This is a genomic window from Citrobacter sp. C13 (assembly GCF_014596815.2).
Lineage (GTDB): Bacteria > Pseudomonadota > Gammaproteobacteria > Enterobacterales > Enterobacteriaceae > Citrobacter > Citrobacter portucalensis.
Genome location: NZ_CP115024.1, coordinates 1,377,496 through 1,608,181 on the forward strand (window position 1 = coordinate 1,377,496; position 230,686 = coordinate 1,608,181).

Annotated in this window: 213 protein-coding genes, 7 tRNA genes and 5 pseudogenes (2 of these 225 running past the window's edge); 140 read left to right on the plus strand and 85 right to left on the minus strand. The window is 52.8% G+C overall.

The window, feature by feature from the left end:
• The 3 genes from upp to IB222_RS06450 all read left to right on the plus strand — a co-directional run.
• Positions 1-154, plus strand: partial view of a uracil phosphoribosyltransferase gene (upp, locus tag IB222_RS06440; protein WP_003835110.1) — the 3' end only. Its footprint begins 473 nt before the window's first position; the window shows 154 of its 627 coding nt (coding positions 474-627); its start codon lies beyond the left edge, outside the window; its stop codon occupies positions 152-154.
• Between the two features lie 96 nt (positions 155-250).
• Positions 251-1,540, plus strand: coding sequence for a uracil permease (gene uraA, locus IB222_RS06445; protein WP_003835107.1), 1,290 nt, complete (start codon positions 251-253; stop codon positions 1,538-1,540).
• A gap of 95 nt (positions 1,541-1,635) precedes the next feature.
• A complete protein-coding gene (locus IB222_RS06450) occupies positions 1,636-2,337 on the plus strand; it encodes a DnaA inactivator Hda (RefSeq protein ID WP_211924219.1) in 702 nt (233 codons plus the stop codon).
• 35 nt (positions 2,338-2,372) lie between these two features.
• Here the strand turns inward: IB222_RS06450 and arsC are convergent, their stop codons facing one another.
• Positions 2,373-2,732 carry an arsenate reductase (glutaredoxin) gene (gene arsC, locus IB222_RS06455; RefSeq protein ID WP_126317574.1) on the minus strand — a complete coding sequence of 120 codons (360 nt, stop codon included), beginning with the start codon at positions 2,730-2,732 and terminating at the stop codon, positions 2,373-2,375.
• A 123-nt stretch (positions 2,733-2,855) separates the two neighbouring features.
• Complete coding sequence (gene bepA, locus IB222_RS06460; RefSeq protein WP_149281447.1) at positions 2,856-4,319, minus strand: beta-barrel assembly-enhancing protease; 1,464 nt, start codon at positions 4,317-4,319, stop codon at positions 2,856-2,858.
• Between the two features lie 226 nt (positions 4,320-4,545).
• On the opposite strand from bepA, the gene IB222_RS06465 reads away from it, so the two are divergent.
• The 4 genes from IB222_RS06465 (at position 4,546) to iadA (ending at position 8,074) form a co-directional block, all read left to right on the plus strand.
• Positions 4,546-5,610, plus strand: coding sequence for an AI-2E family transporter (locus IB222_RS06465; RefSeq protein WP_003037941.1), 1,065 nt, complete (start codon positions 4,546-4,548; stop codon positions 5,608-5,610).
• 166 nt (positions 5,611-5,776) lie between these two features.
• The gene (locus IB222_RS06470) at positions 5,777-6,436 is read left to right on the plus strand and encodes a nucleoside recognition domain-containing protein (RefSeq protein ID WP_126317576.1); all 660 of its coding nucleotides are present in this window, start codon (positions 5,777-5,779) and stop codon (positions 6,434-6,436) included.
• Between the two features lies 1 nt (position 6,437).
• Positions 6,438-6,899: a YjiG family protein gene (locus IB222_RS06475; protein WP_003835099.1), complete on the plus strand. Its 462-nt coding sequence runs from the start codon at positions 6,438-6,440 to the stop codon at positions 6,897-6,899.
• An 11-nt stretch (positions 6,900-6,910) separates the two neighbouring features.
• A complete protein-coding gene (gene iadA / locus IB222_RS06480; protein ID WP_149384784.1) occupies positions 6,911-8,074 on the plus strand; it encodes a beta-aspartyl-peptidase in 1,164 nt (387 codons plus the stop codon).
• 105 nt (positions 8,075-8,179) lie between these two features.
• On the opposite strand, the gene bcp is transcribed toward iadA, so the two are convergent.
• Together bcp and IB222_RS06490 are read right to left on the minus strand one after the other, a co-directional pair.
• On the minus strand, positions 8,180-8,650 hold the full coding sequence (gene bcp, locus IB222_RS06485) for a thioredoxin-dependent thiol peroxidase (RefSeq protein ID WP_003835095.1): 471 nt from the start codon (positions 8,648-8,650) through the stop codon (positions 8,180-8,182).
• On the minus strand, positions 8,650-9,222 hold the full coding sequence (locus tag IB222_RS06490; protein WP_216350684.1) for a glycine cleavage system transcriptional repressor: 573 nt from the start codon (positions 9,220-9,222) through the stop codon (positions 8,650-8,652). Before IB222_RS06490 ends, bcp begins: the two co-directional genes overlap by 1 nt.
• Before the next feature lie 145 nt (positions 9,223-9,367).
• Between IB222_RS06490 and dapA the strand changes: the two genes are divergently transcribed.
• The 6 genes from dapA to ypfH all read left to right on the plus strand — a co-directional run bounded on the left by dapA (position 9,368) and on the right by ypfH (position 15,920).
• Entirely contained in the window at positions 9,368-10,246 is an 879-nt protein-coding gene (dapA, locus tag IB222_RS06495) for a 4-hydroxy-tetrahydrodipicolinate synthase (RefSeq protein WP_003037957.1), read from the plus strand.
• 16 nt (positions 10,247-10,262) lie between these two features.
• Entirely contained in the window at positions 10,263-11,297 is a 1,035-nt protein-coding gene (gene bamC, locus IB222_RS06500; RefSeq protein WP_003835088.1) for an outer membrane protein assembly factor BamC, read from the plus strand.
• A 111-nt stretch (positions 11,298-11,408) separates the two neighbouring features.
• Positions 11,409-12,122 (plus strand): phosphoribosylaminoimidazolesuccinocarboxamide synthase, encoded by a 714-nt coding sequence (gene purC, locus IB222_RS06505; protein WP_003835086.1) that lies wholly within the window; start codon positions 11,409-11,411, stop codon positions 12,120-12,122.
• 128 nt (positions 12,123-12,250) lie between these two features.
• Positions 12,251-13,117, plus strand: a complete 867-nt coding sequence (locus tag IB222_RS06510; protein WP_149384783.1) for a neutral zinc metallopeptidase — start codon at positions 12,251-12,253, stop codon at positions 13,115-13,117.
• Between the two features lie 15 nt (positions 13,118-13,132).
• Positions 13,133-15,148, plus strand: a complete 2,016-nt coding sequence (locus IB222_RS06515) for a tRNA(Met) cytidine acetyltransferase TmcA (RefSeq protein ID WP_149384782.1) — start codon at positions 13,133-13,135, stop codon at positions 15,146-15,148.
• A gap of 73 nt (positions 15,149-15,221) precedes the next feature.
• Complete coding sequence (gene ypfH / locus IB222_RS06520) at positions 15,222-15,920, plus strand: esterase (protein ID WP_003835082.1); 699 nt, start codon at positions 15,222-15,224, stop codon at positions 15,918-15,920.
• 103 nt (positions 15,921-16,023) lie between these two features.
• On the opposite strand, the gene IB222_RS06525 is transcribed toward ypfH, so the two are convergent.
• Genes IB222_RS06525 through IB222_RS06535 form a run of 3 tightly spaced genes read right to left on the minus strand, consistent with a single transcriptional unit; the run spans position 16,024 to position 17,739 of the window.
• Positions 16,024-16,224 (minus strand): YpfN family protein, encoded by a 201-nt coding sequence (locus IB222_RS06525; protein ID WP_003835080.1) that lies wholly within the window; start codon positions 16,222-16,224, stop codon positions 16,024-16,026.
• A 27-nt stretch (positions 16,225-16,251) separates the two neighbouring features.
• Entirely contained in the window at positions 16,252-17,379 is a 1,128-nt protein-coding gene (gene dapE / locus IB222_RS06530) for a succinyl-diaminopimelate desuccinylase (protein WP_003037976.1), read from the minus strand.
• A gap of 3 nt (positions 17,380-17,382) precedes the next feature.
• Positions 17,383-17,739, minus strand: coding sequence for an ArsC family reductase (locus IB222_RS06535; protein ID WP_003835078.1), 357 nt, complete (start codon positions 17,737-17,739; stop codon positions 17,383-17,385).
• 389 nt (positions 17,740-18,128) lie between these two features.
• Between IB222_RS06535 and ypfM the strand changes: the two genes are divergently transcribed.
• Positions 18,129-18,188 (plus strand): protein YpfM, encoded by a 60-nt coding sequence (ypfM, locus tag IB222_RS06540; RefSeq protein ID WP_001386977.1) that lies wholly within the window; start codon positions 18,129-18,131, stop codon positions 18,186-18,188.
• Positions 18,189-18,263: 75 nt separating this feature from the next.
• On the opposite strand, the gene acrD is transcribed toward ypfM, so the two are convergent.
• Entirely contained in the window at positions 18,264-21,377 is a 3,114-nt protein-coding gene (gene acrD / locus IB222_RS06545) for a multidrug efflux RND transporter permease AcrD (protein ID WP_149384781.1), read from the minus strand.
• A 184-nt stretch (positions 21,378-21,561) separates the two neighbouring features.
• Complete coding sequence (narQ, locus tag IB222_RS06550; protein WP_125112678.1) at positions 21,562-23,259, minus strand: nitrate/nitrite two-component system sensor histidine kinase NarQ; 1,698 nt, start codon at positions 23,257-23,259, stop codon at positions 21,562-21,564.
• A 260-nt stretch (positions 23,260-23,519) separates the two neighbouring features.
• Here narQ and aegA point away from each other — a divergent pair, with 260 nt between their 5' ends.
• From aegA to IB222_RS06565, 3 genes are all read left to right on the plus strand, one after another.
• Positions 23,520-25,499: a formate-dependent uric acid utilization protein AegA gene (aegA, locus tag IB222_RS06555; protein WP_149281441.1), complete on the plus strand. Its 1,980-nt coding sequence runs from the start codon at positions 23,520-23,522 to the stop codon at positions 25,497-25,499.
• A 156-nt stretch (positions 25,500-25,655) separates the two neighbouring features.
• Entirely contained in the window at positions 25,656-26,231 is a 576-nt protein-coding gene (gene nudK / locus IB222_RS06560) for a GDP-mannose pyrophosphatase NudK (protein ID WP_003835070.1), read from the plus strand.
• A gap of 123 nt (positions 26,232-26,354) precedes the next feature.
• Entirely contained in the window at positions 26,355-27,398 is a 1,044-nt protein-coding gene (locus IB222_RS06565) for a DUF1176 domain-containing protein (protein ID WP_149384780.1), read from the plus strand.
• On the opposite strand, the gene tkt is transcribed toward IB222_RS06565, so the two are convergent.
• Complete coding sequence (gene tkt / locus IB222_RS06570; protein ID WP_149281439.1) at positions 27,388-29,382, minus strand: transketolase; 1,995 nt, start codon at positions 29,380-29,382, stop codon at positions 27,388-27,390. The two genes, IB222_RS06565 and tkt, sit on opposite strands and share 11 nt — an antisense overlap.
• Positions 29,383-29,662: 280 nt before the next feature.
• Between tkt and maeB the strand changes: the two genes are divergently transcribed.
• Complete coding sequence (gene maeB, locus IB222_RS06575) at positions 29,663-31,942, plus strand: NADP-dependent oxaloacetate-decarboxylating malate dehydrogenase (protein WP_003835063.1); 2,280 nt, start codon at positions 29,663-29,665, stop codon at positions 31,940-31,942.
• Positions 31,943-32,528: 586 nt separating this feature from the next.
• Here the strand turns inward: maeB and IB222_RS06580 are convergent.
• The 11 genes and pseudogenes from IB222_RS06580 to IB222_RS06630 form a co-directional block, all read right to left on the minus strand.
• Positions 32,529-32,942 (minus strand): hypothetical protein, encoded by a 414-nt coding sequence (locus IB222_RS06580; RefSeq protein ID WP_187392918.1) that lies wholly within the window; start codon positions 32,940-32,942, stop codon positions 32,529-32,531.
• Positions 32,905-33,429: a hypothetical protein gene (locus IB222_RS06585; protein WP_148361667.1), complete on the minus strand. Its 525-nt coding sequence runs from the start codon at positions 33,427-33,429 to the stop codon at positions 32,905-32,907. The genes IB222_RS06580 and IB222_RS06585 overlap by 38 nt, the downstream gene beginning before the upstream one ends.
• Positions 33,430-33,519: 90 nt before the next feature.
• Positions 33,520-33,810, minus strand: coding sequence for a hypothetical protein (locus tag IB222_RS06590; RefSeq protein ID WP_223240829.1), 291 nt, complete (start codon positions 33,808-33,810; stop codon positions 33,520-33,522).
• A 39-nt stretch (positions 33,811-33,849) separates the two neighbouring features.
• Positions 33,850-34,243: pseudogene (locus IB222_RS06595) on the minus strand (RHS repeat-associated core domain-containing protein); the annotation flags it as partial.
• 76 nt (positions 34,244-34,319) lie between these two features.
• On the minus strand, positions 34,320-34,928 hold the full coding sequence (locus tag IB222_RS06600) for a hypothetical protein (protein WP_148361668.1): 609 nt from the start codon (positions 34,926-34,928) through the stop codon (positions 34,320-34,322).
• 10 nt (positions 34,929-34,938) lie between these two features.
• Positions 34,939-35,856, minus strand: a pseudogene (locus IB222_RS06605) (RHS repeat-associated core domain-containing protein); the annotation flags it as partial.
• A gap of 488 nt (positions 35,857-36,344) precedes the next feature.
• Positions 36,345-36,578, minus strand: a complete 234-nt coding sequence (locus tag IB222_RS06610) for a hypothetical protein (RefSeq protein WP_223240825.1) — start codon at positions 36,576-36,578, stop codon at positions 36,345-36,347.
• An 11-nt stretch (positions 36,579-36,589) separates the two neighbouring features.
• Positions 36,590-37,174 (minus strand): RHS repeat-associated core domain-containing protein, encoded by a 585-nt coding sequence (locus IB222_RS06615; RefSeq protein WP_148361670.1) that lies wholly within the window; start codon positions 37,172-37,174, stop codon positions 36,590-36,592.
• 176 nt (positions 37,175-37,350) lie between these two features.
• Entirely contained in the window at positions 37,351-37,944 is a 594-nt protein-coding gene (locus IB222_RS06620; RefSeq protein ID WP_149384779.1) for an RHS repeat protein, read from the minus strand.
• A 24-nt stretch (positions 37,945-37,968) separates the two neighbouring features.
• Positions 37,969-38,454 (minus strand): hypothetical protein, encoded by a 486-nt coding sequence (locus IB222_RS06625; protein ID WP_149384778.1) that lies wholly within the window; start codon positions 38,452-38,454, stop codon positions 37,969-37,971.
• Positions 38,451-42,545 carry an RHS repeat-associated core domain-containing protein gene (locus IB222_RS06630; protein WP_348925776.1) on the minus strand — a complete coding sequence of 1,365 codons (4,095 nt, stop codon included), beginning with the start codon at positions 42,543-42,545 and terminating at the stop codon, positions 38,451-38,453. The genes IB222_RS06625 and IB222_RS06630 overlap by 4 nt, the downstream gene beginning before the upstream one ends.
• A gap of 312 nt (positions 42,546-42,857) precedes the next feature.
• Here IB222_RS06630 and eutS point away from each other — a divergent pair, with 312 nt between their 5' ends.
• The 17 genes from eutS (at position 42,858) to eutR (ending at position 57,732) form a co-directional block, all read left to right on the plus strand.
• Complete coding sequence (gene eutS, locus IB222_RS06635) at positions 42,858-43,193, plus strand: ethanolamine utilization microcompartment protein EutS (protein ID WP_003037995.1); 336 nt, start codon at positions 42,858-42,860, stop codon at positions 43,191-43,193.
• A gap of 12 nt (positions 43,194-43,205) precedes the next feature.
• The gene (eutP, locus tag IB222_RS06640; protein ID WP_003037998.1) at positions 43,206-43,685 is read left to right on the plus strand and encodes an ethanolamine utilization acetate kinase EutP; all 480 of its coding nucleotides are present in this window, start codon (positions 43,206-43,208) and stop codon (positions 43,683-43,685) included.
• Positions 43,663-44,376, plus strand: a complete 714-nt coding sequence (eutQ, locus tag IB222_RS06645; RefSeq protein ID WP_148361671.1) for an ethanolamine utilization acetate kinase EutQ — start codon at positions 43,663-43,665, stop codon at positions 44,374-44,376. Before eutP ends, eutQ begins: the two co-directional genes overlap by 23 nt.
• Positions 44,377-44,385: 9 nt before the next feature.
• Positions 44,386-45,189, plus strand: coding sequence for an ethanolamine utilization cob(I)yrinic acid a,c-diamide adenosyltransferase EutT (gene eutT, locus IB222_RS06650; RefSeq protein ID WP_148361672.1), 804 nt, complete (start codon positions 44,386-44,388; stop codon positions 45,187-45,189).
• Positions 45,186-46,202: a phosphate acetyltransferase gene (pta, locus tag IB222_RS06655; protein WP_126317590.1), complete on the plus strand. Its 1,017-nt coding sequence runs from the start codon at positions 45,186-45,188 to the stop codon at positions 46,200-46,202. Before eutT ends, pta (IB222_RS06655) begins: the two co-directional genes overlap by 4 nt.
• A gap of 36 nt (positions 46,203-46,238) precedes the next feature.
• Positions 46,239-46,532 (plus strand): ethanolamine utilization microcompartment protein EutM, encoded by a 294-nt coding sequence (gene eutM / locus IB222_RS06660; RefSeq protein ID WP_003835054.1) that lies wholly within the window; start codon positions 46,239-46,241, stop codon positions 46,530-46,532.
• Positions 46,533-46,646: 114 nt separating this feature from the next.
• Positions 46,647-46,934, plus strand: coding sequence for an ethanolamine utilization microcompartment protein EutN (gene eutN / locus IB222_RS06665; RefSeq protein WP_003038011.1), 288 nt, complete (start codon positions 46,647-46,649; stop codon positions 46,932-46,934).
• An 11-nt stretch (positions 46,935-46,945) separates the two neighbouring features.
• Positions 46,946-48,349: an aldehyde dehydrogenase family protein gene (locus IB222_RS06670; protein ID WP_149385196.1), complete on the plus strand. Its 1,404-nt coding sequence runs from the start codon at positions 46,946-46,948 to the stop codon at positions 48,347-48,349.
• 12 nt (positions 48,350-48,361) lie between these two features.
• Positions 48,362-49,201 carry an ethanolamine utilization protein EutJ gene (gene eutJ / locus IB222_RS06675; RefSeq protein ID WP_063941690.1) on the plus strand — a complete coding sequence of 280 codons (840 nt, stop codon included), beginning with the start codon at positions 48,362-48,364 and terminating at the stop codon, positions 49,199-49,201.
• Positions 49,191-50,378 carry an ethanolamine utilization ethanol dehydrogenase EutG gene (gene eutG, locus IB222_RS06680; protein ID WP_148361673.1) on the plus strand — a complete coding sequence of 396 codons (1,188 nt, stop codon included), beginning with the start codon at positions 49,191-49,193 and terminating at the stop codon, positions 50,376-50,378. The genes eutJ and eutG overlap by 11 nt, the downstream gene beginning before the upstream one ends.
• Before the next feature lie 119 nt (positions 50,379-50,497).
• A complete protein-coding gene (gene eutH, locus IB222_RS06685; protein WP_003835043.1) occupies positions 50,498-51,730 on the plus strand; it encodes an ethanolamine utilization protein EutH in 1,233 nt (410 codons plus the stop codon).
• Positions 51,727-53,130 (plus strand): ethanolamine ammonia-lyase reactivating factor EutA, encoded by a 1,404-nt coding sequence (gene eutA, locus IB222_RS06690; protein ID WP_003835041.1) that lies wholly within the window; start codon positions 51,727-51,729, stop codon positions 53,128-53,130. Before eutH ends, eutA begins: the two co-directional genes overlap by 4 nt.
• Positions 53,131-53,141: 11 nt before the next feature.
• The gene (gene eutB, locus IB222_RS06695) at positions 53,142-54,503 is read left to right on the plus strand and encodes an ethanolamine ammonia-lyase subunit alpha (protein ID WP_003038029.1); all 1,362 of its coding nucleotides are present in this window, start codon (positions 53,142-53,144) and stop codon (positions 54,501-54,503) included.
• A 20-nt stretch (positions 54,504-54,523) separates the two neighbouring features.
• Positions 54,524-55,420 (plus strand): ethanolamine ammonia-lyase subunit EutC, encoded by an 897-nt coding sequence (gene eutC, locus IB222_RS06700; protein ID WP_149281436.1) that lies wholly within the window; start codon positions 54,524-54,526, stop codon positions 55,418-55,420.
• A 9-nt stretch (positions 55,421-55,429) separates the two neighbouring features.
• Entirely contained in the window at positions 55,430-56,089 is a 660-nt protein-coding gene (gene eutL / locus IB222_RS06705; RefSeq protein WP_003838537.1) for an ethanolamine utilization microcompartment protein EutL, read from the plus strand.
• An 11-nt stretch (positions 56,090-56,100) separates the two neighbouring features.
• Positions 56,101-56,631, plus strand: coding sequence for an ethanolamine utilization microcompartment protein EutK (eutK, locus tag IB222_RS06710; RefSeq protein ID WP_123267688.1), 531 nt, complete (start codon positions 56,101-56,103; stop codon positions 56,629-56,631).
• Positions 56,632-56,679: 48 nt separating this feature from the next.
• Entirely contained in the window at positions 56,680-57,732 is a 1,053-nt protein-coding gene (gene eutR, locus IB222_RS06715) for an HTH-type transcriptional regulator EutR (protein WP_149385197.1), read from the plus strand.
• Positions 57,733-57,827: 95 nt separating this feature from the next.
• Here the strand turns inward: eutR and hemF are convergent, their stop codons facing one another.
• On the minus strand, positions 57,828-58,727 hold the full coding sequence (gene hemF / locus IB222_RS06720; protein ID WP_149385198.1) for an oxygen-dependent coproporphyrinogen oxidase: 900 nt from the start codon (positions 58,725-58,727) through the stop codon (positions 57,828-57,830).
• A 2-nt stretch (positions 58,728-58,729) separates the two neighbouring features.
• Entirely contained in the window at positions 58,730-59,599 is an 870-nt protein-coding gene (gene amiA, locus IB222_RS06725) for an N-acetylmuramoyl-L-alanine amidase AmiA (RefSeq protein ID WP_003038046.1), read from the minus strand.
• Between the two features lie 212 nt (positions 59,600-59,811).
• Between amiA and IB222_RS06730 the strand changes: the two genes are divergently transcribed.
• The 10 genes from IB222_RS06730 to cysM all read left to right on the plus strand — a co-directional run bounded on the left by IB222_RS06730 (position 59,812) and on the right by cysM (position 68,265).
• The gene (locus tag IB222_RS06730) at positions 59,812-60,237 is read left to right on the plus strand and encodes a GNAT family acetyltransferase (protein WP_003038048.1); all 426 of its coding nucleotides are present in this window, start codon (positions 59,812-59,814) and stop codon (positions 60,235-60,237) included.
• Positions 60,224-60,673 (plus strand): DUF2919 domain-containing protein, encoded by a 450-nt coding sequence (locus IB222_RS06735; protein ID WP_003835027.1) that lies wholly within the window; start codon positions 60,224-60,226, stop codon positions 60,671-60,673. Before IB222_RS06730 ends, IB222_RS06735 begins: the two co-directional genes overlap by 14 nt.
• 59 nt (positions 60,674-60,732) lie before the next feature.
• Positions 60,733-61,308 (plus strand): RpoE-regulated lipoprotein, encoded by a 576-nt coding sequence (locus IB222_RS06740; RefSeq protein WP_003835025.1) that lies wholly within the window; start codon positions 60,733-60,735, stop codon positions 61,306-61,308.
• Between the two features lie 93 nt (positions 61,309-61,401).
• Entirely contained in the window at positions 61,402-62,301 is a 900-nt protein-coding gene (gene yfeX / locus IB222_RS06745; RefSeq protein WP_003835022.1) for a porphyrinogen peroxidase, read from the plus strand.
• 172 nt (positions 62,302-62,473) lie between these two features.
• Positions 62,474-63,265, plus strand: coding sequence for an SDR family oxidoreductase UcpA (gene ucpA / locus IB222_RS06750; RefSeq protein ID WP_003835020.1), 792 nt, complete (start codon positions 62,474-62,476; stop codon positions 63,263-63,265).
• Positions 63,266-63,422: 157 nt separating this feature from the next.
• Positions 63,423-64,439 (plus strand): sulfate ABC transporter substrate-binding protein, encoded by a 1,017-nt coding sequence (locus IB222_RS06755; RefSeq protein ID WP_149385199.1) that lies wholly within the window; start codon positions 63,423-63,425, stop codon positions 64,437-64,439.
• A complete protein-coding gene (gene cysT, locus IB222_RS06760) occupies positions 64,440-65,273 on the plus strand; it encodes a sulfate/thiosulfate ABC transporter permease CysT (protein WP_003038061.1) in 834 nt (277 codons plus the stop codon).
• Positions 65,273-66,148, plus strand: coding sequence for a sulfate/thiosulfate ABC transporter permease CysW (cysW, locus tag IB222_RS06765; RefSeq protein ID WP_003038064.1), 876 nt, complete (start codon positions 65,273-65,275; stop codon positions 66,146-66,148). The genes cysT and cysW overlap by 1 nt, the downstream gene beginning before the upstream one ends.
• Entirely contained in the window at positions 66,138-67,235 is a 1,098-nt protein-coding gene (cysA, locus tag IB222_RS06770) for a sulfate/thiosulfate ABC transporter ATP-binding protein CysA (protein WP_126317596.1), read from the plus strand. Before cysW ends, cysA begins: the two co-directional genes overlap by 11 nt.
• A gap of 118 nt (positions 67,236-67,353) precedes the next feature.
• Positions 67,354-68,265 carry a cysteine synthase CysM gene (gene cysM / locus IB222_RS06775; protein ID WP_149385200.1) on the plus strand — a complete coding sequence of 304 codons (912 nt, stop codon included), beginning with the start codon at positions 67,354-67,356 and terminating at the stop codon, positions 68,263-68,265.
• A 91-nt stretch (positions 68,266-68,356) separates the two neighbouring features.
• Here cysM and IB222_RS06780 read toward each other — a convergent pair whose 3' ends face one another.
• Entirely contained in the window at positions 68,357-69,073 is a 717-nt protein-coding gene (locus tag IB222_RS06780; RefSeq protein WP_149385201.1) for a type 1 glutamine amidotransferase, read from the minus strand.
• Between the two features lie 13 nt (positions 69,074-69,086).
• The gene (ptsJ, locus tag IB222_RS06785; protein WP_149385202.1) at positions 69,087-70,379 is read right to left on the minus strand and encodes a transcriptional regulator PtsJ; all 1,293 of its coding nucleotides are present in this window, start codon (positions 70,377-70,379) and stop codon (positions 69,087-69,089) included.
• Positions 70,380-70,461: 82 nt separating this feature from the next.
• Between ptsJ and pdxK the strand changes: the two genes are divergently transcribed.
• Positions 70,462-71,328 (plus strand): pyridoxine/pyridoxal/pyridoxamine kinase, encoded by an 867-nt coding sequence (gene pdxK / locus IB222_RS06790; RefSeq protein ID WP_057066918.1) that lies wholly within the window; start codon positions 70,462-70,464, stop codon positions 71,326-71,328.
• A complete protein-coding gene (locus IB222_RS06795) occupies positions 71,325-71,564 on the plus strand; it encodes a hypothetical protein (protein WP_003835004.1) in 240 nt (79 codons plus the stop codon). Before pdxK ends, IB222_RS06795 begins: the two co-directional genes overlap by 4 nt.
• A 148-nt stretch (positions 71,565-71,712) precedes the next feature.
• Here IB222_RS06795 and crr read toward each other — a convergent pair whose 3' ends face one another.
• The 5 genes from crr to cysZ all read right to left on the minus strand — a co-directional run bounded on the left by crr (position 71,713) and on the right by cysZ (position 76,573).
• Positions 71,713-72,222, minus strand: a complete 510-nt coding sequence (crr, locus tag IB222_RS06800) for a PTS glucose transporter subunit IIA (RefSeq protein WP_000522253.1) — start codon at positions 72,220-72,222, stop codon at positions 71,713-71,715.
• 40 nt (positions 72,223-72,262) lie between these two features.
• Positions 72,263-73,990, minus strand: coding sequence for a phosphoenolpyruvate-protein phosphotransferase PtsI (ptsI, locus tag IB222_RS06805; RefSeq protein ID WP_008785405.1), 1,728 nt, complete (start codon positions 73,988-73,990; stop codon positions 72,263-72,265).
• Between the two features lie 45 nt (positions 73,991-74,035).
• Positions 74,036-74,293 (minus strand): phosphocarrier protein Hpr, encoded by a 258-nt coding sequence (ptsH, locus tag IB222_RS06810; protein ID WP_002913505.1) that lies wholly within the window; start codon positions 74,291-74,293, stop codon positions 74,036-74,038.
• 383 nt (positions 74,294-74,676) lie between these two features.
• Positions 74,677-75,648: a cysteine synthase A gene (gene cysK, locus IB222_RS06815; protein WP_003038091.1), complete on the minus strand. Its 972-nt coding sequence runs from the start codon at positions 75,646-75,648 to the stop codon at positions 74,677-74,679.
• Between the two features lie 163 nt (positions 75,649-75,811).
• Complete coding sequence (gene cysZ / locus IB222_RS06820) at positions 75,812-76,573, minus strand: sulfate transporter CysZ (RefSeq protein ID WP_003834927.1); 762 nt, start codon at positions 76,571-76,573, stop codon at positions 75,812-75,814.
• Between the two features lie 230 nt (positions 76,574-76,803).
• Between cysZ and zipA the strand changes: the two genes are divergently transcribed.
• From zipA to IB222_RS06835, 3 genes are all read left to right on the plus strand, one after another.
• Positions 76,804-77,817, plus strand: a complete 1,014-nt coding sequence (gene zipA, locus IB222_RS06825; protein WP_003834924.1) for a cell division protein ZipA — start codon at positions 76,804-76,806, stop codon at positions 77,815-77,817.
• A gap of 71 nt (positions 77,818-77,888) precedes the next feature.
• Positions 77,889-79,904: an NAD-dependent DNA ligase LigA gene (gene ligA, locus IB222_RS06830; protein ID WP_060683464.1), complete on the plus strand. Its 2,016-nt coding sequence runs from the start codon at positions 77,889-77,891 to the stop codon at positions 79,902-79,904.
• A 1-nt stretch (position 79,905) separates the two neighbouring features.
• Entirely contained in the window at positions 79,906-80,124 is a 219-nt protein-coding gene (locus IB222_RS06835) for a DUF3820 family protein (protein WP_003038102.1), read from the plus strand.
• Here the strand turns inward: IB222_RS06835 and IB222_RS06840 are convergent.
• Positions 80,121-81,119 carry a bile acid:sodium symporter family protein gene (locus tag IB222_RS06840; RefSeq protein WP_149385203.1) on the minus strand — a complete coding sequence of 333 codons (999 nt, stop codon included), beginning with the start codon at positions 81,117-81,119 and terminating at the stop codon, positions 80,121-80,123. The two genes, IB222_RS06835 and IB222_RS06840, sit on opposite strands and share 4 nt — an antisense overlap.
• A gap of 89 nt (positions 81,120-81,208) precedes the next feature.
• Here IB222_RS06840 and IB222_RS06845 point away from each other — a divergent pair, with 89 nt between their 5' ends.
• From IB222_RS06845 to IB222_RS06875, 7 genes are all read left to right on the plus strand, one after another.
• The gene (locus IB222_RS06845) at positions 81,209-82,135 is read left to right on the plus strand and encodes a LysR family transcriptional regulator (RefSeq protein ID WP_003834913.1); all 927 of its coding nucleotides are present in this window, start codon (positions 81,209-81,211) and stop codon (positions 82,133-82,135) included.
• A gap of 428 nt (positions 82,136-82,563) precedes the next feature.
• Positions 82,564-83,655, plus strand: coding sequence for a beta-propeller fold lactonase family protein (locus IB222_RS06850; RefSeq protein ID WP_149385204.1), 1,092 nt, complete (start codon positions 82,564-82,566; stop codon positions 83,653-83,655).
• A gap of 77 nt (positions 83,656-83,732) precedes the next feature.
• Complete coding sequence (locus tag IB222_RS06855) at positions 83,733-84,128, plus strand: DUF302 domain-containing protein (protein WP_003834908.1); 396 nt, start codon at positions 83,733-83,735, stop codon at positions 84,126-84,128.
• A 230-nt stretch (positions 84,129-84,358) separates the two neighbouring features.
• Entirely contained in the window at positions 84,359-84,628 is a 270-nt protein-coding gene (locus IB222_RS06860) for a YdgH/BhsA/McbA-like domain containing protein (protein ID WP_008785396.1), read from the plus strand.
• Positions 84,629-84,953: 325 nt separating this feature from the next.
• The gene (gene xapA / locus IB222_RS06865; protein WP_003834904.1) at positions 84,954-85,787 is read left to right on the plus strand and encodes a xanthosine phosphorylase; all 834 of its coding nucleotides are present in this window, start codon (positions 84,954-84,956) and stop codon (positions 85,785-85,787) included.
• Between the two features lie 56 nt (positions 85,788-85,843).
• Positions 85,844-87,100, plus strand: coding sequence for a nucleoside permease (locus IB222_RS06870; RefSeq protein WP_003834901.1), 1,257 nt, complete (start codon positions 85,844-85,846; stop codon positions 87,098-87,100).
• A gap of 98 nt (positions 87,101-87,198) precedes the next feature.
• Complete coding sequence (locus IB222_RS06875) at positions 87,199-88,083, plus strand: LysR family transcriptional regulator (RefSeq protein WP_126317606.1); 885 nt, start codon at positions 87,199-87,201, stop codon at positions 88,081-88,083.
• 127 nt (positions 88,084-88,210) lie between these two features.
• Here the strand turns inward: IB222_RS06875 and IB222_RS06880 are convergent.
• The 4 genes from IB222_RS06880 to IB222_RS06895 form a co-directional block, all read right to left on the minus strand.
• Positions 88,211-88,286: transfer RNA gene (locus IB222_RS06880), tRNA-Lys, on the minus strand.
• 4 nt (positions 88,287-88,290) lie between these two features.
• Positions 88,291-88,366: transfer RNA gene (locus IB222_RS06885), tRNA-Val, on the minus strand.
• Between the two features lie 46 nt (positions 88,367-88,412).
• A tRNA-Val gene (locus IB222_RS06890) sits at positions 88,413-88,488 on the minus strand.
• Positions 88,489-88,534: 46 nt separating this feature from the next.
• Positions 88,535-88,610 (minus strand) — tRNA-Val (locus IB222_RS06895).
• Positions 88,611-88,868: 258 nt separating this feature from the next.
• Between IB222_RS06895 and gltX the strand changes: the two genes are divergently transcribed.
• Positions 88,869-90,284 (plus strand): glutamate--tRNA ligase, encoded by a 1,416-nt coding sequence (gltX, locus tag IB222_RS06900; protein WP_003834898.1) that lies wholly within the window; start codon positions 88,869-88,871, stop codon positions 90,282-90,284.
• A 55-nt stretch (positions 90,285-90,339) separates the two neighbouring features.
• Here gltX and IB222_RS06905 read toward each other — a convergent pair whose 3' ends face one another.
• On the minus strand, positions 90,340-90,732 hold the full coding sequence (locus IB222_RS06905) for a YfeC-like transcriptional regulator (RefSeq protein WP_149385254.1): 393 nt from the start codon (positions 90,730-90,732) through the stop codon (positions 90,340-90,342).
• Position 90,733: 1 nt separating this feature from the next.
• The gene (locus IB222_RS06910) at positions 90,734-91,096 is read right to left on the minus strand and encodes a YfeC-like transcriptional regulator (protein ID WP_003028277.1); all 363 of its coding nucleotides are present in this window, start codon (positions 91,094-91,096) and stop codon (positions 90,734-90,736) included.
• Between the two features lie 221 nt (positions 91,097-91,317).
• Here IB222_RS06910 and IB222_RS06915 point away from each other — a divergent pair.
• Positions 91,318-91,393: transfer RNA gene (locus tag IB222_RS06915), tRNA-Ala, on the plus strand.
• 42 nt (positions 91,394-91,435) lie between these two features.
• Positions 91,436-91,511, plus strand: a tRNA-Ala gene (locus tag IB222_RS06920).
• A gap of 148 nt (positions 91,512-91,659) precedes the next feature.
• Here the strand turns inward: IB222_RS06920 and IB222_RS06925 are convergent.
• A protein-coding gene (locus IB222_RS06925) for an IS3 family transposase (RefSeq protein ID WP_149385264.1) occupies positions 91,660-93,017 on the minus strand; the annotation gives its coding sequence in 2 pieces (ribosomal slippage) (positions 91,660-92,555 and positions 92,555-93,017; 1,359 coding nt in all).
• 90 nt (positions 93,018-93,107) lie between these two features.
• Positions 93,108-94,310: a nucleoside permease NupC gene (nupC, locus tag IB222_RS06930; protein WP_003834893.1), complete on the minus strand. Its 1,203-nt coding sequence runs from the start codon at positions 94,308-94,310 to the stop codon at positions 93,108-93,110.
• 344 nt (positions 94,311-94,654) lie between these two features.
• Between nupC and IB222_RS06935 the strand changes: the two genes are divergently transcribed.
• Positions 94,655-95,893 carry an Nramp family divalent metal transporter gene (locus IB222_RS06935; protein WP_126317608.1) on the plus strand — a complete coding sequence of 413 codons (1,239 nt, stop codon included), beginning with the start codon at positions 94,655-94,657 and terminating at the stop codon, positions 95,891-95,893.
• A 32-nt stretch (positions 95,894-95,925) separates the two neighbouring features.
• Here IB222_RS06935 and ypeC read toward each other — a convergent pair whose 3' ends face one another.
• Complete coding sequence (gene ypeC / locus IB222_RS06940; protein ID WP_003834889.1) at positions 95,926-96,252, minus strand: DUF2502 domain-containing protein YpeC; 327 nt, start codon at positions 96,250-96,252, stop codon at positions 95,926-95,928.
• 137 nt (positions 96,253-96,389) lie between these two features.
• Positions 96,390-97,379 carry an L-glyceraldehyde 3-phosphate reductase gene (mgrA, locus tag IB222_RS06945; RefSeq protein WP_126317609.1) on the minus strand — a complete coding sequence of 330 codons (990 nt, stop codon included), beginning with the start codon at positions 97,377-97,379 and terminating at the stop codon, positions 96,390-96,392.
• 182 nt (positions 97,380-97,561) lie between these two features.
• Here mgrA and IB222_RS06950 point away from each other — a divergent pair, with 182 nt between their 5' ends.
• On the plus strand, positions 97,562-99,214 hold the full coding sequence (locus IB222_RS06950) for a thiamine pyrophosphate-binding protein (protein ID WP_149385255.1): 1,653 nt from the start codon (positions 97,562-97,564) through the stop codon (positions 99,212-99,214).
• Here the strand turns inward: IB222_RS06950 and IB222_RS06955 are convergent, their stop codons facing one another.
• Positions 99,215-100,450 (minus strand): ion channel protein, encoded by a 1,236-nt coding sequence (locus IB222_RS06955; protein WP_149385256.1) that lies wholly within the window; start codon positions 100,448-100,450, stop codon positions 99,215-99,217.
• A 204-nt stretch (positions 100,451-100,654) separates the two neighbouring features.
• Here IB222_RS06955 and glk point away from each other — a divergent pair, with 204 nt between their 5' ends.
• The 6 genes from glk (at position 100,655) to ptsP (ending at position 108,068) form a co-directional block, all read left to right on the plus strand.
• Positions 100,655-101,620, plus strand: coding sequence for a glucokinase (gene glk, locus IB222_RS06960; protein WP_003028256.1), 966 nt, complete (start codon positions 100,655-100,657; stop codon positions 101,618-101,620).
• Between the two features lie 191 nt (positions 101,621-101,811).
• Complete coding sequence (locus IB222_RS06965; protein WP_003028254.1) at positions 101,812-102,138, plus strand: fructose PTS transporter subunit IIB; 327 nt, start codon at positions 101,812-101,814, stop codon at positions 102,136-102,138.
• 20 nt (positions 102,139-102,158) lie between these two features.
• Positions 102,159-103,406: a PTS fructose transporter subunit IIC gene (locus IB222_RS06970; protein ID WP_079939122.1), complete on the plus strand. Its 1,248-nt coding sequence runs from the start codon at positions 102,159-102,161 to the stop codon at positions 103,404-103,406.
• 17 nt (positions 103,407-103,423) lie between these two features.
• Entirely contained in the window at positions 103,424-104,509 is a 1,086-nt protein-coding gene (gene ypdF, locus IB222_RS06975) for an aminopeptidase (protein ID WP_149385257.1), read from the plus strand.
• Positions 104,509-105,549 (plus strand): aminopeptidase, encoded by a 1,041-nt coding sequence (gene ypdE / locus IB222_RS06980; RefSeq protein ID WP_149385258.1) that lies wholly within the window; start codon positions 104,509-104,511, stop codon positions 105,547-105,549. The genes ypdF and ypdE overlap by 1 nt, the downstream gene beginning before the upstream one ends.
• A gap of 23 nt (positions 105,550-105,572) precedes the next feature.
• The gene (gene ptsP / locus IB222_RS06985) at positions 105,573-108,068 is read left to right on the plus strand and encodes a phosphoenolpyruvate--protein phosphotransferase (RefSeq protein WP_149385259.1); all 2,496 of its coding nucleotides are present in this window, start codon (positions 105,573-105,575) and stop codon (positions 108,066-108,068) included.
• A gap of 77 nt (positions 108,069-108,145) precedes the next feature.
• Here ptsP and IB222_RS06990 read toward each other — a convergent pair whose 3' ends face one another.
• The 4 genes from IB222_RS06990 to IB222_RS07005 all read right to left on the minus strand — a co-directional run bounded on the left by IB222_RS06990 (position 108,146) and on the right by IB222_RS07005 (position 111,761).
• Complete coding sequence (locus IB222_RS06990; RefSeq protein WP_148361687.1) at positions 108,146-108,334, minus strand: hypothetical protein; 189 nt, start codon at positions 108,332-108,334, stop codon at positions 108,146-108,148.
• 101 nt (positions 108,335-108,435) lie between these two features.
• Positions 108,436-109,299, minus strand: coding sequence for an AraC family transcriptional regulator (locus IB222_RS06995; RefSeq protein WP_149385260.1), 864 nt, complete (start codon positions 109,297-109,299; stop codon positions 108,436-108,438).
• Positions 109,300-109,314: 15 nt separating this feature from the next.
• Positions 109,315-110,049 carry a LytTR family DNA-binding domain-containing protein gene (locus IB222_RS07000; RefSeq protein WP_003834866.1) on the minus strand — a complete coding sequence of 245 codons (735 nt, stop codon included), beginning with the start codon at positions 110,047-110,049 and terminating at the stop codon, positions 109,315-109,317.
• 14 nt (positions 110,050-110,063) lie between these two features.
• Entirely contained in the window at positions 110,064-111,761 is a 1,698-nt protein-coding gene (locus IB222_RS07005; RefSeq protein ID WP_126317618.1) for a sensor histidine kinase, read from the minus strand.
• 387 nt (positions 111,762-112,148) lie between these two features.
• Here IB222_RS07005 and alaC point away from each other — a divergent pair, with 387 nt between their 5' ends.
• A complete protein-coding gene (gene alaC, locus IB222_RS07010; RefSeq protein ID WP_149385261.1) occupies positions 112,149-113,387 on the plus strand; it encodes an alanine transaminase in 1,239 nt (412 codons plus the stop codon).
• Between the two features lie 64 nt (positions 113,388-113,451).
• Here the strand turns inward: alaC and ypdK are convergent, their stop codons facing one another.
• Positions 113,452-113,523: a membrane protein YpdK gene (gene ypdK / locus IB222_RS07015; RefSeq protein WP_010723117.1), complete on the minus strand. Its 72-nt coding sequence runs from the start codon at positions 113,521-113,523 to the stop codon at positions 113,452-113,454.
• A gap of 343 nt (positions 113,524-113,866) precedes the next feature.
• On the opposite strand from ypdK, the gene IB222_RS07020 reads away from it, so the two are divergent.
• Positions 113,867-114,481 (plus strand): lysozyme inhibitor LprI family protein, encoded by a 615-nt coding sequence (locus IB222_RS07020; protein WP_063942030.1) that lies wholly within the window; start codon positions 113,867-113,869, stop codon positions 114,479-114,481.
• A 41-nt stretch (positions 114,482-114,522) separates the two neighbouring features.
• Here the strand turns inward: IB222_RS07020 and lpxP are convergent, their stop codons facing one another.
• On the minus strand, positions 114,523-115,443 hold the full coding sequence (lpxP, locus tag IB222_RS07025; protein ID WP_149385262.1) for a kdo(2)-lipid IV(A) palmitoleoyltransferase: 921 nt from the start codon (positions 115,441-115,443) through the stop codon (positions 114,523-114,525).
• A gap of 440 nt (positions 115,444-115,883) precedes the next feature.
• Here lpxP and IB222_RS07030 point away from each other — a divergent pair, with 440 nt between their 5' ends.
• Positions 115,884-116,126 carry a DUF2545 family protein gene (locus tag IB222_RS07030; protein WP_003834857.1) on the plus strand — a complete coding sequence of 81 codons (243 nt, stop codon included), beginning with the start codon at positions 115,884-115,886 and terminating at the stop codon, positions 116,124-116,126.
• 109 nt (positions 116,127-116,235) lie between these two features.
• On the opposite strand, the gene pgtP is transcribed toward IB222_RS07030, so the two are convergent.
• Positions 116,236-117,627, minus strand: coding sequence for a phosphoglycerate transporter PgtP (pgtP, locus tag IB222_RS07035; protein WP_149385263.1), 1,392 nt, complete (start codon positions 117,625-117,627; stop codon positions 116,236-116,238).
• A 415-nt stretch (positions 117,628-118,042) separates the two neighbouring features.
• Between pgtP and pgtC (IB222_RS07040) the strand changes: the two are divergent.
• Positions 118,043-118,849, plus strand: a pseudogene (gene pgtC / locus IB222_RS07040) (phosphoglycerate transport regulator PgtC); the annotation flags it as partial.
• Between the two features lie 258 nt (positions 118,850-119,107).
• Here pgtC (IB222_RS07040) and IB222_RS07045 read toward each other — a convergent pair.
• Complete coding sequence (locus IB222_RS07045; protein WP_000427623.1) at positions 119,108-120,112, minus strand: IS110-like element IS4321 family transposase; 1,005 nt, start codon at positions 120,110-120,112, stop codon at positions 119,108-119,110.
• A 66-nt stretch (positions 120,113-120,178) separates the two neighbouring features.
• Here IB222_RS07045 and pgtC (IB222_RS07050) point away from each other — a divergent pair.
• From pgtC (IB222_RS07050) to pgtA, 3 genes and pseudogenes are all read left to right on the plus strand, one after another.
• Positions 120,179-120,568, plus strand: a pseudogene (gene pgtC, locus IB222_RS07050) (phosphoglycerate transport regulator PgtC); the annotation flags it as partial.
• A gap of 11 nt (positions 120,569-120,579) precedes the next feature.
• Positions 120,580-122,574 carry a two-component system sensor histidine kinase PgtB gene (gene pgtB, locus IB222_RS07055; protein WP_188055378.1) on the plus strand — a complete coding sequence of 665 codons (1,995 nt, stop codon included), beginning with the start codon at positions 120,580-120,582 and terminating at the stop codon, positions 122,572-122,574.
• Positions 122,564-123,811 carry a two-component system response regulator PgtA gene (gene pgtA / locus IB222_RS07060; RefSeq protein ID WP_149384749.1) on the plus strand — a complete coding sequence of 416 codons (1,248 nt, stop codon included), beginning with the start codon at positions 122,564-122,566 and terminating at the stop codon, positions 123,809-123,811. Before pgtB ends, pgtA begins: the two co-directional genes overlap by 11 nt.
• A gap of 105 nt (positions 123,812-123,916) precedes the next feature.
• Here the strand turns inward: pgtA and IB222_RS07065 are convergent, their stop codons facing one another.
• Positions 123,917-124,456: a DUF2058 domain-containing protein gene (locus IB222_RS07065; RefSeq protein ID WP_020996692.1), complete on the minus strand. Its 540-nt coding sequence runs from the start codon at positions 124,454-124,456 to the stop codon at positions 123,917-123,919.
• A gap of 372 nt (positions 124,457-124,828) precedes the next feature.
• On the opposite strand from IB222_RS07065, the gene IB222_RS07070 reads away from it, so the two are divergent.
• Both IB222_RS07070 and IB222_RS07075 read left to right on the plus strand, forming a co-directional pair.
• On the plus strand, positions 124,829-126,727 hold the full coding sequence (locus IB222_RS07070) for a methyl-accepting chemotaxis protein (RefSeq protein WP_149384750.1): 1,899 nt from the start codon (positions 124,829-124,831) through the stop codon (positions 126,725-126,727).
• A 186-nt stretch (positions 126,728-126,913) separates the two neighbouring features.
• A complete protein-coding gene (locus IB222_RS07075; protein ID WP_149384751.1) occupies positions 126,914-127,546 on the plus strand; it encodes a DNA-binding protein in 633 nt (210 codons plus the stop codon).
• Between the two features lie 46 nt (positions 127,547-127,592).
• Here the strand turns inward: IB222_RS07075 and IB222_RS07080 are convergent.
• Both IB222_RS07080 and IB222_RS07085 read right to left on the minus strand, forming a co-directional pair.
• A tRNA-Arg gene (locus IB222_RS07080) sits at positions 127,593-127,667 on the minus strand.
• Between the two features lie 75 nt (positions 127,668-127,742).
• Complete coding sequence (locus tag IB222_RS07085; protein ID WP_149384752.1) at positions 127,743-128,684, minus strand: formate/nitrite transporter family protein; 942 nt, start codon at positions 128,682-128,684, stop codon at positions 127,743-127,745.
• Positions 128,685-128,972: 288 nt separating this feature from the next.
• Between IB222_RS07085 and mlaA the strand changes: the two genes are divergently transcribed.
• Positions 128,973-129,728, plus strand: a complete 756-nt coding sequence (gene mlaA, locus IB222_RS07090) for a phospholipid-binding lipoprotein MlaA (RefSeq protein ID WP_003028190.1) — start codon at positions 128,973-128,975, stop codon at positions 129,726-129,728.
• Positions 129,729-129,787: 59 nt separating this feature from the next.
• On the opposite strand, the gene fadL is transcribed toward mlaA, so the two are convergent.
• Positions 129,788-131,068, minus strand: a complete 1,281-nt coding sequence (gene fadL, locus IB222_RS07095) for a long-chain fatty acid transporter FadL (RefSeq protein ID WP_003028188.1) — start codon at positions 131,066-131,068, stop codon at positions 129,788-129,790.
• A 371-nt stretch (positions 131,069-131,439) separates the two neighbouring features.
• Between fadL and IB222_RS07100 the strand changes: the two genes are divergently transcribed.
• The 4 genes from IB222_RS07100 to sixA all read left to right on the plus strand — a co-directional run bounded on the left by IB222_RS07100 (position 131,440) and on the right by sixA (position 136,053).
• Entirely contained in the window at positions 131,440-131,724 is a 285-nt protein-coding gene (locus IB222_RS07100) for a YfcZ/YiiS family protein (protein ID WP_148361695.1), read from the plus strand.
• A 177-nt stretch (positions 131,725-131,901) separates the two neighbouring features.
• Positions 131,902-133,212, plus strand: a complete 1,311-nt coding sequence (fadI, locus tag IB222_RS07105; RefSeq protein ID WP_063940574.1) for an acetyl-CoA C-acyltransferase FadI — start codon at positions 131,902-131,904, stop codon at positions 133,210-133,212.
• Entirely contained in the window at positions 133,212-135,359 is a 2,148-nt protein-coding gene (fadJ, locus tag IB222_RS07110; RefSeq protein ID WP_149384753.1) for a fatty acid oxidation complex subunit alpha FadJ, read from the plus strand. The genes fadI and fadJ overlap by 1 nt, the downstream gene beginning before the upstream one ends.
• Before the next feature lie 208 nt (positions 135,360-135,567).
• A complete protein-coding gene (sixA, locus tag IB222_RS07115) occupies positions 135,568-136,053 on the plus strand; it encodes a phosphohistidine phosphatase SixA (RefSeq protein WP_149384754.1) in 486 nt (161 codons plus the stop codon).
• A gap of 74 nt (positions 136,054-136,127) precedes the next feature.
• On the opposite strand, the gene smrB is transcribed toward sixA, so the two are convergent.
• Entirely contained in the window at positions 136,128-136,679 is a 552-nt protein-coding gene (smrB, locus tag IB222_RS07120; RefSeq protein WP_003839296.1) for an endonuclease SmrB, read from the minus strand.
• A 166-nt stretch (positions 136,680-136,845) separates the two neighbouring features.
• Between smrB and prmB the strand changes: the two genes are divergently transcribed.
• From prmB to IB222_RS07150, 6 genes are read left to right on the plus strand one after another with little or no spacing between them, the layout of a single operon-like run.
• Positions 136,846-137,778, plus strand: a complete 933-nt coding sequence (prmB, locus tag IB222_RS07125) for a 50S ribosomal protein L3 N(5)-glutamine methyltransferase (RefSeq protein ID WP_003028173.1) — start codon at positions 136,846-136,848, stop codon at positions 137,776-137,778.
• 39 nt (positions 137,779-137,817) lie between these two features.
• A complete protein-coding gene (gene aroC, locus IB222_RS07130; protein ID WP_003834825.1) occupies positions 137,818-138,903 on the plus strand; it encodes a chorismate synthase in 1,086 nt (361 codons plus the stop codon).
• Positions 138,904-138,906: 3 nt separating this feature from the next.
• A complete protein-coding gene (mepA, locus tag IB222_RS07135) occupies positions 138,907-139,731 on the plus strand; it encodes a penicillin-insensitive murein endopeptidase (protein WP_063940571.1) in 825 nt (274 codons plus the stop codon).
• Complete coding sequence (locus IB222_RS07140) at positions 139,731-140,540, plus strand: sulfite exporter TauE/SafE family protein (RefSeq protein WP_003834821.1); 810 nt, start codon at positions 139,731-139,733, stop codon at positions 140,538-140,540. Before mepA ends, IB222_RS07140 begins: the two co-directional genes overlap by 1 nt.
• Complete coding sequence (locus IB222_RS07145; RefSeq protein ID WP_003834819.1) at positions 140,540-141,088, plus strand: elongation factor P hydroxylase; 549 nt, start codon at positions 140,540-140,542, stop codon at positions 141,086-141,088. The genes IB222_RS07140 and IB222_RS07145 overlap by 1 nt, the downstream gene beginning before the upstream one ends.
• A 32-nt stretch (positions 141,089-141,120) precedes the next feature.
• On the plus strand, positions 141,121-141,396 hold the full coding sequence (locus tag IB222_RS07150; RefSeq protein ID WP_003028163.1) for a YfcL family protein: 276 nt from the start codon (positions 141,121-141,123) through the stop codon (positions 141,394-141,396).
• A gap of 114 nt (positions 141,397-141,510) precedes the next feature.
• On the opposite strand, the gene mnmC is transcribed toward IB222_RS07150, so the two are convergent.
• Positions 141,511-143,511, minus strand: coding sequence for a bifunctional tRNA (5-methylaminomethyl-2-thiouridine)(34)-methyltransferase MnmD/FAD-dependent 5-carboxymethylaminomethyl-2-thiouridine(34) oxidoreductase MnmC (gene mnmC, locus IB222_RS07155; RefSeq protein WP_188055375.1), 2,001 nt, complete (start codon positions 143,509-143,511; stop codon positions 141,511-141,513).
• Positions 143,512-143,670: 159 nt separating this feature from the next.
• On the opposite strand from mnmC, the gene fabB reads away from it, so the two are divergent.
• Together fabB and IB222_RS07165 are read left to right on the plus strand one after the other, a co-directional pair.
• Positions 143,671-144,885 (plus strand): beta-ketoacyl-ACP synthase I, encoded by a 1,215-nt coding sequence (gene fabB, locus IB222_RS07160; protein ID WP_003834815.1) that lies wholly within the window; start codon positions 143,671-143,673, stop codon positions 144,883-144,885.
• Positions 144,886-145,099: 214 nt separating this feature from the next.
• On the plus strand, positions 145,100-146,278 hold the full coding sequence (locus tag IB222_RS07165) for an MFS transporter (RefSeq protein ID WP_003834805.1): 1,179 nt from the start codon (positions 145,100-145,102) through the stop codon (positions 146,276-146,278).
• On the opposite strand, the gene flk is transcribed toward IB222_RS07165, so the two are convergent.
• Positions 146,275-147,276 (minus strand): flagella biosynthesis regulator Flk, encoded by a 1,002-nt coding sequence (gene flk, locus IB222_RS07170; protein ID WP_063940593.1) that lies wholly within the window; start codon positions 147,274-147,276, stop codon positions 146,275-146,277. The two genes, IB222_RS07165 and flk, sit on opposite strands and share 4 nt — an antisense overlap.
• A gap of 108 nt (positions 147,277-147,384) precedes the next feature.
• Here flk and pdxB point away from each other — a divergent pair, with 108 nt between their 5' ends.
• The 15 genes from pdxB (at position 147,385) to hisP (ending at position 161,665) form a co-directional block, all read left to right on the plus strand.
• Positions 147,385-148,521: a 4-phosphoerythronate dehydrogenase PdxB gene (pdxB, locus tag IB222_RS07175; RefSeq protein ID WP_079939919.1), complete on the plus strand. Its 1,137-nt coding sequence runs from the start codon at positions 147,385-147,387 to the stop codon at positions 148,519-148,521.
• 68 nt (positions 148,522-148,589) lie between these two features.
• Positions 148,590-149,603: an aspartate-semialdehyde dehydrogenase gene (locus tag IB222_RS07180; RefSeq protein WP_003834801.1), complete on the plus strand. Its 1,014-nt coding sequence runs from the start codon at positions 148,590-148,592 to the stop codon at positions 149,601-149,603.
• Entirely contained in the window at positions 149,603-150,415 is an 813-nt protein-coding gene (truA, locus tag IB222_RS07185) for a tRNA pseudouridine(38-40) synthase TruA (RefSeq protein ID WP_003028142.1), read from the plus strand. The genes IB222_RS07180 and truA overlap by 1 nt, the downstream gene beginning before the upstream one ends.
• Before the next feature lie 24 nt (positions 150,416-150,439).
• The gene (locus tag IB222_RS07190) at positions 150,440-151,099 is read left to right on the plus strand and encodes a DedA family protein (protein WP_003028140.1); all 660 of its coding nucleotides are present in this window, start codon (positions 150,440-150,442) and stop codon (positions 151,097-151,099) included.
• 149 nt (positions 151,100-151,248) lie between these two features.
• Entirely contained in the window at positions 151,249-152,163 is a 915-nt protein-coding gene (gene accD, locus IB222_RS07195; protein ID WP_003834797.1) for an acetyl-CoA carboxylase, carboxyltransferase subunit beta, read from the plus strand.
• 192 nt (positions 152,164-152,355) lie between these two features.
• Positions 152,356-153,624 carry a bifunctional tetrahydrofolate synthase/dihydrofolate synthase gene (gene folC / locus IB222_RS07200; protein WP_149384756.1) on the plus strand — a complete coding sequence of 423 codons (1,269 nt, stop codon included), beginning with the start codon at positions 152,356-152,358 and terminating at the stop codon, positions 153,622-153,624.
• Positions 153,614-154,282 carry a cell division protein DedD gene (dedD, locus tag IB222_RS07205; protein WP_003834793.1) on the plus strand — a complete coding sequence of 223 codons (669 nt, stop codon included), beginning with the start codon at positions 153,614-153,616 and terminating at the stop codon, positions 154,280-154,282. The genes folC and dedD overlap by 11 nt, the downstream gene beginning before the upstream one ends.
• Before the next feature lie 213 nt (positions 154,283-154,495).
• Positions 154,496-154,984 (plus strand): colicin V production protein, encoded by a 489-nt coding sequence (gene cvpA / locus IB222_RS07210; protein WP_003028129.1) that lies wholly within the window; start codon positions 154,496-154,498, stop codon positions 154,982-154,984.
• Positions 154,985-155,017: 33 nt separating this feature from the next.
• Positions 155,018-156,535, plus strand: a complete 1,518-nt coding sequence (purF, locus tag IB222_RS07215; RefSeq protein WP_149384757.1) for an amidophosphoribosyltransferase — start codon at positions 155,018-155,020, stop codon at positions 156,533-156,535.
• A gap of 96 nt (positions 156,536-156,631) precedes the next feature.
• The gene (locus IB222_RS07220; RefSeq protein ID WP_003028125.1) at positions 156,632-157,201 is read left to right on the plus strand and encodes a UbiX family flavin prenyltransferase; all 570 of its coding nucleotides are present in this window, start codon (positions 156,632-156,634) and stop codon (positions 157,199-157,201) included.
• 287 nt (positions 157,202-157,488) lie between these two features.
• On the plus strand, positions 157,489-158,271 hold the full coding sequence (gene argT / locus IB222_RS07225; RefSeq protein ID WP_149384758.1) for a lysine/arginine/ornithine ABC transporter substrate-binding protein ArgT: 783 nt from the start codon (positions 157,489-157,491) through the stop codon (positions 158,269-158,271).
• Between the two features lie 247 nt (positions 158,272-158,518).
• Positions 158,519-159,301 (plus strand): histidine ABC transporter substrate-binding protein HisJ, encoded by a 783-nt coding sequence (hisJ, locus tag IB222_RS07230; RefSeq protein WP_003028120.1) that lies wholly within the window; start codon positions 158,519-158,521, stop codon positions 159,299-159,301.
• 186 nt (positions 159,302-159,487) lie between these two features.
• Positions 159,488-160,174, plus strand: a complete 687-nt coding sequence (locus IB222_RS07235; protein ID WP_003028118.1) for a histidine ABC transporter permease HisQ — start codon at positions 159,488-159,490, stop codon at positions 160,172-160,174.
• Positions 160,171-160,878, plus strand: coding sequence for a histidine ABC transporter permease HisM (gene hisM, locus IB222_RS07240; protein WP_003028116.1), 708 nt, complete (start codon positions 160,171-160,173; stop codon positions 160,876-160,878). The genes IB222_RS07235 and hisM overlap by 4 nt, the downstream gene beginning before the upstream one ends.
• Positions 160,879-160,891: 13 nt before the next feature.
• Positions 160,892-161,665, plus strand: a complete 774-nt coding sequence (gene hisP / locus IB222_RS07245) for a histidine ABC transporter ATP-binding protein HisP (RefSeq protein WP_003028114.1) — start codon at positions 160,892-160,894, stop codon at positions 161,663-161,665.
• Positions 161,666-161,698: 33 nt separating this feature from the next.
• On the opposite strand, the gene IB222_RS07250 is transcribed toward hisP, so the two are convergent.
• The 4 genes from IB222_RS07250 to yfcG form a co-directional block, all read right to left on the minus strand.
• On the minus strand, positions 161,699-162,214 hold the full coding sequence (locus IB222_RS07250; protein WP_149384759.1) for a GNAT family N-acetyltransferase: 516 nt from the start codon (positions 162,212-162,214) through the stop codon (positions 161,699-161,701).
• A gap of 71 nt (positions 162,215-162,285) precedes the next feature.
• Entirely contained in the window at positions 162,286-163,179 is an 894-nt protein-coding gene (locus IB222_RS07255) for a TIGR01777 family oxidoreductase (RefSeq protein WP_149384760.1), read from the minus strand.
• Between the two features lie 20 nt (positions 163,180-163,199).
• Positions 163,200-163,562 (minus strand): dihydroneopterin triphosphate 2'-epimerase, encoded by a 363-nt coding sequence (gene folX, locus IB222_RS07260; protein WP_003028107.1) that lies wholly within the window; start codon positions 163,560-163,562, stop codon positions 163,200-163,202.
• A 54-nt stretch (positions 163,563-163,616) separates the two neighbouring features.
• Positions 163,617-164,252, minus strand: a complete 636-nt coding sequence (gene yfcG / locus IB222_RS07265; RefSeq protein WP_149384777.1) for a GSH-dependent disulfide bond oxidoreductase — start codon at positions 164,250-164,252, stop codon at positions 163,617-163,619.
• A gap of 134 nt (positions 164,253-164,386) precedes the next feature.
• On the opposite strand from yfcG, the gene yfcF reads away from it, so the two are divergent.
• From yfcF to yfcD, 3 genes are read left to right on the plus strand one after another with little or no spacing between them, the layout of a single operon-like run.
• Positions 164,387-165,031: a glutathione transferase gene (gene yfcF / locus IB222_RS07270; RefSeq protein ID WP_063940563.1), complete on the plus strand. Its 645-nt coding sequence runs from the start codon at positions 164,387-164,389 to the stop codon at positions 165,029-165,031.
• A 55-nt stretch (positions 165,032-165,086) separates the two neighbouring features.
• The gene (gene yfcE / locus IB222_RS07275; RefSeq protein ID WP_003834777.1) at positions 165,087-165,638 is read left to right on the plus strand and encodes a phosphodiesterase; all 552 of its coding nucleotides are present in this window, start codon (positions 165,087-165,089) and stop codon (positions 165,636-165,638) included.
• Between the two features lie 56 nt (positions 165,639-165,694).
• On the plus strand, positions 165,695-166,249 hold the full coding sequence (yfcD, locus tag IB222_RS07280; protein WP_003834775.1) for an NUDIX hydrolase YfcD: 555 nt from the start codon (positions 165,695-165,697) through the stop codon (positions 166,247-166,249).
• 54 nt (positions 166,250-166,303) lie between these two features.
• Here the strand turns inward: yfcD and yfcC are convergent, their stop codons facing one another.
• The 3 genes from yfcC to ackA all read right to left on the minus strand — a co-directional run bounded on the left by yfcC (position 166,304) and on the right by ackA (position 171,446).
• Positions 166,304-167,824: a putative basic amino acid antiporter YfcC gene (gene yfcC / locus IB222_RS07285; protein ID WP_003834773.1), complete on the minus strand. Its 1,521-nt coding sequence runs from the start codon at positions 167,822-167,824 to the stop codon at positions 166,304-166,306.
• A gap of 199 nt (positions 167,825-168,023) precedes the next feature.
• The gene (gene pta / locus IB222_RS07290) at positions 168,024-170,168 is read right to left on the minus strand and encodes a phosphate acetyltransferase (RefSeq protein WP_008785351.1); all 2,145 of its coding nucleotides are present in this window, start codon (positions 170,166-170,168) and stop codon (positions 168,024-168,026) included.
• 75 nt (positions 170,169-170,243) lie between these two features.
• The gene (gene ackA / locus IB222_RS07295) at positions 170,244-171,446 is read right to left on the minus strand and encodes an acetate kinase (protein WP_003834770.1); all 1,203 of its coding nucleotides are present in this window, start codon (positions 171,444-171,446) and stop codon (positions 170,244-170,246) included.
• A gap of 339 nt (positions 171,447-171,785) precedes the next feature.
• Here ackA and yfbV point away from each other — a divergent pair, with 339 nt between their 5' ends.
• From yfbV to IB222_RS07315, 4 genes are all read left to right on the plus strand, one after another.
• Positions 171,786-172,241 carry a terminus macrodomain insulation protein YfbV gene (gene yfbV / locus IB222_RS07300; RefSeq protein WP_003028087.1) on the plus strand — a complete coding sequence of 152 codons (456 nt, stop codon included), beginning with the start codon at positions 171,786-171,788 and terminating at the stop codon, positions 172,239-172,241.
• Positions 172,242-172,324: 83 nt separating this feature from the next.
• Entirely contained in the window at positions 172,325-172,819 is a 495-nt protein-coding gene (locus IB222_RS07305) for a YfbU family protein (protein ID WP_003028086.1), read from the plus strand.
• Positions 172,812-173,489 (plus strand): sugar phosphatase, encoded by a 678-nt coding sequence (locus IB222_RS07310; RefSeq protein WP_008785348.1) that lies wholly within the window; start codon positions 172,812-172,814, stop codon positions 173,487-173,489. The genes IB222_RS07305 and IB222_RS07310 overlap by 8 nt, the downstream gene beginning before the upstream one ends.
• Positions 173,490-173,566: 77 nt before the next feature.
• Positions 173,567-175,399, plus strand: a complete 1,833-nt coding sequence (locus IB222_RS07315; RefSeq protein WP_126317642.1) for an SLC13 family permease — start codon at positions 173,567-173,569, stop codon at positions 175,397-175,399.
• Positions 175,400-175,462: 63 nt separating this feature from the next.
• Here IB222_RS07315 and yfbR read toward each other — a convergent pair whose 3' ends face one another.
• On the minus strand, positions 175,463-176,062 hold the full coding sequence (gene yfbR / locus IB222_RS07320; protein WP_003028083.1) for a 5'-deoxynucleotidase: 600 nt from the start codon (positions 176,060-176,062) through the stop codon (positions 175,463-175,465).
• Between the two features lie 83 nt (positions 176,063-176,145).
• Positions 176,146-177,363 carry an alanine transaminase AlaA gene (gene alaA, locus IB222_RS07325; RefSeq protein ID WP_003028082.1) on the minus strand — a complete coding sequence of 406 codons (1,218 nt, stop codon included), beginning with the start codon at positions 177,361-177,363 and terminating at the stop codon, positions 176,146-176,148.
• 927 nt (positions 177,364-178,290) lie between these two features.
• Here alaA and lrhA point away from each other — a divergent pair.
• The 14 genes from lrhA to nuoN all read left to right on the plus strand — a co-directional run bounded on the left by lrhA (position 178,291) and on the right by nuoN (position 194,923).
• Positions 178,291-179,229: a transcriptional regulator LrhA gene (gene lrhA, locus IB222_RS07330; protein WP_003834760.1), complete on the plus strand. Its 939-nt coding sequence runs from the start codon at positions 178,291-178,293 to the stop codon at positions 179,227-179,229.
• Positions 179,230-179,856: 627 nt separating this feature from the next.
• On the plus strand, positions 179,857-180,300 hold the full coding sequence (gene nuoA, locus IB222_RS07335) for an NADH-quinone oxidoreductase subunit NuoA (protein ID WP_003028077.1): 444 nt from the start codon (positions 179,857-179,859) through the stop codon (positions 180,298-180,300).
• Between the two features lie 15 nt (positions 180,301-180,315).
• The gene (nuoB, locus tag IB222_RS07340; protein WP_003028075.1) at positions 180,316-180,978 is read left to right on the plus strand and encodes an NADH-quinone oxidoreductase subunit NuoB; all 663 of its coding nucleotides are present in this window, start codon (positions 180,316-180,318) and stop codon (positions 180,976-180,978) included.
• An 85-nt stretch (positions 180,979-181,063) separates the two neighbouring features.
• Positions 181,064-182,866, plus strand: a complete 1,803-nt coding sequence (gene nuoC, locus IB222_RS07345) for an NADH-quinone oxidoreductase subunit C/D (RefSeq protein ID WP_003834757.1) — start codon at positions 181,064-181,066, stop codon at positions 182,864-182,866.
• A 2-nt stretch (positions 182,867-182,868) separates the two neighbouring features.
• The gene (gene nuoE / locus IB222_RS07350; RefSeq protein ID WP_003028069.1) at positions 182,869-183,369 is read left to right on the plus strand and encodes an NADH-quinone oxidoreductase subunit NuoE; all 501 of its coding nucleotides are present in this window, start codon (positions 182,869-182,871) and stop codon (positions 183,367-183,369) included.
• Complete coding sequence (gene nuoF, locus IB222_RS07355; RefSeq protein ID WP_003839356.1) at positions 183,366-184,703, plus strand: NADH-quinone oxidoreductase subunit NuoF; 1,338 nt, start codon at positions 183,366-183,368, stop codon at positions 184,701-184,703. Before nuoE ends, nuoF begins: the two co-directional genes overlap by 4 nt.
• A gap of 81 nt (positions 184,704-184,784) precedes the next feature.
• A complete protein-coding gene (gene nuoG, locus IB222_RS07360; RefSeq protein WP_148361704.1) occupies positions 184,785-187,511 on the plus strand; it encodes an NADH-quinone oxidoreductase subunit NuoG in 2,727 nt (908 codons plus the stop codon).
• Positions 187,508-188,485 carry an NADH-quinone oxidoreductase subunit NuoH gene (gene nuoH / locus IB222_RS07365; RefSeq protein ID WP_003028063.1) on the plus strand — a complete coding sequence of 326 codons (978 nt, stop codon included), beginning with the start codon at positions 187,508-187,510 and terminating at the stop codon, positions 188,483-188,485. The genes nuoG and nuoH overlap by 4 nt, the downstream gene beginning before the upstream one ends.
• A 14-nt stretch (positions 188,486-188,499) precedes the next feature.
• Positions 188,500-189,042: an NADH-quinone oxidoreductase subunit NuoI gene (nuoI, locus tag IB222_RS07370; protein ID WP_003028062.1), complete on the plus strand. Its 543-nt coding sequence runs from the start codon at positions 188,500-188,502 to the stop codon at positions 189,040-189,042.
• Positions 189,043-189,053: 11 nt separating this feature from the next.
• On the plus strand, positions 189,054-189,608 hold the full coding sequence (nuoJ, locus tag IB222_RS07375; protein WP_003028059.1) for an NADH-quinone oxidoreductase subunit J: 555 nt from the start codon (positions 189,054-189,056) through the stop codon (positions 189,606-189,608).
• A complete protein-coding gene (gene nuoK / locus IB222_RS07380; RefSeq protein ID WP_000612644.1) occupies positions 189,605-189,907 on the plus strand; it encodes an NADH-quinone oxidoreductase subunit NuoK in 303 nt (100 codons plus the stop codon). Before nuoJ ends, nuoK begins: the two co-directional genes overlap by 4 nt.
• Positions 189,904-191,745 (plus strand): NADH-quinone oxidoreductase subunit L, encoded by a 1,842-nt coding sequence (nuoL, locus tag IB222_RS07385; protein WP_003834744.1) that lies wholly within the window; start codon positions 189,904-189,906, stop codon positions 191,743-191,745. Before nuoK ends, nuoL begins: the two co-directional genes overlap by 4 nt.
• Before the next feature lie 184 nt (positions 191,746-191,929).
• The gene (gene nuoM / locus IB222_RS07390) at positions 191,930-193,459 is read left to right on the plus strand and encodes an NADH-quinone oxidoreductase subunit M (protein WP_003027692.1); all 1,530 of its coding nucleotides are present in this window, start codon (positions 191,930-191,932) and stop codon (positions 193,457-193,459) included.
• A gap of 6 nt (positions 193,460-193,465) precedes the next feature.
• Positions 193,466-194,923 carry an NADH-quinone oxidoreductase subunit NuoN gene (gene nuoN, locus IB222_RS07395; protein ID WP_003027689.1) on the plus strand — a complete coding sequence of 486 codons (1,458 nt, stop codon included), beginning with the start codon at positions 193,466-193,468 and terminating at the stop codon, positions 194,921-194,923.
• A gap of 58 nt (positions 194,924-194,981) precedes the next feature.
• On the opposite strand, the gene IB222_RS07400 is transcribed toward nuoN, so the two are convergent.
• Positions 194,982-195,986, minus strand: coding sequence for a chemotaxis protein (locus IB222_RS07400; protein ID WP_003834740.1), 1,005 nt, complete (start codon positions 195,984-195,986; stop codon positions 194,982-194,984).
• A 64-nt stretch (positions 195,987-196,050) separates the two neighbouring features.
• The gene (rbn, locus tag IB222_RS07405) at positions 196,051-196,968 is read right to left on the minus strand and encodes a ribonuclease BN (RefSeq protein ID WP_148361705.1); all 918 of its coding nucleotides are present in this window, start codon (positions 196,966-196,968) and stop codon (positions 196,051-196,053) included.
• A 67-nt stretch (positions 196,969-197,035) separates the two neighbouring features.
• On the opposite strand from rbn, the gene IB222_RS07410 reads away from it, so the two are divergent.
• The 9 genes from IB222_RS07410 to pmrD all read left to right on the plus strand — a co-directional run bounded on the left by IB222_RS07410 (position 197,036) and on the right by pmrD (position 205,396).
• Positions 197,036-197,497 (plus strand): GNAT family N-acetyltransferase, encoded by a 462-nt coding sequence (locus IB222_RS07410; RefSeq protein ID WP_003834735.1) that lies wholly within the window; start codon positions 197,036-197,038, stop codon positions 197,495-197,497.
• A 63-nt stretch (positions 197,498-197,560) separates the two neighbouring features.
• Entirely contained in the window at positions 197,561-197,866 is a 306-nt protein-coding gene (elaB, locus tag IB222_RS07415; protein ID WP_003027683.1) for a stress response protein ElaB, read from the plus strand.
• A gap of 104 nt (positions 197,867-197,970) precedes the next feature.
• Complete coding sequence (gene menF / locus IB222_RS07420; RefSeq protein ID WP_057066387.1) at positions 197,971-199,269, plus strand: isochorismate synthase MenF; 1,299 nt, start codon at positions 197,971-197,973, stop codon at positions 199,267-199,269.
• Between the two features lie 87 nt (positions 199,270-199,356).
• Positions 199,357-201,027, plus strand: a complete 1,671-nt coding sequence (menD, locus tag IB222_RS07425; RefSeq protein WP_003834726.1) for a 2-succinyl-5-enolpyruvyl-6-hydroxy-3-cyclohexene-1-carboxylic-acid synthase — start codon at positions 199,357-199,359, stop codon at positions 201,025-201,027.
• Positions 201,024-201,782 carry a 2-succinyl-6-hydroxy-2,4-cyclohexadiene-1-carboxylate synthase gene (menH, locus tag IB222_RS07430; protein WP_148361707.1) on the plus strand — a complete coding sequence of 253 codons (759 nt, stop codon included), beginning with the start codon at positions 201,024-201,026 and terminating at the stop codon, positions 201,780-201,782. Before menD ends, menH begins: the two co-directional genes overlap by 4 nt.
• A gap of 14 nt (positions 201,783-201,796) precedes the next feature.
• Positions 201,797-202,654, plus strand: a complete 858-nt coding sequence (menB, locus tag IB222_RS07435; protein WP_003027671.1) for a 1,4-dihydroxy-2-naphthoyl-CoA synthase — start codon at positions 201,797-201,799, stop codon at positions 202,652-202,654.
• Positions 202,654-203,616 (plus strand): o-succinylbenzoate synthase, encoded by a 963-nt coding sequence (menC, locus tag IB222_RS07440; RefSeq protein ID WP_125112629.1) that lies wholly within the window; start codon positions 202,654-202,656, stop codon positions 203,614-203,616. Before menB ends, menC begins: the two co-directional genes overlap by 1 nt.
• Positions 203,613-205,037: an o-succinylbenzoate--CoA ligase gene (menE, locus tag IB222_RS07445; RefSeq protein ID WP_149384761.1), complete on the plus strand. Its 1,425-nt coding sequence runs from the start codon at positions 203,613-203,615 to the stop codon at positions 205,035-205,037. The genes menC and menE overlap by 4 nt, the downstream gene beginning before the upstream one ends.
• A gap of 95 nt (positions 205,038-205,132) precedes the next feature.
• Positions 205,133-205,396, plus strand: a complete 264-nt coding sequence (gene pmrD / locus IB222_RS07450; protein ID WP_003834715.1) for a signal transduction protein PmrD — start codon at positions 205,133-205,135, stop codon at positions 205,394-205,396.
• A gap of 2 nt (positions 205,397-205,398) precedes the next feature.
• Here the strand turns inward: pmrD and arnF are convergent, their stop codons facing one another.
• The 8 genes from arnF to nudI all read right to left on the minus strand — a co-directional run bounded on the left by arnF (position 205,399) and on the right by nudI (position 213,495).
• Positions 205,399-205,785, minus strand: coding sequence for a 4-amino-4-deoxy-L-arabinose-phosphoundecaprenol flippase subunit ArnF (arnF, locus tag IB222_RS07455; protein ID WP_003834713.1), 387 nt, complete (start codon positions 205,783-205,785; stop codon positions 205,399-205,401).
• Complete coding sequence (arnE, locus tag IB222_RS07460; RefSeq protein ID WP_003834709.1) at positions 205,785-206,120, minus strand: 4-amino-4-deoxy-L-arabinose-phosphoundecaprenol flippase subunit ArnE; 336 nt, start codon at positions 206,118-206,120, stop codon at positions 205,785-205,787. Before arnE ends, arnF begins: the two co-directional genes overlap by 1 nt.
• The gene (gene arnT, locus IB222_RS07465) at positions 206,117-207,775 is read right to left on the minus strand and encodes a lipid IV(A) 4-amino-4-deoxy-L-arabinosyltransferase (protein WP_149384762.1); all 1,659 of its coding nucleotides are present in this window, start codon (positions 207,773-207,775) and stop codon (positions 206,117-206,119) included. The genes arnE and arnT overlap by 4 nt, the downstream gene beginning before the upstream one ends.
• Entirely contained in the window at positions 207,772-208,674 is a 903-nt protein-coding gene (arnD, locus tag IB222_RS07470) for a 4-deoxy-4-formamido-L-arabinose-phosphoundecaprenol deformylase (RefSeq protein ID WP_149384763.1), read from the minus strand. Before arnD ends, arnT begins: the two co-directional genes overlap by 4 nt.
• Positions 208,671-210,653 (minus strand): bifunctional UDP-4-amino-4-deoxy-L-arabinose formyltransferase/UDP-glucuronic acid oxidase ArnA, encoded by a 1,983-nt coding sequence (arnA, locus tag IB222_RS07475; protein ID WP_149384764.1) that lies wholly within the window; start codon positions 210,651-210,653, stop codon positions 208,671-208,673. The genes arnD and arnA overlap by 4 nt, the downstream gene beginning before the upstream one ends.
• Positions 210,650-211,633: an undecaprenyl-phosphate 4-deoxy-4-formamido-L-arabinose transferase gene (gene arnC / locus IB222_RS07480; RefSeq protein WP_149384765.1), complete on the minus strand. Its 984-nt coding sequence runs from the start codon at positions 211,631-211,633 to the stop codon at positions 210,650-210,652. The genes arnA and arnC overlap by 4 nt, the downstream gene beginning before the upstream one ends.
• Positions 211,634-211,635: 2 nt before the next feature.
• Positions 211,636-212,775 (minus strand): UDP-4-amino-4-deoxy-L-arabinose aminotransferase, encoded by a 1,140-nt coding sequence (arnB, locus tag IB222_RS07485; RefSeq protein WP_149384766.1) that lies wholly within the window; start codon positions 212,773-212,775, stop codon positions 211,636-211,638.
• A gap of 294 nt (positions 212,776-213,069) precedes the next feature.
• Positions 213,070-213,495 (minus strand): nucleoside triphosphatase NudI, encoded by a 426-nt coding sequence (gene nudI, locus IB222_RS07490; protein WP_048215870.1) that lies wholly within the window; start codon positions 213,493-213,495, stop codon positions 213,070-213,072.
• A 317-nt stretch (positions 213,496-213,812) separates the two neighbouring features.
• Between nudI and IB222_RS07495 the strand changes: the two genes are divergently transcribed.
• Positions 213,813-214,355: a YfaZ family protein gene (locus tag IB222_RS07495; RefSeq protein WP_071445251.1), complete on the plus strand. Its 543-nt coding sequence runs from the start codon at positions 213,813-213,815 to the stop codon at positions 214,353-214,355.
• A 79-nt stretch (positions 214,356-214,434) separates the two neighbouring features.
• Positions 214,435-215,631 carry a nicotinamide mononucleotide deamidase-related protein YfaY gene (locus tag IB222_RS07500; protein WP_060683509.1) on the plus strand — a complete coding sequence of 399 codons (1,197 nt, stop codon included), beginning with the start codon at positions 214,435-214,437 and terminating at the stop codon, positions 215,629-215,631.
• Between the two features lie 38 nt (positions 215,632-215,669).
• Here IB222_RS07500 and IB222_RS07505 read toward each other — a convergent pair whose 3' ends face one another.
• The 4 genes from IB222_RS07505 to glpA form a co-directional block, all read right to left on the minus strand.
• A complete protein-coding gene (locus IB222_RS07505) occupies positions 215,670-216,599 on the minus strand; it encodes an Rpn family recombination-promoting nuclease/putative transposase (protein ID WP_149384767.1) in 930 nt (309 codons plus the stop codon).
• A gap of 183 nt (positions 216,600-216,782) precedes the next feature.
• Positions 216,783-217,973: an anaerobic glycerol-3-phosphate dehydrogenase subunit GlpC gene (gene glpC, locus IB222_RS07510; RefSeq protein WP_003834686.1), complete on the minus strand. Its 1,191-nt coding sequence runs from the start codon at positions 217,971-217,973 to the stop codon at positions 216,783-216,785.
• The gene (gene glpB / locus IB222_RS07515; protein WP_149384768.1) at positions 217,970-219,229 is read right to left on the minus strand and encodes a glycerol-3-phosphate dehydrogenase subunit GlpB; all 1,260 of its coding nucleotides are present in this window, start codon (positions 219,227-219,229) and stop codon (positions 217,970-217,972) included. Before glpB ends, glpC begins: the two co-directional genes overlap by 4 nt.
• The gene (gene glpA, locus IB222_RS07520) at positions 219,219-220,847 is read right to left on the minus strand and encodes an anaerobic glycerol-3-phosphate dehydrogenase subunit A (protein WP_125112623.1); all 1,629 of its coding nucleotides are present in this window, start codon (positions 220,845-220,847) and stop codon (positions 219,219-219,221) included. Before glpA ends, glpB begins: the two co-directional genes overlap by 11 nt.
• 270 nt (positions 220,848-221,117) lie before the next feature.
• Between glpA and glpT the strand changes: the two genes are divergently transcribed.
• Both glpT and glpQ read left to right on the plus strand, forming a co-directional pair.
• Positions 221,118-222,476: a glycerol-3-phosphate transporter gene (glpT, locus tag IB222_RS07525; RefSeq protein WP_003834677.1), complete on the plus strand. Its 1,359-nt coding sequence runs from the start codon at positions 221,118-221,120 to the stop codon at positions 222,474-222,476.
• A gap of 3 nt (positions 222,477-222,479) precedes the next feature.
• Positions 222,480-223,547, plus strand: a complete 1,068-nt coding sequence (gene glpQ, locus IB222_RS07530) for a glycerophosphodiester phosphodiesterase (protein WP_003834675.1) — start codon at positions 222,480-222,482, stop codon at positions 223,545-223,547.
• A 60-nt stretch (positions 223,548-223,607) separates the two neighbouring features.
• Here glpQ and IB222_RS07535 read toward each other — a convergent pair.
• Positions 223,608-224,491, minus strand: a pseudogene (locus IB222_RS07535) (LysR family transcriptional regulator).
• A 160-nt stretch (positions 224,492-224,651) separates the two neighbouring features.
• On the opposite strand from IB222_RS07535, the gene IB222_RS07540 reads away from it, so the two are divergent.
• Positions 224,652-225,842: an MFS transporter gene (locus IB222_RS07540; protein WP_003834672.1), complete on the plus strand. Its 1,191-nt coding sequence runs from the start codon at positions 224,652-224,654 to the stop codon at positions 225,840-225,842.
• A gap of 3 nt (positions 225,843-225,845) precedes the next feature.
• Here IB222_RS07540 and yfaE read toward each other — a convergent pair whose 3' ends face one another.
• From yfaE to ubiG, 4 genes are all read right to left on the minus strand, one after another.
• Positions 225,846-226,100: a ferredoxin-like diferric-tyrosyl radical cofactor maintenance protein YfaE gene (yfaE, locus tag IB222_RS07545; RefSeq protein ID WP_003027609.1), complete on the minus strand. Its 255-nt coding sequence runs from the start codon at positions 226,098-226,100 to the stop codon at positions 225,846-225,848.
• Positions 226,100-227,230, minus strand: coding sequence for a class Ia ribonucleoside-diphosphate reductase subunit beta (gene nrdB / locus IB222_RS07550; protein ID WP_003834668.1), 1,131 nt, complete (start codon positions 227,228-227,230; stop codon positions 226,100-226,102). The genes yfaE and nrdB overlap by 1 nt, the downstream gene beginning before the upstream one ends.
• A 110-nt stretch (positions 227,231-227,340) precedes the next feature.
• A complete protein-coding gene (nrdA, locus tag IB222_RS07555; RefSeq protein WP_003834667.1) occupies positions 227,341-229,626 on the minus strand; it encodes a class 1a ribonucleoside-diphosphate reductase subunit alpha in 2,286 nt (761 codons plus the stop codon).
• A gap of 419 nt (positions 229,627-230,045) precedes the next feature.
• A protein-coding gene (gene ubiG, locus IB222_RS07560) for a bifunctional 2-polyprenyl-6-hydroxyphenol methylase/3-demethylubiquinol 3-O-methyltransferase UbiG (protein ID WP_008785314.1) crosses the window boundary here: on the minus strand, positions 230,046-230,686 show its 3' portion. The gene runs 88 nt beyond the window's last position; the window shows 641 of its 729 coding nt (coding positions 89-729); its start codon lies off the right edge, out of view; it ends in the stop codon at positions 230,046-230,048.

Genomic DNA, 230,686 nt, shown 5'->3' on the forward strand with positions numbered 1-230,686 from the left:
CCTGGTTGCGGCACCGGAAGGTATCGCGGCACTGGAAAAAGCGCACCCGGATGTGGAGCTGTACACCGCTTCCATCGATCAGGGACTGAACGAGCACGGATACATTATTCCGGGGCTCGGCGATGCCGGCGATAAGATTTTTGGTACTAAGTAAACGAATAAGTGAAAAGAAGCCGACTTTAAGAGTCGGCTTTTTTTTGAATAAAACAACCCAATGGCTAATAACAAACAACACTCAGAGGAAAACACTATGACGCGCCGTGCTATCGGGGTGAGTGAAAGACCGCCGCTTTTACAGACAATCCCGCTTAGTTTGCAGCACCTGTTCGCCATGTTTGGCGCAACGGTGCTGGTGCCAGTCCTGTTCCACATCAACCCAGCTACCGTTCTGCTGTTTAACGGCATTGGTACGTTGCTGTATCTCTTTATTTGTAAGGGTAAAATTCCCGCATATCTGGGTTCCAGCTTTGCCTTTATTTCCCCGGTACTGCTGCTGCTGCCGTTAGGGTATGAAGTGGCGCTGGGCGGTTTCATTATGTGTGGCGTCCTGTTCTGCCTGGTTTCTTTCATTGTTAAGAAGGCAGGAACCGGCTGGCTGGATGTCATGTTCCCGCCTGCGGCGATGGGCGCAATCGTTGCCGTCATCGGTCTGGAGCTGGCTGGCGTTGCTGCGGGTATGGCGGGGTTACTGCCTGCTGAGGGGCAATTACCGGATTCAAAAACCATCATCATTTCTATGGTAACGCTGGCGGTAACGGTCTTTGGTTCCGTATTGTTCCGCGGTTTTATGGCGATTATCCCGATTCTGATCGGGGTGCTGGCCGGTTATGCGCTCTCCTTCGTGATGGGCGTTGTGGACACTACGCCGATTGCGCAGGCCCACTGGTTCGCGCTGCCGACGTTCTACACGCCGCGTTTTGAATGGGTTGCCATTCTGACCATCCTGCCAGCAGCGCTGGTGGTCATCGCTGAACACGTCGGGCACCTGGTGGTAACGGCGAATATCGTGAAAAAAGATTTGATTCGCGATCCTGGCCTGCATCGTTCTATGTTTGCTAACGGTCTGTCTACGGTAATCTCTGGTTTCTTCGGCTCTACGCCGAACACCACGTACGGCGAAAACATCGGCGTAATGGCGATCACCCGCGTTTACAGTACCTGGGTTATCGGCGGTGCGGCAATTTTCGCCATTCTGCTCTCCTGCGTGGGTAAACTGGCTGCAGCGATCCAAATCATTCCACTGCCGGTTATGGGCGGCGTATCGCTGCTACTGTACGGTGTGATTGGTGCTTCTGGTATTCGCGTACTGATCGAGTCGAAGGTTGACTATAACAAGGCGCAGAACCTGATCCTGACTTCGGTTATTTTGATCATCGGCGTAAGTGGCGCGAAAGTTCACATCGGTGCCGCAGAGCTGAAAGGCATGGCGCTGGCGACCATCGTTGGTGTCTGTCTGAGCCTGATTTTCAAAGTTATCAGCCTGCTGCGTCCGGAAGAAGTCGTGCTTGACGCGAAAGATGCAGACAGTCCGCAACAGTAAATCTCTGACCGGGCGGCAGCGCTGCCCGGTTCTATCGCGACGTATTTCTGTGTTAAACTCAACGCGATTTTATGAAATCCTGGGTTGAGGTATCTCTGAACACACCGGCACAGCTCTCTTTGCCACTTTATCTTCCTGACGACGAAACTTTCGCAAGTTTCTGGCCGGGGGATAACTCCTCTTTACTGGCTGCACTGCAAAACGTGCTGCGTCAGGAACATAGCGGGTATATTTATCTCTGGTCGCGTGAAGGCGCTGGCCGTAGTCATTTGCTGCATGCAGCCTGTGCGGAACTCTCCGCGCGCGGCGATGCGGTAGGCTACGTGCCGCTCGACAAACGCACCTGGTTCGTCCCCGAGGTGCTCGACGGAATGGAGCATTTATCGCTGGTTTGCATTGATAACATCGAATGTGTGGCCGGTGATTCGCTGTGGGAAATGGCGATCTTTGATCTCTACAACCGTATCCTGGAATCGGGGAAAACGCGCCTGCTGATCACCGGCGATCGCCCGCCAAGACAGCTGAATCTGGGGTTGCCGGATCTCGCCTCGCGCCTGGACTGGGGACAAATCTACAAGCTGCAGCCGCTTTCCGATGAAGATAAGCTGCAGGCGTTGCAATTACGCGCCAGACTTCGTGGATTTGAACTGCCGGAAGATGTGGGACGTTTTCTGCTAAAGCGTCTGGATCGAGAAATGCGTACGCTGTTTATGACGCTGGATCAGCTTGATCATGCTTCGATCACCGCCCAACGTAAGCTGACCATTCCGTTCGTAAAAGAAATTCTGAAGCTGTAAGCGCCGCAGCCGGGAAGACTGCGGCAGGTTGCAGGTTAACCGACGATTTCCAGTACCTGCTCAGGCGGGCGTCCAATTCGAGCCTGACCTTTGGCAACCACAATCGGGCGCTCCATCAGTTTCGGGTTTTCCACCATTGCCTGAATCAGCGTGTCTTCACTCAGATTTTTGTCCGCCAGGTTAAGTGATTTATAAAGATCCTCTTTCTGGCGCATCAGTTCACGCGCGCTGGACATACCGAGCATTTGCAGCAGTTCACGCAGGGTTGCTGCATCAGCCGGCGTTTCCAGATACAACACCACTTCCGGGTCTACGCCGTTGGACTTCAGTAATTCCAGCGTTTCACGGCTCTTGGAACAGCGTGGGTTATGGTAGATTTTAATCGCGTCTGACATGACTTCTCCTTGCATAACAATACTGCCGGATGGCGGCCAAAAGACCCTATCCGGCCTACATATCGCGTCTGACGTAGGCCGGATAAGACGCTACAGCGTCGCCATCCGGCAAAGGTTCGATAATTACATCTTCGTGTACGGTTTAAAGCGTTCTTGCAGCTGGCGTAGCTGGTCAATACGGGCATCGTATCTGGCCTGCTGCTGGCTACCCAGTTTCACCTGAGAACTTGCGCTGCTGAGCATCGAAATAGCCTGATCCAGACGTCCCGCGAGGGCATACCCCTCCGCGCGCGCCGCCAGCTCCTGATCGCGGTTGCTCAGGTTGGCTTCCGTTTGCGCTAACAGATCCCAGCCGTTAGGGTCATCTTTATGGTTAAACGTATAGCGATTCAGGATGGTCGCCGCCTCTTTGGCTTGTCCACCCTGTAAATAGGCATTCGCCAGGTTGAGCTGCAGAACCGGGTTAGTGCGCAGGTCGCGGGCGTTTTTCAGGCGGTTAATGGCATCACTGGTTTTCTTCTGGCCGAGATCGATATCCGTTGCCAGGTCGAGATACCAGGCATTGTTAGGATCTGCCGCCAGCAGCGGTTGCAGCGCTTTACGCGCCTCGTCATATTTACTGGCTTCCATCGCCTGCAATGCCCGGCCATACTGCGCCGCACGTTGCTCACGTACGTTGCCTTTCGACCAGTTACTCAGCAGGTCATCGGTTAACTGGTTACGACCAGAGTTGTACATGCCCAAGGTTCGTGCCTTAGCCAGATAAAAATCTTCTGACGACTGGACGACCACCGGGCGCATCTGGTTGGCGCGGTTACGGGCATCAGACAGACGGCTTTCCGGCAGGGGGTGAGTCAGCAAAATTTCCGGCGGACGCGAAGAGTAACGAGCCTGGTCGAGTAGTTTTTCCAGGAACGTTGGCATGGCCTGGGGATCGAATCCCGAGCGTTGCAGTACCTGAATACCGATGCGGTCTGCTTCCTGTTCGTTTTGCTGCGTAAAGCTGATCATTCCCTGACGTGTACCCGCCAGCGTACCGGTCAGCGCCGCCATACCCGCCTGCGGGCTGGCCATTGCTAATAAAATTGAACCTAACGCACCAACCCACGTTAGTGGCGCGCTGCGTTTCTGATCTTCCATGGCACGCGCCAGGTGACGCTGCGTAACGTGGGAAATTTCGTGCGCCATAACCGATGCCAGCTGGCTTTCGTTGTCGGAATAGCGAAATAGTGCAGAGTGCAGGACAACGTTGCCGCCAAAGAAAGCAAAGGCGTTGATTTCATCGTTGTTAATCAAAAAGAAGGTGAAGGGCGTTTTTACCGAGTCGGCGTGCGAGACCAGACGCATCCCCAGCGCATTAATGTATTGGGTGAGCAATGGATCGTTAATTAATGGCGCACTGCCGCGCAGTTGGCGTACGTAATAATCGCCCATCTGCATTTCCTGTCCTATGGAAAGCGTACTGCCTGCCGACGTTCCCATATCAGGCAGGGTGTCCGCAGTATCAGCAAATGCGGGCGCAACCTGACCGATAGTCAGTGCGGCAATGAGGGTAGCAACCAGGTTTTTTTTCAACTGCCTGAACATAACCTCTGTCCTGTATTCTTTTTTGAGATAGCCATTTGACCGATGCTGTGAAGTATCGTTCACACTCCGCAAGCTTACGGAGTGTAACTGCGAAACCTGACGATGAACACCCAGGAAAAATGTCTTTTCACTTTGCGTAATCAGCCATAAAAAGCGAAGTCTTTTTTGTGACATTTCGATACAATTCGGGATCGCAATCCCGCTATTGGGTTCATGGAAGGGTTTTATGCTCGAAATGTTGATGCAATGGTATCGTCGCCGCTTTAGCGACCCCGAAGCCATCGCCCTGCTGATTATTCTTGTTGCCGGTTTTGGCATCCTGTTTTTCTTTAGCGGCCTTTTGGCGCCGCTGCTGGTCGCCATTGTGCTGGCGTACCTGCTTGAATGGCCGACAGTGCGGCTGGAACATATTGGTTGTTCCCGGCGTTGGGCGACATCGATTGTGCTGGTGGTGTTTGTCGGTATTTTACTGCTGATGGCCTTTGTGGTGATGCCCGTTGCGTGGCAGCAGGGAATTTACCTGATCCGCGACATGCCCGGCATGCTCAATAAATTGTCTGATTTTGCCGCCACCTTGCCACGACGTTACCCGGCGCTGATGGATGCAGGCATCATTGATGCGATGGCGGAAAATATGCGCTCGCGAATGCTCACCATGGGCGATTCGGTGGTGAAATATTCGTTAGCCTCACTGGTTGGATTGCTGACCCTGGCGGTCTATCTTGTTCTTGTCCCATTGATGGTGTTCTTCCTGATCAAAGATAAAGGACAGATGCTGAACGCCGTGCGCCGGGTGCTGCCGCGTAACCGCGGGCTGGCTGGGCAGGTATGGAAAGAGATGAATCAGCAAATCACCAACTATATCCGCGGAAAGGTGCTGGAAATGGTGGTGGTCGGCGTAGCGACCTGGCTCGGCTTCCTGCTGTTTGGTCTCAACTATTCGCTGCTGCTGGCGGTGCTGGTCGGGTTCTCTGTGCTGATCCCGTATATCGGCGCTTTTGTGGTGACGATTCCGGTGGTTGGCGTGGCGCTGTTCCAGTTTGGCCTTGGCACTGAGTTCTGGAGCTGTTTTGCCGTGTACCTGATAATCCAGGCGCTGGACGGCAATTTGCTGGTTCCCGTGCTGTTCTCCGAGGCGGTCAATCTGCATCCACTGGTCATTATTCTCTCCGTGGTGATTTTCGGCGGTTTGTGGGGATTCTGGGGCGTATTCTTTGCGATTCCTCTGGCGACGTTAATCAAAGCGGTAATGCATGCCTGGCCGGATGGTCAGGTCGTTGACGAACCCTAATCTGCAAGATCCGGCGATATCATGTCGCCGGATCTGAACTTGTCTGACCTCTATCCACTCTTTCTGAATAATCTCCTCTGGTGTCGTTTTTCTCCGCGTTTGTCTTTAACTTGACCATCGTGATGTCTTTTAGTCACACAAGGATTAAGGCCAACAGGAGAACAAAATGGGTCACAGCACACACACGCAGCAAAAGGTGGGATGGGGCGGTTATCTCGCTTTTTTTATTACGATTATTCTTTTTTCCGGCATGTTTGCGAAAAGTACCGAATGGTGGCGGGTCTTTGACTTCACCGTCCTCAACGGTGCGTTTGGGCAGATTAATGCTGCGGGCGGCACGGCGGTCTCTTTTCGTGGCTCTGGAGGGATGGGGGCCAAAGACGGTTTCTTATTCGCGCTTGAGCTGGCACCTTCCGTCATTCTTTCGCTTGGGATTATTTCTGTCACCGAAGGGTTGGGTGGGTTGCGCGCGGCACAGCAGCTGATGACGCCGGTCCTGCGTCCGTTACTGGGCATTCCGGGTATTTGTTCGCTGGCGTTGATTGCGAATTTGCAAAATACCGATGCCGCGGCCGGGATGACCAAAGAAATGGCGGAAGAGGGCATTATCACAGAGCAGGAACGCGCTATTTTTGCCTGCTGGCAAACCAGCGGCAGCGCGTGCATTACCAACTATTTTTCTTCTGGCGCAGCGCTGTTTACGATGGTGACCGTTCCGGTGATTACGCCGCTGGCGGTGATCCTTGTCTTCAAATTTGTGGGCGCGAACCTGTTGCGTGTATGGATCGCGCAGCTGGAAAATCGCCGTATGCAGCAGGAGGCGTGAGATGACAACACAGGTACGTAAAAACGTCATGGATATGTTTATCGATGGCGCACGGCGCGGGTTTACCATTGCAACAACCAGTCTGTTGCCTAACGTGGTGATGGCGTTTGTGATTATTCAGGCGCTGAAGGTGACAGGGCTGCTCGAGGTTGTCGGGCGGGTATGCGAGCCGGTAATGGCGCTGTGGGGGCTGCCGGGGGAATCTGCCACTGTGCTGCTGGCAGCGGTGATGAGTATGGGAGGCGGCGTCGGCGTGTGCGCCAGCCTGGTTGTCGCCGGTACGCTTTCGGGACATGATGCCACGGTGTTGTTACCGGCTATCTACCTGATGGGAAATCCGGTGCAAAATGTGGGCCGTTGTCTGGGGACCGCGGGGGTTCATCCTCGTTATTACCCGCTAATTATTGCGGTATGCGTCATTAATGCGCTGCTCTCTATTTGGGTTATGCAGGTTATTGCCTGACAAGGAAGGTTATGAACTGTTCAATTCTTGATTTGACGTTGTTCCAGCAGGGACACGTGTATGCGCCGGAAGATTTAGGGCGACAGGATATACTGGTCTCCGGCAGCAAAATTGTTGCCATCGCCCCGTCAATTTCTCCTGAAGACTTTCCCGGTTGCGAGTGTATCAATCTTGACGGCGCGATTGTATGCCCAGGATTTATCGATCAACACGTCCATCTTATTGGCGGCGGTGGGGAGGCGGGGCCGCATACCCGCACCCCGGAAGTGCGCTTGTCACGGCTGGTTGAAGCTGGCGTCACGTCGGTGGTGGGTTTGCTGGGTACCGATGGCATTACCCGTCACCCGGAATCGCTGCTGGCAAAAACCCGCGCGCTGGAGTTTGAAGGCATCAGCGCATGGATGCTGACCGGGGCGTATTCTCTGCCTTCCCCGACGATCACCGGCAGTATCGATCGCGATGTGGCGCTGATTGATAAAGTTATTGGTGTGAAATGTGCGGTTTCGGACCATCGTTCTTCAGCCCCGGATACTTCGGCGCTGGCAAATATGGCGGCGCAGTCGCGCGTCGGCGGATTGTTAGGGCGCAAACCGGGGATCAGCGTTTTCCATATGGGCGACAGCCCGCGCATGCTGGAACCGTTGTACCAGATCCTTGAATGTTGCGATGTGCCGATTACTAAACTGTTGCCGACACACGTTAACCGTGCGGAACCGTTGTTCCAGGCTGCGCTGGAGTATGCCCGTAAAGGCGGTTATATCGACATTACCAGCAGCATTGATGAGCCCGTCGACCCGGCCACGGCTATCGCCACGGCGCTACGCCAGAACGTGCCGCTGTTGCGCATTACCCTTAGCTCGGATGGCAACGGCAGCCAGCCGGAATTTGATGAGCTTGGCAATCTCACCGGCATCGGTGTCGCGGGGTTTGAATCACTGGCCGAGACGGTGCGCCAGTTGGTGAAGATTCATGCCATACCGCTGGAACAGGCGCTGTGTCCGCTGACGCGTACGGTCGCAGAATTTTTGGCACTGGAGCATAAAGGGCGTCTGGCGGTGGGATGCGATGCGGACATTCTGGTGCTCAACGACGCGCTGGAAGTTCATCACCTGTGGGCGAAGGGAAAAGCCGTGGTGAAAGAGCAGAAATCGTGCGTGAAAGGGACGTTTGAGTAACCGGGCGGTCATCTGCCGGATGGCGACGCTAACGTCTTATCCGGCATACGTGCGTGCATTTGTAGGCCGGATAAGGCGTTCACACCGCCATCCGGCATTTCACGGTCAGGCGTTCTCTTTCAGCCAGTTCATTACCACGTCGTGGTGGTTGCTGGTTTTGAAGTCATCAAACACATGCTCAATTTTCCCTTCGGCATCAATCAGGAAGCTGATGCGGTGGATGCCATCGTAGGTTTTGCCCATAAATGACTTCTCACCCCAGACGCCGAACTGCTCGCAAACCTGATGATCTTCATCGGACAGGAGCGTGAAATTCAGGACTTCTTTCTCCGCGAATCGGGAAAGCTTCTCTGGTTTGTCGGTGCTGATCCCCAGCACTTCAACACCCGCTTTTTTTAACTCATCCATGTTATCGCGCAGGCCGCAGGCCTGTACGGTACAGCCGGGTGTCATGGCTTTCGGGTAAAAATAAACCAGAACACGCTGTCCCTGGAAGTCGGTTAAATTTACTTGTTCTCCGTCTTGATCCGGCAAGCTAAATTTCGGTGCGATATCACCGGCTTTCAGTGGGTTCATTACTTAACTCCATCCTGTTCATCATGCTGTGAGTAATTGACGACGTTAATACTGCCTTGCGCATTGAGTTCTGTACAGAGTGCTTTAAACGCATCTTCAATATTTGCCGAATCATGTGACGCAGGACTATGTGCGGTAATTTGAATAAACAACTGTGCCGTCTTTCCATTCTCAGCCGGTTGCGTGCGTGAAACCAGTTCCGCAATATTCATTTGGTGGCTGTCAAACAGAGCGGTGAAGCGTTCAATCAAGTGGGGAGAATCAGGGACATCGACCTGCACCCATACCGTAGCAGGCATCGCCGGACGGGGGCGCGCGGTCGTGCGCTTCATCACAATGAGTAAATCCAGCTCTGCGCCTTTTAATGGCAGGGTTGATTCAATCAGGGTGATGGCATTCCAGGTGCCCGACAGCAACATGATAAACGTGAACTCATCACCCAGCATGGCCAGTCGGCTGTCTTCGATATTACAGCCGCAACTGCTGACATGACGCGTGATGGTGTTCACAATTCCTGGGCGATCGGCACCCAGCGCAGTAATGACCAGATAGTGTTGCGATGACGATGTCAAACCTGTTCTTCCTTTGAGCGGTGAGGTAATCATAAGGAAAGCATAAAAAAAACATGCATACAACAATCAGAACGGCTCTGGTCGCTTGCTTTTATTGTCGTACCAAACGTACCATTGAGACACTTGTTTGCACAGAGGATGGCCCATGTTCACGGGAAGTATTGTCGCGCTTGTTACGCCGATGGATGAGAAAGGTAAAGTCTGCCGGTCGAGCCTGAAAAAACTGATTGATTATCATGTCGCCAGCGGCACCTCGGCGATCGTTTCTGTTGGCACCACCGGTGAGTCCGCCACCCTGAGTCATGATGAACATGGCGATGTGGTGATGATGACGCTGGAACTGGCTGACGGGCGTATTCCGGTTATTGCCGGAACCGGCGCCAATGCGACCGCGGAAGCCATTAGTCTGACGCAGCGTTTCAACGACAGCGGTGTTGTTGGCTGCCTGACGGTGACGCCTTACTACAACCGCCCAACCCAGGAAGGTTTGTTCCAGCATTTCAAAGCCATCGCTGAACATACTGACCTGCCGCAAATTCTGTATAATGTGCCGTCCCGTACTGGCTGCGATATGCTGCCGGAAACCGTTGGTCGTCTGGCGAAAGTTAAAAATATTATCGCTATTAAAGAGGCCACGGGGAACTTAAGTCGCGTTCACCAGATCAAAGAGCTGGTTTCGGACGACTTTATTCTGCTCAGCGGTGATGACGCGACCGGACTGGATTTTATGCAGCTCGGTGGTCATGGCGTGATTTCCGTAACGTCTAACGTTGCGGCACGTGATATGGCTGAAATGTGCAAACTGGCGGCAGCCGGGCAATTTGCCGAGGCGCGGGTGATTAACCAGCGTCTGATGCCGTTACACAACAAACTATTTGTCGAACCCAATCCTATTCCCGTGAAATGGGCGTGTAAGGAGTTGGGACTTGTGGCGACCGATACGCTACGTCTGCCGATGACGCCAATCACGGACAATGCTCGTGAAATCGTCAAAGCGGCGCTTAAGCATGCCGGTTTGCTGTAAAGTTTAGGGAGATTTGATGGCTTACTCAGTACAAAAGTCGCGCCTGGCCAAGGTTGCGGGTGTTTCGCTTGTTATGTTGCTCGCGGCCTGTAGCTCTGACTCGCGCTATAAGCGCCAGGTGAGCGGTGATGAATCCTATCTGGAGGCCGCACCGCTTGCTGAGCTTCATGCTCCAGCTGGGATGATTCTGCCGGTTATGTCGGGCGACTATAATATCCCGGTAACCAACGGCAGTGGTGCCGTGGGTAAAGCGCTGGATATTCGTCCACCGGCTCAGCCGTTAGCATTAGTCACCGGTGCTCGCACACAGATCGCGGGTGATACGTCGACATTACTGGTGGAAAACGGTCGTGGCAACACACTGTGGCCGCAGGTCGTTAGCGTCATTCAGTCTAAAAACTACACGATCACCAAACGTGATGATGCCAGCCAGACATTGACCACCGACTGGGTTGACTGGAACCGTCTGGATGAAGACGAGCAGTACCGTGGACGTTATCAAATCTCGGTTAAACCGCAGGGCTATCAGCAAGCGGTAACGGTGAAACTGGTTAACCTCGAGCAGGCGGGTAAACCCGTAGCCGATGCGGCATCAATGCAGCGCTACAGCGCTGAGATGATGAACGTTATCTCTGCTGGTCTGGATAAGAACGCCACCGACGCCGCGAATGCCGCGCAGAACCGCTCTGCAGCCACCATGGATGTTCAGAGCGCCGCCGATGACACCGGTTTACCAATGCTGGTGGTACGCGGGCCGTTCAACGTGGTGTGGCAGCGTCTGCCGGCAGCGCTTGAGAAAGTGGGGATGAAGGTAACCGACAGCACCCGTTCTCAGGGCAGCATCGCGGTGACCTACAAACCACTGTCCGATAGCAACTGGCAGGAGTTGGGTGCAAGCGACCCGGGTCTGGTATCCGGCGACTATAAACTGCAGGTCGGTGATTTAGACAACCGCAGTAGCTTGCAGTTTATCGATCCGAAGGGGCATACCCTGACGCAAAGCCAGAACGACGCGCTGGTCGCCGTCTTCCAGGCAGCGTTCAGTAAGTAAAAATAAAGGGCTGGATAACTCCAGCCCTTTTTTTCTGATATGATACGCAAACGTGTGCGTCGGCAGAAAAACGCAATATTTATCGTTAATTCACACCCAGGAGTAATAAAGATGCAAAAGCAAGCTGAGTTGTATCGTGGTAAAGCGAAGACCGTATACAGCACGGAAAACCCGGACCTGTTGGTGCTCGAATTCCGCAATGATACGTCAGCAGGGGATGGCGCGCGCATTGAACAGTTTGACCGTAAAGGCATGGTGAACAACAAATTCAACCATTTCATTATGACTAAACTGCAAGAAGCGGGTATTCCTACCCAGATGGAGCGACTGCTTTCTGATACCGAATGTCTGGTGAAAAAACTGGAGATGGTACCGGTTGAATGTGTGGTACGTAACCGCGCGGCAGGCTCTCTGGTTAAGCGTTTAGGCGTTGAGGAAGGTATTGAACTGAATCCGCCGCTGTTTGATCTGTTCCTGAAAAACGATGCTATGCACGATCCAATGATTAACGATTCCTATTGCGAAACTTTTGGTTGGGTGAGCAAAGAGAATCTGGCACGTATGAAAGAGCTGACCTACAAAGCTAACGACGTGCTGAAAAAGATGTTTGATGATGCTGGTCTGATTCTGGTCGACTTCAAACTTGAGTTTGGTTTGTATAAAGGTGAAGTGGTCCTGGGTGATGAATTCTCACCGGACGGTAGCCGCCTGTGGGACAAAGAAACGCTGGATAAAATGGACAAAGATCGCTTCCGCCAGAGTCTGGGCGGCCTGATCGAAGCCTATGAAGCCGTCGCGCATCGCCTGGGTGTGAAGTTAGACTAATCATCCCCTGAGCCGGCGATCGCTCTCCGGCTCATTAACCCCACCTGATTTGATTACTATTTCTTATGGTAATCCTGTTCCGAACCGCCTACGATCATCATCATAATGAATAAAAAGTTGAGGTGATTATGCGCTGGCAAGGGCGTCGTGAAAGTGACAACGTGGAAGACAGACGAAACAGCTCTGGCGGCGGCCCCTCTATGGGTGGGCCCGGTTTTCGTCTGCCCAGTGGTAAAGGCGGCATCATTCTGCTGATTGTGGTGCTGGTGGCGGGTTATTATGGCGTGGATCTCACCGGGCTAATGACTGGCCAGCCGGTCTCCCAACAGCAATCATCACGCTCCATCAGCCCAAACGATGATGAAGCGGCAAAATTTACCTCGGTGATTCTGGCTACCACAGAAGATACCTGGGGACAGCAGTTTGAAAAAATGGGCCGCACCTACCAACAGCCGAAGCTGGTGATGTACCGGAGCGCGACGCGTACCGGCTGCGGCGCGGGTCAGTCCGTGATGGGGCCATTTTATTGCCCGGCAGATGGTACGGTTTACATCGACCTTTCATTCTATGACGACATGAAAAACAAGCTGGGCGCTGATGGTGATTTTGCTCAGGGCTATGTTATCGCCCATGAAGTGGGTCACCACGTGCAGAAACTGCTGGGTATTGAACCTAAAGTTCGTCAGATGCAGCAGAATGCCTCACAGGCAGAAGTGAACCGTCTTTCAGTTCGGATGGAACTGCAGGCAGACTGCTTTGCCGGTGTCTGGGGCCACAGCATGCAGCAGCAGGGCGTACTGGAGTCTGGTGACCTGGAAGAGGCACTGAACGCCGCACAGGCCATTGGCGACGATCGTCTGCAACAGCAGGGACAAGGACGCGTCGTACCGGACAGCTTTACTCATGGAACCTCTGAACAGCGTTTTACCTGGTTCAAACGCGGTTTTGATAGCGGCGATCCGGGACAATGTAATACTTTTGGTAAAGGTATTTAAGATACAGAGGCAGGGATGTCCGATAATACGGCGCTGAGCGCGTTAACCGAACAAATGACCCGCGAAGGGATCCGTCGTCTGCTGATTATCAGCGGCGAGGAGAACTGGTGTCAGGAACAGGCATTAGCGCTACGCAGCACGTTACCCGGTGACTGGCTGTGGGTAGGGGAGCAAGCCCCTATCGAGCCGCGCTGTACGCCGCAGGCGCTACAAACATTATTAGGGCGCGAGTTTCGTCATGCGGTTTTTGACGCCAGGCAAGGTTTTGACGCTGCGGCGTTTGCCGCCTTAAGCGGCACACTGCTTGCCGGCAGTTGGCTGGTTTTGCTGACCCCAGCCTGGCATTCCTGGCACACGCATCCGGACGCGGATTCACTACGCTGGAGCGATTGCGCTGAACCTATCCCTACACCGCACTTTATTGAACACGTCAAACGGGTGATTTCCCGCGATAGACAGGCTCTGCACTGGCAACAGCATCAGCCGGTTTCCTGTCCGCACTTTCCTGCTCGCGCAGCCTGGCACGCGGCAACCGGCGAACCCCAGCCAGAACAGGCGATGATATTAAATCATTTTCTGGCTATGCCTCCCGGTGTGGTTGCGGTGACGGCCGCACGGGGTCGGGGTAAATCCGCTCTGGCAGGGCAACTCATAGCGCGGATTAACGGCACTGCGATTGTGACAGCGCCTGCCAAAGCGGCAACCGATGTGCTGGCGCAATTTGCCGGGGAGCGTTACCGTTTTATGGCCCCGGATGCGCTGTTAAGCAGTTCTGCAATCGCAGACTGGCTAATTGTGGATGAAGCCGCCGCGATCCCCGCGCCGCTGTTGCATCAACTGGTGGCGCGTTTTCCTCGTACGCTGTTAACCACTACAGTACAAGGCTACGAGGGAACGGGGAGAGGCTTCTTGCTGAAATTCTGTGCCCGCTTCCCCAATCTTCAACGCTATGAATTGCAGCAACCGGTACGCTGGGCGCAGGGATGTCCGCTGGAGCAAATCGTCAGCGATGCGCTGGTGTTTGATGATAAAACGTTCACGCATGCCCCATTGGGGGAGCTTCACTTCTCGGCATTTGAGCAACAGTCCTGGCATGCTAATCCGGCGCTGCCGTTAGCGGTATACCAACTGCTTTCTGGAGCGCATTATCGCACCTCGCCATTGGACCTGCGGCGGATGATGGACGCGCCTGGTCAGCATTTTCTTCAGGCATCAACCGCTGACTCAGTGGCGGGGGCTGTCTGGTTGGTCGATGAAGGGGGACTATCCGCGGAATTAAGCCAGGCCGTCTGGGCCGGATATCGTCGACCGAGAGGGAATCTGGTTGCGCAGTCGCTGGCGGCGCACGGTGGTGACCCGTTGGCGGCGACGCTCGTCGGGAGACGGGTCAGTCGAATTGCGGTTCATCCTGCGCGCCAAAGAGAAGGTATTGGGCAACAGCTGATTATGCTGGCCTACCGCTATTCCACATCGTGTGACTATCTGTCGGTCAGTTTTGGGTATACGGCTGAACTATGGCGTTTCTGGCAGCGCTGCGGTTTTGTGCTGGTGCGAATGGGAAATCATCGGGAAGCCAGCAGCGGCTGTTATACCGCCATGGCGTTACTTCCCATTAGCGAAGCGGGGAAACGCCTTGCTGAGCGGGAGCACCAGCATTTGCGTCGTGATGCGGAAATCCTTGCGCGATGGAACGGTGAGAACATTCCGCTAGTCCCTCTGAAAGAGGCTACGCTTAATGAGGATGACTGGGCTGAGCTGGCCGGGTTTGCCTTCGCGCATCGGCCATTATTGACGTCGCTAGGCTGTCTGAGTCGTCTGCTTGAGCACAGTGAGTTACCTCTTCCTGCTTTGCGCGGACGCATCCAGGCTAAACGTAGCGACGCCGAATTGTGCCAACAGCTCAAGATTTCTGGTCGTAAAGCGTTGCTGGTCATTCAGCGCGCCGAAGCGGCGCAGGCATTAAATCAGCTGGATGCAGAGCGTGAACAGCGGCTACATAATCGCATTATGCAATGGCAATTTTTTCACTAACTTCTTCAATTTCCTGGCATGGTCATTGCGGTTAAGCGGCGTAGAATGATTCTCATCAGCTAAGGAGAACGCCATGAAACATGACCATTTTGTTGTTCAAAGTCCCGATAAACCCGCTCAACAGCTACTGCTGCTGTTTCATGGCGTCGGCGATAATCCGGTTGCCATGGGTGAAATTGGCACCTGGTTTGCGCCGCTGTTTCCGGATGCGCTAATCGTTAGCATTGGCGGGGCAGAGCCTTACGGGACGACGTCCGGACGTCAGTGGTTTTCGGTGCAGGGCGTAACAGAAGAGAGTCGTCAGGCACGCGTTGACGCCATAATGCCGGTGTTTATCGAAACCGTGCGTTACTGGCAGAAGCACAGCGGCGTTTCGCCGCAGGCAACCGCGCTGATTGGCTTTTCTCAGGGGGCGATTATGTCACTTGAGAGCATCAAAGCTGAGCCGGGGCTGGCATCGCGGGTCATCGCCTTCAATGGCCGCTATGCCACCTTGCCAGAGGCTGCAACCACCGCGACGACGGTGCATTTGATTCACGGTGGTGAAGACCGGGTAATTGAGTTATCTCATGCCGTTGCCGCGCAGGAAGCGTTAATGCGCGCTGGTGGAGACGTGACGCTGGATATCGTCGAAAATCTGGGGCACGCCATTGATGAACGCAGCATGCAGTTTGCGCTCGATCATCTGCGTTTTACCGTACCGAAGCACTACTTTGATGAAGCGCTGAGCGGCGGTAAGCCTCACGATGATGATGTGATTGCCATGATCTGATTGATCACCGTAGGCCGGATAAAACGCGAAGCGTTGCCATCCGGCACGTAATGCCCGGTGGCGCTAACGCTTACCGGGCCTACGGGACTTATCTGCCTATTAATTATTTCTTCGGTTGGTCCTTATTCGGCCAATCGTCGTCGTCATCCCATTTATCGTTAAAGTCACGATGCGGGGGAAGCTCCGGCTTGTTGGCAAGAAATTTCTTGTGATCGACGCGCTTGAGATCTTTAATCACGTTCAGCAGCACGCCTACCAGAAACACCAACACCAGAATCCACCAATATTTTGCCAGCCAGTCCATGCTCATTTCCTCTTACAGGAACACTCATCAGGCGACGAGTTGCTCCATGATACGTTGATACATACGGGCAAGCAGCTGCAGGTCGGCGGCATTAACACATTCATTAATTTTATGAATAGTGGCGTTGACCGGCCCAAGTTCTACTACCTGCGCCCCCATGCGGGCAATAAAACGCCCGTCGGACGTCCCGCCTGTAGTCAGTAACTGCGGTTTAATCTCATTATAGTGCTCAATGGCGTTCACCACTGCATCCACCAGTTTACCGCGTTCGGTCAGGAACGGCTGACCGGAAAGCCACCAGTCGACGGTATAACGCAGCTGATGTTTCTCCAGCAGCGCGTGAACCCGTGCTTTAATCATCTCATCGGTCAGCTCAGTGCTGAAACGGAAGTTGAACTGGATAAACAGTTCTCCAGGGATAACGTTGTTGCTGCCGGTTCCAGCCTGGATATTGGCAATCTGCATGCTGGTCGCCGGGAAGAATTCGTTACCCTGATCCCACTCGATCGCCACCAGTTCGTTGAGCATGGGGGCCGCGCGGTGTACCGGGTTATCGGCCAGATGCGGATAGGCTACGTGGCCCTGCACGCCGTGAATGGTCAGGTTGCAGGTCAGTGAACCACGACGTCCATTTTTCACCACGTCGCCAACGATTTCCGTGCTGGATGGCTCACCCACCAGGCAATAATCCAGTCGTTCATTACGCGCCATCAGCGCTTCAACCACCTTCACGGTGCCGTTTTTGGCGCTGGCTTCTTCGTCAGACGTTATCAAAAAGGCCAGACGACCCTGATGATTTGGATGCTGGGCGACAAAACGTTCTGCGGCCACGACCATCGCCGCCAGTGAACCCTTCATATCGGCAGCGCCACGCCCGAACAACATGCCATCGCGAATGGTCGGTTCGAACGGTGGATTGATCCAGCGATCGACATCGCCGGCAGGCACTACGTCGGTGTGACCGGCAAATGCCAGGGTCTCACCTTTACCGCGCCATGCCCAAAAATTCTGTGTGTCACCAAAGTCCATTCGCTCAACGGTAAAACCTACCGCGCGCAGGCGTTCAATCATTAACGCCTGGCACCCGGCATCATCCGGGCTCAGGGAAGGACGGCGAATAAGCTGCTGTGTCAGCTCAATGACCGGGCACGACATAGACTACACCTCATTAAAAAACAGAGTATAACTGGATTCACTGAAACCAAGCAGCATAGGCTTACCCGGCGCGCAGAGCAATGGGCGTTTGATAATTGCTGGCATTTCAATCATCAACGCGGCGGCGGAAGCCGCATCGGTGATTTGACTGCGCGTGGATTCATCGAGTTTACGCCAGGTGGTTCCACGCGTATTGAGCAGCGCCTCCCAACCTAATTCGCTGATAAAGGACTGTAATAGCGTGTTGTCCAGACCGTCGACGCGATAATCATGAAATCGGTAGTCAATACCTTGAGCCTCCAACCAGCGTCTGGCTTTTTTAATCGTGTCGCAATTCTTAATGCCGTAGAGGGTGATCATTTGAATCCTTATTGACGTAATTTGAATATTTATTCTTTTATTCTGTGGCAATGAATAATACATATTGTCATTCAATCGTTATAGAAAAATATAACATTGTTGAACAACAGTGAATAATGATTCCTGAAAGCTCCAAAAAATACCGTATAACTAAAAATCAGAATCTGCCTGTTTGCATCAGCCTGTTTTTCCATCAGAATTGCAAAAGTAGTAGATGATGTATGAATATTTCAAAATATTGCAGTAAGTCACATAAAATTTATGGGTATAGCGCATAGTGATCACATAAACCCCAAACACTGGAGGAATCAATCGCAACCATCGGTTAAATTGCCTTCTTTTAATGATGATGATTTCGTAGAATGCCCATAATAATAAGAGAGGTTGTTATGATTGAACGTGAACTGGGGAACTGGAAAGACTTTATCGAAGTGATGCTTCGTAAATAATTTTCTGGAAGAAATTCATATCCTGTAAAGGATAAAAAAAGGCGACTCAACGTAAGTCGCCTTTTTTGTGCCCGATTATTCTGGGCGTGGCTTCAATGGGAAGCGTCTGCGCACCAGCACAAAGAACAGGGGAACGAAGTAAATCGCCAGAATTGTGGCTGAAATCATCCCGCCCATTACGCCAGTCCCCACCGCATGTTGACCGCCAGAACCAGCGCCACTGCTGATGGTCATCGGCAGCACCCCGAAGATAAACGCCAGTGAGGTCATCAGGATTGGGCGTAAACGTTGGCGACAAGCATGGAGCGTGGCGTCGAGCAGATCGTGTCCTTTCTCGTTCATCTCATTGGCGAATTCAACAATCAATATTGCGTTCTTCGCCGATAGCCCGATAACGGTAAGTAACCCGACCTGGAAATACACATCGTTTTCCAGGCCGCGCATCCAGGTCGCCAGTAGCGCGCCAATAACCCCCAACGGCACGACCAGCATGACGGAGAAGGGTACCGACCAGCTTTCATACAGGGCCGCCAGACACAGGAATACCACCAGCAGAGAAATGGCGTACAGGGCGGGGGCCTGAGAACCCGACAGCCGTTCCTGATAGGACATCGCCGTCCATTCGAGGCCGAACCCGGTCGGCAACTGGCGCACCAACGATTCCATTATGTCCATTGCCGTACCGGTACTGACGCCCGGCGCGGCTTCGCCGACAATCTCGACCGCGGAGTAGCCGTTATAGCGCTCCAGACGTGGTGAACCGGTTTCCCAGCGTGAAGTCGCAAAGGCCGAGAAAGGCACCATGCCACCGTTGTTATTGCGTACGTACCACAGGTTGATGTCGTCCGGGAGCATGCGATATTTTGCTGCCGCCTGCACGTAAACCTTCTTCACACGGCCCCGGTCCATAAAGTCATTGACGTAGCTGGAACCCCAGGCCGTTTGCAATGTGTCGTTGATGTCGTCGATGGAAACGCCCAGCGCCTGGGCTTTGCGCTGATCGATATCAATTTGCAACTGCGGGCTGTCGTCCAGACCGTTATGACGAACGCGGGTCAGGGAGGTGTCTTTCCCGGCCAATTCAATGAGTTTGTCGCGCGCAGCCATTAACGCATCATGGCCCGCACCGGCGTGATCCTGCAGCTCCATATCGAAACCGGCAGAGCTTCCGAGGCCGCTGATAGCCGGAGGGCTGCTGGCGAAGACGCGGGCTTCTTTAATCTTATTAAAGGCTTTGGTCGCACGTTCGATGATGGCGAAAGAGGTTCCGGTAGTGGTGTCGCGCTCACCCCAGTCTTTTAAGCGGACAAACATACGCGCCACGTTTTGACCGTTCCCGCCAGGGCCAGAACCGACCGTGGAAAAGACTGACATAATGTTGTCTTTCTCATGGGTGAAGTAATACTTCTCCACTTCCTCAACCACTTTCAATGTTTGCTGCTGCGTGGAGCCGCTGGGCAACTGTACCGAGGTGGTAAACATGCCGCGGTCTTCCAGCGGCAGGAAGGAGGTTGGCAGGCGCAGGAACAGGAAAACCATCCCGCCGAGCAGCAGGCCGTAGATCAGTATCCAGCGCAGACTGCGGTGCAGAATTCTGGCAACGCCTTTTTCGTAGCGCTCGGCGTTGCGATTAAACATTCGGTTAAACCAGCCGAAGAAACCGGTTTGCCCGTGATGCTCGCCCTTATGCAGCGGTTTGAGCAGGGTGGCGCACAGGGCAGGGGTGAGGATCATCGCCACCAGAACAGACAGCACCATTGCGGAGACGATAGTAATCGAGAACTGGCGGTAAATAGCCCCGGTAGTGCCGCCGAAGAAGGCCATCGGGATAAACACCGCTGACAGCACCATGGCGATACCGACCAGCGCACCCTGGATTTGCCCCATCGATTTCCGTGTCGCTTCCCGCGGAGAGAGTCCTTCCTCACTCATAATACGCTCGACGTTTTCCACTACCACAATGGCGTCATCGACCAGCAGGCCGATCGCCAGCACCATCGCAAACATCGTCAAGGTATTAACGCTATAGCCAAAGGCGTAAAGCACGGAGAAGGTACCCATCAGGACGACGGGAACGGCGATGGTGGGAATCAGCGTGGCGCGGAAGTTTTGCAGGAACAGGTACATCACGAGGAATACCAGCGCGATCGCTTCCAGCAGGGTTTTTACCACGTCGATGATTGAGGCTTTGACAAAGGAGGTGGTTTCATATGCCACCTTATATTCCAGCCCGTGTGGAAAATATTGCGACAGCTCGTTCAGACGGTTGATAACCAGCTCCGCCGTCGCCATTTCATTGGCGCCGGAGGCCAGCTTCACGCCCAGGCCGGAGGCAGGATTTCCATTAAAGCGGCTGAGGTAATCATACTTTTCAGCACCCATTTCGACCGTCGCCACATCGCCCAGTTTAACTTCTGAGCCATCCTGGTTGACGCGTAGCGTAATGGCGCGGAATTCATCCGGAGTCTGTAGTAGCGACTGGGCGTTGATCGTCGCGTTCAGCGCCTGCTTGTCCACCGAAGGCGTGCCGCCGAGTTGTCCGACGGCAATCTGCGCATTCTGTGACTCGATAGCGTCGGTCACATCTTTAGCAGTCATCTGGAAACTGTTCAGTTTGGCCGGGTCAAGCCAGATCCGCATGGAGTACTGTGAGCCGTAAGCGTCAATATCTCCCACGCCGTTAATACGGCTAAGCGGATCCTGAATGTTACTGGCGACATAGTCGGCGATGTCCTGCTTATCCATTGAGCCATCGGTGGAGACAAAGGCGATAGTCAGAATATTGGTGTCCCCGGTCTTACGCACCGTGACCCCCTGATCCTGTACCGCCTGCGGCAGTTTACGCATTGCCGATTGCAGCTGGTTTTGCACCTGCTGGACGGCCTCGTCAGGATCGGTTCCGGCAACGAAGCTCAACGTAACCGTCGCCTGACCTGTCCCGCTGCTCTGCGATGACATGTACATCAGGTTATCGAGACCGGTCATGTTCTGCTCGATAACCTGGGTGACGGTGTTTTCCAGAGTCTGAGCCGAAGCGCCGGGATAGTTGGCGGTGACCCGCACGTTTGGCGGTGCCAGATCGGGATATTGCTCAACGGGCAGTGAAAAAATAGCCAGGGCTCCTGTCAGGCACAACAGGATAGCTAACACCCAGGCAAAAATGGGGCGATCGATGAAAAAATTCGCCATTAAAAGAGGACCTCGTGTTTCTGCGTATCGTTATGGGTATGGCTTGCTTCACTTTAGCGGCAAGGTACGGGTCAAACGTGGAGAAAAAAAGAAGATAATGTAAATTATCATGCCCGTTTACAGCATACCTTTCGTGCCAACGCCGTCAGGCCTGGATCCAGACTCGACGGCGCTTTGCGGTTCTTTACGTTAGCTCACTGTCTGATTCAGCCGAACGGAAACTGATGCTCACCAACGTTCCCCCTCCGGAAGGTTGAGAGAAGGTCAACGTGCCGCTCAGTCTTTCCGCCCGTTCACGCATAATATTTAGTCCATAGTGCCCTGTAGGCTCATGCGGCTCGCCAATGCCGATGCCGTTATCGCGGATATAAACCGTGTGGTTGCCGTCCGGAGCCGTTACGCAGCTGACGGCAATTTCGCTCGCACTCGCATGTTTAATGGCGTTCAGCACCGCTTCACGAATGATCTGCAACAGATGCACCTGCATTTGAGCATCCAACGCTAGCGTGGGTAACCGACAGTCGAGTGTGAGTTTAGCTGAGGTTTGATTTTGCAGCGTTTCCAACATTTCATGCAGGGCGGAGGGTAAGTCTGCCTGCTGTAAGGTCAGACGGAAGGTGGTGAGCAGTTCTCGTAGCTGACGGTAGGCATCGTTCAGCGCCTGGGAGAAATCCGCCATAATGCTTTGCGCCGGGGCGTTATCTTTCGGAATTGAACGCTTCAGCAGCGTGAGCTGAATACGTAAATAAGAGAGCACCTGCGCCAGTGAGTCGTGCAGTTCGCGTGCAATCGTCGCTCGCTCCTCCATTAACAACAGCTGCTGAAAATGTTTTTGTGCCTGGTTGAAGTACAACCCACGTCCCAGCATCGAGGAGACGCTGTTGAGCAGCGGAGTAGAAGCACTGACGTTTGGACTTTGCCAGTGCAGTTCGCCGTAGACGGTTTCCTGCATGGTGACAGGCAGGATCTGCATCGGCAGCTCGGGGCTTTTAGTCCCTTCGCTAATCCGCCAGTTATCACCGACGGTGAGTTCAAGGAAATACGCGGCGTCATGTTCGCGGACGATCTGTAAAATATGGCGGAAGCAGTGCACGTCAATCTGGCTGGTATTTAACGCCTGGGAGCACTGATACAACACCTCCAGACGGCGATTGGCTTCGTGGAGATCGTGAGTTTTCTCGGCCACAGACGCTTCCAGCGAACGATACAGCTTGTGTAATTCACTCGACATCTGGCTAAACGTTTTGCCCAGCAATCCCAGTTCATTGGGCAAACCGGTATCCAGCGGTGGGATATCAAACTGACCGTGTTCAATTTGCTGACTGGCCATCACCAGTTTATTCAGCGGACGCACCACCTGCTGGCGAATGCGCCGCAGGGTAAAGAAGACGAGGGTGAATATGCCTATCCCGCCCGCCAGCGAGATGCCAAATACCAGCATCACTTTGCGTTCGGCATAATGCTGCAACGCCAGCACGAAGAGATCGATCTGATCGACGTAGTTGTTGATGTTGGCCTGGTACCATTTCAAATCGCCGTCGACCAGGCGGGCGTTCATTTCCAGCCAGTTAGCATGCAGACGTCCATAGCGGCTTTTTACCGCTTGTGGCACATACCACGCGTTCAGATTCTGTAGTGCTGGCGAGTTTAGCGCCTGCTGGAAAAGCTGGCGGTGGGCGTTAAGCTGCGGGCTCTGGCTTTGTAGATCGTAACCCAGACGGTAGCTTTGCATGCGCAACGAGCCAGCAACGTTGATGGCTTCGGCATCTCGCAAGCTGCTGGTCAGCGTGAGCAGCGCAATACCCGTTGAGAGAATTGACAGCAGCACTATGTAGAAAAAAGCTTTAGCCAGACTGGCCGAGACCGGACGCTTTACCGTCACTTGTGCATCCTCACACAATACACGTCGCGCCTGAAAACAGCGTGAACGATGCGGTGTATTTGATAAATGTTAATAAAACGCCATGAAACTGGATGGTAACTGAAACACAATTTCATATGCGATGAAATAAATTGATCTGCCACAGGTTCTGGATAAATAGTTGTGCTTCCTGGGCAAATGAACATTGCCGCTTCCTTCCGTGTCGGTTAATAACACTCTTATAAAGAATAAGGTTTTTGCAACCAAAAAAGAAGGAAGCCATGAATCGTTTTATTATGGTCAATAGCCAGCAGTGCCTGGGATGCCATGCCTGTGAGGTCGCCTGCGTCATGGCTCACAATGGCGAACAGCATGTCCTGGACCAACGGCATTTTCAGCCCCGAATTACCGTCATTAAGCATCAGCAGCAGCGCAGCGCGGTGACCTGTCACCACTGCGAAGATGCACCCTGCGCCAGAAGTTGCCCAAACGGGGCAATTAGCCATGATAACGACAGCGTTCAGGTGAACCCGCAAAAGTGCATTGGCTGTAAATCGTGCGTCGTTGCCTGTCCTTTCGGCACGATGCAGATCGTACTCACTCCCGTCGCCAAAGGGAAGGTGAAAGCTACCGCGCACAAATGCGATCTGTGCCAGGGGCGTGAACAGGGACCCGCCTGCGTAGAGAACTGTCCGGCGCAGGCGTTACAGCTGGTGACGGAAAATTCGCTTACCGGTCTGTCAAAAGCGCGCAGGCTACGTGCCGCAAGTCTGGAAAGCCAGCCATGGCATGCCAGCACTACCGATTTTGTTCCACATGTCATCACTAAACGTGAGCAAATGCAGGCGACGCCTGCGCGTGGGGAGCCGGATAAACTGGCGATTGAAGCCCGGAAAACCAGCTTTGAAGAGATCTATCTGCCGTTTCGTACGGCACAGGCGGAGCGCGAAGCCTCTCGCTGCCTGAAATGCGGCGACCACAGTATCTGCGAATGGACCTGTCCACTGCATAACCACATTCCGCAGTGGATTGAACTGGTCAAAGCCGGGAATATCGACGCGGCGGTTGAGCTTTCTCACCAGACCAACTGCCTGCCGGAGGTGACCGGACGCGTTTGCCCGCAGGATCGACTCTGCGAAGGGGCATGCACGGTGCGTAGCGAGCATGGCGCAGTCACCATCGGTAATATTGAGCGTTACATCTCCGATCGGGCGCTGAGTAAAGGATGGCGACCGGACTTAAGCCATGTGCAGAAAGTGGACAAGCGTGTTGCCATCATCGGTGCGGGTCCGGCGGGTCTGGCCTGTGCGGATGTGCTGGCGCGCAGCGGCGTCAGCGCCACCGTTTACGATCGCCATCCTGAAATTGGCGGTTTGCTGACGTTCGGTATTCCGGCCTTCAAGCTGGACAAATCGCTGCTGGCGCGTCGCCGTGAAATCTTCAGCGCCATGGGCATTCATTTTGAACTTAACTGTGAAGTGGGTAAGGATGTCGCGCTTGAAAAGCTGCTGGAGGATTACGATGCCGTGTTCGTGGGCGTAGGAACCTATCGTTCCATGAAGGCTGACCTGCCAAATGAAGATGCGCCTGGCGTGTATGATGCGCTGCCGTTCCTGATTGCCAACACCAAGCAGGTGATGGGGCTGGAGGAACTGCCTGAAGAACCGTTTATCGATACCGCCGGACTAAACGTGGTTGTGCTGGGCGGAGGCGATACGGCAATGGACTGTGTGCGAACCGCCCTGCGTCATGGCGCAAGCCAGGTGACCTGCGCCTATCGTCGTGATGAAGCCAACATGCCCGGCTCGAAAAAAGAGGTGAAGAACGCCCGGGAAGAGGGGGCAAATTTCGAGTTTAACGTTCAGCCGGTTGAGCTGGTGTTGCATGCCGATGGGCGAGTCAGCGGTGTGCGTTTCTTACGTACTCAACTTGGCGAACCTGATGCGCAGGGCCGTCGCCGCCCGGTTCCCATTGCCGGGAGTGAGTTTGTGATGCCCGCAGATGCGGTGATTATGGCGTTTGGTTTTCACCCACACGGCATGCCGTGGCTGGAGTCGCATGGCGTTAAGGTCGATAACTGGGGGCGCATTGCCGCCGATGTTGAAAGTGCATACCGTTATCAAACCAGTAACCCGAAAATCTTTGCCGGTGGTGACGCGGTACGCGGTGCAGACCTGGTGGTGACGGCTATGGCGGAAGGGCGGCATGCCGCCCAGGGGATCGTCGACTGGCTGGGCGTAAAATCAGTCAAATCTCATTAATCGGCGAGTAGGCCGGATAAAACGCGTTAGCGTTGCCATCCGGCAATGTGCCGCATGAATGCCTGATGGAGCTTTGCTTATCAGGCCTACATTGTTCCAAGACAAACCCGGTTTCACGGCGTAGTATTATTTCTCACTTCTTGCTGTGGAGCCGGTATGTCGCAAAAAATTACCCTCATCAAAGATAAAGTCCTTTCCGATAACTACTTCGTCCTGCGCAATATCACTTATGACCTGACCCGTAAGAATGGAGAGGTGATCCGTCACAAACGTGAGGTTTACGATCGTGGCAACGGCGCCACAATCCTGCTGTATAACCCGGAGAAGAAAACGGTGGTGCTCATCCGCCAGTTTCGCGTTGCGACATGGGTCAACGGTAACGAAGACGGTCAACTGATTGAAACCTGCGCCGGGCTGCTGGATAACGACGAACCGGAAGCATGTATTCGAAAAGAGGCGATTGAAGAGACCGGCTTTGAAGTGGGTGAAGTACGTAAACTGTTTGAGCTATACATGTCGCCGGGCGGTGTGACGGAAATAATCCACTTCTTCATCGCACAATACAGTGACAGCCAGCGTGCAAACGCGGGTGGCGGCGTGGAAGATGAAGATATTGAAGTTCTGGAACTGCCGTTCACACAGGCGCTGGAAATGATCAAAACAGGTGAGATCCGTGACGGTAAAACGGTGCTATTACTGAACTATTTGCAGTCATCGCATCTCATGGACTGATGCGCGGGATTTATATTTCTTTACAAAATTACGGCCAATCCGACGATTCTTATTGAGCCACATCAGTCGCGCAAGGAAGATACCGCTTAGGCTGTGTGTTTTGACTTCGGGGTTGTACCGTCCATGCGCTATCGCGTTATTCTCCTTTTCCTGCTCGGGTTGCTACCCGCCCGTTTGCTGTGGGCTGCGCCCGCGCAACAGGCGTTTTCTGACTGGCAGGTGACGTGTAATAACCAAAATTTTTGCGTGGCGCGCAATACCGGGGAGCACCACGGCCTGGTCATGACCTTGAGCCGCAGCGCCGGGGCACATACCGATGCCGTGTTGCGTATTGAGCTGGGCGGGCTGGAATCGTCCAGCGTCAAAGAGAGCGATATTGCGCCGCGTCTGCTGTTGGATGGTGCGCCACTCTCGCTGAGCGGCGAGCACTGGCGCATAACTCCCTGGCAGCTGACGACCGATGATCCCACCACCATCAGCACATTTTTACAAACCGTACAGGACGCGAAGGTGATTAGCCTGCAAAAAGGTGCGCAAAACCTTTCGCTGGTCGGGCTAAAAGCCGCGTTGTTGTTTATCGACGCCCAGCAAAAACGGGTGGGGAGCGAAACCGCATGGATTGAAAAAGGTGACGAGCCTCCGCTCAGTGTACCTCCGGCCCCCGCGCTGAAAGGTGTAGCGGTCATTAATCCAACGCCAACGCCTCTCACACAGCAGGAGCGCAGTGAACTGCTGGACTATGGTAACTGGCGAATCAACGGTATTCGCTGCTCTATCGATCCGCTGCGTCGCGAGATGCGCGTCACGGCCCTAACGGATGATAAAGCGCTGCTTATGATTAGTTGTGAGGCCGGGGCGTATAACACTATCGATCTGGCGTGGGTGGTTTCACGTACTACTCCGTTGACTTCACGCGCGGTACGTTTAAGCCTGCCTTTTAAAACGGAGGCGGAAAGTCGCGATATGGAGCTGACCAACGCGACGTTTGACGAGAAGTCGCGGGAGCTGGTTACCCTCGCTAAAGGACGAGGGTTGGCAGATTGCGGTATCCAGACCCGCTGGCGCTACGACGGGCAACGTTTTCGCCTGGTGCGTTACGCCCAGGAGCCAAGTTGTGATAACTGGCATGGGCCAGATGCCTGGCCCACGCTGTGGATCACGCGTTAAGCACCTTGTGCGCTTTGTCGACGATGTTATCCACCGTAAAGCCAAAGAACGGGAACAGCTTGTCCGCCGGAGCCGACTCTCCATAACCCGTCATCCCAACAATTGCCCCTTTCAGCCCGACATATTTGTACCAGTAGTCAGCAATCCCTGCTTCTACCGCCACGCGCGCGCTGACGTTTGCCGGCAGGACCGATTCCCGGTACGCCTCATCTTGGGCGTCGAAGATATCGGTTGAGGGCAGAGACACCACCCGCACGTTACGACCTTCGCCGGTCAGTTTTTCCGCCGCCAGCAGCGTAATTTCCATTTCTGAACCGGTAGCTATCAAGATCACATCCGGCTTACCGCCGCCGTCCTTCAGTACATAGCCGCCGCGGGCAATTTGCTGCACCTGCTCAGGCGTGCGCTCAACCTGCGCCAGATTCTGCCGCGAGAGGATCAGCGCCGTTGGCCCGTCATGGCGTTCGACTGCCAGCTTCCAGCCTACCGCCGCCTCAACCTGATCGCATGGTCGCCAGGTGCTGAAATTAGGCGTCAGACGCAGGCTGGCGAGCTGTTCAACGGCCTGGTGCGTAGGACCATCTTCCCCCAGACCAATCGAGTCGTGGGTATAAACCATGATTTGTCGGGCTTTCATCAGCGCCGCCATGCGCGCGGCATTACGGGCATATTCGACAAACATCAGGAACGTTGCGGTGTACGGTACGAAGCCCCCGTGATGGGCGATACCGTTGGCAATGGCGGTCATGCCAAATTCCCGCACGCCGTAGTGGATGTAGTTTCCTGCATGATCCTCTTTAAGAGAGGAGGAGCCTTTCCAGATGGTCAGGTTGCTGGGTGCCAGATCCGCCGATCCGCCAAGCAGCTCAGGCAGTATAGGCCCGTAAGCGTTAAGGGTATTTTGCGAGGCCTTACGGGTGGCGATTTTGGCCGGATTGGCCTGCAGCTCGGTAATATATTTCTGGGTTGTTGCCTCCCACTCTTTCGGCAGCCCACCGCTCATCCGGCGAGAAAACTCTGCCGCCAGTTCCGGGTAGGCTTGTTGGTAAGCTGCGAATTTCTCCTTCCAGCCCTGTTGCGCTTTTTCGCCTTTCTCGCGTGCATCCCACGCCCGATAAATCTCTTTGGGGATTTCAAAAGCAGGATGATGCCACCCCAGTTTCTGCCGGGTCAGCGCCACCTCTTCTTCGCCCAGCGCAGCGCCGTGCGCTTCCTCTTTTCCGGCTTTATTTGGTGAGCCAAAACCAATCACCGTGCGGCAGATAATCAGCGACGGTTTATCGGTAACAGCCTGCGCTTCCTGAATGGCTTTTTTCACCGCCTCAGGGTCATGACCGTCAATCTCGTGCACCACATGCCAGTGATAAGCCTCAAAGCGTTTTGCAGTATCGTCGGTAAACCAGCCGTCGGTTTCGCCATCAATCGAGATGCCGTTGTGATCGTAGAAGCCGATGAGTTTGCCAAGCCCCAACGTGCCCGCCAGCGAACAAGCCTCGTGTGAAATACCCTCCATCAGACAGCCGTCGCCCATAAAGACCCAGGTAAAGTGGTCAACAATCTCATGGTCTGGCTGGTTAAACTGCGCTGCCAGCGTTCGCTCGGCAATGGCCATGCCGACGGCGTTGGCTAACCCCTGGCCCAGCGGTCCGGTGGTGGTTTCCACGCCCGGTGTGTAGCCAATTTCCGGGTGACCTGGCGTTTTCGAATGGAGCTGACGGAAGTTCTTTAATTCTTCGATCGGCAGGTCGTAACCGGAAAGATGCAACAGGCTGTAAAGCAGCATTGAGGCGTGGCCGTTGGACAGAATAAACCGGTCACGATCGTACCAGGTGGGATCGGCCGGGTTATGGCGTAGAAAATCGTTCCACAGCACTTCGGCGATATCGGCCATCCCCATTGGTGCTCCAGGGTGGCCGGAGTTTGCTTTTTGGACGGCATCCATACTTAGCGCACGAATGGCATTGGCAAGCTCTTTACGGGTCATAGGAAATACTCCTTGAAAAGTAAAGTGTTAGATGCGTGTTGTGATTCACACTTTTGGGAAAATTGCGGGCGTTGTCAGCAAAAAGCATAGCAGACAAGCATGGTATTGCTGGATTAAGCAGGTAACATGGCTGTTATAAATTGATAACAAATTCTTTCTTTGAATGGTGAGAGTTTGGGGACCTTCAAAGTTTGTGCCGTTGACTGAGGTGATAATGTGCGGCTCAGTAGAATGGTTACCCGCGCCACTTTTTTGATAGATACGTGAAAGGAACAACAAGATGGATGACCAGTTAAAACAAAGCGCCCTCGATTTCCACGAATTTCCGGTACCCGGTAAAATCCAGGTTTCTCCAACCAAGCCTCTGGCAACGCAGCGCGACCTGGCGCTGGCCTATTCGCCGGGCGTGGCTGCACCGTGTCTTGAAATTGAAAAGGACCCGCTGGCAGCCTACAAATACACCGCGCGCGGCAACCTGGTTGCGGTTATTTCCAACGGTACAGCGGTGCTGGGTCTCGGCAACATTGGCGCGTTGGCCGGCAAACCGGTGATGGAAGGTAAAGGCGTTCTGTTTAAGAAATTCGCCGGGATCGACGTGTTCGACATTGAAGTCGATGAACTCGATCCGGATAAATTTATCAATGTGGTTGCGGCCCTGGAACCCACGTTTGGCGGTATCAACCTCGAAGATATCAAAGCGCCGGAGTGCTTCTACATTGAGCAAAAACTGCGCGAACGCATGAATATTCCGGTCTTCCACGATGACCAGCACGGTACGGCAATCATCAGTACTGCCGCAATTCTGAACGGTCTGCGGGTGGTTGAGAAAAATATCTCTGACGTGCGCATGGTGGTGTCTGGTGCAGGTGCGGCGGCGATTGCCTGTATGAACCTGCTGGTAGCGCTGGGTATGCAGAAACACAATATTGTGGTCTGTGACTCCAAAGGCGTGATTTACAAAGACCGCGAACCGAACATGGCGGAAACCAAAGCGGCTTACGCGGTGGTGGATGATGGTAAGCGCACGCTGGATGATGTTATTGACGGCGCAGATATTTTCCTCGGCTGCTCGGGCCCTAAAGTGCTGACGCAGGAAATGGTTAAGAAGATGGCGCGTGCGCCAATGATTCTGGCACTCGCCAACCCGGAACCGGAAATCCTGCCGCCGCTGGCAAAAGAGGTGCGTTCCGACGCCATCATCTGTACCGGTCGTTCAGACTACCCGAACCAGGTTAACAACGTCCTGTGCTTCCCGTTCATCTTCCGCGGTGCGCTGGATGTCGGTGCCACGGCCATCAACGAAGAGATGAAACTGGCGGCGGTGCACGCCATTGCTGAGCTGGCGCATGCCGAGCAGAGTGAAGTGGTGGCCTCTGCTTATGGCGATCAGGACCTGAGCTTCGGCCCGGAATACATCATTCCGAAACCGTTCGACCCGCGTCTGATCGTCAAAATCGCCCCTGCTGTAGCGAAAGCGGCGATGGACTCCGGCGTGGCAACGCGTCCGATTGCCGACTTTGACGCTTACATCGATAAGCTGACCGAGTTCGTCTACAAAACCAACCTGTTCATGAAGCCGATTTTCTCCCTGGCACGCAAAGCGCCAAAGCGCGTGGTGCTGACCGAAGGGGAAGAAGCGCGCGTACTGCACGCTACCCAGGAGCTGATCACGTTAGGGCTGGCAAAACCGATCCTGATCGGGCGTCCGAGCGTTATTGAAATGCGTATCCAGAAGCTGGGTCTGCAGATCAAAGCGGGTGTCGATTTTGAAATCGTCAACAATGAGTCCGATCCGCGCTTTAAAGAGTACTGGAGCGAGTACTACCAGATTATGAAGCGTCGTGGGATTACCCAGGAGCAGGCGCAGCGTGCGGTGATTGCCAACACCACGGTGATCGGCGCAATCATGGTACAGCGCGGCGAAGCGGATGCGATGATCTGCGGTACGATTGGCGACTACCATGAGCACTTCAGTGTGGTAAAAGAGGTGTTTGGTCATCGCGACGGCGTGCATACTGCCGGAGCGATGAACGCCTTGCTGCTGCCAAGCGGTAACACCTTTATCGCCGATACTTACGTCAACGACGATCCTACGCCTGAGCAACTGGCGGAAATCGCCGTGATGGCGGCAGAGACCGTGCGCCGCTTTGGTATTGAACCGAAGGTGGCGTTGTTGTCGCACTCCAACTTTGGTTCCTCTAACTGCCCGTCGGCCAGCAAAATGCGCGACGCGCTGGAGCTGATTAAGGCGCGTGCGCCAGAGTTGATGATTGACGGCGAAATGCACGGCGATGCCGCGCTGGTGGAAAGCATCCGTAATGACCGCATGCCGGACAGTCCATTGAAAGGCTCAGCGAATATTCTGGTGATGCCAAATATGGAAGCGGCCCGTATTAGTTACAACTTACTACGCGTTTCCAGTTCTGAAGGCGTAACGGTTGGCCCGGTGCTGATGGGGGTTGCGAAACCTGTTCACGTATTAACGCCGATCGCCTCTGTTCGTCGTATCGTTAATATGGTGGCGCTGGCGGTTGTAGAAGCCCAAACGCAGCCGCTGTAACTATTATGTTATTTTGCCCTTATCTTGGCTTTGTCGGGATAAGGGCTTTTTCCGTAGCAAGATATTCCATTTTCTAACTTTCTTATCTCAATCATGCTTCTTCTAAAATAATATAATTGGTGTCAGAACTATCTTTTGTTGCTGCAAGGAAACCTTTGGAACTGTTTTAAATAATTAGAATCATACCGATATGGTATGCCTCCTGGCACCAGCGGCAGGCCCCGGTGGTCGCAGTGGTACAGGCGGATTGTTCTCTGCGGCGTGTATTCTGGTTCCATCAGGTTTTGTATCTGCTCCGGCGTCAGCCCGCACTGTGCCAGCCATACCCGGTTAGCTTCGCTGAGTTCTCCGCGCTGTAGTTCCGCTTCCAGACTATCCACCAGCGCCACCAGTTCCGGCGGGAAGGTTACGTTCGCTTCCTGTTGAAATTTCTCCGCCAGCGTGCGGCCTACTGCTTTTGCCAGTTCTGCGGTTTGGGTTTCGATTCTGACCAGCGGTGTGAAGCTGCCCGGTGTGTAAATCGTCTGTACGCGCTGTGTGTCTGTTTCAGTGGTGGTCAGCCTGTCGCCGTACCAGACACATTCCGTTATCTCTGGCCGGGTTTTGCTGCCGTCCTCATACCGGCGGCTTTTCCTGACCCAGCGGCCCAGCGGGTCATACAGGTAGCGGCGTTCCAGAAGTGCAGCACCCTGTTGCCCGCAGCGGTAGTGCGCCAGACGGTGCTGGTTATCGTAGTGATAATGGTGGCTGTGGCTACCGCCGTCACGGTCGCCGTCAGCCAGCCCCGTTCGTTGTACTGCCAGCGTTCGGCCTCTTCATCATGCACGGTACGGTGCGTCAGGCGGTCGGCTTCATCGTAATGCCAGAGCGTGACCTGGCTTTGATGTCGCCCACTGTGATCTGGTACGCTATAACCTCCGTCAGGGCGCGAACCACACCCACGATTTCTGCTTGGTTCGGTTTTACTGTGATTTACATTTATTTTTAGAGTTCCGTACATTTTTAATAAGCAATGATTCATTCAGATACTGCCCCCAATATATATTTAATGCCTTTTCAGTATTTTGATCATTATATTTGTTACATAAATATTGAAGTGTAAAAGAAATAGCTGCCTTTTTATTACAACTAAAGCAATCAAGATTTTTTACTATCCAAGTAGTGCTGGGGATACCATTCCTAACAGGAGGGGTGAGCATATTTAAAATAGTATCCACTAAAGCATCAGCTTCGTAATAACTTTCAATAAAAAGTTTTAAATAGGCTGCAATATAATATGAGAATGCTGGTTTAGTGAGACACATGACAGCCTCTTCAGAATGGTAAAGATCACTGGCTATTAATTCAATCCAACTCTTTCCAGAAAAAAGATTTATAGCGTCATGGCAATATGCAATGTTGTCTTCATCAACGACCCCATTTTTCAAATAATCTGGATATTCAGAAAACGTTTTCTGAATATAATCTATGATCTCGTCTTTTCCCATTTATAAACATCCTTTTATTACAGCCAATGTAGTACATGACATCGTAGTGCCCCTGACCGTTTCTCTTTCAAGCTGATGCCGTAAATCACCTCAATTAAAACATTGATTCATAATATTATTCCTTGCTGATACACAAGCAAGACCATACACACCTTTCTGAAGTATAGTTTCACAACTATCGGTTGGGTAACACTTTCTTTTTTGGTTGCAAATAGCTTCTTTTTGATTTTTCAGATGCCCATAATAATCATTAGAACAATTACCTGGAGGTGGCGGATTATTAATGGCATCTCCAAAGTTTTTCCACCATTTTGTCAATGTTTTTGCTGCATTTGCATTTGCATTTGCATCTGCTTCCTGCTGTACAGTACTTTTTGGCAATGGAATTGGGAAGGGGAACGGACCAGGAAGAACTGCTGTTAACCCCAGAGGGTCAGTATTTGTGACAGGATTCAGCGGGTACGTGTATAGATTCCATCCCCCCTCCAGCCCTATCGGATCCTGGGTGATATACCGTCCCAGCCCCGGATTGTAGCAGCGGTGGCGGTTGTAATACAGTTCTGATTCATCATCATACTGCTGGCCCGGCAGGCGAATGTTGTGCGGGTTATTCTCACTGAGCTGATTACTCCACTCATTGTACTCCGCCTGCCAGGCGATATTCCCGTCGCTGTCCAGCAGTGCCAGCGGCAGGCCCCAGTAGTCGCAGTGATACAGGTATTTTTCTCTCAGGCGTATATTCCGGCTCCAGTTATACCGCCATTCAGTCCACCGTCAGGCCGCAGCCTGCCAGCCATTGATGGCTCTCCGTGTTGCCTTCCTGTTACAGTGTTTACGTCGGCATCTTTTTGTCCCACTGTATCCTTCAGCCCTACATCCGATTCACCTTTCTAACGCATGGGTATGGGGAGTCGACGAGTTAACGGACGCAATTTTTCTCTGTCATTCCATAAACCGGGGAAGACTTCGAATTTCAGATCGTCGCGATCGATGCCCGTATCAAAGTAACGTCTCAGCCTGTCGCCTAAATCCTTATCTCCCCACATATTAGTTAACTCGTACTTTTCAATAATCGCTTTATCTTCAACGACCGAGAGATCGTGTTTGATGACCTCTGCGTGTGTAGGTGCTTCTTGCACATTTCTGGTACGAATTAATTTGCCGCCTAAAAAAGGAAAACTGTCTGTGTCCCCTTTGTAATGACCATAGTCAAGCCTGTTATAAAACCTTATCCAGTACATACTCAATGGCTTTTGGCTTGCAACAACGGAGGAGGCCTTAATTCTGCCGACTCCCAGCACCCGGTTAACATCCCCAACGACAAAAACACGGAACAACTCTTTTATTTCATTCAGATCAATATTTTCCCATACGCCATCATGATTATAGATGTCAAAAAAACGCATTATGGAATGCTCTTCCATCTGGCCAATGCTATACAAATCATCACGTAATTTCAGATTAACCAGTTTGCCCGGCTTCCATACTATTCGTGCCATGTATTAATCCTTAACAAACAGTGCCATAACACTGCGCATCCGCAGCATCTGGACTGATGTCAATTTCATTAACGAGCGCACAGGCACACTGTGTCACGCTGCCATATTTGCAGGAATTTAATGAATTCATATGTAGTGCGGTACCTAGGAAACTTAAAATACCCATTCCTTTGACTACGCCATTCGGTACCTTAAGGTACTTATCAGCAGCATTAAGATAAGACCGGCGATTGGGATTATTAACTCCCACGGGATTTTGTTTGTTCGCCGTGCCTGTTAGCCCACCATTCTGTTCAAAAAAACGTTGCTCTAGGCCACGGCTGATGGATTTAGCATCACTTCCGTACCCTTCATATTGTATGTCAGGAGGTATACCATTAAAGCGACTAAAATCGCCACCATAACGATATTTAAGAACGTCTGGACCATTCTGCGCCCCATGCATACTGGCATAGCCAACATATGGCTTACCGGTACAAACATCCAGACCTTGATAAGTGATATGTGTTGCCGTCGCCGGATTACCGGCAAGACCAAGCGGGTCGGCAAAACTTATCGGATCGAGAGGGTATATGTACGCATTCCACCCTCCGTTCAATCCAATCAGGTCCTGGGTGATATACCGTCCCTGTCCCGGATTGTAGTAGCGGTGGCGGTTGTAATACAATTCCGATTCATCATCATACTGCTGTCCCGGCAGGCGTATCAGCTGTTGCAGATTGTGTGGATTATCTTCCCGCAGCACGTTGCCCCATTCGTCATACTCCGCACGCCAGCTGATGGCGCCGTCCAGGCTTATCAGCGCCAGCGGCAGGCCCCGGTGGTCGCACTGGTACAGGTGGATATTACGCTGCGGAGTGTACTCCGACTCCAGCTGATTTTTCATCTGCTCCGGCGTCAGCCCGCACTGCGCCAGCCACTGCAGACTCCCGGTACTGCTGCCGCTGCGCTACGTCTCCCGGTATACTTGGTCTCGGATGAAGTCGAGTACCGGGGGTAGGGGATCGACAAGTTTCATTTCCATAGGATTTTAAACTTACTACAACTAACGTAACGGTATTGGGAGACGCCGGGTTAATGGGCGAAGAGCCTCTCTATCATTCCATAATCCCGGGAAAACTTCGAATTTTAGATCATCGCGGTCAATACCTGTATCAAAGTATCGCCGCAATCTATCACCTAAATCGTTATGTCCCCACATATTAGTTATTTCATATTTTTCAATTATTTCTTTATCATTAACTGGTGATAGATCATGTTGTAACGTTTCTATTTCTTCAGTTGAGTGCATTTTTACATCTACACGAACTAATCGACCTCCTAAAAAAGGAAAGGTTAGTTCATTACCTGGATAATGAATATCAAGCCTTGTATATGGTTTTATCCAATAAAGTTCTAATGATTGATTACTAGGGATTACAGTGGTTCCGTTATTCTACAAACCGCTAGTTTTTGATTTACTACTCTTCCAACATAGACTCGGAAAAGTTGACGTATATTATTAAGGTCTAGATCATGCCACGCTCCATTGTCATTAAAAATATTGAAGCATCGCATAATTGAACCATCTTCCATCTGTGCGATAGTATATAAATCATCTCGTAATTTAAGGGTGACTAAATTTTTAGCTTTCCATACAATGCGAGCCATAACCTATCCTCTTAGTAAACTTCGCCATAACATTGTTTATCTGCTGCTTCGGAACTTATTGTCGTTTCGTTAACCAAGGCACAAAAGCATTGAGTAACACTACCATATTTACATGAGTTGAGTGAGTTCATGTGTAAAGCTGTTAATGCGAAATTTAATCCACTAAAACCTTTAGCGATTCCGCTGTTTACTCCGAAATACTGATCCGCTTTGCTTAGATAAGAGGTACGGTTTGGGTTATTAATGCCCACTGGGTTTTGTTTATTTGCTGTGCCACTAAGACCACCGTTTGACTCAAACTGACGTTGTTCAATTCCTCTTGCTGTGTGTTTAGCATCCATTCCGTAACCTGAATAACTAATTTCTGGTTGGATCCCTCCAAAACGTTCGTAGTTACCTCCATAGCGATAAGCCAGTACATCCATAGCTGCTTGGTTTCCTTGCATACTTGCATATCCAGAATATGGTTTCCCGGTACAAATATCCATTCCTTGGTAAGCGATGTGTGTTGCAGTTGCTGGATTACCAGCTAAACCCAATGGGTCTATGTAACTAACCGGATCTAACGGATAAATGTATTGATTCCATCCCCCCATCAGCCCTATCGGGTCTTAGGAGCGATTCCGGTGCCATCGTACTTTTTAACACGCTACCGCCCGCGTCGTCTCTGGCTTCACGACCATCACCCTTCACATATTTTACACCACATTAACATGACTGTCCCGACAGGCGGTTTGGCGCCCCGTTATCATACCATCCACACCCGATCCGGTCAGTATTCCGCCGCCGGCGTGTACTCCGGCTCAAGCTGATTTTTCATCTGCTCCGGTGTCAGCCCGCACTGCGCCAGCCACTGCAGGTTCCCGGCGCTGATGTCACCGCGCCGCAGCTCCTGCTCCAGTCCGTCCAGCAACGCCACCAGTTCCGGCACGAAGGTCATGCCCGCATTCTGCTGAAGCTTTTCCACCAGCGAGCGGTGTGCGGATTTTGCCAGCTCCGTCAGTTCGGTTTCCACCCTGACCAGCGGCGTGAAGCTGCCGGGTTCGTAAATCCTCTGGACGCGGTTCTGCGCCGTTTGCGTGGTGGTCAGCCGGTCACCGTCCCAGCCGTACCACGTCATTTCCGGGGGGGGATTCAGCCGGAGATATTCCCGGCCGTTGAGAGATTCGCACCGGCTTCGCCACACCCGTTTGCCGGCCCGGCGCCCCAGCGGGTCATGCAGATGCCAACTTTCCAACATTGAATGCCAGTCGGTAATGCGCCAGTTGGTGCTGCTTTTCGTAATGCCAGTGGAGATGGTGGCTGAAATCTGTGAACCAGACGCGTTTGTTATAACTTCTCGAAATGGAGATGCTACTCTTGACATTTGATATATGACAGGAAGCTTGATTTATAAAAAATCATTCCAAAAGGCTATACAGGCTTTACTTGCATAAGAAAAACCAAGAATTTCTGATTCGTAGGACATAAATTGAGCAATAATAGATAGTTGATCATCAGAAAAACCAATAACAAAATTTAAAAAATCATCATGATCACGATATTCTGGACATAAGAACTGCTGAATAAAATCAGACTCAAAAACCCAAAAATCAATTCTATTAAATAAAGAAGCATAAATATAAAGAGGAGTGTAATAGTGAATAGCTCTTTCAGGTAGAAATAGGATGCCTAATTCTAAAGCATATGAGTCACTCTTCAAATTCAACTCCTTAGCTATTTTAATCCATTGTTTATTTTGAAAAAAAACATAGACCAGATCTGCATCACCTAATCCTGTAATTTCTTCTGAAAGATAAGGGAAAGGCTGTGTTGGAAAATTTTCTATAAGTACATCACACACATCCATTTCATTAAAAAAGTTTATCTTTTTCATTTTATTAATCCACTACAATCAGCTGCCGTTTTGTATGCTTTGTTTTCCTCTTCCATGTGGATTCTATCTCCACCGCTAAAGCATTGATTATTGATTTGTTTCCTGACCGAAGCGCACGCGAGGTTTACTTCATACCGTCTCAGTATCTCATCTCTTGGCATTTGAGGAGCACAGGCCCTAGATTGGTTACATAATTTATTCTTTTCATTTTGCAAATCATTAAGATCTTGTGGAGTACAATTACCTCCTGGATTTAAACCTGACTTATGCTCATCTGTCAATTTATCTGCTTCTGGATTAACTTTACGGCCATATTGATCTCTACGTGATTGTCCACTTTGAATAATTCCGCCTGACGAAAACAAACCACAACTCATTAGGGCTGCAGCACCTAAAATTATCGGATTTAATCCTTTTGGGTCTATCTCTGTGAGCGGATCCAACGGATACTGGTACGGGTTCCACCCCCCCTCCACCCCTATCGGGTCCTGGGTGATATACCGTCCCTGTCCCGGATTGTAGTAGCGGTGGCGGTTGTAGTGCAGTCCGGGTTCGTCGTCATACTGCTGGCCCGGCAGGCGTATCAGCTGTTGCAGATTGTACGGATTATCTTCCCGCAGCACGTTGCCCCATTCGTCATACTCCGCACGCCAGCTGATGGCGCCATCCTGGCTTATCAGCGCCAGCGGCAGGCCCCGGTGGTCGCAGTGGTACAGATGAAGCGTCCTTTCCGGGACCGGCAGCGGCTCCATCTGCGCCGCCATCTGTTCCGGCGTCAGGCCGCACCCGGCCAGCCACTGCCGGTTCTCATCGCTGATAACCCCGGCGCGCAGCTCACCTTCCAGGCGGTCCAGCATCTGTACCAGCGCCGGCGGGAACACCACGCCAGCGCCATCCTCGCTGCCTTCCTGCCGGAGTTTCTCCGCCAGCGTCCGGTGACGGCGCAGGGTATCCAGCTCCTCCGTGGCGGTCGCCACCCGGATGAGCGGCGTGAAGCTGCCGGGTTCGTAAATCGTCTGGACACGGTGTTGCGCCGTCTGCGTGGTGGTCAGCCGGTCGCCGTCCCAGCCGTACCAGGTGGTGTACGGCCTGTGCGACAGCGCCATCTGGTCATGGTCCGGATGTTCACGCTCCCGTTTCCACACCTGCTTTCCGATACGCCTGCCCAGCGGGTCGTGGAGATACCCTCCTTCCGCCTGCTTTTTGCCGTACTGTGTGCGGAGGTAGTGCACCAGCCGGTGCTGGTTGTCGTAGCTGTAGCGGTGTGTGCGTTCATCGTACATGCGGATGGCCCCGTCCGGGATACGGTCCGTCTTCTCCGTCAGCCTGCCGTAACGGTCATAGCGGTACAGGTACTGTGCATCCTGCACGATACGGTTATCCGGCCATACTGTGAGGAGGCTGTCCGGGTACAGTTCCGGGTCCGGCAGACGGTTGCCCGCCGGGTCGGTGGCGTAAGGGAGGCGGATATCCAGGCCGTCCGCAGTCATGCGCACGCCGGTGAGCCTGCCGGTCTGGCTGTAGTCGTATTCCCGGGTCTGGCGCGGGGTGCTGATGCGGGTCAGATGCCCGGCCCCGTCATACCCGTAGTCGCGGTTCAGAAGCGGACTGTTCAGGTGCCGGCTCAGCAGCTGTCCGGCCGCGCTGTAGCCGGTGGTGAGCGTGTATTCGCCGAAAAGGCGTTGTGTCTCCCGGTGCAGGCGGTCGCGGGTGAAGTCGATGAGTGGGGTGCTGCCGAGTTTCATTCCAGCCAGATAACCGGAGCCGTAAGTCAGCCACTCCACGGCAGGCAGTTTGTCTGATGTCATGCGGTGCGCCAGGCCAGCGTCGCTGTAGTCGTGCCGGGTCTCATGCTGCCAGAGCGGTTCGTCCGTTTCCGGGTGATGCACCACCTGTTGTTCGTGGATGAGACGGCCTTTCTCATCGTAGCCGTAGTGCACGGCGACCCGGTGGCCTTCACTGAGGTGGCTGATTTCCGCCAGCCAGCCGCGTTCGTTGTACTGCCACTGTTCCGCCGGTTCGCCGTTCACCGTGCGGTGCGTCAGGCGGTCAGCGTCATCGTAATACCACACCGTGACGAGGTCTTCGTCCTTACTGCACACCCTTTTCCCTGTCAGGTCATAGTCATACTGCTGCGTTCTCCCGTCAAAGCCGGTCTGCTGCGTCAGCCTGTCCAGTGCATCGTAAGTGAATTCAGTGTGGCTGCCGTTCTCATTGGTCAGCTGCGTCACCCGTCCGGCGGCATCGTACTGCATCCGGCGGGTCAGGCCGCCTGCGGTGATACTGACCGGTCTGCCGCCCGCATCGTACTGCGTTTCAGTGCGGTTGCCGTCCGGGGTAATCACTGCCGTCAGGTCGCCGGCCTCACTGTATTCATAGCGGGTCTCGCGGCCTGCCGCATCTCTCTGGCTGACAGGCCGGCCCCGGGTATCGTAAGCGCGATACTGGCTGAGACCTTCTTCCTGATGAACGGCTGTGACCTGCCCGAAACGGTCATAGTCATAGCGGGTTTCATACCCCGAACAGTCGGTGAAGCTCAGCAGTTGCCCGTGGCGGCTCCACACCATCTGCTTTTTGCTGCCGGTGGCGTCTTCGCTGGTGCAGGGGTATTCACTGTGCGGGTCATCATACACATAGCGGGTGATGCTCCCCTGACGGGAAGTCTGCGCAGTCAGGCGGCCATATTCATCGTATTCGTGCTTCTCCCGTAAACCGTCCGGGTGGGTGATACCGGTCAGCTGACGCCCGTCATTGTAATAAAACGCCGTCTTCCGGCCGTCAGGGGAGATAATTTCGGTGATGTTACCGGAAGCGATACTGTACCGGTATTCGGTTTTCCGGCCTGCCGCATCCGTCTGCGCGGTGAGCCAGCCCGGGGGGCTGTATTCACTGCGGGTCACGCTGCCGTCGGCGTATTCCTTTTTCACCACCCGCTTCAGGCCACCTTCGCCTTCGGTGTGCAGCACTTCCCGGCGGTGCAGGCTGTCGGTAATGGTGACGGCGTTTTTCCCGTATTCATAGCGGTAGCTCAAGCCTGCCGGATTATGCTGCTCCACCACACGGCCCGCTGCATCGTGGCGGTAGGTGGTCTGCGGGCGTCCGGCGTACTGGTGTGCCACCATCCTGCCCGGGGTATCCGCGGCATAGTCAAAGCGGCGAACCTGCACCCCGCCCCGGTCATACACCGCTGCCAGCTCCCCGCGCGGGGAATAGTCATAGCGCGCCAGCGGGGATGCCGGCAGGTTGTCCGGGTATTCCGGGTCGTGCGTCAGCCAGACGGCACCGAGGCGGACCCCGTCATCCTGGCCGTAGCGGGTGGCGGGCAGTGTGTTCATCTGCTTCAGCACCAGCCGGAAACGGCGGCCTGCGCCATCGGTCACCCCGGTGATATGGCCGCTGAACGGCCCGGCGGCATCACGGTGATATGAGAGTCTGCGCCCGAAACTGTCCACCAGCCCGGTCAGCACCCGGTACGGCGGCAGCGGGGCAGGAAGTACCTCATCCGGCTCCGGTACCCGTTCAGGCCACCCCAGTATCCACCATGGTCCCTGTGGGCTGTTTGCCGCCAGGTACTGATGCGGGCTCAGGCGGGTGTCTTCCGGCAGCGCCTGCCAGAGACGGTGCAGGGGATGACTCTCGTGCCGCTTCGCCACGCCGCCACGGGCGAGCCAGAAGCGTTCGCTGCGGCTGAAGGCCACTTCCCCCGGGAGCAGGTGTTCAAAGTGAATACTGCGCCCGCCGTTATCATTGAGGATAAGTTCCTCATCACGTATCTGTAAGCGAATATCGAATGGTGCTTTCCAGCCGGGGCCGAAGATGCCGGCCGGTGCCGGGGTACGGGTCCGGTAACTGCTGTAGGCGCGGGTGAGGACAAAGGGCAGCGGGCCGGGCAGGGTGAAATCGGTCTCACCGGGCAGGACCTTGGCGCCGAGCAGCGGGTTAACCGGGGAGCCGTAGGTGACACCGCCGGGACACACCGAGCAGGCGACGCCGGTGGGGGCGCCAATCATCACGCCCATGGAGCCCTGGGCTATCGGCCCGCCGAACTTCGTCATGTCGCCCATCCGGGCTGCCGGTTTACCGCCGCTCATCGCCAAATCCTTTTATTCTATCCATTGGTTTAAGCGGTAAAAGATAAATGTGTTGAAGGTATAAAATAAAGTCACCAAAGCTTCGGAATATAAAAATGAGAATATATTTAGATAAGAGAAATCAATGGGATGTGTTTATTCATTTAAGGGGCCATTAGAGATACAAGCCGAAAGTTAGCTGAGAGTACTCTCCTTACTTATTTCCCTTTCTTAGTGATCTACTTCACCTTTTAAACCTGGTTGCCGAATTTTGTTATTTACTCTGACAAAAAATTGCCACGATAAGGGCAGTTTTAGCGGAGGCGGTGAGCAATGGAAAAAGAACGCATTATTCAGGAATTTGTGCCGGGGAAACAGGTCACGCTGGCGCATCTCATTGCGCACCCCGGCGAGGAATTAGCGAAAAAGATCGGCGTTCCCGAAGCGGGCGCTATCGGCATCATGACGCTGACGCCAGGCGAAACCGCGATGATTGCCGGTGACTTAGCCATGAAGGCGGCGGATGTACATATCGGTTTTCTCGATAGATTCAGCGGCGCACTGGTGATCTACGGTTCGGTAGGCGCAGTAGAAGAAGCGTTATTACAGACGGTAAGCGGTCTGGGTCGATTATTAAATTTCACTTTGTGCAACCTGACAAAAAGTTAATCAGAGGCGGCGATGAAACGTATTGCATTTGTCGGTACGGTGGGGGCGGGGAAAACCACGCTCTTTAATGCGCTACAGGGGAATTATTCCCTCGCCAGAAAAACACAGGCCGTGGAGTTTAATGAAAATGGCGATATCGATACGCCAGGGGAATATTTTAGCCATCCGCGCTGGTATCACGCCTTAATTACTACGCTGCAGGATGTCGATACGTTGATTTATATACACGCGGCAAATGATAAAGAAAGTCGCTTACCTGCCGGGCTGTTGGATATCGGCGCCAGTAAACGACAAATCGCCGTTATCAGCAAAACGGACATGCCGGATGCCGACGTCGCCGCAACGCGACAACTACTTCGCGGGATGGGGTTTCAGGAGCCGATTTTTGAGCTCAATAGCCATGACCCGCGCAGCGTGCAGCACCTGGTGGATTATCTGACTGAGCTCAGCCAAAAGGAGGAAAGGGCAGGTGAAAAAACTCATCACAGCTAACGATATTCGTGCGGCCCACGCACGCGGTGAACAGGACGTATCGGTTGTTCTGCGCGCCAGCATCATCACCCCGGAGGCGCGCGAAGTTGCGGCGCTGCTGGGCGTCACTATCACGGAATGCGATGAATCCGCACCGGCAGCCGTATCAACGTCTACGGCAGCACCTGCGGCGGCGGATGACGGCAAAACGGAAAGCCAGCGCATTCGCGAAACCATCATTGCGCAGTTACCGGAAGGGCAGTTTACCGAAAGCCTGGTCGCCCAACTGATGGACAAAGTTATGAAGGAGAAGCAGTCGCTGGAACAGGGCGGAATGCAGCCGAGCTTTAACTCGGTAACCGGCAAAGGCGGCGTCAAAGTCATCGACGGCAGCAGCGTGAAGTTTGGTCGTTTTGACGGCGCGCAGCCGCACTGCGTGGGCTTAACCGATCTGGTGACCGACCAGGACGGTAGCAGTATGGCCGCCGGGTTTATGCAGTGGGATAACGCCTTTTTCCCATGGACGCTGAACTACGACGAAATCGACATGATTCTGGAAGGCGAGCTGCACGTTCGCCACGAAGGCGAAACCATGATTGCAAAAGCCGGGGACGTAATGTTTATCCCGAAAGGTTCCAGCATCGAATTTGGTACGCCATCGACGGTGAAGTTTCTGTATGTGGCCTGGCCTGCGAACTGGCAGTCCTGCTAAGGCGGATGTATGAAGGATTTCATTACCGAAGCATGGCTCAGAGCGAATCATACGCTCAGCGAAGGGGCTGAAATTCATCTCCCCGCTGACGCTCGCCTGACGCCGTCTGCCCGGGAATTACTGGAAAGCCGACATCTGCGTATTAAGTTTATCGACGAGCAGGGCAGCCTGTTTATTGATGACGAAGAACAGCAGCCGCAGCCGGTGCATGGATTAACCAGCAGTGATACGCATCCACAGGCCAGCTGCGAACTGTGCCATCAACCGGTGGCGAAGAAACCGGACACCCTGACGCATCTGACGGCGGACAAGATGGTCGCCAAAAGTGACCCTCGGCTGGGATTTCGCGCCGCGCTGGACAGCACCATCGCCCTGGCCGTGTGGTTGCAGATTGAGATGGCAGAACAGTGGCAGCCGTGGCTGGCGGATATCCGCTCGCGCCTGGGCAATATTATGCGCGCTGACGCCATGGATGAGCCGCTGGCAGCACAAGCTGTCGTGGGGTTAAGTGACGAAGATTTACACCGTCTTTCGCATCAACCGCTGCGCTATCTGGATCACGACCATCTGGTGCCTGAAGCCAGCCACGGACGCGATTGCGCGCTACTTAATCTGTTGCGTACCAAAGTTCGTGAAACGGAGACGGTGGCGGCCCAGGTGTTCATCACTCGCAGTTTTGAAGTTATGCGACCGGACATCATGCAGGCGCTCAACCGCCTTTCCAGTACGGTCTACGTGATGATGATTCTGAGCGTTGCGAAGCATCCGCTGACGGTTAACCAAATTCAACAGCGACTGGGGGAGAAGCAATGATCATTGAACGTGCTCGTCAACTCGCCCAACGCTCACCGGCACGGGTGGTGTTCCCGGATGCGCTGGATGTCCGGGTGCTGAAGGCGGCGAATTACCTGCATCAGCACGGTCTGGCACATCCCATTCTCGTCGCCAGTCCGTTTGCGCTGCGCCAGTTTGCCCTCAGCCACCGGGTGGCAATGGATGGCATTCAGGTTATCGATCCGCAAAGCAACCTGCCAATGCGCGAAGAATTTGCGCTGCGCTGGCTGGCCCGTGCGGGAGATAAAACGCCTGCAGATGCGCTGGAAAAACTCAACGATCCGCTGATGTTTGCCGCCGCAATGGTCAGCGCGGGCAAAGCAGACGTCTGTATTGCGGGCAATCTCTCATCAACAGCGAACGTGCTGCGTGCCGGATTACGCATTATCGGGCTACAGCCTGGCTGTAAAACGCTGTCGTCAATTTTCCTGATGCTGCCGCAGTACCTTGGGCCGTCATTAGGGTTTGCCGATTGCAGCGTCGTGCCGCAGCCCACCGCCGCACAGTTGGCGGATATTGCGATTGCCAGCGCACAGACATGGCAGGCCATTACCGGTGAAGAGCCGCGCGTGGCCATGCTGTCGTTTTCAAGTAATGGCAGTGCTCGTCATCCTAACGTTGCTAACGTGCAGCAGGCGACCGAGATCGTTCGTGAGCGTGCCCCGCAGCTTACCGTGGACGGAGAACTGCAATTTGATGCCGCCTTTGTTCCGGATGTCGCTGCGCAAAAAGCGCCCGCCAGCCCGTTAAAGGGCAATGCCAATGTGATGGTCTTCCCATCGCTGGAGGCAGGCAATATTGGCTACAAAATCGCTCAGCGTCTGGGAGGGTATCGCGCAGTAGGTCCGTTGATTCAGGGGCTTGCCGCACCGCTTCATGATCTCTCTCGTGGCTGTAGCGTACAGGAAATTATCGAACTGGCGTTGGTGGCAGCAGTGCCGCGCCAGACTGACATGAGTCGTGAAAACGCCTCGCACACACTGGTTGTTTAGGTCCCGTTCTGGACCCCTTAATGAGAGGAAAACACAATGGAAGCATTAGGAATGATTGAAACCCGGGGCCTGGTTGCACTGATTGAGGCTTCTGACGCAATGGTTAAAGCGGCACGCGTGAAACTGGTTGGCGTGAAGCAGATCGGTGGCGGTCTGGTCACTGCCATGGTCCGTGGCGACGTAGCGGCATGTAAAGCCGCAACGGACGCAGGTGCTGCGGCTGCACAGCGTATTGGCGAGCTGGTTTCAGTACACGTGATCCCACGTCCGCACGGCGATCTGGAAGAAGTGTTCCCGATCAGCTTTAAAGGCGACAGCAACGACATGTAAGTCGTCCATGTGACGCCACAGACTTCATTGCTGGCGTCACCCTCTCTCCTTTTCACATTACCTTCTGCGGAGGGTAGGGGGAGGTTTTACCTGAAATATGCCACGGAGGCGCGTATGAAACTGGCAATCGTTACAGGACAAATTGTTTGTACCGTACGCCATCAGGGGCTCGCGCACGACAAGTTGCTGATGGTGGAAATGATTGACGCCCAGGGAAATCCCGACGGGCAATGTGCTGTTGCTATCGACAGCATCGGGGCGGGAACCGGAGAGTGGGTGCTGCTGGTCAGCGGAAGCTCCGCCCGTCAGGCGCACCGGAATGAATCATCGCCTGTCGATCTGTGCGTGATTGGCATTGTCGATGAAGTGGTGGCAGGTGGTCAGGTGATCTTCCATAAATAAGGCAGAAAATCATGAATCAACAGGATATTGAACAGGTCGTGAAAGCGGTACTGCTGAAAATGAAAGACAGCAGCCAACCCGTCAGTGCCGTTCAAGAAATGGGCGTTTTTGCCTCCCTGGATGACGCAGTGGCGGCAGCAAAACTAGCCCAGCAGGGGCTGAAAAGCGTCGCCATGCGCCAACTGGCTATCACGGCTCTACGTGAGGCGGGCGAAAAGCACGCCAGAGAATTAGCGGAACTTGCCGTCACTGAAACCGGCATGGGACGTGTCGAAGATAAATTTGCCAAAAACGTGGCGCAGGCGCGCGGCACGCCGGGTGTGGAATGCCTGTCTCCACAGGTTCTGACCGGCGATAACGGTATGACGCTGATTGAAAACGCGCCGTGGGGCGTGGTGGCCTCGGTAACCCCATCCACCAACCCGGCCGCGACCGTCATTAACAACGCCATCAGCCTGATTGCCGCTGGTAACAGCGTGGTTTTCGCACCGCATCCGGCGGCGAAAAAAGTCTCTCAGCGCGCTATCACTCTGCTTAACCAGGCGGTGGTTGCCGCAGGCGGTCCGGCAAACCTGTTGGTGACGGTTGCCAACCCGGATATCGAGACTGCCCAGCGTCTGTTCAAGTACCCAGGTATCGGCCTGCTGGTGGTGACCGGTGGTGAAGCCGTAGTGGACGCCGCGCGTAAGCACACCAACAAACGTCTGATTGCCGCTGGTGCGGGTAATCCGCCAGTGGTGGTTGATGAAACGGCTGACCTGGCACGCGCGGCGCAGTCGATAGTCAAAGGTGCATCGTTTGACAACAACATCATCTGCGCCGACGAAAAAGTGCTGATCGTGGTCGATAGCGTCGCTGATGAACTGATGCGTCTGATGGAAAGCCAGCATGCGGTGAAACTGACCGCGGCTCAGGCCGAACAGCTGCAGCCGGTGCTGCTGAAAAATATCGATGAGCGCGGTAAAGGCACGGTCAGTCGTGACTGGGTCGGGCGCGATGCCGGAAAAATCGCTGCGGCGATTGGTCTGAACGTACCGGAGCAAACCCGTCTGTTATTCGTCGAAACCTCAGCGACGCATCCGTTTGCCGTTACCGAACTGATGATGCCGGTGCTGCCGGTCGTACGGGTTGCCAACGTCGATGAAGCCATTGAACTGGCGGTCAAGCTGGAAGGCGGCTGCCACCATACGGCGGCGATGCACTCGCGCAATATCGAAAATATGAACCGTATGGCAAACGCCATTGATACCAGCATCTTCGTTAAGAACGGACCGTGCATTGCCGGTCTTGGACTGGGCGGTGAAGGCTGGACCACGATGACCATTACCACACCAACCGGGGAAGGGGTGACCAGTGCGCGTACGTTTGTGCGTCTGCGTCGCTGTGTGTTGGTAGACGCCTTCAGAATTGTATAAGGAGTAAATGAGATGGCGCACGACGAACAACGTTGGTTGACACCCAGACTGCTAAAAGCGGCAACGCTATGTAACCAGACGCCCGCAAAGAGCGATTCACCGCTGTGGTTGGGCATTGATTTGGGAACGTGTGATGTGGTGTCGATGGTTGTGGACAGTGACGGACAACCGGTCGCGGTTTGCCTGGACTGGGCCGATGTCGTGCGCGATGGCATCGTCTGGGATTTCTTTGGTGCGGTGACCATCGTTCGTCGCCATCTCGATACGCTCGAACAACAGCTGGGTTGCCGTTTTACCCATGCTGCAACCTCGTTTCCACCGGGAACTGACCCACGCATCTCTATTAACGTGCTGGAGTCTGCCGGGCTTGAAGTGAGCCATGTCCTCGACGAACCAACCGCGGTGGCGGATCTGTTGCAGCTTGATAACGCCGGCGTGGTGGATATTGGTGGTGGCACTACCGGGATTGCAATTGTTAAACAGGGAAAAGTGACTTACTCCGCTGATGAAGCGACCGGCGGGCACCATATCTCTCTGACGCTGGCCGGGAACCGTCGTATCCAGTTGGAGGAAGCCGAGCAGTACAAGCGCAGCAATGGCAAAGAAATCTGGCCGGTGGTGAAGCCTGTCTACGAAAAGATGGCGGAAATCGTGGCGCACCATATTGCCGGACAGAGTGTCGCTGATTTGTGGCTGGCGGGTGGCTCCTGTATGCAGCCAGGCGTTGATGAACTGTTCCGTAAGCGTTTCCCGGAGCTGCAGGTGCATTTACCCCAGCACAGCCTGTTTATGACTCCGCTGGCGATTGCAAACAGCGGAAAAGAAAAAGCGGAAGGAATCTATGCAAGCTGAATTGCAGACCGCGCTCTTTCAGGCATTCGATACCCTGAATCTGCAACGCGTAAAAACGTTTAGCGTTCCCCCGGTTACGTTATGTGGACTGGGAGCGCTCAGTACCTGCGGACAGGAAGCACAAACGCGCGGACTGACGCATATGTTCGTCATGGTTGACAGCTTTCTGCATCAGGCGGGGATGACCGCCGCACTGGAACGCAGCCTGGCGATGAAAGGTGTGGCAATGACGCTGTGGCCATGCCCGGTAGGCGAACCGTGCATTACGGACGTCTGCGCGGCAGTCGCGCAGCTGCGTGAATCAAAGTGCGATGGCGTCGTGGCTTTTGGCGGCGGCTCCGTACTGGATGCCGCCAAGGCAGTGGCGTTGCTGGTGACCAATCCCACCCAGACGCTGGCTGACATGGACGAGCGCAGCGTGTTACGCCCGCGTCTGCCGCTGATTGCCGTACCGACTACCGCCGGAACGGGCTCAGAAACCACGAACGTCACGGTGATTATTGACGCCGCGACCGGACTCAAAAAAGTGCTGGCCCACGCAACCCTGATGCCGGATGTGGCGATCCTTGACGCCGCATTGACGGAAGGCGTGCCTGCGCACGTAACGGCGATGACCGGGATTGATGCACTGACGCACGCCGTTGAAGCGTATAGCGCACTGAACGCGACGCCGTTTACCGACAGCCTGGCGATTGGTGCGATAGCGATGATCGGTAAATCGCTGCCGAAGGCCGTCGGCTACGGTCAGGATCTGGCGGCGCGCGAAAGCATGCTGCTGGCTTCCTGTATGGCCGGGATGGCGTTTTCCAGCGCTGGGCTTGGCCTGTGCCATGCGATGGCGCACCAGCCGGGGGCGACGTTGCACATTCCACACGGACAGGCTAACGCCATGCTGCTTCCTACGGTAATGGGGTTCAACCGCATGGTGTGTCGTGAGCGCTTCAGCCATATCGGACGCGCGTTAACCAACAAGAAATCGGACGATCGTGATGCTATCAACGCGGTCAGCGAGTTGATTAGCGAAGTGGGCCAGACCAAACGACTCTCTGACGTTGGGGCAAAGCCCGAGCAGTACAGCGCATGGGCTCACGCCGCGCTGGAGGATATTTGTATTCGCAGTAACCCACGCACCGCCACGCAGACACAGATCATCGACCTGTACGCGGCTGCCGGGTAATGCCTGTAGGCCGGATAAGGTGCTCGCACCGCCATCCGGCAATAACACGGCGTTAATGCCGGAGGCGACGTAAACGTCTTATCCGGCCTACAAATCACAAATGACAGGGAGTAGGGGCTATGGGAATTAACGAAATCATCATGTACATCATGATGTTCTTTATGCTGATTGCCGCCGTGGACAGGATCCTGTCGCAGTTCGGCGGTTCGGCACGCTTCCTCGGTAAATTCGGTAAGAGTATTGAGGGATCGGGCGGCCAGTTTGAAGAAGGTTTTATGGCGATGGGCGCACTGGGTCTGGCGATGGTTGGTATGACCGCGCTGGCGCCGGTTCTGGCGCATGTGCTCGGGCCGGTGATTATTCCGCTGTATGAAATGTTGGGCGCGAACCCGTCGATGTTTGCCGGAACGCTGCTGGCGTGCGATATGGGCGGCTTCTTCCTGGCGAAAGAACTGGCGGGCGGCGACGTTGCGGCGTGGCTGTACTCTGGCCTGATCCTCGGGGCGATGATGGGGCCGACGCTGGTCTTCTCCATTCCGGTTGCGTTGGGGATTATTGAACCGTCTGACCGTCGTTATCTGGCGCTGGGCGTGCTGGCGGGTATTGTCACCATTCCGATTGGTTGTATTGCGGGCGGTTTGATTGCGATGTACTCCGGTGTCGAAATCAACGGGCAGCCGGTGGAGTTCACCTTCGCGCTGATCCTGATGAATATGATCCCGGTGTTGATCGTGGCTGTGCTGGTGGCGCTGGGACTGAAATTCATCCCGGAAAAAATGATCAACGGCTTCCAGATCTTCGCGAAATTCCTGGTGGCGCTGATCACCATCGGCCTGGCAGCAGCGGTGGTTAAATTCCTGCTCGGCTGGGAGCTGATCCCAGGTCTTGATCCTATCTTCATGGCTCCGGGCGACAAGCCGGGTGAAGTGATGCGCGCCATCGAAGTTATCGGTTCTATTTCCTGCGTACTGCTCGGTGCGTATCCAATGGTACTGCTGCTGACTCGCTGGTTTGAAAAACCGCTGATGAGTGTCGGTAACCTGTTAAAAATCAATAATATTGCGGCTGCCGGCATGGTCGCGACGCTGGCGAACAACATCCCAATGTTCGGCATGATGAAGAATATGGATACCCGCGGCAAAGTGATCAACTGCGCCTTTGCGGTCTCCGCGGCCTTTGCATTGGGTGACCACTTAGGCTTCGCCGCTGCCAACATGAACGCGATGATCTTCCCGATGATTGTCGGCAAGTTGATTGGCGGCGTGACGGCGATTGGTGTGGCTATGCTGTTAGTGCCGAAAGATGAAGATGTGCCAGCAGAAGTAGAAACCAACCCGGAGGCGCAATCGTGAATACTCGCCAGCTACTGAGCGTCGGTATCGATATCGGCACCACCACCACTCAGGTCATTTTCTCGCGCCTTGAGCTGGTCAACCGTGCGGCAGTGTCGCAGGTGCCGCGCTACGAATTCATCAAACGCGAAATTAGCTGGCAAAGCCCGGTGTTCTTTACCCCCGTTGATAAGCAGGGCGGGTTAAAAGAGGCCGAACTTAAGGCGCTAATCCTCGCCCAGTATCAGGCGGCGGGTATTGCGCCTGAGACTGTCGATTCCGGCGCGATCATCATCACCGGAGAAAGTGCCAAAACCCGCAATGCGCGACCGGCGGTGATGGCGCTCTCTCAGTCGCTGGGGGATTTTGTGGTGGCCAGCGCCGGTCCGCATCTGGAATCGGTGATTGCCGGTCACGGTGCGGGGGCACAAACCCTGTCCGAGCAGAAGTTGTGCCGCGTACTGAATATCGACATCGGTGGCGGTACGTCGAACTACGTTCTGTTCGATGCCGGAAAGGTCAGCGGTTCGGCTTGCCTCAACGTCGGCGGACGATTGCTGGAAACGGACGGCCAGGGGCGCGTTGTGCATGCGCATCAGCCGGGGCAGATGATTGTTGATGACGTATTTGGTCCGGGCACTGATGCCCGAACTCTCAATGCGGCGCAGCTTGTTCAGGTAGCCCGACGGATGGCGGCGCTGATTGTGGAGGTGATCGACGGCACGTTATCACCGCTGGCACAGGCGCTGATGCAAACCGGCCTGTTACCGGCGGGCATGAAACCGGAAGTGATTACGTTGTCCGGCGGGGTGGGCGAGTGCTACCGCAACCAACCCGCCGACCCGTTCTGTTTTTCCGACATTGGCCCGCTGTTAGCGACGGCTCTGCATGAACATCCGCGCCTGCGTGAGATGAACGTGCAGTTCCCGGCGCAAACCGTGCGCGCCACGGTGATTGGCGCTGGTGCACATACGCTGTCGCTTTCGGGCAGCACTATCTGGCTGGAAGGTGTGGCGCTTCCGCTGCGCAATCTGCCGGTGGCGATTCCGGTTGATGAGGCTGATTTGGTGGCCGCCTGGCAACAGGCGCTAATGCAGCTCGATCTTGACCCGCAAACAGACGCCTACGTGCTGGCGCTGCCCGGTTCACTGCCGGTGCGCTACGCCGCGCTGTTAACGGTGATTGATGCGCTGCTGGCCTTCGTCGCGCGCTATCCGAATCCGCATCCCCTGCTGGTGGTAGCCGAGCAGGATTTTGGTAAGGCCCTGGGCATGCTGTTACGCCCACAGTTACAGCAACACCCGCTGGCAGTCATCGATGAGGTGGTTGTCCGGGCGGGGGACTATATCGACATTGGTACGCCTCTTTTTGGCGGATCGGTTGTGCCGGTGACGGTGAAATCACTCGCATTTCCTTCCTGAGGGAACGACTTATGAAACTAAAGACCACATTGTTCGGCAATGTTTATCAGTTTAAGGATGTTAAAGAGGTGCTGGCAAAAGCCAACGAACTGCGTTCGGGGGATGTGCTGGCAGGAGTGGCTGCAACCAGTTCGCAGGAGCGCGTGGCGGCCAAGCAGGTACTGTCGGAAATGACGGTGGCGGATATCCGCAATAACCCGGTGATTTCCTATGAAGAGGACTGTGTAACGCGTCTGATTCAGGATGACGTCAACGAAACGGCATATAACCGTATCAAAAACTGGAGTATCAGCGAGCTGCGCGAGTACGTGCTGAGCGATGAAACCTCCGTTGATGACATTGCGTTTACGCGCAAAGGGTTAACGTCGGAAGTGGTCGCTGCGGTAGCAAAAATCTGCTCTAACGCGGACCTGATCTACGGCGGTAAGAAAATGCCGGTGATCAAAAAGGCCAATACCACCATCGGTCTGCCGGGCACCTTCAGCTGCCGTTTACAGCCGAACGACACCCGTGATGACGTGCAGAGTATTGCGGCACAAATCTACGAAGGGCTGTCCTTCGGGGCGGGCGATGCGGTGATTGGTGTTAACCCGGTAACGGATGACGTGGAAAACTTAAGCCGCGTACTGGATACCGTGTACGGCGTTATCGACAAATTCAACATCCCGACCCAGGGCTGCGTACTGGCACACGTGACTACCCAGATCGAAGCGATTCGTCGCGGTGCGCCGGGCGGGCTGATTTTCCAGAGTATCTGCGGTAGCGAAAAAGGCTTAAAAGAGTTTGGCGTTGAGCTGGCCATGCTGGATGAAGCTCGTGCAGTGGGCGCTGAGTTCAACCGTATCGCCGGGGAAAACTGCCTGTACTTCGAAACCGGGCAAGGGTCTGCGCTTTCCGCGGGCGCGAACTTCGGCGCCGATCAGGTGACGATGGAAGCACGTAACTACGGGCTGGCGCGCCACTACGATCCGTTCCTGGTGAACACCGTGGTGGGCTTTATCGGGCCGGAGTATCTCTACAACGACCGTCAGATTATTCGTGCCGGTCTGGAAGATCACTTCATGGGCAAGCTGAGCGGCATCTCAATGGGCTGCGACTGCTGCTACACCAACCATGCTGATGCTGACCAGAACCTTAACGAAAACCTGATGATTCTGCTCGCCACCGCTGGCTGCAATTACATCATGGGCATGCCGCTCGGTGACGACATCATGCTCAACTATCAGACTACCGCCTTCCACGACACCGCGACCGTGCGTCAGCTGCTGAACCTGCGTCCGTCGCCGGAGTTTGAACGCTGGCTGGAAACCATGGGCATTATGGCAAACGGTCGCCTGACCAAACGGGCGGGCGATCCGTCACTGTTCTTCTGATGACGCGGGGATGACACACGATGGATCAAAAACAGATTGAAGAAATTGTACGCAGCGTAATGGCGTCAATGGGTGAGTCTCAACCGCAGGCTCAAGAATCGTCAGCACCAGCAAAATGCAGCACCACGCAGTGCGCCGCGCCGACCGGTGAAAGCTGTGCGATGGACTTAGGCTCAGCCGAAGCCAAAGCATGGATTGGCGTTGAGAATCCGCACCGCGCAGAGGTATTGACCGAACTGCGCCGTAGCACCGCTGCGCGTGTATGTACCGGTCGTGCCGGTCCTCGTCCGCGTACCCAGGCGCTGCTGCGTTTCCTGGCTGACCACTCACGTTCGAAAGATACGGTATTGAAAGAAGTGCCGGAAGAGTGGGTAAAAGCCCAGGGGCTGCTGGAAGTGCGCTCGGAAATCAGCGACAAAAACCTGTATCTGACGCGTCCGGACATGGGGCGTCGTCTGAGTGCGGAAGCCATTGAAGCACTGAAATCACAGTGTGTAATGAATCCGGATGTGCAGGTGATTATTTCTGATGGCCTGTCTACCGACGCGATTACCGCCAACTACGAAGAGATCCTGCCGCCGCTGTTGTCGGGCTTAAAACAGGCTGGATTGAAAGTCGGGACGCCGTTCTTTGTTCGCTATGGGCGCGTGAAAATCGAAGATCAGATCGGCGAACTGCTGGGTGCAAAAGCGGTAATCCTGCTGGTTGGTGAACGTCCGGGCCTCGGTCAGTCGGAAAGTCTTTCTTGCTACGCCGTCTATTCGCCGCGTGTGGCAACCACCGTTGAGGCTGACCGTACCTGTATCTCGAACATTCACCAGGGCGGTACGCCACCGGTTGAAGCGGCGGCGGTGATTGTGGATTTGGCCAAGCGCATGCTGGAGCAAAAAGCATCCGGCATCAATATGACCCGTTAAGGAGGCATCATGCCAGCATTAGATTTAATTAGACCTTCAGTCACCGCGATGCGTGTGATTGCCTCGGTAAATGACGGTTTTGCCCGCGAACTTAAATTACCGCCACATATACGTAGCCTCGGACTCATCACAGCAGACTCTGATGACGTGGCGTATATTGCCGCAGACGAAGCGACAAAACAGGCAATGGTCGAAGTGGTTTATGGCCGCTCGCTGTATGCCGGTGCGGCGCACAGTCCCTCTCCAACCTCGGGTGAAGTGCTGATTATGCTCGGTGGACCAAACCCAGCCGAAGTTCGCGCAGGTCTGGACGCGATGGTGGCCAATATTGAAAGCGGGGCGGCATTCCAGTGGGCGAATGACGCAGAAGATACCGCCTTCCTGGCGCATGTGGTTTCGCGCACCGGTTCGTATCTTTCCGCGACCGCAGGATGCCGACTGGGCGATCCGATGGCGTATCTGGTGGCACCGCCGCTGGAAGCGACATTTGGTATTGATGCCGCGCTGAAATCTGCCGATGTACAACTGGTGACCTATGTACCACCGCCGTCAGAAACCAACTATTCAGCCGCGTTTTTGACCGGTAGCCAGGCCGCTTGTAAAGCCGCATGTAACGCCTTTGCCGATGCCGTTCTGGATATTGCCCGCAATCCAATCCAGCGCGCGTAAGAGAGGTAGTGATGATCAATGCACTGGGATTACTGGAAGTGGATGGCATGGTGGCTGCCGTGGACGCGGCGGATGCCATGCTGAAAGCCGCGAACGTGCGTCTGCTTAGCCACGAAGTGCTCGATCCTGGTCGGCTGACGCTGGTGGTGGAAGGCGATCTGGCGGCATGCCGCGCAGCGCTGGATGCTGGCAGTGCAGCCGCAGCGCGTACGGGCCGTGTTATCAGCCGTAAGGAAATAGGCCGGCCGGACGATGACACCCAGTGGCTGATCGGCGGTTTTAAACGCCAGCCGAAGAAACCTGAACAGAAGCCAGAAGCGAAAACAGAAGTGAAACCAGAGAAGACGCAAGACGCCCCAGTGACGTCTGAATCCTCTGCCCAACTTTTGACGCTGTTAGCATCGGTCCGTCAAGGAATGACGGCAGGGGAAGTGGCCGCCCACTTTGGCTGGTCACTTGATGAAGCCAGAAAAGCGCTGGAACAGCTCTTTTCTGACGGAGCGTTGCGTAAACGCAGTAGTCGCTATCGCTTAAAAAATTAACCTGTCGGAGGGCCGGGGGCTTCGTTGAAGCTTCCGGCTTAAAAGATCATGAAAAAGAAACGTACTGCAAACTTGCACCATCTTTATCATGAAGCATTACCCGAAGACGTTAAACTGACGCCGAAAGTGGAAGTGGACAACGTTCACCAACGGCGAACAACGGATGTGTATGAGCACGCGCTGACGATTACCGCCTGGCAGCAGATCTACGACCAGTTGCATCCGGGGAAATTTCATGGCGAGTTCACGGAAATCCTGCTCGACGATATTCAGGTGTTCCGTGAATACACCGGACTGGCGCTGCGTCAGTCGTGCCTTGTCTGGCCAAACTCATTTTGGTTTGGCATTCCGGCCACGCGCGGCGAGCAGGGATTTATTGGTACCCAGTGTTTGGGGAGCGCTGAAATTGCCACCCGCCCAGGCGGGACGGAGTTTGAACTGAGTACACCGGATGACTACACCATTTTGGGTGTTGTCATTTCGGAAGAGGCCATTGCTCGTCAGGCCAATTTCCTGCATAACCCGGAAAGGGTGTTGCATATGCTGCGCAATCAGTCGGCGCTGGAAGTTAAAGAACAACACAAAGCCGCGCTATGGGGCTTTGTGCAGCAGGCGCTGGCGACGTTTAGTGAAAACCCGGAAAACCTCCATCAACCTGCGGTACGTAAGGTCTTGAGCGATAACCTGCTGCTGGCGATGGGCACTATGCTGGAAGAAGCGCAGCCGATTATGACTGCGGAGAGCATCAGCCATCAGAGTTATCGTCGCTTGCTGTCGCGTGCGCGCGAATATGTGCTGGAAAATATGTCAGAGCCGCTGACCGTGCTCGACTTATGCAATCAGTTGCACGTTAGCCGCCGGACGTTGCAAAACGCCTTTCACGCGATCCTCGGTATTGGCCCGAATGCCTGGTTGAAACGTATTCGCCTGAACGCTGTGCGCCGTGAGTTGATAAGTCCATGGTCGCAGAGTACGACGGTGAAAGACGCCGCCATGCAGTGGGGGTTCTGGCATTTAGGGCAATTTGCCACCGACTACCAGCAGCTGTTTGCGGAGAAACCATCGTTGACGCTGCATCAGCGTATGCGCCAGTGGGCATGATGAGACTATTGTGCCGGATGCGACGCTAACGCGTCTTATCCGGCCTACGGGTTTGCCGTTGTTGTAGGCCTGATAAGCGTAGCGCCATCAGGCAATTACACCCAGTCGCGGACCTGAATAAACTCGCTAAGGGCAGCTTCCGGGCTGTTTGCTTCCGGCTGCCAGTCATACTCCCAGCGTACCAGCGGCGGCATCGACATCAGAATCGATTCCGTGCGTCCGCCGGTTTGCAAACCGAACAACGTGCCGCGATCCCACACCAGATTAAATTCCACATAGCGCCCACGACGATAAAGCTGGAAATTACGCTCGCGCTCGCCCCAGCTCATCATTTTGCGGCGTTCGACGATGGGCAGATACGCCTCGGTGTAACCTTGACCTACTGCCTGCATAAAAGCGAAGCAGTGGTCGAAATCAGGGGTATTCAAATCATCGAAAAACAGCCCGCCAATGCCGCGCTGCTCGTTGCGGTGCTTGAGGAAGAAGTAGTCATCGCACCACTTTTTGTAACGTGGATAAACGTCATCGCCAAACGGCTGGCACAGATCCCGCGCCGTGCGATGCCAGTGAACCGCATCCTCATCAAAGCCGTAGTAGGGCGTTAAGTCAAAGCCGCCGCCAAACCACCACACGGGATCGGCCCCCGGTTTTTCCGCGATAAAAAACCGTACGTTGGCATGGCTGGTTGGAATGTAGGGATTCTGCGGGTGCACCACCAGCGAGACGCCCATCGCTTCAAAGCTGCGCCCGGCAAGCTCCGGGCGATGCGCGGTAGCCGAGGCTGGCATTGCATCGCCGTGGACGTGAGAGAAGTTGACACCTGCTTGCTCGAAAATACCGCCGTTACGCAACACCCGACTGCGCCCGCCGCCGCCCGCTTCGCGCTGCCAGTTATCTTCAACAAACTCGCTGCCGTCTACGGCGGATAACTGCTGGCAAATTTCATCCTGCAGGCTGAGCAGGAACTGTTTTACGCGCTGTGCATCGGGCTTCATGGTTAACGTTTCTTCGAGTGGGCTTTCTGGTTATCAAACCAGTGGAAATAGCTGATGATGCCATTGGCAATCGCGGTGGCGATTTTCTGACGAAACGCTGCCGTACCCAGTAATCGTTCTTCTTCCGGGTTGGTGATGAACGAGGTTTCGACCAGTACTGAAGGAATTGATGGTGATTTTAGCACCACGAAGGCGGCCTGCTCCGTGCTGCGACTGTGCAGACGGTGTACCGGCTTGATCTTCTTAAGAATATGCGAGCCTAACGTCAGGCTGTTTTTTATGGTGTCAGTTTGCACCAGATCGAACAGCACCTGCTGCAACAAATGATCTTTGTCAGTGGCCTTTTTTCCGGCGACTTCATCGGCCCGGTTTTCACGATCGGATAGATATTTCGCCATGGCGCTACTGGCGCCGCGATTGGATAAGGCAAAGACCGAAGCACCCGCAGCGCTCGGATTGGTAAAACCGTCGGCGTGTATCGACATGAACAGATCGGCACCATGTTTGTGGGCGATCTCGACGCGATCGTAGAGCGGAATAAACGTATCGCCGGAGCGGGTCAGGCGTGCATCAATCCCTTGGTTGCGTAGGATCGAGCGCACGTTTTTGGCAATAGCTAACACAACGTGCTTTTCTTTCGAGCCGTTGCGACCAATTGCGCCGGTATCAATCCCTCCGTGCCCCGGATCAAGGACAACAACGCGCTTAGCACCGGATTTTTTCGCTTTCGGTTTGCTGTGTCCATTACTGGTCTTTAGCGCTTCTTCTTTAGCGATGGCTTGCGACATGCCTGACAGCGTCAGGGCGGCCAGCCCGGCTTTCAGCACCTGGCGGCGCGATGTGAGTGTTTTTAGTGGTTTAAAAGTGCTCATACGGCCTGAGTTGTAAAAAAAAGGTTCTAAACGTTATATCGTATCGCGTAGTCCGTTGCGACGGATCGAGATAAGAATTGTTTTACTTTTCATTTCAATACGTGACAATTCCGTATTATGCCATTTTTTCCGCCGCTTCGCGTCAGATATTGGCTAAATCAGCCGTTCGCGCCATAATCGCTTTTTAACGTCCTGAAAAGGTACCCAATACCATGGAAATACGCGTTTTTCGCCAGGAAGATTTCGAAGAGGTGATTACCCTCTGGGAGCGTTGTGATTTGCTGCGTCCATGGAACGACCCCGAAATGGACATCGAACGTAAAGTCAATCATGACGTCAGCTTGTTCCTCGTTGCTGAAGTGAACGGCGAGGTGGTCGGCACGGTGATGGGCGGATACGACGGGCATCGCGGTTCCGCCTATTACCTGGGCGTGCATCCTGAGTTTCGCGGACGCGGTATTGCCAATGCGCTGCTCAACCGGCTGGAGAAAAAGCTCATTGCCCGCGGTTGTCCGAAGATTCAAATCATGGTGCGTGACGATAACGACGTCGTACAGGGCATGTATGAACGTCTGGGCTATGAACATGCGGATGTACTCAATCTGGGCAAGCGTTTGATCGAAGATGAAGAGTACTGAGTTTCATCCGGCCGACTATGATGGTCATGGGCGTCTGCGCCTGCCTTTTCTCTTCTGGTGCGTACTGCTGTTGCAGGCACGCACCTGGGTTTTGTTTGTGATTGCCGGTTCTTCCCGTGAGCAGGGCAACACCTTGCTGAATCTGTTTTATCCCGATCATGACGCATTCTGGCTGGGGTTGCTTCCCGGCGTTCCCGCCGTGTTGGCGTTTTTACTCAGCGGGCGACGCTTTGCGTTTCCGGTGATCTGGCGCTGGCTGCGTGGATTATTGATTCTCGCTCAACTAGTGCTGCTGTGCTGGCAGCCGGTGATGTGGCTGGCAGGCGATCCGCTCAATGGCGTCGGGCTGGCGCTGCTGGTGGCGGATATTGTCGCGCTGATCTGGCTGTTAACCAATCAACGTCTGCGCGCCTGTTTTTCCCTTGAGAAAGAATAACGGCACTTTTTGGGGAAACCGGACTCCAAGCAACGTTGATAAATAAGGAAGGAAGTGAAATGAAATCACTGCGTTTGACTTTATGCGCGATGCCGCTGCTACTGGCCGGGTGTTCAACGTTGTCCTCGGTGAACTGGTCTGCCGCCAATCCGTGGAACTGGTTTGGTTCTTCAACGCAGGTCACAGAGCAGGGCGTCGGAGCGTTAACGGGCGCTACGCCGCTGGATGAAAAAGCCATTGCTGATGCGCTGGACGGTGATTACCGCCTGCGTAGCGGAATGAAGACCGATAACGGTAATGTGGTGCGCTTCTATGAAGCGATGAAAGACGACAAGCTGGCGATAGTCATCAACGGCAGCCAGGGAACCATCAGTCGTATTGATATATTAGATCACGATATTTCGTCAGCCGCGGGTGTCGAAATCGGTACACCGTTTAGCGACCTTTACACTAAAGCTTTCGGTAATTGCCAAAAAGCAACCGGCGATGACAGCGCGGGCGTTGAGTGTAAAGCTGAGGGAAGTCAACATATTAGCTATATTTTTTCCGGTGAATGGAGCGGGCCTGAGGATATAATGCCGTCTGACGACACGCTGAAAGCGTGGAAAGTAAGCAAAATTATCTGGCGGCGTTAATTTGCGTCTGAACAAATCGGCTTGTTAAAAAAACAGGTAGAATAGCGCCCATCAATGCCACGATGTCGTGGCATCTTTTTTTCAGGAGGAACAATGTCTCAGGTTCAGAGTGGCATTTTGCCAGAACATTGCCGTGCGGCGATTTGGATTGAAGCCAATGTTAAAGGCGACGTTGATGCCCTGCGTGCGGCCAGCAAAACCTTCGCCGATAAGCTGGCGACCTTTGAAGCTAAGTTCCCGGATGCGCATCTGGGCGCGGTTGTCGCTTTTGGCAACAACACCTGGCGTGCATTGAGCGGCGGCGTCGGTGCTGAAGAGTTAAAAGACTTTATCCCTTACGGTAAAGGTCTGGCACCAGCAACCCAATATGACGTGTTGATCCATATTCTCTCTTTGCGTCATGACGTGAATTTCTCCGTTGCGCAGGCGGCAATGGAAGCATTTGGCGACTGTATTGAAGTCAAAGAAGAAATCCACGGTTTCCGTTGGGTCGAAGAGCGCGATCTCAGCGGCTTTGTTGACGGTACGGAAAATCCGGCAGGCGAAGAAACGCGCCGTGAAGTTGCCGTTATCAAAGATGGCGTGGATGCCGGTGGCAGCTATGTATTTGTACAGCGTTGGGAACATAACCTGAAGCAGCTTAATCGCATGAGCATCCATGACCAGGAAATGATGATTGGTCGCACCAAGGAAGCCAACGAAGAGATCGACGGTGATGACCGTCCGGTCACCTCTCACCTGAGCCGTGTTGACCTCAAAGAAGACGGTAAAGGGCTGAAAATTGTGCGCCAGAGCCTGCCATACGGTACTGCCAGCGGCACGCATGGTCTCTATTTCTGCGCCTACTGCGCTCGTCTGCACAACATTGAACAACAATTGCTGAGCATGTTTGGTGACACTGACGGTAAGCGTGATGCGATGCTGCGCTTCACCAAACCGGTAACCGGCGGCTATTACTTTGCACCGTCGCTGGACCGTTTAATGGCGCTGTAATGGTGAGCTGATCCTGTTATCGGCCACGAAATAGACATCCCCGCATCGTCGGGGATTTTTTTTACCTGAGATTAACCTGATTTAGTGAGCTATTCCTCAGCACTAATTTGTTATTGCTGTATCTTCTGCGTGAATGAAGCGAAGGCTTCATATTCAAAAGGAGAATATTGAAATGGGAAAACTCACGGGCAAAACAGCATTGATTACGGGCGCATCTCAGGGTATTGGCGAGGGTATCGCCAGAACGTTTGCCCGCCATGGTGCGAACTTAATCCTGCTGGATATCTCCGATGAGATTGAAAAACTGGCGGATGAGTTGGCTGGGCGTGGGCACCGTTGCACAGCCGTTCACGCTGACGTCAGAGATTTTGCGTCGGTCAAGGAAGCGGTGACGCGCGCGAAGCAGATTGAAGGCAAAATCGATATTCTGGTGAACAATGCCGGCGTATGCCGCCTCGGCAACTTCCTTGATATGAGCGATGAAGATCGCGATTTTCACATTGATATCAACATTAAAGGCGTCTGGAACGTGACGAAAGCCGTTCTGCCGGAGATGATTGCGCGCAAAGATGGGCGCATCGTGATGATGTCATCGGTGACCGGCGATATGGTTGCTGACCCGGGCGAAACGGCCTACGCGCTGTCGAAAGCCGCGATCATCGGTTTGACCAAATCCCTGGCGGTAGAATATGCGCAGTCCGGCATTCGCGTGAATGCCATTTGCCCTGGCTACGTTCGTACGCCGATGGCGGAAAGCATTGCGCGTCAGTCTAACCCGGAAGATCCTGAATCCGTTTTAGTCGAAATGGCGAAAGCGATCCCAATGCGTCGTCTGGCCTGCCCGCTTGAGGTCGGCGAACTGGCGGCGTTCCTGGCATCGGATGAGTCCAGTTATTTAACTGGCACGCAAAACGTGATTGATGGCGGCAGCACTTTGCCTGAAAGCGTAAGCGTCGGCGTCTGATTGATGCCGGTCTCCTCCCCATGTGCTGGGGAGGAGGTACCCCTTATTCTCTTTTCAACTTTCAAATCATCAAACGGTATATAAAACCGTTACTCCTTTAGCACTGGTTATAAATATGATGACCATAAGAAAGTCATTTAATTTATAAGGGTGCGCAATGGCCGTTAACTTACTGAAAAAAAGAACACTGACGCTGGCAGCCATGCTGTTGCTGGTGGGGCAGGCGCAGGCAACGGAACTGCTGAACAGTTCATACGATGTTTCCCGCGAGCTGTTTGCCGCCCTTAATCCGCCGTTTGAACAGCAATGGACGAAGGATAACGGCGGCGACAAACTGACGATTAAACAATCTCATGCCGGGTCATCAAAACAGGCGTTGGCGATTTTGCAGGGGCTGAAAGCTGACGTCGTGACCTATAACCAGGTGACCGACGTGCAGATCCTGCATGACAAAGGCAAGTTGATCCCTGCCGACTGGCAAAGCCGCCTGCCGAATAACAGTTCGCCATTCTATTCCACCATGGCGTTTTTGGTGCGTAAGGGCAACCCGAAGAATATCCACGAATGGAACGATCTGGTTCGCCCGGACGTGAAGCTGATTTTCCCGAACCCGAAAACCTCCGGTAACGCACGCTATACCTATCTGGCAGCGTGGGGCGCGGCAGATAAAGCGGACGGTGGGGATAAAGCTAAAACCGAACAGTTCATGACCCAGTTTCTGAAAAACGTGGAAGTATTTGATACCGGCGGTCGTGGTGCAACTACCACCTTCGTGGAGCGCGGTCTGGGCGACGTACTGATTACCTTTGAATCGGAAGTGAACAATATCCGTAAACAGTATGAAGACCAGGGCTTCGAAGTGGTGGTGCCGAAGGTCAACATTCTGGCGGAGTTCCCGGTGGCCTGGGTAGATAAAAATGTGCAGGCCAACGGTACTGAAAAAGCGGCGAAAGCCTACCTGAACTGGCTGTACAGCCCGCAGGCGCAAACCATCATTACCGATTTCTACTACCGCGTGAATAACCCACAGGTAATGGACAAGCTGAAAGATAAATTCCCGCAGACCGAATTGTTCCGTGTGGAAGATAAGTTTGGCTCGTGGCCTGAAGTGATGAAAACACACTTTGTCAGCGGCGGTGAGCTGGACAAACTGCTGGCGGCGGGGCGTAAGTAAATGTTTGCTGTTTCTTCCCGACGCGTGCTGCCCGGCTTCACTTTGAGCCTGGGCACCAGCTTACTGTTTGTCTGCCTGATATTGCTGCTGCCGCTGAGCGCGCTGGTGATGCAACTGGCGCAAATGAGCTGGGCGCAATACTGGGATGTGATTACCAATCCGCAGGTGGTGGCGGCTTATAAAGTGACGCTGCTGTCGGCGTTTGTGGCGTCGATTTTTAACGGCGTGTTCGGTTTGCTGATGGCGTGGATATTAACCCGCTATCGCTTTCCGGGCCGTACGCTGTTGGATGCGCTGATGGACCTGCCGTTTGCACTGCCTACGGCGGTGGCAGGTCTGACGCTGGCGTCACTGTTTTCGGTTAATGGCTTCTACGGCGAGTGGCTGGCGAAGCTGGATATCAAGGTGACCTACACCTGGCTCGGTATCGCGGTAGCGATGGCCTTTACCAGCATTCCGTTTGTGGTGCGTACTGTGCAACCAGTACTGGAAGAGTTAGGCCCGGAATATGAAGAAGCAGCTGAAACACTCGGTGCTACGCGCTGGCAAAGTTTCCGTAAAGTAGTGCTGCCGGAGCTGTCTCCCGCGCTGGTGGCTGGCGTTGCGCTGTCGTTTACCCGCAGCCTCGGTGAGTTTGGCGCGGTTATTTTTATCGCCGGAAACATCGCATGGAAGACGGAAGTGACCTCGCTGATGATTTTTGTTCGCTTGCAGGAGTTTGACTACCCGGCCGCCAGCGCGATTGCTTCTGTGATCCTCGGGGCTTCGTTGTTGCTGCTGTTTTCAATTAACACTCTGCAAAGTCGCTTTGGTCGACGTGTGGTAGGTCACTGATGGCAGACATTACCCAATTGAAACGCTATGGCGCACCCCGCATCAACTGGGGGAAATGGTTCCTGATCGGCACGGGCATGCTGGTCTCCGCGTTTATTTTGCTGGTGCCGATGATTTACATCTTCGTGCAGGCGTTCAGCAAGGGATTAATGCCGGTATTACAGAATCTGGCGGACCCGGACATGCTGCATGCCATCTGGCTGACGGTGCTGATTGCGCTGATTGCGGTGCCGGTGAACCTGGTGTTTGGCGTGTTGCTGGCCTGGCTGGTGACCCGTTTTAACTTCCCTGGACGCCAACTATTGCTGACGTTGCTGGATATTCCATTTGCTGTCTCGCCGGTGGTTGCCGGCCTGGTCTATCTGCTGTTTTACGGCTCTAACGGCCCGCTTGGCGGATGGCTGGATGAGCATAACCTGCAAATTATGTTTGCCTGGCCGGGGATGGTGCTGGTGACAGTGTTCGTGACCTGTCCGTTTGTGGTGCGTGAGCTGGTGCCGGTGATGTTAAGCCAGGGTAGCAATGAAGATGAAGCGGCTGTGCTGCTTGGCGCGTCCGGCTGGCAGATGTTCCGCCGCGTGACGCTGCCGAATATCCGTTGGGCATTGCTGTACGGTGTGGTGTTGACCAACGCCCGTGCGATTGGTGAGTTTGGCGCGGTGTCAGTGGTTTCCGGCTCGATTCGCGGCGAAACCTTATCGCTGCCGCTACAGATTGAATTACTGGAGCAGGACTACAACACGGTCGGCTCCTTTACCGCCGCGGCGCTATTAACGCTGATGGCGATTATTACCCTGTTTTTGAAGAGCATGTTGCAATGGCGTCTGGAGAACCAGGAAAAACGCGCGCAGCAGGAGGAAAATCATGAGCATTGAGATTGCCAATATTAAGAAGTCTTTTGGTCGCACCCAGGTGCTGAACGATATCTCGCTGGATATTCCTTCAGGTCAGATGGTCGCGCTGCTGGGGCCGTCTGGCTCGGGCAAAACCACGCTACTGCGCATTATTGCCGGGCTGGAGCATCAGTCCAGCGGGCATATCCGTTTTCACGGCACCGACGTCAGCCGATTGCACGCCCGCGACCGTAAGGTGGGGTTCGTATTCCAGCACTATGCGCTGTTTCGTCATATGACCGTTTTCGACAATATCGCGTTTGGTCTGACGGTCCTGCCACGGCGTGAGCGCCCGAATGCGGCGGCCATTAAAGCAAAAGTCACCAAACTGCTGGAAATGGTTCAACTGGCTCATCTGGCGGACCGTTTCCCGGCACAGCTCTCCGGCGGGCAAAAACAGCGCGTGGCGTTGGCGCGTGCGCTGGCGGTAGAGCCGCAGATCCTGCTGCTCGACGAGCCGTTTGGCGCGCTTGATGCGCAGGTGCGTAAAGAGCTGCGTCGCTGGCTGCGCCAGCTGCATGAAGAGCTGAAGTTTACCAGCGTGTTTGTGACCCACGACCAGGAAGAAGCGACGGAAGTCGCAGACCGCGTGGTGGTGATGAGTCAGGGTCATATCGAGCAGGCTGATGCGCCGGATCAGGTCTGGCGCGAACCGGCTACCCGTTTTGTTCTGGAATTTATGGGTGAGGTTAACCGCTTGCAGGGAACGATTCGCGGTGGGCAATTCCACGTGGGCGCACACCGCTGGCCGCTGGGTTATACGCCTGGTTATCAGGGACCGGTGGATCTGTTCCTGCGTCCGTGGGAAGTGGACGTGAGCCGTCGTACCAGCCTGGATTCGCCGTTGCCGGTACAGGTGCTGGAAGCCAGCCCGAAAGGACACTACACCCAATTAGTTGTGCAACCGTTGGGGTGGTATAACGAACCGCTGACGGTCATCATGCAGGGCGATGATACCCCGAACCGCGGCGAACGGCTGTTTGTCGGGCTGCAAAATGCGCGCCTGTATAACGGAGACCAGCGGATTGAAACGCGTGAAGAGGAACTTGCCCTGGCGCAAAGTGCCTGATAGGTTAATTCGTATAGTTATCATCCGGTGGCGCTGTTCTTATCGGGCTTATCAGGTGCAGCATGACCTGTAGGCCGGGTAAGCGCAGCGCCACCCGGCATTTTATTGAGCTGAAAACGTGAACACATTAGAACAAACAATTGGCAATACGCCTCTGGTGAAATTACAACGTCTGGCGCCAGATAACGGCAGTGAAATTTGGGTCAAGCTGGAAGGCAATAATCCCGCAGGTTCGGTGAAAGACCGCGCCGCGTTGTCGATGATCGTCGAAGCGGAAAAGCGCGGAGAAATTAAGCCAGGCGACGTGCTGATTGAGGCTACCAGCGGTAATACCGGAATCGCGCTGGCAATGATCGCCGCGCTGAAGGGCTACCGTATGAAGCTGCTGATGCCAGACAACATGAGTCAGGAGCGCCGTGCGGCGATGCGCGCCTATGGTGCCGAGCTGATTCTGGTCACCAAAGAGCAGGGGATGGAAGGCGCGCGCGATTTAGCCCTTGAAATGGCGCAGCGTGGAGAAGGCAAGCTGCTGGATCAGTTTAATAATCCGGATAACCCGTACGCGCATTACACCACCACCGGACCGGAAATCTGGCAGCAGACGTCAGGTCGTATTACCCACTTTGTCTCCAGTATGGGAACGACGGGCACCATTACCGGTGTGTCGCGTTTTCTGCGTGAGCAAGAAAAAGCGGTCACTATCGTTGGCCTGCAGCCGGAAGAGGGCAGTAGTATTCCGGGAATTCGCCGCTGGCCTGCGGAATATATGCCGGGCATTTTTAACGCCTCGCTGGTGGATGAGGTGCTGGATATTCACCAGAACGATGCAGAAAACACCATGCGTGAACTGGCCGTGCGCGAAGGGATTTTCTGTGGTGTCAGTTCTGGCGGCGCGGTAGCGGGGGCGTTACGCGTGGCGCGTGCGACTCCGGGGTCAGTGGTCGTGGCGATCATCTGCGATCGCGGCGATCGCTACCTTTCAACCGGCGTGTTTGGCGAAGAGCACTTTAACCAGGGTTTAGGGATTTAGTTTTCAGGCCTGATAAGCATAGCGCCATCAGGCAAATGTGCGGCACGAGCGCCGGATGACGACGTAAAGCGTCTTATCCGGCCTGTCATGATCAATCGTTACGTTTTTCTACAAGCTTATCAAGGAATTGCCACAGCTTCTCATTCATCTGCTGATAATCCCATGCTCGCATCTCTTCAACAGAACGGATGAAGCGTTTGCCTTTAGCTTCCGCCAGTTCTTGTTCGGAGTGTTGAATAAGCCCTTCAATAGCATCTGCCGTAAACTCCATATGGCACTGAAAACCATAAACAAAATTACCGTATTGCACGATTTGTCGTGGGCAGCCCTCGCTAGCAGCAAGAATGGTCGCCTGGTCGGTTAATCCTGGCATGTCGTTGTGCCAGTGACCGACGGTAAGCGGTGAACCGAAATGGCTGAACAGCGGGTGCTGTTGACCGGCTTCGGTCAGAACGATAGGGTAGTGACCAATCTCTTTTTCTGGACTCTGGCACACCTTCGCACCCAGCGCTTCGCCGATTAACTGTGAACCCAGGCAGATCCCCACCACAATTTTACGTGCTGTAATCGCCTGGTTGATCAGATGCTGCTCGGCCTGAGAATCAAAGTACGGGCACTCTGCCAGCGTGGTTCGTGGTGACTGCGGACCGCCAAACACCACCAACATATCGAAATCATCGGCGTTCGCAGGGACCGCTTCTCCGGCATAAACGCGCGACCAGGTGATGGTATAGCCGCGTGATTCGGCCCACGGCAGATACGCGCCAGCAGATTCGAAAGACGCATGAATAACGAAATGAACTCGCACTTTTTCTCTCCTGTTAGCGTTTTAGCGCCTGATGAATATCAGCCGCCAGCTTATCAATGTCGCTGTCAGTTAAGGTTGACAGCGTAATACGCAGGCCGTGGGCAGGCGTATTGACGCCAAACACTTCGCCTTCCCGCACCAGCCAGCCGGACTTCGCCAGCGCAAAAGCGATTACCTGGCTGTTATTTTCCAGCGGTAGCCACATATTCAGACCGTCACCAACGGGTAACTCAATGCCATGTCGCCGCAGTGCTGCCGCCAACGTTTGCTGCTGGGCGGCGTAAAACTGCTGAGTTTGCGCCAGTGTGTGTTGATAAGTCTCGTCACTCAGGCAGGCGCAGGCCAAATCCTGCAGCAGATGGCTGACCCACTGACTGCCGGAGTTGAGCCGTAAACGTAGCTTCCCTGAAGTGAGCGGATCGCTGGCCACAATGGCCAGGCGTAAATCCGGACCTAACGTTTTGGACATCGAACGGACAATCGCCCAGTGCGTGGTTTCCTTCGCAATCACCGGATACCAGTGGCAAGCAGATAGCAGCGCAAAGTGGTCGTCGACGATCACCAGCGTCTGCGGATAGCGGGCCAGGATTTCCTGCAATTGCGCCGCGCGGGATGCGTTCAGGCTACATCCTGTGGGGTTATGCGCGCGCGGTGTCAGAATCACCGCCCGCGCACCTTTCTGTAGCGCGAGTTCCAGTTGGTCCGGCAGCATACCTTCGTGGTCAACATTGGCCGGACTGGCGGAGAAACCAGCATAACGCAGCATGTTGATGCTGCTCAAAAAGCATGGATCTTCTACGACAACGCTATCACCAGCCAGTAAATGGGCGCACAGTAGCCGTTCGATAGCATCAATGGCGCCGCTGGTGATATCAATTTCCCCTTTGCCGGGCATTGCATTTTGCATCCATTGTGATGCCCACGCCTTAAGTCCAGGTGATACAGCGGCATCGCCATACAACCGCGGACTCTTATTTATCTTTGCGAAATAACTACTCAGGTCAGGAAGACGCGAGGGCGCTGGGTTACCGCCGGAAAGATCGATAAGCGGGGTATTCGGATTACCACCTTCCAACGCAACGGGGGCAGTAATCCCCTTAATCACCGTGCCGTTGCGTCCCAGGCTCTGCGCCAACCCGGAGGTGACCAGGCGTTTGTAAGCCGCCGCGACAGTATTGCGGTTCACGTTTAATTCCGTTGCCAGTTCCCGCACTGGCGGCAACGTTTCGCCTGCTGCCAGCGTGCCTGTAGTGACATGTTGACGGATACTGTCAAAAATTTCGTTAGCGGTTTTTCCGTCGATCATTATTGACCTATGACAAAATGAATTTTAGCATATGACGATAATAGTGAGGCGTAGGCCCGCTGTCCAGAGAGAGGAGAAATTTATGGAGCAGGAGAGTGATATCCAGTCAGTGCTCTTTGACGACACGAATCGGGCGTTACAGACCGATATCGTCGCCGTCCAGTCACAGGTGGTGTATGGCAGCGTAGGCAACAGCATCGCCGTCCCGGCCATTAAAGCGCAGGGGTTACGCGTGACGGCAGTACCCACGGTGCTGTTCAGTAATACCCCGCATTATGAAACCTTTTACGGCGGCGTTATTCCGTCCGACTGGTTTAGCGGCTATCTCCGTGCCTTAAGCGAGCGTGATGCCTTGCGCGAGCTAAAGGCGGTGACTACTGGATACATGGGCAGCGCGGAGCAAATCGCCTTGCTGGCACAGTGGCTGGAAACCGTTCGGGCCACGCATCCGGACCTGTGCATTTTGGTCGACCCTGTGATTGGCGATACGGATAGCGGCATGTATGTGAAAGCCGAAATCCCGGAAGCTTATCGTCAGCACCTGCTGCCGCTGGCGCAGGGGCTGACGCCGAACGTGTTCGAGCTGCAAATGCTGAGCGGAAAGCCGTGTCGTACGCTTGATGAAGCCATTACGGCGGCACAATCACTGCTCACTGACACCCTGAAATGGGTGGTAATTACCAGCGCACCGGGGGATACCGAAGAGATTATTAACGTTGCGGTGGTGACGGCTGAAACGGTTGAGGTGTTAGCCCATCCGCGAGTGAAAACGGATCTGAAGGGGACTGGCGATCTGTTTTGTGCAGAGCTGGTGAGCGGCCTTGTACTGGGGAAAGCGCTGACGACCGCGACTCACGACGCCGCGCAGCGGGTGCTGGACGTGATGACGTGGACGCATCTGTGCGGTTGTGATGAATTAATTCTGCCACCGGCAGGGGAGGCGCGATGAAGAGTTACCGGCTGGTAGTTCGCCAGAATGGGCGTATGGTTGGACATTTTGACACCAACGGGGCAGCAGCGCTGGAAGATATCTGCGTAGCGCGATCCATGTTTGGTATTGCGGGTGGCTACGACTGTGAATTGTTAGTGGCAGACTCGGAGCGACGGATGCTGGAAAGCGGGCCGGAAGGGATGAAAATCCTGATGCGCGAGGCGTGTTATCGACCGGTCACCTCACAGATTTAATGCCGGATGGCGGCGAGAACGTCTTATCCGGCCTACGTTACGGAGTTTGTTGTAGGCCGGATAAGCGTAGCGCCATCCGGCAGGGTTTTGATAACCATCAGATAAAAAAAATGGCGCCTGCTGGCGCCATCTTTCTCTGCAAAAAGAATTACTTCTTGATGCGGATAACCGGAGTCTCACCCACTGTCACGCTACCGGACAGTTTGATCAGCTCTTTGATTTCGTCCATGTTGGAGATAACAACCGGAGTCAGGGTAGACTTGGCTTTTTCTTCCAGCAGCGGCAGATCGAATTCAATAACCGGGTCGCCCACTTTCACGCGCTGACCTTCTTCAGCGATGCGTTTGAAGCCTTCGCCTTTCAGTTCAACGGTATCAATACCGAAGTGAACAAACAGCTCAATGCCGCTGTCGGATTCGATAGAGAAAGCGTGGTTGGTTTCAAAGATTTTGCCGATGGTGCCATCAACAGGGGCAACCATTTTGTTACCGGTTGGTTTGATAGCAATGCCATCACCAACGATTTTCTCAGCAAAAACTACATCCGGCACGTCTTCGATGTTGACGATCTCGCCAGAGAGCGGAGCAACGATCTCAATAGTTCCGGTGTCTTTCTTATCATCAGAAACCAGAGATTTCAGTTTATCGAACAAACCCATGATCTTCTCCTAAGCAGTAAATTGGGCCGCATCTCGTGGATTAGCAGATTGTTTTTTCTTCAATGAACTTGTTAACCAGCGTCATTAACTCGTCCGTTGTCGGTTGAGCAAGAGCCTGCTCTGCTAACACCTTCGCATCTTCGAAGTTCGTGTTACGGATAATCTTCTTAATGCGCGGGATAGAAATGGCGCTCATAGAGAATTCGTCCAGACCCATCCCCAGCAACAGAAGTGTAGCACGTTCGTCGCCTGCAAGCTCACCACACATGCCAGTCCATTTGCCTTCAGCATGAGAAGCATCAATAACTTGCTTGATCAGCGTCAGCACAGATGGCGACATCGGTTGGTAAAGGTGTGAAATCATATCATTACCACGGTCAACTGCCAGGGTGTACTGCGTTAAATCATTGGTGCCGATACTAAAGAAATCAACTTCTTTGGCTAAATGACGCGCAATTGTTGCCGCAGCTGGTGTTTCCACCATCACGCCAATCTCAATGCTCTCGTCAAATGCTTTACCTTCGTCGCGCAGTTCCTGTTTGTAGATTTCGATCTCTTTGCGCAGTGCACGCACTTCTTCAACAGAGATGATCATTGGGAACATGATACGCAGTTTGCCGAAAGCAGAGGCGCGCAGGATAGCGCGAACCTGGTCACGCAGGATCTCTTTACGATCCATGGCGATACGCACGGCACGCCAGCCCAGGAACGGGTTCTCTTCTTTCGGGAAGTTCATGTACGGCAGTTCTTTATCGCCGCCGATGTCCATGGTACGGACGATGACCGCCTGAGAGCCACAGGCTTCAGCAACGGCTTTATACGCAGCAAACTGTTCTTCTTCAGTTGGCAGCGATTCACGGTCCATGAACAGGAATTCGGTGCGGTACAGACCCACACCTTCAGCGCCGTTACGCTCAGCGCCTTCAACGTCACGAACGGTACCGATGTTGGCGCAAACTTCAACCTGATGTCCGTCCAGCGTGATAGCCGGCAGATCTTTCAGCTTAGCGAGTTCCGCTTTCTCGGTAGCAACCTGCTCCTGAACGGCACGCAGTTGCTCAATAACGTCGTTGGTCGGATTGACGTAAACCTGGTTGTTTACGGCATCCAGAATCAGATAGTCGTCGTTTTTCACCTGAGAGGTGACGCTACCCGTACCTACGATGGCAGGCAGTTCCAGAGAACGCGCCATGATAGAGGTATGGGAAGTACGTCCGCCCGCGTCAGTGATGAAACCCAGCACCTTGTTCAGGTTCAGCTGTGCGGTTTCTGACGGGGTCAGGTCTGCGGCAACCAGGATAACTTCGTCCTGGATAGCGCTTAGGTCAATAATTGCCAGACCCAGAATGTTACGCAGCAGGCGTTTACCGATGTCACGTACGTCAGCCGCACGTTCTTTCAGGTATTCATCATCCAGCTCTTCCAGGGCTGTGGCCTGACCTTCGATAACTTCATGCGCAGCTGCATCAGCCGTCATGTGCTTATCTTTAATCAGGGCTATGATTTCCTGCTCCAGCTCCTCATCTTCGAGCAGCATGATATGCCCTTCAAAGATGGCTTCTTTTTCTTCACCGAACGTTTCACCAGCTTTGGTTTTGATCGCTTCCAGTTGCGCAGATGCCTTGGCACGACCGCTCAGAAAACGTTCAACTTCCTGATCAACCTTGTCGGCAGAAATTTTTTTCCGGTCAATGACGATCTCGTCTTCTTTCAGCAGCAATGCTTTACCGAAAGCGATACCCGGGGATGCTAAAATGCCTGAAATCATAACCCTACCTTACTTGTGACTGATATTTAAAAGAACTCGTTGAACTTACTCGAGTTCAGCCATCAGTTTAACCAGATGCTCAACTGCTTTCTGCTCGTCCTCACCTTCTGCGGACAGGGTGACAACGGTACCCTGAGTCAGGCCCAGAGTCTGCAGTTTAAACAGGCTTTTGGCGCTAGCGCTTTTGCCGTTGGAAGTCACAGTAATTTCAGAAGTAAAGCCTTTTGCTTCTTTAACAAACTGAGCAGCAGGGCGAGTATGCAGACCGTTCGGAGCGGTAATGGTAACTTCTTGCTGGAACATTATATTTCCCCAACTTATAGGTTTAGTGTTGTGGAACTAAAGTCTAGCCTGGCGGCTCAACTTTAGCCTGTATTGTTAGCATCGGCGTAAACTGGACGCGACACAAAAGGAGTTCGGTGCAATCCGTTGCTGGCAACTTCTTGCCGCTGACGTTTCGTTCGTCATTAAACATTATGCCGCGAAAGGAAGAGTTGAACCAAATCATAAAATCGATTCAGCTAGCGCTTTTCCTGTAACGATTAATTTCGCGCATCAAAATAATTAGTTTGGTTAAATACCAGTTCCGGCGGGTTGAATCAATGCCAGGCGAGTTGAAACTTTGAAGCAGGCCACAAAAAAGCACCCAAAAGGGTGCTTTTTTACGCGTTTTTAACATGCTGGCACTACTGTTGCAGTTCTTTCTCTGTAAAGAGATCGGCAAACAGTGCTGTGCTCAGATAACGCTCACCCGATGACGGTAGAATAACCACTATATTCTTATTGGTAAAGGTTTCATCTTCCTGGAGCTTAAGCGCGGCAGCAACCGCAGCACCGGAAGAGATCCCAGCCAGAATACCTTCTTCTTCCATCAGACGACGCGCAGTAGAAATAGCTTCATCATTAGTGATGGCAACGACTTTATCGATAAGCTTCAGATCAAGGTTACCCGGAATGAAGCCAGCGCCGATGCCCTGAATTTTATGCGGGCCTGGTTTGAGTTCTTCACCTGCCAGCGCCTGGGCGATAACCGGGGAGTCGGTAGGTTCAACCGCGACGGTGATCAGATCGGTTTTGCCTTTAGTGCCTTTAATGTAACGGGTCACACCAGTCAACGTACCGCCGGTACCGACGCCGGAAATAAAGACATCAACCTGGCCATCGGTATCTTCCCAGATTTCCGGGCCGGTGGTTTTTTCGTGGATTTCCGGGTTTGCCGGGTTGCTGAACTGCTGCAGCAGCAGGAATTTTTCCGGATCGCTGGCCACAATTTCTTCCGCTTTCTGAATCGCGCCCTTCATACCTTTTGCGCCTTCGGTCAGCACCAGGTTCGCGCCCAGCGCTTTTAAGAGCTTGCGGCGCTCAATGCTCATGGTTTCAGGCATGGTCAGAGTCAGTTTGTAGCCGCGAGCTGCGGCAACGTAGGCCAGCGCAATCCCTGTGTTGCCGCTGGTTGGTTCGACCAGCTCTACACCCGGTTTCAGTACACCACGTTTTTCGGCATCCCAAATCATGTTGGCACCGATACGGCATTTGACGCTAAAGCTTGGGTTGCGTGATTCCACCTTCGCCAGAATGCGTCCGTTACCGATACGGTTCAGTCGAACCAGCGGCGTATGACCGATAGTCAGCGAGTTGTCTTCAAAAATCTTACTCATGGCCTGTCCTTAACTGTATGAAATTGGGATACCGCTTCAGCATACCTGTTGAGAAAGTATGGGGAAGTAAGGAATTCGTATATCTATATGCCACCAGGAAATAATGCGTTGCAGTATGGAATAAGAGCGGGCATAAGCCAGCCCGCTTTTACACATTTTTGCATTACTTCCATAACGCGTGCTTAGCACGATAGCAGTCTACCCACATCGCCGTGGCACCACAAACCGCGACCGGCATGATGAACAGATTGAGCACCGGAATCATGGTGAACAGGCTGGTCAATGCGCCAAATTGCATATTGGTGACCTTGCGTGTGCGCAGCGCGACGCGCATCTCCTTAAAAGGCACCTTATGGTTATCAAACGGATAATCGCAGTACTGAATGGCCAGCATCCACGCGCTGAACAGGAACCACAGCACCGGGGCGACAGTCTGCCCAATACCCGGAATGAAATAGAGGATCAGCAACACGACGGCGCGCGGGAGATACCACGCCAGCTTTTGCCATTCACGTTTCATAATACGGGGAACATCTTTCATGATGCCGAGAACGCCGGTGTCAGGCGGTGTTGCGCCCGTTAAGCGTGCTTCCAGCTGTTCTGCCAGCAGACCGTTAAACGGCGCGGCAATCCAGTTGGCTATGGTGGAAAACAGGTAGCCGAACACCAGTAGTACGGAGATAGTGACAATCGGCCACAGCAAGTAGCTGAGCCACTGAAGCCAGTCAGGGACGTGACTCATCAGCGCGGGGATCCAGCTATCGAGTTGTGTGAATAGCCACCAGAATGCGCCGCCCATCAGCAGGATATTCACCAGCAAAGGCAGGATGACAAAGCGACGAATGCCCGGTAGGGTGATGAGCTTCCATCCCTGTGAAAAGTAATAAAGGCCGCTGCGAGGTACGACTGCAGATGATGAAACCATGGTCAGGACATACTCCTTGTTATATAAGCTCTGGTAAACTTTGCGTATCTTACCGGGTTGTTGAGCGTTAAGCTGTTCAGAAATGTTCGAAAAAACAGCAAAAAGCACAATTTTGTTCATCTTTATGCCGTGAAAGCCAAGAGTGCACTTGCACTTGGCGTAATCGACAAATACTCTTAGTGAGTAAATGTTTGCCGTGGTGGCAAGGTGTTAGAACAACAGAGAATATAATGATGCAGGATTTGCGTCTGATATTAATCATTGTTGGCGCGATCGCCATAATCGCTTTACTGGTACATGGTTTTTGGACTAGCCGTAAAGAGCGGTCTTCTATATTCCGCGATCGCCCACTGAAACGCATGAAGTCTAAACGTGAAGACGAGGATTCGTTCGACGACAACGTCGAGGAAGACGAAGGCGTGGGCGAAGTTCGCGTTCATCGTGTGAATCATGCTCCCGGTAACGCGCAGGAACATGGTGTTCCTCCTCAGTCGCCGCAACACCAGTACCAGCCGCCTTATGCGTCTGCTCAGCCGCGTCAACCCGCGCCGCAGCCTGCACAAGCGCCGGTACCGCCGCCGCATGCTCAGCAGCAGCCGCAGCCTGTACAACCGCAGCAGCCGGTGCAGCATCAGCCTGTTCAGCAACAACCTGCGCAGCAGCCGATGCAGCATCAGCCCGTTGCTCCGCAGGTTCAGCAGCCCGTGCAGCAAGCACCGCAACCTGCGCCGCAGGCTTTCCAGCCCGCAGAGCCTGCCGTTGAACATCAACCTCAGCCTGAGCCGGTAGTTGAAGAAGCGCCTGTTGCTGAAAAACCGCAGCGTAAAGAAGCGGTCATTATTATGAACGTTGCGGCGCATCACGGTAGTGAGCTCAACGGTGAAGTGCTGCTCAACAGCATTCAGCAAGCCGGTTTTAAATTTGGCGATATGAATATTTTCCATCGTCATTTGAGCCCGGATGGCAGCGGTCCTTCGCTGTTCAGCCTTGCCAATATGGTTAACCCAGGAACGTTTGACCCCGAAATGACGGGTGATTTCAGCACCCCTGGCGTGACTATTTTTATGCAGGTTCCGTCCTACGGTGACGAGCTGCAAAACTTTAAGCTGATGCTGCAGTCCGCACAGCACATTGCCGATGAAGTGGGTGGTGTGGTGCTCGACGATCAACGTCGCATGATGACGCCGCAGAAACTGCGCGAGTATCAGGACCGCATCCGCGAAGTTAAAGAATCTCACGCCTGATTTTCCTCTGGCGTGACATATCCTTGCTAAACCCCCGCCTGTCGGGGGTTTTTTATCATTGATGGTGCGATATGGAATCAATCGAACAACAATTGACAGAACTGCGAACCACGCTTCGCCATCATGAGTATCTCTACCATGTGATGGATGCGCCGGAAATTCCCGATGCGGAATACGATCGCCTGATGCGTGAACTGCGCGAGCTGGAAGCGCAGCATCCGGAACTTATCACCCCCGACTCGCCAACACAACGTGTTGGCGCCGCTCCGTTAGCAGCGTTCAGCCAGATTCGCCATGAAGTGCCAATGCTGTCGCTGGATAACGTGTTTGATGAAGAGAGTTTTCTCGCCTTCAACAAGCGCGTGCAGGACAGACTAAAGAGTACGGATAAACTAACCTGGTGCTGCGAACTGAAGCTGGACGGGCTGGCGGTCAGTATCCTGTATGAAAACGGTGTGCTGGTCAGCGCCGCAACGCGTGGTGATGGTACTACGGGTGAGGATATTACCTCGAACGTGCGCACCATTCGTGCGATCCCGTTAAAACTGCGAGGCGATAACATTCCGACGCGTCTGGAAGTGCGCGGTGAAGTGTTCCTGCCGCAGGCCGGATTTGAAAAAATTAACGAAGAGGCCCGCCGCACTGGCAACAAAGTGTTTGCTAACCCGCGTAACGCAGCGGCCGGGTCATTGCGCCAGCTCGATCCGCGTATCACAGCGAAGCGACCGCTTACTTTCTTCTGCTATGGCGTTGGTGTGCTGGAAGGTGGTGTGCTGCCTGATACCCACCTGGGCCGTCTGCTGCAATTTAAAGAGTGGGGATTGCCGGTGAGCGACAGAGTTACGCTTTGCGACTCTCCGGAGGAAGTACTTGCTTACTATCACAAGGTTGAAGAAGACCGACCGACGCTGGGATTCGATATCGACGGTGTGGTGATCAAAGTCAACTCTATGGTGTTGCAGGAACAACTGGGTTTTGTTGCCCGCGCGCCGCGCTGGGCTGTGGCCTTTAAGTTCCCGGCGCAAGAGCAGATGACCTTCGTACGTGATGTTGAGTTTCAGGTTGGACGCACCGGGGCGATTACGCCTGTCGCCCGCCTTGAGCCAGTTCAGGTTGCCGGGGTGTTGGTCAGTAACGCCACCTTGCACAATGCGGATGAAATTGAGCGTCTTGGTTTGCGTATTGGCGATAAAGTCGTCATTCGCCGTGCGGGCGATGTCATCCCGCAGGTAGTAAACGTCGTGCTTTCCGAGCGCCCGGACGATACGCGTGAAATTGAGTTTCCCACCCACTGTCCGGTATGCAACTCTGACGTTGAGCGTGTGGAAGGCGAAGCGGTCACACGCTGTACCGGTGGTTTAATCTGCGGAGCGCAGCGTAAGGAATCGCTGAAACACTTCGTTTCCCGCCGTGCGCTGGACGTTGACGGCATGGGCGACAAAATTATCGATCAATTGGTCGAGAAGGAGTATGTCCACACGCCTGCGGATCTCTTCACACTGACCGCAGGTAAGCTGACTGGTCTTGATCGTATGGGGCCGAAATCGGCACAAAACGTGGTGAATGCGCTGGAAAAAGCAAAAGAAACGACGTTTGCCCGTTTCCTCTACGCGCTGGGTATTCGCGAAGTCGGCGAAGCTACGGCGGCTGGTCTGGCGGCGCATTTTGGCACCCTTGAGGCGCTGGAAGCGGCCTCTATTGAAGAGCTGCAAAAAGTGCCGGATGTCGGCATTGTGGTAGCGACCCACGTGTTTAATTTCTTTGCTGAAGAGAGTAACCGCGAGGTGATCGTCCAACTGCTGGCGCAGGGGATTCACTGGCCAGCACCGGTGGTCATCAACGCTGAAGAAATCGACAGCCCCTTCGCGGGTAAAACGGTAGTGCTGACCGGGAGCCTGAGCCTGATGTCACGCGATGACGCCAAAGCGCGACTGACCGAGTTGGGTGCAAAAGTGGCCGGCAGCGTATCGAAGAAAACCGACCTGGTGATTGCCGGTGAAGCGGCGGGTTCGAAGCTGGCGAAAGCGCAGGAGCTGGGTATTGCCGTGATCGATGAAGCTGAAATGATCCGCTTACTGGGTGCCTGAAATGGAAAAAGAGCAGCTGGTTGAAATCGCCAATACCGTGATGCCCTTTGGCAAATATAAAGGGCGTCGGCTGATTGATGTACCGGAAGAGTATCTGCTGTGGTTTGCCCGTAAAGATGAATTCCCGCCGGGCAAGCTCGGCGAGCTGATGCAAATCACGCTGCTGATTAAAACTGAAGGGCTGACGCAACTGGTGCAGCCCCTGAAACGCCCGCTCTAAGCCTTTGCGGCGTGGCTTTTCTGCTGCGCCTGCAATGCGTCCGTTTGTTGCTTGTAGCGACGTGCCAGCACGGCACACACCATCAGCTGAATTTGATGGAAGATCATCAACGGCAGCACCATCATTCCTATCACTGACGTCGGGAACAGAATATTTGCCATTGGGATCCCATTTGCCAGGCTCTTTTTTGATCCGCAAAAGACAATGGTGATCTCATCGGCTTTGTTGAAGCCGCATTTCCGCGCAACAAAGACGTTGATGCCAATCACGATTGCCAGCAATACGATGCTGACCACCACGATAAACAGCAGCGAGCCAATCCCCACTTTGTGCCAGATCCCGTTAACCACGGCTTCACTGAAGGCGGAGTACACCACCAGCAAGATGGAGGATTGGTCCGTTTTGGCGATCCATTTTTTATGTCGGGATACCCAATTACCAATCCACGGACGTGAAAGATGTCCCAGTACGAACGGCAGCAGCAGTTGCAGCATGATTTTCCCCACCTGCTCCAGACTGCCTTCTGCGCCGTGCATATTCATTACCAGGCCAACCAGCAACGGCGAGAGAAAAATACCCAGCAGGCTGGAGGCCGAAGCGGAACACACGGCAGCGGCAACGTTACCCCCCGCCAGCGACGTAAAAGCGATTGCCGACTGCACCGTGGCCGGCAAAATACACAGGTACAGGAAACCGGTGTACAGCATCGGGTCAACATTAACCGGCGCCCACCAGGCGAACAGAACACCCAGTACCGGGAAAACAACAAACGTGCTGCACATCACCCATAGATGCAAACGCCAGTGACTACCGCCAGCAATAATGGCTTCACGCGAAAGCTTCGCCCCGTGCATAAAAAACAACAGGGCAATGGCAGCGGTGGTTAAGCCTTCAAAGAAAGGCACAAAGCCACCCTTGGCCGGGAAAAAGGACGCCAGTAATACGACCGTAATCAACGTTATCGTGAACGGATCAAGGATACGAAAAAGTTTCATAAAAGCTCCTGAAATTCGGTAGGAACATTTTGCGTTTTTCTGTTTGAGAAATAAAATTGATTTATTGCATCCATATATGAATCGAATAAATGAATTACTCTCTGCGTCAGCTGCGTATCTTTGTTACCGTCGCTCAGGCCAAAAGTTTTAGCCGGGCGGGGGATATCATTGGCTTAAGCCAGTCGGCGGTCAGCCACAGTGTTAAAGAGCTGGAAGGGCAGACGGGTGTGCGGTTGTTAGATAGAACAACGCGGGAAGTGGTGCTGACGGAAGCAGGGCACCAGTTGGCGGCTCGGCTGGAACGTATTCTGGATGAACTGCACAGCACGCTGCGTGAAGCAGGCCAGGTGGGAACGCAGTTAACCGGAACGGTGCGCGTTGCCGCCAGCCAGACAATATCTGCTCACCTTATTCCACAGTGTATTGCCCAGAGTAATCAGCTTTATCCAGCAATCGATTTTGTGCTGCACGATCGTCCGCAACAGTGGGTGCTGGAGAGTATTCGTCAGGGCGAGGTGGATTTTGGCATTGTGATAGATCCAGGTGCTGTGACCGATCTACAGTGTGAAGCGGTGTTATCCGAACCGTTCCTGCTGTTGTGTCGAGAGGATCATCCGCTAGCCCAACGCGAATGGGTAAATTGGCAGGATTTATATCATGAGCGCTTGGTATTACAGGATTACGCTTCCGGCAGTCGACCGTTGATCGATGCGGCGCTAGCCCACTTTTCCATTGAGGCCAATATTGTTCAGGAGATTGGTCACCCGGCCACACTGTTCCCGATGGTTGAGGCGGGGATTGGTATCAGCGTGCTGCCCGCGCTGGCGCTCCCTTTACCGCAGGGCAGCCATTTGCAGGTTAAACGCCTGACGCCGGTTGTGGAACGACAATTGATGCTGGCACGACGTAAAAATCGTTCTTTATCGACTGCGGCCCAGGCGCTGTGGGACGTGGTGCGGATGCAGGCCAGTGAATTAACCGCCGGTCGGGCACGGGATCCTTTGTACCAGCTTTAACGATATGGCTGGTGTTTGTCATGTTGTTAGGTTTGGCTTTCAGTATCGATGAACTGATCGTTAACTTTGATATTTTACCCGGCACCGGACTACCTCTTTATATTTATAAATTCTCCTGCGATATTCTTAGACAATTGCTCAGCTTGCGGATTTTTAAGGCTATTTTAAATTATTACTTTTTTTTCTTGACCTTCCACTTGCTGGAAGGTTGATACTCTTTATACGCAAGTACGGATAGCAGTATCTAATACAATGATGTATAGCGATTGATTAATGAAATGACTAAGCAATTCATACAGTAGCTCGTTATAGGTAGAATTAACACGATCCCGATGGAGTAATATTAGTGATATGTTAAATAATCCTACAATAGCTGGTTGCTGAAACTAATCCGGTAAATATATTTAACTAATGGGGTATTGGCGGCGATGATAAGCAAAAATAAAATTTTAATTGCAATGCAAATTAGTATGCTGGCATGGTCTGGTTATACGTTTGCAGCAGACAGAGTGTATGTAGCAAATGAAGGTGCAGATTCAGTTAATGTACTTGATGCTGCGTCTTTAAAGACTGTAGATAAAGTACATGTTGGTAAAATGCCGCATAACGTTCAGGTGTCACCAGACAATAAAACAGTTTGGGTAACCAACCTTGGTGCTAACGGGACACATTCATCAGGCTCTGAACATATGGATATGAGTAAAGATGCTCATTCTGAGAAAATGGACATGGGCAAAGATTCTCATGCTGGCAAAAAGGAACATGGAGAAGTTTGGGTTATTAATGTCGAAAATGATACGGTTATTGCAAAACTTCCGGTTGGCGCACACCCTGCGCATGTTGTTGTCACCCCTGATGGGAAAATGGCGTATATCTCAAATAGTGCAGATAACACCATCAGCGTGATTGATGCAGAACATTTGAAAAATTTAACGACAATTAATGTAGGTAAATTCCCTCATGGCCTCAGAGTGAGTCCTGACGGTAAAGAAGTTTATATCGCGAATATGAAAGGGGGCTCGGTATCCGTTGTTGATACAGCCAGTAATAAAGAAGTCGCGCAGATCCCATTAGGTAAAATGCCAGCCCAGGTAGGTTTCTCACCGGACGGAAAACTGGTGTTTGTTTCCCTGTCTGGTGAAGATGCTGTAGCGGTGATTGATACAGCAACGCGTAAAGTTGTGAAGAAAATTAATGTCGGTACCGTACCAATCCAGCTGTTTGGCACTCCGGATGGTAAAAGCATGCTGGTAACCAATCAGGGCTCGAAGAGCAAGCCGGGTAACACAATAAACATGATTGATATCGCAAGCCTTGCGGTAGCGAAAACCATCACCACTGGCGATGGGGCCCATGGCGTGGTCGTCGATAAAAATGGCAAATATGCTTACGTAACTAACTCATTTGCAAACTCTGTCTCGATGATTGACATTAATGAGCGTAAGGTAGTGAACACGCTTCCGGTAGACAACAACCCAAATGGTATCAGCTGGGGCTCTGTCGAAGTGACGCCTAAATAACTGTGCTAGCATTTATCAATACCCGTCATTCGCTGGCGGGTATTTTCATGAATATTCTATAAATAAAGGAACGACAGATGAGAAAGCCGGAGCGGACAAAAACGCTGCCTAGTAAGTTCAATTTTGATGATACTGTAAACAGACTCGTCAGCGTATTGAATGCTAAAAATATTCGTATTTTTGTGCAGGTTGATCAACAGCAAGCGGCAACGGATGTAGGTCTTGCTCTGCGACCGACGATGTTATTTCTGTTTGGTAACCCAAAGGGTGGTACTCCTGCCATGCAAGCAAATCCTCATGCGGCAATAGAGTTACCCCTACGGGTGGTTATTTGGCAGGATGACAATGGTGATACCCATATAGATTATCAGGATGCAAGTACTGTTCTGGAGTTTGATTATGGTGTTGCACATAATATTGTTGCTCCAGTTAGCATTCTGGCAACTCTTCTTAACGAAGTGGCCGGTAATTAATTGCAAATAACACTAAATGCCTCGCGGATATTTAGTGTTATTTTTCTGCGTTTATTATGATGGTATTTAACCCGCTATAATAAACCTATTGAACAATACATATGATGTTCATTACTCTTCAATGTTTGTCGATTCGTCTATTTTATAAATTGAAGGGTTTTTGTTTGCAATATTATGTGAAAAGTATATCTTGACGCTCAAATATTAATATGTAAATTATGAGGATAGTTATGAAAAAGACATTAGTCACATCATTGGCCGCTTCTTTGTGTTTTCTCAGTCTGTCTGCCTTTGCTGCTACAGAAATCTCGCAACAAGAAGCCAATAGTTTAAAGCATGTCAAGTCAATCACCGTAACGGAAAATACGGTGAATCAATGTATGCACAAAATTTCGAAAATGGCAGATAAAGAAGGTGCTGATTTCTTTGTCATTAAGAACTTCTCTTCTATAGGCAATGGTTCTCAGGCTGTAGTGACCAGCGAACTCTATAAAAAGTAAACAGCAGTTTCCCCCGTTTTGATTATTGATTAGCGAAAGTGCGTTGTTATACCTGCTTTCGCTTATTAATAATCAACAAATGTTTGTCAGTCATTCTCAGGGCGGGCTTTGTCAGCCCACTCGTCTGACGAATTCCGGATATGTTGGTACTCCTTGCCATTTCTGGCAGAAAAAAAATGTGAGTTCAGGCTGATTTAGCACATGCCATCTATACCGATTTACTATCGGTAATCGGGATAAACGGTATTGGTAATCGATTGCGTAGTCTCGCTATAACAATGCGGTACGCTACGTTATTTCGATTACTCAGTATTAAGGACATCTCATGAGCCACTCTCTTTTCTCGCAAAATCCCTGGTATAGCGCTGATATCATTCGTGGTTACAAACCGGATTTTACGCCGCGCGTAGCCTTTATCCTCGGCTCCGGCCTGGGGGCGCTGGCGGATCAAATTGAGGATGCGGTTGCCATCTCTTACGAGAAACTACCAGGGTTCCCGGTGAGTACCGTACACGGTCATGCTGGTGAACTGGTATTGGGAAATCTGGCGGGAATTCCGGTGGCCTGTATGAAAGGACGTGGACATTTCTATGAAGGTCGCGGTATGACGGTGATGACGGATGCCATTCGTACGCTGAAGCTGCTGGGATGTGAGCTGCTGTTTTGCACCAATGCCGCAGGCTCTTTGCGTCCCGAAGTCGGACCGGGTAGCCTCGTGGCGCTTAGCGATCACATCAATACGATGCCGGGTACGCCGATGGTAGGGCCAAACGATGAGCGTTTTGGTGAGCGATTCTTTTCATTGGCGAATGCCTATGATGCTGACTACCGTGCGGTCCTGCAAACTGTTGCCGCTGAGGAAGGATTCTCGCTGAGTGAAGGGGTTTTTGTCTCTTATCCGGGGCCGAACTTTGAAACCGCGGCAGAAATCCGCATGATGCAAATTATCGGTGGCGACGTGGTGGGGATGTCGGTGGTGCCTGAAGTTATCTCTGCGCGCCACTGCGGTTTGAAAGTGGTTGCGGTGGCGGCCATCACCAACCTGGCGGAAGGTCTGGGTGATGTTAAATTATCTCACGCGCAGACGCTGGCTGCGGCGGAACTCTCCCGGCAGAATTTCATCAATTTGATCTGCGGATTCTTGCGCAAACTGGCCTGAATAACTAAAAAATGACCCCGCTTGCGGGGTCTTACTTTATGGCAAGGAACGGAAAAATGGGTATCGCATCTCGCTTAAAGCTCATGTCGTTTTTGCAATATTTCATCTGGGGAAGCTGGTTGGTAACCCTGGGTTCCTACATGATTAATACCCTGGATTTTACCGGTGCGAACGTCGGTATGATTTACAGTTCGAAAGGGCTGGCGGCGATTATCATGCCGGGCATTATGGGCATCATTGCCGATAAATGGCTACGCGCCGAGCGCGCCTATATGCTTTGTCATCTTGTATGTGCGGGCGTGTTGCTATATGCCACAACCGTTACCGATCCGCAGACCATGTTTTGGGTGATGCTGGTTAACGCAATGGCGTATATGCCGACGATTGCGTTATCGAATAGCGTCTCATACTCGTGTCTGGCACAATCGGGTCAGGATCCGGTCACCGCGTTCCCGCCAATTCGTGTGTTTGGCACCATAGGGTTTATTGTGGCGATGTGGACAGTCAGTTTGATGGGACTGGAACTGAGCAGCGCGCAGTTGTATATCGCTTCAGGGGCATCGTTGCTGCTGGCTCTCTATGCGCTTACGTTGCCGAAAATCCCGGTTGCTGAGAAGAAAGCAAACACCACGCTTGCCAGCAAGCTCGGTCTGGACGCCTTTGTCCTATTTAAAAAACCGCAGATGGCAATCTTCTTTTTGTTTGCGATGATGCTGGGGGCGGTGTTGCAAATCACCAACGTCTTTGGCAATCCGTTCCTGCATGATTTTGCCCGTAACCCGGAATTTGCCGACAGCTTTGTGGTGAAGTATCCCTCCATATTGCTTTCCGTTTCACAGATGGCGGAGGTGGGCTTTATTCTCACTATTCCGTACTTCCTTAAACGCTTTGGCATTAAAACGGTGATGCTGATGAGCATGCTGGCATGGACGCTGCGCTTTGGCTTCTTTGCCTTTGGCGATCCGTCGCCGTTTGGTTTTGTGCTGCTGCTGATGTCGATGATCGTCTACGGCTGTGCGTTTGATTTCTTCAATATCTCGGGATCGGTATTTGTCGAGCAGGAGGTTAGCTCTAACATTCGCGCCAGCGCGCAGGGGCTGTTTATGACGATGGTAAACGGCGTTGGCGCGTGGGTGGGATCAATCCTGAGTGGTATGGCGGTAGACTATTTTTCTGTCGATGGCGTCAAGGATTGGCAAACTATCTGGCTGGTGTTTGCCGCGTATGCGCTGGCTCTGGCGGTTATCTTTGCATTGTTCTTTAAGTACAAGCATGAGCCTGAACGACTGGCACAGAAATCACCGGCACATTAACACTCCATTGGCGGCGGGTTCTGATACCCGCCGTTTCATTTTCTGCGAGGCAATGTGGTAACTTTGCGCATTATCCTTATTTCAGGAGCGCATTATTCATGGAACGCACGCACCGCATCGATCTGAAGTTACTGCGTTATTTTCTTGCTGTTGCAGAAGAACTGCATTTTGGACGTGCTGCTGCTCGCCTGAATATGTCGCAACCGCCGCTCAGTACCCATATTAAAGAGCTGGAGCAACAGCTCGGCACTTTGCTATTTATCCGTCATTCCCGCAGCGTGGCGTTAACTCACGCGGGAAAGATATTGATGGAAGAGTCGCGCCGACTGTTATCCAGTGCCAATCAGGCGCTGGCGAGAGTGGAGCAAATTGGTCGTGGTGAGGCAGGGCGAATTGAGCTTGGCGTTATCGGTACAGCGATGTGGGGAAAAATGCGTCCGGTGATGCGGCGTTTTATGAAGGATAATCCCAATGTTGAGGTGCTGTTTCGCGAGAACATGCCCGCGATGCAGATGACGATGCTGGAACGGCGTGAACTGGATGCGGGAATTTGGCGGATGGCTACGGAGCTTTCTCCCGGTTTTACCAGTTTGCGTTTGCATGAGTCCTCTTTTCTGGTTGCCATGCCGGAAGAACATCCTCTTACTGCCTGTGAGTCCATACCGCTGGAGGCGTTGAGAAATGAATATTTTGTCACAATGCCTTCCATTCATACTGACTGGGCATTTTTGCAGCGAGTTTGCCTGAGTGCTGGATTTTCCCCGATGATTATTCGTGAGGTGAGGGAGCCGCAAACGGTGCTGGCGATGATCAGCATGGGGATTGGTATTACGTTAATTGCTGACAGCTATGCGCAGATGAATTGGCCTGGCGTGGTATTTCGACCGTTAGAGGAACGTATTCCGGCGGATTTGTATATTGTGTATGACCAACAGCAGGCGACACCCGCGCTGGGGAAACTGGTAGCGGCATTGACGATGTGATGTCTGTGCCGGCCTACGTGTGCGGTATTGTCTGTAGGCCTGATAAGCGTAGCGCATCAGGCGATGCAGGTTCGAATCTTATAAATCGCAGATAGCAAAAAGGCGCCTTTAGGGCGCCTTTTTACATTGGTGGGTCGTGCAGGATTCGAACCTGCGACCAATTGATTAAAAGTCAACTGCTCTACCAACTGAGCTAACGACCCGAAGTGGTGGGTGATGACGGGATCGAACCGCCGACCCCCTCCTTGTAAGGGAGGTGCTCTCCCAGCTGAGCTAATCACCCACTTCGGTACTTCAATTTTTTGTAAGAAATCCAGCTGGCGAGAAAGTGGTGGGTGATGACGGGATCGAACCGCCGACCCCCTCCTTGTAAGGGAGGTGCTCTCCCAGCTGAGCTAATCACCCACTTCTCAATTTCTTACTCTACACGGCGGAGACTACATAAAGTAGTTGGTGGGTGATGACGGGTTCGAACCGCCGACCCCCTCCTTGTAAGGGAGGTGCTCTCCCAGCTGAGCTAATCACCCCCGCTGTGTGGAGTCGCATTATAGGGAGAGTTGAAAATGAGTCAACGCATTTTCTAAAGAATTTGTTCGTTCGTCGTAAATTTAAACAAAACGATCGCAAATCAATCCATGCAGCATGATTTGTATACGAAAATGGCAAAGCGTGATGTTCCAACCTGAACAACATTGAGGAATCAGACCACAGTGATAGAATACGAGCCTGATAATCTTCCCAGGATTTGCCGGTTGTCGGCATCTTTATAAACGTAAGGCCATTTCATGAAAATCAAAACTCGCTTCGCGCCAAGCCCGACAGGTTACCTGCACGTCGGTGGTGCGCGTACTGCTCTATATTCCTGGCTTTTTGCACGTAACCATGACGGTGAGTTTGTGCTGCGTATTGAAGACACCGATCTCGAACGCTCCACTCCGGAAGCTATTGAAGCCATTATGGATGGCATGAATTGGCTGAATCTGGAATGGGATGAAGGTCCGTACTTCCAGACCAAACGTTTTGATCGCTACAACGCCGTGATTGATGAGATGCTGGAAGCCGGTACCGCGTATAAATGCTATTGCTCCAAAGAGCGTCTGGACGCACTGCGCGAAGAGCAGATGGCAAACGGTGAGAAGCCACGTTACGACGGTCGCTGCCGCCACGGCCATGAGCATCATGCTGCTGATGAACCATGCGTGGTGCGTTTTGCCAACCCGCAGGATGGATCCGTTATTTTTGACGACCAGATCCGTGGGCCGATCGAATTCAGCAACCAGGAGCTGGACGATCTGATCATCCGCCGTACTGACGGTTCCCCGACCTACAACTTCTGTGTTGTTGTCGACGACTGGGATATGGAAATCACTCACGTTATTCGTGGTGAAGACCATATCAACAACACTCCGCGTCAGATCAACATCCTGAAAGCGCTGAATGCGCCGGTGCCGGTTTATGCACACGTGTCGATGATCAACGGCGACGACGGTAAAAAACTCTCTAAACGTCACGGTGCGGTCAGCGTTATGCAGTATCGCGACGACGGTTACCTGCCGGAAGCGCTGCTGAACTATCTGGTGCGTCTGGGCTGGTCCAGCGGCGATCAGGAAATCTTCACCCGTGAAGAGATGATCAAACTGTTCTCCCTTAGTGCGGTGAGCAAGTCTGCCAGTGCGTTCAACACCGAAAAACTGCAGTGGCTGAACCATCACTACATTAATTCGCTGGCACCGGAATATGTGGCAACGCATCTGCAATGGCACATTGAGCAGGAAAATATCGATACTCGCGTCGGCCCACAGCTGTCTGAGCTGGTTAAACTGCTGGGTGAGCGCTGCAAAACGCTGAAAGAGATGGCGCAGAGCTGCCGTTACTTCTACGAAGATTTTGCTGAGTTCGACGCGGACGCCGCGAAGAAACACCTGCGTCCGGTAGCACGTCAGCCGCTGGAAGTGGTTCGCGATAAACTGGCTGCTATCAGCGAGTGGACGGCAGAAAACGTGCACCACGCGATTCAGGCGACCGCTGACGAGCTGGAAGTGGGTATGGGTAAAGTTGGGATGCCGCTGCGCGTAGCCGTAACCGGCGCGGGCCAGTCTCCGGCGTTAGACGTCACGGTGCATGCGATTGGTAAATCCCGCAGCATTGAGCGTATTAATAAAGCGCTGGCGTTTATTGCTGAGCGTGAAAGCCAGCAGTAAGACCGGTTAAGCGGTGAAACAACGGCAGGAGCGCATCCTGCCGTTTTTTTGCCTGTTATTCAGACTCATCAATACCCAGACGGGTCAGGAAAGTGCGAATACCTTCGCGAGAAATATACATTGCCAGCTTTTCTTGTTCCGTTGGCGACATGTTGTCCAGTGCGCTAATTATCTGGCGACAGGCGTGGCTACGCACCACGTGGTTGTATTCTGCCAGCGGTTCCTCAGCCTGATAAATTTCAGGGACTTTGCGAAAAGCCGGAATATTGAGCAGAAACGTACGGACGCTGGAGTCGATATGGATCAGCCTTGCACGACCCCCTTTAACGCCGGGAAACTTTTCGGTGGTCCAGTTTTGTTCTCTGATCCAACGATTGACGGTTTGTTTGGCAACCCCGAGACATTCCGCCAGTTCTTCGGTCGTCATTTTGCTGCGTAATTTTTTCATATTATTTGTTGTCGCGGATCCCTAAGCGTTGTAACAAACCCGTAATGCCTTCACGCAGGATCAGTGACGTAAACATTTTTTGTTCTGACGGAGTCATCTCTTTGGCGAGCCTAATCAGTAGAGCTTCGATAGAGGTATCGCCGGATAACGATAAATTATCTGATAAACCTTCGGCTGAACGCTCAGCACTGCGAATGTATTCACGAACTTGTTCGGTGACGTGAACCAGACGCGCTTTACCGCCCTGTACGCCTGGTTTTGGTGATGTAGCCCAACCCTCCTTGCGCACCCATTTATTGATGGTCTGTCGGCTGTATCCGGTCAGATTAGCAAGTTCTTCTGGCGTCATCCGTTCCTTGAACATAACGATTCCCTGAATAGTCGTGGGGTTAATTAGTGGCTCATTTTATAGCACCATTTTAGTAGAAACCGTGACGCGTTTAACTACTGAATGCGAGTTGTTACGCAATGTTCTTCATTTGACTGCTTTTTCAGCGATTGAATTCTATGAGTTAATTTTGCCGTTGACACACGCGAAGGGAATTCATATGATGCCGCCCGTCAACTCGACAAGCTTTACGTAATGGGGCTATAGCTCAGCTGGGAGAGCGCTTGCATGGCATGCAAGAGGTCAGCGGTTCGATCCCGCTTAGCTCCACCAAATTTAATCCCAATAAATTTGGTACGTACGTAATAGCATCGTGGGGCTATAGCTCAGCTGGGAGAGCGCTTGCATGGCATGCAAGAGGTCAGCGGTTCGATCCCGCTTAGCTCCACCAAAATTTAAACCCTCGCTGAAAAGCGGGGGTTTTTTGTTTCTGTTTCCTACCTGTTCTTATCCTGTATCTCTTCGGTTTGCTGAATAGCAGGCATAAAAAAACCGGGGAGAAGAAATCGAACTGACCCCATAATGTTGGACAGTTTATTTTAAGCGGTTATCTGGGCCTGGGTTCGGTACTCTACCGGACTCAGGCCTTTCAGTTTCTGTTTTATTCTTTCATGGTTGTAATAGTGGATGTAGTCATCGATAGCCATGCGCAACTCGCTGATATTCTTGTGTTCCGTGAGGTAAAAACACTCAGATTTCAGTGTGCCGAAGAAGCTCTCCATCACTGCATTGTCATGACAGTTTCCCTTTCTTGACATGCTCTGTTTCAGACCCGCCTCCTTTAGCCGGTTCTGATAATGTGCCATCTGATATTGCCAGCCCTGATCTGAGTGGAGCAGCGGGTATTCGTTTTTGCCCAGTACAGATATAGCCTTCGACAGCATGTTATCCACCATCGACAGAAGAGGACGGGACTCCATCTGATACGCTACTATTTCTCCGTTATACAGATCCAGAACCGGGGACAGATACAGCTTTTCTCCGCTTATTTTAAATTCCGTGACATCTGTTACCCACTTCTGGTTGGGTTTATCCACACTGAACTGCCGGTTCAGTACATTACCCGCAACTTTCCCATGCCGGCCTTTGTAAGAGTTATATTTCTTCCTTCTGATACAACAGGTTAAATCTAACACCTTCATTAACCTCTGAACCGTTTTATGGTTCAGTAAGCTTCCTTCCCGGCGGCCAGCCAGCGTGATTCGCCTGTATCCATACCGTCCTTTATGTTTATGGAACAGCGTTAAAATATGCTGCTTATCATCGGCATATTTGTCTGGTTTTTTACCGTTGGCCAGTTGCCAGTAGAACGTGCTTCTTGCCAGCCCTGCAGCTTTTAACAAGCGTGCAAGAGGGAACTTCAGCCTTAACTCATTCACGACCTGCGCTTTATCCCACGTCCTGACGTACTTCTTTCCCTGAGTAAGGCCTGCAGCTTTTTTAGATATGCCACTTCAGCACGCAGTTGTTCAAGTTCCTCACGTTCATCCGGAGCAAGAGGGGTCTGCAAAGGAGGGACGGGGTGATTCTCAGGGCGTTCTGGCATCGTTTTTTTCCTGCGTCGACTGTCTGTAAGGGCTTCTAATCCCCCTTCATCATACAGTCGTTCCCACTGACTAACAGTGGAAAAGGCAGGGATAGTGAATTTTGCACAGACTTCGCGAACAGACAGCTGGTGTTCACGCATATGCAGGATAACGGACTCTTTAAAAGCAGGAGAATAGGTGAAATGCCGGGTTGTAAGCCCGGCTTCGCCATGGAGCTTCCAGGCAACAGACCATTTACGAACGGCACTGTGATCGATACCAAAACGTTTTGCAGTCGCCTCCTGTCCTTCCAGCCCGGAAAGGTAGTGCTGCACAACCTCAAGCTTGAAGCTGAGAGAATACTTGCTCATAAAAAACTGCACCTTACTTCGTTGGGTGTCCAACTTTTTGGGTGCAGTTCAGAATCTCCCCGGTCTTATCAATACGACGTTGTCTTACGCTTACAGCACCAGTGCGGCGATAGATGCAGACAGTACGCTCACCAGCGTAGAGCCGTACACCAGCTTCAGACCGAAGCGGGAAACCACGTTACCTTGCTCTTCGTTCAGACCTTTAATCGCACCGGCGATAATACCGATGGAAGAGAAGTTAGCGAAGGAGACCAGGAACACGGACAGGATACCTTCTGCACGCGGAGAGAGCGTGGCGGCAATTTTCTGCAGATCCATCATCGCAACGAATTCGTTGGAAACCAGTTTGGTTGCCATGATACTGCCCACCTGCAGCGCTTCGCTGGACGGCACACCCATTACCCATGCAACAGGGTAGAAGATGTAGCCCAGGATGCCCTGGAAGGAGATGCTGTAGCCAAACCAGCCGGTCACGGTGGCGAACAGGGCGTTCAGGGCCGCGATCAGCGCGATGAAGCCAATCAGCATAGCTGCAACGATAATTGCCACTTTGAAACCTGCCAGGATGTATTCACCCAGCATTTCGAAGAAGCTCTGGCCTTCGTGCAGGTTAGACATCTGGATGTTTTCTTCGCTGGCATCAACGGTGTACGGGTTGATCAGCGACAGCACGATAAAGGTGCTGAACATATTCAGAACCAGCGCCGCAACCACGTACTTCGGCTCCAGCATGGTCATGTACGCGCCGACGATAGACATGGAAACGGTCGACATCGCCGTTGCAGCCATGGTGTACATACGGTTGCGAGACATTTTGCCGAGAATATCTTTATAGGCGATAAAGTTCTCGGACTGACCCAGGATCAGGGAGCTGACGGCGTTGAAGGATTCCAGCTTGCCCATACCGTTCACTTTGGATAACAGGAAACCAATCGCGCGGATGATAACCGGCAGAACGCGGATATGCTGCAAAATACCGATAAGAGCGGAAATGAAGACGATTGGGCACAGCACTTTCAGGAAGAAAAATGCCAGGCCTTTGTCGTTCATGCTGCCGAAGACAAAGTTTGTCCCTTCATTAGCGAATCCGAGGAGTTTTTCAAACATCTCGGAGAAGCCTCTCACGAAGCCCAGACCGACATCAGAGTTCAGGAAGAACCATGCCAGTAACACTTCAATAACAAGCAATTGAATAACATAACGAATGCGGATTTTTTTACGGTCACTGCTTACCAGCAGTGCGAGTACCGCAACCACGGCAAGGGCCAGGACGAAATGAAGAACGCGGTCCATATTTGCTCCAAATATGAGGCAGGTTTAGTTTTCGTGCACATTCTATGTAACAACCATAAAGAAAACGAGATCAAACACACACTATAATAAGGACCTGTGACGAGATTCAAAATTAGTGATCGGTGATACACTTCTGTTATGTTTAGTATGGAAGTGAAAAGTTATGTCATTGTGCTAATCTCATAACAATAATTAAACATCTCACCGGTATTTCCAGAATCCTTATCGATCCATAGACAAACGCTATCAGAGAAATCAACTTCACCCATTAAAATGAATTTGATAATCATTCTCAATAGGCGTAGCTTGAAACATAGCAAAGGCTATGTTTCTGAGGCACTAAAATGACTAACGATCGCGTTGAGAGTAGCAGTGGACGGGCAGCGCGCAAGTTGAAGCTCGCATTAATGGGACCTGCGTTCATCGCGGCGATCGGCTACATCGATCCGGGCAACTTCGCCACCAACATCCAGGCAGGGGCCAGCTTTGGCTATAAACTGTTGTGGGTGGTGGTCTGGGCAAATCTGATGGCGATGCTGATTCAGGTGCTGTCGGCAAAGCTGGGTATTGCCACGGGTAAAAACCTGGCGGAGCAAATTCGCGATCACTATCCTCGTCCGGTGGTGTGGTTCTACTGGGTGCAGGCCGAAATTATCGCCATGGCGACAGACCTTGCTGAATTCATTGGTGCCGCGATTGGTTTCAAATTGATCCTCGGCGTGTCGTTATTGCAGGGGGCCGTGCTCACCGGTATCGCGACTTTTTTGATTCTGATGTTACAGCGCCGTGGGCAAAAACCGCTGGAAAAAGTGATTGGCGGCTTGCTGCTGTTTGTGGCTGCGGCTTACATTGTGGAACTGATCTTTTCCCAGCCGAACTTCGCGCAACTTAGCAAGGGAATGGTTATCCCGAGCCTGCCTAATTCCGAAGCGGTGTTCCTGGCGGCTGGCGTGCTCGGCGCGACTATCATGCCACACGTCATTTATCTGCACTCTTCCTTAACTCAGCATCTGCACGGCGGAACACGTCAACAGCGCTATGCGGCCACGAAATGGGATGTGGCAATCGCCATGACGATTGCTGGATTTGTCAATCTGGCGATGATGGCGACGGCTGCCGCTGCATTTCACTTTAGCGGGCATACCGGTATTGCCGATCTCGATCAAGCATATCTGACACTTGAACCGCTGTTGAGTCACGCTGCGGCGACGGTATTCGGTTTAAGCCTGGTGGCTGCGGGACTTTCTTCTACCGTGGTCGGTACGTTGGCCGGGCAGGTGGTGATGCAAGGGTTTATCCGCTTTCACATTCCGCTATGGGTACGCCGTACCGTCACCATGATGCCATCATTTATTGTGATTTTGATGGGACTGGATCCGACGCGTATTCTGGTGATGAGCCAGGTGTTGCTCAGTTTTGGTATTGCACTGGCGCTGGTGCCGCTGTTGATCTTCACCAGCAACAGTGAGCTGATGGGCGATTTGGTGAATACCCGATGGGTGAAACAGGTAGGCTGGGTGATTGTTGTGCTGGTGGTGGCGCTCAATATCTGGCTGTTGGTAGGAACCGCACTCGGTTTGTAAAAACAAAAGGGCCTGTTGGCCCTTTTGTTACATTAATGATGATGTTTGTGGCCACGCCCGCGACCGCGATGGTCGTCACGATCGTTCCAGCCTTCACGATAACCGCGCTCATAAGCTTTGCGTTTGTCCCAGCCACGATGGTAGCCGTTGTCATGACGCCACCAGCGATTTTTTCGCCACTCATAGTTATGGTGCCAGTAATCCCGGTCGCGCCAGCGGCCGCCATCCCAGTAGTTACCGTAGTTATCGCGATCGCCAATTTGTAATTTTATTGATGGCAGCAGGGTGATTTCGCCAGCGTTCGCGGCCAGCGGTGTAAAAGCCAATAAGACTGCCGCCAGAATCAGTGACCTGAACATGTTTTCTCTCCTTCACGATCGAGCCGTAGCCGGCCTGTTAACGTAATATTACGGGGCAGTAAAGCCCCGTTTCATCGCCTTAACTCTTAAATCGCAAGTGAGAGCACTTTTTGTTAATAAATGTGTCTTTATTTCAATCAACTCAGGATAGCATCAATCTCCGCGCTCTCTTCAGACGTAAAGTGACGGTTTGCTAGCATGCCGACAGCGTCTTCAATCTGCGCCGTTTTACTCGCGCCAATCAGCACTGACGTGACTTTGTCATCCCGTAACACCCATGCCAGCGCCATCTGGGAAAGCTTTTGCCCGCGTCGTTCTGCCAGCACATTCAGCGCCCGCACTTTTTCCAGTTTTTGTGGAGTGATCTGGTCCGGATTCAGAAAGCGACTGGTGCTTGCCGCACGAGAATCCGCAGGAATGCCGTTCAGATAGCGGTCGGTTAACTGTCCGCCAGCCAGCGGTGAGAAGGCGATACTGCCGACACCTTTTTCCTGTAATAGCGACAGCAAGCCACCTTCGACCCAACGTTCAAACATGGAATATTTGGGCTGGTGAATAAGGCATGGCGTGCCTAAATCGTCGAGTATTTCAATCGCCTGCCTGGCAAGATCCGCGGGATAGTTAGACAGTCCGACGTACAGCGCTTTGCCCTGACGGACGATGTGATCCAGCGCGCGCATGGTTTCTTTGAGCGGCGTTTCAGGGTCGGGGCGATGGTGGTAGAAGATATCGACATACTCCAGCCCCAGACGCTTCAGGCTTTGATCGAGACTGGCAATCAGATATTTGCGTGAACCCCAGTCACCGTAGGGACCTTCCCACATGGTGTAGCCCGCTTTAGTGGAGATAATAAGCTCATCTCGCCACGGTAAAAAATCTTCCTGCAGGATCCGACCAAAATTCCGTTCTGCCGAACCTGGCGGTGGACCATAGTTATTTGCCAGATCAAAATGGTTAATCCCCAGATCGAATGCGCGCTGTAACAATGCGCGACTGTTCTCGACCTGCGTGGTATCGCCAAAATTGTGCCACAAACCCAGTGAGACAATCGGGAGCTTAAGGCCGCTTTGACCGCAGCGGCGGTACTCCATTGTCTGATAACGATTTTCATCTGCGTGATAAACCATGTCACCCCCCTTCCACAATGCGTGTGTCTTCCAGTGTATACGGTTACACCGCCGATTCTTCAATGAATTTTAACCACCAAAACTGTAAATCCTGCTTTCCACCCCTTCACAGCGACTTTCCTGGACAGTCATCACAGTTCTTCGATACTCAACATGAGGTTACCGTCAGAAGGATAGCTGTCATGCAAACCCCGTATTCCGTTGCTGATTATCTGCTGGACAGGCTGGCAGGCTGTGGCGTCGGCCATCTCTTTGGTGTGCCGGGCGATTATAATTTGCAGTTTCTTGACCACGTGATTGAACATCCCAACGTATGTTGGGTCGGGTGTGCGAATGAATTGAATGCGGCTTATGCGGCAGATGGCTATGCCCGGGTATCCGGGGTAGGGGCGCTGCTCACCACGTATGGTGTGGGGGAGTTAAGCGCGATTAACGGTATCGCGGGAAGCTATGCGGAATATGTTCCTGTTTTACATATTGTTGGCGCACCCTGTCACGGCGCTCAGCGTCGCGGGGAGTTGATGCATCACACCCTTGGCGACGGTGACTTTCAGCATTTTTATCGCATGCAGCAGGCAGTAACGACGGCCAGCGCGATACTGGATGAACAAAATGCCTGCTATGAAATTGACCGTGTGTTGCGAATGATGCTCAGCGAGCACAGGCCGGGCTATCTGATGCTGCCTGCTGATGTGGCTAAACAGCCTGCTACGCCACCGAATGATATTATGATTGTTCCTCTGAGCGAGCCGGAAAGTAGCGTGGCGGAAGCATTTCGCTTCCATGCCCGCGAGCGACTGCTGGATAGCCCGCGCGTAGCGCTGCTGGCGGATTTTCTCGCGCTGCGCTTTGGTCTGCAGCCGGTCTTGCAGCGCTGGATGGCGGAAACGCCGATGGCCCATGCTACGTTATTGATGGGCAAAGGACTGTTCGATGAGCGTCATCCGGCGTTTGTTGGCACATACAGCGCTGGAGCCAGCAGCGATTATGTACGTCAGGCGATAGAAGATGCCGATACGATAATGTGTGTCGGCACACAATTTGTCGACACCCTGACAGCTGGGTTTACACAACAGCTACCGCAGGATCGCACCATTGACGTTCAGCCCCATGCGTCACGAATTGGATCCCACTGGTTTAACATCCCGATGGAGCAGGCGGTCACCACATTACGTGAGCTGTGCCTGGAAATGTCGTTTTCTCTGCCGCCAGAACGTCCGCCAACTAGGCGTGTTCAGGTTGAAAAGGGCCCACTGACGCAGGAAAACTTCTGGCACACGGTGCAGCAGTTTCTGAAGCCTGATGACATTATCCTCGTCGATCAGGGAACCGCCGCCTTTGGCGCGGCTGCGCTCTCATTACCTTGCGGGGCGGAAGTGCTGGTTCAACCGTTGTGGGGATCTATCGGCTACGCGCTCCCGGCGGCATTCGGTGCGCAAACGGCCTGTCCGGACCGTCGGGTGATCCTGATTATTGGTGATGGCGCGGCGCAGCTCACCATTCAGGAGCTGGGCTCCATGCTCAGAGACGGACAATCGCCGGTTATTTTACTCCTCAACAATGACGGTTATACCGTTGAGCGGGCCATACACGGGGCAAATCAGCGCTATAACGACATTGCCGCCTGGAGCTGGACGTTGATGCCGCAGGCGTTTAGTCGTGAATGTCAGGCCGAATGCTGGCGGGTGAAGCAGGCGGTACAGCTGGAAGAAGTGCTGGCCCGGCTGTCCCAACCGCAACGACTGTCGTTAATTGAGGTGGTGCTACCGAAAGCCGATCTTCCTGAATTATTGCGCACGGTGACCCGTGCGCTGGAATCTCGCAACGGCGGATAGCTATTTATCGGGGTGCTCAGCGACCATCATCGGTTTACCCGCCAGCAGCAGCCAGGCGGGCAGCATGACGATGCACAGCAGCGGCAGCAGGGTGGAATCTGGCACCACCACTGCTGCCATAAACAGGCTCAGCCAGGCGTCGCGGGTGACGACCAGCACCAGCCCGAGAATAGAGCAAGAAACCGTGATGGCAGCCGGCACCGCTTCAACATGGGCGTGCAGCATCAGGCCAAGCGCGACGCCAACGAATACTGCCGGGAAGATTCGTCCGCCGCGAAATCCACTCGCCGCTGCAACCACTAATGCCGCCAGCTTAATGACGGCGAGCATGAAATAATCTGATGTCCCCAGCGTTTGGCTAAACGCCATTTGCTGCATTTCATCCAGTCCCTTGAACAAGGTAAGCGGCCCACCAATAACGCCCAAAATGCCGAGTATGAAACCGCCAACTCCAAGGATCAGGACCGGGTGTTTTAGTCGATGCATTAAATGGTGCAAACGCGGCAGGCACCAGACGGCTACCATCCCGGCGGCAATGGCGATGGCGGCAACAACCGCGCCGCTGAGAATATCGACCAGGTGCATTTGCGTATAGTGCGCGATGGGCAGTGAAAAATGGGGGTGAAAAAACAGGCTGGTGGTTAGCGAACCCGCGGCGGCGGCCATTAACGGCGCAAACAGGCGATCCCACAAGGGCACATCGTTTGAGCTATTCAGCGTTTGCGAAAATATCAGCGCGGCGGCAACGGGAGTGCCAAATAGTGCGCCGATGGTGCCGGCAGAGGCGAGAATGGTCCAGTCCAGTTTCGCAATGCGGGGAAACATGCGGCTACCCAGTGCCACTGCCAGAGCGATATTGACGGTCATGATGGGGTGTTCCGGACCCAGACTGACGCCACCCGCGAGGCCAAGGATTAGCGCTGCCAGCAGGCCCGGTATTGCTGACGTTGGCACCGGCATACCAATTAATGGTTCACAGGCCGGATCCGGGCCTGCGTGGCCATGACTGTAGCGGATAACTAACCCGACCATGATCCCCGTGAGCGTCAGCATACCGATAATCCAGACCGGAGAGTCCTGGGCTATACCGATGCTAACAGGCAGACGTTCCCACAAAAACTGCTGTAAAACGGAAGCCACTTTCATCACAACGATCAACACCAGGCTGGACGCTATGCCAATGATTAGCGCTGGAGTTGATAGCAAGAGCATCGTTCTGGCTCGCGGATGGAGCATTTTCTATTCCTTAAAACAGAGTCATAGACATAGTTTGCACAGCCTGCGCAACCGCATCGCTGCAAATGGTGCTGAAACGATAAAGTAATTGTGTGATCTGGATCGATTTTCTATGGGCATCAGCCTTCAGGCCGTTGTTGTTATGCCCCCATGAATTTACAGTGTGGCAAAGATTTATTCTGACTTTAGCGGAGCAGTGGAAGAATGACAAAATATGCTTTAGTAGGGGATGTTGGCGGCACCAACGCGCGTCTTGCTCTGTGCGATATTGCCAGCGGCGAGATTTCGCAGGCAAAAACCTATTCCGGGTTGGATTATCCAAGTCTGGAGGCGGTGGTGCGCGTGTACCTGGATGAGCATAGCGTTAGCGTTGAAGATGGCTGCATTGCCATTGCCTGTCCGATAACCGGCGACTGGGTGGCAATGACCAACCATACCTGGGCGTTCTCTATTGCTGAGATGAAAAAAAACCTGGGCTTCAGCCATCTGGAAATCATCAATGATTTCACCGCTGTGTCGATGGCGATCCCGATGCTGAAAAAAGAGCATTTAATCCAGTTTGGCGGTGCGGAACCCGTTGAAGGCAAACCGATTGCTGTCTATGGCGCAGGAACCGGGCTTGGCGTGGCGCATCTGGTGCACGTGGATAAACGCTGGGTAAGTCTCCCTGGTGAAGGTGGCCATGTGGATTTTGCGCCTAACAGCGAGGAAGAGGGAATTATCCTTGAGGTTCTGCGCGCGGAAATAGGTCATGTTTCCGCTGAGCGCGTGCTGTCTGGTCCGGGGCTGGTGAATCTGTATCGCGCCATCGTCAAATCTGACGGACGCCTGCCGGAAAATCTGCAGCCGAAGGACATCACCGCACGGGCGCTGGAAGATTCCTGCATCGACTGTCGTCGTGCGCTGTCGCTGTTCTGCGTCATCATGGGACGTTTTGGTGGCGACCTGGCGTTAACGCTGGGCACGTTTGGTGGCGTGTACATCGCCGGGGGTATCGTGCCGCGCTTCCTCGACTTTTTTAAAGCGTCGGGCTTCCGTGGTGGTTTTGAAGATAAAGGCCGTTTTAAAGCCTATGTGCAGGATATTCCGGTGTATCTGATCGTGCACGATAATCCTGGACTACTTGGCGCTGGTGCGCATTTACGTCAGACGTTAGGCCATATTCTTTAATTCATCAATCAGAAACCTGCAAAACCGCGTAAATTACGCGGTTTTTTTATGCCTACCGCCTACCTTTCCGACCTTCGTCACATTTCCGAATGACGGGATTAATTGTCCAGTAAAAGCATTATTTGTCTGATAACGGTTGTTACTTTCCTCGGACCATAATTTCACTCGTTAACTATTACGAGGAAATGATTATGAGCAAAAAACTGATTGCCGTCTGCGCGTGTCCAATGGGCCTGGCCCATACCTTTATGGCGGCTCAGGCGCTGGAAGAAGCGGCGGTTGAAGCGGGTTATGAAGTGAAAATTGAAACTCAGGGCGCGGACGGAATTCAAAATCGTCTGACGGCGCAGGATATCGCTGAGGCGACGTTAATCATCCACTCTGTTGCTGTTACTCCAGAAGATAACGAGCGTTTTGAGTCGCGTGACGTCTATGAAATTACGTTACAGGACGCGATAAAAAATGCGGCCGGCATCATTAAAGAGATCGAAGAGATGGTTGCCGCTGAACAACAATAATCATCGACAGGGAATTACGTATGGCCATTAAAAAACGCAGTGCAACCGTTGTGCCTGGCGCATCTGGTGCGGCAGCGGCAATAAAAAATCCACCGGCCTCCCGCAATAGCTTCTGGGGCGAACTTCCGCAACATGTGATGTCGGGTATTTCACGCATGGTGCCGACGTTAATTATGGGCGGGGTCATTCTCGCCTTCTCGCAACTGATCGCCTATAGCTGGCTCGATATTCCTGCTGACACAGGCATCATGGATGCGCTGAACAGCGGAAAATTTACTGGTTTTAATCTCTCATTGCTGAAGTTTGCCTGGCTGTCGCAATCTTTTGGCGGCGTGCTGTTTGGCTTTGCTATCCCGATGTTTGCCGCGTTTGTCGCTAACTCTATCGGCGGCAAGTTGGCATTTCCGGCGGGGTTCATCGGCGGGCTAATGTCTACTCAGCCCACGCAGATGCTGAATTTTGACCCCGCGACGCTGCAATGGGCAACCAGTGCTCCCGTACCGTCAACCTTTATTGGCGCGCTGATTATCTCGATTGTCGCCGGGTATCTGGTGAAGTGGATGAACCAAAAAATCCAGCTGCCTGATTTCCTGCTGGCGTTCAAAACCACTTTTTTACTGCCCATTCTTTCCGCGATATTCGTCATGCTGGCGATGTACTACGTGATCACACCGTTTGGCGGCTGGATCAACGGCGGGATCCGTACTCTGCTGACGGCGGCTGGCGAGAAAGGCACGCTGATGTATGCGATGGGTATTTCCGCGGCAACGGCGATTGACCTTGGTGGCCCAATAAATAAAGCAGCAGGTTTTGTCGCCTTCAGCTTTACCACCGATCATGTTCTACCGGTAACCGCGCGTTCTATTGCGATTGTCATTCCTCCGATTGGTCTTGGGCTGGCCACGCTTATTGATCGTCGCTTAACCGGCAAACGTCTGTTCAGCGCACAGCTCTACCCGCAGGGAAAAACGGCGATGTTCCTCGCGTTTATGGGCATCAGTGAAGGGGCGATCCCATTTGCGCTGGAAAGTCCCATCACGGCAATTCCTTCCTACATGGTTGGTGCCATTGTTGGATCGACGGCTGCCGTCTGGTTGGGGGCGGTGCAGTGGTTCCCGGAATCGGCTATCTGGGCGTGGCCGCTGGTAACTAACCTCGGCGTCTATATGGCGGGGATCCTGTTAGGCGCGGTGATTACGGCGCTGATGGTGGTGTTCCTGCGCAACATGATGTATCGCAAAGGCAAATTGCTGATTGAAAGTCTCTGATTAAAAGGATTGTGACCATGAGCTTACTTGCCTCGCTGCGCGACTGGTTAACAGCGCAACATCTTGATGCGATGCTGCTGTCATCGCGGCAGAACAAACAGCCACATATGGGGATCTCCAGCAGTTCAGGGTTTGTGTTTATCAGCCACGAAAGTGCGCACATCCTGGTCGATGCCCGTTACTACACCGATGTCGCCACGTGTACTCAGGGCTATCAGATCCATCTACTCGATGGAACACAGACGCTGTATTCGCAGGTTAATCACATCATTGCGAACGAAAAGCTGCAGACGGTGGGATTCGAAGGTGAGCAGGTAAGCTGGGAAACGGCAAACGCGTGGTCGGGCAAACTGTGCGCCCGATTAGTGAGCGCCGTGCCGGACGTACTCCGGCAGGTGAAAACGGCGCAGGAGATAGCTTGCATCCGCGAAGCCTGCCGGATCGCCGACCTTAGTGCTGAACATATACGCCGCTTTATTCAACCTGGTCTCAGTGAGCGCGAAATTGCCGCTGAACTGGAGTGGTTTATGCGCACGCTCGGCGCAGATAAAGCCTCTTTTGACACCATTGTCGCCAGCGGCTGGCGCGGTGCTCTGCCACACGGCAAAGCCAGCGATAAACGTGTTGAGGCGGGTGAGTTCATTACGCTGGATTTTGGCGCACAGTATCAGGGCTATTGTTCGGATATGACGCGAACCTTTCGCATCCCCGACGCCAACCTGCCAGCGGAAGAAAGCGCGCTGTTTGCCGTGTATCAGATTGTCCTGGCGGCGCAGCGTGCCGCGGTGGCGGCAATTCGACCAGGCGCGCGTTGCAATGAGGTGGATGCCGCAGCCAGGCGGGTTATTACGCAGGCGGGCTATGGCGACGCGTTTGGCCACAATACCGGACACGCTATTGGCATTGAGGTGCATGAAAACCCACGTTTTTCCCCTAATGACACAACGACTCTGGCGGCTGGCATGCTACTCACCGTTGAGCCGGGTATTTATCTGCCGGGGCAGGGAGGAGTACGTATTGAGGATGTGGTGCTGGTTACGCCAGATGGCGGAGAGGTGCTCTACACCATGGCGAAAACATTGTTACACACGGGAGAGGCGTAATGGACTTATCGCTACTGAAAGCGCTGAGCGAGGCGGATGCGATCGCTTCTTCAGAACAAGAAGTGCGTCAGATCCTGCTTGAAGAGGCGGATCGTTTGCATAAAGAGGTGCGCTTTGATGGCCTGGGGTCGGTGCTGATCCGTCTGAATGAATCAACCGGTCCGAAGGTGATGATCTGCGCGCATATGGATGAAGTGGGATTTATTGTACGTAGCATTTCCAGCGAAGGAGCTATCGATGTATTGCCGGTGGGAAATGTGCGTATGGCGGCCAGACAATTGCAGCCGGTGCGGATTACCACCCGTGAAGAGAGCAAAATTCCCGGTCTGCTTGATGGAGAGCGCAGCGGTAATGAGGTCAGTGCCCTGCGGGTAGACATTGGCGCGCGATCTTACGACGAGGTACTTCAGGCCGGTATACGCCCTGGCGATCGCGTCACCTTTGATACAACTTTTCAGGTTTTGCCGCATCAGCAAGTTATGGGCAAAGCCTTTGATGACCGACTTGGATGTTATTTGCTGGTGGCGCTACTGCGCGAATGGCATGACTCAACTCCCCCTTGTGAGGTCTGGCTGGTGGCCAGTTCCAGTGAAGAAGTAGGACTGCGCGGAGGACAAACAGCAGCACGTGCAGTCGCACCGGATGTGGCAATCGTGCTGGATACCGCCTGTTGGGCCAAAAACTTTGATTATGGTGCGGCCAACCATCGGCAGACTGGTAAAGGCCCAATGCTGGTGTTAAGCGATAAATCGCTGATTGCACCACCAAAGCTGACGGCGTGGGTTGAAAGCGTGGCCGCCGATGTGGGGATTTCCTTGCAGCTCGACATGTTCAGTAACGGCGGCACCGACGGTGGAGCTGTGCACGTAAGCGGCACGGGGATCCCAACGTTTGTCATGGGGCCCGCCACACGGCATGGGCACTGCGCGGCATCGATTGCAGACTGTCGTGACATCATTCAGACCCAGCAGTTGTTGTCGGCTCTTATTTCACATCTTACGTGCGAAACCGTGGCTCATCTGACGGATTTCAGGTGCTGATTTCGCGCTAATCAGGAGTTGTTATGCTAACGATTCAATTTCTTTGCCCGTTACCCAATGGTCTGCATGCACGTCCGGCGTGGGAGCTGAAAGAGCAGTGCAGCCAGTGGCAAAGTGAGGTGATATTTATTAACCATCGCCAGAATGCGAGGGCGGATGCGAAAAGCTCGTTGGCGCTGATTGGCACCGGGACGCTGTTTAACGACAGCTGTAGCTTAACCATCACCGGTCACGATGAAGAACAGGCTCGGCGAGTGCTGGAGGAGTATCTCCAGCACCGGTTTATTGACAGCGATAGCGTTCAACCGACTCCGGAGGAACTGGCGGCGCATCCGTTGCCGCGTTCGCTGATTCGCCTCAATCCAGACCTTCTTTATGGCACCATGCTGGCAGGGGGCGTGGGGGCAGGTACGCTCACGCTTTGGCAGAGCGATAATCTGGAAAGCTATCGCGCCATTGCAGCGAGTGCGGAAGACAACACCCGGCTGGAACACAGTCTGGCGACGCTTGCCGAACAGCTCAATCAACAGCTGCGCGAGCGTGACGGCGAGAGTAAAACCATCCTCAGCGCGCATCTGTCTCTGATTCAGGACGACGAGTTTGCCGGGAATATTCGCCGCTTAATGCTGGAGCAGCATCTGGGGCTAGGGGCCGCAATCGTCGCCAATATGGAACAGGTGTGCGATAAGCTGTCGGCCTCCGGTAGCGATTATCTGCGCGAGCGTGTCAGCGACATCCGTGATATCAGCGAACAGCTGCTGCACATCACCTGGCCTGAAAGACGTCCGCGCAATGCGCTGGTGCTGAATAAGCCGACGATTCTGGTCGCTGAGGATTTGACGCCCAGCCAGTTTTTAAGCCTCGATTTGCAGCATCTGTCTGGCATGATCCTGGAGAAAACAGGGCGTACCTCGCATACCCTGATTCTCGCTCGCGCATCCGCTATTCCGGTGCTTAGCGGCTTGCCGCTGGAGGCTATTAGCCGCTATGCAGGGCAGCCTGCGGTACTGGATGCCCGTTGTGGAGTACTGGCCATCAATCCGGACGATGCGGTTCGCGGCTATTACGCGATTGCGCAGAAGCTGGCCGATGAATGCCAGCGGCGGCAGGCGCTTGATGCCGCCCAGCCCGCGTTGACCAAAGATAATCAGCGTATTGATGTTGCGGCGAATATCGGCACCGCGCTCGAAGCGCCGGGTGCATTTGCCAATGGTGCGGAAGGGATTGGGCTGTTTCGTACTGAAATGCTGTTTATGGACCGCGACAGTGCTCCTGACGAGCAGGAACAGTTTGAAGCCTACCAGCAGGTTTTATTGGCCGCAGGCGACAAGCCGGTTATCTTTCGCACCATGGATATCGGTGGTGATAAGAATATCCGCTATCTCAATATTCCGCAGGAAGATAATCCGTTTCTCGGCTACCGTGCGGTGCGTATTTATCCGGAGTTTGCCGGACTGTTTCGTACCCAACTGCGTGCCATCCTACGCGCGGCGACCTTCGGTAACGCACAGCTGATGATCCCGATGGTGCACAGCCTTGACCAGATTTTGTGGGTAAAAAGCGAACTGCAAAAAGCGCTGGTGGCGCTGAAAGCAGACGGTTTACGTCATGCCCCGACAATCTCATTGGGGATTATGGTTGAAGTCCCTTCGGTGTGTTACATCATCGACCATTTCTGCGATGAGGTGGATTTCTTCAGTATTGGTTCAAATGACATGACCCAGTACTTGTACGCCGTCGATCGCAATAATCCACGCGTTTCGCCGCTGTACAACCCGATTACGCCGTCGTTCCTGCGTATGTTGCAGCAGATTGTTCACGTGGCGCACGAACGTGGTAAATGGGTGGGTATTTGCGGAGAACTGGGCGGCGAAGGACGCTATTTACCGTTGCTGCTGGGTTTAGGACTCGATGAGCTGAGTATGAGCAGTCCACGCATTCCGGCGGTAAAAAGTCAGCTTCGTCAACTGAACAGCCAGGCATGCCGCGAACTCGCTATGCAGGCCTGCGAGTGCCGTAGCGCTCAGGAGATTGAAGATCTGCTGAATCAGTTTGCACCGCAAAAAGATGTGCGTCCGCTGCTGGCGCTGGAGAATATCTTTGTTGGTGAATCTCTGAGCAACAAAGAGCAGGTGATCCAGTTTCTGTGCGGCAATCTTGGGGTAAACGGACGCACTGAACATCCGTTTGAGCTGGAAGAGGATGTCTGGCAGCGCGAAGAGATAGTTACCACCGCCGTCGGTTTTGGGGTGGCAATCCCTCACACGAAATCCCAGTGGATCCGCCATTCCAGTATCAGCATTGCCCGGCTTGCTCAGCCCGTTGACTGGCAGTCTGAGATGGGCGAGGTGGAACTGGTGATCATGCTGACGCTGGGTGCCGATGAAGGCATTAACCACGTGAAGGTCTTCTCGCAGCTGGCGCGTAAGCTGGTGAACAAGCAGTTCCGCCAGTCGTTGTTTGCCGCTGAAGATGCCGAGAGCATTCTGGCGCTGCTGGAGGCGGAACTGACATTTTAAGCTTCACTGAAAGAACGCTATCCAGCCTGTGGCGTTGTGGTTGCAGGCTGGGTAAACGCTACCGGAAAGTGAAATCATCAATGCGGCGTGTTGTGCCCCGGCAGTTTCCCGGCTCTTAACAGTTTCATCTCTTGCTTGCAGAGCAGAACCACCGCCTGACGACCTTTAACTCGGCGGGAGGTGAGGGCTCTTTTCACGGTCTGACGATCCGCACCTGATTCCAGCATTTGAAAACACATCACGGAGAGTGCACGTCTGTTTTTCATCGCATATTCACTTTATCGAGTAAGCCAGTAGGATTTGGCTAAAGGCCGCTATTTTACAACGAGGCAAACGGATATGACTAACAGCGTTGGTGTTGTCTCATTTAACGCGCCGACTGAAAGCGTGCGCCGTACTCTCCGGGCGTCAGGCCAAACTGACGTCGGAACAGGCGGCAGAAATAATCACTGTCCTGATATCCACACCGTTGTGCGACTTCGCTAATCGACAGATGGTATTTCTGTAAGATGATGCGTGCCTTCGCCATTCTGACCCACCGCAGATACTCGACGAACCCCATGGTACCGTGCTGGGCAAACACTTTTGACAGGTGATTGGGGGTGATATTAAAAAAAAGCGCCACGCTTTCCCGGGTCAGCGGTTGAGCATAGTTATCCTGTACCCAATTACACATACTGTGATAGAGAAATTCAGCGCGCGGACGCTCTGCGTCAGGGCGGGTATTGACCACACTACGACACAGATGCAGCAGGCTAAGCACCAGCGGCTGAATAATATCCTGGGCCTGAGGAGAGCGGCTTAAATGGGTTAATGCAGTGAGCATCGCCTCGCCTTCGCCACGTTGCGGATGCGGTAGCTCAATACGGCGAACTGGACGTAACAGCGATGCGGTTCGGTTATCGTAAAAAGAGAGTCCCAGCCATGCCGGGGAAAACACCAGGCTTAGTAGCATCACGGGTTTATCGCTGCCGGGCAGATTCGCCGCTTTCGCCGGGATAAACAGCATGTCGCCTTCCGCCAGACTATGCTGCTGTTTTTCCAGCCGGTTGCTGTATTCCCCACGTAGCACGATATCGAGGCGCGGGAGGTCAATACATAAACTACCGGTCGGTAGAGTGGTTCGCTGGGTTGCGAACCACACGCGCCCCAGGCGCTGCGGGTTTAACACCAGGCCGCTGAACAGATCGGCGAAAAACTGTTGGTCTGCGGGTAGGCCTGGCTCTTTCATCGTTCTTTCTCTGCGCTATAAATGCATTAACTGTCTGAACTCTTTCACTTTACTCCGACTAACCGGGATTTCAAATTCCAGATCCTTTAAACGCAGAATATAAGTGTTGTTAAACCAGGGCTCGATCTCGCGGATTTTATTCAGATTTACGCAGAACGAGCGGTGGCAGCGGAAGAAATGCGAAGCCGGTAGTTTGCTGCAAAATTCGCTGATGTTCATCGGCATGACGTATGATTCTCGTCGCGTATAGACGAACGTCATCTTTTCATGCGCTTCAGCGTAGTAGATGTCGTTGATTGGGGTCACGATGATCCGCTCATCTTTGATCAGGTTGATCGTATCGTTTTCGCGGGCTACCGGACTTACAGGGGACGTTCCCGTTTGCTGTTGCTGCCAGGCGGCTTCCAGCTTTTGCAGCATGCTGACAATGCGTGATTCCTGGTACGGCTTCAGAATGTAGTCAAAAGCTTCCAGTTCGAAGGCTTCGACGGCGTGCTCTTTCCACGCGGTAATAAACACAATAAAAGGTTTATGCGCGAACTGGCTGATATTTTGTGCCAGCAATACGCCGTCCAGCGAGGGAATATTGATATCCAGAAAAATGGCGTCAACGCGGTTGTGCTGGAGGTATTTCAGCACGTCCAGACCATCGTCAAACGTGCCGACAATCTCCATCTGGCTATGCTCTTTTATCAGCCAGCTCAGTTCCTGTTGGGCCAGGAATTCATCTTCAACAATGATGACTTTCACGACTTCACTCCTGGTTAAAGCAATAATGTGGCCGGTGCGGCAGCGGGCGAGTGCTGATTAGGCACATAAAAGGCAATCTCAGTGCCTGGCTCCAGACGGCGGATATGTAATCCCTCACCGTAGAGCAGCTTAACGCGATGGTGCACATTCAACAGACCAATTTTATTACCCGGCATTTCATTGGATTCGACCCGTTCAATCACTTTTGGATCGATACCATGACCCGTATCCCGTACGGCAATCCGTACCCGGTTACCGCACTCCGCAACGCTGATAGTGACCACGCCTTTTCCTTTGCAGGGCTGGATCCCATGGACGATAGCGTTCTCTACCAACGGCTGAATCAACAAGCTGGGGATAAAACAGCTTACTTCTTCGTCGATATCATAAATAACGGTCAGCTTGTCGCCAAAGCGGGCCTGTTCGATGGTGATGTAATCCTTGATTTGATACAGCTCTTTCTTGATGTCGATCTGCTCATCGTCTTTTAATTCAATATTATAGCGAAGATAGCGCGACAAATTAAAAATGAGCTGACGTGCGGTGTCCGGGTTAAGCCGCACCGACGATGAAATCGCGTTCAGAGCGTTAAACAGAAAATGGGGATTTATTTTGCTTTGCAGCGCGCGTAGCTCTGCCTTATTTGCCATTTCTCGTAGTTGCTCTGCGCGGGAGACTTCAAGCTGAGTGGAGATGATCTGCGACAGACCGATCGCCATTTCCTGTAACGAGGAGGTTATCTGATGGGCGTGGCAATAGTAGATCTTCAGCGTGCCGGTCACGACGCCTTTCTCCCAAAGCGGGATCACCAGCATGGAGTGAATTTCCGGGGTGCGATGCGCTTCATCATTGTTTTTTATGATAATTTTACCGTGATTTATGGCTTCCTGCGTGGTGGGGCTGACGAAGTCATCGTTATCGCGGTAGTTGATCTCTCCAACGCCAACATAGGCCAGAACGTGCTGAGTATTGGTGATGGCAACCGCGTCAGCGTGGATATCGTGGCGAATAATTTCGCACACCTGACGTAACGACTCGCTGTTGACCTGACGAAAGAGCGGTAGCGTTTTGTTGGCGATATCCAGCGCCAGCTTGGCCTGTTTTGCAGCGCTGGCTTCTTTCTCACCTTCAACGCTTTGTACCAGCATCACGATAAAGCCAATACAGACGCTGCCGAGGATCATCGGGATACCGATTTTTGAGACAATATCCAGCCCCAGGTCGGTGGTGGGCGCCCAGGCGACAACGAGGATCATGGTCAGTGATTCGCACAGCATTCCGCCTAAAATACCCGCGCGCCAGTGCTGCGCTTTGGGGATCTTACGGTTGATCCACCCGGCAATGCAGCCAGCCAGAATGCTGGTAATAAAGCAGGGCAGGGCAGTTACGCCGCCAATATCGATCAGGTAACGGTGGGTGCCTGCGATCAGCCCCGTAATAATGCCAACCCATGGACCGAACAGGATCCCTCCTGACATGACCGCGATAATACGCACATTGACCAGAGAACCTTCTACCGGTACGCCTGACCAGGTACTGAACAGGGCAAACATGGAGAAAATCGCGGTAACGGCGAGCAGCTCTTTTGGGGAGTGGGCTGACTTGTGCAACAGTTCGCGAAACAGGCGGATACGAATCAGGAAAAACAGACAGAACAGCATCAGTGCTGCCCGGTCAAATACCGCCAGCAGCATATTGAATATTTCGTGCACGGGTGACTCTTGCGCAAGGGTTAAACCACTATGATAGGTAACCTGAGGCAGGATGACCAGCACCCCCGCAGTTCAGAGCTAATGGGGAAAAACCATAATATTAAAAGGGGATTGTTGCATGATTGTTGTATTTACAATACCTGTCCTGTGAGTGCTGCGTTCAAGGTAATGTATTTAACAACAAAATGTTAAATGATGGTAATTTTAAGCGAGTTGTGAAAATGAATATTTCCTCATTTTACTCAGCTGTTCCTCTTTTTCGTCAGGAAAAAATATTTTTTTTTGCCTATCGACAGAAGGAAATTATTCAGGCTATTTTCTAAACGTGCCACCATCGTGGCAGCGTCGCTCGGACGGTCCGGGCGCTAACGTTAATCTGAGGATATTATGGCTGACTCCCGCCCTGAACGTCGCTTTACGCGTATTGATCGCCTTCCCCCGTACGTTTTTAACATCACCGCTGAACTGAAGATGGCTGCGCGTCGGCGCGGCGAAGATATTATCGATTTCAGTATGGGGAACCCGGATGGGGCCACGCCTCCTCACATTGTTGAAAAACTGTGTACCGTGGCGCAGCGCCCGGATACTCACGGTTATTCCACCTCACGCGGCATTCCGCGTTTGCGTCGGGCGATTTCCAGCTGGTACCAGGAACGCTATGATGTTGAGATCGATCCTGAATCCGAAGCCATTGTGACCATCGGTTCCAAAGAGGGACTTGCGCACCTGATGCTGGCTACGCTCGATCACGGTGATACGGTCCTCGTGCCCAACCCAAGTTATCCCATCCATATCTATGGCGCGGTGATTGCCGGCGCGCAGGTGCGTTCAGTGCCGCTGGTTGAGGGTGTCGACTTCTTTAATGAGCTGGAACGCGCAATACGCGAAAGTTACCCGAAGCCGAAGATGATGATCTTAGGTTTCCCATCCAACCCGACCGCGCAGTGCGTCGAGCTGGAATTCTTTGAGAAAGTGGTGGCCCTGGCTAAACGCTATGACGTGCTGGTGGTTCACGACCTGGCCTACGCTGATATTGTTTATGACGGCTGGAAGGCACCATCGATTATGCAGGTACCCGGCGCTCGCGACGTCGCTGTTGAATTTTTCACCCTGTCGAAAAGCTACAACATGGCGGGATGGCGTATCGGGTTTATGGTGGGCAACAAAACGCTGGTGAACGCGCTGGCGCGAATCAAGAGCTATCACGATTACGGGACCTTTACGCCACTGCAGGTTGCGGCAATTGCCGCGCTGGAAGGCGATCAGCAATGTGTGCGGGATATCGCTGAGCAATATAAACGTCGTCGTGATGTGCTGGTCAAAGGACTGCATGAAGCAGGCTGGATGGTCGAGATGCCAAAGGCCTCAATGTACGTTTGGGCGAAAATTCCAGAGCAATACGCCGGGATGGGGTCACTTGAGTTTGCCAAGAAGCTGCTGAACGAAGCGAAGGTATGCGTTTCGCCAGGGATTGGGTTTGGTGATTATGGTGATACGCATGTGCGATTTGCGTTGATTGAAAACCGTGACCGTACCCGCCAGGCTATTCGCGGCATCAAGGCGATGTTTCGCGCAGATGGCCTGTTACCGACCAGTGCAAAATCGACTTCTGAAAGTACCGACTGACGAATATTCCCCCAAAATGCAAACAGGAGCCTGATGGCTCCTGTTTTTTGCTGCGTCTTTTAATTTAGATCATCAGGGCGAAAGTACCGGCCCAAACGATGACCATAAAAGAAATGCCCATAAAGAAATATTTCACTTTTCATCTCTCCGCGTACCTGGGGTACGTCTAAATGAACATATGCTTACCTGACAGAGAGCTGATGCACACGCGAACGAAAGGGAGAATACCCCTCATTTGCTTGGCTGCATCACCTCAGAATTCTGAGCTTTAATGCTCCAGACGGCGCTAATGTACGCCTAAAAATGAGACGAGACAAGAGGCATTTTTCTATTTGATTTTAATAACTTACAACTGTCGTGATTCGGCGACAGTTTAATTTCTGCCGGTAATAAATTGCTATTGAGCGACGTAATGTTTACTCGGAGAATTCTTATATCGCCATTATGTTAATGCGGTTAATTTTTCGCGGAATGAGATAATGAAAAGGTTAAAAATGACCAGATTAATGATGTTAGCACTCGTTTTTACGCCATTGACGTCGATGGCGGCCTCACCGTTGGCGTTTAATTTCAGCTGTGCAAGTATTGGTGGGGTGAATAGTGATGGTAAAGGCAATGTTTGGATTGATGGCTCGAAGGCGACGGTGAAGGCCTTCAATGAAAATTACTGGGAGGCTAAAAGCGGGAACAATACGGTTTCTATTTCTCGTAAAGATGACGGAAATCCGGACGTTTCCTGGAGTGGGCCGAATCGAAAGCACGGGGTATGCCTGCCTGAAGATAATATTGACTTTTCTGGGGCCAAAAAATCGACCAGCACGGGACCCTCTTTTTCATGCGCTGCGGTTGCAAAAGGCAGTATCGAAGAGATTATCTGCCAGAGTCCTTCGCTCTCAGAAATGGATTTAGCGTTAAACGGAGCCTACAAGCAGGCGCTGGTTAAATCGAGCAATAACCCGACGCTGAAAGCAGAACAACGCGGCTGGGTGAAAGGGCGTAACGAGTGTTGGAAGGAACAGGATAAATCAGCCTGCATCGCCCGCAACTACAGCGAGCGAATGGCTGAACTGCACAGCAAATGGGGCGTTAAGTAATTCAGCCGCAGAAAAAAAGAAAGGCCTTACGGCCTTTCTTTTTAGATATACAACGAAGCTTCACCCATCGGGCGAGTTTTAAAGCGGCGGTGGATCCAGAGATACTGCTCGGGTGCACGCATGATCTCTTTTTCGATAATTTTGTTCATATACGCCGCAGCCTGGCTTTCATCTGCCGGGTAACCTTCCATTTCCGGGGTGATGAACAGGCGGTAACCGGTGTTATCTGCTTTTCTCACCATGGTTACGGTCAGCATTGCTGCGCCCGATAATCGTGACAGTACGTAGGTACCGTTGGTGGTCGCCACGTCTTTGACTGCGAAGAAGGGGGCGAATGAACTCCCTTTACGACCATAGTCCTGATCGGGGGCAAACCATACGGCCTCGCCTTTTTTCAGGGCACCGACAATACCACGCAGATTATTTCTGCCGATCATCGCCTTGTTGGAGCGCATACGACCGCGGGTTTGGATCCACTCCATCAACTTATTGTTGTGCGGGCGATAGGTTGCCATCATCGGCTGACAAAGTCCCATTACGCGTCCACCCAACTCGAGCGACATAAAGTGTACACCTACAACCATCACGCCACGATTTTGCATCTGAGCGCGCTTCAGGTTGTCCAGTCCTTCTACGTCAAACCATTTACGCACCCGACGGTCCGGCCAGAACCAGGCCATACCTGTTTCAAGCAGCCCCATGCCGAGCGAACGGAAATTCTCATCGACCAGTTTGTCTCTTTCTTCCTGCGACAGATTTGGGAAACAGAGTTCGAGATTTTTACGTGCAATAGATTCACGGCGTTTTAAAAATGGACGAGCCAGCGTTCCTGTACGGGTACCAAGAAAACACAATACGGGATAGGGAAGCTGTACCAGTAACCAGAGCACACCAACACCAAACCATGTGAGCCAGTAGCGCGGATGCAAAAACGCGCGTGAAAATTTACTTTGGGGGAACATAAGCACCTGTTGTTGATACGAAATAGATGTATCGCGAAGATTCTTTGCCTGTCGCTTTACACTCTGCACTGATCGTTAGGCCGCCATGAACGACATTGGTTCCTGTAAAGAGTGTAAAACTGAGTCAGGACAAAACCACGAGGGGGCATGAATGATCGGACGCACAATGTACACCCGAAAATTAATGTCAGCCAGAAATAATTACTCAAGATTCGTAAATGTTTTTAGGGCGATTAAGGGCAAAATTTCGCCTATATATAATTCGTTGTTTTTATGATGCTTAAATAAACGACGGAGAAACAGTGTAATAGTAAGCGGTCGAATGATTTTTGTGAATAAAATGTTGCTCAAATTGCATGCAGATAGGAATTGTCTTAGAATATAAAGTTAAGGGAGTGTAAGGACTTACGTTAAGTTTACGGCAGACAGGAGGTATCGCTATGCTCTATTTCTGGATCTTTCTCATACTGAGCATTCTGTGCGTCAGTTGCTATATCTGGCAGGTTATAGGCGCTGCGGCGTCAATTAGCGCTTTTCTCGGCATGGCCATCCTTACGGCATTAATTTACGTTTTTACTATGCGGCTGACCAATGGTGACGAAATGGTAACTGGATTATTCCTGTTTCTTGCCCCGGCATGTGGTTTGATCATTCGCTTTATGGTCGCAGACGGTAAGCAATAATTTGGAATGTTACGTTTAGCAATAAATTATCACCTTAAGTTATTTATTATTTGTCTGAGTTTATTGAAGTGCCAGCATCGCTGGCACTTTTTTGTGAGACCGAAATGAATTACCGGGCATCCGCCAACTGGAGTGATGCTTCTTCTTGTTGAGCATTTTTTCGCTGTTGTTCAAGTTCCAGCGCACCGCGATGAGAGAGGTAGCAGAACAGGATGCAGCAAACAATACCCCCCATCAGCAGATAGAAGCCGCCGTGCCACCCCATTTTGTCGACCATTACGCCAAACAGACTGGTGCCCAGCGATGCGCCAAAAATGTAACTCATAAATCCGCGCAGTCCTACTGCAGAACCTACTGCGAAGCTGGGGACGATTTCCATCGTCTGAACAGAAGCGAGGAACTGTGGAACATAGATCAGGCAACCCACAATGGCGGCAAAAATAGTGACCATCAGCAGGGATTCACTTTTCCAGTAGCCGATCAAACAGACGAAAATCAGCGCCATACAAATCATGGCCAGCGGCATGCGACGGCCTTTAAACAGTTTATCGGTAAGCCAGCCCGCCAGTAATGTGGAAGGGATTGCCGCCCATTCAAAAAACAGAAAAGCGATGCTCATTTGCTCTTTCGAGAAATGTTTTTCGGTTAACAGATAAATAGGCAACCAACTAATCATGCCAAAACGCACCATATGGACGAAGACATCTACCAGTGAAACATACCAGGCATTCTTATTACGCAGCACATAGGTGCAGAAAATCTGGAAGGCACTCATATTTTCTGGTGCCTGGACAGCGTGTCGGGAATTTAATACTACTTTTTCTTCCGGCATCATTTGTTCCAGAGCCGGTAAGCCTTCCTGGCGCGGTGAACCTTTCCCCAGCATCAGCACAATAAAAGCAAACAGTACGGCAACACCGGCCGGGACAATATAGCTGGCGCTTTGCCAGTGCTCGCTCCCTAAAATGGCAAAGGCGGCACCAACAATCGGAGCGACAATACCACCGCCAACGTTGTGAGAAATATTCCAGAATGCGCCGACGCGTCCACGTTCTTTACGCGGAAACCAGTTGGCAATGGTAATAAATGAAGGACCAACGCCCATTCCCTGGAACAAGCCATTGAAAACGACCAGAGCGGCAAAAATCCAGAATCCGGTACTGAATCCTAAACCGACGTTTACGATGGCGCACAGAACCAGGCCGCATGCCATAAAGACCTTAGGGCTGGCCTTGTCTGCCAGACTACTCATAATGCCTTTACTGATCCCATAGGCAATAAGCATACAACTGCTGAGTAGACCAATTTGCGTGGCACTGAGATCCAGATGTTCTTTCAGGTACGGTGTTGAGAGCGTGAAGTTATTGCGCACAATATAGTATGCGAGATAGCCAAGAAATACACTGAGTAATGCCTGAATGCGGTATCGGCCATAAGTTTCCTGGACTTTCTCCGCCGGGACTTTATTTGCCGCTGGCCCTGCCTTAAATATGGATAACATATCATCACCTAAATTTATATTGATGTGAATATCAGGATTTTTCGCAGTGAAGAGTGAAATAGACGGCAGAGAAACTCAAGTTGATGAAATGAGTCACTATTGACACAATTTGTGGATTGCATGGCTGATTTTGACTCTTTTTAAATAATGGATTTTCAATTCTATTCTTTTACGGATGCTTTCATCATCGGCGTGTGCGGATATTAACAAATCCAGACTGCGTTTTCGGGTATTCTTCACCGATGTCGTCACTTTCCGTTTGGTTATTCTACGAATAACCTTATTCTTCCCCTAGTCGGTGATAAACGGGTAAGTTTTGTCTCAATATTATTTTTTGCACATGTTGGTATTTATGAACAGGATCACAAACAGACTTTTGGGCCGGGGGCGTTGTTGGGCGATCTCGCTCTGTTTTATGTCATTGTCGGTGAGTTGCCTGGCGCAGGGTAAAGAGCTGGTAATGGCGACAACCTTTTCACCGGGGGCAACGGCCTGGATTATTCAGCGTTGGCAGACTGAACCGGGGTCGGTGATGATTCGCACGTTAAACCGGACCAGCAGTTCGTTGGAGCAACTGCTGGATACCGCGAATGCGGAAAATGTTGATCTGATTTTGACCTCATCCCCTATGCTGTTGCAGCATCTGCAGGAACATCAGAAGTTGGCGCCCTTCGACAATGCGTTGCCGGAAAGCCAGCGGCTGGTGCCAGACTCTATCCGTTCGACCTCCGTGGCAGTGGCGATATCTGGTTTTGGTCTGTTGATTAATCGTTCTGCGCTGGCGGCACGACATCTGTCGCCTCCTGCCGACTGGGGGGACTTAACGCTGCCCAAATATCAGAACGCGCTGTTGATGAGTAGCCCATCGCGTTCGGATACCAACCATCTGATGGTTGAGTCATTGCTACAGCAAAAAGGGTGGGAAGCGGGGTGGGCGACGCTGCTGGCGAGTGCTGGAAATCTGGTAACGATTTCATCACGCAGTTTTGGCGTAGCCGACAAAATTAAGAGTGGCCTGGGCGTGGCGGGGCCGGTCATTGATAACTATGCCAACCTGTTGCTTAACGATCCTCACCTGGCTTTTACCTATTTTCCACGCTCGGCGGTATCGCCAACCTATGTGGCTGTTCTCAAGAACAGCCAGCACCCCAATGAAGCGCGTCGTTTTATCCGCTATTTGTTAAGCCCGGAGGGACAGCGGATCCTTGCTGATGCGAATACGGAATCTATGGTCACTCCCGTTTTTGCAACACCGATTTTGACGACAAGTTGGCTTGCTTGAATCTATCCGGCGTCTGAATGGGATTTTATTCCCGCGCCTTGATGAGTTCCGCGCCTGATGAACCTCCAGAAAATATACGGCTTCAATGAGCCTTTCCGTTTTACAGGTTCCTCAACAGGCCGGTGGGCCGTTAGTATCATCAATATCAGTATTCGCAAAACCAGATCAGTAATTCTTTAAACCGGTGTATTTCTGCCGTTATGCTACATAAGTTTGCTGTCGTGCCGTTAGGGCCCAGGCTATTCTGGCCAGCTTGTTTGCCAGAGCACAAGTGACGACAAAGTTGCTTTTCCGGCACAGTAAATCCCTGACCCAATCGGCCAATTTGCCAGACTGGTGTTCCAGTTTTTGTATGAATACCCTGGCACATTGAACCAACAAAGTTCGGATCTTTTTATTACCTCGCTTACTAATTCCCAGCAATGTCGTCCTACCTCCCGTGCTGTACTGCCGAGGTACAAGCCCTGTTGCCGCCGCAAAGTCACGGCTGCTGGCGTACTGCTTCCCGTCGCCAATCTCAGTTGAAATAGTACTCGCTGTCAGTGTTCCGACGCAGGGAATGCTCAGCAAGCGCTGTCCAACCTCATCTTCGTCCAACTTTCGTTTCAACTGGGATTCCAAATCTTTAATCTGCTCAACAAGATAGTGATAATGCTGTTGTAATTTCAGCAATAACTGGCTGAGGTAAAGAGGCAAACTATTATCCTCAAGAATGGTACTCAGTCGGCTAATAACGGCAGCTCCTCGGGGAACGCTAATGCCAAATTCCAGCAGAAAAGCATGCATTTGATTGGTTGTTTTTACCTTATCCTGAACCAGGGATTCACGGACACGATGCAGAGCCCGCATTGCCTGCTGAGATTCCGTTCTGGGCTGCACAAAACGCATAGACGGACGCGATGCAGCTTCACAAATAGCTTCGGCGTCGACAAAGTCGTTTTTATTGCTTTTAACGAACGGGCGGACAAATTGTGGTGATATCAGCTTTGGGGAATGCCCCAACTCTTCCAACTTGCGTGCCATAAAGTGAGAACCGCCACAGGCTTCCATTGCGATGGTTGTAGCGGGGCATGTCGCCAAAAATTCGATCAACTTTGGCCGGGTAAATTTTTTACGGTAAACAGCCTTCCCGCGACGATCCTGGCAATGAATATGGAAAGAGTTTTTACCCAGATCGATACCAATGAGCGCAATGTTTTCCATGATAGTTCTCCGAATGAAAGCCTGTCCTCAGCATAGTACCGGGAAGGAGGGAGTGACCATCTCATTAAATATCCGGTAACGCAGCTCGCATCTGATAATCCCCGCGCTGCTCAGCAGGCTATTTTAATGAACCAGCCTCCGCTTAATTATCGACTGATCCTTAAGCGGCAACAGTTAGTGCAGCGGATGTTTGATACCGCCATCAGTTTTCGTCTTGCGCAACTGAAGGATGCATGGCGGGCGCTATACAGTGCGGAAGCGCGCCTGAAGCGCCCGCTACCCGAAATCAGAGCCTTACTGACCAGCGTTCCGATAGATGCCAAAAGTAGTGAAGATGAAGCCTGGCTTGCGCAGTTTGATAATAAAAGCGTTGCCGAACAGCAGATGATGGAGTGGCAGCTCTGGTTTCTTAAAAATCAGCGTCAGGCGATATCAAAACTGGAAGAATTAAAATGAAAGGTGGATCGATACTGCAACGCCTTCGCCAACTCAGCATCAGCAGCAGCCTGCGGGGAGCCTTTCTAACGGGCGCATTACTGACGTTGAGCGTCAGCTGCGTCAGTTTGTACTCCTGGCATGAGCAGAGCTCGCAGATACGCTATTCGCTTGATGATTACTTCCCGCGCGTGCATTCCGCTTTCTTGATTGAAGGAAATCTTAACCTGGTTGTGGACCAGCTAAATGAATTCCTGCTGGCTCCCAATACGACGGTAAGACTGCAACTGCGCAATCAGATAATCTCGCATCTGGATAAAATCGAAGTGCTGAGCAGGGGGTTGCAATCAGCAGAGCAGCAGCAACTGGCGGTGATTTTGCAGGACAGCCGGGCGCTGATGGCGGAACTGGACCGGGTGCTCTACAACATGTTCCTTGTACGCGAAAAAGTGAGCGAACTTTCCGCGCGCATTGATTGGCTACATGATGATTTTACTACTGAGCTGAATTCACTGGTGCAGGATTTTACCTGGCAGCAGGGGACGTTGCTGGATCAAATCGAGGCCAAAAATGGTGATGCGGCGCTGTATCTCAAACGTGCCCGAGAGGTGCAAAACGAGCAGCAGCAGGTCTACACCCTGGCAAGAATTGAAAACCAGATCGTTGATGATTTACGCGACAGGCTCAATGAACTGAAATCGGGTAGCGACGATGGCATGCTGGTGGAGAATCACATCCGCTACCTGGAAAATCTGAAGAAAACGGCGGATGAAAATATTCGTACCCTCGATGACTGGCCCAGCACTATCACACTGCGACAAACTATCGATGAGCTGCTGGAAATCGGGATGATGAAAAATAAAATGCCCGATACGATGCGCGATTATGTCGCAGCGCAAAAAGCGCTGGTTGATGCCAGCCATGCCAGAGAGGCCACGCTTGGGCGCTTTCGAACACTGCTGGAAGCGCAACTGGGGAGTAGCCATCAGCAAATGCAGACGTTTAACCAGCGGCTGGAACAAATTGTTCGCGTCAGCGGTGGGCTTATCCTGCTGGCGACGTTGCTGGCGCTACTTCTCGCCTGGGGGCTTAACCACTACTTCATTCGCTCGCGTCTGGTGAAGCGTTTTACTGCGCTCAACCAGGCCGTGGTGCAAATTGGTCTTGGCAGAACGGATGCCTCTATCCCGGTGTATGGACGCGATGAACTGGGGCGTATCGCAGGCTTGCTGCGCCATACTCTGGGGCAATTGAGCGCGCAAAAAAATCAGCTGGAACAGGAAGTGACCGAGCGCAAGGAGATTGAATCCGATCTTCGCGCAACGCAGGATGAGCTGATCCAGACGGCAAAACTGGCTGTGGTCGGCCAGACTATGACCACGCTGGCGCACGAGATTAATCAACCGCTGAATGCGCTGTCGATGTACCTGTTTACGGCGGGGAGGGCAATCGAACAGGGGCAACCCGCTCAGGCCAGAAGCACATTAACCAAAGCGGAGGGGCTGATTACTCGCATCGATGCCATTATCCGTTCACTGCGTCAGTTTGCGCGCCGGGCCGAACCTGGCACGCCTCTGCATCCGGTCGATCTACGACAAACGTTCAACGGTGCCTGGGAACTGTTGGCCATGCGACACAAGCCACAGCAGGGTACGCTGACGCTCCCAGACCGGGGCGTGTGGGTGGTTGGTGATGAAGTGCGTATTCAGCAGGTGCTGGTAAACGTCCTGGCAAATGCGCTGGATGCCTGTCCGGTTGCGGCGAAAATAGAGGTTCACTGGCAGACCGAAGGCAGCCGGTTGTGCGTATTTATCAGCGATAACGGCCCCGGCTGGCCTGGGGCATTATTACCATCACTGTTAAAACCGTTTACCACCAGTAAGGATGTTGGCCTCGGTATTGGCTTATCGATTTGTGTATCGTTAATGATGCAAATGAACGGCGAACTGCGCCTGGCGTCGACCCCGGGGCGCAATGCCTGCGTCGTTCTGCAATTTAATCTGACGGATGTAAACGATGTTGAGTGATGAATATTCTGTTCTGCTTATTGATGATGATGCCGATGTTCTTGATGCTTACACCCTGTTGCTTGAACAGGAGGGATATCATGTATTCGCATGCAGTAACCCTTTTGATGCCCGAAATTGGCTGCAGGCCGACTGGCCAGGGATAGTCCTGAGCGACGTGTGTATGCCTGGCTGTAATGGAATCGACCTGATGACGTTGTTTCATCAGGATGACAATCAGCTTCCGATCCTGTTGATCACCGGACATGGCGATGTTCCGATGGCGGTGGAGGCAGTAAAGAAAGGTGCGTGGGACTTTCTGCAAAAACCGGTTGATCCTGGCAAACTGCTGGTGTTGGTAGAGGATGCGTTGCGTCAGAGAAAATCTGTGATTGCACGTCGTCACTATTGCCAGCAAAAGCTCCAGGTTGAACTGGTCGGCTACAGTGACTGGGTTAATCAGTACCGCCAGCGTTTACGGCAACTGGCGGAAACGGATATTGCCGTCTGGTTTTATGGCGAGCCGGGAACGGGGCGTATGACCGGGGCCCGTTATTTGCATCAGCTTGGGCGCAGCGCTGAAGGACCTTTTATCCGTGGGGAATTGACGTTAGAGAATGCGGGGCAACTCAATGACCTTATTGCCCAGGCGCAAGGGGGAACGCTGGTCCTGAGCCATATTGAGTGCCTGACGCGCGAACAGCAGCACCAGCTGGTGCATTTGCAAAGTCAGGAGCGGCGTCCGTTTCGCTTAATTGGCATTGGCGCCACTTCGTTGGTGGAACTGGCGGCAACCAACCAGATTGTGGCTGAACTATATTACTGTTTCGCGATGACGCAAATTGGTTGCCAGCCGTTGTCTCAGCGCCCGGATGATATTGAGCCGCTGTTTCGTCATTATCTGCACAAAGCCTGTCTGCGTCTGAACCATCCGGTGCCTGAAGTTGAAGTGGATTTACTGAAAGGCATGCGGCGTCGCGTGTGGTTAAGCAATGTCCGGGAACTGGCCAATGCCGCCGAGCTTTTTGCTGTTGGGCTACTGCCACTGGCTGAAACCGCGAATCCGCAACTGCATTTGCCCGAACCGACACCGCTCGATCGTCGGGTCGACGAGTACGAGCGACAGATCATTACCGAAGCGCTCAATATTCATCAGGGACGCATTAATGAAGTGGCGGAGTATTTACAAATTCCGCGTAAGAAACTGTATTTGCGCATGAGAAAATACGGACTGAGCAAGGAACACTATAAGTTTTAGCAGATGGCATGTGGGGAAGAAGAGCGGGTGACGGTATTTCGGTGGTGGCACTAGCGTTCACCGAAATACGCGACGGAACTCTGGGTGATTATCGGGGTGTTTTTCTTACCACATCAAATCGTCAGGAATGACAAAATCAGCATACGGATCGTCTTCGTCCTTCGCTTCCTGGCTCAGTTCGCAATTTAGAACAATATAGCTTGCATCGCGCTGGGCAATCTTGTCGGCGACAACAGCCGGGATAATGGCGTATTCGCTCTCGCTGCTGCTTTCAGCCGTCAGGCGGGCAATGGCCAGACGGCCCTTGATCAACTGAGACTGGGTTACCTTATCAACATAAACTTTTTTGATCAGGTTATTGTCAGTAAAGTTGTAACCAATATCGCCACGGGAAATGGTGATTTTGTTCATTTCAATCAGTTGCTTGATCTGCGCTTTGTATTCTTTAGACAATGCGGCCTGCTTCTGCTGTTCGCTGAGCTGCTTATCACGCTCGACCTGTGCTTTTTTATTTTCTTCAACCGCTTCTCTGGCTTCACGAGCCTGAACGCGCGATTTTTTCGCCGTTCTCTGCACTTTCGCCATTTTTTTGCTGCTGACCAGACCTGCTTTAAGCATCTGTTCTTGTAGGGTAAGTTTTGTCATTGTCGCTTCTAATCCAAAAAATCGTTGCAAGGATTATAACCTTAACGTTCGGCGGGACGCCAGAATGATGGCCGCAGCCACGGCTGTTATCTTGGGCCGCTGTCACTTGTTCTGTGTCTCTCCTTTTTCTGAATCAGTTGATGATTACCTGATTTTTAATAAAAAATAATATGCCAAATAAGTTAATAAAGTGGAGTATAGGTTTGCAAATTCACATTAGTCAGTGTTTTATTCTAATTGAAGTAATTAAATAGAGTTATACTGGCAAAAATTTAATCTAAAAAACAAACAGTTGCCCATTGTTCAAATTTAAAGAGCCGCTTCTTTACGCCGATAACCATAGTGAAAATATGGATAATGGAGGGAAGTGGCATGTGGTGGGTTTATCGAATGCCGATGAAAATGAAGTTAATAATTGCGCTACAACCATTATTATTGGCGTTATGTTGGTTTGCTGGTTCAGGAATATTAACGCGCATTGAGACAGAACGGCAGATGGAGAATATTGCCCAACTGACAGCGCTCGCACACAGTGCCGGAAATGTAGTGCATGAATTGCAAAAAGAACGGGGGATGAGTGTCGGATTTCTGGGGGCTGCAGGGACTACGTTCAAAGATGAGTTAAACGCACAGCGGGCTTTGACCGATCGCGAGATCGAGGTATTTGTGCGGTCAATGTCCGATACTGCATTACCGGAAGGGGATGTCGCCACCTCTGTCGCCACGTTTAAGAAAAACATTCTTTCTCTCTCCACTATACGGGAGAACGTCACGCAATTAGGGCTTCCGGCTTCAGATGTTGTTAAGTTTTATACCAACGTCATTGCTGATGTGCTGAATTTTGTGGGTAGATTGGGGCAGTTGACGGATTCTGGCGAGATGGCAAACGCATTCGCCGCCTACTACAACCTGCTGAATTTAAAAGAACAGGCGGGTATTGAACGAGCTCTGCTGTCAAATATCTTTTCCTCCGGCCATTTCGCCGACGGACAGTTACATCAGCTCAGTGATGTCGTCAGTAAACAGAACGTTTGGTTGGCAGAATCGTTACGCCTGAGTTCACCGGAACAGGCAGCCATGTTGAAAAGCCGCTTACAGTCAGCAGAAGCGTCAAAAGCCCTCGCATTTCGTGAAACCGCGTTTAGCCATGCCGCCAACGGTGGATTTGGTGTCGATCCTACTACCTGGTTTAAAGTACAAACCCAGCGTATTGAAGTGATGCGGCAGATAGAAAATGTGACGGCGAATCGTCTGTTGGTGAATGCAGAAAAACTCGCGCAGGATGCACGAAAAAACTGGCAAATATATATGGCTGTTAGCCTGTTAGCGCTCCTGGCATCATTGACGTTCGCTGGGGCCATCGCAATTAATATGCACCGTCAGTTTAGTGACACGCTACGCAAGATTGCGGGTATGAATGGCGATCTGACTCAACGTCTGGCGACCCCGGGCAAAGATGAGCTTTCCTCACTTAATCGTGCATATAACACGATGCTGGAAAGTATTCAGCATATCGTACAGGAGATTAAGCAAGGCTCCGTGGTTTTGTCCGATGCCAGTAGCAGTATTACGGCGGGAAATCAGGATCTGGCTCAACGTACAGATGAACAGGCTGCATCAATAGTAGAAGCTGTGGCCAGCATGGAGCAGCTATCAACTGCGATTACGCAAACGGCGGATAATGCCCGCGAAGCGGAGCATCTGACAATCAGACTGGAAAAAGAGGTCCGACAGGCCAGTAACGTTGCCAGTGCGGCAAATCAGAGCATGGGGGATATTCGCGCTTCCAGTGAGAAAATCTCGAATATTGTGACCTCGATTGATGATATTTCGTTTCAGACTAACTTACTGGCGCTGAATGCGGCAGTGGAAGCTGCTCGGGCAGGAGAGATGGGCAGGGGGTTTGCTGTCGTAGCCAGTGAAGTGAGAAATCTTTCGCAGCGTTGCGCCAAAGAGGCTAACCAAATCCGTGAGCTGGTCGCGCAGAATATGGTCAAAATTAGTGAAGGCGTTGAGCGGGTTACGGCATCTGCTACCGCGCTGGAAGCCGCGGCGGATAATACCACCAGTATGAAGCAATATATTGCGGATATCGCTCGTGTGGCGACGGAGCAGTCGCAAGGGGTAACCCAGATAAACCTGGCACTGCGACCGATGGAGCAGGTTACGCAGCAAAATGCGGCGTTGGTATCTCAGGCCGCGAGCGACAGCCAGCGGCTGGATAATCTGTCGGTTACTATGAAGGTGCTGGTTAACCGTTTTGTTGTCTGACGTGGCGCCGTTTAACCGACCCGGAAAACATACCGGGTCGGTTAGTTATCGTATCCTCATGGTGAGGATAGGAAGGAGCATTGGTCAGGTACTTTCAGTGGGTTAGAAAAAGATTTCTGACACAGGGATGTCGTCGCTGGTAAAGTGAGCAACCAATACCGAGATCTGGCCAGAAGGGAATTCAGTGTGACTGAGCGTATTGATTATCAGGCTGAAAAATACAGTTTTACTGAGGCGACAGAGTGTTCCCGTCTTACCGGCCAGTGGGCTGATGTTATTGCTGAATGCCGGGAAATGAAGGCGGGGCCCCAAGAACGTCTTCGTATTGCTTTATTGAATGTGGACTATGTGACCAGCTTTGAGCTGCCTTTCCGCCTGTTATTACTCCGTACTCCACAACTGATTGCCAGCGTGCGTGAAGAGCTGCAGCTTAGTCAGAAAAACGTCATCTTTAACGGCAAACGCTTTGGATGTGTTTACAGCCTGAAAGCGAGTCTCGGCGGGATCCCGGATGAATTTCAGTACCGCCTGTCACATCGTATCCGGCGCATTAGTCCTGCAGGTTCAGGCGAAGCGCCATATCAGCAGATTGCTAAAACAGTAAAAGCGCCGCGTGAACGTCTGAAGCTGGCACTGGAATCGGGCCTTGATGTCACTGCGCTGGACGGGCTTTTCTGGTTTGGCAGCCAGCGTATTGCCGCTGATGTGTTGAGGCTGAGAAAAGCAGGGATGCGGATAGCGACAAAGCAGACAATGGTGTCCGACAATCTTACTGCAACAGTGAGGAATGTGCCGTTTTACCGCCTGGCCAAGGGATGAACTGACTGGTAAATGATAGGATTTTGACTGGATGCCTAAGAATTCATGGTGTCCCCTGCAGGAATCGAACCTGCAACTAGCCCTTAGGAGGGGCTCGTTATATCCATTTAACTAAGGGGACGAAGCGGCACGAGTATAGCGTTTTTTACTCACAACGGTAAGTCTCAGGCCGCCCGACTGCTCAAACAGTCACCATTCAGGCCTGTTTTTTCTGGTTTTTCTGCTTTTGCTCATCACGCTTTGCTTGCAACCTGGCTTCTTCCTTGCGTTTGTTGCTCATATCATTGCGGATCTGCGCATGGCTCATCAGCGCGAAAATAAACGTTCCGCCACAGATATTCCCGGCGAGCGTTGGTAGCGCAAAGGGCCAAAAAAAATCACTCCAGTGCAGCGTGCCATTAAAGACCAAATAGAGAATTTCCACCGAGCCGACGACGATATGCGTGGTATCACCTAACGCAATCAGCCAGGTCATCAGAATAATGACCACAATTTTTGCCGCCCCGGCAGCCGGAAACATCCACACCATGGTGGCAATTAACCAGCCGGAAATGATGGCGTTGGAAAACATCTCTGTTGGCGTATTTTTCATCACATCCATGCCGATTTTGACAAAAGCATCGCGGGTCTCTTCATCAAAAATCGGCATATGTTCAAACGCCCATGCGGCAACCCCGGTGCCAATAATATTACCCAGCAGAACCACGCTCCACAGGCGCATCAACAGGCCAAAATTGCCGAGGGTAGGGTTTTGCATCACCGGTAGTACAGCTGTGACGGTATTTTCGGTAAAGAGTTGCTGACGGGCCATAATGACAATAATAAAGCCGAAGGTATAACCGAGGTTCTCGAGTAAAAATCCCCCTGGCACGCCTTCCAGCTGTACGTGAAAAATCCCTTTAGCCAGCAATGAGGCGCCCATCGACAGTCCTGCTGCGATGGCTGACCACAGTAGCGCCATCGCGTCACGCTCCATCTCTTTCTCCCCATCCTGGCGAATATGTTCATGGATTGCCATGGCGCGGGAGGGGAGTCTGTCCTCATCAAGCTCTATCTTTTTCCCTGTTCGCTTTTCATCGCTTTCCACCTCGAGCTCGTCGCTGTGTCGATCGATCTTATCTTTCTTGATGTCATTCATAGCCGAATCCTGAATAAGCACGTATTGCTAAAGCGTAGCGGCTTTTGTCCGAAAATCAGCGGGAGAAAGTCTGAGATAGCAAAAATAGTAACGTTTGTTTTTATCGGGTTAGTTAGAATAGAACCGCCGCGGAGTGCGCATTACCAGGCTATGATCAAATCAGTAAGACAGGGTATATAGACATCATTTGACGTGCTGTTACAATCGCTCACATCTAAACAGGCGGATACGTCATCGTTCCGTCATGGATGGCAATCAGCGATAGCCATAAAACACAGGGAGACACTTATGAAGCTTCGCCTGTCGGCGCTTGCGCTGGGAACCACACTTTTGGTGGGGTGTGCGAGCTCCGGTACTGAACAGCAGGGGCGTTCGGATCCATTTGAAGGGTTCAACCGCACCATGTACAACTTCAACTTTAATGTTTTAGATCCATACGTTGTTAGACCCGTAGCTGTTGCCTGGCGAGATTATGTTCCGCAGCCAGCGCGTAATGGTTTAAGCAACTTTACGGGGAACCTTGAAGAGCCGGCCGTCATGGTCAACTATTTCCTGCAAGGCGATCCTTATCAGGGGATGGTGCACTTTACCCGTTTCTTCCTGAATACCCTGTTAGGTATGGGCGGCTTTATCGATGTGGCAGGTATGGCTAATCCGAAGTTGCAGCGCGTTGAACCACACCGCTTTGGCAGTACGTTAGGCCACTATGATGTTGGTTACGGACCGTATATGCAGCTTCCATTCTACGGTAGTTTCACGCTGCGTGATGACGGCGGCGATATGGTCGATACCCTGTATCCGGTACTGTCCTGGCTGACCTGGCCGTTGTCGATAGGCAAATGGACGGTTGAAGGGATTGAAACTCGCGCGCAATTGCTCGACTCTGATGGTCTGCTGCGTCAGTCTTCCGATCCTTACATCATGGTGCGTGAAGCTTACTTCCAGCGTCATGACTTTATTGCGAACGGCGGGAAACTCAAACCAGAAGAAAACCCGAACGCGAAAGATATTCAGGATGATTTAAAAGAGATCGATTCTGAGTAAGGAATTGGGCAAATAAAAAGGTGAGCTAAAAAGCTCACCTTTTTTACGTCTGAAGAAAATCAGAATGCGTAGTTGAAGTTTGTACCAAACAGCCAGGCTTTACCTTCAGAGTCGAAAGTATAGTTGCCTTCTTGCACTGTTACTTTTTGTCCGTGCATGTAAGACACACCGACGTCGATAGAGGCATCGTCATTGAACGCATAAGTTGTACCTGCACTCAACCACAGGCGATCCTGATCCGGAATCGAGATGGAACGCTTACTTGCTGGAACCGGGCTATCGTCATAAGCAATACCGGTACGGAACGTCCAGCTTTTATCCATATAGTAAGTCGTACCCAATGCAATGCGGTAAGAATCTTTGAAGCCTTCTTCTTTATAGAACAGTGTCTGTCCATTGGAACCTGTGGCTTTCAGCTCCTGGAACTGACTCCAGCTGGTATAGGCCATGCTGTAGTGGATAGCCCACTGTGGTGCAATACGGTTATAACCTGACAATTCCCACATTTCAGGAAGGTTAAGTGTCAGAGAACCCGGGACGGTGGCATTGGTCGTTCCCCATGGGAATGTAGTGCCAGCGCCAGGTATAGCGTTCGCCTGGGTACGGATGCCACTCTTATAATCGCCATCAAAATCAATTTTAACTTCAGAACGGTACGTTAAACCATAACGGTTATTTTTATCCAGTTCGTACAGAATCCCGGCGTTCCAACCGTAGCCCCATTCGTCCCCTTTCAGGCTGGCAATTTTGTTGCTGACCTTCGGTAATGCAGCCGTCTGCTCGCCAGAATAACGTTCAATTTTTGCATCAGCATAAACGGCGTTAAAACCGAGACCGAAGCTCCAGCTATCATTCAGACGGTAGGCACCGCTCAGGTTAAGGTTGACCGTTTTAAGGTCGGTCTTACCGCCGTATTCACCGACGATGTAGCTGTCGTTAAATTCGGTAGCCAGGCCATAGTTTGAGGTAACGGAAGCACCCCAACCAAACTGTTCGTTGATAGGCATCACGAAGTGAGCATTGGGAACCCACGCCGTAGGCGCGATGTTGTCCGCATCAGTGCTGCGTCCGGTGTATGGCGATTTACCGGAAATATTAACGTCTGGATCGATATACACCGCACCTGCTGAGAAAGTAGGGCGATCGAACATCATAATCAGTGCCGGGTTACGACTGGCGTTACCTGCATCATCTGCAATTGCGCCTTCACCCGAATATGCCCGGCCAAGGCCAGAGGAAGAAAATTCGTTTAACTGAAAGCCTGCAGACCAGGCCTGTGTGGAGATAATTGCCACTGCGACTGCGAGAGCAGACTTTGTAAACAGGGTTTTCTGGCTCATGACCATAACCTCATAGATTTATTTTTATACAAACAATGTTACATGCCGTAACAGGAGCGCGAAGTGTAGGGTCTGAGGTACGACTTAGAAATCAGACCAGTGGCGTGAGTATAGGTCGGACCAGCTGGAATGTTGCAAGTATGTTTATAAATATTTTCAAATTTGATCATGGAAACGCGATCCAGCTGGCAAAATTGCGGGGGTGCGCACTCACCTGTTTGGGCGATTTTTGTTTTAGATCATTTTTAAGTGTGATTTCGGTCACTTATCGCATTTCATACAATTAACGACTGGAGAGGCGAATAATGGGAGCGTAAAATATCCCTATCGTTTATCTGGCACCTCAGGTGCGAATACAGAGGAAATCTACAATGAGTAAATGCAGTGCTGATGAAACCCCGGTTTGCTGCTGTATGGATGTTGGCACCATCATGGACAACTCCGATTGCACCGCGTCCTACAGCCGTGTGTTCGCGAATCGCGCAGAGGCAGAAGAAACACTGGCCGCTCTGACTGAAAAGGCGCGCAGCGTGGAATCTGAGCCTTGCCAAATCACCTCGACCTTTACTGAAGAGTCAGAAGGTGTGCGTCTGGATATCGACTTTGTTTTTGCCTGTGAAGCTGAAACGCTGATCTTCCAGCTGGGCCTGCGTTAATCCCCCTCTGCAAAAGCCCTTGCTATCTGATAGCAAGGGCTTTTTCGTAACTGTCAGTGATTATTCACTGTGTCTTAGCTCCCACTTTCTTTTCTCTCCGCTTGGCTAAATGTAAAAAATTGGTTAAGACTATGATCAGGTCAGACCACTTATTTTATTTTTTTACAGGGGAGTGTTATGAGTCAGGCTTTACCGCTGGTTACCCGCCAGGGCGACCGTATTGCCATTGTAAGTGGATTGCGTACGCCATTTGCTCGTCAGGCTACCGCGTTTCATGGCATTCCCGCCGTTGATTTAGGAAAAATGGTCGTCGGTGAGCTGCTGGCGCGCAGCGAAATACCTGCTGATGTGATTGAGCAACTGGTTTTTGGTCAGGTGGTACAAATGCCTGAAGCGCCAAATATTGCTCGTGAAATTGTGCTGGGAACCGGCATGAATGTGCACACCGATGCCTACAGCGTAAGCCGAGCCTGCGCGACCAGTTTTCAGGCAGTGGCGAATGTCGCGGAAAGCCTGATGGCGGGGTCTATTCGTGCGGGAATTGCGGGTGGTGCGGACTCATCGTCAGTCTTGCCTATTGGCGTTAGTAAAAAGCTGGCGCGGGTGCTGGTGGATGTCAATAAGGCCCGGACAACCGGCCAACGCCTTAAACTCTTTTCCCGACTGCGTTTACGTGACCTGATGCCTGTGCCGCCAGCCGTCGCCGAGTATTCCACTGGTTTGCGTATGGGGGATACGGCTGAGCAAATGGCCAAAACCTATGGTATTACCCGAGAACAGCAGGATGCCCTGGCGCACCGCTCTCATCAACGTGCCGCTCAGGCATGGGCTGAAGGAAAGCTGGCAGATGAGGTAATGACTACCTACGCGCCACCGTTTAAAGATCCTTTTTCAGAAGATAACAATATTCGCGGCAACTCTACGCTGGCCGATTACGCGAAACTGCGTCCGGCGTTTGACCGCAAGCACGGCACCGTTACCGCGGCGAACAGCACCCCGCTAACTGACGGCGCAGCCGCCGTGATCATGATGACGGAGTCGCGTGCGAAAGAGTTGGGACTGGTGCCGCTGGGATACTTGCGTAGTTTTGCTTTTACCGCCATTGATGTCTGGCAGGACATGCTGCTGGGACCGGCGTGGTCAACGCCGCTTGCCCTGGAGAGAGCGGGTCTGACGATGGCAGATTTAACCCTGATCGATATGCATGAAGCTTTTGCCGCGCAAACGCTGGCGAATCTTCAGTTGCTGGGTAGCGAACGTTTTGCCCGCGACGTGCTGGGCAGGGCGCATGCCACTGGCGAGGTTGATGACAGTAAATTTAACGTGCTGGGCGGATCGATTGCCTATGGACACCCCTTTGCTGCCACCGGTGCACGCATGATCACTCAAACCCTCCATGAGCTGCGTCGTCGTGGCGGCGGTTTTGGTTTAGTGACAGCCTGTGCAGCTGGTGGTTTGGGTGCAGCCATGGTTCTGGAGGCGGAATAATGGAAATGGCATCGGCTTTTACACTAAACGTACGTCTGGATAACGTTGCTGTTGTCACCATTGATGTGCCCGGAGAGAAAATGAACACCCTGAAAGCGGAGTTTGCTTCTCAGGTACGGGCCATTCTGAAACAAATCCGCGATAACAAAGCATTGCGCGGCGTGGTGTTTATTTCGGCTAAACCCGATAACTTCATTGCCGGGGCGGATATCAACATGATTGGTAGTTGTCGTAGCGCGCAGGAAGCCGAAACGCTGGCCCGTCAGGGGCAGCAGATGATGGCGGAAATTAATGCCTTGCCGATCCCGGTTATCGCTGCGATTCATGGCGCATGCCTCGGCGGTGGCCTGGAGATGGCGCTGGCGTGCCACAACCGTATTTGTACCGATGATGTTAAAACCGTTCTGGGTTTACCGGAAGTACAACTTGGCTTGTTGCCCGGCTCCGGTGGTACGCAGCGGCTGCCGCGCCTGATTGGCGTCAGTACTGCACTGGATATGATCCTCACCGGAAAACAATTACGCGCAAAACAGGCGCTGAAAGTTGGTTTAGTGGATGAAGTTGTACCGCATTCCATTTTGCTGGAAGCGGCCGTAGAACTGGCTAAAAAGGACAGTTCTGCGCATCGAACACTGCCCGTGAGAGAGCGAGTGTTGGCGGGGCCGCTGGGGCGGGCGCTGTTGTTCCGCATGGCCAGTAAAAAGACGGTGCAAAAAACGCAAGGTAACTACCCTGCAACAGAACGTATCCTTGAGGTCATCGAAACCGGGCTAGCGCAAGGCAGCAGTAGCGGTTACGACGCTGAGGCCAGTGCGTTTGGTGAGCTGGCGATGACATCCCAGTCTCAGGCGCTACGGCATATCTTTTTTGCCAACACCGATGTGAAAAAAGATCCCGGAAGTGATGCGAAACCTGGCCCGCTAAACAGCGTAGGTATTTTGGGCGGCGGTCTGATGGGCGGTGGTATTGCCTACGTGACGGCCTGTAAAGGCGGCTTGCCTGTGCGCATCAAAGATATAAACGCTAAGGGAATCAACCACGCGCTGAAGTACAGCTGGGATCAGCTTGAAACGAAGGTTCGCCGCCGTCATATCAAAGCCAGCGAACGCGATAAACAACTGGCGCTGATTTCGGGAACGATCGACTACCGTGGCTTTGCGCATCGCGATCTAATTATTGAAGCCGTGTTTGAAGATCTGCCGCTAAAACAAAGGATGGTGGCAGAAGTTGAGCAAAATTGCGCACCTCATACCATTTTTGCTTCTAACACCTCATCTTTGCCCATTAGCGATATTGCTGCGAACGCTGCCAGGCCTGAACAAGTGATTGGTTTACACTTTTTTAGTCCGGTGGAAAAAATGCCGTTGGTCGAAGTGATCCCGCATGCCACGACCTCTGAGCAGACAATTGCAACTACCGTTAAGTTAGCGAAAAAACAGGGTAAAACGCCGATAGTGGTCAGAGATAAGGCCGGCTTTTACGTTAACCGCATTTTAGCGCCTTATATTAACGAAGCGATTCGTATGTTGACCGAAGGCGAGCGGGTCGAAACCATAGACGCCGCGCTGGTTAAGTTTGGTTTTCCAGTTGGGCCAATCCAACTTTTGGATGAGGTTGGAATTGATACGGGCACTAAAATTATACCAGTGCTTGAGGCTGCATATGGAGAACGTTTTAGCGCGCCTGCAAATGTTGTTGCTTCAATTTTGAATGACGATCGCAAAGGTAGAAAAAATGGTCGGGGTTTCTATCTTTATGGTGCGAAAGGGCGTAAAAGCAAAAAACAGGTCGACCCTGCAATTTATACGCTTATTGGCGTCCAGGGTCAGGGCCGGCTTTCCGCCGCGCAGGTAGCAGAGCGGTGCGTTATGTTAATGCTCAATGAAGCAGCCCGTTGTTTCGACGAGAAGATAGTCCGCAGCGCACGTGATGGCGACATCGGCGCTGTATTTGGTATTGGTTTTCCGCCATTCCTCGGCGGCCCGTTCCGGTATATGGATTCTCTCGGCGCGGGTGAAGTGGTTGCGGTTCTGCAACGGCTGACCACGCAGTACGGCTCGCGGTTTACACCGTGTGAGCAGTTATTGCAGATGGCGGAACGCAGTGAAAGATTCTGGAATATTGGGGAAACTGACCTGAATTCATGAGGTCAAAGGTAGGATGAATCCGCACTGAATGTATGGGTCGCGCTCAAAATGTAAACAGAGATTGACTATACTTACGCCGTTGAGGTAAAAAACAGCGTTTCATTCGGTGAATGGATAAGGCACAATGCCGGCCACCATATCGTTACCACAGCCAATAGGGGCTGTGAATAAAGGTAGTGGTGATTCTGGTTAACAAAAGCGGTGCAATATGCAAGTTTTTATCATGCGTCACGGCGACGCGGCCCTCGATGCCGCCAGTGATTCGGTTCGTCCCTTAACCTCCTGTGGTTGTGACGAATCTCGCCTGATGGCGAACTGGCTGAAAGGTCAAAAAGTGGATATCGAACGTGTTCTGGTGAGCCCGTTCCTACGAGCCGAACAAACGCTGGATGTGGTGGGGGAGTGTATGAACCTGCCAACCGGTGTGGATGTTTTGCCGGAGCTGACTCCCTGCGGCGATGTCGGTCTGGTCAGCGCCTATTTAGAGGCTCTGGCCAATGAAGGTATCGCCACCGCACTGGTTATCTCTCACTTGCCTTTAGTGGGATATCTGGTGTCTGAGCTTTGCCCAGGTGAAACACCGCCGATGTTTACCACATCAGCGATTGCCAGCGTTACGCTTGATGAGAGCGGGAAGGGTACTTTTAACTGGCAAATGAGCCCGTGTAACCTGAAAATGGCAAAAGCGATTTAAACAGGCCGGATAAGGCGCAGCAGCCACCCGGAAAATCAAAGAGCCGCAAATGCGGCTCTTTTTGTCTTTCTGCATCACGGAAGTTCGGGCGGTAGCCACTCTTCCACTTCAATCAGCACCAGCAGCGCGGCGTCGCCACCGTACTCCTTCGGTGCCTGATGAAAGGCCATTACGTGCGGATGCTGGGCCAGCCAGAGCGGCGTCTGCTGTTTCAGAATATGTTTTCCGTGGCCATGCATCACGCAGGCGCAAAACACATGCTCACGGCGACAGGCGGCAATCAGCGCGCCTAACTCTTGTTTGGCCTGTTGCTGGGTCAGCCCATGCAGATCGAGAAACAGCTCCGGAGAGTAATCGCCACGGCGCATTTTCTTCAGTTCGAAATGGCTGACGTCGGCGCGCAGGTATCTTACCGGGCCGTCCGTATTCAGCAGCGGCTGAAACTCATCCGAGAAATAGTGGCTGGCATCAGCCTGCTCCTGTAGCAGCCTTTTAACCGGAACCTCGGCAATTTTTTTACGTGGAGGTCGGTGAACAATGGTGTCCTGTTTAATTTTACGCGTGCCGGTCATCAGCTGGCGAAACAGCGTCTGATCCTCCTCGCTGAGCGATGTTTTCTTTTTCATTCGAGAGTCTCAACTTTTATTTTCCGTTAGTTTAACCCGACTCGGCGGGCATCCGATCGCTTAAAACGCAATTTTCGCGTTCAGGCCCCGTGTGAATGCTGATTTATCGCCGTCTTCGTGGCAAACTAGCCGCCGAAATTAATACGAGCATGCCCTGGAGGAATACGTGGATAAAATTTTCGTCGATGAAGCAGTGAGTGAACTGCATACCATTCAGGACATGTTGCGTTGGGCGGTCAGCCGTTTTAGCGCGGCGAACATCTGGTATGGCCATGGCACGGATAACCCATGGGACGAGGCCGTACAACTGGTGCTGCCGTCACTTTATTTGCCGTTGGATATTCCAGAAGATATGCGTACCGCACGTCTGACTTCCAGCGAGCGTCATCGTATTGTTGAACGCGTGATTCGCCGCGTCAACGAGCGCATTCCGGTTGCTTATCTGACCAACAAAGCCTGGTTCTGTGGGCATGAGTTTTATGTTGATGAACGCGTGCTGGTTCCGCGTTCACCGATTGGCGAGCTTATCAATAACCGCTTTGCGGGCCTTATTAATGAGCAGCCGCAGCATATCCTCGATATGTGTACCGGCAGCGGATGTATCGCCATTGCCTGTGCGTATGCCTTCCCGGAAGCCGAAGTGGATGCGGTGGATATTTCCACTGATGCGCTGGCGGTGACCGAACACAATATTGAAGAACACGGTCTGATCCATCACGTCACGCCGATCCGTTCCGATCTGTTCCGCGATCTGCTGAAAGTCCAGTATGACCTGATTGTGACCAACCCGCCGTATGTCGATGCGGAAGATATGTCCGATCTGCCAAACGAATATCGTCACGAACCTGAGCTGGGTCTGGCGTCCGGTAGCGATGGGCTGAAACTTACCCGCCGCATTCTGGGGAACGCCCCAGACTACCTGTCAGATAACGGTATTCTGATTTGTGAAGTCGGAAACAGCATGGTACATCTGATAGAGCAATATCCGGATGTACCGTTCACCTGGCTGGAGTTCGACAACGGCGGTGACGGCGTATTCATGCTGACCAAAGAGCAGTTAGTTGCTGCTCGCGAGCACTTCAGCATTTATAAAGACTAATTACACGCGCACATACACAACACGCATAACGGAGCCGTGATGGCAGGAAACACAATTGGGCAACTCTTTCGCGTAACCACTTTCGGCGAATCACACGGGCTGGCGCTCGGTTGTATTGTCGATGGTGTTCCGCCGGGCATTTCTCTGACAGAAGCTGACCTGCAGCACGATCTCGACAGACGCCGTCCGGGCACATCGCGCTACACTACGCAGCGTCGTGAGCCGGATCAGGTGAAAATCCTCTCCGGGGTGTTCGAGGGCGTTACCACTGGCACCAGCATTGGCCTGCTGATCGAAAATACCGATCAGCGTTCACAGGATTACGGCGCGATTAAGGACGTTTTTCGTCCGGGACACGCCGACTATACCTATGAGCAAAAATATGGCCTGCGCGACTACCGTGGCGGCGGACGTTCATCCGCACGTGAAACAGCGATGCGCGTGGCGGCCGGAGCGATTGCCAAAAAATATCTGGCGGAAAAATTCGGCGTTGAGATCCGCGGCTGCCTGACGCAGATGGGTGATATTCCGCTGGAGATTAAAGACTGGTCCCAGGTGGAACTTAACCCGTTCTTTTGCCCGGACCCGGATAAACTCGAAGCGCTGGACGAACTGATGCGCGGGCTGAAGAAAGAAGGTGACTCCATCGGAGCTAAGGTGACCGTTGTTGCACGCGGTGTACCTGCGGGTCTCGGCGAACCTGTATTCGACCGCCTGGATGCCGACATCGCCCATGCGCTGATGAGCATTAACGCCGTTAAGGGCGTTGAGATTGGCGATGGATTTGACGTTGTTGCGCTGCGCGGCAGTCAGAACCGTGACGAAATCACCAAAGAAGGTTTCCAGAGTAACCATGCGGGCGGCATTCTGGGCGGGATCAGCAGCGGGCAACAAATCATTGCTCATATGGCGCTGAAACCGACGTCCAGTATTACCGTTCCTGGGCGCACTATTAACCGCTTTGGAGAAGAAGTCGAAATGATCACTAAAGGTCGCCACGATCCGTGCGTAGGGATCCGCGCCGTACCGATCGCCGAGGCGATGCTGGCGATCGTATTGATGGATCACCTGCTGCGTCAGCGGGCGCAAAATGCGGACGTGAAGACCGATATTCCACGCTGGTAAGAGATGAAAAAAACGGCACTTGCGGCGCTGGCTCTGTTTGCCAGTACCGCCTGTCTGGCGGCGACGCCCTGGCAGAAAATTACCCATCCGGTTGCGGGCAGCGCGCAGTCTATCGGCGCGTTTTCCAATGGCTGTATTGTTGGCGCAGATACGCTGCCTGTCCAGTCAAAACACTATCAGGTGATGCGCACCGATCAGCGTCGTTACTTTGGCCATCCGGATCTGGTGAGGTTTATCCAGCGTCTGAGTAATCAGGCCAATAGTCAGGGGCTGGGCACGGTGTTAATCGGCGATATGGGGATGCCGGCCGGTGGGCGATTCAATGGCGGTCACGCCAGCCACCAGACGGGACTGGATGTGGATATTTTCCTGCAACTGCCGAAAACGCGCTGGACCCAGTCGCAACTGCTGCGGCCGCAGGCGTTAGATCTGGTCTCACAGGATGGCAAACGTGTTGTGCCGTCACTGTGGAAACCGGAGATTTTCAGCCTGATCAGGCTGGCTGCAAAAGATAATGAAGTAACGCGTATTTTCGTGAATCCGGCGATTAAGCAACAACTTTGTCTGGATGCAGGGACCGACAGGGACTGGTTGCGTAAAGTGCGGCCGTGGTTCCAGCATCGTGCGCATATGCACGTGCGGTTACGTTGCCCTGCCGACAGCCTTGAGTGCGAAGATCAACCGTTACCGCCACCGGGTGACGGCTGTGGCGCAGAGCTGCAAAGCTGGTTCGAACCTCCAAAACCTGGAACCACCAAGCCTGAGAAGAAGACACCGCCACCGTTGCCGCCTTCCTGCCAGGCGCTACTGGACGAGCATGTACTCTAATGGATCATTTTGCCTCTCTGTTTATGGTGTCGCCACTGCTGTTAGGTGTGCTTTTTTTTGTGGCGATGCTGGCAGGTTTTATTGATTCTCTGGCCGGAGGCGGTGGTCTACTCACCATCCCGGCATTGATGGCGGCCGGGATGCCACCTGCGCAAGCGCTGGCGACCAATAAGCTGCAAGCCTGCGGGGGATCTATCTCTTCCTCCCTCTATTTTATTCGTCGGGGTGTGGTTAATCTGGCGGATCAGAAGCTCAATATCTTCATGACCTTTATCGGCTCAATGAGTGGCGCGCTGTTGGTTCAACACGTGCAGTCAGATGTTCTGCGCCAGATCCTGCCAGTATTGGTTATCTGTATTGGCCTTTACTTTCTGTTGATGCCTAAAATCGGGGAAGAGGACCGACAGCGCCGACTGCACGGTTTGCCTTTCGCGCTGGTGGCCGGGGGATGCGTCGGCTTTTACGATGGTTTTTTTGGTCCGGCGGCGGGGTCGTTCTACGCGCTGGCTTTTGTCATGCTGTGCGGATACAACCTGGCGAAATCGACGGCCCACGCCAAAGTATTAAATGCCACCTCGAATATCGGCGGGTTGTTGCTGTTTGCTCTCGGCGGCAAAGTGATTTGGGCGACAGGTTTTGTGATGCTCATTGGCCAGTTTATTGGCGCACGGATGGGCTCTCGACTGGTACTCAGCAAAGGACAAAAACTCATTCGGCCAATGATCGTTATTGTCTCCGCCGTGATGAGCGCCAAGCTACTTTATGATAATCATGGACAGGAGATTCTCCACTGGCTGGGGATGAACTAATGAATAATACGCATCACTACGAACAGTTAATTGAGATTTTTAACGGCTGCTTTGCCGATGAATTTAATACCCGTCTGATTAAAGGCGACGACGAACCGATCTATCTTCCAGCGGATGCGGAATTACCGTATCACCGTATCGTTTTTGCGCATGGTTATTACGCCAGTGCGTTACACGAAATTTCACACTGGTGCATCGCCGGTAAAGCCCGTCGTGAACTGGTCGATTTCGGTTACTGGTACTGCCCGGACGGACGCGACGCGAAGACACAATGCCAGTTTGAAGATGTGGAAGTGAAGCCGCAGGCGTTTGACTGGTTGTTTTGCATGGCGGCGGGCTACCCGTTTAACGTCAGTTGCGACAATCTGGAGGGGGATTTTGAACCGGATCGCGTGGTATTCCAGCGCCGTGTTCATGCTCAGGTGATGGAGTACCTGGAAAAAGGGATCCCTGAACGTCCGGCGCGTTTCATTAACGCGTTACAGAATTATTATCACACGCCTGAACTTACGGCGGAACAATTCCCGTGGCCCGAAGCGCTCAACTGAAGCCGCTGCCACGTTTACAATGAGGAAATAAGATGATCGCGGAGTTTGAATCACGCATTCTGGCATTAATCGACGATATGGTAGAGCACGCCAGCGATGATGAGTTGTTTGCCAGTGGCTATTTGCGTGGGCACCTGACGCTGGCTGTGGCTGAGCTGGATGCTGGCGAGGACCATTCCGCTGAGGCATTGTACGCCAATGTGACCAGCAGCCTGGAAAAAGCCATCAGCGCAGGCGAACTCTCGCCGCGTGACCAGGCGTTAGTGAAAGAGATGTGGGACACACTGTTCCAGAAGGCAACGCAATAATAATTGCAGTGGATTGTGCCGGATGGCGACGCGAAGGCGTCTTATCCGGCCTACGCGGACGGGAGTTGTAGGCCGGATAAGCGTAGCGCCATCAGGCAATGGCGAGATGGTATCTTATTTCACCGCTTTACCCTTCAATAACTTCCTTACCCACAGACGATTCGGATTCAGCGCTGCCAGCGTGTTGGCATCCATTGGTATGGGTTCATTGCTCATTTGCGATGCAAGAATTTCTGCACACAGCGGGGCAGTACACAGCCCGCGCGAGCCCAGCGCACCTAACATAAATAAATCGGAATACACCGGGGCGTTTACGGCGTGCACTTTGTCTTCGGCAAGAGTGGCATACTGGCTGAGCGTGGCGTCATAATCCGCGACGTTGCCGACCATCGGCATGTGATCGCGCGTGGCGCAGCGCACTCCACAACGGGCGTCATTGCCACTAACGTCTACTTCTTTTGCCCACGAGGCATTCGGGAAACAATCTATTAAGCGCTGACGGTTTTGCTGCTGATCGTCCGCGCGATACACCGTTTCTTCACTTCCGCGATGATAGCTGGCGCCAATGCAGTGCTGCTGGTTTTGCGGGTTGTGTGGCGTGAGGTAGCCGTCATAGCACAGCACCTGACGCAGCGCTGAAAGCGAAGGCGTGGTAGGAATGTGACTCACCTGACCGCCTACGGAGTACACCGGAAGCGACTGCGTTTGCTCAACGCCGTTAATGCGATGCCCGTTAGCCATAACTACAGCAGCGTGAGTGGCGGTGTCGCCACTGGAAAACGTCAATTGCCAGTGTTCTGTCTGCCGAGACAGCGAGGCCAGCGTATGTTGATACCGGGTGCGTAATCCCAGCGTTGCGGCGTAGTCGAATACGGCGGCGGTTAACTGTGCCGGACACAGCCATCCTCCGGCAGGGTACTGAATGCCGCCGCATCCGGTTTCTACGCCGGTCGTTTGTAAAACCTGCTCTGCGTTAACGCCGATGGCGAGCGCATCAGGCAATTCAAGGGACAGCATTTGGTCGATTTTTTGCTGGCTTTTTTCATCCCACGCCAGTTGTGTCACACCGCACCAGTCATGCGCGAACTCAACGGGGAGGGCGTCATACAGTCGACGAGCGAAGGTAAACGCGGTGGGGAAAAAGAGATTAATGGCCGCGTCATGCTTGCTGAGTAGCGGATAAAGCGCGCCCTGGCGATTGCCGGATGCACCCCCGGCTGGGTTATCGTCGGCGCAATAGAGAGTGACCTGCCAACCGCGACGCAGTAACGCCAACGACAGCAATGCGCTGGCAATCCCCCCGCCAATAATGGCGGCTTCGCGTTTATCTGTTCCGGTACGTGCAAACCACGGCGCCGAGGAGGGGAGCGTCAGCGTCTGTTCCATTACGCCACAGAGCATTTCGCGTTTGCGACCAAAGCCTTTGCATTTTTGCATCGTAAATCCGGCTTCCTGCAATCCCCGACGCACAAAGCCCGCTGAGGTGAAGGTTGCCAGCGTACCGCCGGGACGAGCCAGACGGGCCATTGCGTTAAACAGCGTTGGCGTCCACATATCCGGATTTTTTGCAGGCGCGAAACCGTCCAGAAACCAGGCATCCACTTTTTGATTCAGGGAGTCATCGAGCTTACTGGTCAGTTCGTTAATATCGCCAAACCACAGATCCAGCGTGATACGTCCTTCATCAAGGAGCAGGCGATGGCATCCCGCCAGCGGCAGCGGCCATTGCTCTTGCAGCGCCGTGGCCCACGGGGCAAGTTCTTGCCAGTGCTGATGGGCTAAGGTCAAATCTTCGCGCGTCAGTGGATATTTTTCAAAGCTGATGAAATGTAATCTTTCCAGGGTAGCTTCGGGATGGGTATCGCGAAAATCGGTAAATGCCTGCCAGAGTGTCAGGAAGTTAAGTCCGGTGCCAAACCCGCTTTCTGCCACCACGAAGAGGGGACGTGAATGCGCAGGGAATCGCTGGGCGAGATGATTCCCGCCGAGAAAGACGTAACGTGTCTCTTCCAGCCCGTTATCATTAGAAAAATAGACATCGTCAAAATCTCGGGAAACAGGTGTACCCTCAGCGTTGAATTCAAGGTTTGCAGGTTGTATAGCGTATTGTTTCACGTAAGTTACTCGTCTGGCAGGCTGTGCCCCGATCTTAGCGATGAGTGCCTGGCTGCGCAAATTTCCACACTAAATGGCTGATCGGACTTGTTCGGCGTACAAGTGTACGCTATTGTGCCACTCGAAACTTTAAAATAGTGCGACTTACAGAGGTATTGAATGAAACGTGCAGTGATTACTGGCTTGGGCATCGTTTCCAGCATCGGTAATAACCAGCAGGAAGTCCTGGCATCTCTGCGTGAAGGACGTTCAGGGATCACTTTCTCTCAGGAGCTGAAGGACTCCGGCATGCGTAGCCACGTTTGGGGCAACGTAAAACTGGATACCACTGGCCTCATTGACCGCAAAGTAGTGCGCTTTATGAGCGACGCATCCATCTATGCATTCCTTTCTATGGAACAGGCAGTGGCTGATGCCGGCCTTGCAGCAGAAGATTACCAGAACAACCCGCGCGTTGGCCTGATTGCAGGTTCCGGCGGCGGCTCCCCGCGTTTTCAGGTGTTCGGTGCTGACGCAATGCGTAGCCCGCGTGGTCTGAAAGCGGTTGGCCCGTATGTGGTCACCAAAGCGATGGCGTCCGGCGTTTCTGCCTGCCTCGCAACGCCGTTCAAAATCCATGGCGTAAACTACTCTATCAGCTCTGCCTGTGCGACATCCGCGCACTGTATCGGTAACGCGGTAGAACAAATTCAGCTGGGCAAACAGGATATCGTTTTTGCTGGCGGCGGCGAAGAGCTGTGCTGGGAAATGGCGTGTGAATTCGACGCCATGGGCGCGCTGTCCACTAAATACAACGACGATCCATCCAAAGCTTCCCGTACCTATGATGCACACCGTGACGGTTTCGTTATCGCTGGTGGTGGCGGTATGGTCGTGGTTGAAGAGCTGGAGCACGCGCTGGCACGTGGAGCGCATATCTACGCGGAAATCGTCGGTTACGGCGCAACATCCGATGGCGCAGACATGGTTGCTCCGTCTGGCGAAGGCGCAGTACGTTGCATGCAGATGGCGATGCACGGCGTAGACACCCCGATCGACTACCTGAACTCTCACGGTACCTCTACCCCGGTAGGCGACGTGAAAGAGCTGGGTGCAATCCGTGAAGTGTTTGGTGATAACAGCCCGGCCATCTCTGCAACTAAAGCCATGACCGGTCACTCTCTGGGTGCGGCTGGCGTGCAGGAAGCTATCTACTCTCTGCTGATGCTGGAACATGGCTTTATCGCGCCGAGCATCAACATTGAAGAGCTGGATGAGCAGGCGGCAGGTCTGAACATCGTGACCAAACCGACCGAGCAGGCGCTGACTACTGTAATGTCCAACAGCTTCGGCTTTGGCGGCACCAACGCAACGCTGGTCATGCGTAAGCTGTAAGTGTAAGTCTACAAAATGAGATGCAAAGGGGAGCCTGATGGCTCCCTTTTTTATATCGTTGACAATCGATCCGGTTTACAGGCAGACTCCAGCTTCAACATTATCCTCTTGATAATGCGTAAGCGTTTAACGTTATCCAACGCACCTTAATCCTGATAGTCAGGTAGAGGGGGCGTGGACATTCCTCGCCTTACTCTGCATTTTGGAGTAACGCATGACAGCTGTAACCCAACAAGAAAAAACACCTTCGGCGAACTTTTCGCTGTTTCGTATCGCTTTTGCGGTTTTCCTGACCTATATGACGGTCGGCCTACCTTTGCCCGTGATTCCTCTGTTTGTGCATCAGGAACTGGGCTATGGCAATACCATGGTCGGTATCGCCGTAGGCGTACAGTTTCTGGCAACGGTATTAACGCGCGGCTACGCCGGGCGCTTAGCCGATCAATATGGTGCTAAACGCTCGGCGCTACAGGGGATGTTTGCCTGTGGGCTGGCGGGCGCGGCGTGGCTTTTAGCCGCGCTATTGCCAGTTTCTGTCCCTGTAAAATTTGCGTTGTTAATCGTCGGGCGTTTGATCCTCGGTTTTGGCGAAAGCCAACTGCTCACTGGAACGTTGACCTGGGGGTTGGGGTTGGTCGGCCCAACACGCTCCGGTAAGGTGATGTCGTGGAACGGAATGGCGATTTACGGCGCGCTGGCCGCCGGTGCACCGTTGGGCCTGTTGATCCACAGCCACTTTGGCTTTGCAGCGCTGGCCGGGACGACGATGGTATTACCGCTGCTGGCATGGGCATTCAACGGCACTGTACGCAAAGTACCTGCGCATGCAGGAGAACGTCCTTCGTTATGGAGCGTGGTAGGGCTTATCTGGAAACCGGGCCTGGGCCTGGCGCTGCAGGGCGTTGGCTTTGCGGTGATCGGTACGTTTATTTCACTCTATTTTGTCAGCAACGGCTGGACGATGGCGGGGTTCACCCTGACTGCGTTTGGTGGGGCGTTTGTGCTGATGCGCATTCTGTTTGGCTGGATGCCGGACCGGTTCGGCGGCGTGAAGGTTGCCGTTGTCTCTTTGCTGGTGGAAACCGCAGGGCTGATTCTGCTGTGGCAGGCCCCATCGGCCTGGATTGCGCTGCTCGGGGCGGCATTAACCGGGGCCGGGTGTTCGCTTATCTTCCCGGCCTTGGGCGTCGAAGTGGTGAAGCGAGTGCCTGCGCAGGTTCGCGGTACGGCGCTGGGCGGTTACGCCGCGTTTCAGGATATCTCCTACGGCATAAGCGGTCCGGTCGCCGGGGTGCTGGCCACCGCGTACGGTTATCCCTCAGTGTTCCTTGCCGGGGCGATATCTGCCGTGGTGGGGATTATTGTAACGTTGCTTACGCTGCGTAAAGGTTAGGCGACCAGCCAGAAAATGGTTAACGCAATTATCAACGCAACAAACAGCAGTCCCGGTCGTGCCGACAGAGATTTAACCGTTTCAATCATCGGCGCGAACGGGCTGTAAATGGGCTGCAGATGGCGCGGATCGCTGAGCTCGCGTTCTCGTTCCACGCGCCGCAGGAAAATTTGATTGAGCAAGTCCTGCACCTGCACCGTGGTCAGAATCGATTGTGGTTGGATCTGATACGTCTGCTGTGCGTACTCTTTTATTGCTGTCAGCTCATTCGGCTCTAATGGCAGCTTCAGCGCCGCCTGGAGCGTTTGTAGCGTCGGGGCGCTTTGCAAGCTGAGCGTCTGGCGCGCCTGCAGCCAGGTGACCAGGTGCGTAAACTGTTTGGCAGGGATCAGCTCACCGCTTTTTACGCCAGACAACTCCAGCATCGACTGCCAGATCATCTTCCCGGATTCTCCCGTGGCCGCCGCCAGTTTGGTAACTAACTGGTTCAGCGTATTGTGCTCTGCGGGGAGCAATGGACGATCGGTGGCCGGGCGCTGCTGTGGCTGCGGTATCGACAGCTGCCCCTGTTGCAGTAGCGTGAGCACGTTCTTTAACTGCTCAGGCGTGAGCTGGCTGAGCGCCGTTTGCCCATACTGCTGACGGATAAAATCACTCACTGCCTGGCGATTATTTCCCTGGCTCAGTAATTCAGTGAGCTGCGAAAGCACCTGACGATTAACATGATTTTGCTGAGCAACCCCCAGCCGTTGGTTAAGGTTTTGCTCAGCGGCTGGAAAGTGACGTGACTGCAGCGGCGTATCACTTTTGACGCCCAGATCGTGCTTCATTCCGGCCCACACTTCAGCACTTTGCTGCTGGGTGAGTGAAATCAAACGGGTAATTAGCCGTTCCAGCACAGTACGTTGTTGTGTGGATAACGGTTGTTCACCCGCAGCGGAAGGGGCATTTTGGCCTTCGCCGGGAGGGCGTGCGGGCGTACCTGAAATGGGCTGCATCATCTCTGTTCCTTAAATCTGTGCTGACCAGGTCTCGCAGTATGCCTGGCGGCGAGATTATGGCACACTTGCCCGGTTAACTCTCGTTCTCAAACAGGTGCGAAAGACGTGAAAATCCTCGTTGATGAAAATATGCCCTATGCCCGCGAACTGTTCAGTCGTTTGGGGGAGGTCAAAGCGGTTCCCGGCCGTCCGATTCCCGTTGCTGAACTGGATGATGCGGATGCTTTAATGGTGCGCTCGGTGACGAAAGTAAATGAATCACTGCTTGGCGGAAAACCGGTTAAATTTGTCGGTACGGCAACCGCTGGCACAGACCATGTGGATGACGCCTGGCTTGCTCAGGCGGGGATAGGTTTTTCCGCCGCACCCGGTTGTAACGCAATAGCGGTCGTAGAATATGTTTTTTCAGCATTGCTGATGCTGGCGGAGCGCGACGGGTTTGCGTTACGCGATCGCACCGTAGGCATTGTGGGTGTGGGGAACGTGGGCGGGCGTTTGCAGGCGCGTCTGGAAGCGTTGGGGATCCGCACGCTGCTGTGCGATCCACCGCGAGCCGATCGCGGTGACGAAGGCAATTTCTGCTCGCTGGATGAACTGGTTGAGCAAGCCGATGTGCTGACTTTCCATACCCCGCTGTTTAAAGATGGGCCGTACAAAACGCTGCATATGGCGGATGACGCGCTGATTAGCCGGTTGAAGCCGGGCACTATTCTGATCAACGCCTGCCGTGGGCCGGTCATCGACAATACGGCATTGCTGAACCGATTGAATGCCGGTCAGTCGCTGAGTGTTGTGCTGGATGTCTGGGAAGGAGAGCCGGATCTCAATGTGGCGTTGCTGGAGAAAGCTGATATCGGTACGGCGCACATTGCCGGGTATACCCTCGAAGGAAAAGCGCGTGGTACCACGCAGGTCTTTGAGGCCTATAGTAAGTTTATTGGTCACGAGCAGCACGTTGCGCTCAGTACCCTGTTACCTGCGCCGGAATTTGGTCGTATTACCCTGCATGGCCCGTTAGATCAGCCAACGCTGAAAAGGCTCGTGCATTTAGTGTATGATGTGCGCCGCGATGATGCGCCGTTGCGTAAAGTCGCTGGAATTCCGGGTGAGTTTGATAAACTGCGTAAAAATTACCTTGAGCGTCGTGAATGGTCGTCTTTATATGTGATGTGTGACGACGCAACGGCTGCTGCCTTATTGTGTAAGCTGGGTTTTAACGCTGTTCATCATCCGGCACATTAATGTCTTCTTAATGCTCCCTGTCGAATAATGCGACAGGGACGCTTACGTATTTCTTGGAGTAAATCACCATGTCTGAAGGCTGGAATATTGCCATTCTGGGCGCAACGGGCGCCGTAGGCGAAGCCCTGCTCGATACGCTGGCTGAACGCCAGTTCCCGGTCGGTGAAATTTATGCGCTGGCGCGTAATGAAAGCGCCGGTGAGCATCTGCGTTTTAACGGTAAATCGGTCATAGTGCAGGACGTTTCAGACTTTGACTGGACGCAGGCACAGTTGGCATTTTTTGTTGCGGGCGCTGAAGCCACCGCCGCATGGGTAGAAGAAGCCACTAATGCGGGTTGTCTGGTGATTGACAGCAGCGGTCTGTTCGCGCTCGAGCCTGACGTTCCGCTGGTGGTTCCGGACGTTAACCCGTTCGTGCTGGCGGATTACCGTAACCGCAATGTGATTGCGGTGCCTAACAGCCTGACCAGCCAACTGCTGTCTGCGCTGAAACCGTTGATTGATGACGGTGGGCTTTCGCGTATTACGGTGACCAATATTATCTCAGCTTCCGCTCATGGCAAAAAAGCGGTGGATGCGCTGGCAGGACAGAGTGCGAAACTGCTTAATGGCATCCCGATTGACGAAGATGATTTCTTTGGCCGTCAGTTGGCATTCAACATGCTGCCGATGCTGCCCGATCGTGAAGGTAGCGTGCGTGAAGAACGTCGTATCGTTGATGAAGTGCGCAAAATTATGCAGGATGACGGCCTGCTCATCTCTGCCAGCATCGTGCAGTCCCCGGTATTTTATGGCCACGCGCAGATGGTGAATTTTGAGGCCCTGCGTCCGTTGGCGGCGGAAGAAGCGCGCGATGCGTTTTCACGCGGTGAAGACGTGGTGTTGTCGGAAGAGACCGATTTCCCGACCCAGGTTGGCGATGCATCGGGCACGCCGCACCTTTCTATTGGCTGCGTGCATAATGATTACGGTATGCCAGAGCAAGTTCAGTTCTGGTCTGTGGCGGACAACGTTCGCTTTGGCGGCGCGTTAATGGCGGTGAAAATTGCGGAAAAACTGGTGCAGGAGTACCTGTACTAATGTCTGACCAGCAACAGCCGTCAACCCATAAAATTGCGCTGGGCATTGAGTATGACGGCAGCAAATATTATGGCTGGCAGCGCCAGAACGAAGTGCGTAGCGTTCAGGAAAAACTGGAAAAAGCGCTCTCTCAGGTGGCGAATGAGCGCATCAATGTTTTTTGTGCAGGACGCACGGATGCGGGCGTTCATGGCACTGGGCAGGTCGTGCATTTTGAAACCACTGCCCAGCGTAAAGATGCGGCCTGGACACTGGGGGTAAATGCGAATTTACCTGGTGACATCGCCGTGCGCTGGGTTAAAGCTGTACCCGATGATTTTCATGCTCGATTTAGCGCCACGGCTCGCCGTTATCGCTACATCATCTACAATCATCGGTTGCGCCCTGCGGTTTTGGGTAAAGGGGTAACCCATTACTATGAACCGCTGGACGCTGAGCGAATGCATCGTGCGGCCCAGTGTCTGATTGGCGAAAATGATTTTACCTCGTTTCGAGCGGTGCAGTGTCAGTCGCGCACGCCGTGGCGAAACGTGATGCACATTAACGTCGAACGTTTCGGTGCATATGTGGTGGTGGATATTAAAGCGAATGCCTTTGTACATCATATGGTCAGGAATATTGTCGGTAGCCTGATGGAAGTTGGCGCCAACAACCAGCCGGAGAGCTGGATAGCAGAACTGTTAGCGGCAAAGGACAGAACGCTGGCAGCGGCAACGGCGAAAGCGGAAGGACTGTATCTGGTTGCGGTAGATTACCCAGACCGGTTCGACCTGCCAAAACCGCCTATGGGCCCGCTATTTCTGGCGGACTAATTTGAGTCGTATAAAGGCAAAACTATGGACCTGATTTACTTTCTTATCGATTTTATCCTGCACATTGATGTGCACCTGGCGGAGCTGGTTGCGGAATACGGTATCTGGGTATATGCCATTCTGTTTCTGATCCTGTTCTGTGAAACCGGGCTGGTGGTGACACCCTTCCTGCCTGGGGACTCGCTGCTGTTTGTTGCGGGGGCGCTTTCTGCGCTGCCAACCAACGATCTCAATGTTCATCTGATGGTGGCACTGATGATTGTGGCGGCGATTGTGGGCGATGCGGTGAACTACACGATTGGCCGATTGTTCGGGGAAAAACTTTTCAGTAACCCGAACTCCAAAATTTTCCGCCGCAGCTACCTGGATAAAACCCATGCGTTCTACGAGCGTCATGGCGGTAAGACGATTATCCTGGCGCGTTTCGTGCCTATCGTGCGTACATTTGCGCCGTTTGTTGCCGGTATGGGACATATGTCCTACCGTCACTTTGCGATGTATAACGTCGTCGGTGCACTGCTGTGGGTATTGTTGTTCACCTACGCAGGCTACCTGTTCGGCGATCTGCCGATCGTCCAGGAAAACCTGAAATTATTGATTGTGGCGATTATCGTCCTTTCCGTATTGCCGGGGGTGATTGAAGTAATTCGCCATAAGCGTGCTGCGTCACGGGCTGCAAAATAGAAAGTAACTCAGCGGTTCGACCACTTTTTTATCCAAAGTTTCGGGCTGTTATGTTTTAATGTGCAACATTCATGGTCTGTTAGGGGCAAAAATGGCATTATGCGCCCCTTATAACAAAGCTGACTAGGGTTCAGGCAGAAAGGTCACCAATGAGCTGGATTGAACGAATTAAAAGCAACATTACTCCCACCCGCAAGGCAAGCATTCCTGAAGGGGTGTGGACCAAGTGTGATAGCTGCGGTCAGGTTTTATACCGTGCTGAGCTGGAACGTAATCTTGAGGTCTGTCCGAAGTGTGACCATCATATGCGCATGTCGGCGCGCAATCGCCTGCATAGCCTGTTAGATGAAGGTTCTCTTGTGGAACTGGGTAGCGAGCTTGAGCCGAAAGACGTGCTGAAGTTTCGTGACTCCAAAAAATACAAAGACAGACTGGCTTCTGCGCAGAAAGAAACTGGCGAGAAAGATGCGCTGGTGGTGATGAAAGGCACACTTCACGGTATGCCGGTCGTTGCTGCGGCATTCGAGTTCGCGTTTATGGGCGGCTCCATGGGCTCTGTGGTCGGCGCGCGTTTTGTCCGTGCCGTTGAGCAGGCGCTGGAAGACAACTGTCCGCTGATCTGTTTCTCTGCTTCTGGCGGGGCGCGTATGCAGGAAGCGTTGATGTCTTTGATGCAGATGGCGAAAACCTCTGCTGCGCTGGCGAAAATGCAGGAACGCGGTTTACCGTATATTTCTGTACTGACCGACCCAACAATGGGTGGTGTTTCCGCAAGCTTCGCGATGCTGGGCGATCTCAACATTGCAGAACCGAAAGCATTGATCGGCTTCGCTGGTCCGCGTGTTATCGAGCAAACCGTACGTGAGAAACTGCCGCCGGGATTCCAGCGCAGCGAGTTCCTGATTGAAAAAGGCGCTATCGATATGATCGTTCGCCGTCCGGAAATGCGTCTGAAACTGGCAAGCATCCTGGCGAAGCTGATGAATCTTCCTGCGCCGAATCCGGATGAGCCGCGTGAAGGCGAAGTGGTACCTCCGGTTCCCGATCAGGAACCAGAGGCCTGATAGTTTACGCTATGGGTTTCGGGTTGCAGGCAGGCGAGAAGAGCGTTGATCCCGATGAGCTTACACCGGTAAGTGATTCGGGAGAGCGAGTACAGCCAACGCATCTGCAACGTGGAAAACAACGTGTAAAAAAGGGCAGGCCGGTTGGCGCTGCCCTTTTGCTTTTCTCAACGTAAAGAATCTACAGGCATCATGGACAATAAACGTATCCCTCAAGCCGCGTCGCCCCTGGCGTCGTGGCTTTCTTATCTGGAAAACCTGCACAGTAAAACCATCGATCTGGGCCTTGAACGCGTCAGTCAGGTGGCGCGTAAACTGGGTGTGTTGAAACCTGCGCCATTTGTTTTTACGGTGGCAGGAACCAATGGGAAAGGCACAACCTGTCGTACGCTGGAATCTGTGCTGACTGCGGCAGGCTATAAAGTTGGGGTGTACAGTTCGCCTCATCTGGTGCGCTACACGGAACGCGTACGCGTGCAGGGGCGTGAACTGCCGGAATCAGCCCATACCGCCTCGTTTGCTGAGATTGAAGACGCACGGGGTGACATTTCCCTGACCTACTTTGAATACGGTACGTTATCGGCACTCTGGCTGTTTAAACAGGCCCAGCTGGATGTCGTTATTCTGGAAGTGGGGTTAGGCGGCCGCCTTGACGCCACCAATATCGTCGATGCCGATGTCGCAGTAGTCACCAGTATTGCGCTTGACCATACTGACTGGCTGGGCCCGGATCGCGAAAGTATTGGTCGTGAGAAGGCGGGAATTTTCCGCGCAGAGAAACCGGCCATCGTCGGCGAACCGGAAATGCCTTACACCATCGCCGATGTCGCGCAAGAGAGCGGGGCGATTTTGCAGCGCTGCGGTGTGGACTGGCGCTATACGGTCACGGAGAATGACTGGTCGTTTACGGACGCTCATGGAACGTTGACGCACCTGCCGTTGCCGCAGGTGCCACAACCTAACGCAGCAACCGCGCTGGCCGCACTGCGCGCAAGCGGCCTTAACGTCAGCGAGCAGGCCATTCGTGAAGGTATCGAACAAGCGATTTTACCGGGACGCTTCCAGATTGTGAGCGAGTCGCCGCGAGTGATTTTTGATGTTGCCCATAACCCGCATGCGGCGGAGTATCTGACCGGACGTCTGAAAAAGTTAGTGAAAAGCGGGCGTGTACTTGCGGTTATCGGTATGCTACATGATAAAGATATTGCCGGTACGTTGGCCTGGCTGAAAAGCGTGGTTGACGACTGGTACTGTGCGCCCCTGGAAGGGCCGCGTGGTGCAACGGCAGAACAGCTGCTGGAGCACCTGGGCAAAGGCAACGCCTATGACAGCGTGGCGCAGGCATGGACTGCGGCACTGGCTGAGGCGAAGCCAGAAGATACCGTGTTGGTGTGTGGATCGTTTCACACTGTCGCACATGTCATGGAAGTAATAGACGTGGGGAGAAGCGGTGGCGAGTAAGTTTCAGAATCGATTAGTCGGCACAATTGTGCTGGTCGCGCTCGGGGTAATTGTGCTTCCCGGGCTGCTTGACGGCCAGAAAAAGCATTATCAGGATGAATTTGCAGCGATCCCACTGGTGCCTAAACCCGGCGATCGCGATGAACCAGACATGATGCCTGCAGCAACGCAGGCGCTGCCGACTCAGCCGCCGGAAGGGGCGGCAGAAGAGGTGCGTGCGGGTGATGCTGCCGCGCCATCGTTGGATCCATCACGTTTGACGACGGCAAACAGCGCGGAGTTAGATCCTGTTCCTGCGCCTGTGGAACCACCGAAACCTAAACCGAAGCCGCAGCCTGTTGCCGTCGCCCCGACGCCAACGCCGGCACCGACTCCAGCGCCGAAACCGGCCGCTGAGGAAGCGCCAGCGCCAACCGGCAAAGCGTACGTTGTACAACTCGGTGCATTGAAAAACGCGGATAAGGTCAATGAGATCGTGGGTAAACTTCGTGGCGCGGGCTTCCGGGTATATACTTCCCCGTCAACGCCGGTGCAGGGTAAAATAACCCGCATTCTCGTAGGGCCTGACGCCTCCAAAGATAAGCTGAAGAACTCGCTGGGCGAGCTGCAGAAGATCTCTGGTTTGAGCGGGGTGGTGATGGGGTATACCCCTAACTAAGGGATTGCGTTACGTTGCTCTGATGTAGGCCGGACAAGGTGTTTACACCGCCATCCGGCAGTGCCCGAAGAGGCATAAAATCGTATGGCGTTGAAGATTTTTTCAGCGCCATTTTTATTTACGCGTGGAAAGGAAATCCCTACGCAAACGTTTTCTTTTTCTGTTAGAATGCGCCCCGAACAGGACGACAGGGCGTAAAATCGTGGGACACATATGGTCTGGATTGATTACGCCATTATCGCGGTGATTGGTTTTTCCTGTCTGGTTAGCCTGATCCGTGGCTTTGTTCGTGAAGCATTATCGTTGGTGACTTGGGGTTGTGCTTTCTTTGTCGCCAGCCATTACTACACTTACCTGTCTGTCTGGTTTACGGGCTTTGAAGACGAACTGGTTCGAAATGGGATTGCTATCGCGATACTGTTCATCGCGACACTTATCGTCGGCGCTATCGTTAACTTTGTGATAGGCCAACTGGTAGAGAAAACAGGACTGTCGGGTACCGACAGAGTGTTGGGGATTTGCTTCGGTGCTTTGCGTGGAGCGTTGATCGTCGCCGCCATACTGTTCTTTCTCGATACCTTTACCGGTCTGTCGAAAAGTGAAGACTGGGGTAAGTCACAGCTGATCCCGCAGTTCAGTTTCATCATCAGATGGTTCTTTGACTATCTGCAAAGCTCGTCAAGTTTCTTGCCCAAAGTATAAACTTTGGGTCGTTGCTGAACGAGGAAAAGACGTATGTGCGGTATTGTCGGTATCGCCGGTGTTATGCCGGTAAACCAGTCGATTTATGACGCGTTAACGGTGCTCCAGCATCGTGGTCAGGATGCTGCGGGCATCATCACCATTGATGCCAACAACTGCTTCCGCTTGCGTAAAGCAAACGGAATGGTGAGCGATATTTTTGAAGCGCGCCATATGCAGCGTTTGCAGGGCAATATGGGCATCGGTCATGTGCGTTACCCAACGGCTGGCAGCTCCAGCGCCTCCGAAGCTCAACCTTTTTACGTCAACTCACCGTATGGCATTACGCTTGCCCACAATGGCAACCTGACCAACGCGCATGAGTTGCGTAAAAAGCTGTTTGAAGAAAAGCGCCGCCACATCAATACCACTTCAGATTCTGAAATTCTGCTGAATATTTTCGCCAGCGAGCTGGATAACTTCCGCCATTACCCGCTGGAAGCCGACAATATTTTTGCTGCCATTGCGGCAACCAACCGCCAGATTCGCGGCGCCTATGCCTGCGTGGCGATGATTATCGGTCACGGCATGGTTGCCTTCCGCGACCCTAACGGTATCCGTCCGCTGGTGATGGGCAAACGCGATATTGGCGATGGCCGTACCGAGTACATGGTGGCGTCTGAGAGCGTAGCGCTGGATACGCTGGGCTTTGAATTCCTGCGCGACGTAGCACCTGGCGAAGCGGTGTACATCACCGAAAAAGGCCAGCTGTTTACTCGTCAGTGTGCTGATAACCCGGTGAGCAATCCGTGTCTGTTTGAATACGTTTACTTCGCTCGCCCTGACTCCTTTATCGACAAGATTTCCGTCTACAGCGCCCGTGTGAATATGGGGACTAAGCTTGGCGAAAAAATTGCCCGTGAGTGGGAAGATCTGGACATCGATGTAGTAATCCCAATCCCGGAAACCTCCTGTGATATCGCGCTGGAAATTGCCCGTATTCTCAGTAAGCCGTACCGCCAGGGGTTTGTGAAAAACCGCTATGTGGGCCGTACCTTTATCATGCCGGGCCAGCAGTTGCGTCGTAAATCTGTGCGCCGTAAGCTGAACGCTAACCGTGCGGAATTCCGTGATAAAAACGTGCTGCTGGTGGATGACTCCATCGTGCGCGGCACCACTTCAGAACAGATTATCGAGATGGCGCGTGAAGCTGGCGCGAAGAAGGTGTATCTGGCCTCTGCCGCCCCGGAAATTCGCTTCCCGAACGTTTATGGCATCGATATGCCTACGGCGACGGAGCTGATCGCTCATGGTCGTGAAGTAGACGAGATTCGCCAGATAATCGGCGCAGATGGTCTGATTTTCCAGGATTTGAACGATCTTATTGAAGCTGTCCGTGCTGAGAACCCGGATATTCAGCAGTTTGAATGTTCAGTGTTTAACGGCGTGTACGTTACTAAAGACGTCGACCAGCAATATCTCGATTTCCTCGACTCCCTGCGTAATGACGATGCCAAAGCGGTGTTGCGTCAGAACGAAGCGGAAAACCTTGAGATGCACAACGAAGGTTAATGTTTGCTCGCAAGCAAGGACGCAACCTGCGCCCTTGCTTGCAACTCACCGTAATTTCCTGCAAAGTCGGCCCTGAGCAAGTAAGGGCGATTACACATGAAACGACTCATCATTGGTATTTCTGGTGCAAGCGGGGCAATTTACGGCGTGCGCCTGTTGCAGGTATTGCGTGACGTCACTGATGTGGAAACCCACCTGGTGATGAGTGCCGCTGCCCGGCAGACGCTGGCGCTGGAAACGGACCTCTCTGTGCGCGACGTGCAGGCGCTGGCAAATGTGAATCACGATACCCGTGATATCGCCGCCAGTATCTCCTCCGGCTCTTTTCAGACCGCCGGAATGGTTATCCTGCCTTGTTCAATCAAAACGCTTTCTGGCATCGTCCACAGTTACACCGATGGGTTGCTTACCCGTGCGGCAGATGTGGTGTTGAAAGAACGTCGTCCGCTGGTACTGTGTGTACGCGAAACGCCGCTGCATCTGGGTCATCTGCGATTGATGACGCAGGCGGCAGAAATTGGGGCGGTGATTATGCCACCTGTCCCGGCGTTCTATCATCGTCCACAAACCCTCGATGATGTGATTAATCAAACGGTTAATCGCGTGCTTGACCAGTTTGATATTACCCTTCCGCAAGACCTGTTCACCCGCTGGCAAGGGGCGTAAGCCGTTCCATCAGCGTGCAAAGAATCATCCGTTGCCCTGTTTCAGGGCAATTTTGTAACCGCGATCATATCCTCAACATTTAATTCGTTAAAACTCAACGAAACGCTGCGGTTCAACCGCCAGACCTGCTATCTTCAAAATCAGGACATTATTGCAACGTTTTATTAACATATTTAACGTCGAATATCCTCATCGACGCGAAAATGGCATAAGACCTGCATGAAAAAGTCTGCAAACACACAACACAACGTAAAACATAATAAAATTACGCCACTTGAGGGTTATGTATGAAGAAGACGGTTCTTGCTTTGTCTTTGCTGGTAGGACTCTCCGCCACCGCGGCCAGCCACGCAGCACTTCCGCAGACGGTTCGTATTGGTACAGATACAACGTACGCTCCTTTTTCCTCTAAAGATGCCAAAGGCGACTTTGTCGGTTTTGATATCGATCTGGGAAATGAGATGTGTAAGCGCATGCAGATCAAATGCACCTGGGTTGCCAGCGACTTTGATGCGCTGATCCCATCGCTGAAAGCGAAAAAAATTGATGCCATCATCTCCTCGCTTTCTATCACCGAAAAGCGTCAGCAAGAGATTGCGTTCTCAGACAAACTTTACGCTGCAGACTCACGTCTGATCGCCGCGAAAGGTTCCCCAATTCAGCCGACTCTGGATTCCCTCAAGGGTAAACACGTTGGCGTCCTGCAAGGCTCTACTCAGGAAGCCTATGCCAATGACAACTGGCGCAGCAAAGGCGTGGACGTGGTGGCCTATGCGAACCAGGACCTCATCTATTCTGACCTGACGGCAGGCCGTCTGGACGCGGCATTACAAGATGAAGTTGCGGCCAGCGAAGGCTTCCTGAAGCAGCCTGCTGGTAAGGATTACGCTTTTGCCGGTCCGTCGGTGAAAGATAAAAAATACTTTGGTGATGGAACCGGGATTGGCTTGCGCAAAGATGATGCAGAGCTGAAAGCCGCTTTCGACAAAGCGCTGGGCGAACTGCGTAAAGACGGCACCTACGACAAAATGGCGAGCAAATATTTTAATTTTAATGTCTACGGCGATTAATACAGCGGCGTGGGGAATTGACTGCACCATTGCGGGTAACCATTTCGGTGCATAATAAATTCAGTGCACTGTTTTGGTGCTTTTATCGCTGACTTAATAGGCATGAGTGCATACTTAAGCGCTTTTCATGCAAATAAATACCGCCGACAGGGTAGAATGCTTTGCCTTGTCGGCCTGATTAATGGCACGATAACTGCACCTGGTCCTGTAAAGATCCCCTATAAAAGACAGTCTGTTGAGGATAGTTATGAAAAAACTGGTGTTGTCTCTTTCTCTGGTTCTGGCTTTCTCCAGTGCTACCGCAGCATTTGCAGCCATTCCGCAAAAAATTCGTATCGGTACCGATCCTACTTATGCGCCGTTTGAATCGAAAAATGCACAGGGTGAATTAGTCGGTTTTGATATCGATCTGGCTAAAGAGCTGTGCAAACGTATCAATACGCAATGTACCTTCGTGGAAAACCCTCTGGACGCGCTGATCCCTTCGCTAAAAGCGAAGAAAATTGATGCCATCATGTCCTCGCTTTCCATTACTGAAAAACGTCAGCAGGAAATCGCATTTACCGACAAGCTTTATGCAGCCGATTCGCGTCTGGTTGTCGCTAAAGATTCTGCTATTCAGCCGACCATTGAGTCGCTGAAAGGTAAACGTGTTGGTGTGCTGCAAGGCACTACCCAGGAAACGTTCGGCAACGAACACTGGGCGCCAAAAGGTATTGAGATTGTCTCTTATCAGGGGCAGGACAATATCTATTCTGACCTGACTGCAGGGCGTATTGACGCCGCGTTCCAGGATGAAGTCGCGGCTAGCGAAGGCTTCCTGAAACAGCCAGTCGGTAAAGATTACAAATTCGGCGGCCCGTCTGTGAAAGACGAGAAGTTGTTCGGCGTGGGTACCGGTATGGGACTGCGCAAAGACGATAACGAGCTGCGCGAAGCGCTGAACAAAGCCTTTGCCGAAATGCGAGCTGACGGTACTTACGAGAAGCTGGCGAAAAAGTACTTCGATTTTGATGTTTACGGCGGTTAATTACCGCAGGTGCTGATAAAGCCCGTAGATTTTTGACGTGTTGAATTTATGCCTGATGGCGCTGCGCTTATCCGGCCTGCAGTGATTTTGTAGGCCGGATAAGGCAAAACCGCCATCCGGCATTTAACGGTTAGTCTGAAATCAAAAGAGGCTTACTACTCCACCACACACGACAGGACAGGCAGCATGTTGTATGGCTTTTCAGGTGTTATTTTACAGGGCGCAATTGTTACGCTGGAGCTGGCACTCAGCTCGGTGGTACTGGCGGTTCTGATAGGTCTTGTCGGCGCAGCAGCAAAGCTGTCGCAAAGCCGGGCAATGGGGCTTATTTTCGAAGGGTACACAACGCTAATCCGCGGTGTGCCCGATCTGGTCTTAATGCTGCTCATCTTCTACGGATTACAAATCGCGCTGAATACCATTACTGATGCCATCGGTATCGGCCAGATTGATATTGATCCGATGGTTGCGGGCATTATCACCCTTGGATTCATCTACGGTGCCTACTTTACCGAAACTTTTCGCGGTGCGTTTATGGCTGTACCAAAAGGCCATATTGAAGCCGCGACGGCGTTTGGCTTTACCAGCTCACAAATATTTCGTCGCATTATGTTCCCGGCGATGATGCGATATGCCTTACCGGGAATCGGTAATAACTGGCAGGTTATTCTTAAGGCTACGGCGCTGGTATCGTTGCTTGGACTTGAAGACGTGGTGAAAGCGACTCAGCTTGCCGGGAAGAGTACCTGGGAGCCGTTCTATTTTGCCGTCGTGTGCGGGGTCATCTATCTGGTGTTTACCACTGTTTCTAATGGTGTGCTGCTGTACCTTGAGCGCCGCTATTCCGTGGGTGTGAAGAGGGCTGACCTGTGATCGAGATTATTCAGGAGTACTGGAAGTCCCTGCTGTGGACCGACGGATATCGCTACACTGGCGTCGCTATCACCCTGTGGCTTTTGATTTCGTCAGTAGTGATGGGCGGAATACTGGCACTCTTTTTGGCGATTGGTCGCGTTTCCAGTAACAAATTTATCCAGTTTCCCATCTGGCTATTCACCTATATTTTTCGTGGGACGCCGCTGTACGTTCAGCTACTGGTGTTTTATTCCGGGATGTATACGCTGGAGATAGTTAAAGGCACGGACTTCCTCAACGCGTTTTTCCGCAGCGGGCTGAATTGCACCGTGCTGGCGCTGACGCTGAATACCTGCGCCTATACCACGGAGATTTTCGCCGGGGCTATCCGTTCCGTGCCTCACGGTGAGATTGAGGCTGCGCGCGCATACGGTTTCTCGTCATTCAAACTGTATCGATGCATTATTTTACCTTCCGCGCTGCGTATTGCGCTGCCGGCATACAGCAATGAAGTTATTTTAATGCTGCACTCAACGGCGCTGGCATTTACTGCAACGGTGCCTGATTTGTTGAAAATCGCTCGCGATATCAACTCGGCAACGTATCAGCCGTTTACCGCATTCGGTATTGCCGCTGTGCTGTATTTGATTATTTCGTATGTCCTGATCAGTCTGTTCCGTAAAGCGGAAAAACGCTGGTTGCAGCATGTATCCTCTAAATGATTCGAGTAACACGATGTCTGAAAATAAATTAAACGTTATCGATTTACATAAGCACTACGGCGAACATGAAGTGCTAAAAGGGGTATCGCTGCAGGCCAACGCGGGTGATGTTATCAGCATTATTGGCTCGTCAGGTTCCGGTAAAAGTACCTTCCTGCGCTGCATTAACTTTCTCGAGAAACCGAGTGCCGGGTCGATTGTCGTCAGTGGTCAGAACATTGGTCTGGTGCGCGACAAAGACGGCCAACTGAAGGTTGCGGACAAAAATCAGCTGCGCCTGCTGCGCACGCGACTGACGATGGTTTTTCAGCACTTTAATCTGTGGAGCCACATGACGGTGCTGGAAAACGTCATGGAAGCGCCGATTCAGGTGTTGGGGCTGAGCAAGCAGGAAGCCCGCGACCGTGCGGTGAAGTATCTGGCTAAAGTGGGCATTGATGAGCGCGCACAGGGCAAATATCCGGTGCATCTGTCCGGTGGTCAGCAGCAGCGTGTTTCCATTGCCCGTGCGCTGGCGATGGAACCGGAAGTGTTGCTGTTTGATGAACCCACGTCGGCGCTTGATCCTGAGCTGGTGGGTGAAGTGCTGCGCATTATGCAACAGCTGGCCGAAGAGGGGAAAACCATGGTGGTGGTGACCCACGAAATGGGGTTTGCCCGTCATGTTTCCACGCACGTGATTTTCCTGCATCAGGGGAAAATTGAGGAAGAGGGTGACCCGGAGCAGGTATTCGGTAATCCGCAAAGCCCGCGTTTGCAGCAGTTCCTCAAAGGTTCGTTGAAGTAAATCACCTGCCCGGAGGCGTTACGCTTTCCGGGCTTACAATTTTAGCGCGTCGCGCTCCAGCCGAAACACCCAGTCGTCGTAGGCGATGCCGTCAATCTCATATGTCTTTTCCAGTACCTGTATACGTACAAAGCCCGTCTTTTCCAGAATACGGATTGAGCCCTTGTTATCCGCCAGCGCGTATGCGTTTATCGCCGTCACACCTGCATGTTTGAAGGCATACTGACACACCGCGCGGACGGCTTCGCTGGCAATACCTTTCCCCTGAGCCTGTGGCATGACGGCGTAGCCGAGGTCGGCTTCCTGCGGGTAAAGATGGCTGATTTGCAGACCAATATCGCCAAGTTGCGTTGGGTTGTTATGCTCGCGGATGACGAAAGTATGCTGTGCAGCCAGACGTCTGGCGAATAACAGCCGCGTATCTTTCGCCGGGGCGATATCGCCCATATAGCGCATGACTTCAGGAGATTCACGGAGTTTCTGGAAAAATGACCAGTCAGAAAATTGAAACAAAGAGAGGGTGAGTCGGGGAGTCGATATTATCGCCATAACGTCGCCATTGCGGAAATCTGGCCTATAACCTTATCACCACAACGGCGACTGTGAATAGCGCTTAGGAGTTATCGAATGACATCCGCCAGCGCTTCTTCTAAATCGTACCAGCGAAATGCAAAGCCGGATGCTTCCAGACGTTTGGGCAATGCGCGTTGTCCACCAAGGACCAGTACCGACGATTCCCCCATCAGCAGTCGCATAGCGGTGGCGGGAACGCGCAGAATGGCAGGGCGGTTCAGAGCGTGTCCCAGCGCGTGGGCAAACTGCTCATTGTGCACCGGATATGGTGAAACCATATTGAAAGGACCGCGTAGATCATTATTCAGCAGCCAGATAATTCCGTTGACCATATCATCAACATGGATCCAGGCCATATACTGGCGTCCGTTACCAATCGGGCCGCCTAAGCCAAGACGAAACGGCGGGACCATTTTCGCCAGAATACCGCCAGCAGAGGCCAGTACCACGCCGGTACGCAGCATACACACGCGGGTTTTGTCGCTTTGCGCAGTGCTGGCAATTTGCTCCCAGCGGGCACATAGCTTATGGGTAAATTCGTTATGCGGTGGCTCTTCTTCCGTAACCACAACTTCGCCCAAATCGCCGTAGTAACCGGTAGCGGAACCGGAGATTAACACCGCGGGCGGCGTCTCGCTGGCATTGATTAAATCGACCAGTTTCTGCGTAATGCCCCAACGGCTCTGGCACAGGCGTTCCTTTTGCTGTGCGCTCCAGCGCTTATCTGCAATAGGTTCTCCGGCAAGGTTAATCACGGCATCAATGTCATTGAGATGTTGCCGCTCTTCCAGTCCTTTCCATAACGCGACCCGAGAGTCGAGAATCTGACGCGCTTTATCAGGGGTACGTGTCACTACAATTATCTGATGCCCCAGTTCCAGCAGGCAGGGGATCAGATGACGTCCAATCAGGCCAGTACCGCCGGTAATCAGAATCTGCATGTCGCCTCCCGAGTTACGTTTTAGCGCTGCCAGCTCAGCGTCATTGATACTGAGTCGGCGTAACGCAATGCGTGAAGTTTATCTATCTCTACTTCAGCATAAGTGACCCAGTGATGTTCGCGTGCGATATCGAGCACATCTTGAGTTAATTTTTCTAACAATGAGAAGCGGTTACCCTCCACGTGGGCAATGATGCTCTTGGTGATAGTGCGATAATTCAGCGCGTCGTTGATATCTTCGCTGGTACGGGCTTTGTCTGCCGGATAGTGAATGGCAATGTTGATGACGATATCCTGGCGATTAAGGATCTCCTCTTCTTTGATGCCGATAAAGGTGCGCAGACGAAGGTTTTTTATACGAATAATAGCGTCAGGTTGTGACATTGCAGGTTTCCTCCATGTATGAACCTCTGCATGATACACGAGAACCGAATTGCGTCACCGCTTCTCACTCTGTGCTTGCTGCATGGCGCGTTCCGTGGCGGGACGCGTACGGATGCGTTCGTGCCAGTTATTGACCGCCGGATAGTTGTCGAGATCGATGCGCTGACGCTGATGGGCGTGGATCCACGGCCAGCAGGCAATGTCAGCAATGCTGTAGTGATCGCCTCCCAGCCAGGGTGACGTTTCAAGGCGTTTATTCATCACGTTGTACAGGCGCTGGGTTTCAACCTGGTATCTTTCAATAGCGTAAGGGATCGTTTGCGGAGCGTAATGACTGAAATGATGATTCTGCCCCAGCATAGGGCCCAGACCGCTGACCTGCCAGAACAGCCACTGGAGTGCGGTGTGGCGTTCGCGTAATTCACCGCTGAGCAGCTTACCGCTCTTCTCTGCCAGATAGAGTAAAATTTCTCCGGACTCAAACAAGCTGATGGGCCTTCCGCCGTCCACCGGGGCATGATCGATAATGGCCGGGATTTTATTGTTCGGCGAGATCTGCAGAAAATCGGGGCGAAACTGGCTACCTTTGCTGATATCGACATGAATCAGACGGTATTGCAGCTGTGCCTCTTCAAGAAACAGCGTGATTTTGTGACCGTTTGGCGATGGCGTGTAATAGAGATCGATCATTTTCAGCATCCGTTTTGTCATGAACCGGGTCATTACAAGTATAGAGCCTGTTGGCGTGCGTGAGTTTTCATCAAGTGACAGCGAGAGAAAGACTCTATATTTTGAAGGCAAGCCAATACACTTCAGAGGACATTATGAGCAAATCTGCAATTACGCTGTGGTCAGATGCCAATTTTTTCTCCCCTTACGTGCTGTCTGTTTATGTTGCTCTGCAAGAGAAAGGGCTACCTTTTACGCTGAAAACCGTTGATCTCAATAGTGGTGAACACTTGCATCCTTCATGGCAAGGTTACGCCTTGACGCGCCGCGTACCGGTTCTTGAGATCGATGGTTTTGAACTGAGCGAATCATCAGCGATTACGGAATTCCTGGAAGAGAGCTTTGCACCGCCACAGTGGGAGCGTATCTACCCACACGATGTACAAAATCGCGCTCGGGCGCGCCAGGTTCAGGCGTGGATCCGCAGCGATTTAATGCCTATCCGTGAGGAACGATCAACAGATGTCGTTTTTGCTGGCGTGAAGAAAGGACCGTTAAGCGAAGCGGGAAAAGCCAGTGCGGAAAAACTGTTCGCTACTGCGAGCAGTTTACTGAGCCACGGTAAGCAGAATTTATTTGGTGAATGGTGTATCGCTGACTGTGATTTAGCGCTAATGCTTAATCGCCTGGTCCTGAATGGCGATGAGGTTCCAGAAGCGCTTGCGGAATACGCCACCTTCCAGTGGCAGCGCGCCTCAGTACAGCGTTTTATCGCGCTTTCAGCGAAGCGTTCCTGCTGAAAAACGGGCCATAATCCAGTATCATTACAAGGTAATTTTCAGCGAGGAGTGAGTGATGAAACTGATGTTCGCATCGGACATTCATGGTTCGTTGCCAGCCACGGAACGCGTACTCGAACGGTTTGCTGCAAGCGGCGCGCAATGGCTGGTGATATTGGGTGATGTTTTAAACCACGGGCCGCGTAATGCGCTTCCAGAAGGCTATGCACCTGCGCAGGTTGCTGAACGGCTGAATGAACTGGCATCGCGAATTATTGCGGTGCGTGGTAATTGCGACAGCGAAGTGGATCAGATGCTCCTGCATTTTCCGATGACTGCGCCGTGGCAGCAAATTCTGACAGAAAACCAGCGACTCTTTTTGACGCACGGACACCTTTTTGGCCCGCAAAATATGCCGGCGCTCAATGCGGGCGATGTTCTGGTTTATGGGCATACTCATCTGCCGGTTGCTGAGCGGCGCGAGGATATCTATCATTTCAATCCCGGTTCGGTAAGCATCCCGAAAGGGGGCTTTGCGGCAAGTTACGGGATTCTGGATGATAATGTTCTCAGCGTAATGGCACTCAATGATCAAAGTGTTATTGCACAGGTCGAGATTAATCCGTAATTTACCCCACAAACATAAACGCGCCGTAAGAGCGCCAGAAAAAAGAAGGTTTCCTGATGGTGGAACAGCGTCGTTTGGCAAGTACTGAATGGGTGGATATTGTGAATGAAGACAACGAAGTCATTGCACAGTCCAGCCGGGAACAAATGCGGGCGCAACGCTTACGCCATCGTGCAACGTATATCGTTGTGCATGATGGTATGGGCAAAATTCTGGTTCAACGTCGCACTGAGACAAAAGATTTTTTGCCCGGCATGCTGGATGCCACCGCAGGCGGTGTGGTTCAGGCTGACGAGCAGATGCTGGAATCAGCGCGTCGTGAAGCAGAAGAGGAACTGGGGATTGCGGGCGTGCCGTTTGCCGAGCATGGTCAGTTTTACTTTGAAGACCAGAACTGTCGCGTATGGGGTGGGTTGTTTAGCTGCGTTTCCCACGGACCGTTTGCGCTTCAGGAAGATGAGGTCAGTGAAGTTTGCTGGTTGACGCCGGAAGAAATTACCGCGCGCTGCGACGAATTTACACCGGACTCCCTGAAAGCCCTGGCGCTGTGGATGACCCGCAACGCCAAGAATGAAGGGGCGAAAGCCGAAAAGCAGGAAGAAGCTGAGTAAACTCTTCATCCGGCCTACTGCGTCGAGAAATCGAGTAGGCCGGACGCACACTTTTTAATGGTAACCCATCATCTGCGCGCCAATCACCACCACGCTGGACATAATAAACAGCAGTCCCAACAGCGTAGCACCTACCTTCAGCCAGTTACGAAAATCCACCCGACAAACGCCTAACGTAGCCATCAGAGATGCTGACGTCGGATAGATAATATGACTGAATCCGTCGCCAAACTGGAAGGCCAGGACCGTGACCTGACGGTTTACGCCAACCAGATCGCCCAGCGGTGCCAGTAGCGGCATGGTTAACGCAGCCTGACCAGAGCCGGAAGTGACGAAGAAATTAAATACTGCCTGGAACAATAGCATAAACCACGCCGCGATGGCGTTATCCAGCCCGCTGATGCCATTGGCAATGCTGTGCAGCAGAGTGTTTAACACGCTGGCTTCACCCGCCTCTCCATTACCGACCAGCAGTAAAATGCCTTTGGCAAAACCAACCAGCAGGGCAGGGGCAATCATCATTCGTGCTCCCTCAGTGAATGAGGAGGCCATGATGTTGACCGTCATGCCGTTGAGCCGAAACACGACGCCGATAATGCCAATCACCAGGCCCATCGTGAAGAACTGGCTGGCGATCTCAGGAATAAACCACGCGTTGACGATAACGCCCCAGACAACCCAAATCATCACCGCGGTCAGCACCAGTAGCACTAACCAGTCGCCCAGCGTGAAGCGTCGTTCCACGACCTCGTCCTGCTGCTCGCGAAAGAAGCGGTCGGATTCATGTACCCGGGACAAAAGCGGATTCTTTTTGATACGCGCCGCATAGGCCAGCGTGAAGGTCAGCCCGATTAGTGTAGCGATCACCCAGACCGCGATGCGTAGCCCGGAACCAGAGAGCACCGGTACTCCCGCAATACCTTGCGCGACCACCACGCAAAATGGGTTCATCCATGAGCTGGCGAAACCAATCTGAGTCGCGATATAGGTAACCAGAACGGTGGTGATACTGTCGTAACCTAGCCGTACCATCAAAGGAGCGATGATAATGGCAAAGGCAACAGCCTCTTCCCCCATGCCAAACACCGCGCCGCCTAAGGAGAAGAGAATAAACAGCACTGGGATAAACAGGACCTCGTTGCCCCGCGTATGGCGAATGAGCGCCAGGATACCGTTATCAATGGTGCCGGTACGCATAACGATGCCGAATGCACCGCCAATGACCAGCATAAACATAATGATGCCGACAGCAGTGCCGAATTTCGAGCCGGAGGTTAATCCTTCAAACGGGAAATTCATCAGGCCTGGGCGTTCATCTCCGGTGGTGAATAACTGCACCCGGTGATACTGCTCTTCACCTGCGTCGTTGGTCAGAATACGAAAGGAATGGGGGTCAACCACCTTACGGGTTTTGGTTTGTCCATCAACCTGATACTGAACTTCCTGGCTATCGAACATCCCGACGGGAACAACCCATGTTGCCAGACTGGTTAAAATGGCGACGAAAAAAATAATCACCAGCGTGTCGGGCATCGCCCATTTTTTAGCTGGCTGTGATTCTGTTACTGCTGACATGAAAGACTATCCCTGTTGCAACGCAAAAGAGAGTAAGTATGCGAACAGAAGAATGGTTATTCATTGATGCAGCGCATTCAGGCAAATATTTCAGATTATGCCAAAGGGGAAACAGACATAAAAAAACCGGAAATATCAGCTATTTCCGGTTTGATAAGCAGATGTGTTGCCGGATAAGAGATCCGGCACACTCGGCAGATTACTGCTGCTGCTGGGAAGACTGGATCGCGGTCAGTGCGATGGTGTAGACGATATCGTCTACCAGCGCGCCACGAGACAGGTCGTTCACCGGCTTGCGCATACCCTGCAGCATCGGCCCGATGGAGATCAGGTCGGCAGAACGCTGTACCGCTTTGTAGGTGGTGTTACCGGTGTTCAGATCCGGGAAGATGAACACGGTAGCGCGACCTGCAACCGGAGAGTTCGGCGCTTTGGATTTCGCTACGTCAGCCATAACGGCGGCGTCGTACTGCAGCGGACCGTCGATCATCAGGTCAGGACGTTTTTCCTGCGCCAGACGGGTTGCTTCGCGAACTTTCTCTACGTCGCTACCTGCACCAGAAGTACCGGTGGAGTAGGAGAGCATCGCTACGCGCGGTTCGATACCAAAGGCAATTGCGGAATCAGCGGACTGAATCGCGATTTCTGCCAGCTGCTCTGCAGTCGGATCCGGGTTGATCGCGCAGTCGCCGTAAACGTAAACCTGATCCGGCAGCAGCATGAAGAACACGGAAGACACCAGGGAGCTACCCGGTGCAGTTTTGATCAGCTGCAGCGGCGGACGGATGGTGTTCGCGGTGGTGTGTACTGCACCAGAAACCAGACCGTCAACATCGTCCTGTTCCAGCATCAGGGTACCGAGAACCACGTTGTCTTCCAGCTGTTCGCGGGCAACGGTTTCGGTCATACCTTTGTTTTTACGCAGTTCGACCAGGCGAGCAACGTAGCTTTCGCGAACCACATCTGGATCAACGATTTCTACGCCAGCGCCCAGTTCAACGCCCTGAGAGGCTGCAACGCGGGTGATCTCATCCGGGTTACCCAGCAGTACGCAGGTTGCGATACCACGTTCAGCACAGATGGCTGCTGCTTTAACGGTACGCGGTTCGTCGCCTTCAGGCAGAACAACGCGTTTGCCCGCTTTGCGCGCCAGCTCGGTCAACTGGTAACGGAACGCTGGCGGAGACAGACGACGGCTGCGCTCAGAGGTCGCAGTCAGGGATTCAATCCAGTCAGCGTTGATGTAGTTAGCAACGTATTCCTGGACTTTCTCAATGCGCTCGTGATCGTCAACCGGAACTTCCAGGTTGAAGCTCTGCAGGCTCAGAGAGGTCTGCCAAGTGTTGGTGTTTACCATGAATACCGGCAGGCCGGTTTCAAATGCACGTTCGCACAGTTTAGTGATGCGCGCGTCCATTTCGTAGCCGCCAGTCAGCAGCAGGGCACCGATTTCCACGCCGTTCATGGCCGCCAGGCATGCTGCAACCAGCACGTCAGGACGATCTGCGGAAGTTACCAGCAGGGAGCCTGCGCGGAAGTGTTCCAGCATGTGCGGAATGCTGCGTGCGCAGAACGTCACAGACTTCACGCGACGGGTGTTGATATCGCCTTCGTTAACGATGGTGGCGTTCAGGTGACGCGCCATATCGATTGCACGAGTAGCGATCAGATCGAAGCTCCATGGCACCGCGCCCAGAACCGGCAGCGGGCTGGATTCTTGCAGTTTAGCCGGATCAACTTTGATCACTTTCGCTTTGGAAGAGTCGTCGAAAATCTCGGACAGATCCGGGCGAGTACGGCCCTGCTCATCAACCGGTGCGTTCAGTTTGTTAACGATTACGCCGGTGATGTTGGTGTTTTTCGCGCCGCCGAAGCTGCTGCGAGTCAGTTCAATACGCTCGTTCAGCTGTTCTGGGGTGTCGGTACCCTGAGACATAACGAAGACGATTTCCGCGTTCAGCGTTTTCGCGATTTCGTAGTTCAGGGACTGCGCGAACTGATGTTTACGGGTTGGGACCAGGCCTTCAACCAGTACAACTTCAGCGTCTTTGGTGTTCGCGTGGTAGTTCGCGATGATCTCTTCCATCAGCACATCTTTCTGATTGCTGGACAGCAGAGATTCAACGTGGCTCATCTTCAGCGGCTCAGCGGCTGGCAGAGAAGAGTTAGCGCGGACGATGCTGGTAGTCTGGTCTGGCGCATCGCCACCGGCACGCGGTTGAGCAATCGGCTTAAAGACGCTCAGACGAACGCCTTTGCGTTCCATTGCGCGGATCACGCCAAGGCTGACGCTGGTCAGGCCGACGCTGGTTCCGGTAGGGATCAGCATAATAATACGGGACACGGTTTATCCTCTTTCGTTACCGCCAATTTAGACGGGTTACAAAACAGCACCGCCAGCTAGGCTGGCGGTGTGAAATCAGGCAGTCAGGCGGCTCGCGTCTTGCGCGATAACCAGTTCTTCGTTGGTTGGGATAACCAGCGCAGGACGGGTACCTTCTTTGTTGATGAAACCAGATTTGCCGAAACGTGCGGCCAGGTTACGTTCGTGGTCAACTTCAAAGCCCAGAACGCCCAGTTTGCCCAGAGACAGTTCACGAACCATCGCTGCGTTTTCACCGATACCACCGGTGAAGACAACTGCATCCAGACGACCATCCATCAGCGCAGTGTAAGAACCGATGTATTTCGCCAGACGGTGGCAGTAAACGTCCATTGCACGTTTAGCGTCTTCTTTAGTAGCGTAGTTATCTTCAACATAACGGCAGTCGCTGGTGACTTCGGTCAGACCCAGCAGGCCGGACTCTTTGGTCAGCATTTTGTTGATTTGGTCAACGCTCATGCCCAGGGTATCGTGCAGGTGGAAGATGATCGCCGGGTCGATGTCACCGGAACGTGTACCCATCACCAGACCTTCCAGTGGGGTCAGACCCATGGAGGTATCAACACATTTACCGTTACGGATAGCAGATACAGAACCGCCGTTGCCCAAGTGGCAAGTGATGATGTTCAGCTCTTCAACCGGTTTGTTCAGTACTTTTGCCGCTTCCTGAGTGACGAAGAAGTGGCTGGTACCGTGTGCGCCGTAACGACGAACGCCGTGTTCTTTGTAGAGGCTGTACGGCAGAGCATAGAGGTAAGACTCTTCCGGCATAGTCTGATGGAACGCGGTGTCGAATACAGCCACGTTTTTGTCTTTCAGATTAGGGAAGGATTTCAGCGCTTCTGCGATACCGATCAGGTGAGCCGGGTTATGCAGCGGTGCGAAAGAGGCAGAATCTTTGATGCCCTGAATAACGGAATCATCGATAACCACAGAGCTGGTGTACTTCTCACCGCCGTGTACGATACGGTGACCAATAGCGGTCAATTGCGCAGACAATTCTGGTTTTTGTGCCAGAATAGTGTTAACGATAAAGTTCAGCGCTTCACTGTGAGCGGCGCCTGCACCTAAAGCCGCTTCTTGTTTACCGCCGTCCATTTTCCACTTGATTCGTGCTTCTGGGAGATGGAAACATTCGGCTAAACCAGAGAGGTATTCTTCACCGTTTACTGCATCGATGATGGCAAATTTCAGTGAGGAGCTACCGCAGTTCAGAACCAGTACTAACTTACTCGACATGGAAGTACCTATTTATGATACGTGGCTAAAAAAACGTCAGGGAGTCATAGAGCGTAGCGCATGATGACACCGACGTTTATGATTAACATCATGCGCCATAGTCTTTTTGGGCACGATGGAATAAATACCTTTGAGTCTATGTCATTTTGCGTATTTTTCAGGCAATGGCATAATGTATGCCAATTTGACGACTCAATGATTTTGGACTACAGGCCTTACAGGCCGGCACAGGATACCTGAATGTGGGTATCAAAGACAAAATGTTTTGAACGATGTCCCTTGTAGTTGTTGTTTTGCACAAATTTTTTAATTTTTATATGTGAAGTTGAGGTAACCGCCATGTCGACACCGGATAATCGCTCCGTCAATTTTTTTAGCTTGTTTCGCCGGGGGCAGCACTATGCAAAGACGTGGCCAATGGAAAAGCGCCTTGCGCCCGTGTTTGTTGAGAACCGCGTGATCCGCATGACGCGTTACGCGATCCGTTTTATGCCGCCTATCGCCGTCTTCACCTTATGTTGGCAAATTGCGTTAGGGGGGCAGTTGGGCCCGGCCGTGGCGACTGCGCTGTTTGCGCTTAGCCTGCCGATGCAGGGGATGTGGTGGCTGGGAAAACGTTCTGTAACGCCGCTGCCGCCTTCAATTCTCAATTGGTTCTACGAAGTTCGGGGTAAATTGCAAGAAGCCGGTCAGGCGCTCTCTCCGGTAGAAGGAAAGCCGGATTATCAGGCGCTGGCTGACACGCTTAAGCGCGCCTTCAAACAACTGGATAAAACTTTCCTTGATGATTTGTAATTGACCCCTGATTACGCATATAAAAGAAGGCACAAGATGCCTTCTTTTTTTTCATCGCAGTAGTAGTGATACAGGAGTCCCAAATGGAAATGACCAACGCTCAACGTCTGATTTTGTCGAATCAGTACAAAATGATGACTATGCTCGACCCAACTAACGCCGAGCGTTATCGTCGTTTGCAGACGATTATTGAACGCGGTTACGGCTTGCAGATGCGTGAGCTGGATCGTGAGTTTGGTGAGCTGACGGAAGAAACCTGTCGTACGATTATCGATATTATGGAGATGTATCACGCATTACATGTGTCCTGGACTAATCTTAAGGATGCACAGGCTATTGATGAGCGTCGCGTGACCTTCCTCGGTTTTGACGCTGCAACGGAAGCCCGTTTCCTCGGGTATGTTCGTTTTATGGTCAATGTGGAAGGTCGTTACACCCACTTTGATGCGGGTACGCATGGCTTCAACGCCCAGACCCCAATGTGGGAAAAATATCAGCGTATGCTGAATGTTTGGCACTCTTGCCCGCGTCAGTATCACCTGAGCGCGAATGAAATTAACCAAATCATTAATGCCTGAGGGGGCGAGCGTGCAGTGCAAAGGTTTTCTGTTTGATCTGGATGGAACGCTGGTCGATTCCTTACCCGCAGTAGAGCGTGCGTGGTGCAACTGGGCCGATCGCTTCGGCCTCGATCACGCCGAGGTACTCGGCTTTATTCATGGTAAGCAGGCCATTACCTCCCTGCGACACTTTATGGTGGGCAAGTCTGAGGCAGAGATCGCCGCGGAATTTACCCGTCTGGAGCAGATCGAAGCGACGGAAACTGCCGGGATCACCGCGCTGCCGGGGGCTGTTGATTTACTCAACCATCTCAATAAAGCGGGTATTCCATGGGCGATTGTGACCTCCGGCTCCATGCCGGTCGCACGGGCGCGCCATCGTGTTGCTGGGCTTCCTGCTCCTGAAGTGTTTGTCACCGCCGAGCGGGTAAAGAGAGGGAAACCAGAACCAGACGCGTATCTGTTAGGCGCTCAGCTTCTGGGCCTGGCACCGCAGGAATGTGCAGTGGTGGAAGATGCCCCCGCAGGGGTGCTCTCAGGACTGGCGGCTGGGTGCCATGTCATCGCGGTTAACGCGCCAGCGGATACGCCGCGTCTGGACGAAGTTGATTTTTCGCTGACCAGTCTGGAACATATTTCTGTGACCAAACAACCCAACGGAAATGTGGTCGTTATAAGAAATACCTGATCATGATTTAGCCCCAGATTGTTGGGGCTTTTTTATGGCAGAATCAGTCCATCCCTCTCATTTAACAAGGATATGTTGTGAACGGTGAATTGATATGGGTTCTCTCATTGCTGGCGATTGCCGTCGTCTTGTTTGCAACTGGCAGAGTGCGTATGGACGCGGTCGCTTTGCTGGTCATTATTGCCTTTGTTCTGAGCGGAACATTGAGCATCACAGAGGCTTTTTCCGGGTTCAGCGATCCTAACGTTATTTTGATAGCGGCTTTATTCATTATCGGCGACGGCCTGGTGCGTACCGGGGTGGCGACGGTAATGGGCGCCTGGCTGGTGAAGGTGGCTGGCAGCAGTGAAGTGAAAATGCTGGTGTTGCTGATGATAACCGTAGCCGGACTTGGTGCCTTCATGAGTTCGACCGGTGTGGTCGCCATCTTTATTCCGGTTGTCTTAAGCGTTTCCATGCGCATGCAAATCTCCCCCTCACGCCTGATGATGCCATTGAGCTTTGCCGGATTGATAAGCGGCATGATGACGCTGGTGGCAACGCCGCCGAACCTGGTCGTCAACAGTGAATTGTTACGTGAAGGACTTAACGGTTTTAGCTTTTTTAGCGTAACCCCACTGGGGCTGGTGGTGTTGGTACTCGGCATAATTTATATGCTGGTGATGCGTTTTATGCTGAAAGGCGAAGACTCCGGGCAGCCGGGAGACGGCTGGAAGCGCCGGACCTTTCGCGACCTGATTAAAGAATATCGCCTGACAGGACGTGCTCGTCGCCTGGCGATTCGCCCGGGTTCTCCCATGATTGGCCAACGTCTGGATGACCTGAAATTGCGTGAGCGCTACGGGGCAAACGTGATTGGTGTTGAACGCTGGCGGCGTTTTCGCCGCGTGATTGTTGATGTTAACGGGGTTTCTGAGTTCCGTGCCCGTGACGTATTGCTGATCGATATGTCAGCGGCCGACGTTGACCTGCGTGAATTTTGCAGCGAGCAACTGTTGGAGCCAATGGTGCTGCGTGGCGAATACTTCTCTGAGCAGGCGCTTGATGTGGGTATGGCCGAGATTTCATTGATCCCTGAATCGGAATTGATCGGCAAAACGGTACGGGAAATCGCCTTTCGCACACGTTATGGTCTGAATGTCGTCGGACTGAAGCGTGATGGTGCGGCGCTGGACGGGGCGGTCGTCAATGAGCCGCTGCTGATGGGCGATATTATTCTGGTGGTGGGTAACTGGAAACTCATCACTTTGTTGGGGCAAAAAGGGCGCGATTTCGTGGTGCTGAATATGCCCGTGGAAGTTAGTGAAGCCTCCCCGGCGCACAGCCAGGCGCCGCATGCGATTTTCTGTCTGGTGCTGATGGTCGCGTTAATGCTCACCGATGAAATTCCTAATACGGTTGCCGCGATTATCGCCTGTTTGCTGATGGGAAAATTCCGTTGCATTGATGCCGAAAGCGCCTATAAAGCCATTCACTGGCCAAGTATTATTTTGATTGTCGGAATGATGCCCTTTGCGCTGGCATTACAGAAAACGGGCGGTGTTGATCTGGTGGTTAAAGGGTTAATGGACGTTGGTGGAGGGTACGGCCCGTATATGATGCTGGGCTGCCTGTTCGTGCTGTGCGCGACCATTGGGTTATTTATCTCTAACACTGCGACGGCGGTACTGATGGCGCCGATTGCGCTGGCGGCAGCAAAGTCTATGGGCGTTTCGCCGTATCCTTTTGCGATGGTGATTGCGATGGCGGCTTCCGCAGCCTTTATGACGCCAGTTTCTTCACCGGTAAACACACTGGTGCTCGGGCCGGGTAACTACAGCTTTAGCGATTTCGTAAAAATTGGCGTGCCGTTTACCATCATTGTGATGGTGGTGTGCGTGGTGATGATCCCGATGCTGTTTCCGTTTTGATTTTTATGTGCCGGATGGCGGCTAACGCCTTATCCGGCCTACAAAGGTAACGTTGTCGCAAACTTACAATGGAGAATCCTGACTGATTTCATCTAATGAGAGGTGAAAACTCGGGACGAACACGTCCATAAAGTAGTCCATCTCTTCGCTTCGTCGTGATTCCAGCGTTTTTTCCAGACGTGTTTTCGCCAGCAGAAATTCGTTGTTACCGGCGGAGAGTTCTTCCAGGCACTTCAGATACGCGCACAGGGCATCGGCCTGTTTAACAATCGACCTCTCTTCTTCGCTTAAGGCATGTTCATCAATGAGTGGCGCAAAAATATCGCGCAGCTCATCAGGAACCATATCGACCAGTTTTTGTTGGGCAATTTTCTCTATCGCTTTATATTCCTGAGCAATCTGCGAGTTAAAATATTTCACTGGGGTAGGGAGATCGCCGGTTAACACCTCTGACGCATCGTGATACATCGCCAGCAGGGCAATACGCTCAGCATTAACCTGACCACCAAATTTACGGTTTTTAATTGCGGCCAGCGCATGGGCAACCATGGCAACCTGCAGACTGTGTTCGGACACGTTTTCGGTGCGCACGTTGCGCATCAGCGGCCAGCGGTTAATGAGTTTCAGACGGGAGAGGTGGGCAAAAAAGTGGCTCTGCTTCATAACGACCCTTACTCAGTGACTTCAGTAACGGTATTTTGCGCAGAGAGTGCTACCGGATGCAAACCCGGCAGCACTTTGCGTGGTTACAGCTGGCGATACCCTGACAGGAAACGCTCAAATTTACTCAGCGACATTTCGATATCGTCAATACGCGGTAGCGTGACGATGCGGAAATGATCCGGCCACGGCCAGTTGAATGCCGTCCCCTGGACCAGCAGTACTTTTTCCTGCAACAGGAAGTCGAGTACCATCTTCTGGTCGTCATGAATATTGAAGCGTTTAGCATCAATTTTCGGGAACATATACAGCGCACCGCGCGGTTTTACGCAAGAGACGCCGGGGATGTCATTAAGCAGTTCCCAGGCGCGGTTACGTTGCTCATACAGACGTCCGCCAGGCATGATGAATTCGCTGATGCTCTGATATCCACCCAGTGCGGTTTGAATGGCATGTTGTGCCGGAACGTTGGCACACAGGCGCATAGAAGCCAGCATCTCAAGGCCTTCGATATACCCTTTGGCATGTTTCTTCGGTCCGTTCAGTACCATCCAGCCCTGGCGGAAACCGGCAACACGATAGGTTTTTGACAGGCCGTTAAAGGTAATAGTCAGCAGGTCAGGGGCCATTGCCGCAATCGAGTGGTGCTCGGCGTCATCGTAAAGAATTTTGTCGTAAATCTCGTCCGCAAAGATGATGAGGTTGTTTTGGCGGGCAATCTCAACAATCTCCATCAGCAGCTCTTTAGAATACACCGCGCCAGTAGGGTTGTTTGGGTTGATGATGACGATCCCACGGGTACGCGGCGTAATTTTGGCGCGGATATCATCCAGGTCCGGGAACCAGTCTGACGATTCGTCACACAGGTAGTGCACGGCATTACCACCAGAGAGCGAAACCGCCGCCGTCCACAGTGGATAATCAGGTGCAGGAACCAGCATTTCGTCCCCACTGTTTAGCAATGCCTGCATGGCCTGCACAATCAATTCAGATACGCCGTTACCGATATAGATATCTTCCACGGTTACGTCGCGCATCCCACGGGCCTGGTAATGCTGCATGATTGCTTTGCGGGCTGAATAAAGGCCTTTGGAATCGCAATATCCTTGCGCAGTTGGCAAATTGCGGATCACATCCACCAAAATTTCATCTGGCGCTTCAAACCCGAAAGGCGCAGGGTTGCCGATGTTCAGTTTCAGAACTTTGTTGCCTTCTTCTTCCAGGCGCTTTGCTTCCTTCAGAACCGGGCCGCGAATGTCATAACAGACGTTTTCTAATTTGCTGGATTTTTCAATGGGGGACATGAACGTTGACCTTTTTAGCTGTGAATGCCACTCCCTGCCGTGGAAGTCAGCCCAGCACAATGTACTCCCACGACGGTGAGTTTTGAAGGGTCTTTAGTAGAAGATTTTGGAAAGCAGGAGGGTTATAATTCACTGTTAATAACTAAATAATATGATTTTTGTAGAGTAATAATCTGGGTTGTTGTGTTTTTTGTGGTTTATATTTTGCTTTGTTAGTGTGGGTATGGTGATTTGTCTGGCCTAAAAAAGTTAGGCCTGTAAAGAAAAAGGTAGCCGAGATCTCAGCTGAATGGCGTATTTCGAAAATACTGAGGTTTTGCCTGCGAAATCTGTTATCGGTCTGATCCCTGCGTGATGCGGTGTGAATCCATTGTTAAGTATAATTAATGAATTGAGAGATTCTTAATTAATTATTATTTATTATTTAAACGACATCAAATTGAGTGGGCTAATAATACGAAAACCGTTGCACTGACATAACACCAATTTGCCCGGAATTATTCGCGATAACACTTATAAATATAGTGGTTTTAGGTTAAGATAACTCCTATGAAATGGTGTGTAGTACGAATTTTACGATAATTCAAATGTTTGTTGGTTGTTCCTAACATACTGAAAAGTTAGTTTTTAATGTGTAAATTATTGTTCGTTAACTATTTTTTAAATTTACAAAATTTACATGTTTTCCATTAGTCAGAATCATCCAGCAGCTAAAAATACGGCTCTTTCTCGTTGCTATATTCCGATGGATATCACGGGTATTAAAATAGCTCAGAAAGAGAATTGTTTCGTTTGTTAAACCAAATACATCCTTATTTTCACTTGGTTACACTAAGCGAAACTGAAGGGAGGCACATTACAAATGGAGTTGTTTGATTCTGAATGCACAGCATTAACCCGGTATGACCCGCGAGTAAGTGAAAAACTATGATAAATGCAAATCGTCCGATAATTAACCTCGACCTCGATCTGCTGAGAACCTTTGTTGCTGTTGCCGACCTGAATACCTTCGCGGCTGCGGCAGCTGCGGTATGTCGAACTCAGTCTGCGGTAAGTCAGCAAATGCAGCGCCTTGAACAACTTGTGGGGAAAGAGTTGTTCGCGCGCCATGGACGCAACAAACTGCTGACCGAACATGGTATCCAGCTGTTGGGTTACGCCAGGAAAATACTGCGATTTAATGATGAGGCATGCTCATCATTGATGTTTAACAATCTTCAGGGGGTGTTAACTATCGGTGCTTCTGATGAATCCGCGGACACCATACTCCCATTTCTGCTGAACCGCATTAGTTCGGTTTATCCGAAACTTGCGCTTGATGTAAGAGTGAAACGCAATGCCTATATGGTGGAGATGCTTAAATCGCAAGAAGTAGATTTAGTGGTCACCACGAATCGCCCTGGCGATTTTGAATGCCTGAATTTGCGGACTTCACCGACGCACTGGTATTGCGCAGCCGAATATATCCTGCAAAAAGGTGAGCCGGTGCCTTTAGTTCTGCTGGACGATCCCAGCCCGTTTCGCGATATCGTGCTGGCGACGTTAAATGCCGCACAGATCCCGTGGCGTCTGGCCTATGTCGCTTCAACATTGCCTGCGGTCCGCGCGGCGGTAAAAGCAGGGCTTGGCGTTACTGCGCGTCCTGTAGAAATGATGAGCCCGGATTTACGCGTACTGGGTGCGGCGGACGGATTGCCACCTCTGCCTGATACCGAGTATCTGTTGTGCAGCGATCCGGCCACGCAAAATGAATTAGCTCAGGTTATCTTTAAGTCGATGCAGACCTATCAAAATCCTTGGCAATACAATCAGTTTACCCCTGAAGGGGGAGATGATTCGCTGATTGTTGAAGGCGACTTTGAGTAAAGCGTCACAAAAAAACGTTTTAAAATGTAAGTGTAAAAAAGAGCCACTGATGATGAAAAAACATCCAGCGGCTCTTTTTTTATGCAAATATTACTGCTTTCTGTTCATTCATATACTAAAACTTAACAAAATCAGCAGGTAAAAAAACTGACTGACAATAGGATGAAAAATAATCAGCTGAGTTGTTAAATGTTTCCATGTTAAAAAACTAGAGAAATTGTTGCTGTTTTTTATGGTGAATTAACAAAAGCGTGTCACAGATCAAGAAAATACTCCCATTTAGGGGGAGGCATCTGGGTGAATTCCTGTCAAAATAGACGTGTATTATCTTTTTTACTTCACTACGGACACGATTCAACAACATTAAAAATGACCGATGATGCAATCGAAATAGGTCTAAAGAGCACTTTATGTTAATGAGGTTGGAACAGTGTAAAATAATGTGAGGAAACTTTTGTTAAAGTTGACAAAAGGTTATAGAAAGGAGTAAAAAACCCCATCAATTAGCTGTATAAAATGATTTTTCACAGTGATTGTAAGGTTTTTTTTATTCCTCCCCATGAATCGATGTGGCGCTCATCTGCCGAAAAGAGCAGAGAATTTGGCGCTACTTTTGATGAGTAAGCAATGAGTATGTCAACATCCACTGAAATCATCGCTCATCACTGGGCATTCGCTATCTTTCTTATCGTTGCCATTGGCCTGTGCTGCCTGATGCTCGTCGGCGGCTGGTTTTTAGGGGGTCGCGCACGCGCGAGATCTAAAAACGTGCCGTTTGAATCAGGTATCGACTCGGTCGGCACCGCCCGCCTGCGCCTGTCTGCCAAGTTTTATCTGGTAGCCATGTTCTTCGTTATCTTCGACGTTGAAGCGCTGTATCTGTTCGCATGGTCAACTTCTATCCGTGAAAGCGGCTGGATTGGCTTTGTGGAAGCTGCAATTTTTATTTTTGTGTTACTGGCAGGTCTGGTTTATCTGGTGCGTATTGGCGCGCTGGACTGGACGCCCGCGCGTTCACGCCGCGAGCGTATGAACCCGGAAACGAACAGTATCGCTAATCGTCAACGCTAACCGCGAGGCATTAAGATGGATTATACGCTCACCCGCATAGATCCTAACGGTGAGAACGACCGTTACCCCCTGCAAAAACAGGAGATCGTAACCGACCCCCTGGAACAAGAAGTTAACAAAAACGTGTTCATGGGCAAACTGCATGACATGGTTAACTGGGGCCGTAAAAACTCAATTTGGCCATATAACTTTGGCCTTTCCTGCTGCTACGTTGAGATGGTGACCTCGTTTACCGCCGTGCACGATGTGGCCCGTTTTGGTGCGGAAGTACTGCGTGCATCGCCGCGTCAGGCTGACCTGATGGTCGTAGCCGGAACCTGCTTTACCAAAATGGCGCCAGTTATTCAGCGCCTCTACGATCAGATGCTGGAACCGAAATGGGTTATTTCCATGGGCGCATGCGCCAACTCCGGCGGTATGTACGACATCTATTCTGTGGTGCAGGGCGTTGATAAATTTATTCCGGTCGATGTGTACATCCCGGGATGTCCGCCGCGCCCAGAAGCGTATATGCAGGCTCTGATGCTGCTGCAAGATTCCATTGGCAAAGAACGCCGTCCGCTCTCCTGGGTGGTTGGCGATCAGGGCGTTTATCGCGCCAATATGCAGTCAGAACGCGAGCGTAAACGCGGCGAACGTATTGCTGTAACGAATCTTCGTACACCAGACGAGATTTAATTTGCGCCTGTCGGCAGCAGCACTTCCTTCGCTTATCACTACATAAATAGCGCGAAGCACTGCCGACCACCACGGACCATTTGCAATGGTGAACAATATGACCGACTTAACCGCGCAAGACGCTGTATGGCAAACACGGGATCACCTTGATGACCCGGTCATTGGCGAACTGCGCAACCGTTTTGGGCCGGATGCCTTTACCGTTCAGGCGACTCGCACCGGGGTACCCGTTGTTTGGGTCAAGCGTGAACAATTACTGGAAGTTGGCGATTTCTTAAAGAGACTGCCGAAACCTTACGTCATGCTGTTTGACTTACACGGCATGGACGAACGTCTGCGTACGCACCGCGAAGGGTTACCTGCCGCGGATTTTTCCGTTTTCTATCACCTGATTTCCATTGAACGCAATCGCGATATCATGCTCAAGGTGGCTTTGTCTGAAAACGATCTGCGCGTACCGACTTTCACCAAACTGTTCCCGAACGCCAACTGGTATGAGCGTGAAACCTGGGAAATGTTTGGCATCGATATCGAAGGTCACCCGCACCTGACGCGTCTGCTGATGCCGCATACCTGGGAAGGTCATCCGCTGCGTAAAGACTACCCGGCGCGTGCGACCGAATTCGATCCGTTTGAGCTGACTAAAGCCAAACAGGATCTGGAAATGGAAGCGCTGACCTTCAAACCAGAAGATTGGGGTATGAAGCGTAGTACCGAAAACGAGGACTTCATGTTCCTCAACCTCGGTCCTAACCACCCGTCTTCTCACGGCGCTTTCCGTATTGTGCTGCAGCTTGATGGCGAAGAAATCGTCGACTGCGTACCTGACATCGGCTACCACCACCGTGGCGCTGAAAAGATGGGTGAACGTCAGTCCTGGCACAGCTACATTCCGTACACCGACCGTATTGAGTACCTCGGCGGCTGCGTAAACGAAATGCCTTACGTACTGGCCGTTGAGAAGCTGGCTGGTATCACCACGCCGGATCGCGTCAACGTGATTCGCGTGATGTTGTCCGAACTGTTCCGTATCAACAGCCACCTGCTGTACATCTCCACGTTCATTCAGGACGTCGGCGCGATGACCCCGGTATTCTTCGCCTTTACCGACCGTCAGAAAATCTATGACGTGGTGGAAGCGATTACCGGTTTCCGTATGCACCCGGCCTGGTTCCGTATCGGCGGTGTGGCACACGATCTGCCGCGCGGTTGGGACAAGCTGCTGCGTGACTTCCTCGACTGGATGCCAAAACGTCTGGATTCTTACGAGAAAGCCGCACTGCGTAACACCATTCTGAAAGGCCGTTCGCAGGGCGTTGCCGCTTACGGTAAGAAAGAAGCGCTGGACTGGGGTTGTACCGGTGCTGCGCTGCGCGCGACCGGTATTGATTTCGACGTGCGTAAAGCGCGTCCGTACTCTGGCTACGAAAACTTTGACTTTGAAGTCCCGGTTGGCGGCGGTGTGTCCGACTGCTATACCCGCGTGATGCTGAAAGTTGAAGAGCTACGCCAGAGTCTGCGCATCCTTGAGCAGTGCCTCAATAACATGCCGGAAGGCCCGTTCAAAGCGGATCACCCGCTGACGACGCCGCCGCCGAAAGAGCGCACGCTGCAACATATCGAAACCCTTATCACCCACTTCCTGCAGGTTTCGTGGGGTCCGGTTATGCCGGCAAACGAGTCCTTCCAGATGGTGGAAGCGACTAAGGGTATCAACAGTTACTACCTGACCAGCGATGGCAGCACCATGAGTTACCGTACCCGTATCCGCACCCCGAGCTATGCGCACCTGCAGCAGATCCCGGTAGCGGTACGTGGCAGCCTGGTGTCCGACTTAATCGTCCATCTGGGTAGTATCGATTTTGTTATGTCAGATGTGGACCGCTAATTATGCACGAGAATCAACAACCACAAACCGAGGCTTTTGAGCTGAGTGCGGCTGAGCGTGAAGCGATTGAGCACGAAAAGCACCACTACGAAGACCCGCGTGCGGCGTCCATTGAAGCGCTGAAAATCGTTCAGAAACAGCGTGGCTGGGTGCCGGATGGGGCGATCTACGCGATCGCTGATGTGCTGGGTATTCCGGCAAGCGATGTAGAAGGTGTTGCCACGTTCTACAGCCAGATCTTCCGCCAGCCGGTAGGTCGCCACGTGATCCGCTATTGCGACAGCGTGGTGTGCCATATCAACGGCTACCAGGGGATTCAGGCCGCGCTTGAGAAAAAACTCAACATCAAGCCGGGGCAGACGACCTTTGATGGTCGCTTTACGCTGCTGCCGACCTGTTGCCTGGGGAACTGCGATAAAGGGCCAAACATGATGATCGATGAGGATACTCATGCTCACCTGACCCCGGAAGGCATTCCCGAACTACTGGAGCGGTATAAATGAAAGACATTATCCGTACTCCCGAAACCCATCCGCTGACCTGGCGTCTGCGTGATGACAAACAGCCGGTCTGGCTGGACGAATACCGTAGCAAAAACGGCTACGAAGGTGCGCGTAAGGCCCTGACCGGGCTGTCACCGGACGAAATCGTTAATCAGGTAAAAGACGCTGGCCTGAAAGGGCGCGGCGGCGCGGGCTTTTCCACCGGTCTGAAGTGGAGCCTGATGCCGAAAGACGAATCCATGAACATCCGTTACCTGCTGTGTAACGCCGATGAAATGGAGCCGGGCACCTATAAAGACCGTCTGCTGATGGAACAGCTGCCGCACCTGCTGGTGGAAGGCATGCTGATTTCCGCGTTTGCGCTGAAAGCGTACCGTGGTTACATCTTCCTGCGCGGTGAATATATCGAAGCAGCCGTGCATCTGCGTCGCGCGATCGCCGAAGCGACCGAAGCCGGTCTGCTTGGCAAAAACATCATGGGCACCGGTTTCGACTTCGAACTGTTTGTCCACACCGGGGCAGGGCGTTACATCTGCGGTGAAGAAACCGCGCTGATCAACTCCCTCGAAGGTCGCCGTGCTAACCCACGTTCCAAGCCGCCGTTCCCGGCAAGCTCTGGCGCATGGGGCAAACCGACCTGCGTAAACAACGTCGAAACCCTGTGTAACGTACCGGCTATCCTCGCGAACGGCGTGGAGTGGTACCAGAACATTTCGAAGAGCAAAGACGCGGGCACCAAGCTGATGGGCTTCTCTGGTCGCGTGAAGAATCCTGGCCTGTGGGAACTGCCTTTCGGTACTACCGCGCGTGAGATCCTCGAAGATTACGCGGGTGGCATGCGCGATGGACTGAAGTTCAAAGCCTGGCAGCCTGGCGGCGCAGGGACTGACTTCCTGACCGAAGCACACCTCGATCTGCCGATGGAATTCGAAAGCATTGGTAAAGCAGGTAGCCGTCTGGGCACCGCGCTGGCCATGGCTGTCGATCACGAGATTGGCATGGTTCCTTTGGTGCGTAACCTCGAAGAGTTCTTTGCCCGCGAGTCTTGCGGCTGGTGTACGCCGTGCCGTGACGGTCTGCCGTGGAGTGTAAAAATTCTGCGCGCGCTGGAGCGTGGCGAAGGCCAGCCTGGGGATATCGAGACACTTGAGCAACTGTGTCGTTTCCTCGGCCCGGGTAAAACCTTCTGTGCACACGCACCGGGTGCAGTGGAACCGCTGCAGAGCGCCATTAAATATTTCCGCGAAGAATTCGAAGCTGGCATCAAGCAGACCTTCAGCAATACCCATGCGATTGGTGGTATTCAGCCGAACCTGCTGAAAGAGCGCTGGTGATCACAGGGTTAGCCCTGCGTCGCGATAAGAAATTCGATTAACGCTTGGTCACTGACCGAGCCAACTGGAAGCATGCTGACTATGGCTACGATTCATGTAGACGGCAAAGAATATGAGGTCAACGGAGCGGACAACCTGCTGGAAGCTTGTCTGTCTCTCGGCCTTGATATTCCGTACTTTTGCTGGCACCCGGCGCTGGGAAGCGTCGGTGCTTGCCGCCAGTGTGCGGTGAAGCAATATCAAAACGCGGAAGACACGCGTGGTCGCCTGGTGATGTCTTGTATGACACCGGCCACCGAAGGCACCTTTATTTCTATTGATGACGAAGAAGCGAAACAGTTCCGCGAAAGCGTCGTGGAGTGGTTGATGACTAACCACCCGCACGACTGTCCGGTCTGTGAAGAGGGCGGTAACTGCCACCTGCAGGATATGACCGTCATGACCGGTCACAGCTTCCGTCGCTACCGCTTCACGAAGCGTACTCACCGTAACCAGGACCTGGGGCCGTTCATCTCTCACGAAATGAACCGCTGCATCGCCTGCTATCGCTGCGTACGTTACTACAAAGATTACGCCGATGGCGCGGATCTGGGCGTCTATGGCGCACATGACAACGTCTACTTCGGTCGCCCGGAAGACGGTACGCTCGAAAGCGAGTTCTCTGGTAACCTGGTAGAAATTTGCCCGACCGGCGTCTTCACTGATAAAACGCACTCCGAGCGTTATAACCGTAAATGGGACATGCAGTTTGCGCCGAGCATCTGCCAGCAGTGTTCCATCGGCTGTAACACCAGCCCGGGTGAACGCTACGGTGAACTGCGTCGTATCGAAAACCGTTATAACGGTACCGTTAACCACTACTTCCTCTGCGACCGTGGTCGTTTTGGCTATGGTTACGTGAACCTGAAAGACCGTCCACGTCAGCCGGTACAACGTCGTGGCGATGACCTGATCACGCTGAACGCCGAGCAGGCGATGCAGGGCGCGGCAGATATTCTGCGTCAGTCGAAGAAAGTAATTGGTATCGGCTCCCCGCGCGCCAGCGTTGAAAGTAACTTCGCGCTGCGTGAACTGGTGGGTGCGGATAACTTCTATACCGGTATCGCCCAGGGCGAGCAGGAACGTCTGCAACTGGCACTGAGCGTGCTGCGTGACGGCGGGATTCATACTCCGGCACTGCGCGAAATCGAATCTTATGATGCGGTTCTGGTGCTGGGCGAAGATGTCACCCAGACCGGCGCACGCGTTGCGCTGGCAGTGCGTCAGGCGGTGAAAGGTAAAGCGCGTGAAATGGCGGCGGCACAGAAAGTGGCTGACTGGCAGATCGCAGCAATCCTTAACATCGGCCAGCGTGCTAAGCACCCGCTGTTCGTTACCAACGTCGATAACACCCGTCTGGATGACATCGCCGCCTGGACCTATCGTGCACCGGTTGAAGATCAGGCGCGTTTAGGTTTCGCTATCGCTCATGCGCTGGATAACAACGCTCCGGCGGTTGACGGTATCGACCGTGACCTGCAGAACAAAATTGACGTTATCGTTCAGGCACTGGCCGGGGCGAAGAAACCACTGATTATTTCCGGCACCAACGCTGGTAGCGCCGAAGTGATTCAGGCGGCTGCCAACGTGGCGAAGGCGCTGAAAGGCCGTGGCGCAGACGTTGGCATCACCATGATTGCTCGCTCTGTTAACAGCATGGGCCTGGGTATGATTGGCGGTGGTTCCCTTGACGATGCGCTGACCGAGCTGGAAACAGGTCGTGCTGACGCCGTTGTGGTGCTGGAGAATGACCTGCATCGCCATGCTTCAGCAACGCGTGTGAACGCTGCGCTGGCGAAAGCACCGCTGGTACTGGTCATTGACCATCAGCGTACGGCAATTATGGAAAACGCTCATCTGGTGCTTTCCGCCGCAAGCTTCGCCGAAAGCGATGGTACGGTGATTAACAACGAAGGCCGCGCCCAGCGTTTCTTCCAGGTTTATGATCCGTCCTACTACGACAGCAACACTATCATGCTGGAAAGCTGGCGCTGGCTGCATTCGCTGCACAGCACCGTGCAGAGCCGTGAAGTGGACTGGACGCAGCTCGACCACGTTATCAATGCGGTCGTTGAGAAGCTGCCGCAACTGGCGGGTATCAAAGATGCCGCGCCGGACGCAACCTTCCGTATCCGTGGACAGAAACTGGCACGTGAACCGCACCGCTACAGTGGTCGTACCGCAATGCGCGCCAACATCAGCGTACACGAACCGCGCCAGCCGCAGGACAAAGACACCATGTTCGCCTTCTCTATGGAAGGGAACAACCAACCGTCTGCGCCGCGTTCACAAATTCCGTTTGCCTGGGCTCCAGGCTGGAACTCCCCACAGGCGTGGAACAAGTTCCAGGATGAAGTGGGCGGAAAACTGCGTCATGGCGATCCGGGCGTGCGCCTGATCGAAGCTTCTGCGAATGGTATGGATTACTTCACTACCGTTCCGGCGAGCTTCCAGGCTCAGGATGGTCAGTGGCGTATCGCGCCGTACTACCATCTGTTTGGCAGCGACGAAATGTCCCAGCGTGCGCCGGTCTTCCAGACCCGTATGCCGCAGCCGTACATCAAACTCAACCCGGCTGATGCCGCGAAGTTGGGGGTTAATGCCGGTACGCGCGTTTCTTTCAGCTACGATGGCAACACGGTTACGCTACCGGTTGAAATCGCTGAAGGATTAACGGCAGGGCAGGTTGGTTTGCCGATGGGTATGCCTGGCATCGCGCCGGTTCTGGCAGGTGCGCGTCTTGAGGATCTGCAGGAGGCACAACAATGAGTTGGATTACACCCGATCTGATTGAGATCCTGCTGAGCATTCTCAAAGCGGTCGTGATCCTGCTGGTGGTGGTCACCTGCGGGGCATTCATGAGCTTTGGCGAACGTCGTCTGCTGGGTCTGTTCCAGAACCGTTACGGACCGAACCGTGTTGGCTGGGGCGGTTCGCTCCAGCTGGTTGCGGACATGATCAAGATGTTCTTTAAAGAAGACTGGATCCCGAAATTCTCGGATCGCGTCATCTTTACTTTGGCACCGATGATCGCCTTCACCTCGCTGCTGCTGGCTTTCGCCATCGTGCCGGTGAGCCCGAACTGGGTGGTTGCCGACCTGAATATCGGGATCCTGTTCTTCCTGATGATGGCGGGCCTCGCGGTATACGCGGTGCTGTTCGCCGGCTGGTCCAGTAACAACAAATACTCCCTGCTCGGTGCGATGCGTGCGTCTGCGCAGACGCTGAGCTACGAAGTGTTCCTCGGACTTTCCCTGATGGGCGTGGTGGCGCAGGCCGGTTCATTTAACATGACCGACATCGTTAACAACCAGGCTGATATCTGGAACGTTATTCCGCAGTTCTTTGGTTTTGTCACCTTTGCCATCGCGGGCGTGGCGGTGTGTCACCGTCACCCGTTTGACCAGCCAGAAGCCGAGCAGGAACTGGCCGACGGTTACCACATTGAATATTCCGGTATGAAATTCGGTCTGTTCTTCGTGGGTGAGTACATCGGTATTGTCACCATTTCTGCACTAATGGTTACCCTGTTCTTCGGTGGCTGGCATGGCCCGTTCTTACCGCCATTCGTCTGGTTCGCGCTGAAAACCGCGTTCTTCATGATGATGTTCATTTTGATTCGTGCGTCGTTACCGCGTCCTCGTTATGACCAGGTAATGTCCTTCGGCTGGAAAGTCTGTCTGCCGCTGACGCTCGTCAACTTGCTGGTAACGGCGGCTGTCATTCTCTGGCAGGCGCAATAAGGGACACAAAGACCATGACCTTAAAAGAATTGTTCGTAGGTTTCGGCACCCAGGTACGCAGTATCTGGATGATCGGCCTGCATGCGTTCGCGAAACGCGAAACGCAGATGTATCCGGAAGAGCCGGTCTATCTACCGCCCCGTTTTCGTGGTCGTATCGTTCTGACTCGTGATCCAGACGGTGAAGAGCGCTGCGTTGCCTGTAACCTGTGTGCGGTAGCGTGTCCGGTAGGCTGTATCTCTCTGCAAAAAGCAGAGACCAAAGACGGTCGCTGGTATCCGGAGTTTTTCCGCATTAACTTCTCACGCTGCATTTTCTGCGGTCTGTGCGAAGAAGCCTGTCCGACAACGGCTATTCAGCTGACTCCAGATTTCGAGCTGGGTGAGTACAAGCGCCAGGACCTGGTTTACGAGAAAGAGGATCTGCTGATCTCCGGTCCGGGCAAATACCCGGAATATAACTTCTACCGGATGGCAGGTATGGCAATCGACGGCAAAGATAAGGGCGAAGCAGAGAACGAAGCTAAGCCTATCGACGTCAAGAGCCTGTTACCGTAAGGAGAGGGGCAATGGAGTTCGCTTTTTATATCTGTGGCCTGATAGCCATTCTCGCAACCTTGCGGGTGATCACCCACACCAATCCGGTACACGCGTTGCTGTACCTGATTATTTCGCTGCTGGCGATTTCTGGGGTGTTCTTCTCGTTAGGCGCTTACTTTGCCGGTGCGCTGGAAATTATCGTCTACGCGGGTGCCATCATGGTGCTGTTCGTATTCGTGGTGATGATGCTCAACCTTGGTGGTTCTGAAATTGAACAGGAACGTCAGTGGCTGAAGCCGCAGGTGTGGATTGGTCCGGCGATTCTGTCGGCCATCATGCTGGTGGTTATTGTTTACGCCATTCTGGGCGTTAACGATCAGGGCATCGACGGTACGCCAATTAGCGCGAAAGCGGTCGGTATTTCCCTGTTCGGACCGTATGTACTGGCGGTTGAACTGGCTTCGATGCTGCTGCTGGCGGGTCTGGTTGTTGCCTTCCACGTGGGGCGCGAAGAGCGTTCTGGTGAAGTGCTGAGCAATCGCACCGATGACCGCGCGAAAAGAAAAACGGAGGAGCACGCATGATCCCCTTACAACATGGACTGATCCTCGCTGCGATCTTATTCGTGCTGGGCTTAACCGGTCTGGTTATCCGCCGCAATCTGCTGTTTATGCTGATCGGGCTGGAAATCATGATTAACGCCTCCGCGCTGGCCTTTGTGGTCGCCGGAAGCTACTGGGGCCAGACCGATGGTCAGGTGATGTATATTCTCGCCATCAGCCTTGCGGCTGCCGAAGCGAGCATTGGGCTTGCGCTGTTGCTGCAACTTCATCGCCGTCGCCAGAACCTGAACATCGATTCAGTAAGTGAGATGCGTGGATGAACATGCTTGCCTTAACCATTATTCTGCCATTTATTGGCTTTGTATTACTGGCGTTTTCTCGTGGTCGTTGGTCAGAAAATCTGTCCGCTACCGTGGGTGTCGGTTCGATCGGCCTGGCCGCGCTGGTGACTGCGTTTGTTGGCGTTGATTTCTTTGCCAATGGTCAGCAGGCTTACAGCCAGCCGCTGTGGACGTGGATGTCAGTCGGTGACTTCAACATCGGTTTTAACCTGGTGCTGGACGGCCTGTCGCTGACCATGCTCTCCGTGGTGACCGGCGTTGGTTTCCTGATCCACATGTTCGCTTCCTGGTATATGCGCGGAGAAGAGGGCTATTCTCGTTTCTTCGCCTACACCAACCTGTTTATCGCCAGCATGGTGGTTCTGGTACTGGCGGATAACCTGCTGCTGATGTACCTCGGCTGGGAAGGCGTGGGCCTGTGCTCCTATCTGCTGATTGGTTTCTACTACACCGATCCGAAGAATGGCGCTGCGGCAATGAAAGCCTTCGTGGTAACCCGCGTTGGTGACGTATTCCTGGCGTTCGCGCTGTTCATCCTCTACAACGAGCTGGGCACGCTGAACTTCCGCGAAATGGTGGAACTGGCGCCTGCGCACTTTGCAGACGGTAACAACATGCTGATGTGGGCAACCCTGATGCTGCTGGGCGGTGCGGTCGGTAAATCTGCACAGCTGCCGTTGCAGACCTGGCTTGCTGATGCGATGGCCGGCCCGACGCCTGTCTCCGCGTTGATCCACGCCGCGACGATGGTTACCGCTGGTGTCTACCTGATAGCTCGTACGCACGGCCTGTTCCTGATGACGCCTGAAATCCTGCACCTGGTGGGGATTATCGGTGCTATCACTCTGGTGCTGGCGGGTTTTGCTGCGCTGGTACAGACCGACATCAAACGCGTTCTTGCGTACTCCACCATGAGCCAGATTGGTTATATGTTCCTGGCTCTCGGCGTACAGGCGTGGGATGCGGCGATTTTCCACCTGATGACGCACGCCTTCTTTAAAGCGCTGCTGTTCCTGGCATCCGGCTCGGTTATCCTGGCTTGCCACCACGAACAGAACATCTTCAAGATGGGCGGTCTGCGTAAGTCAATTCCGCTGGTGTATCTCTGCTTCCTGATCGGTGGCGCGGCGCTGTCAGCTCTGCCGCTGATTACCGCTGGCTTCTTCAGTAAGGATGAGATTCTGGCCGGTGCAATGGCGAATGGTCATATTAATCTGATGGTTGCAGGTCTGGTTGGTGCGTTCATGACCTCTCTGTATACCTTCCGTATGATTTTCATCGTGTTCCACGGTAAAGAACAAATTCACGCTCACGCAGGGAAGGGGATTACCCATCATCTGCCGCTGATTGTGCTGATGATCCTGTCCACCTTCGTTGGCGCGCTGATTGTGCCGCCGCTGCAGGGTGTACTGCCTGCGACGACCGAGCTTGAGCATGGTCGCGTCATGACGCTGGAAATTACTTCCGGTATCGTAGCGATTGCGGGCATCCTGATCGCAGCATGGCTGTGGCTGGGTAAACGCACGCTGGTGACATCGATTGCGAACAGTGCGCCGGGCCGCCTGCTGGGTACCTGGTGGTATAACGCCTGGGGCTTCGACTGGCTGTACGACAAAGTGTTCGTCAAGCCATTCCTGGGTGTTGCCTGGTTGCTGAAACGCGATCCGCTCAACTCAATGATGAACATTCCGGCGATCCTTTCCCGCTTTGCAGGTAAAGGCCTGCTGTTGAGCGAGAACGGTTATCTGCGCTGGTATGTCGCATCAATGAGCATCGGCGCCGTCGTTGTGCTGGCACTGTTGATGGTACTGCGTTGAGTTTGAGGATTGTGGCGTTGATGTCGGATGGCGCTGGCGCTTATCCGACCTACGGGAATCTGTAGGCCCGGTAAGCGTTCGCGCCACCGGGCAAAAAAAGCCGCAATCCGAAGTGAATTTTCTGTTTTGAGAATTCGTTGAAAATCAGGTCCTGATGGGACTTTAACAAGGAATAAAGATCGCCATGTTACTACCCTGGCTAATATTAATTCCCTTTATCGGTGGCTTCCTGTGCTGGCAGACCGAACGCTTTGGCGTGAAGGTGCCGCGCTGGATCGCGCTGATTACCATGGGATTGACGCTGGCGCTTGGCCTGCAACTGTGGTTGCAGGGCGGCTATTCACTGACGCAATCCGCTGGCATTCCGCAGTGGCAGTCTGAATTTGTTCTGCCGTGGATCCCACGTTTTGGCATCTCTATTCATCTGGCTATCGACGGTCTGTCGCTGCTGATGGTAGTGCTGACCGGTCTGCTCGGTGTTCTGGCGGTACTTTGCTCCTGGAATGAAATCGAAAAATACCAGGGCTTTTTCCATCTGAACCTGATGTGGATCTTAGGCGGCGTGATCGGCGTGTTCCTTGCCATCGACATGTTCCTGTTCTTCTTCTTCTGGGAAATGATGCTGGTGCCGATGTACTTCCTGATCGCGTTGTGGGGGCATAAAGCCTCTGACGGTAAAACGCGTATCACGGCGGCGACCAAGTTCTTCATTTATACCCAGGCGAGTGGTCTGGTGATGTTGATTGCCATCCTGGCGCTGGTGTTTGTGCACTATAAAGCGACCGGTGTGTGGACCTTCAACTATGAAGAGCTGCTGAATACCCCGATGTCCCACGGTGTGGAATATCTGCTGATGCTGGGCTTCTTCATCGCCTTCGCGGTGAAAATGCCGGTGGTTCCGCTGCACGGCTGGTTGCCGGATGCGCACTCCCAGGCGCCGACGGCAGGTTCCGTTGACCTGGCGGGGATCTTGCTGAAAACCGCGGCTTACGGTCTGCTGCGCTTCTCTCTGCCGCTGTTCCCGAACGCGTCGGCGGAGTTTGCACCTATCGCAATGTGGCTGGGCGTTATCGGTATCTTCTATGGCGCGTGGATGGCCTTTAATCAGTACGATATCAAACGTCTGATCGCTTACACCTCCGTATCGCACATGGGCTTCGTACTGATTGCTATCTACACCGGCAGCCAGCTGGCGTACCAGGGTGCTGTTATCCAGATGATTGCGCACGGTCTGTCCGCAGCCGGTCTGTTCATTCTGTGTGGTCAGCTGTACGAACGTCTGCACACGCGTGATATGCGTATGATGGGCGGCCTGTGGGGCAAAATGAAATGGTTGCCTGCGCTGTCGATGTTCTTCGCAGTGTGTACGCTGGGTATGCCGGGTACAGGTAACTTCGTTGGCGAATTTATGATTCTGTTCGGCAGCTACCAGGTGGTTCCGGTCATTACCGTGATCTCGACTTTTGGTCTGGTGTTTGCCTCTGTTTACTCGCTGGCGATGCTGCATCGCGCTTACTTCGGTAAAGCGAAGAGCCAGATTGCCAGTGTTGAACTGCCAGGGATGTCGCTGCGTGAGCTGTTTATCATCCTGTTGCTGGTCGTGCTTCTGGTACTGCTTGGCTTCTATCCGCAGCCGATTCTGGATACCTCGCATTCTGCGATGAGCAACATCCAGCAGTGGTTTGTTAATTCCGTTACTACTACAAGGCCGTAAATCGCCATGACAATAACTCCACAACACCTGATTGCGCTGCTACCGCTGCTGATCGTCGGCTTGACGGTGGTGGTTGTGATGCTCTCCATTGCGTGGCGACGCAATCACTTCCTCAATGCCACGCTGTCGGTCATTGGGCTTAACGCCGCGCTGGTTTCGCTCTGGTTTGTTGGCCAGGCGGGCGCCATGGACGTCACCCCGCTGATGCGGGTTGACGGTTTCGCCATGCTCTACACCGGGCTGGTGCTACTGGCGAGTCTTGCCACCTGTACCTTCGCTTACCCGTGGCTGGAAGGCTACGATGACAACCGGGAAGAGTTCTACCTGTTGGTGCTGATTGCCGCACTTGGCGGTATTCTGCTGGCTAACGCTAACCATCTGGCGGCGCTGTTCCTTGGTATTGAGCTGATCTCTCTGCCGCTGTTTGGTCTGGTTGGCTATGCGTTCCGTCAGAAACGTTCGCTGGAAGCCAGTATCAAATACACCATTCTGTCTGCCGCAGCGTCTTCCTTCCTGCTGTTCGGTATGGCGCTGGTGTACGCGCAGTCTGGAAATCTGTCGTTTGTTGCACTCGGTAAGAGCCTCGGCGACGGCATGCTGCACGAACCGCTGCTGCTGGCTGGCTTCGGTCTGATGATTGTTGGCCTCGGCTTTAAGCTCTCGCTGGTTCCGTTCCACCTGTGGACCCCAGACGTATACCAGGGTGCTCCTGCTCCGGTTTCCACCTTCCTGGCGACGGCGAGTAAAATCGCTATCTTCGGCGTGGTGATGCGTCTGTTCCTGTACGCCCCGGTAGGGGATAGCGAAGCGGTACGTATCGTACTGGGCGTAATTGCCTTTGCTTCCATCATCTTCGGTAACCTGATGGCGCTGAGCCAGACCAATATTAAACGTCTGCTCGGTTACTCTTCTATCTCTCACCTCGGTTACCTGCTGGTGGCGCTGATTGCTCTGCAGAGCGGCGAGATGTCGATGGAAGCGGTTGGCGTTTACCTGGCCGGTTACCTGTTCAGCAGCCTCGGCGCGTTCGGTGTGGTCAGCCTGATGTCCAGCCCGTACCGCGGCCCGGATGCGGACTCTCTGTTCTCCTACCGTGGTCTGTTCTGGCATCGTCCGATCCTCGCGGCAGTGATGACGGTGATGATGCTGTCTCTGGCAGGTATCCCGATGACGCTGGGCTTTATCGGTAAGTTCTACGTACTGGCCGTCGGTGTGCAGGCTAACCTGTGGTGGCTGGTTGCCGCTGTGGTGGTCGGTTCCGCGATTGGTTTGTACTACTACCTGCGCGTTGCCGTGAGCCTGTACCTGAGCGCACCGCAACAGCTGAACCGTGATGCGCCGTCTAACTGGCAGTACAGCGCGGGCGGTATCGTAGTGCTGATTTCTGCCCTGCTGGTTCTGGTGCTGGGTATTTACCCACAACCGCTGATCAGCATTGTGCAGTTAGCGACTCCGCTGATGTAAACGAAATGCAGAAACGAAAAAACCCGCCTTGGCGGGTTTTTTTATGCGTGAAATACGGTCAGTTTAATAGCTGACGGCTCACCAGCGGACCGCTGATGCCTTTCGCTGTGCGATCCATCACTTCCTGGATCACTGAAGAAAGCTCATTGACTTCGAATTTGGCCACGTAGCCATCCGCTTTTACTCGGCGAACGTGATCTTCGTTCGCGCTACCGGAAAGCGAAGAGTGGATAACGACCGGGATTTTCTTCAGACGTTCGTCGGTTTTTATCTTACGGGTAAGCGTAAAACCGTCCATCTCCGGCATTTCGAGATCGGTGAGCACCAGGGCGATCTTCTCACTGATTGGCTTGCCCTCCGCCTGCGCTTCTGCGGAAAGCTGCTGTATTTTTTCCCACGCATCCTGACCTGTTACATGCATCAGATGCGGGATCTCCATGGCGTTAAGCCCTTTTTCCAGCATGGCGCGGGCCACTTTGGAATCATCAGCCACAATCGCCACCGCACCCGGCGTGATGTTGAATTTATTGGTTTTAAGATCGGTTGCGCGCAGGTCGTGGTTCGCCGGTACGATGTCGTACAGGATCTGCTCAACGTCGAGCACCAGCGCCAGATTGTTGGTCTCTTTGTTGTCGTCCAGGCAAGCGATACTGGTGATATAGCGACCATTGACGGCTTTCTCAGCGGTATGCACCTGTTGCCAGTCCAGGCGCATAATGTTTTCCACTGACTCCACAGCAAACGCCTGGACGCTGCGGGCATATTCTGTGATCAACAGGATGTTGAGTCCGGTCTCTGGCTTACAGCCCGCAACGGCGGGCAGGTCAATCACCGGGATCACCTGATCGCGAATATTAACCATACCCAGTAACGGGGCCTTCATACCCGCCGGACGCGTAAAGGTCGGCATCGGCACGATTTCACGTAGCTTGAATACGTTGATGCCAAACAGCTCTGATTTCTGCTCCTCGACGGATTTGCCGAGGCGAAACAGCAGCAGTTCAAAACGGTTAGACAGGGTTAGGTTTGTCCTGTCATCAATATCTTTCTGGAAATTGTTCATCCTGTCCTCAGTGTGAAAGCCAGCCTTTCTACTGTTATCGGCACTGAGGCGGAAAAATAGAGCATTAAACGGTGAAAATGGTGAAATCGTGAGCCAGTTCCGTGTCTGGAAATATTGCTTTGCACTCTTCGAGTAACCGCAGACAGCCTTTTTCATCGTAGCGTGAGCTCACGTGGGTCATTATCAGGCGTCCCACTCCGGCCTCAAGCGCCAGCTTTGCGGCTTGTCGGGTCGAGCTGTGCCCGCGACTGTTTGCTTTTTCCTCCATTGACGCGTCCAGCGTGGTTTCGTGTACCATGACATCTACACCTCGAGCCAGTTCAATGGCGGACGCGCAGGGTCCTGTGTCACCGAAAATAGCGACTGATTTTCCCCTGGTGGGCGGGGAAAGAAAATCGGCACCGTTAATCGCTCGACCATCCTCCAGCACGATGGTTTTTCCGGCTTTCAAATCCTGAAACCACGGGCCCGCTTTAACGTCTGCCGCCTTCAGGGCATTGGCGTCAAGCGCACCCGGTTTATCGTGCTCTTGAATGCGAAAACCGTAGCATTCCAGCGGATGCGCCAGCGGGTACGCCGTTACTTTTCGCAGGCCGTCATCCACAATCTCACCCGCGGTAATTTCCACAATATCCAGCGGATAATCGGTCCAGGAGCCGCTCAGACGCAATGCGGTTTCGGTAAACTCTCGCAACCCTTTTGGCCCGTAGAGCGTCAGAGGCTGGACATTGCCGGCCATTGAGCGACTGCACAGTAGCCCCGGTAAACCAAACAGGTGATCGCCGTGCAGATGGCTGATAAAAATACGATCGAGTTTTCCTGGATTGAAAGGCGTGGTGAGCATCTGATGCTGCGTCCCTTCGCCGCAATCAAAAAGCCACAGCCCCGCCTGAGTCGGGTGTTGCAGATTCAGTAAAATTGCCGTTACATTGCGTGAGCGCGTGGGGACTCCCGCAGACGTGCCTAAAAATAGTAATTCCATCTTTGCGTTACACTTTTCGCCATCAATAAGGCAGGGTGTTCAGGTTATCACAACATAGGGGCAGACAATGATTCACTGGCAAGATCTCCACCATGCAAAGCTGAGTACCCAACAACTGTACGCACTACTTCAGCTACGATGCGCGGTGTTTGTAGTTGAGCAACAGTGTCCGTACCAGGATGTGGATGGCGATGACCTGGCCGGAGAGAATCGGCATATTCTGGGCTGGCATAACGATGAGCTGGTGGCGTATGCGAGGATTCTGAAAAGCGATGACGAGCTGGAGCCGGTAGTGATTGGTCGGGTGATTGTAAGCGAAGCGCTGCGTGGTGAAAAACTGGGGCAACAGCTAATGGCCCAGACGCTGGCATCCTGCGTGCAACACTGGCCACACAAGGCGTTGTATCTGGGCGCGCAGGCGCATCTGCAATCGTTCTATGCGCGCTTTGGCTTTGTTCCGGTGACGGATATCTATGACGAAGATGGTATTCCACACGTCGGAATGGCGCGGGAAGCACATCAGGCGTAAACAGGCGCAATCAGTCCAGGTTGTCTATAGTTAGCGGGTACGTCAATAGAAAGGGAGAATATAATGTCTTTTCATTCTTATGAATCACGTATCGATGATGATCTGGAATTATTAAGCGAAACGCTGGAAGAGGTGCTGCGTTCTTCTGGCGACCCAGCAGATCAAAAATACCTTGAGTTAAAAGCGCGGGCAGAGCGGGCGTTAGAAGAGGTGAGAAATCGCGTCAGCCATGCTTCTGATAGCTACTATTACCGTGCGAAAAAAGCCGTTTGTCGGGCGGATGACTATGTGCACGAAAAACCCTGGCGCGGAATCGGCGTTGGCGCCACAGTCGGTTTAGTGATGGGATTATTGTTAGCGCGGCGATAAATTCCGTTCTGTCATCGCATTTGTACGTACTCCCTAACTGGGGGTACTGCTTTTTCTGCTCAGTACCCCGTATAATGAGAGGTTTTTAACAGGGAGAGGTCCGCGTGCATTCAATCACTACTGCGCTGGAAAGTCTGATGCGTCATTTATCGCAAGAGATGCCAGCAGCACCTGGAATTCGTATTTACGATATACCTTTCCCACTGAATGATGCGTTTGACGCTTTAGGATGGCTGGCCAGTCAACCCGTCTGGCCCCAGTTTTACTGGCAGCAGCGTAACGGCGATGAAGAAGCCGCCGTATTAGGGGCCGTCGCCGCATTTTCCTCGCTGGAATCAGCCCAGCAATTTTTACATCAGCATGATAATCATCCCGACCTGCGTATCTGGGGCCTGAATGCCTTTGAGCCTCAGCGTGGCAATTTACTGCTGCCGCGGCTGGAGTGGCGACGTTGTGCCGGAGTGGCGAGCTTACGCTTACATCTCTATAGCGACGTGTCGCTACGTGAAGACGCTGCACAAGCGATCGCCTTCATCTCATCGCTTGCTCCCGTAAAACCGCTCCCTGCATTGCGTTTGAATTTGACGGGAGAACAGCACTGGCCGGAGAAAGCTGGCTGGATAGACCTGATAAAACTCGCTACTCAAACGATCGCAGGAGAAGACCTCGATAAGGTCGTGCTGGCGCGGGCGACCGATTTACAGTTTTCTCAGTCGGTTAATGCCGCTGCCGTGATGGCTTCCAGCCGTCGCTTAAATCTGAACTGCTACCATTTCTTTATGGCATTCTCCGCCGACACCGCTTTTCTTGGCTCTTCTCCTGAACGTCTGTATCGACGACGTGATACGGCGCTGCGCACCGAGGCGCTGGCCGGAACTGTGGCCAATCACCCTGAGGATCATCGGGCCTGGCAATTGGGCGACTGGCTAATGAAAGATGACAAAAACCAGCGCGAGAATATGCTGGTGGTCGAAGATATTTGCCAGCGGCTACAAGGCTGTACGCAAACTCTCGATGTGCTGCCACCGCAGGTGCTCAGGCTGCGTAAAGTGCAGCACCTGCGCCGTTGCATCTGGACGGAACTGAATCAGGCCGACGATACGCTTTGCCTGATGCAGCTCCAGCCCACGGCGGCCGTTGCCGGTATTCCGCGTGAGCTGGCGCGTGAGTTCATCCAACAAAATGAACCCTTTGAACGCGAGTGGTATGCCGGTTCAGCGGGTTATCTTTCTTTGCGCCAAAGCGAGTTTTGTGTGTCATTGCGTTCGGCGAAAATTAGCGCAAACGTGGTACGCCTGTATGCCGGGGCAGGGATTGTACGTGGCTCAGATCCTGAGCAGGAATGGCAAGAAATAGACAATAAAGCTGCAGGGTTACGTACTTTATTACAGATGGAAGGATAGTGATTTCGTGTATATTTCCGATTCATATCAAAAATCCATTTATTCGATTCTCTATACTGTGTCGCAATATTGATACCGGACAATCTCATGTCAGTAAGCGCATTTAACCGACGCTGGGCGGCGGTCATTCTGGAAGCTCTCACTCGCCACGGCGTCAGGCATGTCTGCATTGCCCCTGGCTCTCGTTCTACACCGTTGACGCTGGCGGCAGCGGAAAACCCCGCATTCATCCACCACACCCATTTTGACGAGCGCGGTCTTGGGCATCTGGCTTTAGGTCTGGCAAAAGTCAGCCGGCAGCCTGTCGCCGTGATTGTGACGTCCGGTACCGCGGTGGCGAATTTATATCCCGCGTTGATTGAAGCGGGCCTGACCGGTGAAAAACTGATTTTACTTACGGCAGACCGACCGCCAGAGCTTATCGACTGTGGCGCGAACCAGGCGATTCGTCAGGCCGGAATGTTTGCCTCGCATCCATCGCAAACGCTCTCTTTACCGCGTCCGACTCAGGACATTCCGGCAAGCTGGCTGGTATCCACTATTGATAATGCATTAGCTGCCCTGCATAGCGGGGCGGTTCATATCAATTGCCCGTTTGCGGAACCGCTGTATGGCGATATGGACGAAACGGGGATTGCCTGGCAGCAGCGCCTCGGCGACTGGTGGCAGGACGATAAACCCTGGCTGCGAGAAGCGCGTCGGCTGGAAAGCGACAAACAGCGCGACTGGTTTTTCTGGCGACAAAAACGCGGCGTAGTCATTGCCGGTCGCATGAGCGCGGAAGAAGGTAAGAAGGTTGCGCAGTGGGCGCAGACATTAGGCTGGCCGCTGATTGGCGATGTTCTGTCGCAAACCGGACAACCGCTGCCGTGCGCCGACCTGTGGCTGGGAAATGCGAAAGCTGTAGCTGAATTGCAGCAGGCGCAGATTGTGGTGCAGCTTGGTAGCAGCCTGACCGGAAAACGTCTGCTGCAATGGCAGGCCAGCTGCGATCCGCAGGAATACTGGATTGTCGATAATATCGAAGGCCGCCTCGATCCGGCCCATCATCGCGGCCGCAGGTTGGTAGCGAAAGTTGGCGACTGGCTGGAGCTACATCCGGCGGAGAAACGTCAGCCCTGGTGTATTGAGATCCCTCGTCTGGCGCAACAGGCCTGGCAGGCGGTAGAAGCCCGTCGTGAGGCGTTTGGTGAAGCGCAACTAGCCCACCGTATCCGCGACTACTTGCCGGAGCAGGGCCAGCTGTTCGTGGGTAACAGTCTGGTGGTGCGCCTGATTGATGCGCTGTCGCAGCTTCCGGCTGGTTACCCGGTCTATAGCAACCGTGGCGCGAGCGGTATTGACGGCCTGCTGTCAACAGCAGCTGGTGTACAGCGTGCCAGCGCGAAATCGACGCTGGCGATTGTTGGCGATTTATCTGCATTGTATGACCTGAATGCGCTGGCGTTATTGCGCCAGGTTTCTGCACCGTTTGTCCTGATAGTGGTCAATAATAACGGCGGGCAGATTTTTTCCCTGCTGCCGACGCCAGCCAGCGAACGCGAACGGTTCTATCTGATGCCGCAGAACGTACATTTCGAGCATGCTGCCGCCATGTTTAACCTTAAATACCAGCGCCCGGAAAACTGGGAGCAGCTGGAGAGCGCGTTGACTAACGCGTGGCGTACACCTGCGGCCACGGTGATTGAGCTGGTGGTGAACGAAACTGACGGGGCGCAAACCTTGCAGCAACTGCTGGCGAAGGTAAGTCACCTATGATCCTGCATGCGCAGGCGAAAGAGGGGCAGACGGGGTTTCCCTGGCTGGTTTTCCTGCACGGTTTCTCTGGTGATTGTCAGGAATGGCAGACGGTCGGCGAAGCGTTTCAGGATTATTCGCGGCTATACATCGACCTGCCGGGACACGGTGGCTCCGCTGACATCAGCGTGAGCGGGTTTGATGATGTCAGCGTTTTGCTGCGTAATACTCTACTTAGTTACAACATACTTAACTGCTGGCTGGTGGGATACTCTCTTGGCGGCAGAGTCGCGATGATGGCGGCCTGTCAGGAGATGCCCGGGCTTTGTGGTCTGGTGGTTGAGGGTGGACATCCCGGCTTGCAAAGCGAAGAAGCGCGCATTCAGCGTCGTCTCTCGGATGGCCGCTGGGCTGCGCGTTTTCGCGCAGAGCCGCTACGTGAGGTGTTTAATGACTGGTATCAACAGCCCGTTTTTTCCTCGCTGAACGCGGCACAAAGAGAGGCGCTGGTCGCTCTGCGTAGCCAGAATAATGGGCAAACGCTGGCGGCAATGCTGGAGGCCACCTCGCTTGCCGTACAACCTGATTTACGTGCGCAACTCACGATGCGCACATTTCCGTTTTATTATTTATGTGGTGAACGTGACGATAAATTCCGCGCTCTGGCGGCGGAAATATCAGTACCAAACCATGTGATTCGTAATGCCGGACACAACGCGCATCGGGACAACCCCGCGGGCGTAGTGGACTGTCTGGCTCAGATTCTGCGTCGCTGACTATAGGACATTTTATGATCTATCCTGATGAAACAATGCTTTACGCACCGGTAGAATGGCACGATTGCTCTGAAGGCTATACCGACATTCTTTACGAGAAATCCACCGACGGTATCGCAAAAATCACCATTAATCGTCCGCAGGTACGCAATGCCTTCCGTCCGGTCACCGTGAAAGAGATGATCCAGGCGCTGGCGGATGCTCGCTATGATGACAACATCGGCGTAATTATTCTGACCGGTGCTGGCGACAAAGCGTTCTGCGCAGGCGGCGATCAGAAAGTACGTGGTGACTACGGCGGATATCAGGATGACTCCGGTGTGCATCACCTGAACGTACTGGACTTCCAGCGCCAGATTCGTACCTGTCCGAAACCGGTAGTAGCGATGGTTGCAGGTTTCTCCATTGGCGGCGGCCATGTGCTGCACATGATGTGTGACCTGACCATTGCGGCTGAAAACGCCATCTTCGGTCAGACCGGTCCGAAAGTCGGTTCCTTCGACGGCGGTTGGGGCGCTTCCTACATGGCGCGCATCGTCGGTCAGAAAAAAGCGCGTGAAATCTGGTTCCTGTGCCGTCAGTACGATGCGAAACAGGCGCTGGATATGGGCCTGGTCAACACCGTGGTTCCGCTGGCGGATCTGGAAAAAGAGACCGTACGCTGGTGTCGCGAAATGCTGCAAAACAGCCCAATGGCGCTGCGCTGCCTGAAAGCCGCACTGAACGCCGACTGTGATGGTCAGGCAGGTCTGCAGGAGCTGGCTGGTAACGCCACTATGCTGTTCTACATGACGGAAGAAGGTCAGGAAGGCCGTAACGCCTTTAACCAGAAACGTCAGCCTGATTTCAGCAAATTCAAACGGAATCCGTAATGCGTAGCGCGCAGGTATACCGCTGGCAGATCCCCATGGACGCGGGGGTGATTCTGCGCGACAGGCGGTTAAAAACGCGTGACGGGTTGTACGTTTGTCTTCGTGACGGTGAGCGCGAAGGGTGGGGAGAGATCTCCCCGCTGCCGGGCTTCAGTCAGGAAAGCTGGGAAGAGGCGCAAACCGAGCTGCTGGCCTGGGTGAAAGGCTGGCTGCAAGGGGATGACTCCTTACCGCAACTGCCTTCGGTCGCCTTTGGCGTAAGCTGTGCGCTGGCCGAACTGACTGGCGTATTGCCACAGGACGCGGACTATCGTGCTGCGCCGCTGTGCACGGGCGATCCTGACGATCTGGTGCTACAACTGGCGGACATGCCGGGCGAAAAAGTGGCGAAGATCAAGGTCGGTCTGTATGAAGCGGTCCGCGACGGCATGGTAGCCAATCTGCTGCTTGAGGCGATCCCGGAGCTGCATTTGCGACTTGACGCCAACCGGGCCTGGACGCCGTTGAAAGCTCAGCAGTTCGCGAAATACGTTAATCCGGAGTATCGCGGACGCATTGCCTTCCTCGAAGAACCGTGCAAAACCCGCGACGACTCCCGTGCCTTCGCGCGTGAAACCGGCATTGCCATCGCCTGGGATGAAAGCCTGCGTGAAGCGGATTTCACCTTCGAAGCCGAAGAAGGCGTCAAGGCCGTTGTTATCAAACCTACGCTGACCGGCAGTCTCGATAAAGTCCGTGAACAGGTGGCTGCGGCACATGCGCTTGGTCTTACTGCCGTTATCAGTTCGTCAATCGAGTCGAGTCTGGGCTTAACCCAGCTGGCGCGAATTGCCGCATGGTTAACGCCGCAGACCATTCCGGGTCTGGATACCCTGAGCCTGATGCAGTGCCAGCAGGTTCGCACCTGGCCGGGTAGCACGTTGCCGTGTATCGACGTTGATGCGCTGGAACGTCTGCTATGACCCAGCAGGAAAGGTCCGATAGCGTGAGCTTATCGGGCTTGGTACAACCGGGTGACTGGCCGTGGCGTCACTGGCGACAGGTTCGTGCGAAGGTGCCAGCCTTACGCCTCAACGATGAGGTATTAAGCTGGAGCGCTCTCTGCACACGTGTAGATCACCTGGCCTGCGGTTTTGCCGCTCAGGGCGTGGAAGAGGGCGATGGTGTTCTGCTTCGCGCGTGGAATCATCCGCGCGCTTTGCTGGCCTGGCTCGCGCTGCTGCAATGTGGGGCGCGGGTTTTACCTGTGAACCCACAGTTGCCTCAGCCGCTGCTTGATGCGCTGATCCCGGACTTAACGCTACGTTTTGCGCTGGATCTGGAGGCCGCTATCGCACTTCCGGAACTCAGCCCGTTGCAGATGCAGCCATTGCCAGGCGATCACGCCGCAGCGTGGTTGCCTGAACGTTTGAGCACGATGACGTTAACTTCAGGTTCTACCGGATTGCCAAAAGCGGCTGTTCATACCTGTCAGGCGCATCTGGCAAGCGCGCAGGGCGTCCTGTCATTAATGCCGTTTGGTGCTGAGGATGACTGGCTGCTCTCGCTGCCGCTGTTTCATGTTTCCGGCCAGGGTATTTTGTGGCGCTGGTTGTTCGCCGGAGCGCGAATGACCGTGCGCGACAAGCAGCCGCTGGAGCAAATGCTGGCTGGATGTACCCACGCTTCACTGGTGCCCACGCAGCTGTGGCGCTTGCTGGTCAACAACACGCCAGTCACGCTCAAAGCGGTACTGCTGGGCGGCGCTGCAATTCCTGTTGAATTGACGGAGCAAGCGCGCGAGCAAGGGATTCGTTGCTGGTGCGGTTACGGATTAACGGAGTTTGCTTCTACGGTCTGTGCGAAAGAGGCGGATGGTCTGGCAGATGTGGGTTCCCCTCTGGCAGGCAGAGAAGTCAGAATCGTTGATGATGAAGTCTGGCTACGGGCTGCCAGCATGGCGCAAGGTTACTGGCGTAACGGACAGCTTATTCCTTTAGTGAACGCGGAAGGCTGGTTTGCAACCCGCGATCGCGGCATGCTAAAGGACGGCAAGTTAACGATTGTCGGTCGTATGGATAATCTGTTTTTTAGCGGCGGGGAAGGTATACAGCCGGAAGAAGTGGAACGCGTGATTGCAGCGCATCCGCATGTTCTACAAGCCTTTATTGTGCCGATAGAAGACAAAGAGTTTGGCCATCGCCCGGTGGCGGTCATTGAGTATGACGCTAATGTTGGAGAAACTAATCTCGCAGTGTGGGTAAAAGATAAGCTGGCCCGCTTTCAGCAGCCGGTATGTTGGCTAACATTGCCGCCCGAGCTCAAAGCTGGAGGAATTAAAATTTCGCGCCGTGCGTTATTGGATTGGGTAAGCGCTTCATCATTAACATTAAGAAAACATTAACAGTATTTCTCGTTTTTGTCATTCCGCAGCTATTGTCTTTTTGTTTACCTGCTAAAGTGTAACCTATTGTGAAATTTATTAACAAAAGGTGCGCTATGGAATGGCATGTGAAGAAGTCTTGCTGTCACAAAAAAGCAGGGAAGCTCTATATCGTACTTTGCGATAGCGGTGGTTCGCTAAAGATGCTTGCTGAGGCGCAATCTTCCGAGCGGGTTAAGCCCGGCGATCTCCTTTCACCGCTGAAGGATGCACAGTATTGTATTAACCGCGATAAATCCCGGGTCATTAAGGTAATTGATGCCAGACAGTACATCTGTGATGAATGGGAACGTCTGTTACGACAGTCTGAAGATAAGTAATCTCAGGGTTGGTGTTTGCGTGAAGGCAGAAAAATCGTCATTAGCCCTGCCATGATGCACAGTACCCCTGCCAGCGCTTTCACTGAAAATGTTCCCTGCCAGCCGGGCAGGATCATTGAGGCAACCCACACCAGCACATAGCTCAGGCTGAGTAGGGCATAGGCTTTGCTCAGCGCGAGTTGGTGTAGGGCTTTATGCCAGCAAATCACTGACAGTAAATACCCTGTCAATCCGGCATATAAAGCAAACGCTCCGATACTGACAGAGAATACGGCAGAGATGAACGCCAGCGGCTGCAGCATTGGCGGCAGATTATCCATCGCAAAGCCGAGGCTCAACTGGGCGATGGAGGTGATCATCACGCTACATAATCCCCAAAACACGCCCATTACACTGCACTCCCAAGAATAAATATGCCGGTAATGATCAGCCCAACGCCCAGCCAGTGGCGGGTTGTTACGGGTTCGCGCCAGATTTTCCATGCGGCGAGAGTAACCCAGACAAAGTTAAGGCTCAGCATGGGATAGGCAATACCGACAGGAATGTTTTGTAAAACCGCCAGCCATAGCAGCATGGCCAGGCCGAGGCTTGCCAGAGCAAGCCCAATCCATTGCGTAATGTAGCGTTTTCGCGCACGAACAGACACCGGTCGGGTCGCCTGCTTCTGGCATAGCTGGCCGCAGACGCTGAGTAGGCTGGCGAGGACTAAGGCTATCCAGATCATTTGGGCCGATACTGAATCAGGACCAGACGCCCCTGATTATCAATGTAGTCAGCGGGAGGGATGGCAAGTTGATTAATATCTTCATTCTTATCAATCGAGAGCACGAGCGTAATGTTTCCTTGCTGTCGATGTTGCGCTAACCAGTCGGCAAAGCCTTCCCGGCTGACAAAGCGACCCTGGGCATCCGGGTAGTTGAGGCCATATTTTAACTCGCCCGTTTGTCCGTACATCATGATGTCGTCGCGCTTCAGGCTCCAGGCCAGTCCCGCAGCGACGCCAACGCTGTCGGTGAGAATATAACGGCTCGGCTCCAGCGATTCTTTGGTCATCTCGACAAAAAACTGCGGCTGTTTAGATTCCATCACCCGGTCAGGAATGGAGAAGCCAAATAACAGCGCCAGCCCTAATGGGCATAGTGCTGCGAATTTCCAGTTCTTCTTGCGGTTATTTAGCGTATACCAGCCAAAAAGCGTCCAGATGATAAAGATGCCCCAGGCACAAAAAACCTTATACGTTTCGATATGCGACCAGACTGGCGTCTTCAATGGACCCAGCGTGGAAACAATAAACGTGGCGACGATGCCGACGATGCCGAACAGCACGTTGATCCAACCATTCACGCGCAGCGCGGTCGAGCCTTTTTCCGCAGCCTGCAGGCCGAAGCGCGCCGTTAATATCGCCAGCGGCGCGAAGCAGGAAAGAATATAGGTCGGCAGTTTTCCTTTCGCGATGCTGAAAAACAGGATTGGCATAATAATCCAGCTTAACAGGTACAGAGCACTGCGCGGAACATCCCGCTCACGCCAGCCCGTACGCAGCGCGCCGGGGAGTAGCCCGAGCCACGGTAATGTGCCTGCCACAAATATCGGGATGTAGTACCAGATAGGAGCCTTATGCTGGGCATCATCCTGCGCAAAGCGCTGAATATGTTCAACCCAGAAGAAGTAATGCCAGAAATCCGGCTCGCGTTGCGCAATCGCTATACCCCACGGTAGTACGATCGCGATGCAGCCGATCACCGCCAGCAGACCGTAGAGAATGAGGTCTTTCCAACGCTTTTGTGCAAAAACCCATGGTAATACGCTAAGCACAGGGACGGCGAGTGCCAGAAAACCTTTGGTCATTACACCCATACCGCAGGTCAGACCAAGCAGCAAAAAAGCGATGATTTTGCGTGTTCTGGTGGTGGCCTGCATGCCTTCCCAAAAACAGCACATGCCCGCCATCAGCCAAAGCGCAATGATGGGATCAAGTACCGCGTAGGTGCCGATGCTGTAAACCGAAAAAAACGTTAAAAAGATAGCGGAGGAGAGTACGGCGGTACGCTTATCCTGCCACAGTCGCATGGCAAGCCAGGCTACCAGTAGCGCCGTCAACAAAGTGGCAAAAATAGCCCCCGCTCTGACGCCAAAATTATTGGCGCCAAACAACCATTGTCCGATGCTGTTCAACCAGTATCCGGCAATTGGTTTTTCAAAATAACGCAGCCCTAAAAAGTGTGGAACGATCCAGTCACCAGAGTTGAGCATTTCCCGGCTGATTTCAGCATAGCGCGTTTCATCAGGCTGCCAGAGCATACGGCTGTTGATAGGTAAAATAAAATACAGTGCGATTAAAGCGATAAATGCCAGAGTGTAGCGGGCAGCAGATTTCATTGTGTCACACTCAACGGTTGTTGGCAGCCGAGCCATCCCTCTCTGCCGGGTATTTTTCCACGTACGATCTGTCCTAACGGCAGTGTACTGATGTCGTCAGGTAACAGCTCGCCAAGCGGGCAGAATGTCATCCCCATGTCCGCGGCGCGAGTAAGCAGCTCGTCAAAATTCTGATGAAAGGCGATGCCTTCAACTTCCGCATGAATGGTGTACACCGGTGTTCCTCTGCTCATCTGGATGTGGGAGAGGATATAAGAGTTGAAGTCCACCGCCTGGACCTCCTGACCAACCACCTCATCCCATGTTGGTAGGGTGACGGGAATTTGTGGCGTCCCCGTTTTCCCGGATTCCAGCACCGGACGAAATAACGACGTTCCCCGACAGTCACTGTTATAGCGCAGATGGAATGCTTCTTTGGCATGGACGACACGGTTGTCGGCACGCCATCCGGCAACGGCAGAGCAGGAGACTGGCTGACTGATGATGGCTTCAAGTGCGGTGATGCCTTGCGAAATATCATCAATCAGCTGTTTGTCATTCCAGTTTCCGCTTCGCGCCTGCCAGGCGTGATGATCCCAGGCATGCAAACCGGTTTCATGAATCTGGGCGGTTTGTGCAATGATTGCCGCGTTGGCCTGGCCAATCTCTTTTCCCGGCCATGCGGTTCCCGCCAATAAAATATCCCATCCGTAGAGCGATGCTGCGTTTGAACGCAGCATTTTCCACAGAAATTGCGGCTTCACAAGACGCCAGAGATGGCGCCCCATGTTGTCAGGCCCAACGCTAAAGAAAAAACTTGCCCGAACGTTATGTCGGTTTAATGTCTCCAGCAGGCGGGGCACGCCTTCGCGCGTCCCCCTGAATGTATCGACATCAATACGCAAGCCTACTTTGGTCATGATGTGTGTTCCGTGATATCCACACTGCGTAAGAAGAAGTCCAGCGTCTCTTCTACCGTTTCCTGCATCTCAATGGTCGGTTCCCAGTTCAGGCAGCGTTTTGCATTGCGAATGTTAGGCTTACGATGCTCAACGTCTTGATAACCTTTACCGTAGTAGCTGCTGCTTTCGACGTCACGGAAACCGGCAAACGGCGGGAAGTGGTTACGCAACGGATGTTTTTCAAAGCAGGAAAGCAGCATTTCTGCCAGTTCCTGAATACTTGCTTCGTTCTGCGGATTACCGATGTTGATAATCTCACCGTCACAGCGGCCGCCTTCGTTTTCAATGATGCGGTACAGAGCTTCGATACCATCGCGAATGTCGGTAAAGCAGCGTTTTTGCTTACCGCCTTCAATCAGCTTAATCGGTGAACCTTCCACGAGGTTGAGGATCAGCTGTGTAATGGCGCGTGAGCTGCCGATACGCGCGGCGTTAAGGCTGTCCAGACGCGGTCCCATCCAGTTAAACGGGCGGAACAGGGTGAAGCGCAATCCCTCTTTTTCGCCGTACGCCCAGATAACACGGTCCAGTAACTGCTTGGATACGGAGTAGATCCAGCGTGGTTTATTGACCGGACCGACGATCAGATTCGAACTGTCTTCATCAAAGACTTTGTCGGTACACATGCCGTAGACTTCAGAGGTTGACGGGAAAATGATGCGCTTGCGGTATTTCACGCAGTAACGAATGATTTTCAGGTTTTCTTCAAAATCGAGCTCAAATACGCGCAGCGGGTTGCGGGTATATTCGATAGGCGTTGCGATCGCCACCAGCGGCAGCACAACGTCGCATTTTTTCACATGATATTCAATCCATTCGGAGTGAATGCTGATATCACCTTCGACGAAATGGAATCGCGGATGTTGCAGGAAACGCCCAATGGCGTCGCTGCCAATATCGAGTCCATACACTTCGTAATTATCTTCTTGTAGCAGGCGCTCGGTCAGATGGTTACCAATGAAGCCGTTAACGCCGAGGATCAGTACGCGAGTCCGGCGTTTGCTGGTGGTCACTGACTGGCTGTTCAGGCGAGAACCTGGCACCAGACCCAGAACTTGCGCCAGTTGTGAACCCTGCATTGCAATACCATCGCCAGCTTGTCCGGTAATAATCTCCAGTGCACCATCGACACAGGCGATCAGTAAAGGAGACACGGAGATGACGGTGCCCGGCTGGGCCGCAATGTCGTTTGTGCAAACGCGCGATGACCAGACGGTGAACTTTTGTGTGCCAACATAGCTAAATGCGCCCGGCCACGGATCGCTGACGGCGCGGACCTGGTTATGTAACTCCGCGGCAGCTTTGTACCAGTCGAGGAAGCTATCTTCCGGCGTACGGCGACCAAAACAGGTAGCATCTGCTTCCTGTTGGGGGAGTTCTGCATAATCTCCTGTTTTAATCGCGGGCAGCGCCTCTTCCAGCAGGTGACGCGCTGCCTGGCACAGCTTATGGTGCAGCGTTAACGCCACATCATCTGGTGAAATAGCAACGCGCTGCTGGGCAACAATGGCACCGGCATCCGCGCGTTTGACCATGCGGTGAAGCGTGACGCCGGTTTCGGTTTCGCCATTGACCAATACCCAGTTCAGCGGGGCGCGACCACGGTATTTCGGCAGCAGCGAGCCGTGCAGATTAAATGCGCCCTTAGGGGCAAGACTGAGGATCTCATCACTCAGTAAATGGCGATAGTAGAATGAGAAGATAACATCCGGCGCCAGCTGGCTAATGCGCTCAACCCACAGGGGATGATTAACCTCGTCGGGGGCGTAAACCGGAATACCGGCGCTGGCCGCGAGGCGGGAAACAGATCCAAAAAACGCTTTTTCACCCGGATTGTCTGTGTGCGTAAAAATGGTAGCGATTTCATAACCTGCATCCAACAAGGCCTGGACACCCTGACATCCCATATCGTGATAGGCAAATACGACGGCTTTCATGCGCGGTTTTCCTCGGTTGACTGCGTGGTTTGTGGGCGAATAACGTGTTGAACAAAATAGCGGGGGCGGGCGCGGACATCGTTATAGATGCGACCGATATATTCGCCGAGTAAACCCATGCCAATAAACTGTGCGCCGATAAAGGTAAACAGGACGGCAAACAGCATGAATACCCCTTCCGCTGCCCACTGTGGGCCGAGCGTCAGGCGCAGAACAACAAGCAGGACTGATAAGGTAAAGCCCGTGGCGGCGATCACGCTGCCCAACAGGCTTAGCATGCGAAGCGGTGTTGTGGTAAGGCAAGTTACCAGGTCATACATCAGGTTGATCAGACGCATGAAGCTGTATTTGGAGTCACCAAATTCACGCTCTGCATGATGTACCGGGATCTCCGTGGCGCGACGGGCAAAAATGTTGGCCAGAATAGGGATAAAGGTGCTGCGCTCCTGGCAATGCAGCATGGCATCGACGATGTGACGGCGATAGGCGCGTAGCATGCAGCCGTAATCACCCATTGCTTTACCGGTGGTGCGCTGTATCAGATGGTTGATCATTCGTGAGGCGGTCTTACGAAATATGCTGTCCTGACGGTTCTGGCGTACCGTGCCTACCACATCGAAGCCTTCATCTGCGGTGGCGACCAACCGTGGGATCTCCTCCGGCGGGTTTTGCAAATCGGCATCCAGCGTGATGATCAAGTCTCCGGTGACATGGCTGAAACCGGCCATAATCGCCGAGTGCTGTCCGTAATTACGATTCAGTAAAATAGAGACAATATGGCTGTTCGGTGCCTGAGAGGCGTCCATCATCAACTGAGCGGAACGGTCGCTGCTGCCGTCGTCGATGAGCAGAATTTCATAGTCTTTGCCCAATTTCTCACAGGCGGCGCTGGTGCGTCTGATTAACTCTGGCAGGCTTTCCTGTTCATTAAAAACGGGAATGACTACCGAGACTTTTTTGATCGGGGCTGCTTCAAACATGGTTATTGTCCTGCAATCTCGCGAAGTGCCGTGATGACCCGCTGGGTGTCAGCGTCGGTCATGTCAGGGAATAGCGGCAGCGAGCAGATGCGCGCGCTGTTCCATTCAGTATTTGGGAGCGAAAGGGTAGTGAAGCGTTCGCGATAATATTTTTGCGTATGGGCCGCACGAAAATGCAGACCGGTGCCGATATCTTTGGTCTTCAGCGCTTCCATCAGGGCATCTCTGCTCAGCCCGCAGCGCGTTTCGTCAACTCGAATGATGAATAAGTGCCAGGCATGAACGTGCGACCATTGGGGCAGGCCCAGCGGTTGAAATGGCGTATCAGCCAGCGCTTGTTGATAGTGCTGGGCAATTTGCGCCCGGCGTGAGTTCAGTTGCTCCAGCTTATTCAGCTGTACCAGCGCAATAGCGGCATTGATATCCGTCAGGTTGTATTTGTATCCAGGTGCAAGCACTTCGGCTTGTGGTGCCCGGCCGTAGGTTTGTCGATCAAAAGCATCAACGCCCAGACCGTGAAACTTCAGGCTGCGAAGCCGCTGAGCGAGCTGGCTGTCGTCGGTAACGATCAGTCCACCTTCCGCACAGGTGATATTTTTAATAGCGTGAAACGAGAAGATTGCCGTACCGCGAGCACCGACATGACGGCCCTTATACAATGTCCCTACGGCATGGGCTGCATCTTCTATTACCGGGATGCCATAACGTTCGCCAATGGCATAAATCGCGTCGAGGTCGGCGGGAGCGCCAGCGTAATGTACCGGAACAATGGCTTTGGTTCGTGGGGTGATAGCGGCTTCAATTTGCTCAGGTGTGACCATAAGCGTATCGCGGTCGACGTCGATCATGACGGGCGTTGCCCCCAGCAGGACAATCATGTTGAGGGTAGAAACCCACGTCATCGACGGCGTTATGACCTCGTCGCCTGCGCTTACGCCCAATGCCATCAGCGTGATGTGCATACCCGCCGTGGCGGAGCAGATGGCGACGGCGTGTTGATTTCCTGTGAGCTGACAGAAGGCTTCTTCCAGCTGTTGATTTTTCGGGCCGGTGGTTATCCACCCAGAGTCCAGAACTGCCTTCACTGCGGCAAGTTCTTCAGCACCCATTGCCGGGCGAGAGAAAGGCAAAAAGTCAGACATCATTATTCCTTCAAGCCATTTAACGCCACCAAAGCTTTATTTTTAGTGATAAACAGGGGCGTCGTTAATTATTTGATCAGGCTACAAAGGTTAATGACTGAAGGTTAATTTATCCTTAAGAGTTTAAGGTTTGAGAGAGGCAAGAAAATAGCGACATTCTCTCTATATACATTTGATAGTAAATAACTTTTATGGGGATTATGTTGTCTTGGCGACACTGCTGCTTACTGTAGACAGGTGGCTGCAATGCCGCTATTAAGAGGGGAATATTTATGTCGCTATTATAATGATAACTTAAAGTAACCCCTTCAAGGTCAACGTCTTACGTGTGGCGATATTTAAATCGTAGGCACTGAGATCTTCTGGTTTAACCCAGGCGAATGCCTGGAACTCTTCGTTAATCTTCACTTCACGATTTGCCGCGACACAATCGAAGATAAGATAAATCATGTAAATCTCTTCCTGACTGCCATCAGCATAGGTTTTAGTGCGAATATCATCACTGAAGGTCCAGGGGGTAATTTCTGATAACACCAGTTGTTCGCCCAGCTCTTCCCTCACTTCACGGCGCAGAGCTTCTTCAATACGTTCACCTGGTTCAACACCGCCGCCAGAAAGCGCCCACTGGCCGGGAAACACACCGCGGTCATCAGCCATTTTGCAGAGTAAATAACAGCCATCGTTTTGAATTAATGGGCATACAATCGTTCTTTGGCGCATCATTCGAGTCCTTGTTGGGGAAGTAGAGAAAATTCCGTCATGCACGCATCTTACCTTTTGCTGGTGGCAGAAAAAATGTTTCATCGGTGATTAAGAGCGCTTTGGCAAGGAAAACAGGATGTTTGTTGAAAATGACGTTCTGGGACGTCCAACTGTGTAATTGGCACAAGAATTTAACCTTAAATAAATCTTGTGAGTAGTATTTAGTTACAATATGTCATTGCATCGCTTTTTTAGCTCATTGATTCCTCGCCATCTGACAGTACAATTCATCGGTTTTGGGGCTATGTTTTGATTCTTGCTGGAAAGGATAGAAAATGAAAAAAAGTTTACTGTTGGGTTTTGCCGGAATGCTGTTTGTTTCCGCGTCGGCGAACGCGATTAGCATTAATGGTCAGGCTGGCGAAGATTACACCAACCTTGGATTTGGTATAGGTACTGAGACCACCGGTCTGGCTGTCAGTGGTAACTGGATGCATAACGATGATGACGGTGATGTTGCCGGGCTGGGCCTTGGTCTGAATATCCCACTGGGGCCGCTGATGGCGACCGTTGGTGGTAAAGGTGTTTATACCAATCCAAACGATGGCGATGAAGGTTATGCTGCTGCTGTCGGTGGTGGTTTACAATGGCCAATTGGCGATAGCTTCCGTCTGTTTGGTGAGTATTATTACTCTCCTGATTCACTTTCCAGCGGTATCGACAGCTATGAAGAAGCGAATGCCGGCGCGCGTCTGACCATTATGCGTCCGCTGAGCATCGAAGCCGGTTATCGTTACCTAAACCTTGCAGGCAAAGACGGCAACCGTGATAACGCGATTGCTGATGGCCCGTACGTTGGGGTTAACGCCAGCTTCTAACATTTCTGGCGCGGCGTTCAGTCGCGCCTTCCCCCCTCCATGCGTTATAGTGTTTTCATCATAAAAGCAGGAGAACACGATGTTAAACGTGGAGATGCTATCCACCGGGGATGAAGTGTTGCACGGACAAATCGTCGACACTAATGCCGCCTGGCTGGCCGATTTTTTCTTTAATCAGGGTTTACCGCTAACACGCCGCAACACGGTAGGTGACAATCTTAACGATTTGGTCGCCGTTTTGCGTGAGCGTAGCGAACACGCCGATGTACTGATCGTTAATGGCGGTCTGGGACCTACCAGCGATGATTTGAGCGCGCTGGCAGCGGCAACAGCAAAAGGCGAAGGGCTGGTGTTGCATGAAGCATGGCTGGCCGAGATGGAGCGATATTTCCGCGATCGTGGCCGCGTGATGGCGCCAAGCAACCGCAAACAGGCTGAACTCCCAGCCAGCGCTGAGTTTATCAATAATCCGGTGGGTACCGCGTGTGGGTTCGCCCTGAAGCTTAACCGCTGCCTGATGTTCTTTACACCGGGTGTACCGTCAGAATTCAAAGTCATGGTGGAGCATGAGATCCTGCCTCGTTTGCGTGAGCGTTTCTCTTTGGCTCAACCCCCGTTATGCCTGCGATTAACCACATTTGGCCGTTCTGAAAGCGACCTGGCGCAGAGCCTGGATCCGCTCCCGTTGCCTCCGGGAGTAACAATGGGCTATCGCTCCTCAATGCCGATTATTGAGCTGAAGCTGACCGGTCCGGATTCCCAACGGGAAGCGATGCTGGCGCTGTGGCCAGAAGTTAAGCGGGTTGCCGGGCAGAATATGATTTTTGAAGGTACGGAAGGCTTACCCGCGCAAATCGCCCGCACGTTGCAAGAACGGCAATACAGCCTGACGCTGAGCGAACAATTCACCGGTGGTCTGGTGGCATTGCAGCTTTCTCGTGCGAATGCTCCGTTATTGGCGAGTGAAGTGGTTCCGCCCCAGGAAGAAACGCTGGCACAAACGGCGCATTGGATAACCGAGCGACGCAGCAAGCATTATGCTGGATTGGCACTCGCGATATCGGCTTTCGAAAACGAACATATTAACTTTGCGCTGGCCACGCCTGATGGGACACACGCCTTGCGCGTACGGCTGAATGCAAATCGCTACAGTCTGGCGATTCGTCAGGAAGTGTGCGCGATGATGGCGCTAAATATGCTGCGCCGCTGGCTTAACAATCAGGATATCGCTAGCGAACACGGCTGGATCGAAGTGGTTGAGTCGTTGACGATTTAATCATTGATTGGGAAGGCTAAATGCCTTCCCAATCTGGCTCATGCGGTGGTATCGCCAGGCAATAGCCCGGTAATTAACTGAACTAAATCACGATCAATACCTTGTTCCAGCATTATGTGAGCGATACGTAAGGCTTCTTCTTGTGTACCTTTTTGCACCCCTTGTTCTAACCCTTGCAGTATCCCTTCTTGCAGTCCATTTTGGTGGCCTTCCTGCCTGAGCCTCTCTGCAATTGTCATCAGCTTCTCCTTGTGATGGGGGGATCGTTCGGCAACTTCGCGGATAAACTCGCTGGCGCGAGAAACGTCGCCGTACCGTAGCAGGTAATTAAATAGCGTTTGTAGCTGGCTGTCATTAGCGGTGCTTGTAACTAATAGCGAGACCAGGCGGTCCACCAACCCCATCAAATCACGATCGCGGATATGTTTTTGCATCAACTCAAGCAGCGCAACCCCACGATGCTGCGCGATTTCATCGTCAGGTATTACGGTAAGGTCGACCAGCGGAAAGGCTTCTGAATAAAGCTGTCGTGCCAGCTGTGGATTGTCAAATTCATCCAGCCAGTTTAGTGACCAGGGATAAGGACTTTGTTGGCCGTGATAAAACAACATGGGGATCACCAGCGGCAGCGTTTTATTGCCGGCATCAAGATGATGCTGCATCGCCGAGGTGGCATATCGCAACAGGCGAAATGCCATGTGCGGTACCGCGGTACTCTGATGTTCAATAACACAATAAATATAGCCCAGGCCTTCGCGGGTTTTTAGTGACCACACTACGTCGGAGTAGTATGCGCGGAGATCCTGTTCGATAAAACTGGTGGACTCCAGCTTCAGCGTTTGTAAATCACATATCTCACGTAATGCGATGGGAAGGTGTATATCCAGAAAATCCCGAGCCATCTCAGGGTAAGACATTATCTTTTTAAAAACGGCATCATGTGGTGTAGATGTAGTGGATTTAGCCATGGTAGTCCGTCACCAGAAAGAGAAGATGGCGTGACGGTATCTACTTTTAATATGCACTGCATGTGGGAAATGGGTTCTTTGCGTGGATGAATCAGAGATAAATACGCCCGACTGCAACGTATTCAATTAAGCGGAACGGGCTACGCAAAAATGCCCGGTAGCAAATGCTACCGGGCAACAGAGTTAACCCAACGCTTTGGCAAGCAGGGTGATAGGATGTTCGCAGCGCTTGCTTGTTGACATCTCAATCTGCCATTTACAGGTTTCGCAGTCGGTGACGACGATATCAGCGCCGCTTTCTTCAATCTGGCGGAATAACGGTGCGCCGATAGACTGTGAAGTCGGATAGTTTTCCTTTTTAAAGCCGTAAGTCCCGGCAATCCCGCAACACTGAGAATCCAGCACCGTCAGCTCCAGCCCTGGAATTTGTCGCAGTAGCTCCAGCGTATAGAGCGTCCAGCCCATTTTCTCCATGTGACATGGCGTGTGATAGACCACCTTCAGCGGCAGCGTTTTCAGCGGCAGCGTTTTACCTTCATCCAGCTTGCGCCATAGCCAGCGGGTTGCCAGTTCAATGTGTTCACGCAGGCCTGAGTTGTCGACATCCAGCACTTCCGGATATTCATCACGTAGCGCAAAGGTACAGGTTGATGAGGTGGCAATCACCGGAATGCCTTTGCCATCAATTGCCTCTCTGAGTGAGGCCACGTTGCTTACTGCCTGCTTACGCGCTTTATCGGTAAAACCGTTGGCAATCAGCGGCACGCCGCAGCATTTCTCTTTACTCAGCAGTTGCACGCCGGTTCCCATCGCATTCAACACCTTGATCAGGTCTTTGCCGAGCTGGGGATGGTTGTAATTCACAAAACAGCCGTGGAAAAAGGCGACCTGATCCTGATACTGCGCCTGCTGTGCGGCAACGCTACGATACCAGCGGCGGAAGGTGCCAAAGGAGTACTTCGGCAGCGTACGGCGATGATCGATTTTTAACGCGTAATCCAGCAATTGACGCACCGGTTTTAATGAGGTGGCGGTATTCACTATTGGGGCGAAGGGGGTGGATACGCTACCCATTAAATCGGTATGGCTTAAGACAAAGTTACGCAACGATGGGCGCGTCGTGTCGTATTTGGCACGCGCGCGCTGGATGATATCGCCGATTTTCACGTCTGACGGACAGGCCACTTCGCAGCGTTTACAGTTGATGCAGTATTTCAGCGCGTCGTCATATAGCGCGCCATCTTTCAGGCGCAGACGTTCACCGTCCGGGCCGGCCTGCTTAGGGCCCGGGTAGCTCGGATTGACGCGGCTTACCGGGCAGGCGGTGGTGCACACCGTACATTTGATACAACTTTCAAAACGTGTGTCGCTCATTGCTGTCCTCCTGCACGTTTCGCAATATGATGCGCGGCATGTAAGGCGCTAACTGCGCACACGCCGCCTCCGCAACCCTGGGCGATAGGGTCGAATCCGCCGAGGACGGAACCGATGGCATACATGTTCTCTATCGTTTTTCCCGCCAGTGATGGACGCAATGCGGTATCGGTTGTTACGCCAAACTGTTGCCACGGTTGTGGATCGAAAACATCACGCTGATACCACTCGGCGCGGGTAGCTGTTTGCTGTACATCCAGTCCCAGGATTGGTTCGTGGATTGCCTCACGCGTGGCGACCAGCCCGCTGCTGAAGAAGCTGCCGCTGGCGAGCACGGCGAAACGTGGCCGCAAGGGGATATCGGCATGATTTCGGGTCCAGATTTCGCTGACCACGCCATCCTGACAGGTGATTTTTTTCACTTCATCACCCGGCATCCACACACCGCCCTGGCGCACAAACTGGCGCTGTAATTTGTTGTGCAAACGCATGCCCAGCACCGAAGGTGGTAGGGTCGGTAACAGTGTCAGCGAGCAGGGGAGGCGCTCGTTAAGCCACTGCCAGAGCCGCTCATCGGCCAGACCAAAGCATGCCGGCATGATTATCATGTCGCAGGTTTTTGCCATTGGCAGCAATGCGTCATAGAGCAGCGACCATTTATCTTCGTTATCCAGCAGGCGCGCAATATTAACGGTGCGAAACTCGGTTGGGTTATCACGCAGGACATCCAGCTCCGGCAGCTCGATTTCTGCCGCCTCGACGCTGAGATTGCGTTGGCGTAATGACGCTGCGGCGAGATGCGCCTGAAAATCCAGTAACCCGCTAATCCCTACAACGCAGATACGCTGCGCGGACAGCGGCCAGACCGGCACTTCCGGGGAACTTAACCAGGTTGAGCGCAGGGTGCCCAGCGGGGTAACACGTTGATGCGCCTGATGCACTTTGCCCTGCAAATGCGTTCCGCATTCATCCAGTAAATTTTGCGCCTGCTGGGCCAGTTCCAGAACGTTCTGCGTTCCGATGGTGCTATACGGATGTGTGGGTGCCTGAGTGCGCAGCGCATTCAAACCCGCTTCTATATCCGTCACCGGTTGACCATCGGGTAAGCTGCTGAGCAAATCCAGTGAGCCGGAGGAAAAATGCAGGGCGCTTTGGCCGCGGGTAACAATCGTGCAGCGCAGTCCGCTTTTTTGCAGTTGCAGGCCACATAGCAGTCCGGCGAGGCCGCCGCCGATAATGACGGTATCAAATTTCATCCTGGTGCTCCTTTTCCAGACCACACAACCCTTGATAAACCCAGCGCGTGAATTCGCTTTCGCGCAGCGCATCTCCCCAGGCGATAGGCTGCACGCCTTTCCAGCGTTCATTGAGGAAGTCGGAAAGCTGGGTAATGGACTGCGCTGCGGTAGTGACATTAAAACGTTGCAGTAAACCTGCGGCACGGCAGGCACACAATTCCCCCTGGCAGGTCCCCATTCCAACACGGGTACGGCGACGCAAATCGAGCAGGCTGTTGACGGTTAAATTCTCGACGGCGTATTGCACTTCGCCTGCGGTGACTGCTTCGCATTCGCAGACCAGACTGCGGTGCTGACGGCCTTCGCTAAGCCACGCAGGGGTGCGATCGCCGTGACGGTAGACCGCCGAGCCGCGCAGTGGCGCGGGCAATGAGATCACGCGTTTAAGCGTATGCTCGGTAGATTCCTGTGAGCCAGGCAGCGCGGTGTCTGCCGTTGTGCAAGGCTGGGTATTGCCCAGCTTACGACAAACGGCATCGGTGGCCCATTCCGCCATCAGGCGGTAGGTCATCAGTTTGCCGCCGGTAATGGTGATAAATCCGTCCAGTCCGTCACGTTCAGCGTGATCGAACAGTACAATCCCACGGCTGACGTTACGACCGCTTGGGTCGTCGTCGCTAGCCACCAGCGGGCGTACGCCAGAGTAGGCGCGTAAAATGCGCGTTTTCGCCATAATCGGCGCCAGCTTCTCGCCTTCACGCAGCAGAATATCGACCTCTTCTGCGGTGACGCGGTTGCTGTCGATATCGTCGTAATCAATGTGCTGTGAGGTGGTACCGATCAGTGAAATGGTATCGCCAGGCACCAGAATATCGGCGTCAGAGGGCTTACGGCAGCGGTTAATGACATGCTGGTTAATGCGATGATCCATAATCAGCAACGAACCTTTGGCCGGGAACATACGGATGCTCAGATCGGCATATTCCGCAATGCGTTGACCCCAGATCCCAGCGGCGTTGACGACAACCGGTGCATGCAGGGACTGCATTTCGCCTGTCAGATGATTGCGCACGTTAACGCCGCAAACCGTTGCGCCTTCGCGGATCAGTCCCGTCACTTCATGCGCCGTTAAGATAACCGCGCCATGCTCACGCGCATCCAGCATGTTAGCTGCTGTTAAGCGGAAAGGATCGACCGTGCCGTCTGGTACTTTTACTGCACCAATCAGCTGTGGATTCACAGAAGGTTCGATAATACGTGCCTGCTGAGGATCAATCGCTTCTGCGCGAATCCCTGCCTCTTCACAGGCGCGAATAAAGGTGGACTGGAAGGACAGCTCATCCTCCGGCAGGGTGATAAACAGACCGTCCGTTGGCTCAACGCAATGGCGGGCGATACGTTTCAGAATTTGGTTTTCGCTGATGCACTCACGGGCAGATTCAGCGTCGGTGACGGCGTAGCGTGCACCGCTGTGCAGCAGGCCGTGGTTGCGCCCGGTCGCACCTGTGGCGATATCGTGGCGTTCCACTAAGATGACGCGCAACCCGCGCAGCGCACAGTCACGTGCGATCCCTGCACCTGTTGCTCCTCCACCAATGATAATCACGTCACTTGTTTGCGAGTCGCGAGTTTTCATTGTTTTTCCTCACAGTTCGTTTTTTATCATTTAGCCACATAAAAAACATGGATTGTTTGATTTCGCGCATAATCGCTCATTATTCGAAAATGAAACGTGATTTCGTGCGCCTTTATGAACATTTGTCATAAATCTGTAACAATATGTGCTGCGTTTCACATTTTTGTTATGTATCTTTCCTTAACATCGCGGCCACACTGGGAGCGGTAGGGTAGTAATGACGAACTGCAGTGTTTACTTCGAATGAAAGACGGCCACGGAGGCTACACTATGTTGAGCATTTTTAAACCAGCGTCACACACGGCGCGTTTACCTGCAGCGGAGATCGACCCGACATATCGTCGATTACGTTGGCAGATTTTTCTGGGGATTTTCTTTGGTTATGCCGCGTACTATCTGGTACGTAAGAACTTTGCCCTTGCGATGCCGTATCTGGTTGAGCAAGGTTTCTCGCGTGGCGATCTGGGTTTTGCGTTGTCCGGTATCTCCATTGCTTACGGATTTTCGAAATTCATCATGGGGTCCATTTCGGATCGCTCGAATCCGCGCGTTTTCCTGCCAGCCGGTCTGATTCTGGCCGCCGCAGTGATGCTGTTCATGGGCTTTGTGCCGTGGGCGACATCGAGTATTGCTATTATGTTTGTGCTGCTGTTCCTCTGCGGATGGTTCCAGGGGATGGGCTGGCCTCCATGTGGCCGTACTATGGTGCACTGGTGGTCGCAGAAAGAGCGTGGGGGCATTGTTTCCGTCTGGAACTGTGCGCACAACGTGGGTGGCGGTCTGCCTCCGCTGTTGTTCCTGCTGGGTATGGCCTGGTTCAATGACTGGAAAGCGGCGCTGTATATGCCTGCTTTCGGTGCGATCGTCGTCGCGCTGATTGCTTTTGCCCTGATGCGTGATACGCCGCAGTCCTGTGGTCTGCCGCCTATCGAAGAGTATAAGAACGACTATCCGGACGATTACACCGAGAAAGCGGAAGAAGAGCTGACTGCGAAGCAGATCTTCATGCAGTATGTACTGCCGAACAAACTGTTGTGGTACATCGCTATCGCTAACGTGTTTGTTTATCTGCTGCGTTACGGCATCCTGGACTGGTCACCGACCTACCTGAAAGAAGTGAAGCATTTCGCACTGGACAAATCATCCTGGGCCTACTTCCTGTATGAGTATGCGGGTATTCCGGGCACGCTGCTGTGCGGCTGGATGTCGGATAAAGTCTTCCGTGGTAACCGTGGCGCGACCGGCGTGTTCTTTATGACGCTGGTAACTATTGCAACCATCGTTTACTGGATGAACCCGGCAGGCAACCCGAACGTGGATATGGCTTGTATGATCATCATCGGCTTCCTGATCTACGGCCCGGTAATGTTGATTGGTCTGCACGCGCTGGAACTGGCACCGAAAAAAGCGGCGGGAACGGCGGCTGGCTTTACCGGTCTGTTCGGTTATCTCGGTGGTTCTGTGGCCGCGAGCGCCATTGTTGGCTACACCGTTGACTTCTTCGGTTGGGACGGCGGCTTTATGGTGATGATTGGCGGTAGCGTGCTGGCGGTTATTCTGCTGGTAGTCGTCATGATTGGCGAAAAACGCCATCACGAAGAGATGGAACTGAAGCGTAACGGGGGCTAATAGATGAAAACCACATTGAAAAGTCTCAGCGTGGCGCTGATGCTCGCAGGTATGGTGGTCAGCAGTGCAGCGGTTGCCGCAGATAAAATCGTGATTGCGCATCGTGGCGCCAGCGGTTATCTGCCGGAGCATACGCTGCCAGCAAAAGCGATGGCCTATGCCCAGGGGGCGGATTATCTGGAGCAGGATTTGGTTATGACCAAGGATGACCATCTGGTCGTCCTGCATGACCACTATCTTGACCGCGTCACCGATGTTGCCGAGCGTTTTCCGGATCGTGCGCGTAAAGATGGGCGTTACTACGCCATCGACTTTACGCTGGATGAAATTAAATCGCTGAAATTTACCGAAGGCTTCGATATCGAAAATGGCAAAAAGGTCCAGACCTACCCAGGGCGCTTCCCGATGGGTAAATCTGATTTCCGCGTGCACACGTTCGAAGAAGAGATTGAGTTTGTTCAGGGATTAAATCATTCCACCGGTAAAAACATCGGTATTTACCCGGAAATGAAAGCACCGTGGTTCCATCACCAGGAAGGGAAGGACATTGCGGCTAAAACACTGGAAGTACTGAAAAAGTACGGGTATACCGACAAGAACGACAAGGTCTATCTACAGTGTTTTGATGTTGCAGAGTTGAAGCGCATTAAAAATGAACTGGAACCGAAGATGGGGATGGATCTCAATCTGGTACAGTTGATTGCGTACACTGACTGGAATGAAACCCAGGAGAAAAAGCCGGACGGCAGTTGGGTGAATTACAACTACGACTGGATGTTTAAACCGGGTGCCATGAAGCAGGTTGCGCAGTATGCTGACGGTATTGGGCCGGACTACCACATGCTGATTGATGAGAAGTCGAAGAAGGGCAATATCTCGTTAACTGGCATGGTGCAGGACGCACATCAGAGTAAGATGGTGGTGCATCCTTATACCGTTCGCGCCGATCAACTGCCGGATTACACCACTGACGTAAACCAGCTGTATGACATTCTTTATAACAAGGCGGGCGTTGACGGGCTGTTCACCGACTTTCCCGACAAAGCAGTGAAATTCTTGAATAAAGAGTGATGGCGTAAGGCCTGTGATGCACCTCCGGTCACAGGCCTTAATGGATGAACGTTTTAACTGCTAGATAAGGCCGTCTGCTGTCAACGTTTCCATACATGCCTGCAGGAGAAATAAAGGGCTGCCGTCCACCGGCGGCTCTTTTGCCAGTAAGGATATCTGTCGATAGAACGTTGGTTCCAGCGCGACTGAGCGTACTTTCCCACCAACCGCCTTCAGCGTTAATTCCGGTAATAATGCTATACCCAGCCCCTGACGAATAAAGCTCATCGCGGTATCCGGATGGTTAAACTCGTATTTAATGACCGGTTCAATCCCCTTCTCTTTAAATAGCGCCATGATGCTTAATTCATAGCGACCTTTGCTGATAATGAGCGGTTCTCCAACCAGTTGTTCCACTGAAATCGTGCTATTGGCCGCCAGCGGATGGCTTTCAGGAACTACAACGGTAAATTTGTCGCGATACACCGGTACGCAGTACATGCCATTTACCGGGAAATGCACAAATCCCGCATCGATATCCCCACTGCGCAGGGAATCAACTATTGCCGTGCTGTTTTCTTCATAAGGGATAATTTTGATATGCGGGTGGTGCTGTTCGAAGTGGTGGATGATGCCGGGCAAAATGCAGGCACAGGCGCTGGGAAAGCAGCCGATACGCAGGGTTCTGGCCGGGTTTTGTCGCTCCTGCTCGGCAATCTCTTTCACCGCGTTGGTTTCAGACACGATCGTCCGCAGGTGTGAAACGATCCGACTCCCGGCCGGACTAAGTTGAATGTCTTTGCGGCGTTCGCGGATAAGAATATCAACCCCTAGCTCTTCCTCTAGCGTAGCGCTGAAATTGCCTGGCTAACGGCGGATTGGGTCATGTACAGCCGCTTGCTGGCTTCGGTAAATCCACCGTACTCAAGTACGGCAAGCAGGGCGTGGATCTGGGTTAGTGTCATTAGTTCCCTCTAATCAACAATATTAAAACGATTAATTTCTCTAATATAATGGACCTGTTTATACTTGCGGTCTACCGTAAAATCACTCTTCGACGCACCTGTCCGTAGTTCAGTTGAGCTGAGCGTTGCCTGCGTGCGCCGTCTGGACAGGTTGTCGAATATGAAAGAAAAACTGTGGACGAAAGATTTTTGGGCAATAACGATAATCAGCTTTATTATATTTTTTGTTTTTTATGTCCTGCTCACGCTGTTACCGATCTATATTTCGGATCGTCTGCATGCCACTCCAGATAAGGCCGGATTATTAGTCACCTTCTTTTTGGGGGCCGCAATTGTTGTGCGCCCGTTTGCGGGACAATGGGTAGGAAAATATTCGAATAAAACAATTCTGGTGCTCTCTTCTCTGGCCTTTTTGGTGGTCACTGCGCTGTATCCTGTTTGCCACTCAATTGAATCACTGCTGTTGATTCGGGTGCTTCATGGTGTAACGTTTGGCGTTATTACTACGGTAAAAGGAACGATTTCCGCGCGGTTGATACCGGCCTCCCGACGTGGGGAGGGCATCAGTTTTTTCTCGTTAGCCATGGGACTGGCAATGGTTGTGGGGCCGTGGGTAGGGCTGAACATGGCACGCTGGGGAGCTTTTACCACAGCATTCTGGCTGTGTAGCGCGGTTGCCGTACTGGGTATTATCCTGTCATTGATTGTCGCCGTACCGCCGGTTATCCGTCATGCTGACGGCTCAAAACCGAAGCTGGGATTTGCGGCAATGTTTGATCGCGCCGCACTGCCTTTCGCGATGGTGACGTTTTTCATGACCTTTTCCTACGCGGGCGTTTCCGCTTTTCTCGCACTGTATGCGCGCGAGCTCGATCTGATGGCCGCCGCCAGTAATTTCCTGTTGTGTTACGCCATTTGCCTGATGATCTGTCGAACCTTTACCGGCAATGTTTGTGATAAAAAAGGGCCGAAATACGTGGTCTATCCGTGTTTGCTGGCTTTCACAGTCGGGCTGGTGGCTCTTGGCTATACTAACGGTAGCATTATGATGATTATTTCCGGTGGATTAATTGGCATCGGTTATGGTTCGGTCACACCCGTATTTCAGACACAAATTATTAGTTCGGTGGAACCCCATAAAATTGGTATCGCCAATTCGCTGTTTTTCAATGCGATGGATGCAGGAATGGCAATCGGCGCGTTTATCATGGGGATGATGGTCGAGGGTGTGGGATATCGGGCGATTTATCTGGTGGGGGCGCTGCTGGTGGTACTGGCCGGGGCGTTGTATATCATGCAGATGAAAAAACGCGGAGACGTGGTACTGGTCTCCGCGCATGAAGTTCACTAAACACTACAGCTCTATTTCAATATCGCCTTTTGCCCGGCAACAGCACGGCAATATTTCACCGGGCTGAATGAAGGCCAGCGGTTCTGCAATCCAGTCAACCTGTCCCGCCACCAGGCGGGTACGGCAGGAGCCGCAGTAGCCTTCACGACACTGATATTCGACTTCAACATCGTGCGACTCGAGCGCGGCAAGCAGGGAAGGGTGTTCATCCTGGCACAGCAACTGCGTGCCAGAGATGCGCAGAGTAACGCGGCCCATCAGAGCTGGAAGTTACTCAGATCGTCAGTATCGACTTCTGCATCGATCTGACCGACCAGATAAGAGCTGACTTCCACTTCCTGCGGCGCAACCTGGACGTTGTCAGACACCAGCCAGGTATTGATCCAAGGGATCGGGTTAGAGCGTGTCTGGAACGGCAGATCGAGCCCAACAGCCTGCATACGGATGTTGGTGATGTACTCAACGTACTGGCACAGAATGTCTTTGTTCAGGCCAATCATTGAGCCATCACGGAACAGATAGTCCGCCCACTCTTTTTCCTGCAGCGCGGCCTGTACGAACAGGTCGTAGCACTCTTGCTTGCACTCTTCGGCAATTTCCGCCATTTCCGGATCGTCCACGCCGCTGCGCAGAAGGTTCAGCATATGCTGAGTACCGGTCAGGTGCAGGGCTTCGTCGCGGGCGATCAGACGGATAATTTTTGCGTTACCTTCCATCAGTTCACGTTCGGCGAAGGCGAAGGAGCAGGCGAAGCTGACATAAAAGCGGATCGCTTCCAGCGCGTTCACGCTCATCAGGCACAGATACAGCTTCTTCTTCAGCTCACGCAGGTTTACGACAACCGTTTTACCATTAACGGTATGCGTACCTTCACCGAGCAAATGCCAGTAGCTGGTCATCTCGATCAATTCGTCGTAGTAGCTGGAGATGCCTTCTGCGCGTTTCTGGATTTGCTCGTTGGTGACGATATCGTCAAACACCACCGCCGGATCGTTAACAATATTACGGATGATGTGGGTGTAAGAGCGGGAGTGGATCGTTTCAGAAAACGCCCACGTTTCCACCCAGGTTTCCAGTTCAGGGATCGAGATTAACGGCAGCAGCGCGACGTTAGGACTACGTCCCTGAATGGAGTCCAGCAGCGTCTGATACTTCAGGTTGCTGATGAAGATATGTTTTTCATGTTCCGGCAATGCCTGGAAGTCGATACGATCGCGAGAAACATCGACTTCTTCCGGACGCCAGAAGAAAGAGAGCTGCTTTTCGATCAGTTTTTCAAAGATGTCATATTTTTGCTGGTCGTAGCGGGCGACGTTCACCGGCTGGCCGAAGAACATCGGTTCCAGAAGCTGATCATTTTTCGTCTGTGAAAAAGTGGTGTATGCCATTAATGTGAATCCTGTCTGGAATGTACTGCCGGATGCGCTTTGCTTATCCGGCCTACAATACCGCGAATTAATTTGTAGGCCGGGTAAGCGTTACGCCACCCGGCAAAAGATTAAATCTTACATGCGCCGCTTTCGCAGCCATCGTCCTGAATGGACGGTACCAGATCGTCCTGAGAGTCTTCCGCACCGTCACGGGTGTTCTGATAATACAGCGTTTTGACACCAAATTTGTAGGCGGTGAGCAGGTCTTTCAGCAACTGCTGCATCGGTACTTTTCCGGACGGGAAGCGCGACGGATCGTAGTTGGTGTTGGCGGAAATCGACTGATCGATAAATTTCTGCATGATGCCTACCAGCTGCAGATAGCCGTCGTTGTTTGGCATTTCCCACAGCAGTTCGTATGCGTCGTGCAGGTGTTCGTAGTCCGGCACGACCTGACGCAGAATCCCATCTTTCGATGCTTTGATGCTCACGTAACCGCGTGGCGGTTCAATACCGTTGGTGGCGTTGGAGATCTGCGAAGAGGTCTCGGACGGCATCAGGGCTGACAGCGTGGAGTTACGCAGGCCGTGAGTCTTGATAGATTCACGCAGCTGTTCCCAGTCCATATGCAGCGGTTCGTTAGCGATAGCATCAAGATCTTTTTTATAGGTATCAATCGGCAGAATACCTTTCGCATAGGTGGTTTCGTTAAACCATGGGCATGCGCCTTGCTCTTTTGCCAGCTCGTTAGAAGCCTTCAGCAGGTAATATTGAATCGCTTCAAAGGTTTTGTGAGTCAGGTTATTGGCGCTGCCGTCAGAGTAGCGTTTACCGTTTTTCGCCAGCCAGTAAGCGTAGTTGATCACGCCAATACCCAGCGTACGACGACCCATCGCACCGCGTTTGGCGGCCGGAATCGGATAATCCTGGTAATCGAGCAGCGCATCCAGCGCACGTACCGCCAGTACAGCCAGCTCTTCCAGTTCGTCCAGACTTTCGATAGCGCCCAGGTTAAATGCGGACAGCGTACACAGCGCAATTTCGCCGTTTTCATCGTTAACGTCGGTCAGCGGTTTGGTCGGCAGGGCGATTTCCAGGCACAGGTTGGACTGGCGTACCGGCGCGACAACCGGATCAAACGGGCTATGGGTGTTGCAGTGGTCAACGTTCTGAATGTAGATACGACCGGTCGAGGCACGTTCCTGCATCATCAGTGAGAACAGCTCAACTGCTTTTACGCGCTGTTTGCGGATGCTGTCGTCGTTTTCATATTGGGTGTACAGACGCTCGAACTCATCCTGATCGGCGAAGAACGCGTCATACAGACCCGGGACGTCGGACGGGCTAAACAGGGTGATGTCGCCGCCTTTCAGAAGACGGGTATACATCAGCTTGTTGATCTGTACGCCATAGTCCATGTGACGAACGCGGTTGCCTTCGACGCCACGGTTGTTTTTCAGGACCAGCAGGCTTTCAACTTCCAGGTGCCACATTGGGTAGAACAGCGTGGCTGCACCACCGCGTACGCCCCCCTGAGAGCAGGATTTCACCGCAGTCTGGAAATGCTTGTAGAACGGAATACAGCCGGTGTGGAACGCTTCACCGCCGCGAATCGGGCTACCCAGCGCACGGATGCGACCAGCGTTAATGCCGATACCGGCACGCTGAGAAACGTATTTCACAATTGCGCTGGAGGTTGCGTTGATGGAGTCCAGGCTGTCGCCGCACTCGATCAGTACGCAGGAGCTGAACTGACGCGTTGGGGTACGCACGCCGGACATAATTGGCGTCGGCAGCGAGATTTTGAACGTAGAAACGGCGTCGTAGAAACGTTTTACATATTGCAGACGTGTTTCACGCGGATAGTTAGAGAACAGGCAAGCCGCTACCAGAATGTAGAGGAACTGTGCGCTTTCATAGATCTCACCGGTAACACGGTTTTGCACCAGATATTTACCTTCCAACTGCTTCACCGCCGCGTAGGAGAAGGTCATATCACGGTCGTGTACGATGAACGAGTCCATCTGCTTGAACTCTTCTTCCGTGTAGTCTTCCAGCAGATGATTGTCGTATTTGCCCATTTCAACCATTTTCACGACATGGTCGAACAGCTTTGGCGGTTCAAACTCACCGTACGCTTTTTTACGCAGATGGAAAATCGCCAGACGGGCAGCCAGATATTGATAATCCGGCGCTTCGCGGGAGATCAGGTCGGCGGCTGCTTTGATGATTGTTTCATGGATGTCGGAGGTCTTGATTCCGTCATAAAACTGAATGTGGGAGCGCAGCTCGACCTGAGAAATCGATACGTTATTCAGTCCTTCTGCCGCCCAATCCAGAACTCGGTGGATTTTGTCGAGATTGATGCGCTCTGTACTACCATCACGCTTTGTCACCAGCAGACTCTGATTCATGTGGTTTTTTACCTGTCCGTGAAAGAAAAAATATCCCCCATATTATCCACAGAGTCATGTTGTGACTAAGTCTGTGGATAAATACTATATGTAGGGGTTGTTTGATAAAATAGACGCTATATGGTGAGTATTCTAGTAGGGATTCTTTTCAGCACAAGAGTTGATTTTGAGGTTAAATTGAGGTTGCAAAAGGGTGATAATCGCTAAGTGCGCGTCTTATAAGGCCTGGCGGGGATGTCAATAATTGAGAAAAAAAATAGAAAATTTGATCGAGTGCTGATTTCTTCATCTAAGGCAAGGAAAGTTCTTATGATCTGGCACAGGATTTGTAGGCCTGATAAGCGAAACGTCATCAGGCATGGTTCCAGTAAGCATGCCGGATGGCGGCGTTGCACGCTTTATCCGGCCTACAGGAGCGGTTAATCAACCTTGGCGGTGGTATGTACCATATAGTTCACATCAACGCCCGGGCCAAGTTTGAAGGTGTTGGTGATGGGGTTGTAATGCAGGCCGGTCATATGACGCTCTTTCAGTACGGTCTGGTCAACCCACTCTAATAATTCAGCAGGCTTAATAAACTTTTTCACATCGTGCGTGCCTTTCGGCACCATGCGCAGAATATATTCCGCTCCGACCACCGCCATCAGCCAGGATTTACCGTTGCGGTTAAGCGTGGAGAAAAATACTTCGCCACCCGGTTTGACCAGCCTGGCGCAAGCTCTGACCACTGACTGTGGGTCTGGCACGTGCTCCAGCATTTCCATACAGGTGACAACGTCATACTGATGTGCATGCTTTTCCGCATGCTCTTCGACGGTTTCTTGTACGTACTCTACCTGGATACCGCTTTCCAGCGCATGCAGTTTCGCTACCTGCAGCGGTTCAAAACCCATGTCCAGTCCGGTGACGGTGGCGCCTTCGCGCGCCATACTCTCCGCCAGAATACCGCCGCCGCATCCGACGTCGAGTACCTTTTTACCAAACAGGCCGCCTGAGCGCTCAGTAATATAGCCCAGACGCAGTGGGTTAATGCGGTGCAGCGGCTTAAATTCACCCTCAA

What these genes read in the sequence shown, in the direction of transcription:
- uraA (WP_003835107.1), top strand. Translation starts at nt 251, where the DNA reads ATGACGCGCCGTGCTATCGGGGTGAGTGAAAGACCGCCGCTTTTACAG.
- arsC (WP_126317574.1), bottom strand. Translation starts at nt 2,732, where the DNA reads ATGTCAGACGCGATTAAAATCTACCATAACCCACGCTGTTCCAAGAGC.
- bepA (WP_149281447.1), bottom strand. Translation starts at nt 4,319, where the DNA reads ATGTTCAGGCAGTTGAAAAAAAACCTGGTTGCTACCCTCATTGCCGCA.
- IB222_RS06465 (WP_003037941.1), top strand. Translation starts at nt 4,546, where the DNA reads ATGCTCGAAATGTTGATGCAATGGTATCGTCGCCGCTTTAGCGACCCC.
- IB222_RS06470 (WP_126317576.1), top strand. Translation starts at nt 5,777, where the DNA reads ATGGGTCACAGCACACACACGCAGCAAAAGGTGGGATGGGGCGGTTAT.
- IB222_RS06475 (WP_003835099.1), top strand. Translation starts at nt 6,438, where the DNA reads ATGACAACACAGGTACGTAAAAACGTCATGGATATGTTTATCGATGGC.
- iadA (WP_149384784.1), top strand. Translation starts at nt 6,911, where the DNA reads ATGAACTGTTCAATTCTTGATTTGACGTTGTTCCAGCAGGGACACGTG.
- bcp (WP_003835095.1), bottom strand. Translation starts at nt 8,650, where the DNA reads ATGAACCCACTGAAAGCCGGTGATATCGCACCGAAATTTAGCTTGCCG.
- dapA (WP_003037957.1), top strand. Translation starts at nt 9,368, where the DNA reads ATGTTCACGGGAAGTATTGTCGCGCTTGTTACGCCGATGGATGAGAAA.
- bamC (WP_003835088.1), top strand. Translation starts at nt 10,263, where the DNA reads ATGGCTTACTCAGTACAAAAGTCGCGCCTGGCCAAGGTTGCGGGTGTT.
- purC (WP_003835086.1), top strand. Translation starts at nt 11,409, where the DNA reads ATGCAAAAGCAAGCTGAGTTGTATCGTGGTAAAGCGAAGACCGTATAC.
- IB222_RS06510 (WP_149384783.1), top strand. Translation starts at nt 12,251, where the DNA reads ATGCGCTGGCAAGGGCGTCGTGAAAGTGACAACGTGGAAGACAGACGA.
- IB222_RS06515 (WP_149384782.1), top strand. Translation starts at nt 13,133, where the DNA reads ATGTCCGATAATACGGCGCTGAGCGCGTTAACCGAACAAATGACCCGC.
- ypfH (WP_003835082.1), top strand. Translation starts at nt 15,222, where the DNA reads ATGAAACATGACCATTTTGTTGTTCAAAGTCCCGATAAACCCGCTCAA.
- IB222_RS06525 (WP_003835080.1), bottom strand. Translation starts at nt 16,224, where the DNA reads ATGGACTGGCTGGCAAAATATTGGTGGATTCTGGTGTTGGTGTTTCTG.
- dapE (WP_003037976.1), bottom strand. Translation starts at nt 17,379, where the DNA reads ATGTCGTGCCCGGTCATTGAGCTGACACAGCAGCTTATTCGCCGTCCT.
- IB222_RS06535 (WP_003835078.1), bottom strand. Translation starts at nt 17,739, where the DNA reads ATGATCACCCTCTACGGCATTAAGAATTGCGACACGATTAAAAAAGCC.
- acrD (WP_149384781.1), bottom strand. Translation starts at nt 21,377, where the DNA reads ATGGCGAATTTTTTCATCGATCGCCCCATTTTTGCCTGGGTGTTAGCT.
- aegA (WP_149281441.1), top strand. Translation starts at nt 23,520, where the DNA reads ATGAATCGTTTTATTATGGTCAATAGCCAGCAGTGCCTGGGATGCCAT.
- nudK (WP_003835070.1), top strand. Translation starts at nt 25,656, where the DNA reads ATGTCGCAAAAAATTACCCTCATCAAAGATAAAGTCCTTTCCGATAAC.
- IB222_RS06565 (WP_149384780.1), top strand. Translation starts at nt 26,355, where the DNA reads ATGCGCTATCGCGTTATTCTCCTTTTCCTGCTCGGGTTGCTACCCGCC.
- tkt (WP_149281439.1), bottom strand. Translation starts at nt 29,382, where the DNA reads ATGACCCGTAAAGAGCTTGCCAATGCCATTCGTGCGCTAAGTATGGAT.
- maeB (WP_003835063.1), top strand. Translation starts at nt 29,663, where the DNA reads ATGGATGACCAGTTAAAACAAAGCGCCCTCGATTTCCACGAATTTCCG.
- IB222_RS06580 (WP_187392918.1), bottom strand. Translation starts at nt 32,942, where the DNA reads ATGTACGGAACTCTAAAAATAAATGTAAATCACAGTAAAACCGAACCA.
- IB222_RS06585 (WP_148361667.1), bottom strand. Translation starts at nt 33,429, where the DNA reads ATGGGAAAAGACGAGATCATAGATTATATTCAGAAAACGTTTTCTGAA.
- IB222_RS06600 (WP_148361668.1), bottom strand. Translation starts at nt 34,928, where the DNA reads ATGGCACGAATAGTATGGAAGCCGGGCAAACTGGTTAATCTGAAATTA.
- IB222_RS06610 (WP_223240825.1), bottom strand. Translation starts at nt 36,578, where the DNA reads ATGGCTCGCATTGTATGGAAAGCTAAAAATTTAGTCACCCTTAAATTA.
- IB222_RS06615 (WP_148361670.1), bottom strand. Translation starts at nt 37,174, where the DNA reads ATGGGGGGATGGAATCAATACATTTATCCGTTAGATCCGGTTAGTTAC.
- IB222_RS06620 (WP_149384779.1), bottom strand. Translation starts at nt 37,944, where the DNA reads ATGTCAAGAGTAGCATCTCCATTTCGAGAAGTTATAACAAACGCGTCT.
- IB222_RS06625 (WP_149384778.1), bottom strand. Translation starts at nt 38,454, where the DNA reads ATGAAAAAGATAAACTTTTTTAATGAAATGGATGTGTGTGATGTACTT.
- IB222_RS06630 (WP_348925776.1), bottom strand. Translation starts at nt 42,545, where the DNA reads ATGAGCGGCGGTAAACCGGCAGCCCGGATGGGCGACATGACGAAGTTC.
- eutS (WP_003037995.1), top strand. Translation starts at nt 42,858, where the DNA reads ATGGAAAAAGAACGCATTATTCAGGAATTTGTGCCGGGGAAACAGGTC.
- eutP (WP_003037998.1), top strand. Translation starts at nt 43,206, where the DNA reads ATGAAACGTATTGCATTTGTCGGTACGGTGGGGGCGGGGAAAACCACG.
- eutT (WP_148361672.1), top strand. Translation starts at nt 44,386, where the DNA reads ATGAAGGATTTCATTACCGAAGCATGGCTCAGAGCGAATCATACGCTC.
- pta (WP_126317590.1), top strand. Translation starts at nt 45,186, where the DNA reads ATGATCATTGAACGTGCTCGTCAACTCGCCCAACGCTCACCGGCACGG.
- eutM (WP_003835054.1), top strand. Translation starts at nt 46,239, where the DNA reads ATGGAAGCATTAGGAATGATTGAAACCCGGGGCCTGGTTGCACTGATT.
- eutN (WP_003038011.1), top strand. Translation starts at nt 46,647, where the DNA reads ATGAAACTGGCAATCGTTACAGGACAAATTGTTTGTACCGTACGCCAT.
- IB222_RS06670 (WP_149385196.1), top strand. Translation starts at nt 46,946, where the DNA reads ATGAATCAACAGGATATTGAACAGGTCGTGAAAGCGGTACTGCTGAAA.
- eutJ (WP_063941690.1), top strand. Translation starts at nt 48,362, where the DNA reads ATGGCGCACGACGAACAACGTTGGTTGACACCCAGACTGCTAAAAGCG.
- eutG (WP_148361673.1), top strand. Translation starts at nt 49,191, where the DNA reads ATGCAAGCTGAATTGCAGACCGCGCTCTTTCAGGCATTCGATACCCTG.
- eutH (WP_003835043.1), top strand. Translation starts at nt 50,498, where the DNA reads ATGGGAATTAACGAAATCATCATGTACATCATGATGTTCTTTATGCTG.
- eutB (WP_003038029.1), top strand. Translation starts at nt 53,142, where the DNA reads ATGAAACTAAAGACCACATTGTTCGGCAATGTTTATCAGTTTAAGGAT.
- eutC (WP_149281436.1), top strand. Translation starts at nt 54,524, where the DNA reads ATGGATCAAAAACAGATTGAAGAAATTGTACGCAGCGTAATGGCGTCA.
- eutL (WP_003838537.1), top strand. Translation starts at nt 55,430, where the DNA reads ATGCCAGCATTAGATTTAATTAGACCTTCAGTCACCGCGATGCGTGTG.
- eutK (WP_123267688.1), top strand. Translation starts at nt 56,101, where the DNA reads ATGATCAATGCACTGGGATTACTGGAAGTGGATGGCATGGTGGCTGCC.
- eutR (WP_149385197.1), top strand. Translation starts at nt 56,680, where the DNA reads ATGAAAAAGAAACGTACTGCAAACTTGCACCATCTTTATCATGAAGCA.
- hemF (WP_149385198.1), bottom strand. Translation starts at nt 58,727, where the DNA reads ATGAAGCCCGATGCACAGCGCGTAAAACAGTTCCTGCTCAGCCTGCAG.
- amiA (WP_003038046.1), bottom strand. Translation starts at nt 59,599, where the DNA reads ATGAGCACTTTTAAACCACTAAAAACACTCACATCGCGCCGCCAGGTG.
- IB222_RS06730 (WP_003038048.1), top strand. Translation starts at nt 59,812, where the DNA reads ATGGAAATACGCGTTTTTCGCCAGGAAGATTTCGAAGAGGTGATTACC.
- IB222_RS06735 (WP_003835027.1), top strand. Translation starts at nt 60,224, where the DNA reads ATGAAGAGTACTGAGTTTCATCCGGCCGACTATGATGGTCATGGGCGT.
- IB222_RS06740 (WP_003835025.1), top strand. Translation starts at nt 60,733, where the DNA reads ATGAAATCACTGCGTTTGACTTTATGCGCGATGCCGCTGCTACTGGCC.
- yfeX (WP_003835022.1), top strand. Translation starts at nt 61,402, where the DNA reads ATGTCTCAGGTTCAGAGTGGCATTTTGCCAGAACATTGCCGTGCGGCG.
- ucpA (WP_003835020.1), top strand. Translation starts at nt 62,474, where the DNA reads ATGGGAAAACTCACGGGCAAAACAGCATTGATTACGGGCGCATCTCAG.
- IB222_RS06755 (WP_149385199.1), top strand. Translation starts at nt 63,423, where the DNA reads ATGGCCGTTAACTTACTGAAAAAAAGAACACTGACGCTGGCAGCCATG.
- cysT (WP_003038061.1), top strand. Translation starts at nt 64,440, where the DNA reads ATGTTTGCTGTTTCTTCCCGACGCGTGCTGCCCGGCTTCACTTTGAGC.
- cysW (WP_003038064.1), top strand. Translation starts at nt 65,273, where the DNA reads ATGGCAGACATTACCCAATTGAAACGCTATGGCGCACCCCGCATCAAC.
- cysA (WP_126317596.1), top strand. Translation starts at nt 66,138, where the DNA reads ATGAGCATTGAGATTGCCAATATTAAGAAGTCTTTTGGTCGCACCCAG.
- ptsJ (WP_149385202.1), bottom strand. Translation starts at nt 70,379, where the DNA reads ATGATCGACGGAAAAACCGCTAACGAAATTTTTGACAGTATCCGTCAA.
- pdxK (WP_057066918.1), top strand. Translation starts at nt 70,462, where the DNA reads ATGGAGCAGGAGAGTGATATCCAGTCAGTGCTCTTTGACGACACGAAT.
- IB222_RS06795 (WP_003835004.1), top strand. Translation starts at nt 71,325, where the DNA reads ATGAAGAGTTACCGGCTGGTAGTTCGCCAGAATGGGCGTATGGTTGGA.
- crr (WP_000522253.1), bottom strand. Translation starts at nt 72,222, where the DNA reads ATGGGTTTGTTCGATAAACTGAAATCTCTGGTTTCTGATGATAAGAAA.
- ptsI (WP_008785405.1), bottom strand. Translation starts at nt 73,990, where the DNA reads ATGATTTCAGGCATTTTAGCATCCCCGGGTATCGCTTTCGGTAAAGCA.
- ptsH (WP_002913505.1), bottom strand. Translation starts at nt 74,293, where the DNA reads ATGTTCCAGCAAGAAGTTACCATTACCGCTCCGAACGGTCTGCATACT.
- cysK (WP_003038091.1), bottom strand. Translation starts at nt 75,648, where the DNA reads ATGAGTAAGATTTTTGAAGACAACTCGCTGACTATCGGTCATACGCCG.
- cysZ (WP_003834927.1), bottom strand. Translation starts at nt 76,573, where the DNA reads ATGGTTTCATCATCTGCAGTCGTACCTCGCAGCGGCCTTTATTACTTT.
- zipA (WP_003834924.1), top strand. Translation starts at nt 76,804, where the DNA reads ATGATGCAGGATTTGCGTCTGATATTAATCATTGTTGGCGCGATCGCC.
- ligA (WP_060683464.1), top strand. Translation starts at nt 77,889, where the DNA reads ATGGAATCAATCGAACAACAATTGACAGAACTGCGAACCACGCTTCGC.
- IB222_RS06835 (WP_003038102.1), top strand. Translation starts at nt 79,906, where the DNA reads ATGGAAAAAGAGCAGCTGGTTGAAATCGCCAATACCGTGATGCCCTTT.
- IB222_RS06840 (WP_149385203.1), bottom strand. Translation starts at nt 81,119, where the DNA reads ATGAAACTTTTTCGTATCCTTGATCCGTTCACGATAACGTTGATTACG.
- IB222_RS06845 (WP_003834913.1), top strand. Translation starts at nt 81,209, where the DNA reads ATGAATTACTCTCTGCGTCAGCTGCGTATCTTTGTTACCGTCGCTCAG.
- IB222_RS06850 (WP_149385204.1), top strand. Translation starts at nt 82,564, where the DNA reads ATGATAAGCAAAAATAAAATTTTAATTGCAATGCAAATTAGTATGCTG.
- IB222_RS06855 (WP_003834908.1), top strand. Translation starts at nt 83,733, where the DNA reads ATGAGAAAGCCGGAGCGGACAAAAACGCTGCCTAGTAAGTTCAATTTT.
- IB222_RS06860 (WP_008785396.1), top strand. Translation starts at nt 84,359, where the DNA reads ATGAAAAAGACATTAGTCACATCATTGGCCGCTTCTTTGTGTTTTCTC.
- xapA (WP_003834904.1), top strand. Translation starts at nt 84,954, where the DNA reads ATGAGCCACTCTCTTTTCTCGCAAAATCCCTGGTATAGCGCTGATATC.
- IB222_RS06870 (WP_003834901.1), top strand. Translation starts at nt 85,844, where the DNA reads ATGGGTATCGCATCTCGCTTAAAGCTCATGTCGTTTTTGCAATATTTC.
- IB222_RS06875 (WP_126317606.1), top strand. Translation starts at nt 87,199, where the DNA reads ATGGAACGCACGCACCGCATCGATCTGAAGTTACTGCGTTATTTTCTT.
- gltX (WP_003834898.1), top strand. Translation starts at nt 88,869, where the DNA reads ATGAAAATCAAAACTCGCTTCGCGCCAAGCCCGACAGGTTACCTGCAC.
- IB222_RS06905 (WP_149385254.1), bottom strand. Translation starts at nt 90,732, where the DNA reads ATGAAAAAATTACGCAGCAAAATGACGACCGAAGAACTGGCGGAATGT.
- IB222_RS06910 (WP_003028277.1), bottom strand. Translation starts at nt 91,096, where the DNA reads ATGTTCAAGGAACGGATGACGCCAGAAGAACTTGCTAATCTGACCGGA.
- nupC (WP_003834893.1), bottom strand. Translation starts at nt 94,310, where the DNA reads ATGGACCGCGTTCTTCATTTCGTCCTGGCCCTTGCCGTGGTTGCGGTA.
- IB222_RS06935 (WP_126317608.1), top strand. Translation starts at nt 94,655, where the DNA reads ATGACTAACGATCGCGTTGAGAGTAGCAGTGGACGGGCAGCGCGCAAG.
- ypeC (WP_003834889.1), bottom strand. Translation starts at nt 96,252, where the DNA reads ATGTTCAGGTCACTGATTCTGGCGGCAGTCTTATTGGCTTTTACACCG.
- mgrA (WP_126317609.1), bottom strand. Translation starts at nt 97,379, where the DNA reads ATGGTTTATCACGCAGATGAAAATCGTTATCAGACAATGGAGTACCGC.
- IB222_RS06950 (WP_149385255.1), top strand. Translation starts at nt 97,562, where the DNA reads ATGCAAACCCCGTATTCCGTTGCTGATTATCTGCTGGACAGGCTGGCA.
- IB222_RS06955 (WP_149385256.1), bottom strand. Translation starts at nt 100,450, where the DNA reads ATGCTCCATCCGCGAGCCAGAACGATGCTCTTGCTATCAACTCCAGCG.
- glk (WP_003028256.1), top strand. Translation starts at nt 100,655, where the DNA reads ATGACAAAATATGCTTTAGTAGGGGATGTTGGCGGCACCAACGCGCGT.
- IB222_RS06965 (WP_003028254.1), top strand. Translation starts at nt 101,812, where the DNA reads ATGAGCAAAAAACTGATTGCCGTCTGCGCGTGTCCAATGGGCCTGGCC.
- IB222_RS06970 (WP_079939122.1), top strand. Translation starts at nt 102,159, where the DNA reads ATGGCCATTAAAAAACGCAGTGCAACCGTTGTGCCTGGCGCATCTGGT.
- ypdF (WP_149385257.1), top strand. Translation starts at nt 103,424, where the DNA reads ATGAGCTTACTTGCCTCGCTGCGCGACTGGTTAACAGCGCAACATCTT.
- ypdE (WP_149385258.1), top strand. Translation starts at nt 104,509, where the DNA reads ATGGACTTATCGCTACTGAAAGCGCTGAGCGAGGCGGATGCGATCGCT.
- ptsP (WP_149385259.1), top strand. Translation starts at nt 105,573, where the DNA reads ATGCTAACGATTCAATTTCTTTGCCCGTTACCCAATGGTCTGCATGCA.
- IB222_RS06990 (WP_148361687.1), bottom strand. Translation starts at nt 108,334, where the DNA reads ATGAAAAACAGACGTGCACTCTCCGTGATGTGTTTTCAAATGCTGGAA.
- IB222_RS06995 (WP_149385260.1), bottom strand. Translation starts at nt 109,299, where the DNA reads ATGAAAGAGCCAGGCCTACCCGCAGACCAACAGTTTTTCGCCGATCTG.
- alaC (WP_149385261.1), top strand. Translation starts at nt 112,149, where the DNA reads ATGGCTGACTCCCGCCCTGAACGTCGCTTTACGCGTATTGATCGCCTT.
- IB222_RS07020 (WP_063942030.1), top strand. Translation starts at nt 113,867, where the DNA reads ATGAAAAGGTTAAAAATGACCAGATTAATGATGTTAGCACTCGTTTTT.
- lpxP (WP_149385262.1), bottom strand. Translation starts at nt 115,443, where the DNA reads ATGTTCCCCCAAAGTAAATTTTCACGCGCGTTTTTGCATCCGCGCTAC.
- IB222_RS07030 (WP_003834857.1), top strand. Translation starts at nt 115,884, where the DNA reads ATGCTCTATTTCTGGATCTTTCTCATACTGAGCATTCTGTGCGTCAGT.
- pgtP (WP_149385263.1), bottom strand. Translation starts at nt 117,627, where the DNA reads ATGTTATCCATATTTAAGGCAGGGCCAGCGGCAAATAAAGTCCCGGCG.
- IB222_RS07045 (WP_000427623.1), bottom strand. Translation starts at nt 120,112, where the DNA reads ATGGAAAACATTGCGCTCATTGGTATCGATCTGGGTAAAAACTCTTTC.
- pgtA (WP_149384749.1), top strand. Translation starts at nt 122,564, where the DNA reads ATGTTGAGTGATGAATATTCTGTTCTGCTTATTGATGATGATGCCGAT.
- IB222_RS07065 (WP_020996692.1), bottom strand. Translation starts at nt 124,456, where the DNA reads ATGACAAAACTTACCCTACAAGAACAGATGCTTAAAGCAGGTCTGGTC.
- IB222_RS07070 (WP_149384750.1), top strand. Translation starts at nt 124,829, where the DNA reads ATGTGGTGGGTTTATCGAATGCCGATGAAAATGAAGTTAATAATTGCG.
- IB222_RS07085 (WP_149384752.1), bottom strand. Translation starts at nt 128,684, where the DNA reads ATGAATGACATCAAGAAAGATAAGATCGATCGACACAGCGACGAGCTC.
- mlaA (WP_003028190.1), top strand. Translation starts at nt 128,973, where the DNA reads ATGAAGCTTCGCCTGTCGGCGCTTGCGCTGGGAACCACACTTTTGGTG.
- fadL (WP_003028188.1), bottom strand. Translation starts at nt 131,068, where the DNA reads ATGAGCCAGAAAACCCTGTTTACAAAGTCTGCTCTCGCAGTCGCAGTG.
- IB222_RS07100 (WP_148361695.1), top strand. Translation starts at nt 131,440, where the DNA reads ATGAGTAAATGCAGTGCTGATGAAACCCCGGTTTGCTGCTGTATGGAT.
- fadI (WP_063940574.1), top strand. Translation starts at nt 131,902, where the DNA reads ATGAGTCAGGCTTTACCGCTGGTTACCCGCCAGGGCGACCGTATTGCC.
- fadJ (WP_149384753.1), top strand. Translation starts at nt 133,212, where the DNA reads ATGGAAATGGCATCGGCTTTTACACTAAACGTACGTCTGGATAACGTT.
- sixA (WP_149384754.1), top strand. Translation starts at nt 135,568, where the DNA reads ATGCAAGTTTTTATCATGCGTCACGGCGACGCGGCCCTCGATGCCGCC.
- smrB (WP_003839296.1), bottom strand. Translation starts at nt 136,679, where the DNA reads ATGAAAAAGAAAACATCGCTCAGCGAGGAGGATCAGACGCTGTTTCGC.
- aroC (WP_003834825.1), top strand. Translation starts at nt 137,818, where the DNA reads ATGGCAGGAAACACAATTGGGCAACTCTTTCGCGTAACCACTTTCGGC.
- mepA (WP_063940571.1), top strand. Translation starts at nt 138,907, where the DNA reads ATGAAAAAAACGGCACTTGCGGCGCTGGCTCTGTTTGCCAGTACCGCC.
- IB222_RS07140 (WP_003834821.1), top strand. Translation starts at nt 139,731, where the DNA reads ATGGATCATTTTGCCTCTCTGTTTATGGTGTCGCCACTGCTGTTAGGT.
- IB222_RS07145 (WP_003834819.1), top strand. Translation starts at nt 140,540, where the DNA reads ATGAATAATACGCATCACTACGAACAGTTAATTGAGATTTTTAACGGC.
- IB222_RS07150 (WP_003028163.1), top strand. Translation starts at nt 141,121, where the DNA reads ATGATCGCGGAGTTTGAATCACGCATTCTGGCATTAATCGACGATATG.
- fabB (WP_003834815.1), top strand. Translation starts at nt 143,671, where the DNA reads ATGAAACGTGCAGTGATTACTGGCTTGGGCATCGTTTCCAGCATCGGT.
- IB222_RS07165 (WP_003834805.1), top strand. Translation starts at nt 145,100, where the DNA reads ATGACAGCTGTAACCCAACAAGAAAAAACACCTTCGGCGAACTTTTCG.
- flk (WP_063940593.1), bottom strand. Translation starts at nt 147,276, where the DNA reads ATGCAGCCCATTTCAGGTACGCCCGCACGCCCTCCCGGCGAAGGCCAA.
- IB222_RS07180 (WP_003834801.1), top strand. Translation starts at nt 148,590, where the DNA reads ATGTCTGAAGGCTGGAATATTGCCATTCTGGGCGCAACGGGCGCCGTA.
- truA (WP_003028142.1), top strand. Translation starts at nt 149,603, where the DNA reads ATGTCTGACCAGCAACAGCCGTCAACCCATAAAATTGCGCTGGGCATT.
- IB222_RS07190 (WP_003028140.1), top strand. Translation starts at nt 150,440, where the DNA reads ATGGACCTGATTTACTTTCTTATCGATTTTATCCTGCACATTGATGTG.
- accD (WP_003834797.1), top strand. Translation starts at nt 151,249, where the DNA reads ATGAGCTGGATTGAACGAATTAAAAGCAACATTACTCCCACCCGCAAG.
- folC (WP_149384756.1), top strand. Translation starts at nt 152,356, where the DNA reads ATGGACAATAAACGTATCCCTCAAGCCGCGTCGCCCCTGGCGTCGTGG.
- cvpA (WP_003028129.1), top strand. Translation starts at nt 154,496, where the DNA reads ATGGTCTGGATTGATTACGCCATTATCGCGGTGATTGGTTTTTCCTGT.
- purF (WP_149384757.1), top strand. Translation starts at nt 155,018, where the DNA reads ATGTGCGGTATTGTCGGTATCGCCGGTGTTATGCCGGTAAACCAGTCG.
- IB222_RS07220 (WP_003028125.1), top strand. Translation starts at nt 156,632, where the DNA reads ATGAAACGACTCATCATTGGTATTTCTGGTGCAAGCGGGGCAATTTAC.
- argT (WP_149384758.1), top strand. Translation starts at nt 157,489, where the DNA reads ATGAAGAAGACGGTTCTTGCTTTGTCTTTGCTGGTAGGACTCTCCGCC.
- hisJ (WP_003028120.1), top strand. Translation starts at nt 158,519, where the DNA reads ATGAAAAAACTGGTGTTGTCTCTTTCTCTGGTTCTGGCTTTCTCCAGT.
- IB222_RS07235 (WP_003028118.1), top strand. Translation starts at nt 159,488, where the DNA reads ATGTTGTATGGCTTTTCAGGTGTTATTTTACAGGGCGCAATTGTTACG.
- hisP (WP_003028114.1), top strand. Translation starts at nt 160,892, where the DNA reads ATGTCTGAAAATAAATTAAACGTTATCGATTTACATAAGCACTACGGC.
- IB222_RS07250 (WP_149384759.1), bottom strand. Translation starts at nt 162,214, where the DNA reads ATGGCGATAATATCGACTCCCCGACTCACCCTCTCTTTGTTTCAATTT.
- IB222_RS07255 (WP_149384760.1), bottom strand. Translation starts at nt 163,179, where the DNA reads ATGCAGATTCTGATTACCGGCGGTACTGGCCTGATTGGACGTCATCTG.
- folX (WP_003028107.1), bottom strand. Translation starts at nt 163,562, where the DNA reads ATGTCACAACCTGACGCTATTATTCGTATAAAAAACCTTCGTCTGCGC.
- yfcG (WP_149384777.1), bottom strand. Translation starts at nt 164,252, where the DNA reads ATGATCGATCTCTATTACACGCCATCGCCAAACGGTCACAAAATCACG.
- yfcF (WP_063940563.1), top strand. Translation starts at nt 164,387, where the DNA reads ATGAGCAAATCTGCAATTACGCTGTGGTCAGATGCCAATTTTTTCTCC.
- yfcE (WP_003834777.1), top strand. Translation starts at nt 165,087, where the DNA reads ATGAAACTGATGTTCGCATCGGACATTCATGGTTCGTTGCCAGCCACG.
- yfcD (WP_003834775.1), top strand. Translation starts at nt 165,695, where the DNA reads ATGGTGGAACAGCGTCGTTTGGCAAGTACTGAATGGGTGGATATTGTG.
- yfcC (WP_003834773.1), bottom strand. Translation starts at nt 167,824, where the DNA reads ATGTCAGCAGTAACAGAATCACAGCCAGCTAAAAAATGGGCGATGCCC.
- ackA (WP_003834770.1), bottom strand. Translation starts at nt 171,446, where the DNA reads ATGTCGAGTAAGTTAGTACTGGTTCTGAACTGCGGTAGCTCCTCACTG.
- yfbV (WP_003028087.1), top strand. Translation starts at nt 171,786, where the DNA reads ATGTCGACACCGGATAATCGCTCCGTCAATTTTTTTAGCTTGTTTCGC.
- IB222_RS07305 (WP_003028086.1), top strand. Translation starts at nt 172,325, where the DNA reads ATGGAAATGACCAACGCTCAACGTCTGATTTTGTCGAATCAGTACAAA.
- IB222_RS07310 (WP_008785348.1), top strand. Translation starts at nt 172,812, where the DNA reads ATGCCTGAGGGGGCGAGCGTGCAGTGCAAAGGTTTTCTGTTTGATCTG.
- yfbR (WP_003028083.1), bottom strand. Translation starts at nt 176,062, where the DNA reads ATGAAGCAGAGCCACTTTTTTGCCCACCTCTCCCGTCTGAAACTCATT.
- alaA (WP_003028082.1), bottom strand. Translation starts at nt 177,363, where the DNA reads ATGTCCCCCATTGAAAAATCCAGCAAATTAGAAAACGTCTGTTATGAC.
- lrhA (WP_003834760.1), top strand. Translation starts at nt 178,291, where the DNA reads ATGATAAATGCAAATCGTCCGATAATTAACCTCGACCTCGATCTGCTG.
- nuoA (WP_003028077.1), top strand. Translation starts at nt 179,857, where the DNA reads ATGAGTATGTCAACATCCACTGAAATCATCGCTCATCACTGGGCATTC.
- nuoB (WP_003028075.1), top strand. Translation starts at nt 180,316, where the DNA reads ATGGATTATACGCTCACCCGCATAGATCCTAACGGTGAGAACGACCGT.
- nuoC (WP_003834757.1), top strand. Translation starts at nt 181,064, where the DNA reads ATGGTGAACAATATGACCGACTTAACCGCGCAAGACGCTGTATGGCAA.
- nuoE (WP_003028069.1), top strand. Translation starts at nt 182,869, where the DNA reads ATGCACGAGAATCAACAACCACAAACCGAGGCTTTTGAGCTGAGTGCG.
- nuoF (WP_003839356.1), top strand. Translation starts at nt 183,366, where the DNA reads ATGAAAGACATTATCCGTACTCCCGAAACCCATCCGCTGACCTGGCGT.
- nuoG (WP_148361704.1), top strand. Translation starts at nt 184,785, where the DNA reads ATGGCTACGATTCATGTAGACGGCAAAGAATATGAGGTCAACGGAGCG.
- nuoH (WP_003028063.1), top strand. Translation starts at nt 187,508, where the DNA reads ATGAGTTGGATTACACCCGATCTGATTGAGATCCTGCTGAGCATTCTC.
- nuoI (WP_003028062.1), top strand. Translation starts at nt 188,500, where the DNA reads ATGACCTTAAAAGAATTGTTCGTAGGTTTCGGCACCCAGGTACGCAGT.
- nuoJ (WP_003028059.1), top strand. Translation starts at nt 189,054, where the DNA reads ATGGAGTTCGCTTTTTATATCTGTGGCCTGATAGCCATTCTCGCAACC.
- nuoK (WP_000612644.1), top strand. Translation starts at nt 189,605, where the DNA reads ATGATCCCCTTACAACATGGACTGATCCTCGCTGCGATCTTATTCGTG.
- nuoL (WP_003834744.1), top strand. Translation starts at nt 189,904, where the DNA reads ATGAACATGCTTGCCTTAACCATTATTCTGCCATTTATTGGCTTTGTA.
- nuoM (WP_003027692.1), top strand. Translation starts at nt 191,930, where the DNA reads ATGTTACTACCCTGGCTAATATTAATTCCCTTTATCGGTGGCTTCCTG.
- nuoN (WP_003027689.1), top strand. Translation starts at nt 193,466, where the DNA reads ATGACAATAACTCCACAACACCTGATTGCGCTGCTACCGCTGCTGATC.
- IB222_RS07400 (WP_003834740.1), bottom strand. Translation starts at nt 195,986, where the DNA reads ATGAACAATTTCCAGAAAGATATTGATGACAGGACAAACCTAACCCTG.
- rbn (WP_148361705.1), bottom strand. Translation starts at nt 196,968, where the DNA reads ATGGAATTACTATTTTTAGGCACGTCTGCGGGAGTCCCCACGCGCTCA.
- IB222_RS07410 (WP_003834735.1), top strand. Translation starts at nt 197,036, where the DNA reads ATGATTCACTGGCAAGATCTCCACCATGCAAAGCTGAGTACCCAACAA.
- elaB (WP_003027683.1), top strand. Translation starts at nt 197,561, where the DNA reads ATGTCTTTTCATTCTTATGAATCACGTATCGATGATGATCTGGAATTA.
- menD (WP_003834726.1), top strand. Translation starts at nt 199,357, where the DNA reads ATGTCAGTAAGCGCATTTAACCGACGCTGGGCGGCGGTCATTCTGGAA.
- menH (WP_148361707.1), top strand. Translation starts at nt 201,024, where the DNA reads ATGATCCTGCATGCGCAGGCGAAAGAGGGGCAGACGGGGTTTCCCTGG.
- menB (WP_003027671.1), top strand. Translation starts at nt 201,797, where the DNA reads ATGATCTATCCTGATGAAACAATGCTTTACGCACCGGTAGAATGGCAC.
- menC (WP_125112629.1), top strand. Translation starts at nt 202,654, where the DNA reads ATGCGTAGCGCGCAGGTATACCGCTGGCAGATCCCCATGGACGCGGGG.
- menE (WP_149384761.1), top strand. Translation starts at nt 203,613, where the DNA reads ATGACCCAGCAGGAAAGGTCCGATAGCGTGAGCTTATCGGGCTTGGTA.
- pmrD (WP_003834715.1), top strand. Translation starts at nt 205,133, where the DNA reads ATGGAATGGCATGTGAAGAAGTCTTGCTGTCACAAAAAAGCAGGGAAG.
- arnF (WP_003834713.1), bottom strand. Translation starts at nt 205,785, where the DNA reads ATGGGCGTGTTTTGGGGATTATGTAGCGTGATGATCACCTCCATCGCC.
- arnE (WP_003834709.1), bottom strand. Translation starts at nt 206,120, where the DNA reads ATGATCTGGATAGCCTTAGTCCTCGCCAGCCTACTCAGCGTCTGCGGC.
- arnT (WP_149384762.1), bottom strand. Translation starts at nt 207,775, where the DNA reads ATGAAATCTGCTGCCCGCTACACTCTGGCATTTATCGCTTTAATCGCA.
- arnD (WP_149384763.1), bottom strand. Translation starts at nt 208,674, where the DNA reads ATGACCAAAGTAGGCTTGCGTATTGATGTCGATACATTCAGGGGGACG.
- arnA (WP_149384764.1), bottom strand. Translation starts at nt 210,653, where the DNA reads ATGAAAGCCGTCGTATTTGCCTATCACGATATGGGATGTCAGGGTGTC.
- arnC (WP_149384765.1), bottom strand. Translation starts at nt 211,633, where the DNA reads ATGTTTGAAGCAGCCCCGATCAAAAAAGTCTCGGTAGTCATTCCCGTT.
- arnB (WP_149384766.1), bottom strand. Translation starts at nt 212,775, where the DNA reads ATGTCTGACTTTTTGCCTTTCTCTCGCCCGGCAATGGGTGCTGAAGAA.
- nudI (WP_048215870.1), bottom strand. Translation starts at nt 213,495, where the DNA reads ATGCGCCAAAGAACGATTGTATGCCCATTAATTCAAAACGATGGCTGT.
- IB222_RS07495 (WP_071445251.1), top strand. Translation starts at nt 213,813, where the DNA reads ATGAAAAAAAGTTTACTGTTGGGTTTTGCCGGAATGCTGTTTGTTTCC.
- IB222_RS07500 (WP_060683509.1), top strand. Translation starts at nt 214,435, where the DNA reads ATGTTAAACGTGGAGATGCTATCCACCGGGGATGAAGTGTTGCACGGA.
- IB222_RS07505 (WP_149384767.1), bottom strand. Translation starts at nt 216,599, where the DNA reads ATGGCTAAATCCACTACATCTACACCACATGATGCCGTTTTTAAAAAG.
- glpC (WP_003834686.1), bottom strand. Translation starts at nt 217,973, where the DNA reads ATGAGCGACACACGTTTTGAAAGTTGTATCAAATGTACGGTGTGCACC.
- glpB (WP_149384768.1), bottom strand. Translation starts at nt 219,229, where the DNA reads ATGAAATTTGATACCGTCATTATCGGCGGCGGCCTCGCCGGACTGCTA.
- glpA (WP_125112623.1), bottom strand. Translation starts at nt 220,847, where the DNA reads ATGAAAACTCGCGACTCGCAAACAAGTGACGTGATTATCATTGGTGGA.
- glpT (WP_003834677.1), top strand. Translation starts at nt 221,118, where the DNA reads ATGTTGAGCATTTTTAAACCAGCGTCACACACGGCGCGTTTACCTGCA.
- glpQ (WP_003834675.1), top strand. Translation starts at nt 222,480, where the DNA reads ATGAAAACCACATTGAAAAGTCTCAGCGTGGCGCTGATGCTCGCAGGT.
- IB222_RS07540 (WP_003834672.1), top strand. Translation starts at nt 224,652, where the DNA reads ATGAAAGAAAAACTGTGGACGAAAGATTTTTGGGCAATAACGATAATC.
- yfaE (WP_003027609.1), bottom strand. Translation starts at nt 226,100, where the DNA reads ATGGGCCGCGTTACTCTGCGCATCTCTGGCACGCAGTTGCTGTGCCAG.
- nrdB (WP_003834668.1), bottom strand. Translation starts at nt 227,230, where the DNA reads ATGGCATACACCACTTTTTCACAGACGAAAAATGATCAGCTTCTGGAA.
- nrdA (WP_003834667.1), bottom strand. Translation starts at nt 229,626, where the DNA reads ATGAATCAGAGTCTGCTGGTGACAAAGCGTGATGGTAGTACAGAGCGC.